The sequence below is a fragment of the Polaribacter irgensii 23-P genome (genome assembly GCF_000153225.1).
GTDB classification, from domain to species: domain Bacteria; phylum Bacteroidota; class Bacteroidia; order Flavobacteriales; family Flavobacteriaceae; genus Polaribacter; species Polaribacter irgensii.
Genome location: NZ_CH724148.1, coordinates 1382842 through 1613527, shown reverse-complemented (window position 1 = coordinate 1613527; position 230686 = coordinate 1382842). Strand labels below are relative to the sequence as shown.

Below are 230686 nucleotides of genomic sequence, written 5' to 3'. Positions count from 1 at the left end.
TTGTTAAAACTTTCGTCTACTGCTAGCACTAAAAACTGGTTGTATTTAATAGTAAAGGAACCTTTTAAATCGTCTCCGTGGCGTGTCCACTGATTGATAAAATCCTCTGCTTTTCTGGTTATAAATTCAAGATCTTCAGATGTAAAAGCACGGTCTGCTTGATAAATCCAAACACGAGAATTGCTAGGTAAATTTTTATATTGGGTAAACATATTTTATTTTTTATCTAATTAATACAGTTAAAAAGAAGCATTCTTTAAATAGCCGTAATGTTTATCTCAAGTTAAACTTCTGTTGCAGTGCTTGCAACTTTTCACTGTCTGACATCGTAGCTTTTGGCGCTGTCATTCTTTCTTTTATTCCTTTTAAAACTTTTTTTGTATACAGTGGAAAATCTGCATTTTGAATCCAATTGTGATATCCTGGGTTCTCATTAAATACCTCCTCAACTGTTCTCCCTTTATGTTTTCCAAAAGAAAAAATCTCTTGTTGCGCATCATTCATTAATATGAAGCCTGCAAAATCGGCGCGAACGCCGTGTGTAGAGAATTCACTTAAAGCAGCCACTGAATTTTCAAGATCAGCATAGGTGTCAAGTTGCGCTTTTAAAATTTCATAGGTTGCATTGGTATCTGCTGCAGCCCCATGTGCTCCTTCTAATTCTTTACCACAATAAAATTTATAACCAGCACCTAGCGTTCGTTGTTCTTTTTTGTGAAAAATAACTTGTACATCAATCGCTTTTCTACCTTTCATATCAAAATCAATTCCTGCCCTCATTAATTCTTCTGCCAACAACGGAATGTCAAAACGATTTGAATTAAAGCCTGCCAAATCACACCCTGCCATCAATTTACTTACTTCTTGTGCCAACATTTTAAATGTAGGCTCTGAGGCTACTTTTTCATTCGTAATCCCGTGTACATCAATAGATGCTTGCGGGATTTCCATTTCTGGATTTACCAACCACGTTTTACTCTCTTTGTTCCCATTGGGAAATACTTTTAAAACAGCAATCTCTACAATTCTATCCGTTGCTATATTTACCCCTGTAGTCTCTAAATCAAAAAATACAATAGGCTTTGATAAATTTAAGTTCATTTTTTTATTTTATATTATGGCTGCCATTTGAAAAACAGGGTTTGTTACAGCACTAAAAATTATTTGTTTCGATATACAACAGCAGTATGCGGAAGAATACTGCACTAAAAATCAATTCTACACTCCCGGAATGTGCAACATTTCTCCGCGAAATAAAAGAACATTTAAAGGTAAAAAAAATAAACTTCGCAGGCTTATTTTTGCAAATTGATTCACGGGTTTTTTTAAATCTAAAAAGATTTTAAAAAATAACAATAGAAAATATCCTAAAGCCTTTATCTTTGAATGTATAATTTAAAAATAAAAAGTATGAAAATCTTAAGAAAATTGGGAATTTTTGCATTCTCAGCAGTGCTTTTAAGTTCGTGCGCCGTAGCAGAGAAAAAAGCCGTTGCAAATATTGAAGCTAAAAGTGGAAGTACTGTTTCTGGAACCGTAACTTTTATAGAGAAAGAAGGAATTGTAACCATGAGTGCTGTACTTTCTGGGCTTTCAAAAGGAAACCATGCGATCCACATTCATGCCATTGGTGATTGCTCTGCTCCCGACGGAAAGTCTGCTGGTGGGCATTGGAATCCTACAGGTGAAAATCATGGAAAATGGATGGAAGCACCATTCCACATTGGTGACATTGGAAATTTAGTTGTTGCCGAAGATGGAACTGGAACCATAGAAAGAGAGACAACACTATGGTCTATTGGTGGAAAAGACATCAATAAAAACATAGTAGGACACGCCATCATAATTCATGAAGGCCCCGATGATTTTAGTTCCCAACCTTCAGGTGCTGCGGGACCGCGTATTGGATGTGGTGAGATTGTCCGAAAATAAGAAACTAACGGTCAATTTTTTAACATTACAATAGCACTTAATTCAATAAAAAATCTCAAATGATTATTTGGGGTTTTTTATTTTTTAAAAGACGTATTACCCTACTTTAATCGCATAGCAACTTGCTGTTTTTTACTTCCTCTGCTGCTAGATTGGAATCCACCTTCCAATCCATATCCGCAAAATCACAGTGCAGAAACCTCTCTAATTACAATTATAAATTATGTATTTAAAAACGTTTTTACTGTCGCTTCTAACGTTTCAAAATCAAAAGATTGCGCATAAATAGCCTGTTTCTCTTTATTGTTGATAAGAGTCGCAGGGGTTGCTGCAAACTAACTGCTGTCTATTGCCTAAATCCAAATATCTTGATGTATATCATCTAATAAAACTACGTTGGCCTGAATGCCCTTTTTACAAAAAAAGGAATTAACTTTTTCTGTTTTTGCTTTAGAAATCTAAACGCACCAAAAAAAACAGCCCCATTTTTTGACGCACACTTCCTATTTATTATCTCAAAGTAAAACCGTTATTTTACAAGCATGTATAGACTTTCTTTGGCTCTAAAAACAAAAAAATCTCAAAAAAAAAGTCTCATCAGTAAAAACTAATGAGACTTTTAAAACGAAACAGATATCCTTTAAGAAAAAATATCATTCAATATTTTAGCCAAACGAATTCCTCCTATTTGTAATTGATCTCTCACGATGTCAAAGTGATCATATGAATATCGATAACTGATACCTTTATTCGCATCCACAGAATTATATACCTTTTTAGTCACTTCATGAATTTCAGCTACCCAATCTAATAAAGTTCCTGCTTCAATTGCAGCAATTTGTTCTTTAGAAACCTTCTTCGCACTCTCTGCCAATTCTAAATAACTCATATTCCAACCTTCAATCATTTTTGTATCCCAAACCGCATGCAAATTACTCCTTTTTCCAAACCATTCGACTTTCACCGAATTACCGCCTTTGTCTTCTTTTCGACCGATATGCATCGGTTGGTGCAAATCTCCTACCAAATGAATGAGCATTTTTAAATGAAAAGACTTGTCTTCACTCGAACTACTTTTATCTTTTAAAACAGCAATGCACGTATTAATTCCTGTAATTAAATCGCCTTTTGTATTTTTAGCTGCCGTTGCATATGTTTCGTCTAAATTCATATTTACATAATGCCAAGAAGCATACTCGCTATACGCTTTATCCGATTTTATTTCATCTGCATACGTAGAAACAAAGGCTAGACTTTGACCGTTTAACAACTTATCGATTTTTCTTTTAGCCCTTTTGTTTAAGTGACTTTCAGCAATCTCTCCTGTTGCTCTATGCCCATTTTGTCCCCAAAAAAAAGCGTCCTCTGTTGCCGATTTTGTAAAGAAAAAAGTAGCAATTAATAAAAATAATTTAAGTTTCATCTCTAATTTTTTAAATATTTCACGCGAAGTTATAAAAAATAAGTATAGAAATATTTTCAAATCGATAAAATAAACCCGTGTTTGTGATATCAATTTAATATCAATATAAATTACAGCGATGTAATCAGAACAAATAATCAAACCGGCGAACGGTTACTAATGCTCGTAATTGTTTTACTACTGTTTTTTTAAAGCATCGCTTTTTCATTGCGCAAGAAAATGGCGCCTACCTTATAGCCACTGCACTTAGTTTTATAATTTTTTTTTTTTGGGTTTATATTGGTAAATCCCAATACTCCTAAAGTATTATTGCTGTTTTATAAATATGCAGGGCCCATTAAAGAGAATGGATTGTATTGCGCAAATCCTTTCTTTAGAAAAAAACAATCCCTTTAAGAGCGAGTAATTTTGATAGTGAGCGCTTAAAGGTAAATGACAAGCTTGGAAACCCAATTATGATTTCAACCATATTAGTCTGGAGAATGACAGATACCTACAAAGCTGCCTTTGATGTAGACAATTACGAAAATTTCGTGCGCGTTCAAACCGATGCTGCCGTAAGAAAGTTAGCAAGCATGTATTCGTATGATAATTTTGCCGACGAAGGACATGATGAAAATATTACTTTGCGCTCAAGTGTAAATGAAGTTTCCGAAGCACGGATTGGATATTTAGCCTATGCACAAGAAATTGCTTCTGCCATGTTAAAAAGACAGCAGGCAACCGCAATTGTGGCTGCCCGACATAAAATTGTACAAGTTGCTGTTGAAATGGTAGAAATGGCGCTGTCGGAATTAAGTAAAAGAAAAATTGTTGCATTAGATGACGAACGAAAAGCGGCTATGGTTAGCAATCTTCTTATTATTTTATGTGGTGACAAAGAAGCATCTCCCATTGTAAATACTGGAACACTAAGCCACTAAAAAGAGCACAGCTTTGATATATTAAAAATGAAAGAATATAAAATCGTACAATTAAAATTAGGCTTTAGAAATCGGGTTCAAAATTTTGAGGATTTATTAAATCAATATGCAAGAGAAGGCTGGGTTTACATAGAAGTACCTCCAGGCTGGAATTCTATGATTTTAGAAAGAGACAAAAACAGATAACAATGAAAGTTTTTAAAGAAGAACAGCGTTTTACGCAAACCTGGTTATTCGCTAATTTGAGTATTGGTATTGCAGTTTCGATAATTGTAATTGCAAGGAATACGCAAACACAACCAGGTCTGCTCAAGAACTAGCATTAACGGTTGCAGGTATTGCAATTTCTGCTGTCTTTGCTTTTTTCTTTCAATTAAAGACTTGCATTGATGAAAACGGCATTTACTATCAATTTCTACCTTTTGATTTAAAGATGAAACACATTCAATGGCAAGAAATTGAAACAGCGCATGTTAGAAACTATAACCCCATTGGAGAATATAGCGGATGGGGTATAAAAGGAGGACTACTTTGGAATAAAGAAAAAGGGAAATATGTAAATATTTCTGGAGCTATCGGTATTCAACTTGTATTAAAGAATGGAAAAAAATTATTAATTGGCACCCAAAAAAAAGAAGAGGTAAACAATGTTTTAAAAAATTATCAAAAAAAGATCTATGGCAGCTATTAAAAGCAACTACTTCTTGCATTTAGACCACACCTTAGTAACAGCAACTGAAACCCTATTAATTGTATCGTGGACGTATTTAATGCTATCGTCTAAAGCATTAACCACTAAAATTGCTGTTCATTTTGATTTGTTTGGAAAACCAAACGGCTACCGCTCAGAAAAAAATACCTGGCTTGTTTCAGCATTATGTACGTCAAATTCTGTTCGTTTTATTTTTGATAGCAAATATCGGGAAGTGAATTCGTTTCCAAAAAGAGATCAAAGTGCTAAAGAAAAAAAAACTGATTTAAAGGTGATGCTTATCTCGGCACCTTTACTTGCTTTGCTTTGCTTTGCTTTGCCAGATACTGCACACCTCAGACTCTTTTTGATTATAAATATAAATAATTGAAACTGTAATTTTGTGATTACCGTTTTCCGGTATTCCATGTTTTAAAGATTTAAAATAAATAATAACAACACAAAAAATAAACTTAACCTCTGCTTAATTGATAAGATAAAATATGTCGAAAAAGAAAGCTTTCGCCTTGCGAGTTAACGAAGATGCACTGAAATCCATCGAAAAATGGGCTGCCGACGAGTTTCGTTCTACCAATGGACAAATAGAATGGATCTTGATGCAAGCTTTAAAAGAAGCAAAACGCAGTCCTAAAGAAAAGGAACTATAAAATACGTAGCCTATGAAATGTCCAATAATAAAACATTGAATTCAAGTACTTAATATTGAAAAAAAAAATTTCACAAAAAACGCCCTCCTCCAAAAAAATGCCCAACCCACGTTTTTTAATCCTTCTTAACATCGTTCCTGAAATTTAAAAAATGCATTTTTTAACAAAAAATAATTCAATACTCCTCGCACAATCATTTTTAGCTCTTGTTAAAAAGCAGCAATAAATCAGATTATAATTGAAGTCCCAAAGAAATAAATTTTGAATACGAATAATAATTACATCTCAATTTACTGAATTCAATCACAAAATTTTTACAAACAAAACACAAGTGTTAAAAAAGGAATCAATTTAAATAGCCCGTTTTCTATTTTGTACCTTGTTCGCCATTATAAAAATTAAAAAAAGCTATTCAAATGAAAAAACTATTCACATTACTTTTATTAGGTACCACTTCCCTCTTTTTTTCTCAAGAGTTTTCCATGGATCTTTTAAAAAACATGACCCCCAGGAATATTGGCCCTGGAGGCATGTCTGGACGTATAACTTCGATTGACGTGGTGACCTCAGATCCAAAAATAATGTATGTAGGTACTGCTTCCGGTGGCATTTGGAAATCTAACTCTGGCGGAATAAAATGGGAACCAATTTTCGAAAAAGAACTTACGGCCTCTATTGGAGCAGTTGCCATTCAGCAATCCAACCCCAGTATAATTTGGGCGGGAACTGGAGAAGGAAATCCGAGAAATAGTTTGAATGGTGGTTTCGGAATCTACAAATCTTTAGATGCTGGAAAAACTTGGAAAGCAATGGGTTTAGAAAAAACCCGTCATATACATAGAGTTCTCATCGACCCTACAAACCCTGATATCGTATACGCTGGTGCCATTGGTTCTCCTTGGGGAGAGCACCAAGAGCGCGGTGTTTACAAAACAATTGACGGTGGAAAAAACTGGAAACAAATGCTGTTTACGAATAGTAGATCTGGCACAGCAGACTTGATCATGGATCCTAAAAATCCCAATAAAATAATTGCTTCTATGTGGGAGCACAAACGCGATCCTTGGTTTTTTAAATCTGGTGGAACAGGAAGTGGCCTATATATCACGCATGATGGTGGAGATAATTGGAAACAAGTTACAGAAAAAGAGGGTTTCCCTAAGGGTGAATTGGGTAGAATTGGTGTTGCAATAGCACCCAGCAATCCTGATATTATATATGCTTTGGTAGAAGCAAAGAAAAATGCGCTGTATAAAAGTGAAGATGGTGGATTTAAATGGAAGAAAATAAATGACAAACCAAGTATTGGAACACGTCCTTTTTATTATTCAGAAATTTATGTAGCTCCTCAGAATGAAAATAGATTGTATACTGTGTTTACGTATATAAATGTTTCGCAAGACGGAGGAAAGAGCTTTACAGAATTAATGCCTGCTTATGGAGTAGACAATGGAGTGCATCCAGATCATCACGCTTGGTGGATGCATCCAAACAATGGTGAATTCATGATTGATGGGAATGATGGTGGTCTAAACATTACAAAAGACGGTGGTAAATCTTGGCGTTTTATTGGAAATATTCCAGTAGCACAGTTTTATCATATCAATGTAGACAATGAATTTCCTTACAATGTATATGGCGGAATGCAAGACAATGGTTCTTGGAGAGGCCCTGCATATGTTTGGAAGTCTCAAGGAATCAGAAATTCATATTGGCAAGAACTTAGTTTTGGTGACGGTTTTGATGTTGTTCCAGACAAAGACGATTCGCGCTATGGTTTTTCGATGAGCCAGCAAGGATCTGTGGTAAGATATGATCATATTACAGGAAATAATTATTCTGTAAAGCCAACACACAAAGACGCAAATGTAAAATTGCGTTTCAATTGGAATGCTGCTATTAACATGGATCCTTTTGACAATAGTACACTGTACTTCGGAAGTCAGTTTGTACATAAATCTATCGATAAAGGGTTGACTTGGGAAGTTATTTCTCCTGATTTGTCTACCAATAATCCAGAAAAATTAAAACAAGCAGAAAGTGGTGGATTGACCATGGATGCCACGGGCGCAGAGAATCATTGTACAATTTTAGTAATAGAACCCACTCCGCTAGAAAAAGATGTTTTATGGGCCGCAACAGATGACGGTCAAGTACACATCACAAAAAATGGAGGTACCACTTGGTTAAATGTTGCTAAAAACTTAAAAGGGTTGCCAGAAAACAGCTGGATTACTCAGATAAAAGCATCCAACAAAAACAAAGGAGAAGCACTTTTAGTTGCAAATGATTACAGACGTTTTAATTACACTCCCTATGCATATCGCACAAAAAATTATGGGGATTCTTGGGAACGCATCGTCGATAAAAATGACGTACAAAGTTATGCCTTGTGTATTATTGAAGATCCAGAAAATGAAAACTTACTGTTTCTAGGCACTGATGACGGATTGTATGTTTCTGTAAATGCAGGAGATAAATGGATAAAATGGACCACAGGTTTTCCTACAGTTCCAGTAAAAGATTTGGTCATTCACCCAAGAGAACAAGATTTAATTATCGGAACTTTTGGACGTGCAGCTTGGGTTTTAGATGACATTAGACCATTAAGAGCTATTGCAAATAATAACAAGATCATTTCGAAAAAATTAGCGCTATTTACTCCACCAACTGCATACCAAGCAAAAAACCAGCAGCCTACCGGAAGTCGCTTTGGAGCAGATGCACTTTACCAAGGAGAAAATAGAAAATCTGGCGCACGTATTTCTTATTATATTCGGAAACCTGAAGAAGTTAAAAAAGAGACAACAGAGAAAAAAGAGGACGATATTGATATTAAAAAGGATACAAATAAGGTAAAATACGACTCTATTAAGTTAGAAATCTTTGATGGAACAAGACGCATTCGAACTTTAAAATTCAAAACTCCTAAAGAAAATGGTATTCATAAAACTACCTGGTATTTGAGAGAAAAAGGAGTTGCAAGAGCTTCTAGAAGTTTAAAGAAGTCAAAAAGAGAACCCAGTGGTGTTTCTGTAAAACCCGGGAACTATCAATTAAAAATGACTTTTGGAAAAGAGGTGGCTGAGCAAACAATTAACGTTGCATATGATCCAAGATTAGAAATGTCTGAACTGGCTATCAATCAGAAGTATGATGCAGGTAAAGTACTTGAATCCTATCAAGATAAAATTACAAACATAGTAAGACAATTGGTAACGAGTAAAAACACCGCAACCACCATCAAAGCGCAATTAACTAAAGAAGATGCTTCTGCCAGTGATACTTTAAAAAAATACAAAGCTGAAATTAAAGCGTCCACAACAATTATTAAGAAAATTGATACTTTAATCTCCAAATATTTAGGTACTATAGACAAAAGACAAGGAATCACTAGAAATCCTGAAATCACCGTTACACAGCGCTTTGGTGTCGCAAGTTCTTATATTCGTTCTCGTTTTGGTGAACAAACTACAACAGAAAAAGTGTTGATGAATCAATTTAAAGCAGAATTTAAAAAAGTAGTTTCTGAAACCAATGCGTTCTTTGCGAAAGATTGGACTGCGTACAAAGCAGCTACAGAAAATATTATAATTTCGCCCTTTAGAGAAACCAAAATTTACATTACGGACTAACGCTATTATATGAAGAAAGCCTTTTTAATTTTGTTCTTGAGTTTTATATGTGTTAAAACTCAAGGACAAAAAAATCCTGAAAATCAATTGGGAACTTGGTATATGTACAACGGATCTCATAAACTATCCGAAAAGTATGCACTTAAAACAATGGCTCATTTTCGCTATTTTGAGTTCGCTAGTGCATTTCAACAAGAGATTTACCGACTGGGCATTAATTATGCGTTTACACCGAAGACTAATATTACTTTAGGCGTTAGTTACGCGAGTGCAGACACCGCATACGACACTTCTTCTGCAAACTTATACGAATCTCGTTTTTATGAAGATCTAAATCTAAAATCAAATTGGAAAAAATTTACTGTAAAGCATCGTTTTAGATTTGAGCAACGTTTTATCTACAAGAATTTAACCAAAAACCAATTTCAAAATTGGTTGCGCTACAGCTTGAACATACGCTATCCAATTTCTAAACTTTGGAGCGCCTACCTTTTTAATGAAATTTTCCTAAACCTAAACAGTACGAAAAGATTTGATCAAAATTGGGCAGGTGCTGGATTCTTATATACATGGAATCAAAATATCCAATTAAAAATGGGCTATTTTCAAATAAAAAGTCCGACGCTTCTTCTAAATAGAATGCAATTGGGTATTATTATACATACAGACTTCACCAAAAAAAAGTAAAAGATGGGACCAATATTTACAAATGATGCAATTGTCTTTGGCCTTTTAATGGGCGCTTTAGGATTTGTTTTTTACACAGAGCAGCTCACTACAGGCTTCTGGCCTAAATTCTATAAAATTGTTCCTGGCCTATTTATGGCCTATTTTATTCCTGCACTTTTCACAACCTTTGGCGTGATCTCACCAGAATGGACAACGACAAGTGCGGCAGGAGAAATTGTTGCTAAATCTTCTGAACTATACTATGTTGCTAGTAGATTCTTATTGCCAGCAGCGCTGGTTTTGATGACCTTGAGTATTGACTTAAAAGCTATTTTCAATTTAGGATCGAAAGCTTTAATCATGTTTTTTACAGGAACAGTAGGCGTCGTAATTGGAGGACCCTTAGCTATTTTATTAATTTCTATCTTTTCTCCAGAAACGGTTGGCGGAGGAGATTTTGACGCTGTTTGGAGAGGGCTTTCTACACTTGCAGGTAGTTGGATTGGTGGTGGTGCAAATCAAACTGCGATGTTAGAAATCTATCAATACAATCCTGCTAAATATGGTGGAATGGTGATTGTAGATATCGTTGTAGCCAATGTTTGGATGGCGATATTACTGATCGGAATCGGAAAAAAAGATAAAATAAATAAATGGCTAAAAGCAGATACCACTGCCATTGAAAAGCTACAAGAGAAAGTCATTCATTTTACGCAAAAAATAAAGAAAAATCCAACCTTACCTGATTATATGGTAATGCTTGCAATTGCATTTTGCACTGTCGGTTTTGGTCACTTCTCAGCAAAATATTTGGGTGAATTCTTCACTGGTTTTGTCGCTAATATTACCTCACAAACTTGGAGGAATGTATTCTCTTTTTTAGGCTCTAGCTTTTTCTGGTTGATCAGCATATCTACGATTGTAGCCATTTTACTTTCTTACACAAAAGCAAAAAACTACGAAGGTGCCGGTGCAAGTAAATTAGGGAGTATTTTTATCTATATTTTAGTGGCTACTATTGGAATGAAAATGGATTTAAATCAAGCGCTAGACAATCCTGGCCTCATGGCAATAGGATTTGTTTGGATGGGCATCCATGCCACACTCTTAATTATTGTTGCAAAGATAATAAGAGCGCCCTACTTTTTCTTAGCTGTTGGCAGTCAAGCAAACGTTGGTGGTGCTGCTTCTGCACCAATTGTAGCGCAAGCTTTTCATCCCTCACTTGCCACTGTAGGTGTTTTATTAGCTGTTTTTGGATATGCAATTGGCACTGTTGGCGCAATTTTATGTACAGTTTTAATGGAATTAGCCTCAAAAATTTAAAAATTTAAAGCATATTTGTAATCCAAACTTTTAACAAATGAAGAAAATTATAGTTGTTTTTGCAGCATCCCTTTTAATACTTGCCTGTTCCTCTAAAAAGGAAGGAAATATGATTGTAGAGGGAACCATAAAGGGATTAAAAAAAGGAACTTTATATCTTCAAAAGATGAATGACACTGCAATGATTTCTGTAGACTCTATGCAAGTCTATGGTGATGGGAATTTTACGTTAACAGACAATGTAGACTCTCCTGTCATGTACTACCTTACCTTCAACGGAAACGCAATGGATAAAAGAATCCTGTTCTTTGGAAATAAAGGTACGATTACCATTAATGACGACATCGACACTTTTGGATTTAGTCCTGAAATTACTGGATCTAGCAATCAATTGGTTTTGAATGACTACATGAATATTAACAATCAATTTAGAAACCAACGCTTAGAATTTATCAAAAAGCAATTTGAAGCAGTGCAAGCGAAGGATACGGATCTAATCGAAAAAGTAAAAAAGGATTTCAATCGCATGGTGCGAAGAAAATATTTATACACTGCTAATTTTGCATTGAATAACGGTACTTCTGAAGCGGCTGCCTACATTGCCTTAACAGAACTCTTTGATGCCAACATTAAGCTGTTAGATACTGTAAACAAATCGCTGTCATCCGAAGTTAAAAAATCTATTTATGGCAAGCGTTTAGACGATTACATCAATGAAATTAAAGCACAAGAAAACAAATAGTTTACATATTTTTAGGCTCGGCTATTAAAAAGGTCTACTGGAAGCAGTGGATCTTTTTATTTTACCTTTAGACTCCACTCAAAACTAAAAGAAGAGACCAGAACACCTTCTTCATTTTTTCCTTCTGAAGTAAGCACCATTATCTGTCCTTCTTTTGTTTCTTTAGAAATCCGAATTGCTTCCTGAATTTCTTTTCCACCAGTGCACGTAAACACTATTTTTCCAGTACCCTTTTTAAAAAAGTTGGCTTCTTGATGTGTTACTAGCATCGACACTTTTTCTTTGGATTTTTCGATTGCTTTCAGCACTAAAACGCCACTGCTCATTTCTGCAGCCATCCCTTGAGCTGCCCAAAACATACTTTTAAAGGGATTTTGATTGATCCACCTGTGCCTAATTGCAACCACTACCTCTTCTTTTGACAACTGCTGAATGCGCACACCTGCGAGATAAGCCAATGGCAATTTAAAAAACATAAACACATTAATTCGCCGTGGGGTTATCTTCATAATACTATATATATACCGCAATTTAAAACATTTTTAAGCAATAGCAAAAAAGTACCAAATGTTAATAAAATGTTAATTATAGTACTATGCATTACATAATACCTTTTTATATATATATTTACCACATCAAACATTTTATAAGCTCTATCATGCAACAGAACAATCAAAATACCAATGCCTTTTTAATACACATCTCTGCTTTTTTGGGTTTTATATTTCCTTTTGGCCATATCATTGCTCCACTAATTGCTTGGCAAACTTTAAAAGATAAAAATCCTTTTTTAAACGAACAGGGAAAAGAGGCCGTAAACTTCAACTTAAGCTACACCTTATATTCTTTTGTTTTAACAGCTGCTTTTATTCCTTTGGCATTCAGTACCTTTTTTAAAAGTTTTATAAACTTTGAAAATGCCGAAAACTTTCATTTTAACTTCGACTTCAACCCTGCGATACTTTTTGGATTTATTGGAGTTGGTTTGCTTATTTGCTTTTTACATTTAGTAGGAATTGCTTTGGTAATTATAGCGTCCATAAAGGCAAAAAATAAAGAACATTACAAATACCCTTTTACGATAAAATTTATAAAATAACAGTAATTAAATGAAGATAGAAAACACAAAAGCACAAATGCGAAAAGGTGTTTTAGAATATTGCATATTATCCATTTTAAAAAATGGAGATGCGTATACTTCTGAAATTCTTTCCACTTTAAAAAGTGCTGAAATGATTGTGGTAGAAGGCACGATATACCCTTTGTTAACAAGACTGAAAAATGCAGGATTGCTGACATATCGCTGGGAAGAATCTACCAGTGGACCACCAAGAAAATACTATGTATTGACAGAAAATGGTGCCTTATTTATCAAAGAATTAGACAGAACCTGGAGCAATTTAATAAACGCAGTTCAACAAATAACAAGCACAAAAACAACAACAACAAATGAATAAAACAATCAATATTAACTTGGGGGGATTCTTCTTCCATATCGACGAAATTGCGTACGAAAAACTAAGACGCTACCTAAACTCAATTTCCTCTTCTTTAAGTGACGATTCACAGGGAAGAAATGAAATTATTTCAGATATCGAGGCACGAATTAGCGAACTGTTGTCTGAAAAAATTAAAGATTCGCGTCAAGTAGTAAGCGAAAGTGATATCGAAGACATCATTGTAATCATGGGACAACCCGAAGATTATTCTGAACCCGAAGCGTCCTATTCGGAGCCTAATTTTTCCCAATCTAAAAACAATGCTACTGGAAAAAAATTATTTAGAGATGGTGAAGACAAATTTTTAGGAGGGGTTGCTTCCGGAATTGCACATTATTTTAATATGGATACTATCTGGATTCGTTTAGGCCTGCTCGCATTGTTCTTTGGTGCGGGATTTGGAATACTGATTTATAGTATTCTTTGGATCTTGTTACCAGAGGCTAGAACGACTGCCGAAAAACTGCAGATGCATGGCGAAGCTGTAAACATTGACAATATTGAGAAAAAGATTCGAGAGGAATTTACCAACGTTTCAGATAGTGTAAGGAGCGCTGCACATCATGCCTCTGACAAAATAAAAGATGGCGCACACGAATTTTCGGAAAAAATAGGACAAACTTTTTCAGGAAAGAAAAAAAAAAATAATGGATTGCAAGACTTCATAAATACAATTGAAAAAATAATCCGAATTTTCTTTAAAATATTCGGAAAATTTATTGGCTTTCTTTTAGTATTTACAGCGGCTACTGTTATTTTATGTCTAATTATTGGAGGATTTTCTATTGGTAGTTTTGAGTTTTTAAATATCGAAAGCAATTTTATCAGCTATCCAGATTTTTTCTACGCTGCCACACTCCCGCGATGGATGTTAACAATATCGCTTCTTACTTTAATTGGAATTCCCTTTTTAATACTATTAGTACTGGGACTTCGAATCTTGTCTAGCAATCTAAAAAGGTTTAGTAAAACGGCTTCTTTAACACTCTTAGGAATCTGGTTTATTGCTTTACTAATTGTCATTTTTACTGCGGTAGAATTTGGAACGAACCATTCAAATTTCGGAAAATATGTTCAAAAATATCCATTAAAAATCGCCTCAAAGGATACCCTAGTTTTGAAAATTCGCAATGACGATGCAATCCATTATCAACACAATTTAAAAAGAAATTCTAAAAAACATGAAGTGGAGGTAAACGGAAACTTGTTAATTTATACAAATGACATCCACCTAAACATCAAAAGAAGCACCTCAAATGCGGCTTATCTCATTATTCAAAAGACCTCCTACGCTGCAAGTAGCGCAAAAGCACGAAAAAGTGCCGAAGAAATAAAATATGAATATACTATTGAGAAAAATAATTTAATTTTAAATGCCTTTTTCTTAACCGACTTAAAAAATGTTTTTAAAGATGAAGAAGTAGAGATCACGGTATATGTGCCTGAAAAAACAATTATTTATTTAGATAACTCGGTTAAAAAATTTCTAAGCGATGTGAAAAACAAAACAAATATGTACGATGGTGATATGGCAAACCATCACTTTAAAATGACGAATACCGTTTTAACATGCACAGATTGCAATTCAACAATCTTAGAAGAAGCAAGCTTGTAAATAAAAAAAACAACTACGATCTCTTAATTATATACCCATGCTCAAAAGAATGCGCTCTTAAAAAATAACATTATGAAAAAGAAAAACATCCAACTACTCGCTCTCATTTTTATTACTACGCTTTGCACATCTTGCAATATAGACCTTTTTAATAAAGTCATTGGCAACAGGAACATCGTAGTAAAAGAACGCAAACCACAAGCAAAATTTTCAGAAATAGAAGTAAGCAACGGTATTGACCTTTATATCCGCCAAGGAAATGCAAACGCAATTAGGGTTGAAGCAGACGAGAACTTGCATGCGCTTATTTATACCGAAGTATATGAAGGAGTCTTAAAAATCTATACCGAAAACAATATATGGAAGGCAAAATCAAAAAAAGTATATGTAACCATAAAAAACTTAACACTTTTAAAAGCAACAAGTGGAAGTGATGTCTACGGCGAAACCCTTATCAACGCAAAGGAAGCTATCATCACAAGCACCAGTGGTGCAAATATACGTCTTGAAATAAAAGCACAAAATTTAACAACAAAAACTTCAAGCGGCGCAGATCTCAAAATTTATGGTCGCAGCACATACCACGCTTCCAGTGCCACAAGTGGAAGTTCTATTGATGCTTCTAATTTAAAAAGCGAGCACGTAACTGCAAAAGCAACCAGTGGCGCGGACATACATATTTACGCGGAGTTAGAAATTGAAGCAAAAGCAACAAGCGGTGGATCCATTCAATTCAAAGGAAGTCCAACGATCATTAAAAAAACAACCACTTCTGGTGGAAATATTTCTAAAAAATAACAATCTCCGTATTGCTATTAACCAAGATAAGTTGCACAACAAAATAAATGTACGGGATTCAAAAACCTGTTGAACGCAATAAAACTTTTACAACGCTACCTATGCTCACTTTCTTAAAAATAATATTGACCACTACAATGCTCTTATTTGGATGTATTACTCACGAGACTGCCAGTGAAAACCAAAAGAACAGCAAGGCTTGTAAAGCGCATAAAAGCCATGAGACCGCGTCTTCTTTTCATTCTAAGATCACAAAGAAAATAGAATTGAAATGTTCGGAAAAACTAAAAGCAAAGGCTCCTATAGCAGGTATAAATTGATGGCAACTATTTTTCTTATGTTGGAAGCTTTTTACGTAAAGCACTTTCGCATTGAGAATACACGCTAAATTCTTTTGTAATCAATTAAGAGTTTTTGTATTTTTTCGTTTTCGTACACTGTAGGGTATAACTCACTTAGAATCATATGATATTCATAATCAATTCTCATTCCGTTGATCAAATGAGTGAAAGCGTATTCTTCTTTGTCTAACAAAAAAAACAGCCCAACAAATCTGTATTCCAATTCAGCAAAATGTTGATATGTTTTTTGCGCCTTCAACATTACTTTTAGTGCCTCGTTAAATTCTCCTAAAAAAGACAAAACGTCTGTCAAGCCCATGTAAATTTCTGGAGAAGTATCTCCCAGTTCCAAACAACTATTAAAGCCAATAACTGCCTTTTTAAAAAAACTAAGACGCAGGTTTATTTCCGCGTAACGTCTCCAATATAAGGCATTATCTTCGTCAATTTTTAGGGCTTTTGAAAGATAATAAGCCGCTTTTTGATAATTTTCTTGATCAAAATAAACGTTGGATAGCAAAATCCATGCTTTGTCTAATAAAGGATCTTCGTGCACCGCTTTTTTATAATACGAAACAGCAGCATCCAACTTCTCTAACTTCTCATAACACTCTCCAATTCTAAGATATGCAAAAGCGGTAGGATCGTCTAACTCCAGCGTAATTAAATAATTATCAATTGCCTCTTGATAGTTGTTTAATTGTTCTAAAGTTTTCGCTTTTTCTAAATATCCTCCCAAAAAAGACTCATCAATTAAAACAGCGTAATCAAAAGCTTTTAAAGCTTCCTTATAATTTTCTAATACAAATTGTTGACGACCTAACTGGTGCCAAGCGACTTCGCAATACGGGTTTATATCGATGTAAGAATTTAAATATTTTAGCGCCTCTTCGTGTTGCTTTTGCATATCAAAACAATAGACAATATTATACAACGCAGAGTAATCTTCATAATCCGCTTCAATACAATTGGTAAAATTTATTCGGGCATTTTTAAAATCTTCTAAATATAAATATTCCATCCCCATTAAAGACCAAATATCAATCTTGTCATCCGAATAAGAAAGTGCTTTTTGTAAATTTACAATGGCTTCTTCGTGCAATCCTTTTTTAGAATTAATAGTGGCCTTTTGAATGAAAACCTCTTCATTTTGAGGAGCTATTACCTCAATTTTTTTTAATAATTTAGATGCTTTTTCAATCTCATTTTCTACCAAATAGGTCTCTACCATTAGCAACTTCAAGTCAATAGATTGTGGATGTTGTTCCAACCCTAACTTTATTGCCTTTTTTGCCAAGGCTATTTTACCAGTATCTAAGTAGTGCACTATAATGTCTTCAAACTCCGACAAATCAAAAAAATAGATGTTGTTGGTTTTGAGCATGGATTCAAATTTTAATAGGGACATGACTAAGGGATTTGAATTATTTTACAAAGGTATTGCAACTGCTGAAATGCATTTAGATGCACTCTTATTTTTTTCAACAATTTAATTAACAAATGTACGTTTTACAAAACGACAAGTCTCAAAAACAATAAATAATTCATCAATAAAATCCCTTACAAAATTGTGCAATACACTTCGATTGTTCTCCTATACAATTGAAGTCTATCACACAATTCACGTCTTATTTCATAAAGAATAATTTTGTGTCTCCAAAAATTTAAGTTAATTTTGATTTTCAATAACCATTAAGCTAAATTGATGGCCTTCTAATGAGCAGAAAAACCTTATTGAACTCAAAAGATATTGAAATTATCCTACATCGATTGGCTTGCGAGTTAATTGAAAACCACAACGATTTTTCTAACACGGTATTGATCGGATTGCAACCTAGAGGTTCCTATCTCGCACAAAGATTAACGACGCTATTAAAAACAGATTACCATATTGAAAACTTAGAATTGGGACTGTTAGACATCACCTTTTATAGGGATGACTTTAGACGAAAAGAAACCACACTCGCCGCAGAAACCTCAAAAATGAATTTTCTTATTGAGGATAAAAAAGTAGTTATTATTGATGATGTTCTTTTCTCTGGAAGAAGCATTAGAGCAGCGTTGACAGCAATTCAATCGTATGGGCGACCAGAAAATATTGAATTACTAGTTTTAATAGACAGGAGATTTAGCCGACATCTGCCAATACAGCCAAATTATAAAGGCAGACAGGTAGATGCAATTAATGAAGAAAGGGTTTTAGTTACCTGGAAAGAAACGCATAAAAAAGACGCCGTTTTTATAGAACTCAAATAGCTGCCAAAAGGAATTTAAAAAGTGAGAATGAAGAAAAATAAAAAAATAGCGAACTTAAAACTTTTGATGTGTCAGAATTAAGCGTGGAGCATTTATTAGGTATTAAATACTTAAAACAAAATGATATTGATGTTATTTTTAAAACAGCCGATCATTTTAAAGAGGTAATTAACAGACCCATTAAAAAAGTACCTTCCTTAAGAGACATCACCATTGCCAATTTATTTTTTGAAAATAGCACCCGAACAAAACTAAGCTTTGAACTGGCCGAAAAAAGACTTTCCGCCGATGTCATTAACTTTTCCGCAAGTCAATCATCCGTAAAAAAAGGAGAGACATTAATAGATACCGTCAATAATATTTTAGCCATGAAAGTAGACATTGTGGTCATGCGGCATGGAAATGTAGGTGCTGGTGTTTTTCTTTCCAAGCATGTAAATGCAAAAATCATAAATGCTGGTGATGGCACTCACGAGCATCCTACTCAAGCTTTGTTAGACTCCTATTCTATAAGAGAAAAGCTCGGCAGTGTAAAGGGAAAAAAAATAGTAATTGTAGGAGATGTGTTGCACTCTAGGGTCGCACTTTCTAATATTTTCGCACTACAACTCCAAGGTGCAGAAGTAAAGGTTTGTGGCCCAACAACCTTAATACCCAAATATATAACAAGCTTAGGCGTACAGGTAGAAACGAACTTAAAAAAAGCTTTAGAATGGTGTGATGTTGCCAATGTTTTGCGCGTGCAACATGAAAGAATGGATATTAAGTACTTTCCTTCAACACGAGAATACACCCAGCTTTTCGGAATAAACCAAGATATTTTAGACAATCTCGGCAAAAAAATTGTGATCATGCACCCCGGGCCTATTAATCGTGGTGTAGAAATTACGAGTGCTGTTGCGGATTCTAATAATTCCATTATTTTAAATCAAGTAGAAAACGGTGTGGCAATTCGAATGGCGGTGATCTATTTATTAGCACAGCAAATAAAACGATAAGATGATAGTTGATAAAAAAGAAAAGTATTGCTTAATTTCTTCAGATGAACATTCCTTAAAAGCATTTCAAGATGCGTTTTTTGGAAAAGTAGCTGACTTTAAAACAGTACATGTCGTTCTTCAAATTTCTGAAGAAATTAACATTAAAAACGAAGAATTTTCATTATTTTTGAGTGTAGCCGTGCAAAAAAAGCAAGAAGGTACATCCTTTGTTATTGTAAACACAATTGTAAATATTGATATGTTTCCAGAGACAATAAATATTGTTCCCACTTTACAAGAAGCAGAAGATATTTTAGAAATGGAAGCTATTGAAAGATCTTTAGGATTTTAAATCGTAAAAAATGATTAAAAAAGTACTTTTTATTTTACTTTTAACGCTTTGTTTTAAAGGGTTTTCGCAAGAAAAACCAATAACAAATCTATCTACAGCTCCAAACCCATTTGCAAATGAAACTACCATTACTTTCAACACGTCATCCAATGCCACTGTAATTTTAACCGTGCGAAATATATTGGGAAAAACAGTCTTTGAAAAAGCATATGTTGCCAAAACTGGCATCAACACTATCCCTTTTTATAAAAATAATTTAATAGCAGGAATGTATCTCTACAGTATTCAAAACGAAAAAATATTAATTTCTAAACGGTTTGTTATTCAATGATCAACCTTACCATTTTGGGCTGTCATTCTGCAACTCCACGTGTAAATGCATTTCCAACTTCACAATATTTAGAAATAAACAACCATCACTTTTTAATTGATTGCGGTGAAGGCACACAGCGTCAAATGCGAAAATACAAAGTAGGGTTTTCTAAAATAAACCATATTTTCATTTCGCATCTCCATGGAGACCATTTTTATGGTCTGGTTGGCTTATTGTCTACCTACGGTATTCTGAGTAGAGAAAAAGAAATGCATATTTTTGGACCTAAAGGAATTAAAGCAGCCACTTTACAAATGCTCAAAATTTCTGAATCTCATGCCAAATTCGATATGATTTTCCATGAGCTGTCCTCTAAAGAAAGTGTGCTCATTTACGAAGATGACAAGGTTTGCGTGCATACCATACCTTTAACGCACCGCGTATATACCAACGGGTATTTATTTACAGAAAAAGAAAAACCTAGAAAACTGAACATGCTCAATATCAGCGGATATCCAGAAATTGACAAAGCAAATTATCTAAATATCAAAGCGGGAAGAAATGTTGAACTAGCTTCGGGAGAAATCATTCTAAATTCTGAGCTCACAGAAATGCCATCCAAAGCGCTAAGTTTTGCTTTTTGCAGTGATACAAGTTATAAGCCAGATATTGTTCCCATTATAAAAAATGTAGATCTGCTTTACCACGAGGCTACTTTTTTAGCCGATCGACAAGATTTAGCAAAAAAAACGAAGCACTCTACATCTCTTGAAGCGGCACAAATTGCAAAAGACGCAAATGTTGGACAATTGGTCATTGGACATTATTCTGGCAGGTATCCAGACACTTCTCTGTTTCAAAAAGAAGCCGAAACCGTTTTTAAAAATGTGGCTTTGGCAAAACCAGGAGCTATTTTTACGATCAACTAACAGATGCCGATGCCAGCATTAATATTGCCCTGTTGCTAAAAGAACCAAAGTACAAGCAACCTCACGGTCAATGTTATTTTCTTTTAATAATGCCACCAATGCTTCATTTTCAGTTCCTGGGTTGAACAGTACGCGCTTTGGATGCAAACTTAGAATATACGAATAATAGGTCTGTTGGTGCTGAGGACCAATATATAAAGTAATGGTGTGAATGTCTGGATAGGATAACTTTTCAGTTTCAATGAACACATCACCAATGTTCCCTTTTTTTAAACCGATGGCAACAACTGCTATATGATTGGCTCTTAATTTTTTAACCGCTTTATTAGCATAGCGGTCTTCTTTCACAGAAGCACCGAGCACTAGTGTCTTTTTTTGCATATTTGTATTTTTTTAAGAGGCAAGAAAACTTGATAAAACACATTTTTCATTAGATGCAATTAATTGTCCTTGGTCCCTTTTATTGCTGATGTTACGGCGATCGCACTATTAAATAGACAACAAATAAAGATAACAATGCCATTTGTTTTTTCATATTCAAAAATGATCATTCCTGAAAATATATTTAAAATAAAAAAAAACAGTCCAAGATTTGACAGCAGTAAAAGAAACTTGTATTTTTTTTTCATACTTCGATTTTTTAATTAAAAAAATTAACCTCTTCTTCCCATTCTGTTGCTTCTCATTTCTATCATTTTATTTCTAACTGTCTCGGCGTAGTTCTTTTTTGTAATATCTGTACCCCTCTCTGGTGCTTCAATAAGTACTTTATTTTCTTTATTAATTACAATTTCAGTGCATAACAAAGTGGTATTATCTACACTAACCTCAAGAATTAGTCCAGGCAAACCCCAAAACTCACCCGGTCCTTGAGCAAACGGAATTTGCGGTGCATACCAAGCTTCTACAACCACCATTTTTTCAGAGACTACTGCACTCTGATCTGCTTTCTTTTCACTTGTTCTTAAATCGCTCCAAGAAAAATCATACCAATTTAGTTCTATGTCAGGCACAAAAGCTTTGGCCTTATAACAGGTGTATTGTCCTATTTTTTTTGATTCCGTTCCCATCGTCCATTCTAGTTTATAAAGCGTGTCTTTTACTAAAAATCGTTTTCCGTAAAACTCTTGACTCTGCACCAATGTGCTCTCTTTTATATTTTTGTACTGATCTCCTCTTGAAAAATACCCTCCCCAAGAGTCAGTAGCTCCCGAAATAGCATCAATTTTTTCTTCTTCTAAAAAAGTAGATTCCTTACTATTAAAACGCAACACATACGTCTTTTCAAGTCGATTTTTAAGGCGGGCCGCAATTTGTTTTTTTCTAGCTTCACTCATTGTTGCTCCGTAACTGCCTAAATCCATTTTTGATTTAGAAACATAGGTAGCTTTCCCGTGAAAATTTTGAGCATTTGTGGTAAAAAAAAGACCAATACTACAGATATATAAGGGAAAATTTAAAATAATGAGCTTCATAATTGGCTTATTTTTTAAAGGTTAATTGTAAAAATAACCAATTAATTAACAAAGCCATTTTTTAGGTCAAAATTTAACAATACTTTAAAATTAACACAAACCTTTTGCAATGAACGCGTTTTTGCTTGATATTAAAATATGAAGAACCTAACAGTACCTGTAGAAAATTAATAATTGTCAATTGTACTTCAAAAAATGCTGTTCGACTTCCTCCCGTTTGATTGAACGATCATTTCTCTTTCCTACAATTTTGATACAAAAAGGTGCTCTTAAAATGAGCACCTTTTTGTATCCTTTTAGAACCATAAGAAACACCTGTCTTCTACCAGCGGATAATCACAGATCCCCAAGTAAATCCACTACCAAAAGCAGCGAGAACAACCAAATCGTTGTCTTTGATCTTTCCTTGCTCCCAGGCTTCTGTTAAAGCAATAATTATGGAGGCCGCTGTTGTATTGCCGTAGTTCATAATATTATTGAAAACCTGATCATCCGACAGTCTAAACTTTTTTTGTATGAACTGCGCAATGCGCAAGTTTGCCTGATGTGGAATTAGCATATCAATATCTTCTTTCGCTAGTTTGTTGGCTTGTAACCCTTCTTCAATCGCTTCAGAAAAACGAGTAATGGCGTGTTTAAAAACAAATTGGCCATTCATATGTGGGTAATAAGAAACATCATCTGGATCATTATTTTCAAGAATTTCTGGCACCCAACGCTGTGTTGAAGGTCCTTCTAAAACCAGCTCTTTTGCATGCTTTCCTTCCGAGTGTAAATGGGAAGAAAGAATTCCTTTCCCTGCTTCCTCACATCGCGATAAAACGGCAGCTCCTGCGCCGTCACCAAAAATGACAGTTACATTTCTACCTCTGGTCGAACGTTCTAAACCACCCGAATGATTTTCTGCACCAATCACCAAAATGTTTTTATACATTCCAGTCTTTATAAATTGATCCGCCACAGACATTGCATAGATGAAACCAGAACACTGGTTTCGAATATCCAAAGCCCCAATTGTAGGCATCTCTAAAAGATCCTGAACCAATACCCCACTTCCTGGAAAATACAAGTCTGGACTTAGAGTGGCAAACACAATAAAATCGATATCATCTTTTGTGAGCCCTGCTCGCTCCATGGCTATTTTAGATGCTTTTGCACCCATCACAGCTGTAGTATCTCCCGACCCTGGATCTATCCAACGTCTTTCTTTAATTCCAGTTCTCTCTTGGATCCATTCGTCTGAAGTTTCCATAAATTCCTTTAAATCGTCATTGGTAACAACATTCTCTGGAACATAAGATCCAAGTCCAGTAATTTTAGAATTGTACATATTTTAGTAGTTATTTATTTATTTGCTTGTAATGCTTTAAGAAGGGGATAGACCGATATACTTTGAAGAGATAGACTTATCTCACAAGCTAAAATCGTAAAATATAAAAAAGCAAAGTTACGAGATATTTAGTTCTTAGATATTTTATCTAAAGTATATTCTGAAATAAGAATACCGCTACAAATCATTTGGCTTTGATACTCAAATCCCGAATTGCCCTTGTCAACAAAACGAAAAAAAAACCTAAAACATAAACCAAACAATGAAAATCTATTATAGGACAACAATAAACTGCGTGCACGAAATGCCCGTAGCTTGTTTACAACTATTTTGAAGAAAACTTGCAGCAAAGCAAAAAGCGTCTGTAAAAAAGGCTGACTTTGCCATTTATTTTATTCGAATCAAATACCCAGTATTTTCATAAAAAAATTAATTATAGCGGGAAAGCACTGTAAAGCGTCCTTTTCTCTGTATTTTTTTTGCTTAAAATATTAAACCGATCACAGGGTTTAACAATTGGAATCTCCGCCAATCCACCAATTCTAGAAACAACACAGTACCAAATGCCCATTGCAATACTCTTTCTTTTAATTAGACAAGATCCTTTTTAGCAACTACCACCTTAGCTCCTTTTACAGACAGTCAAAAATCAAAATTTCGGGAGCGCACTGCGAATCGTTACCACTTCATATCTCTAACATGAATTTTTTAAAAAAAATTACTACAAAAAACAAAAATCAAACATGAAAAATATTTCTGTCATCTTGTCATAAAACACTCTTTGGTATTTTATTTGACTATAGCTATTCCTAATTAATAAAACAAAATAAAATGGCAAAAGGAAACATTAATGTATCGGTAGAAAATATTTTTCCTCTGATAAAAAAATTCTTGTATTCTGATCACGAAATATTTTTAAGAGAACTTATTTCTAACGGAACAGACGCAACTTCTAAACTAAAACATCTCATCGCAATTGGAGAGGCTGACACAGAGTTAGGAGACGCTAAAATTGAAGTAAGCATAGACAAAGAAGCCAAAACAATTACGATCAAAGATCAAGGTTTAGGAATGACTTCTGATGAGGTTGAAAAATACATTAATCAAATTGCATTTTCTGGTGCAGAAGAATTTTTAGACAAATACAAAGACAACGAGGCGGGAATTATTGGACATTTTGGCCTTGGTTTCTATTCTGCGTTTATGGTAGCTTCAAAAGTAGAATTGATTACAAAATCTTTTAAAGATGCACCTGCAGCTCATTGGACTTGTGATGGCTCTCCTGAATTTACACTGGTGGAAAGCGATAAGGCAGACAGAGGAACAGAAATCATCTTGCATATAGCGGAAGATTCTTTAGACTTTTTAGAAGAAAATAAAATCGGAGGCTTATTAGACAAATACAATCGTTTTAACCAAGTGCCCATAAAATTTGGAACGAAAGAAATTAACGATCCTGAATTTACACCTGCAACGACAAAAGATGCAGAAGGAAAAGAAACTACAGAAGCACACAAACAAATTACGGTTGATAACATCATCAACAATACTGCGCCCGCTTGGACAAAAATGCCTGCAGACTTAAAAGAGGAGGATTATGATAATTTCTACAGAGAATTGTATCCGATGCAATTTGAAGAGTCTTTATTTCACATTCACTTAAATGTTGATTATCCTTTTAACTTGACAGGAATTTTATTCTTTCCTAAGTTAAGTCCATCAATGGACATGCAAAAGGACAAAATCCAATTGTACCAAAATCAAGTTTTTGTAACGGACAACGTAGAGGGCATCGTTCCTGACTTTTTACAGATGTTAAAAGGTGTAATTGATTCTCCAGACATTCCTTTAAATGTCTCTCGTTCTGGACTACAAGCGGACGGTGCTGTCAAGAAAATTTCGGGATACATCACTAAAAAAGTAGGTGATAAATTAGTCTCTTTATTTAAGAAAGACAGAGCTGATTTCGAAAAGAAATGGAATGACATCAAAGTGATTATTGAATACGGAATGTTATCTGAAGACAAGTTCTTTGACAAAGCGAAAAAGTTTGCTTTGTATCCAACCGTAGCAAATTCTTATTTTACGTTTGACGAGTTACTCGAAAAAACAAAAGATTCTCAGACAGATAAAGACGGAAACCATGTTGTTCTATATGCTGCAAATAAAGATGCACAACACAGTTTTATCCAAGCTGCAACCGAAAAAGGGTATGAAGTACTAATTTTAGACTCTCCTATTATCTCGCACCTGATGCAGAAATTAGAGGGTTCTGCTGAAAAAGTGAAGTTTACGCGAGTGGACGCAGATCACATTGATAATTTAATAAAAAAAGAAGATAATGTAATTTCTAAATTGTCTGATGAAGAAACAACCACTTTAAAACCAATTATTGAGGCTGCAGTAAACTCAAAAACGTATACGGTTCAATTAGAAGCAATGGATTCTGCTGCTTCTCCTTTTATCATTACAGTTCCTGAGTTTATGCGCAGAATGAAAGAAATGCAAGCATCTGGAGGTGGCGGTGGCATGATGGGAATGGGTAATTTCCCTGACATGTACAATTTAGTGGTAAACACAAACAGTCCATTGGTCTCTGACATTTTAAATAATAAAGATGGCGAAGCACAAAAACATTTAATTTCTCAAGCTTTTGATTTGGCAAAATTATCTCAGAACCTTTTACATGGTGAAGAGTTGACAAACTTTATCAAACGTTCATATGCATTGATTAAATAAAAACGAGCCATTCATCAAAAAAACAATGAAGTAACCCATTGACTTGACTTTAAATTCAATGAATTCCTTGCTGTACTTTGACTGAAAGCGCAAACAATACGAAAGCCTCTTTGTGAAAATAAAGAGGCTTTTTAAATTGAAAAAAATAAAGATCAAACTTTAAAAAATGAAAAATAATCAGTAAATTTAAGGAAAGGTTCAAACTCTATTTTACAAGGTAATAGCACGCTAAGAATTGTAAACTACCGAAAACAAAAAAGTGTTGTTGAACCCTTCTTTTTAGTATGTAAATTTTAGATTTATCTTTAGTATATGTTATCCTTACTCAAAACCACGATTACCAAAGCGACCCAAGAAGACGCTGCTATGCTTTCTAAATTAAGCACTGCCGCTTTTTTACCAGCACATGGACACTCAGCTCCTAAAGAAATTATAGATGCCTATATTGCGGCTAATTTCAGTGAGGAAAATTTTAAAGCTGAACTTTCAAATCCAAAATTTCAGTACCATCTGTTGTATTATGAAGGTACAATCGCCGGATTTTCTAAAATTATCTTCAATACTGAGCATGCGCACATTAAAGCAAAAAACAGTACCAAAATGGAGCGCTTATACCTTTTGGAAGCCTTTTATAATTTAGGTCTTGGAAAAGAACTGATGGACTTTAATATTGCTTTGGCAAAACAACACCAACAAACAGGTATTTGGTTATTTGTATGGGTAGAAAACACAAAAGCAATTGCCTTTTATAAAAAAACAGGATTTAAAAATGTAGGTACACATGACTTTATATTGTCACCAACAAAAACAAATCCAAACCATGTCTTATCTTTGGAGTTTTAAAACCAACTAAAAACACGAATCTCTTTTAGTATCAAAAAAAAGTAATGATGAAATTATCAGAAATCAAAAAGCATTTAAAAAATTTAAAAGAAATCGGATTTCAACTACCAAATGGAAATCTTGTACAAGCTCACTTCCACGTTACTGAAGTTGGTAAAACAACCAAAAACTATATTGATTGTGGTGGTAAGATTAGGAATGAAGAAAAAATAAATTTCCAACTTTGGGAAGAAAAAGATTACGATCACAGATTGCATCCAGACCGCTTACTTCAAATCATAACCTTGTCTGAAAAAACGTTTCAGTTGGAAGATTTAGAAATTGAAGTAGAATACCAAGGAAAAGAAACAATTGGCACCTATCACTTAGACTTTGATGGCACCAACTTCCTATTACAATCAAAATTAACGGCCTGTTTGGCAGAAGACGCGTGTGGCATAACAACAGAAAAACCAAGAATTAAAATTTCTGACGCAGGTGCTTCGAATGCTTGTGATCCAAATTCTGGCTGCTGTTAAAAAAAGGTGTTTTTTAATAGACCGTGCGAACTATAAAGGGTAGGCTCAGAACGTGTAAAATTCGCTTTAAATTAACGCCTATTTTATTCCAAATCAATGTCCTTAGAGTTTTCTGAATACGTTCTCCACTTCTCTAAACAATTTGTAATATCCTGGGGAATCTCAGAATTAAACTGCATAAAAACACCCGTTTTTGGATGCGTGAACCCTAGTGTTTTTGCATGCAAAGCCTGCCTTGGCAATACTTTAAAGCAATTGTGTACAAATTGCTTGTATTTGGTAAACGTAGTTCCTTTTAAAACCCCATCTCCACCATAACGCTCGTCATTAAAAAGAGTGTGTCCAATGTGCTTAAAGTGCGCTCTAATTTGATGCGTTCTTCCCGTCTCCAACTTGCACTCTACTAAAGTAACATAGGTCAATCTTTCTAACACTTTATAATGGCTAACCGCATGCTTTCCAAAATCACCATCTGGAAAAACAGCCATTTGAAGACGGTTCTTCAAACTCCTACCGATATTTCCTTCAATACGACCTTCATCCTCAGCAACATTTCCCCAAACCAAGGCATAATACAGACGCTCAGTTGTTCTTTCAAAAAACTGGCGTGATAAATTTGCCATTGCAAATTCAGTCTTTGCCACCACTAACAAACCGCTGGTATCTTTATCAATTCGATGCACCAAACCAGGTCTTTCATTTGAATTTGTAGGCAAGTTCTCTATGTGATGAATTAATCCATTGACCAAAGTCCCCGAGTAATTTCCGTGTCCTGGATGCACCACCATTCCTGCGGGCTTATTCACCACAATTACAGTATCATCCTCATAAATAATGTCCAAAGGAATGTCCTCTGCAACCAATAAACTTTCTGCTGGTGGATATGCTAAAACAATCCGCACAACATCATTTGGCTTTACTTTATGATTCGATTTCACTGATATTTCATTCACCAATACGTTGCCTGCTTTTGCCGCTTGCTGCAACTTACTTCTGGTGGCATTCTCAATAAAGTTCATTAAAAACTTATCTACTCTTAAGGGCTCTTGCCCAGCACTTGCTACAAACTTATAATGCTCGTATAATTCTTCGTTTTCTAGATCTTGACTCTGATTTTCCTGCAAAATGATTCTTTTATTTTTTATAATTTAATTTAAAAACGCCTACCAAAACTAGGGTATTCAAAACGAAGCTAGTTTCCTTCACCATCCCCTAAAACTAAATTCAAAATAGAATTTAGCGGTACTTTATCTCCTTTATTAATACCTTTTCCTTTAAAACGGATTCCTCTTACAACATCCTTTCCGATATCATTTACAAAAGTAAATTTGGTCCCAACACGCAAACCCATTGCACGCAATTGCGAAGAGGCCTGTCTTTTTGTACGACCGTCTAAATTTGGAACGGTTACATCTCTGTATTTTGAGGGATTTAAAGTCAAATATATTTTACGTTTTTCCTTTACAAAATCTCCTACCTCTGGTGTTTGTTCAATGACAGATTTCGCGGGATAGGCAGGATTAAAGCTGGCACTATCTATAATTACAGCTGCCAAATCTAATGCGTCTAATTTCATAGAAACCTCCACTAAAGACAGTTTCTGTAAGTCTGGCACTTCTATCTTTTGATGGTGATTTGTAGTGACTTCGAGCCACGATTTTAAACCAAAAACAAATAACAATAAAGCCGCAATAGCAATTGCTATTTGAACAAAAAAAGTTTTACTTTTTAAAAAATGAAATACAGACATACCCTTTTTTTTAGTCCCACAAATATATAAAAACTAAACGTTGCTGATTCTATTTATATTTTGATAAATTTGTGTTACTATATTTCATATAATGAAGAAGAATATTGCCATTATAATGGGGGGTTACTCCTCTGAAGCAGACATTTCTATAAAGAGCGGAAATGTAGTCTATGACAACTTAGACAAAGAAAAATACACTGCTTATCGGGTACTAATTTCAACAGAAAAATGGGTCGCCCTAGATGCCGATGGCACTGCATATCCCATTGATAAAAACAACTTTTCATTTTTGTTGCAGGATGCTTCTATTCTCTTTGACTGCGTTTTTAACGCAATTCACGGTGCTCCTGGAGAAAACGGAGAACTGCTGGCTTATTTTAATCTTATCAACTTAAAACACACCTCCGCTTCCTTTTATCAAATGGCATTGACTTATAATAAAAGAGATACACTGTGCGTTGTAAAAGCCTATGGCATTCAAACAGCAACAGCAGTATACCTAAATAAAGGTGCTGCAATTGATCTTGATACTATTATTGCGAAAGTTGGACTGCCGTGTTTTATAAAGCCAAACAAAGCTGGATCCAGTTTCGGAATTTCAAAAGTATATAGCAGAGAAGCCATTTTACCCGCCATTGCACTTGCATATAAAGAAGATTCTGAAATTTTAATTGAATCTTTTTTAAAGGGTATTGAAGTATCTGTGGGTGTTATTTCTTATCAAGGAGTTACAACAGTATTGCCCATTACGGAAATTGTTTCCGAAAATGATTTCTTTGACTATGACGCCAAATACAACGGAAAATCAAAGGAAATTACGCCTGCAAGAATCACAAAAGAACAGCGAAAGAAAGTAGAAGAGGCCGCTAAAAATGTATATGAAATTTTAAATTTAACTGGCTTTTCAAGATCAGAATTTATTTTTGTCAACGAAGAACCGTATTTCTTAGAAATAAACATGGTCCCTGGATTGACAACTCAAAGTATTTTACCACAACAAGCACTGGCAGCAGGCATCTCTTTAGCAGATTTGTTTGACAATGCGATTGTCTCTGCTTTGCAATAAAAACTTTAGAAATGCCGCTATCAACAGTATATTTAAATACAATATAGATCTTAATATATAACAATGAAAAAAGCAATTTTCCCAGGATCTTTTGATCCCATCACTCTTGGTCATTATGACATCATTGAAAGAGGAGTAACCCTTTTCGACGAACTGATTATTGCGATTGGTATCAATGCCGATAAAAAAAACATGTTTTCTTTAGAAGAGCGCAAAAAGTTTATCGAAGGATGCTTTGGCAATCATCCCAAAATAAAAGTAGTCGCCTATGAAGGATTAACCGTTCATTTCTGTGAAGAAAATAAAGTCGATTTTATTCTACGGGGACTTCGAAATCCTGCAGATTTTGAATTTGAAAAAGCCATTGCACATACCAATAGAGATTTATCAAAAATAGAGACCGTGTTTTTATTAACAGCAGCAAGCACCTCTTATATTTCTTCCTCTATTGTAAGAGATGTAATTCGAAATCACGGCGATTACACGAAACTAGTTCCAAAATCTGTGCGTATTAAAGCATAAATACTATGAAAAACTGCATACTACTTGGCCTTCTTTTTTTTGCTTTTTCTTGTGGCAATCCCTCCAATAATAGCGCTGATTTTACAACGCAATTTGAAAAATCAGCCGGAACAGAAACACCCACATATCCCGAAATTATTGCCTACTACGAGCAACTCGCGGAAGCTTACACCCAAATATCTTTATTTTCATTCGGTCAAACAGATTCAGGAGCACCGCTACACCTTGTAGTTTATGCCGCTGAAGGAATTACGAATGTAGAAGAAATTACCAGCTCTAAGAAAAACAAAATTTTAATCAACAATGGAATCCATCCAGGAGAATCTGACGGAATTGATGCTGCGATGCTTTTACTAAGAGACATTGTTCAAAGTGATCGTCTTCAGCAGCGATACAAAAATTCTATAATTGCCGTTATTCCTGTCTATAATGTGGGAGGTGCTTTAGATAGAAATTCGCATTCCAGAACAAATCAAAATGGACCTGTATCCTATGGATTTAGAGGAAATGCGCGGAATTTTGATTTAAACAGAGATTTCATCAAACAAGACACGAAGAATACAGCAGCATTTTCTGAAATTTTCCACACTGTTAATCCCGCAGTGTTTATTGACAATCATGTGAGTAACGGAGCCAATTACCAATACGCATTGACACATTTATTTACACAACACAATAAATTAGGAGGTGCTTTAGGGACTTTTTTAGAAACTGAAATGCGGCCTCAAATTGAGGCATCCTTGAAAGCAAAAGAAATCATAATTACACCTTACGTCAATGTTTGGGGCACAACTCCAGAAGCTGGCTTCTCTCAGTTTTTTGATTCGCCAAGATATTCTACAGGATATACCTCTTTATTTCATACGTTGGGATTAATGGTAGAAACACACATGTTAAAACCCTACAAAACAAGAGTGACACAAACCTATGAATTACTACTTTCTGCACTTGATTTTACTGAAAAAAATTCAGAAAAAATAAAATTTTTACGCGCAAATGCCGCAGCAGCTATTTTAAAAAATAAAACATATACTATTGCCTACACTGTTGACAAAGAAAGTCCAACACATTTAAACTTCAAAGGATACGAAGCTAAAACAATCGCTAGCAAGGTAACCAATGGAGAACGCTTATTTTATGACAGTAGCATGCCTTTTACGAGGGAAGTAGACTACTATAACACTTTTCTACCTTCAAGAGAAGTGCACATACCAAAAGCATATATTTTAAAACAAGGATGGCATAAAATTGTGGACAGACTCACCTTGAATAATATTGCATTTACACGCTTTCAAAAGGACACCATCTTAAAAGTCGATGTACAGCAGATTGTCAATTACGACACAAGTGCAACTGCCTATGAAGGGCATTATTTGCACTCCAACACCACCGTATCTTCAACCCCACAAAAAATAGCATTTAGAGCAGGAGATCTTTATATTCCTACCCAACAAAATGGTGTTCGTTATGTGTTAGAAACTTTAGAAGCAGCAGCTACAGACTCTTTTTTTAACTGGAATTTTTTTGATACGATCTTGCAGCAGAAAGAAGGATATTCTTCGTACGTATTCGAAGATCTTGCGGAAGACTTTTTACTACAAAATCTAGATTTTAAACAACTGTTTGATACAAAAATGAAAAAGGACGCTTCTTTTGCTGAAAACTCGAAGGCGCAATTAGATTTTATCTATAATAACTCACCTCATTATGAAAAAGCACATTTACGATTGCCTATTTTTAAAGTTTTTTAAGACTGACCAATACATGAAATGGGTTCTTTTTTCATGTTTATTCTTTAATTTTATGAGTTGTATGAATACACCAGACATTCCCAAAAAAGGATTGAAAGAAATTGCAAAAGAGGTCATGACACAGGCCGAAAACGCAGCATTAATTACGGTAGACAGTGCAGGAATTGCACATGTACGCGCAATGGATCCTTTTGCACCAGAGGTAGACCTTACTGTTTGGATGGGCACCAATCCAAAAAGCTTGAAAGTTTCCCAAATACAAAAGAACAGCGCTGTATCACTCTACTATTTTAATAAAGAGAGTGCAAGCTATGTTACATTGCAAGGTGTTGCCAGTATTATAAATGCTAAAGATAAAAAAGAGCGCTATTGGAAAAAAGAGTGGAAAGGCTTCTATAAAAACAAAACTACCGACTACATACTGATCAAGTTTGTGCCCTATAAAGCAGTCATTATAAGTGAGAAGTACAAAATCCTAGGAGATTCAGTTACCTGGGAAGCACCGAAGTTAAAATTGTAGCAGAAACTTTTAATTTGGCTTTCTATTTATTCGTAACTTATCAAACTAAAAGAAGTACAAGTGATTATAAACTTATTAATTAACGGGAAATTGCATGCAATTGAAGCACCAGAAGAAATGCCTTTACTCTGGGCAATTAGAGATATCATAGGACTCACAGGTACAAAATTTGGTTGCGGTGTTAGTCAATGCGGCGCCTGCTCTGTCCTTTTAGACGGACAACTTATAAAGTCCTGTAGCCTTCCAGTTTCAGGCGCCGATGGAAAAGAAATTTTAACCATTGAAGGTAGTTCAGAAAATTTAGAGTTTTTAAGACAGGCCTGGTCTGATGGTAATGTACCTCAATGTGGATATTGTCAATCTGGACAATTAATTGCAGCCACCTCCTTGCTAGATACAACAGAAAATCCTACAGATAATGAAATTGATGCCGTTATGAGTGCGAATATCTGTAGATGTGGCACCTACACTCGCATTAAAAAAGCAATTCACAAAGCCGTTACTCTTAAAAACGAAGTGATATGAGTAAAATTCATAGAATAGACAGAAGAGATTTTGTGAAACTCTTGGGTTTGGCTACTGGCGGTATTGTTCTGGGATGTTCCATTGGCAGTGACAAAAAAGACTTTATTCCCACAATAGATGCAGAGGGGTTTCATCCGAACTTATTTATACACTTAGAAAAAAACGGAAATATTACAATCATCGCTTCCCGTTCCGAAATGGGACAGGGAATTAGAACCTCACTAGCTTCTGCCATTGCTGATGAATTAGAAGCAGACTGGAAATACATCACTGTCGAACAAGCAATAGGACATGAAAAATATGGCAACCAAAATACAGACGGCTCTAGAAGTGTAAGAACACAACTAACACCGATGCGTAAAATGGGCGCTAGTGCAAAAATGATGTTGCTTGCTGCAGCTGCAAAAAAATGGAATATTGCACCAAAAGATTGCAGCGCTAAAAATCATTTTGTGATTAATAAAATCACCAAAGAAACCCTGTTCTTTGGTGATTTGGTCGCCGAAGCTTCCCTGATATCTCTTCCCGAAGAAGACAGCATTCAACTAAAAAAAGTTGAAGATTTTAAGTTTATTGGAAAAACCTTAAAAAGTGTCGATTTAAAAGATTTTACACACGGAACCGCAGCTTATGGAATGGACATTCGCCTTCCAAATATGAAGTTTGCAGCCATTGCGCGATGCCCTGTTGCGTTTGGTACTGTAAAAAAGTTTAATAAGAAATATGCCGAAGAAGTGCAGGGTGTAGAAAGCGTTTTTGAACTCCCAAGATTGATTCCACCAACAGGTAAATTCTTTGGAATGTTCGGAGGAATGACCGTAATTGCAAATAATACGTGGGCTGCTTTTCAAGGAAAAGCGAATTTAAAGATTGAATGGGATGGCGGAGCAAACGCATCCTTTGATTCCGAAACCTTTAAAAAAACACTTACTTCAAGAGTGCACAAAACAGGAAAGTTGGTTCCTGGAGGAAAAGGCAACGTAAGGTCTGCTTTTAAAGCAGCAGTAAAAATAGTTGAAGCGACATATCACGTTCCCTTTTTAGCGCACACTCCGATGGAGGTCCCCAATGCCACTGCATGGTTTCAGGGAAATAACATAGAAGTTTGGGCACCAGTTCAAGACCCACAAACTGCCCGCAGCGAACTGTCACATTTCTTTGAGATTCCCGAAGAAAACATTACCGTGAACGTTACCTTTTTAGGAGGTGGATTTGGCCGCAAATCAAAATCAGACTTTGTGGTAGAGGCAGTTGCTATTTCTAAACAAATAAATGCGCCTGTACAAGTTGTATGGACCCGCGAAGATGATGTACAACACGATTTTTACCACGCTACCAGTGCACAATACCTAAAAGGTTCTCTGGATAGAAACGGAAATGTTTCCGGTTGGTTACAGCGCGTAGGCTTCCCCTCTATTGTGTCTTCTTTTACACCTTTTTCTGAATATGCCTCTGGATTTGAACTAAACCAAGGGTTTACCAACAACCCTTATATTTTAAAAAATTTTAGACTCGAGAATGTGCAAGCAGAAGCCAATATAAGAATTGGCTGGATGCGTTCAGTGGTGCATATTCACAGCGGTTTTGGCATCAATTCTTTTATAGACGAATTGGCCTTTGCTGCAAAAAAAGATCCGATACAGTTTCATTTAAACCTGCTTGGACCAGATCGAACTATTGCAGGGAGCGCTGGTTTTCCTTTTCACTCTAAACGTTTCAAAAATGTGCTCAACAAAACAGCTTCCATGGCAAATTGGGGAAAAAAATTACCAAAAAACCACGGTTTGGGAGTGGCCATTCATTACAGCTTTTACAGTTATGTTGCCACCATCGTAGAAGTTTCTGTAATTGACAAAAAAGTGAAAGTAGAAAATATTTGGACTAGCATTGATTGTGGATTGGCGTTGAATAAAGACAATGTTAAAAATCAGTTAGAGGGTGCTGCCATTTTCGGAATGTCTATTGCTTTATACGGTAAGATTTCTATTGAAGAGGGCGCTGTAGCTCAAAACAACTTTTATGACTACCAAATGACCCGAATGAAAGATGCACCAAACATTCACATAAATATCGTCGATGCCATGAATGAACCCCCAACAGGTGTTGGCGAGCCTGGAGTTCCCGTAATTGCCCCTGCCATTTGCAATGCTATTTTCAATGCCACCGGAGAACGTGTTCGCAGTCTGCCGCTAAGTGATTTGGGCATGGTCTAAAATCAAAAAATACAGGTGTACTTAAAGATGTTGTTTGCTCTAATTAAATGACCTATGAACGAAACGAAAAAACACAATTAGTACTAATTGTGCTTTACCGTTTCGTTCCTTTTTATCTTCTCTAAAACTTATACTCTCCTAAAGGTTTTGGAAATTTCTCTGGGTTCGCGGCCAAATGATATCTCGGATCATCAATACCCTCTTCAATAACGCCTTTAAAAATAGGAGACGCTTTATATAGTAAGACTTTACAATCTTCACTTAAGTGTTTTAATTTCACCTTTTTACCAACTGCTTGGTACTTCTCTACTAGTAGCGAAATTGCTTCTATCGCCGAATGATCTGATATCCGTGCTTCTACAAAATCAATTTCAACATTTTCAGGATCTGTTTTTACATCAAACTTTTCGTTAAATGCAGAAATACTTCCAAAAAATAAGGGGCCCCAAATTTCATAAATTTTAGTACCATCTTCTCTAAAACGTTTTCTCGCTCTAATTTTCTTTGCATTCTCCCAAGCAAAAGATAATGCAGAAATGATAACCCCTACAAAAACCGCAATTGCCAGGTCAAAAATTACAGTTACTGCAGAAACAACAATAAGCACAAAAGCATCTGATTTAGGTATTTTCTTTAATATTCTAAAGCTAGACCAAGCAAAGGTTTCGATAACCATCATAAACATTACCCCTATTAAAGCGGCAATAGGCACTTGCTCAATCAGTTTGTCTGTAAACAAGATAAAGGTCAATAGCGTCAAAGCCATCATGATCCCTGATAACCGTCCACGTCCTCCTGCATTGATATTGATAACTGTTTGACCAATCATTCCACAACCACCGGTTCCTCCAAAAAGCCCACTTAAAATATTTCCTGCGCCCTGTGCTACGCATTCCCGATTTCCATTTCCTCTGGTTTCTGTGAGTTCGTCTACCAAATTCATCGTCATTAAAGATTCGATCAACCCAACAGAGGCCGCTAAAAACGCAAATGGTAAGATAAATAACAACGTGTCTAAATTGAAAGGCAGGTTTTGCCAAAGGGCTGCGTTGGGTGTTGGAAATTCTCCTTTTAACCCAGTTCCACCGCCCTCTATAATATACGAGCCAACAGTAGAAACATCCAATCCCGAAAAAATAACAATAAAAGTGGTTATTAAGATGGCTGTCAAAGCTGCTGGTATTTTTTTTGTGACTTTAGGCAACAACCATATAATTGCCATGGTTAAAGCTACCAAACCTAACATTATATACAACTCTGTTCCTTGCATATACGTGCTTGCATAGGACTTTACGCCAGCTACAGAAACTTCTGGAGACTTGTGTGTAAACATTTTTACCTGTGCCCAAAAAATAACAATTGCCAATCCATTTACAAACCCCATCATTACCGAGTGCGGAATTAAACGTACAAACTTTCCTATTTTCAAAACACCTGCAAATACCTGAATTGTGCCCATCAAAATTACACAAGCTAGTAGATAAAAGTACCCCATATTGTCTATTGGAGTGTCAAATAACATTCCTTTCGTATGTCCTTCTGAAATCATCGAAACAAAAATAACTGCTACGGCACCCGCAGCACCAGAAATCAGCCCTGGTCTCCCTCCAAAAATAGCTGTAATCAAACCAATAATAAAAGCTCCAGAAAGTGCTACTAAAGGATCTATTTGTGCCACAAAAGCAAATGCCACAACTTCTGGAATCATTGCCAATGAAACCGTAATTCCTGCCAAAACATCATCTTTTGCGTTTGGAGTTATTTTTTTTATAAATTCAGTCATGTTATTTGCATCTTTTTAGAAGCTGGCAAAGATAGCAGGTTTTTCGAGAATATCACATTTTCAGGTAAGTATCATACACCCACTCAATATTTTTGTATGAGTTTTGAAGGGCTTCTGTGATCGCTTTTGGATTTTTAAAAATGGCTAGCGTTATGCCTTCTTCCAACTGTGGCGTTAATTCGCCTTGGTATTCTGAAGTCATTAAAAACCAAAACGTTTCCTTTAATTTTAACCCATCTTGGTAGTAGGTATGGTAGGTAGTAATCAGCGGCTTTACCAATTTTAAATTAGAAATACCACATTCTTCTTCTACTTCTCTAATGGCAGTTTCTTCTACGGATTCTCCAATTTCAATCCTACCTTTTGGCAAATCCCATTTTTCAGATCTGTAAATGAATAATACCTCTTTTTTTGCATTTAGCACCAAACCTCCTGCAGCAGAAACAGTATTAAAAGACTTTATAAAATTATTCCAACCGCTCTCTATATCAGGTGTGTATAGGTTTACGCCTCTAATATTTTTATTCTTCAGTTTATGAATAATTTCTTCTACAACACAATTCGCAAGAATATAAACAGGAAAGTTATTCTCTTTTTTTTGTGAAGATGTCACAATAATTGGTTTATCATTTACAAAAACTACATACATTTGCATTATGATTTTAAACAAAGATACAGCAAAAAAAACAGCTGAACTTTTACTAAAGGTAAAGGCAATAAAGTTAAATCCAAGCGCTCCCTTTCAATGGGCTTCCGGTTGGAAATCTCCGATTTATTGTGATAATAGAGTAACACTTTCATACCCACCAGTTCGTCTTTACTTAAAAGAAGAAATTGCAAAAATTGTAGAAAGAGAATATGGCAAACCCGATGTAATTGCAGGAGTTGCAACCGGTGCAATTGCAATTGGTATTTTAGTAGCACAAGAATTGGGTGTCCCTTTTGTATATGTGAGACCTGAACCAAAACAACACGGTAGAAAAAACCAAATTGAAGGCTATTTAGAAAGCGGTCAAAATGTAGTGGTTATAGAAGATTTAATTAGCACAGGCAGTAGCAGTCTGAATGCTGTCCATGCCCTTAAAGAAGCAGGCGCAGTAGTCAAAGGTATGGTGGCTATCTTTTCTTATGGATTTAATGTTGCTACCCAGAATTTTAAAGACAAAAATATTAATTTAATTACGCTTAGCAATTATGAGAATTTAATTGAGCAAGCTTTAGAAAGCAATTATATTACAGAAAAAGAACTCATTACCTTGCACGAATGGAGACGCGATCCGAGTACTTGGAAACAATAAAACAGGAACAAAAATGAATATTGAAGGAAATAAAATCCACTTAGAAAAGTCTCAAGAAGCACTGTTTAACTTTTTTAGTGACATCCAAAACTTTGAGAAAATTATGCCCGACAACATAAATAAGTTTGAAGTTGACGGAGATTCTTTTTTGTTCGGTTTGCCCGGAATGCCAGAAATAAGATTGGTTTTAAAAGAGAAAACACCCTTTTCAAATGTTACGCTTGGTGCTGCGAGTAGCAAATTTCCTTTTACTTTGAGCGCTAATATTGTAAAGAAAACAGCTGACGAAAGTGAAGTATCCCTGAACTTTGAGGGAGACTTTAATCCTATGATGGCAATGATGATTTCGAAACCATTAACGAAGTTTGTAACCACCTTGTCTGAAAATATTGCAAAACTCTAAAGAAAAGAAATTTCTTTAATCCCAAACTCCAGCACACGCTCATCTTCGAGCGCTACTTGCAGTTTGCCTTCTTTGGAGATGCCAACAACCATACCCATAAACAATGTATTCTTATGATCTTTAAACATTGTAGGAATGTTCTTCTTATATAACACATCTAGATAAGCAGCCTCTAAATTGTAAAATTCCTTTGCTTTTAAAAGTGCGATATTTCGTTTTAAATTGAACACTATCTTTTCTAGCAAAATATCGCGATCAAAGTTTTTACCACACAATAACTGTAAAGAACTTACTTTCGATATTGTCGCGGGGAAATCTATTTGATTTACGTTCAAACCAATTCCAATTACAGCGGAAGTAATTTCAGTTCCTTTTAAATTGTTTTCAATTAAAATACCACATATTTTTTTATTTCCTGACAAAATGTCGTTTGGCCATTTGATCGCAATGTTCGGTATTTTCTCTGCTAATAAAGTTTCATAAACCGCCAAAGAAACAGCAAAATTTAAATAGCTTTTTTCAGCGATCTCAAATGACTGAAATCTCAAAAACACACTAAACATTAAGTTCTTATTGGGCTCAGACTCCCAACTACTGCCCTGTTGTCCTCTGCCATTCAACTGACAATCTGTGGCAACAGTTGTGAAATTTTCAAGGGTGGAAGTTAGCGCCAAATCTTTTAAAAAAGAATTGGTGGAATCAATGGCACTAAGTTTGATTATTTTCAAGTGTTAAATAAACTGTAAAGTAGTTCAATAATACACAAAATACTCGCAAAAATAGAATAACTTTGCAATTAAATTAGAAAAGAATTAATGACTAAAAAGCAAGTAAGTGCAGACGATTTAATCGCTGTTATATTTCAAGGAATTGAAGAGGTTAAAGGAGAAAATATTCAGTTACTAGACTTACGAGATATCGAAAATACCGTTTGTGATTATTTTATAATCTGTTCTGGTAATTCAAATACACAGGTAAAAGCGATTTCGGGTTCTATTCAAAAAACAGTAAGTAAACAGATTAAAGACAAGCCTTGGCATATTGAAGGTGAAAATAATGCCGAATGGGTTTTAATGGACTACGTGCACGTTGTTGTGCATGTTTTTCAAAAACAGATAAGAGACTTTTATGATTTAGAAAGTCTATGGGGAGATGCAAAAATCACAGAAATAAAACCAGCTTAAATTTTTAGACACTACAAAAATGGACGATAACAAAAAAGAAAATAATAAAAATACACCCAAGTTTAAATTCAATACATATTGGATTTATGGTGCAGTAATCTTGCTGCTAATTAGCTTTCAAATTTTTAGTGGAGGCGACCTAGCGACACAAAGTATATCAAAAAATGAATTTAATGAAGTTTTAAAGCAAGATGATATTTCTAAAATCATTGTTGTAAATAACAATGTTGCACAAATATTTATTAAAGAAGAAGCACTTAGCAAAAGCAAGTATCAAAAGCTTACCAATTCCGCTTTTTATAGAAAAGGAGAGTCCTTATACGAGTATAACTTTGGAGACTTGCAAAATTTTGAAAATGATTTAGAAGAAGCGCGTACTGAAAGTCAATTAACTTTTGACTTAAAAAACGAAGGAAGAACAAGTATGGTAGATACTTTTCTTGGCTTTTTACCTTTCATTATATTAATTGGTGTTTGGTTATTTTTCATGAAAAGAATGTCTGGTGGCGGAGCAGGTTCTGGCGGTGGAGGACAAATTTTTAGCATCGGAAAATCCAAAGCGAAGTTGTTTGATAAAGATACGAAAGTAAAAACAACATTTGCCAATGTAGCAGGTTTGGAAGGAGCGAAAGAAGAAGTTCAGGAAATTGTAGACTTTTTAAAAAACCCGGAGAAATATACCTCTTTAGGAGGGAAAATACCAAAAGGAGCGCTTTTAGTAGGGCCTCCTGGAACTGGAAAAACATTATTAGCGAAAGCAGTAGCAGGAGAAGCAGAGGTTCCTTTTTTCTCACTTTCTGGTTCTGATTTTGTGGAAATGTTTGTAGGTGTTGGCGCGTCAAGAGTGCGAGATTTATTTAAACAAGCTGCACAAAAATCACCTTCAATTATTTTTATCGATGAGATTGATGCGGTGGGAAGAGCACGTGGAAAAAATAGTATGACTGGTGGAAATGACGAACGTGAAAACACCCTAAACCAGCTGTTAACAGAAATGGATGGTTTTGGAACAGATACGAACGTGATTGTAATTGCTGCCACCAACAGAGCAGATGTCTTAGATAGCGCACTATTGCGTGCAGGACGTTTTGATCGACAAATTTACGTAGACCTCCCAAACATTAACGAACGAAAAGAAATTTTTGAAGTACACATCAAACCTTTAAAACTGGGCAACGATGTAAAAATTGACTTTTTAGCACAGCAAACTCCAGGATTTTCTGGAGCAGACATTGCCAACATGTGTAATGAGTCCGCTTTAATTGCAGCAAGACATGGTAAAAAAGCTATTGAACATCAGGATTTTTTAGATGCCGTGGATCGAATAGTAGGAGGTTTAGAGAAAAAAAACAAAGTAATTACTCCAAAAGAAAAAGAAGTGATCGCTTTTCACGAAGCAGGACACGCTACTGTAAGTTGGATGCTAGAACATGCTGCACCTTTAGTAAAAGTAACCATTGTACCGAGAGGACAGTCACTAGGAGCAGCGTGGTACTTACCCGCTGAACGATTGATTGTACAGACCGAGCAAATGCTGGATGAAATGTGTGCTACATTAGGAGGTAGAGCAGCCGAAAAAATAATTTTCAACAAAATCTCCACAGGTGCATTAAGCGACTTAGAGAAGGTGACCAAACAAGCGAGAGCAATGGTAACTGTTTACGGATTGAATGAAGAAGTTGGTAATATTACTTACTACGATTCTTCAGGAAACGATTCTTTTGTAAAACCTTATAGTGAAGACACTGCAAGAACTATTGATAAAGAAATTTCTAAGATGATTGAGGCGCAATATCAACGCGCTATAGATCTTTTGAGTAACAATAAAGAAAAGCTTACAGTGCTCGCACAACTCTTATTAGAAAAAGAGGTTATTTTCAAAAATGACTTGCAAAAGATATTTGGAAAAAGACCTTTTGACGAATTAGAAGAAAAAGTTGAAGATGTAATTGAAGAAAAGATTGAAGAAAAAGAAAAGATTTCTCCTGTAGATACAACTACAGAGGAGTAATTTAAAATTCTACAGTTACATTTATGAATTTTTTTAAGAAAGTATTTAACAAAACATTCAAAGAGAATCTAGAGATAAAAGCACAAGAAGTTAATTTATCTCTAGACGATCTATTTGTTCATAATTTTATTAAAAAGGGAGGGAAATTTTTATATTGCTTAGAAAAAGAAGAAAGTATCTTGCACCTGAAGAGTATTTTATCTGAAAATAATTGGAAAAACATACTGGTAACCAACCCAGATTTACTCTCTTTTTTAGACCAAAAAGAAATTGCTGTAGACTTTGATTTTAAAAAGTCCACTCCTTTTTTTACCACCTGTGAGCATTTAATTGCTGACAAAGGCGATGTTCTCTTTTCTTCCAATCAATTGCGAAGCAAAAAGCTGTCTGAATTCTCCGAAAACTTTATTGTTTTTGCTACCACAAGTCAACTGGTAAAAAACACGGGACAAGGACTAACAGGCATCAAAACAAACGCTAAGCATGCAATACCCACAAATATTTCAGCTGTTAAAAATTACACGCTTAATAAAACTGAGGAAAATCTTCTAAACCACGGTATCAGTAACTCAAAAAACTTATATTTGCTCCTTTTAGAAGATTTATAATATGCGCAACCTTTTAAGAAGGAGTCTTTCCGGGATCATTTATGTATCAATTTTTGTGTCAGCTATTCTTTTTTCTAAAGAATCTTATATCTTATTAGTTGCCTTTTTTGCTATTATTGCCATTTATGAACTCTCTAAAATAACAAAATTTAAAAGTGTAATTGCTTATTTATTATTTGGGCTGACTCTCTTCTTAATGCATAAACGACCAGAAAGTTATGCTATAAAAATGATATTAGCAATCAACATCGCATCCTCTGTCTATTTGATATACCAGTTATTCGCAAAAAAAGAAATCACTTTTTCAACCGAGAGAGAAAAATTAGGACTCTCCATTCGTTATTTAATTTTCTCCTTTTGCTTTCTTACATTATTACCATTTTACAATCAAAACTATACTCCTTTCCTAATGATCTCTGTTTTGATTCTTATATGGGTAAATGATAGCTTTGCTTTTTTGGTGGGAAAAAACTTTGGAAAAACAAAATTATTTGTTTCTGTATCTCCTAAAAAAACCGTCGAAGGATTTATTGGGGGATTTTTTTTCACACTTATTGCAGCTTATCTTATTAGTATTAGTCTCTTCAGCTCAGATTTTTCTGTGCTGCATTGGTTCGCTGTTGCCTCCATCATCTCTGTCATAGGAACCATTGGTGATTTAATAGAGTCTAAATTAAAAAGACAAGCTAAAATAAAAGATAGTGGCACTATTATGCCAGGACATGGCGGAATTTTAGATCGCTTAGATAGCTTGTTATTTGCCGCTCCATTCGTATATTTGTATATTAATTTTATTATTTAAAAATGATTCGTTTTCATAAAGAAGGGTACAAGATTATTGTCATTGCATTTGTTTTATCTATTGCCGCTATTTTACTGGCAGAAAAACTTATTGAAACTACCTGGCTGGTAAAATCAATTCAAATTGTAGTCTTAGGCTTATTATTTACTGTATTGCAGTTTTTTAGAGATCCAAAAAGGGTAACTATTTTAGACGACAATGTAATCATCGCACCAGTGGACGGAAAAGTAGTGGTTATTGAAGAAGTAGAAGAACCAGAATACTTCAAAGACAAAAGGCTGCAAGTTTCCATTTTTATGTCACCAATCAATGTACATGTTACAAGGTCTGCAATGAGCGGCGCCATAAAATATAGCAAATACCATCCAGGAAAATACTTAGTTGCTTGGCATCCGAAAGCATCTACAGAAAACGAAAGAACCTCAGTAGTTATAGACAATACAAGTTTTGGAGAAGTATTATACCGTCAAATTGCAGGTGCACTGGCAAAAAGAATCGTGAACTATGCAAAAGAAGGAGATCTTGTAATTCAAGGCGCTGATGCCGGTTTTATTAAGTTCGGATCGCGAGTAGATTTATATCTTCCTATTGGTACTGAATTAACTGTAAAATTAGGAGACACTGTTAAAGGAGGAACTCAAGTGATTGCAAAAAAATAGATATGACTTCTGATTTAGACCTTGCGTTTAAAGAGGCTTTTAGTTCAATTTCAGAATTAAATGAGGCCGTAGCCCCAGATATTATGCTTAAGTTTTATGCATACTACAAACAAGCTACCTTTGGCAGCACCTTTCCATTTGACGTAAAGTTAGATGTTCGAAATGCCTTCAAAATTAATGCTTGGATGCAGTTGAAAAACATGTCTGCGAAGCAGGCTAAAAAAGAATATATAAAATTGGCAATGATTGTTTTAAAAGCAAAAATTAAATAAAGACAATTACAAATCACAACCTTATTGATATCAAAGCCATTCAGCACCTAATCGAACTCCTCTTTTCAGAATTCTAACCTCCAGATAAAAATAGCTATCATTCAAAGGCTGTTTACTTTTTAAAACGAAGAGTAAAATGGTGCATCATAAAGAAAATTACAAAAGACTTTTTAAAGCCAACTTCAAAGTACCGTATTTAAAAACAAACCCTTTCTTCCCAATTTTTTCAGAGGACAACCTACTTCCCTCCAATAGGATAATCGCCAACTCTCCAAAGACTAATTTTAATAAAAATCCAGGCACTGCTATCGGTACATATACCCTTTTCAAAACATTTGCCAATGTTTTTGAAAATGCTGTACTATTCGCATGCTCCGGAGCTACCGCATTGTAAATACCTACAATATTTTCTTCTACAGTCTTAATATAAAGGGCACACAAGTCGTCTATATGAATCCATGGCATAAACTGCTTTCCAGAACCTAATGGAGAAATTACAGGCGTCTTCATTTTCTCTAAAGCGCCACCTTTCTTAGAGAGCACAACCCCCGTTCTTAAGATTGTTACCGGAATGTCTAATTTTAGAAATTGATTTGCTGCTGCTTCCCATTGCTGACAAACAACACCTAGAAAATCGGTTCCCACAGGCGATGCTTCTTGGTGAATCCTGTCCGTAGTAGTCGCGCCATAATAATTACTTCCAGAAGAAGAAATAAATCCTTTCAAAACAATGTTTCTTTCTTTAATTTTTTGAAATAATAAATTTGCAGTCTTCACCCTACTGTCAATAAGTATTTTTTTTCTATCTTTTGTCCAACGCTTATCTGCGATTCCAGCACCTGCTAAATGAATAATATAATCCACATTTTCTAATGCTTCTTCAGCGATAAAGCCCTTTGAAACGTCCCACTTGAACTCATTTTCTAACGCAGGACTCCTACTTAAAACTCTTACTTTATGCTTTCGTTCTAGTAAGAGTCGAGTGAGTCTCGTTCCCACTAAACCCGTACCGCCAGTAATTAATATATTTGCCATGTTGTAAAGATAAAAACCCAAATCGAGAAGACTGCGTTTTGTTTAAAAAATATTTTATTTAAAAAAAGAACTGTTTTGTCATTCCACCGATCTCTATTTAAAGGCACGCGTTAAATTTTGTAATAAACTCAAATATAGCACCGAAAAAAGACGAACTAAAATTGTAAAAACAAATGGAAACACTTCGTTTAAATAGTTGTTTTACAACTTCTTTCACACCAATTATCGGTACTATTTATAATTTAGGACTTCTAAAAAAATGAGATTATCCTTTTTATTAATAAAAATTTGCGAATTATTCAAGTATCACATTTAACGATTGATGCATATACTAAAGCTATGTTAAAATATTTTTAGACACTCAAGAAAGGCGTATTTTTATAGTGATGAAAAATAACAAAAAAAGAAAAGGTTTTGTGTTCAAAACCTATGAAGCAGAAAATCAATCTCCCTTTGATAAATTATTCGAAATTTTCAAAGAATTGATAACTCATACTTCTGGTGATTTTGACGAAGCCATCGACTGGTTGCGTTCTTTAGATGTTGAATATAAATTAACCGATGCCGAATATACCATCGACGATTTTATTGAAGACTTAAAAAAGAAAGGCTACATTAAGGAAGAAGTTAAAGGAGAGGGTACTGGAGGAACAAAAATCACTCCAAAAACAGAACGCGCTATCCGACAACAGGCACTAAACCACATTTTTGGAAAAATCAAAAAAAGTGGTGCAGGAAACCATAAAAGTAAATCCCCCGGAATTGGAGATGAACATACCGGTGACGTGCGTGCATATCAATTTGGAGACGCTCTAGATAAAGTTTCCATTACCGAGAGTATTAAAAATGCTCAAATTAATAACGGAATCGATGATTTTAATTTAACCGAAAATGATTTGGTCGTCGAAGAGACGCTTCACAAAAGCCAAATGAGTACCGTTTTAATGATCGACATTAGCCATTCTATGATCTTGTATGGAGAAGACAGAATTACACCTGCAAAAAAGGTAGCAATGGCCTTGGCCGAATTGATTACCACACGCTATCCGAAAGACACCTTGGATATTATAGTTTTTGGAAATGATGCCTGGTCCATAAAAATTAAAGATTTGCCCTATTTACAAGTGGGACCGTATCACACCAACACTGTTGCTGGTTTAAATCTAGCAATGGACCTGTTGCGAAGAAAAAGAAACACCAACAAGCAAATTTTTATGATTACCGATGGAAAACCAAGCTGCTTGCGTTTGCCTGATGGCCAATATTACAAAAACAGTAATGGCTTAGACGAACACATTGTAAACAAATGTTACGCGATGGCGCAACAGGCGAGAAAATTACGCATTCCCATCACTACATTTATGATTGCCCAAGATCCCTACTTAATGCAATTTGTGAGGGCTTTTACAAAAGCAAATCAGGGCAAAGCGTTTTATACCGGTTTGAAAGGTTTGGGCGAAATGATTTTTGAAGATTACGAAACAAATAGGAAAAAAAATATCAAGGGATAACTGCATCCCCCTTAGCAGCAGACAAACAGAAAACTGAAAGACAAAGGAATAAAACAAACTAAATGAATATAAGTAAGATAAAAACATTAGGACAATTAGTAAAATCTGGATACACATCAAGAACCATAAAAGACGAATTACGTGAGAACCTCATCAGTAGAATAATGAGTAAAGAGACGGTGTTTAAAGGCGTTCATGGATATGAAAATACGGTAATACCAGAACTGGAAAGAGCCATCTTAAGCAAACACAATATCAACTTACTCGGTTTACGTGGACAAGCAAAAACACGTCTTGCTAGACTAATGGTCAACCTATTAGACGAATATATTCCGGTTGTTGAAGGCTCTGAAATAAACGATGATCCCTTAAACCCAATCTCAAGATTTGCCCAAGAAATAATTAAAGAAAAAGGAGACAAAACACCTATTTTCTGGATGCACAGAGAAGAGCGCTATGCAGAAAAATTAGCAACACCAGATGTTACTGTTGCCGATATTATTGGAGATGTAGATCCTATAAAAGCAGCGAACCTTAAATTAAGTTATGCCGATGACCGCGTAATTCATTACGGAATGATTCCAAGAGCGAATCGCTGTATTTTTGTGATCAACGAATTGCCTGATTTACAAGCTAGAATACAAGTAGCTTTATTCAACATATTACAGGAAGGCGACATTCAAATTAGAGGTTTTAAATTAAGACTTCCTTTAGACATGCAGTTTGTATTTACAGCAAACCCAGAAGATTATACAAGTAGAGGAAGTATTGTAACTCCTTTAAAAGACAGAATTGGATCACAAATCTTAACGCATTATCCTGCAGATATTGAAACTGCAAAAACAATTACGCAACAAGAAACTAGCAAAGCAAGCGCCCAAAAAGAATTTATTGCGGTGCCTGAGCTTGCAAAGGATCTTTTAGAACAAATTGTATTTGAAGCTAGAGAGAGTGAATATATAGACGCTAAAAGTGGTGTAAGTGCCCGTTTAAGTATTTCTGCTTTTGAAAATTTATTAAGTACTGCAGAGCGAAGAGCCTTGCTATCTGGTGATGCCGAGACGATGGTTCGTTTGAGTGATTTTGATGGAATCATACCTGCAATTACTGGTAAAGTAGAATTAGTATACGAAGGAGAGCAGGAAGGCGCTCATGTGGTGGCGGACCGTTTGATTAAAAAAGCGGTAACGACACTGTTTCCAAGCTATTTTCCTGAAATTAAAAAGTTAGAAAAACAAGAGGAAGAAACACCTTACGACGCGATAATTTCTTGGTTCTTTAACACAGAGGAAGATTTTGAATTGTTAGATGAACATTCTGAGGCACAATACAAAGCTGAGCTGGACAAAGTACAACCTTTGAGTGATTTTGTAACGAAATACCAGCCAAACATGAATGAAGCAGATACCTATTTTATGAAAGAGTTTGTGCTGTGGGCCTTGGTTGAGTTTAAAAAATTAAGCAAATATCGTTTTGCAGAAGGAACGCAATTTAAAGATCCTTATGGAAATTTTATAAGTGGATTGTAGTATTTACGGATATCCAATGCACTAAATTATGATGCTAAAAAACCGAATTATATATTTATAATTCGGTTTTTTTATACTTTTTTATTTTTCATTATTTTAAGTTTGGGAAAAACTCCTCAACGCAACACATTACAATCAATGTACTGTGTTTTATACGGGCTCTAAGTAAATAAAATGATTTCTAAACTAGTACATTCCATCCCTTTTGGCATTTATACTTCAAGACCTTAGAAATTCATCACAAATAAATTCAAACTATTTAAAAGTGTTTTGTCCAGTTCAGATTTATAAATTTTACTTAAATATGCATAGAGGTCTTTACCTATTTTAAATTCTACCTCATTTTTAAATTGATATGTAAATGTTAATTTATTGACATCTAACGTATAATTTTCGGAAAAATGGCTCGTTCTCCCCCTCTGAAAATCAACCCTACTTATATATTCTGCACACTCGATATTGTTGTCTTTTAAAATTTTCAAAACCACTTTGTCTACAAAAATGGTCTTCTTTTTAATTTGTTCTCCAACCATCATTTCTTCAGCTGCGATTTCCTTGTTCACGGCAAGCTCTAAATCCAGTAACTGCTTGTTGTTATTATAAAAAGGAAATTTACCCTCTGAATTATTTGTTGGCTTTATCGATTTTAAAAGCTTTAATTTTTCTAATCCTTGCAATCCAAAGAAATTAAAGGCATTCGTTTGCTGCTGCTTTTCTTCAACATGATTGTAGAATACTTTTTTTACAAAGGGTTTTGAATCTTTCTGTGAAAACGATAGGTTCACAATTAATAAACAGATAATTAAAATTATATTTTTCATAATCAGTAGTGTTATACTCAAATATAAGAGTAATACTTTTAATTACGAAATAATAACTATTGATTTATATTATAAATAAATAAGCAGCCCCTATTACAGGCTAAAAATAGAAAATAATCTAACTTTTATCTTAAAAGAAATTTTCCACACGGAGCACGGACGCATCTATTTTCTTTTAGAAGTTTAAAATAGGATGCAAAAAAAAAGAGTTTCTTATGCTGTTTGCACAAGAAACTCTCTTAAAAAAATTTAAAATCTTATCTTAAAATTCTATTTGGAAAAACCACAACACTTTCATGACCGTTTTCACCAATGGCAGCTACTCCAAAAAAGAAATTATCAATTACAATTCCTTCCAAGGTAAAAGCTGTAGTTTCTACATATCTCTCATGATCCCAAGTTGGAGATGTTGTATCCCTCCAATAGATCTTATATCCTTTTGCTCCTTCGACTTTACTCCAGCTCAACCTAGCATTTGCCTCTACAATACCACCAATAGCAACCTCTTCTGGAGCTGCTGGTGCCCATGCTAAATTGGCGAGACTAATAGCATTCACCGCAGTTAATTTTTTAGCGTATCCAAAATTCACATGCTCAAAGGTATCCCCATATTTTATTCCATCCTCAATTCTAATATCCTGATGCTGCTGTGTGTAATTTTCGTGTGCCTCCATAATTCGAATCCCCGCAAAGCCTGCATCATTAAATGGTCTGTGATGCCCCCCTCTTCCAAAGCGATCTAACCTGTAAATCATCATCGGATTCATTTCGGGCATATATATCCTTACACTTTTATGAATATACCGCGCCAATTGTCGCGAAATCCCATCGACTTCACCCCCATAAAAGCGTCTCATTTTTCGCTGGCGCTCAGTTTCATTTGCAGGCACTGGTTCACTAAATATTCTGAATGACCTGTTGTCAATAACGCCGTCTACTCCGGTAATATTTCCAATCATATCATTGTTTAAAATTCCAATAATATCCCAACCTTTTTCTTTGACATACTGCACCAATCCAGCACCACCAAAAAGTCCTTGCTCTTCTCCTGAGAGCCCGACATAAATAATACTACTTTCAAATTTGTAAGCACTCAAAACTCTTGCGGCTTCCAAAGTACCAGCCATTCCTGAAGCATTGTCATTGGCCCCCGGAGCATCTGTAGTGAAATCCATCGTATCACTAGCGCGTGAATCAATATCGCCACTCATAATTATGTATTTATTTGGATATTTTGTTCCTTTCTGAACGGCCACTACATTTACAACCCATGCGTCGTGTGGCACCCTGTTATTCCCTTTTTTGGTTACAAAATCCTTTTGATAAAACACCTCCATACACGAGTCGCATTCTGAAGAAATAACCTCAAATTGAGACTTTATCCAACGTCTTGCTGCTCCGATCCCCTGAGTATTAGAAATGGTATCTGAAAATGTGTTTCTAGTACCAAACTCTGTTAAAGTTTTTACATCTGCTTTAATTCGATCCGCAGAAACGTCTTTTATTATATCATATATTTTTGGATCTGTTTGACCCGATACTGCAACTGAAATTAATAAAAATAAAATGGAAATATTTTTCATGAAAATAAATTTTAATTCCAAAAATACAAAAGAAAAAAGAAAGCTGATTATCTACTTATGTTAAATAAGTATCCAATTGATAAACTAAAGAAACTTGTTGTTTTTAAATTTGCTTCTTGTAAAACTGCCTTGGGTAGATTTAAAATATAACCAACTTCAAAGTCCGTGGAGTACTTGCGAACCGATAGCGGAAGCCTTATTTGAGTATTTAATAAGTCGAAAATATCAAAAGAAAAACTTTTCAAAACTTTTTGATCGTCTAAAAAAACGTTTTTATCTACTGTTAACACTTGTTTTGAAATTATAAAATTAAACGCCAGTCGGAAGCGGACTGCAAAATTTCGAGTGCTCCTTAAAGTGAGATTTACATAGTTATTTGAAATTAATTTGTAAGACTTGTCTCTATAAAATAAGTAAGAAGCAGAAATTGTCGTACCAAAAGTTCGTTTTATGTTTTTAATACCTAAACTAACATCCAATGAATTTGTAAATCCCCCATACCCATCTATAAAAAAATATTTTGTTTATCCTCAAATAGATAAGACCTCATTACTGCGTCCGAATGTGTTGAAATATCCTAGAGAAAGAATACTCTTAGAATAGCTTTAACTTCATAATAGATGCTTATTATAATTCTTTCACGCTAATTCTTTATACGTCTTCTCTTCCAACTCTCTTTTGTGTTGTCCTTATTCCTCGCAACCCCTTTTAGCGCTCCTCTATCGAAAGTTTACAATGCTTTTATGAATCCTAATGAACGTATTTTGCAAAACATCTTTCGCATTTTCATGCGCAATCACCATTTTTTTTTGAATTTGCCGGTACAAATATTCCTGATCGCTGTCGAGCAACTGACTAAAAGCGCAATTCTTTAGCTTTGCATCCTTCAATCTTTTACTAAGTTCAATCCCTATACCCAAATAATAGTATTTCTTTATAATTTCTTAGCCCTTCAAAAAAATAAATAGTTTGCTAAATTCATAAAAAAAATAAAAATAATAGACAACACACATAGTTTTATCAATTATTTAGCAACCATTTACGGTCAGGATAGAAGAATCATTTGTATTTTTATAATCTTCAATACAAAATTTTATTTTTGAAACACAGCAAATGAAAATTATAATATCACCAGCAAAATCCTTAGATTTTGAGAGAAAAGCTCCCATTAATCTCCATACACAACCAGATTTTTTGAAACAATCTGAAAAATTAAACGAAAAATTAAAGACCTTTTCTGCGGGAGAACTTGGCACGCTAATGCACATTTCTGAAAGCCTATCTCAATTGAGCTACGAACGCAATCAGACTTGGCAAACACCATTTACTACTACAAATGCAAAACAGGCAATTTACTCCTTTACAGGAGAAGTATTTAGGGGCATTGATGTGCATTCTTTAGAAGAAGAACAAATACCTATATTGCAAAACCGTTTAAGAATTTTATCCGGTCTTTATGGTTTGTTAAAACCGTTGGATTTAATACAACCGTATCGCTTAGAAATGGGAACGAAATTACATGTTGGAACGACTGAAAATCTGTATAAATTTTGGGGAGAATCCGTGGCAAATTCATTAAATAGCGAATTAAAAGACGGAGAACTCTTGGTAAACTTAGCAAGTGCAGAATACTTTAAAGTACTTCCAAAAAACGTTTTAAAAGTTCCCATGATTACTCCAGTCTTTAAAGAGTTTAAAAACGGAGAATACAAAACAATCATGACCTTCGCTAAAAAGGCGCGTGGTTTGATGGTGCGCTATCTCCTAGATAACGATATTCAAACAGTAGCGGGTTTGAAAGGTTTTAATATCGACCGGTATCGTTTTTCTGAAGAAATGTCCTCGGGAAACGATTTGTTTTTTACACGTTAATTTTTCATTCTAAACATTACCCAAGCATGTGGTGCAGTGACCGCAAATAGAATGGCAAAAATGACCGTTGAAAATAATTCGATGTCCGAAACTATTTGGTATAAAATGAATAAACTTACAATACTTATACCCCAATAAAGAAGGGCTTTTTTAAAATAATATAGAACGTTTGCTTTGTTTAAATCCCCAGAAATGAATTCAATTTGATGCATTATAGAAGGAATGGAGTGCCACAAAATGAAATAAATAGCAAACCCTAAAATTAAAGAGGATGTTTTAAAGACAAGAAAAAGTAGCAACAAGTAAAAAGACTCCTTCACAAATACCCCCAAAGCAACTCTTTTGGACAAGAACAAATACACACTTCCCAAAAACAAAACACTCGCACTCGTTATTAATACAATCTCTATTTGTTTGACCGTAATAATAGTACCTGTTAGTTCTCTCATTACTTTATCTACATCTGGGATCGATTGATGCAGAAGTAAAGAGAATATAAACAAACCATAGGCTAGGAAATACGTAAAATCAAATGTCGCATTTACAGAAATTCTAACACCTAAGTGTTCCTCTCCGAAATGATACGCACTCAAGAAAACAAAAAGCAAAATAGCAACAAACGGATTAAAAATATAAATGATCAAACAAAAGCCTATAATTCCAATGTAAATAATTAGGTTTTTTATAAACGTACGCTTTCCTTTATCCTTTTTAGATAAAATAAGTAAGTCGTTTGCCCCGTGCAAAATACCTATAGATACGACCATAACATAGGCTATAAAATCCTCCACTACTTCTCCAAATTGGATGCTCACCCAAAGCAAGAAAAATGTAAAATAAAGCATGAAGCTTTCGTAATTCTTGTTATTTAATGTCTCCATTCTACAAATTTAATATTTTTTTATCTATCTTTGAGTAAGTGTTTAAGTTAAAACCTTAAACAATAAACAATTTTACTAACTTAATTTTTTTTAACATTATGAATTTATCTATGAATTTTCTTTCTGTGACCAAAATGGCGACAGATGATTACGTTGGATTTACATTTTTTGTGGGCTGTATGGCTATGTTGGCAGCATCAGTATTTTTCTTTTTATCAATGAGTAGTTTTGATAAGAAGTGGAGAACTTCTTTATTAGTATCTGGTTTAATTACCTTTATTGCAGCAGTACACTACTTCTACATGAGAGATTATTGGGCAGCTTTCGAAGAGTCTCCAACTTTCTTTAGATATATTGACTGGGTCTTAACAGTTCCATTAATGTGTGTTGAGTTTTATTTAATTCTAAAAGTTGCAGGAGCAAAGAAATCGCTAATGTGGCGTTTAATTTTCTTATCTGTAGTAATGTTAGTAACAGGTTATATTGGAGAAGCAATTGATCCAGCTAACGCTCAAATTTGGGGACTTGCTTCAGGTATCGCATACTTTGTAATTGTTTATGACATCTGGCTAGGAACTGCTAAGAAATTAGCTGTAGCAGCTGGTGGAGAAGTATTGAAAGCTCACAAAGCATTATGTTGGTTCGTATTAGTAGGTTGGGCAATTTACCCAATTGGATACATGGCTGGAACACCAGGATGGTACGATGGTATTTTTGGAGGATGGGATCTAAATATTATTTATAATATCGGAGATGCTATCAACAAAATTGGATTTGGACTAGTGGTATACAACCTTGCTGTTCAGAGCACTACTTCAGCTGCAAAAACAGCTTAATACAAGTAATCAAATTAGTTTTTTTTTAAGAAAGCTCAAAAGCATGAAAATGTTTTTGAGCTTTTTTTTTAACAATCGGCGAAACCAACATGCATCGCTAATCCACCCTCTGAAGTCTCTTTATAATTTTTATGCATGTCTTTTGCTGTCTCCCACATCGTGTCTATCACTTTGTCCAAAGGAACTTTCACTTCCTTTGGATCCGTTTCTAAAGCCATTTCTGCTGCATGAATGGCCTTTATTGCACCCATTGCATTTCTTTCTATACACGGTATTTGTACCAAACCTCCAATAGGATCGCAAGTTAAACCTAAATGATGTTCCATGGCAATTTCAGCAGCAACCAAGCATTGTGCGGCTGTGCCTCCTAATAATTCTGCTAAAGCAGCTGCCGCCATCGCTGAAGAAACACCAATTTCGGCCTGACAACCTCCCATAGCCGCAGATATAGTAGCATTCTTTTTGAAAAGACTGCCAATTTCGCCAGCTGTTAATAAAAATTTCTTAATGTCATCAAAATCAGCGTCGTGATTCTCTATAACTAAATAATACATTAAAACTGAAGGAATTACACCAGCACTGCCGTTCGTTGGTGCGGTTACTACTCTCCCTAAAGCAGCATTTACCTCATTTACTGACAATGCAAAACAACTTACCCATTTTAAAATTTCTCTAAATTTCACCTCCGTGCTTCGTATCGCCGTAACCCACTCATTTTTATCTGTATAGCTCGTATCTTTTATTAATTTCTGATGTGATGAAAAAGCCCTCCTTTTTACATTTAAGCCTCCAGGAAGTTTCCCTTCTGTATGACATCCGATGTACATACATTCAAGCATCGTATCCCAAATTCTGTTTAACTCTTGATCAATTTCGTCAGCAGTTCGCAATTCTAATTCGTTCTTTAAAACAATATCTGAAATCAATACACCCTCCTTTTCGCAAAACGCCTCCAATTGAAAAGCTCTGTTAATCGGAAAAGGAAAGTTCTTTTTTGTGATTTCTATTTCTTCTTCCAAATGATCATCCTCTTGGACAATAAAACCACCACCTATCGAATAATAAGTTTGTGTTGCAACTTCTTTGCCTTTGCAAAAGCCTCTGAAAATAATTCCATTGGCATGAAAAGGGAGAAACGATTTATTAAAAACAACATTCTCTATTGAAAAATTAATTTCTCTTTCCTTATTCAATTGTAATTTCTTTAGGATTTTAATATCGTTGATAATCGCATCCATATCGGAGATCGGAATGTACTCAGGGTCTGCACCACTTAAGCCTAACAATACGGCATAATCAGTGGCGTGTCCTTTTCCTGTAAGTGCTAAAGAACCAAATAAATCAATTCTAATTCCTTCAATATCATTAAAAATAGCGGCTGTCTTTAAAAACTGTATCCACTGCTCAGCAGCCCTCCAAGGACCTAATGTGTGTGAACTTGAGGGCCCAACCCCAATTTTAAGCATATCGAAAACACTAATAAATTGCGACATTCGTAAAAATAATTAAATTAAGTACTGTAAATGTAAAAAATATAGCGCAATACGCTGGTTTTTTTTATTTAATTTAACCATCCTTTCACACTTCGTAAGAGAATATCCCTTTAAAATATTTAGCATGTAGGAAAAGACCCCTTTAAATTAAGTATGGATACAGTCACTAAGCGGATTCATCGCATCTTGTAGAAAAGGACAGCTGCATTGCAACATCTGCAAACCTAGTGTCAAAATGGCACATAATTATTTCAAGTAGCAACCCAGAACTGACATTTATCATTAAAAAAGCAGTTGGCACACAGTTTGCCTATTGGTAATTGTAAAATTGAATTTATAACAATATCAAATAAGTATTATGGGTAAAATAATTGGAATAGATTTAGGAACAACAAACTCGTGTGTATCTGTAATGGAAGGAAATGAGCCTGTTGTAATTCCTAATTCAGAAGGAAAAAGAACAACACCATCGATCGTTGCGTTCATAGAAGGAGGAGAGCGTAAAGTTGGAGACCCTGCGAAGAGACAAGCGGTAACGAACCCAACAAAAACAGTGTATTCTATCAAACGTTTTATGGGTAACAAGTTTTCTGATTCTTCGAAAGAAGCAGGGAGAGTTCCTTACAAGGTGTTAAAAGGAGATAATGACACACCAAGAGTAGACATTGACGGACGTTTGTACACGCCACAAGAGATCTCTGCAATGGTATTGCAAAAGATGAAAAAAACAGCTGAAGATTACTTAGGAACAGAAGTAACTGAAGCAGTAATTACAGTGCCTGCGTATTTTAACGATGCACAGCGTCAAGCAACCAAAGAAGCTGGTGAAATTGCAGGACTACAAGTAAAAAGAATCATAAATGAACCAACTGCAGCGGCATTAGCTTATGGATTAGACAAATCTCATGACGACAAGAAAATTGTTGTTTTTGATTTTGGTGGAGGAACACATGATGTTTCTATCTTAGAATTAGGAGATGGAGTTTTTGAAGTATTGGCTACAGATGGAGATACGCATTTAGGTGGTGATGATGTTGATGAGAAAATCATTAATTGGTTGGCAGAAGAGTTTAATGCTGAAGAAGGAATGGATTTACGTAAAGATCCAATGTCTTTACAGCGTTTAAAAGAAGCTGCTGAAAAAGCAAAAATTGAATTATCAAGCACGACATCAACAGAAATTAACTTACCATATATAACGGCTACCGCAAGCGGACCAAAGCACTTGGTAAGAACCATGACTCGTTCTAAATTTGAGACTTTAATTGACGATTTAGTAAAAAGAACAATTGCTCCTTGTAAAAAAGCGTTAAAAAATGCTGATTTATCAATTAGTGACATTGATGAAATTGTACTGGTTGGTGGTTCTACAAGAATACCTGCTGTACAAGAAGCAGTAGAAAAGTTCTTTGGTAAGACGCCAAGTAAAGGAGTAAACCCTGATGAAGTTGTTGCTTTAGGAGCTGCCATTCAAGGTGGAGTTTTATCTGGAGATGTTAAAGATGTTTTGTTATTAGACGTAACGCCTTTATCATTAGGAATTGAAACAATGGGAAATGTTTTCACAAAATTAATTGATGCAAACACAACCATTCCAACAAAAAAATCACAAGTATTTTCTACGGCTGTAGACAACCAACCTTCTGTTGAAATTCACGTTTTACAGGGTGAAAGAGCAATGGCTGCAGATAATAATACAATCGGACGCTTTCATTTAGATGGTTTACCTCCAGCACAAAGAGGAGTTCCTCAGGTTGAAGTAACTTTTGATATTGATGCCAACGGTATTATCAAAGTTTCTGCTTTAGACAAAGGAACCAATAAATCTCATGAAATTAGAATTGAGGCTTCCTCAGGATTATCTGAAGAAGACATCGCTAAGATGAGACAAGAGGCTGAAGAAAATGCGGATGCCGATAAAGCTGCCAAAGAAACTGCAGAGAAGATTAACGAAGCAGATTCTATGATTTTTCAAACAGGAAAGCAATTAGCAGAATTTGGTGACAAGTTATCTGATGATAAAAAAGCACCCATTGAAGCTGCATTAGTAGAATTAACAGCTGCCCACGAATCTAAAGAAGGCGAATTAATCGATACCGCTATGGCAAAGATTAATGAAGCTTGGAAAGCTGCATCTGAAGAGATGTATGCTGCGGAGCAAGGTGCTGCAAGTGGAGACGCTGCTGCAGAACCAGAAGCTGCAGATGCTCAAGGTGACAATGTTGAAGATGTAGATTTCGAAGAAGTAAAGTAAGCCTTGAATTAATTGTACTTTTCAGTACGCTTTTGAAAAATGCTTATTCCTTTATTTCATAGGAGTTTTTACAAAGAAGTATAAATAAATTAAAACGCATCCATTCACTTGGGTGCGTTTTTTGTATTCTAGGAAACTGTATATTTACAAAAGGTACCTAAAAACACAAATGAAAAGAAGCACACTCCTTTTAACTTTTATGGTCTGTTTACTTTCATGTCAAAAGAATGTGGATACGTCTTTTAAAATCGGCATTATTGCGGATTGCCAGTACTGTGATTGTGCTGTCAAGTGGGATCGATATTACCGCGCAGCTCCCAAAAGATTGAAAGAAGCCATTGCTGTTTTAAATAAAGACTCTTTAAGTTATAGCATCCATTTAGGTGATTTTATTGACAAAGACTTTAAAAGTCTCGAACGTGTTCTACCGATGTGGAAAACGCTAAAATCTACTTCCTACCACGTACTGGGAAACCATGATTTTGAAGTGGAAGCTTCTTTAAAATCGAGTGTAATTCAGCGTTTAGGTCTTACCAATCGCTATTATAGTTTTATTGAAAAAGAGTGGCGTTTTATTGTTTTAGACGGAAATGACCTCAGTTTTCACGGTGCTTTGACCCCAAATAAAAAAAAACAGACAGATTCTATTTTTAATTTATTGGGCAACAAAGAATTGCCATATCTAAAAAAATGGAATGGCGGATTGAGCACAGTCCAATTAAATTGGATAAAAACAGAATTAGACCTTGCTATAAAAAACAATCAAAAAGTTGGCTTTTATTGTCATTTTCCCATTTTTCCAATTGACGAACATAACATCTGGAACAGAGATCAGTTTCTATCACTTATTAAGCCCTACGAAAATGTTAAACTATTTTTTAATGGTCATAATCATGCAGGTGCCTATCAAATGGAAAACAATGTGCATTATGTAACTTTCAAAGGAATGGTCGACACCGAGAACAGCTCTGCCTTCGCAAAAGTTAAATTTGACAGTGATACCATTTATATTGAGGGATTCGATCGGGAACTCTCAAGAAAATTAGTACTTAAATAATCACCTTTGAAAACCTACAACCAAACAAACTTTTTTAAACATACGTTTTGCGAATTTAAACAAGTTAACCACTTTGAGTTTACCCCAGACACCAATTATCAAAGCAAATCTGAAAGCCTTTATTTCTACACGAATGTTGGAGTTTACCGAAAATCAAATCATTGGGGAAGAGTTGCCAATTGTAGGTGGAAACTAGACTCTAATGAAAATTATAGAAACCAACAGATTGCAACGGGTTTTGCAAAATGGACAGATTTTCACCCAATACATGCCACAGAAAAACTCTTTTCTATACACGTAAACTTTGATACAAAAAAAGTAAAGCTACAATCCATAAAAACAGGTGCCGTCAATTACTTATTTACATTTTCTGAAGCACAAAAAAGAATAAAACAAATACATCACTTATTTGCAGATGACAAATGGACAAAACATTTTAATTTAGAAATTGAAGAATTATATTTCCAAGTTATTTCTCAATTTACAACTTCTAATTTAAGTTTGCGAGAAATCAAAAGCAACTATAAATAAGTACAGCACTGCAAAGACTGCAGATTGTCTCGTTGTTTTGCAATAGAACTCAAAAAATCATTTATATTTAAGCCTAAAGAAATAAAAATGTTTTTTACAAAAGAAGCACTACATAATATAAACACTATTGGTAGCATACAACCCGGCTCTAAATACTTAATAGAAAAATGCTTGAAAGATGTAGAGTTTAAAAGAGATCAAATCATTTTAGAATTTGGATCGGGGAACGGAAACTTTACAGCAGAGATTTTAAAAAGAATACCAAAAAGTACACAGCTTATTTCTTTTGAGACAAATAAAAAGTTTTTCGAACATTGCCTAGAAAAATTCAAAAGCCATGACAATTTTAAAATTCACAATTGCTCCGCAGAGAAATTCAACCAGCTGTCAGAAATCAAAGAAAAAAAGGTCGACTACGTGATCTCTAGCTTACCCCTAAGTCTTCTTAAAAAGGAACTTATCACTTCTATCGTCCAGAAAGTCAAATACCACCTAAAACCCAATGGTTGCTTTATTCAATACCAATATAGCTTTGGTAAATACCTTTTTTTAAGAAACAACTTTAACGATGTTAAATTAAACTTTGTCGTTAGAAACCTACCTCCTAGTTTTATTTATAAATGCTATAAATAAGTGCCACAAAACTTTAATTCAATTCAGCATCTTCACAGAAATTCAATTTACTTCTCATGATGTATTATATTTGTTTCATAACAAAAGTGAATCAAAGAAAACCATTTTACAATACGGAAAAAGAAAAATACTATGAAAAAAATAATTTTTACCCTATTCTTTAGCTGCGGTATGCTCTTTTCAACCAAAGCACAGCAAAATAAAGAGTGTACCCTAACGATAGCAATCTCTGGATTAAAATCCAACCGCGGCGTCTTGCTATTGGGTCTTTATAATCAAAAGGACACCTTCCTTAAAATACAGTTCAAAAGTGCGCTTGTAAAGATTAACAATCAGAAGGCAGTCCATACTTTTGAAAATTTACCCAAAGGCACCTACGCTGTCTCCTTTGTTCATGACGAAAACGAAAATAAAAAGATGGATACCAATTTATTTGGAATTCCGAAAGAAAGCTATGGGTGTTCTAACAATGCGAGAGGGCTGATGGGACCGCCCGCATATGATGATGCTAAATTTTCATTAACTGAAGATCAAAAAATTCAAATCACTCTTTAAAATAATAGATGCTTTCCACAAAGATCTTTTTCTAAAGTGATGCCATCATTAGAATACAACAAGCTGTTTTTTATCCTATAATTTTGGAAATCAAATCTTGTTTGGCATTTTCATCATCCCCAAATAACCAACGCAGTGTATTGTCTTCCCAAATTTGATCATACTGTTTTTGGTTAATAATGTCTCGATCTTTCGCTAAATCTAAAATTTTACCAGGATAAGAAGATTGCTTATCACTTTCCATTTCTCCTAATGGATACGGATCATCTAATCCCATTAAAACTTGATTAGAACCCTGTCTATCAATCATTAGCTTTAAAGAATCTGTATCGTGCACTAAGGTGTCAAAAAAGATGTTGGGATGTCCCACTGCCTTTCTAGGGTGTGTCTTCCCTTCAAATAAATCAGGTCTACCGTCAAAACCTTGTATTCTTCTTCCTAAATTCATTTGTGCCAATTGACCTCCATGTGCAAAACAAGTTCTAATATTTTTAAAACGCTCCTGCATCCCGTTTAATGTATAAAAATGATATGCATCTCCACATTGAGCTAGCATCCAAATTAAATGGAAACGCCAATTGGTATTTTCTAATTTTATCATTTTATCCCCGTCATAAGGATGTATTTCTATTGCAAGTTTGTATTTATTTGCCAACTCAAAAATTGCATCATTTTCTTCGTCAAAGACACAGCGCCATTGTCCAATAGAATCCATAAAATGTGTGGGCAAACACAATACTTTCAATCCCAACTCTTCTACGCAGCGCTTTATTTCATCCAATGCACCGTATATAAATCCGGGATGCACTACAAAACCACAGGTAAATTTATCTGGATGATTGCGTTGCACCTTGGCATTAAAGTCATTCTGAAAACGCAATGCTTTTTTCATCTCTTCTAAACGCAAACCGTTCCCATATAACTGAGAAAGATTTAAAACCACTGCGTGGTCTATTTTATTTTTCTCCATCCAAATGAGTTTTTCGTTTAAGAAAAAACTTGAATCTGTTACAGGTCTTTTCCATCCTTTCTGTAACATATGCTTCCGCTCGTCATCTACCCAAAAAATTTCTTTATCCTTCATAAATTGAGGAATTTCTTCTGGGTAAGGAAGTAAATGTGAATGTCCGTTGATGCGTAGTTTTTTGTTTGTCATGGCTACTGTAGTTGCTATAAATACTGCATTTAAATTTATACTTTCGTGAGATGCTTATAAACTCCTAAAAAAGGAATCAACAACTACCCAATTTTATTTGGTTTCTCCATCACCACCCCACAATTCCCACAAGTACATTTCATTGCATCTGAATAGTAGTTGTCAAAAATAATAGGCATGTCTGTTTCTATGTTTTCTAGCGTAAATTCCTCTCTGTATAATTGAGTTCCACAGCCTTCACAATACCATTCTAGCGCATCTGTCATTCCCTTAGAACGAGGGTATTCTATGACCAAACCAACCGTATTTTCTTTTCTTTGTGGAGAGTGCGGTACTTTTGACGGCAATAAATAAATATCGCCCTCATTGATGGCAACATCGATCATTTCTCCAGTGGCATCTATTATTTTCAAAATCATATCCCCTTCCAACTGATAAAAAAACTCAGGAGTCTCGTTGTAATGATAATCTTTTCTATTATTAGGTCCGCCGACAACCATTACAATATACTCCCCGTTGTCCCAAACTTGCTTGTTACCAACTGGTGGTTTCAATAGATGACGGTGTTCTTCAATCCATTTTTTAAAATTTAAAGGCTGTACTAGATTGCTCATATTTATTTGATATTTTAAACTCTAAATTTATATTCCTACTATTTTAAAGGTACTTAAAATAGTTTTGTCTCTAAAAACCCAACACAAATTACTTTTTACAGCGATTTTGTTCTTCCTCCGTCCACCGGAATATTTATTCCATTAATATAACCTGCTTTTTCACTCGCTAAAAACACAATTGCCGCAGCAACCTCTTCGGGCGCAGCAAAACGCTTTGCAGGAGACGCATTTTTCATCGCTTCTGAAACGGCATCAAATGATTTTCCTGTCTTTTTAGCTTTGTTCTTTATAATTTCTTCTAAACGTCCTGTACCTGTGGCTCCCGGCAATACATTGTTTACTGTAATTCCGAATGCTCCCAGCTCATTTGCTAACGTTTTAGACCAGCTTGCAACGGCTCCACGAATCGTGTTCGAAACACCCAAACCATCTAAAGGCTGTTTTACAGAAGTTGAAATGACATTTATAATTCTTCCATAACATTCCAATTTCATAAATGGAACTAGTGCTTGCACTAAAACATGATTGCATTTTAAGTGCTGGGTGAACGCAGTCTCAAACTCCTCGATCTTCGCATTAAATATGGGCCCTCCTGCAGGCCCTCCTGTATTATTTATCAACACATGAAACTGTAAAGCAGAAGCCTCTAAAACTGACTTTAATTCATTTGGTTTCGAAAAATCTGCAATTAAATACGCATGTTTTTGATCGTTATTTGGAAGTTCAGCAAGCACTTCTTTCAATTTCTCTTGATTTCGAGCTATTAAAGTAACATTTGCGCCTTCTTCCGCGAACAAAATAGCAGTTGCCTTTCCAATCCCTTGCGTACTTCCACAAACCAAAACATTTTTATTTTTTAAATTTAATTCCATATTTCTATCATTCCTGCGAAAACAGAAATCTATTTTTATTTTGTTGCCTATTTCATGAATTCCTGCCTGCGCAAAAGTGGCAACTCATTATTTGTTCTCTAAAATTATTCCTTTAATCTGCACTACTTTTTAAAAATGTTCCAATTGATTTTTTCCACCTGTCCTTTTGTCTCCTCCATTAACGAAAGTAAAAGATCCTTTTTATTCTTAAAAACACCTAAAAAGAAAATCAAAAATTTTTACCTAAATAAAAATTATATCATTGTGAGCTGGAACGATTTTTCATTGCCTCTTATCAATCATACTGAATGCATATGTTTTTTGATTCTGTAAAAAACCGCAGTGCTTCAATACCACCTTCTCTGCCAATACCAGAATCTTTTTGCCCTCCAAAAGGCGTCCTTAGATCTCTTAACATCCATGTATTTACCCAAACAATTCCTGTTTGTAATTGTTGAGAAAACTGCATTGTTCGCCTTAAATTGTTAGTCCATACGGTTGCTGACAATCCATATTTCACATCGTTAGCTAACTGTAAAACTTCTTTGTCTGTTTTAAAAGACATAATTGCAACCACAGGGCCAAAAACTTCTTCCTGATTTAACTTGCATTTATTGTCAGCAACTTCAATAATTGTTGGTTGTAAATAATATCCGTTCTCACTGCCCATTACTGCCACCTTATTTCCACCAAAAAGAAGCTTACCTCCTTCCGTAACAGCAACGTCAATATGACCTTTTACTTTTTCTAAATGCTCTTTAGAAACCAAAGCTCCAATTTTCGTAGTCTCTTCAGATGGATTCCCCACCTTTAGCTGCGCTACTTTTTTAATAAAATCACGCTTAAATTTCTCATAGATTTTTTCTTCTACAAAAATTCGACTTCCACAAAGACAGATTTGTCCCTGGTTCGCGAAAGAGGAGCGCACGGTAGTTGTTAGCATTTTATCATAATCACAATCGGCAAAAATAATATTCGGGTTTTTACCTCCCAACTCTAAAGAAAGTTTTTTAAACATAGGTGCGGCAATACTTGCGATGTGCGCGCCTGTTTTAGTACCTCCTGTAAACGAAATTGCTTTGATTTTTGGATGTGCGACAATTGCATTTCCAGCCTTTGCCCCAAGACCATGTACAATATTTAAAACGCCTTTTGGCAAACCTGCCGCTGTGCAAATTTCACCTAACAAAAATGCAGTCATAGGCGTTATTTCACTTGGTTTTGCAACCACGCAATTTCCTGCGGCGATTGCCGGTGCAATTTTCCAAGTAAATAAATACAAAGGCAAATTCCACGGAGAAATGCACCCCACAACCCCGATGGACTGGCGCAGTGTAAAATTCACAGCATTAAAACCAACACTTTCATGTGCTTCTGAAGAAAACTGTGTAATGGCGTTTGCAAAAAACTGAAAATTACTCGCGGCCCTTGGAATGTCAACTTCCTTTGCCAAACTAATGGGCTTTCCATTGTCTTTTGACTCTGCCGAGGCTAAACTGTCTAACCGCTCTATAATTAAGGCTGCTATTTTAGCCAAAACGGTACTTCTCTCCTCTAATGTAGTACTAGACCATTCCGGAAAGGCATTTGCTGCAGCTTCGTATGCTTTTTCTACATCTTTCTTTGTTGAGTCTGGAATTTGCCCACAGACTTCTCCATTCGATGGATTGTAATTAGGCATCCAATTGTCTTCTATTGGATTGACAAATTCTCCGTTGATGTAGTTTTTTATCTTCATATCCCGTTGCGAGCAACCCCTACTTATTTTAAAACAAGTAACAATTTAATAATTACCTTTTCTTAAATGCAGTTACCTTAATTTCTACCACCAAATCGGGATGTGGCAGCTGATGCACCGCTACCGTTGTTCTCGTAGGACCCGTTTCTTTGTCAAAAAATGCAGCATATGCTTTGTTATATCCTGCAAAATCATTCATATTTACTAAAAATGTAGAAACGTCTACAACATCCTTTAGACTTGACCCAACCGTTTGCAAATTCGCATCTATGTTTTTTAAAACTTCGCTTGTCTGTGTTTCAATATTGAGGAATTTCGTTCCCATATCGTCCATAAGATCGACTCCTGCAATGGTATTGTCTGCTCTCCTAGAACTTGTTCCTGACACAAATATAAAATCTCCAACTACTTTTACGTGGGGGTATACGCCTCTTGGTGTTACTTTTTTTTCTGACATATTACGTTTTTACAATACTCCTGTAAGAGCCTCTTTTAAAATCTCTTCCGTTTTTTGCTGCACTTTCTTTAACACTACTTTTAATTCTTCTTTCTCCATATCAGGCGCAGTAGAAATTGCGTTGGATGTAATTAAATTTAACAGCGCCTTGTCTTGCGCTCTTCCTCTAACCATGGCCTCATTGTACCCAATGTGCTCTTTAAAAGTCACCATTGAATACTTCGAAAAATACTCTGTTGGAAATGTTTTTTCTAAATTCATTTCTACAATTCTTTTTTCTTTAAAAATAGGATTGGCAACATGATTTCTCATTTCATGAAAGTTATCAATTGCCAAATCTGCAATTGCATCCGTATCTTTTTTTCTTGTATTTTGATAGGCTTTAAAAACAGCTTCCCAAGACCCTAAATTCTGATCTAAAATTTCATCTAAAACATAAACATCCTCAAATGAAGCATTCATTCCTTGACCGTAAAAAGGCACAATTGCATGGGAAGAATCTCCAATTAACAAAGTTTTATTTTGATAACTCCATGGAGCGCACTTAATGGTACCTAAAGGTCCCGTTGGATTGTTTATGAATTCTTCTTTTATATTAGGAATTAAAGCCAATGCGTCTGGAAATTCTTTCTCAAAAAATTCTGTAATTTTTTCTTCAGTTGTTAAATTTTCGAAATTAAACTCGCCTTCATTGTAGCTTAAAAATAAGGTAACTGTAAAACTACCATCCATATTTGGCAACGCAATTAACATAAAATCACCCCGTGGCCAAATGTGCAAGTGTGCGTTACTTATTTGATGCTTTCCTGAAACATCTGCTGGAATTTCAAGCTCTTTATAACCATGGTTTAGGTACGCCTGAGAATAACTAAATAAAAATGCGCGTTCTGCAACATAGCTTTTTCTTAACGAAGAACCTGCGCCATCACCACCAAAAATCACATCTGCATGAACCGAAAATTTTTCTTTGGTTTTATAATCAACAAAATGTGCAATATTGTTCTCAATATCTACCTTTTCACATTGCTTATTAAAATACAATGCTACGTTTTCGTGCGCTTCTGCAGCGTCTAACAAAATAGCGTTCAGCTCTCCTCTTGAAATTGAATTGATACACTCATTATCTCTACCTGAGTAATCTGAAGAAAATGTATTTCCCTCGGTATCGTGCATCAATCTGCCAAACATCGGAATACAAATCTCTTTTGCCTTCGCTTCCATTCCGCAAAGTCGCAGTGCTTTTAACCCCCTACCAGAAAGTGATAAATTAATAGATCTTCCAGCAGATATATCTGTAGTTCTCAAATCTGGCCTGCTTTCATATACGGTAACCATGAAGCCTCTTTGTGCTAGTCTTAATGCTAATAAACTCCCACACAATCCTGCACCAATAATTAATATTTTATCGTCTTTATTCATTTATAATAGATTTTTTAAAACTGATACCAATCGAAATACATCTTCAAAAGAAGTATAAAGTGGCACAGGCGCACATCTAATTACGCCTGGCTCTCGCCAGTCTGTAATGATGTGATGTGCTGTTAATTTTTCATGAAAACTCTTGTCTGCGTTCTTTACTTGAATCGACAACTGACATCCTCTTTCCTTCGGATTTTTAGGGGTTATAATATGAATATCATCAGAAGAAATCTGCTGAATTAAAAACTCGAAATACCCCGTTAATTTTTCTGACTTTTCAATTAAAGCATCCATCCCAACCGTATCAAACAAGTCTAAAGAGGCCTTAATAGCCGCCATTGATAAGATTGGTGGATTTGACAATTGCCACCCCTCGGCACCTTCCATTACATCGAAAGGCTGTCGCATGTTAAACCGAGTTTCCTTGTTGTGATTCCACCAGCCTGCAAAGCGAGGCAAATCTTTATCTTTTGAATGTTTTTCATGGACAAAAACTCCCCCCAAACTCCCTGGACCAGAATTTAAATATTTATAGGTACACCAAGCAGCAAAATCTACTCCAGAAGCATGCAAATGTGGCTGTATGTTTCCTGCACCGTGGGCCAAATCAATACCTACAATACAGTTCTTTGAATGTCCTATTTCTGCAATTCTTTTCAAGTCTAAAAACTGTCCTGTATAATAATTAACACCTCCAATTAACAAAAGCGTTATTGCATCACCCTGCTCCCTGACAATCGTTTCTAAATCTTCCGTCCTCAACAAATGCTCGCCCTTTCTTGGTCTCCATTCAATAACGTCTGTTTCAGAAAAACCGTGGAATTTTAATTGAGACTGCACCGCATATCGATCCGAGGGAAAGGCATCACTTTCAATGACAATCTTAAACTTCGTCTTTGTTGGCCTATAAAAAGAAACCATTAACAAATGCAAATTGGTTGTCAGCGTATTCATCACCACCACCTCAATCGGTTTTGCCCCTACAATCTTAGCCATCTTGTCGGTCAGCAACTCATGGTAATTTAACCAAGGATTTTTTGCCTCGAAATGCCCTTCTACTCCTAAATTTGCCCAATCCTCTAACTCTTGATTGATGTATGCCTTCGTCTCTTTCGGCTGCAAACCCAAAGAGTTCCCTGTAAAATAAAGCCAATCATTTCCTTCCGCATCTTTGGGAATATGAAACTGACTTTTATACGAAGCCAGAGGATCTAATTTGTCTTGTTCTTTTGCAAATGCTAAATTGTCTTGATACATCCTTTGTATTTATCTTTAAAAATTTGCTACTCTATTGGTTCCAAAAAGAAGAAGCCAAAAGATTAATCGTTTCACTATATGAAACGGTGTTTTATAAATATACAAAATTTTCTTATCTTAGCAAAATATTTAGATACAAAGATGACCAATGAAACATTTATTCTCAATCAATCTATTGTAAAAGCTTTTAACCTGTTAGAAGCCTTTACAAATGATAAAAAAGAGTGGGGAGTTCGAGAATTAGCAAATAAAACTGGCTATAATAAAAGCACTACATATCGCATTTTAAACACGCTTGTTGCTTTAAATGCACTGCAACAAAATGAAAATGAAAAATATATTTTAGGAAGTAAATTATTCGAATTGGGCAATCGCGTTTCACTGTACGAGTCTCTAATTAATACTGCCCGCGATTCTTTAAAAAAGATCGCAACTGACATAGAAGAAACTATCCTTTTTGCCGTTTTAAAAAAAAATAAAGTCTTTTACATCGATAAAATAGAGAGTCCACAGGGACTAAAAATTAGCACATCCGTAGGGTCCTTTCAACCTTTACATTCAACCGCTATAGGAAAAATATTACTCGCCTTTTCAACAGAAGAAAAACAAATAAATCTATTTCAAAGCATTGACTACAAAGCATATACCCAACACACCATCACCAACCAAACACAATTGAAAAGCCAATTAAAAATGGTCCATCGAGACCAATATGCCCTAGACTTAGAGGAGTTTGAACTCGGATTAATCTGTATTGCGCTTCCTGTTTTTAACAAAAATAATGAATTTATTGGAGCAATTAGCGCCTCTGGACCCTCTAGCAGATTTGAGCTAAAAAAAGTAAACCACTATGTTTCAATTATATCTAAAGGAATCAAGGAAATCATTTTTTAAAACAACAATAATCAGACATTTTTGTAATTTAGCCAAAAGCAATTGATATGAAATTTTCACAAATTATACCTCTTATTTTATTCTTGTTACTGCAATCTTGTAACAAAAACTCAAAATTCTTAATTGCCATAGAGACAAAAAGCAAAAGCATTCAAATGACCTATGCTCCCGACAAAAGGGTTGCGGTCTATGATGTTCGTTTTGCTTTGATTGATGACCAAATTATTGCCAAAGGAGCTACAGACTCAAAAAAGGCGTACAATGAATTGCTAGAATACATACATTCTTCAAATGTGATTTTTAAAAATGAGCTTCGCTTTTTACCAGATACTACTGTTGGGAACCAAAAATTTGCAGTGGCTAAAAACTCTGTAATCAACATCCGTTCACTCCCAAAACATTCCGCCGAACTTGGCACCCAAGCGCTGCTTGGAATGTCTTTGAAAATATTGGATAAAAAAGGTGACTTTTATAGGGTTCAAACTCCAGACAGCTACATTTCTTGGGTTGACAAAGGCGGAATTGAGAAAATGGATACAAAAAAATTTGATCTTTGGAACACTTCTGAAAAAATAATTTTTACTGAAATTACAGGATTTATATACACGACAGCCTCTGCGGAATCTGAAATTGTATCTGACATTACATTAGGTGGGTTGCTCCAGTATGTCAATGAAAACGAAGCCTTCTACGAAGTAAAATATCCAGATAATAGAACGGGCTTCGTGAAAAAAGAGGAAAGTGTACGGTACAACGCTTGGCTTCAAAACAAAACATATTCAGGAGAAAATATTGAAAAAACAGCAAAGAAAATGAACGGTTTTCCATACCTCTGGGGAGGCACTTCTACCAAAGGAATGGACTGCAGTGGATTTGTAAAAATGGCCTACTTAATGAATGGTTTTATAATTCCAAGAGATGCCTCTCAACAAATAAATGCTGGCAGAAAAGTAAATGTTGCTTTAGATTTTAAAGATTTAGAAAAGGGAGATTTATTATTTTTCGGAACAAAAGCCACAACTGAAAAAAGCCAACGCGTTGTGCATGTCGGTATTTGGTTGGGAAATGAAAAAATGGAGTTTATTCATGCCTCAGGAAATGTTCACATCAGTTCTATGGACGATTCCCAAATGAATTTCGACGACTTTAATAAAAATAGATACCTTGGCAGTAGACGTTATCTTGGCACTCCCGACAAGAAAATTGTTGCCTTAGGCCAAGCACTGCAGCTATAAAAATCGACGACTATCAACACCCAAATAGACAAAATATAAAAAAAGCCTTTCAATTACTTGAAAGGCTTTTTCTTGTCTCTTTTAGAAATATGGATCTAATACAATACTCGAAATTTGATGGTTCCTTCTATATTTCTTAACTTTTCAATTACCTCTTTATTGTATTCCTTGTCTAAATCAGTAATTACATATCCCACAGAAGAATCTGTAGATAAATATTGACCAATAATATTTAAATCGTACTTAGCCAAAATTTTGTTGATTTTAGCCATTACTCCTGGAACATTTTTATGAATGTGTAAAAATCGATGTGCTTTTGTCTGTCTCGGCAAACGAATGTTTGGAAAGTTTACAGCATCTACGGTATTTCCTGAGTTCATATATGCCATAATTTTGCTGGGAACGAAATCTGCAATATCTCTTTGCGCCTCTTCTGTGCTCCCACCAACATGAGGTGTTAAAATCACATTTGGCAATCCTTTTAAATCTGTGTAAAATTCGCCATTTTTACTTGGCTCCTCAGGATATACATCCACGGCTGCACCTGCTAATTTTCCGCTTTTTAAAGCTACGACTAATGCTGCAATATCCACAACAAACCCTCGCGCTAAATTTACCAAATAGGCACCCTCTTTCATTTCAGAGATTTGTTTTTCTCCAAATAAATTTTTATTCGCTGGATTGTCATCCACATGTAAAGTCACCACATCAGCAATTGCTAATAACTCGGACAACTCATTCATCTTTGTCGCATTTCCTATCGCCAATGTATCCTCGATGTCGTAATAATAAACATCCATTCCCAAAGCCTCTGCTAACACAGACAACTGCTTTCCAATATTGCCGTACCCTACAATTCCCAATTTTTTCCCACGAACTTCTCGCGACCCTGCAGCCGTTTTATTCCACTGACCGCTATGAAGCTCTGTACTTCTCTGAAAAACACTACGCATTAACATAATAATTTCTCCAATTGCCAATTCTACAACAGACCGTGTATTGCTATAAGGTGCATTAAAAACAACGATTCCTTTTTCTTTACAAGCCTCTAAATCAATTTGTGTCGTACCGATACAAAAGGCACTCACCACCATTAATTTTTCAGCAGCAGCAACCACCTTTTTAGTTACGTTTGTTTTGGAGCGAATTCCAAGCACGTGTACATCTTTTATTTTTTCAATTAATTCTGCTTCAGACAAACTTTTTGAAACCGTTTCTACAGTGAACCCATCTTTAGACAACTTGTTAAAAGCGTCTTGATGCACATTTTCTAGTAGTAATATTTTAATTCTATTCTTTGGATATGAAATGTTTCCTGGCAAACCGTTTATGTATAAAAATTCATCTAAATTCGGAGCAATGTGATCAGCATTCTCTGTTGTTTTTATTCTTGAAATATTTTCTGTGTATGCAAAAAATTTGTCTGCAACACCCGCTTCTCGGGTCACATAATCACTGTAACCATCTCCAATAACTTGTATTTCTCCTTCTAAATTCATGTTTTTTAAACACTGAATTTTACCATTGTGTTTCGACAATACATTGTCAACATCAAAACCAATAATTTTCCCATCGCCTGCAAATTCAAAAGTATTTGCAAACACTCGGTCAGCAGGTATCTTATATTCCGCTACAATGGGATCAATAAACTCTTTAAATCCGCAGGAAATTACGTAAATATCTTCTGCAAATTCTTCGAAAAAAGCCTTATTACTCTCAATAGATTTAGAAACCTGCTTTTTTAAAGCGCTCACTAAGCTACTTAAATCTGCCTTGTTAGCGTTTAATAACTGAATTCTTTTTTCTAAAGACTCTGTAAAAGAGATTTCGCCATCAATTCCCAAGTTGGTAATGTCTATAATTTCCTGAATTATAGCCTTCTTATTTGGGTTTTTTGCCAAAGTTATCTCTGCCAAGACATCCAGTGCTTCTACTCTCGTTAATGTGCTGTCAAAATCGAAAATATAATTTCTTTTATTAGGACTCATCTTAAAATCTCGGTTACTTAATAACTGGTAAAACTACAATTATAGCGGACTAATGGAAAGCAAAATTAAAGTTTTGTCATATTTATTATAATCCCTTAAATTATCCTTCAAGTTGATAAAAATAATCTTCAAAACTAATATAAATTACGAAATCCTAAAATAAGCAACCACCAGATTAAAGGCAACGATTCAATCCAAAAGGAACTGTAGTATTTTGACTGCTTTATTTTGGATCGCATTAAGAAAACTAAAACCATAAAAAAGAAAATCATAAATGTATTTTTAAGAGCGGCCTCTGCATTAATTGCATATTCAATTAACAAAGCAAAAACCATCAAACCCAAACCGACTCTTTTTGTTTTTTCAACTCCAATTTTTGTGGGGATTGTTTGCAGTGAAATAGCATCGTACTTCACGTCTCTTATATCGAAAGGAAAAATTAAAACAACCACAATTATAAAACGCTGCACGGATAAAAGTATCACGGAGAGAAGCATCTCTTTACCTGCTGCAATACAAGGTATTAAAACTGTAAATCCAGCCCAAACAAAAGCGACCACGATTCCTTTTAAATAACTTACCTGACGTAAATTTTTCTGGAATCCACTTAAAAAAGGAACTGCGTATAACAACGTTAATCCCGCGAAAGGAGTTGCAATAATTAAAATTTGCAAGGGCAATTGAACAGCAAAATAACACATGGCTACAAAACAAAAAAAAGAAAATATTTGAATTGCTTTTAAATTGCTCGTAAGACTTCGGTGATGCAGCCTTGCCACTCCCGCATATTTTACAAAATTATAACCGGTAATCGTACCAAAAAAAATGGTCCAACTTAAAGATACATTAAAAGGTGTCCCAAAATATTGCTCCGTAATTTTCACAAAAGCATAAACAGAAACCCCTACATGAATACTTGCATTGATATAAAAACTAAATAATAACTTGAAAAACTTCATGCCGCAAAAATAACGCTTCTGTTCATAACATTCCTTTTTAGTTAATAATTATCGCTATTTATTTCCAATTCGAAGCGCAAACAAATGATTAAATTCATATTTTTGTTATTCAAGAAATTTTACTTTTTTTGAGAGTCAAAAATCAATACTAAATCGATTGAGATCAATCGTTCATAAAATTTAATAAATGAATACAAATTCGTTTCAAAGAAGACATATTGGTCCAAGTACCACAGAACAAGAAAAAATGTTGACAACCATCAAAGCAGCGAGTCTCGCGCAGCTAATTGATGAAACTGTACCCGATAATATCCGCCTAAAAAGCCCTTTAGACTTGGCACCAGCAATGAGTGAATATCAGTATTTAGCTCATGTAAAAACACTTTCTGAAAAAAATAAGGTATTCAAAAGTTACATCGGTCTTGGGTACCATGAAGCAATTGTACCAAGTGTCATACAACGTAATATACTAGAAAATCCAGGCTGGTATACCGCATACACGCCCTATCAAGCAGAAATTGCGCAAGGAAGACTTGAAGCGTTGTTAAACTACCAAACCATGATTTGCGATTTAACGGGAATGGAGCTGGCAAATGCCTCTTTATTAGACGAAGCAACTGCCGCTGCAGAAGCAATGGCTTTGTTGTTTGACGTTAGAGAGCGCGCAAAGAAAAAAGCAAAAGCAAATAAGTTTTTTGTATCCCATGAGGTATTGCCGCAAACTGTCGCTCTTTTAGAAACCCGTGCTACTCCTATAGGAATTGAATTGGTTTTTGGAAATCATGAAGATTTTGATTTTGAAGCGGATTATTTTGGTGCCATTTTACAATATCCTGGAAAATTTGGGCAAATTTTTGACTACGAAAATTTTGTTAAAAAAGCGAATGAGAAAGATATCAAAGTGGCCCTCGCTGCTGACATCTTATCCTTAGTAAAGTTAAAAGCGCCAGGTACTTTTGGGGCTTCTGTTGTTGTAGGAACTACCCAGCGTTTTGGAATCCCATTGGGTTATGGTGGGCCACATGCGGCCTATTTTGCCACAAAAGAGGCATACAAAAGAAGTATTCCTGGGAGAATCATTGGCGTGACAAAAGACCTCAACGGCAAGCACGCGTTGCGAATGGCTTTGCAGACAAGAGAGCAACATATTAAACGCGAAAAAGCGACTTCTAATATTTGTACTGCACAAGTTTTATTAGCGGTAATGGCAGGAATGTACGCTGTTTATCACGGTAAAGAAGGTTTGCAATTTATAGCAGATGGCGTGCACCAGAAAACTATTACTCTGGCCAATACACTTACTGGACTGGGAATTGAACAAATTAATACTTCTTATTTTGATACAATTACCGTCAAGGTGGATGCTAAAAAAATAAAAATTCTTGCAGAAAAAAATGAAATCAACTTCAACTATATAGACAACGAAACCTTGTCTATCTCCATAAATGAAACTGTAGAATTAAGTGAATTAAATGCAATTGTAGCTATTTTCACTGAAACTTTGGGGCTCAGCCCCGTGGTCATTTCTTCCCTTTCTGAAGGCAACAAGATCCTAGAAAATGTAAAAAGAAACACTTCTTTTTTAAATCATAGCGTTTTTAATACGTATCATTCAGAGACAGATATGATGCGGTATATCAAAAAATTAGAACGCAAAGATTTGGCATTAAATCATTCCATGATTTCTTTAGGTTCATGCACGATGAAATTGAATGCAGCTTCTGAAATGTTGCCATTGAGTAACCCACAGTGGGGAAATATTCATCCATTTGTACCTTTGAATCAAGCTGAGGGGTACCATGAAGTTTTACGGAAATTAGAACATCAATTAAATATTGTTACTGGTTTTGCCGGTACTTCTTTGCAACCAAATTCTGGAGCTCAAGGAGAATTTGCTGGATTAATGACCATCAGAGCCTATCACCTTGCCAACAAGAATGTGCACCGAAATATCTGCATCATTCCAGCTTCTGCACACGGGACGAACCCCGCTTCAGCAGTCATGGCAGGAATGAAAGTTATTGTTACCAAAACTGCCGAAAACGGAAATATTGACATTGATGATTTACGTGAAAAAGTAGCTTTGCACTCAGAAAATCTTGCTGCTTTAATGGTTACCTACCCTTCTACACACGGCGTTTTTGAAAGTGAAATTCAAGATATTACCAAAATTATTCACGACAATGGCGGACAAGTTTATATGGATGGTGCAAATATGAACGCACAAGTTGGATTGACAAATCCTGCAACTATTGGTGCTGACGTTTGTCACTTAAATCTCCACAAGACCTTTGCCATACCGCATGGAGGTGGTGGTCCTGGAGTAGGCCCCATTTGTGTTGCACCTCAGTTGGTCCCTTTCTTGCCGTCAAACCCAATTATAGAAACAGGTGGTGAACACGCAATTTCTGCAATTTCTGCAGCTCCTTGGGGATCTGCTCTGGCTTGCTTAATCTCTTATGGATACATCACGATGTTGGGCTCAAAAGGATTGACAGACGCAACAAAAATGGCAATTTTAAATGCCAATTACATTAAAGAGCGCCTCAATGGCCATTATCCAACTTTGTATACCGGAGAAAAAGGACGAGCAGCCCATGAAATGATCATTGACTGTCGTGATTTTAAACAAAACGGAATCGAAGTTGTTGACATTGCAAAACGATTGATAGATTACGGTTTTCATGCACCTACCGTTTCTTTCCCCGTGGGTGGAACAATGATGATTGAACCAACAGAATCTGAAAGTATCGCAGAATTAGATCGTTTTTGTGACGCAATGATCTCAATACGTGAAGAAATCAGAAACACGTCTCTAGCGGACGATAATAATCCACTTAAGAATGCTCCACATACACAAGAAATGGTAACTGCAGACGATTGGCCGTTTCCATACACTAGAAAACAGGCAGCATTTCCACTGACATACATCGCAGAGAATAAATTTTGGCCAACCGTTAGAAGAGTAGACGATGCCTATGGTGATCGAAATTTAAATTGTTCTTGTAATCCTATTGAAGATTATATGTAAAAATAAATTTTAAATAGACAAAAAAACCGCCTCTTAAATAGGCGGTTTTTTTGTCTATTTAAAATCCTATTTCTGTTTTAAATACTTCTCAATATCTGCAATGTGGTATTGCAATGCTTGTGCGGAAATTTGTATTTCTTTAATTAGTAAAGCCAAAGAAATTATTAATAAAATCAATGCCAAACCAAAAATATAAACAGCAACCATCTGTTGACCTACATAAATTAAAAACATCGTTAACACGCAAAACAGTAAACTTGAAATTCCGAAAATCTGCATCCATCTTGTCAAATTTAATCGCAATTTTAAGTTTTTAATTTGCCTTAAGAGAGAGGTTTGCTTTTTTTCTAAATAAATATCATGCAAATTTCTAATCACGGCTGCATATGCCAAAAATCGATTTGTATACGCGAGCATTATTAATGAAATGGCTGAAAATAAAAGTGCTGGTGTCGTTAAGGTAAGTTGTTCCATAATTGCGCCAAAAATAAATAATTATTTTTGTTTTGAACTCATAAATTATATTTTCTGTATTTTTGATTTGATGAAAAGTTTTATTCAAAGCCTATTCCTTGTTTGTGCTTGCAGCCTTATGAGCCAAAAACTGCCTGACGGTTTTGTATACTTGCACGAGGTCGCACCTTCTATACAAAAAGAGTTGCGCTACTTCTCTAAAAATAATTTTATTGGAAAACCCATAGACGGATATCAGAGAAATTACATCATTATTAGTTCCAAAGCTGCAAAAGCGTTAAAAAAAATACAGCAGTTATTTTTGAACGAAGGATACAGTCTTAAAATATTTGATGCCTATCGCCCTCAGCGAGCTGTAGCTCATTTTGTGCGCTGGGCGTATGTGCTAGAAGACACTTTAATGAAAAAACAGTATTACCCGGATATCTCTAAATCTGAGCTTTTTAAGCAAGGTTATATAGCTACAAAATCTGGACATTCAAGAGGAAGTACTGTGGACCTCACACTTATAAATACGATTACAAAAGCGGAATTAGATATGGGCAGTTGTTATGACTTCTTTGGAATTCAATCACACCCATTCCATAAAAATATTTCAGAAAAACAAATAGAAAATAGGATGTTTTTAAGAAAGATAATGACCTCCAACGGATTTACTCCGTTTGAAAATGAATGGTGGCATTTTACACTTCAAAAAGAACCTTTTGCACGCACCTATTTTAATTTCCCTATTTATTAAAAAGTTTTAACAAATTCTAAACAACAAAATTTCAAATCCTAGCTATCTTTGTAGTGTAAACTTGGAAAATTCTTCTAAATGACTCAAAAAAATAAAACTTTTATTTTCTTAATTTTTATTTTATCTACAACTAATTTTATCGCACAATTAGATAAAAATAAGGGTGCTGCAGATACCGGTGCAATCAAATCGATTGTTTTAAAAAACGCCAAAGTCACAGAAAAACCAACATCAATACTACTAAACGGAAATAACGGTTTTAAGGATGCTTATAACCAAGAACAGGAAACCTTAAAGAAACAACAAGATGAAGATGCCCTTAACAACAAAGGTATTATCTCACAAAAACAGGTGAGTGAAGCACGCTTTCTAAAAGCTTTTAAAAAAATAAATGGGCAATATATATATCCAGTTATAGATCAAGATTTAGGAAGTTTTAGAACAAATTCTGGTAGTGTAAATATTATTTGTCGCGACTTTCAATATCCCGATGGAGATCGAGTTACCATCTTGTTGAACAATATACCCGTTATTGTAAATATTGTTTTAGAAGAGCGGTATCAGAGTTTTACAATTCCTTTAGAAATTGGCATCAATAAAATAGCCTTTGTTGCGTTAAATCAAGGGACTTCAGGCCCAAACACTGCTGCCTTCAAAGTATATAATGATGCCGGCGCATTATTGTCGGCAAATGAATGGAATTTAGCGACGGACGCAAAAGCGACTATTATCATCGCTAAAGACAAGTAAATAGGCTACGAAAACGTTGGCGTTAAATACCTAAAATCATTTTTTGATATTCTATTTAAAACAGTTATTTTTGTACCTGTATTAGAGAGATATAGAATATAGCAAACACGAAGATAGAGAATGAAAAAAATTACTAAACAGACGTATTTAGATTGGTACAAAGACATGCTTTTTTGGCGTAAATTCGAAGATAAGCTAGCTGCCGTCTACATTCAACAAAAAGTAAGAGGTTTCTTGCACTTATACAACGGTCAAGAAGCTATTTTAGCAGGGGCTTTACATGCGATGGACTTGTCTAAGGACAGAATGATCACTGCATATAGAAATCACGTACAGCCTATCGGTATGGGTGAAGATCCTAAAAAAGTAATGGCAGAGTTATTTGGAAAAGTTACTGGAACTTCGAAAGGAATGGGAGGTTCTATGCATATCTTTTCTAAGGAATTTAGATTTTATGGAGGACACGGAATTGTAGGTGGACAAATACCATTAGGAGCAGGACTTGCATTTGCTGACAAATATAAAGGAAGCGATGCAGTTACCTTAACTTGTTTTGGTGATGGAGCTGCAAGACAAGGTTCATTACACGAAGCCTTTAACATGGCAATGCTCTGGAAGTTACCAGTGGTATTTATTGTTGAAAATAATGGATATGCGATGGGAACTTCAGTAGAAAGAACCGCAAATCACACCGATATTTGGAAGCTTGGTTTGGGCTATGAAATGCCTTGTGGTCCTGTGGACGCCATGAACCCAATTAAGGTAGCGGAAGCTGTTGATGAAGCTATACAGCGCGCAAGACGCGGAGATGGACCTACGTTTTTAGAAATGAAAACATATCGTTACAGAGGTCACTCAATGTCGGATGCCCAAAAATATAGAACAAAAGACGAAGTAGAAGAGTATAAGAAAATTGATCCTATAACACAAATATTAAATGTGATCAAAGAGAAAGAATATGCAACTGCAGAGGAAATCGCAATCATCGACAAAGATGTAAAAGCACGGGTAAAAGAATGTGAGAAGTTCGCAGAAGATTCTCCCTATCCAGAACCTCAGCAGATGTATGATATGGTATATGAACAAAAAGATTATCCTTTTATAAGTTAAAATATGGCTACAGTTATAAATATGCCGAGACTAAGCGACACCATGGAAGAAGGTGTTGTGGCAAAATGGTTGAAAAATGTTGGAGATAAAATTGAAGAAGGTGATATTTTAGCCGAAATTGAAACGGATAAAGCAACTATGGAATTTGAATCCTTCTACGAAGGAACCTTATTGCATATTGGCATACCCGAAGGTGGAAGTTCTCCTGTAGACGTTTTATTAGCAGTGATTGGTGAGGAAGGTGAAGACATTTCTGCCATTATTAATAGAACCGAAACCGATGCTCAAACAGAGGTGCCAGCAGAAACAGAGAAAGAAGACGCTAAAGAAGTGACAAGCTCTCCTGAAAGTGCAGGTACAATTCCAGAAGGAGTTGAAATAATTACAATGCCACGTTTAAGCGATACCATGACAGATGGTACAGTGGCAGCTTGGTTAAAAAAGGTTGGAGATGTTGTTGCAGAAGGTGATATACTTGCTGAAATTGAGACAGACAAAGCTACCATGGAATTTGAATGTTTTTATGAAGGTACCATCTTGTATATTGGTGTACAAGAAGGAGAGACGGCACCTGTAGACAGTTTATTAACGATCATAGGACCTGCTGGAACCGATGTAACTGCGATTGTTGCTAATGGTGGTGCAAGTACTAGTGCAGAAAAGACAACTGAGAAACCAACAGATACTGTTGATACAGTTAAAGAAGAGGAAGAAGTACCTGTTATCCATAATAACAATACACGTATTTTCGCATCGCCTTTAGCAAAGAAAATTGCTGCGGATAAAGGTATCAATTTAGCTGTAGTTAAAGGTTCAGGTGAAAACGGTAGGATTATTAAAAAAGACATTGAAAATTACACTCCTGCTGCTGCACCAATTGCAACTCCAGTAAAAGTACAGGCTCCAGTTGTTCCTGTGGAAGAAATTTCACAACCCGAACCAACAGAAGCTCCTGTGATGCGTTTTGTTGCTGCCGGTGAAGAAAAATCTGAAGAAATTAAAAATTCTCAAATGCGTAAAGCAATTGCAAAATCTTTAGGCGCTTCTAAATTTTCTGCTCCCGATTTCAGTTTAAATATTGAAGTTCACATGGACAGTGCCATGGAATCAAGAAAAACAATAAATTCAATACCAAATACCAAAGTATCTTTTAATGATATGGTTGTGAAAGCATGTGCAATGGCGCTGCAGAAACACCCACAAGTTAATACTTCTTGGACAGACAATAATACCATTTACCACAGCCATATTCACGTAGGTGTCGCAGTTGCTGTAGCAGATGGATTGCTTGTGCCCGTTGTGAAACACACCAACGAAATGAGTTTAACTCAAATTGGTGCTTCTGTTAGAGATTTAGCTGGAAAAGCAAGAAATAAGAAAATTAGTCCGGCAGAAATGCAAGGCAGTACTTTTACAGTTTCTAACCTAGGAATGTTTGGTATCGAAAACTTTACTTCGATCATTAATCAACCGAATTCAGCGATCTTATCCGTAGGTGCAATTGTTGAGAAACCAGTGGTTAAAAACGGACAAATTGTTGTTGGAAATACAATGAAATTAACCCTAACCTGTGACCACAGAACTGTTGATGGTGCTGTTGGAGCGCAATTTTTACAAACTTTAAAAACGTTTATAGAAAACCCAGTTACCATGCTCGCGTAGGTTTTTAAAAACAATACTTTACAAAAAGCTCGCAATTAGCGGGCTTTTTTTTATCTCTTTATTTCGTATGATCACAATAGCAGAAAAACTAAAAAATCCAGTTTGGCATTCCTTAAACGAAACGCATAATAAGTTTCTAGTACCCTTTGAAGGCGTGCAATTTTATGATCCCAAAATTTCTAATTTTGGTGCTTTTTTTGACACTACAAAAACGGCGGAAGCCTTAACAGCGTATGCTGAACTGACAGAAGACTTCTTTTTAATTTCGGAAAATTCTGTCCCGTTGATAGACGATAAGACCATACTTCTCGAAAAGAAAATTGAGGGATGTCAAATGGTCTTAGAAAATTTAACGGATATTAAAATAACAGAGAATATTGTTTTATTAACAGCACAATCTATTGACGAAATTTATGATTTAATTTGGTTAGTTATGCCTGGTTTTTATAGAAAACAGGGATTTAAAATGGGACATTATTTTGGAATCTATAAAGATGACAAGTTAGTAGCAATTACTGGACAGCGCATGCAAACTGACGACTTTATAGAAATAAGCGGTGTTGTTACCCATCCAAGTTATACAAGAAGGGGATTTGCCCAACAATTAATTGCCCATACTACTAAAGAAATTTTAAAAAAGAATAAACTTCCTATTTTGCATACAAATAAAGGAAACACTGCAATTCCACTTTATGAAAAACTTGGATATAAAATAACAAGAGATATGAATTGGTGGCATTATCGTAAAAAATAAACGCTCACTGTTTCTTTCCTTGTGTTCTTTTATAAATAAAAATGCCTTGAGAAAATCTCAAGGCATTTTTTTACATCATACAAACACAATTGCGCTTACATTTCTGTAGTCTTACTCTTCGTGTTTATAGTCATTTCTACACCATTTGCATTTAAAGACATTTCTATATTTGTAGTGTCTTGAATTCCCTTTTCAACATCAACAATTAAATCTCCTTTTAAAGCACCTTCTCCGATACCAGAAACAGTTCCTGTGATATCTATGTATACTTTTCCACTCTCAATTTTAGACACCGTATACGTCGTCTTAACCGCCATACCTTGCTGACTGGTCGAATCACTCCAAACAGAACCCACAGAAACTTTTTCTTTGGGAAATTTGATTCCTTTCGCTTGTGTTGTAAATTGATCCATTGCTGGGGTCGGTGGAGTAACAATCGTTTCCAATGTTTCTCCTTCAGCAGAAATTTTAGAAGAAATGGTCGCCAACATCATTGGGTCAAACTGTTGTTTCATCATTTTACCCATTTCATCCAAATCCGCAGCATCTTTTGAGGAATCGAAACTCATTACCATGCCTCCCTGCAACATATTCATATTTACAGATTTTATTTTAGAAGCTGTACTGAATACTGCTCCCTCTTTAGCTGTAATTGTCATGTCCATTTCAATCTTCATGTCCATGCCTCCTTGTGCACCCATATTTTGAGAAACGTTTTGTTCTACTAATAAAACATCTCCTACTTCATAATTAAGTCTCAATAAAACACTTTCTTGCGCAACAGCCATAAAGGTTGATACAAACATGCATACAAATAACAATTTTTTCATTTTTTAAATTTTTTAAATTTTTATTAATATTAATTCTTAAGCACTAAATTAGTTTTAAAAATCTATTACAGAAAATTCTGAAATGCTTTTTTTTGACGAAATAAAGGGAAATTTGACCATAAGATCAAATAGAAACAAAAATAACAAAAAAAACACCCAAAGAAATTGGGTGTTTTTTTTTATGTACTAATTTTATGAACTTAAAAATCCTGATTTAGGTCCCAAGCTTCTAAAATCTCCTTTAAAGTTTTAATAAACATTCCTCCTAAAGCACCGTTTACAACCCTGTGGTCGTATGAATGCGATACAAACATTTTTTGACGAATTCCAATAAAATCCCCTTCGACTGTTTCAATAACTGCGGGTACTTTTCGAATTGCACCTAAAGCTAAAATAGCAACTTGCGGTTGATTTATAATTGGCGTGCCCATTAAAGATCCAAAACTACCCACATTTGTAACGGTATAGGTTCCTCCTTGGATATCATCTGGTTTAAGTGCATTGTTTCTTGCTCTATTTGCCAAATCATTTACTGCCCTTGTCATCCCTACCAAGTTTAGCTGATCTGCATTTTTAATTACTGGAACAATCAAATTTCCATCAGGCAAAGAAGCGGCCATCCCTAAATTAATATTTTTCTTTTTAATAATATGAGTGCCGTCCATGGCAATATTAATCATCGGATATTTTCTTATTGTAGCAGCTACGGCATGCATTAATATAGGTGTAAAGGTCAACTTTTCCCCCTCCCTTGCATGAAAAGCGTCCTTAACTCGCGTTCTCCATTTTACAATATTAGTAACATCAATCTCTATAAAAGACTGCACATGTGCTGCTGTCTGAATCGAACTCACCATGTGTTTAGACACTAACTTACCCATCCGAGACATCTCAATTATTTCGTCTTCTCCGTTAATGGATACTGGTACTACTTTTTGCACTTCTTTTTGCACTTCTTTTTGTACTACTTTCTGAATGGGTGCAGCACTCTTCTCAACAGTATTAGACGCTTCTATATTTTTGGGAACTGGTCTTCCTTCCTTAATGTATTTTAAAATATCCTCCTTGGTTACCCTTCCCTCTTTGCCTGAGCCTACAATCGTTTCTAATTCTTCGAAAGCGATGCCCTCTGTTTGTGCAATGCTCCTTACCAAAGGTGAATAAAATTTACCTGCATCTGAAGTTTTAGAAACGGGTATCGCAGTCACTTCTAACCCCTTTTCAATTGTTTTTTCTATTTCCGCTACCTCTACACTTTCTTCAATACTTTCAGTTGCAACTGTTTCCTTTTCCGAGTCTTCTCCTTCCACCTCTATAATTGCAATGGTTTCTCCAACAGCGACGATGTCATCCTGTTGGTATAAAATTTCAAGCAGCGTTCCCGCGACTTCAGATGGCACCTCAGAGTCTACTTTATCTGTAGCAATTTCAACAACAGCCTCATCTAATTCAATGGTGTCGCCAACTTCTTTTAACCAAGAAGTTATGGTCGCCTCCGCCACACTTTCTCCCATCTTCGGTAACTTTAATTCAAATCTTGCCATTTTCTCTATTTTTACTGGGTGCAAAAGTACTAAAAATCGATGACTGCAAACTACTTTTTAATATTAAAAATAAAATTACAGGCTTTTATTATTTGTGTTATTCATAATAATACACATTAAATACCTTAATATTTACGTATAAGTATTCAATTCTAACTAAAATATAACAATACCATAATTTTTTAACTATATCCATTCTCTTGGATTTAGCAAAACATCTAAAAGTTTTGCTTCTTCAGAATTATTTTCTGGATGGTGATTGTATTTCCACTGCACAATTGGCGGCAAGCTCATTAAAATACTTTCTATTCTGCCATTTGTTTTTAAACCGAAAAGCGTTCCTCTATCATGCACTAGATTAAACTCGACATACCTTCCTCTCCTTACTTCCTGCCAATCCTTATGCATTTTCTTAAACTCTTTTCCCTTTCTTTTCTCTACAATTGGCACATAACTTTCAAGAAAACTATTCCCTATTTCTGTGACAAAATTAAAGCGATCTAAAATTGAGATATCATCCGTTTCTTTTAAGTAATCAAAAAACAAACCTCCAATACCCCTTGCTTCATTTCTATGAGCATTCCAAAAATATGCATCGCATGTTTTTTTAAACTTTGAATAAAATTCTGTGTTGTGGAGATCACAAGCTGATTTACAAACCGTATGAAAATGTACAGCATCTTCTTCAAATAGATAATACGGGGTTAAATCTTGACCACCTCCAAACCATTGTGTTACAATATTTCCTGCCCCGTCATACATTTCAAAATAACGCCAATTAGCATGCACAGTAGGTACAAATGGATTTATTGGATGCATCACCAAACTCAGTCCACAAGCAAAAAAATTTCCTTCCGCTACTTTAAACTGGTTTCTTAGAGCTTCTGGTAATTCCCCGTGAACAGCAGAAATATTCACACCACCTTTTTCAAAAACACCTCCATTTTCGATTACACGTGTTCTTCCACCTCCACCCTCTTCTCTTTCCCAGATGTCTTCCTCAAATTTTGCAAGCCCATCGACAGCTTCTAATTTGGATGTTATTTGATCTTGTAAGTTTTCTATGTACGCGTAAAATTTATTTTTCATACTTTTTGTTGGAAATGAAGTGCGTGAGCGATTGCAATAATCTCCTGTTATAAGAATCCAAATAAAAGAGACAAAGGGCAGCGCAACCTTTTGATAACGCCTAAGTTTTAAACTTTGTATTCCTTTACTGCATCTACAAATGCTTTTGCGTTTTCTACAGGAATGTTTGGTAAAATTCCATGACCAAGGTTTACAATATACCTGTCTTTCCCAAATTCATTAATCATCTGGTGTACCATTTTCTTAATTTCTGCTGGTGGAGATAACAATCTAGAAGGATCAAAATTACCTTGTAAAGTGATTTTACCTCCTGACAAATACCGTGCATTCCTAGCAGAACAAGTCCAATCTACACCCAAAGCAGCAGCACCTGATTTTGACATGTCGCCTAAGGCAAACCAACAGCCTTTTCCAAAGGCAATCACTTGCGTTTCATCTTTTAAAGCATCAATAATTTGCTGAATATACTGCCAAGAAAATTCTTTATAGTCTACTGGAGATAACATGCCTCCCCAAGAATCGAAAATTTGAACCGCATTTACGCCCGCTGCAACTTTTGCCTTTAAATATGCAATTGTGGTATCTGTTATTTTTTGCAATAAAGAATGTGCCATCACAGGATTTGTAAAACACAACTCTTTGGCTTTATCAAAATTCTTAGAACCTTGACCTTGAACACAATAACACATAATAGTCCAGGGTGAACCTGCAAAACCAATTAACGGAATATCATCATTTAGCTTCTCTTTGGTTGCCTTTATCGCTTCCATTACATACCCTAAAGAATGGTGCACATCAGGAACAATTACACGATCTAAATCTTTCTGCGTGCGAATTGGATTTGGCAGATAAGGCCCAAAATCTGGTTTCATTTGCACTTCAATATTCATTGCTTGCGGAATTACCAAAATATCTGAAAATAAGATAGCGGCATCCATTCCATATCTTCGTATCGGTTGTACGGTAATTTCTGAGGCTAATTCTGGAGTCTGACAGCGTGTAAAAAAATCGTATTTCTTTTTGATTACCTGAAACTCTGGCAAATATCTTCCTGCTTGACGCATCATCCAAACGGGCGGTCTGTCTACAGTTTCTCCTTTTAATGCTCTTAAAAATAAATCGTTCTTTATCATTTTGTCTGTTTAAACGTTGAATTTGCAAAGATTTTTTTATGCAAAGTGGCAAAGGTTCTTTAGACCCCACAGAGGTTCAAAATCTATGCAACCTGCTACTTTACATTTACATTTTTGAAACCGCCAACATTGCTTTGTCAACCGCTACTGCTATTTTTTTAATATCTCTTTTTGAGATTGCCGATGACAAAAACCAAGCTTCAAACTGACTTGGTGGTAAAAACACTCCATTTTTTATCATCGCCCAAAAGAAAATTGCGAACTTTTTTATGTCTGAAGTTTGGGCTTCCTCAAAATTAGTAACTTTTCCTTTTGTAAAAAAAGGATTCATCATAGAACCGAACCGGTTTACCACTAAATCTACATTGTATTTTTTTGCAGTTTCTAATAAAATAGTTTCTATGGTAGCCGCAGTGTCATTAAACTGATCATATGGATTCTGTCTCTTTAATTCTGTTAATGTAGAGATTCCTCCCGCCATTGCTATTGGATTTCCACTTAATGTACCAGCTTGGTACATGCCCCCTAAGGGTGCAACTTCTTCCATTATTTCATTTCTTGCTCCATAAGCTCCTACAGGAAAACCACCTCCAATTACTTTCCCCAAACAGGTAATATCCGCCTCCACTCCCAATAACTCCTGAGCTCCACCAAACTTAGAACGGAAACCTGTCATTACCTCATCGGCAATTAATAAGGCTCCTTTACTTTTTAAATATTCTTTTAATTCTACTAAAAACTTGTTCTGCGGAATTACAACACCCATATTACCACAAATCGGCTCAATAATTACACCGGCAATATCATCGTGTTCTTCAAAGTGTACTTTCACACTTTCCAAATCATTGTATGTAGCAATTAACGTATTTTTTACTGCGCCTTCCGGAACTCCTTTAGATCCTGGTAAACTTAATGTTGCCAAACCAGAACCTGCCGCGACTAATAAAGAGTCTTGATGCCCGTGGTAACAACCTGCAAATTTTATAATTTTATCTTTTCCTGTAAATGATCTGGCCAAACGAACTCCGCTTATAACAGCTTCTGTTCCTGAGTTTACAAAACGAACTTTATCCATTCCTGGAAAAGCATCGCAGACTATTTTCGCTAGTATAATTTCATTTTCTGTAGAAGCCCCAAAAGAATAACCACTTCGGAGTGCTTTTGCAACGCCTCTCCGCACTTTTCTATGGCGATGCCCTAGAATCATGGGTCCATAAGAAAGTACTAAATCAATGTACTCATTGCCGTCGACATCCGTGATTTTACTACCGTGTCCTTTTTTAATAAATAAAGGATTTCCGCCAACAGATGTAAAGGCTCGTACAGGTGAATTGACAGCTCCTACAAGATGTACCAATCCTTCTTTATATAGTTCTTCTGATCTCTTGAATTTCATAATTGTATTTTTTACCCTTTCAGTTCTAACACGCTTGTGTGGCTTTCACCAAATAAAAAGCATCTAGAACGTTTTATTATATCCTCTCAGCACATTTGATCCGTTCGTAAAAATTCTGTCGATATGACAGCAAACGCACCTATTTCTTCAACAATACCTTTGCCGCTTCCTTAGCAAAATAAGTTATAATAATATCTGCTCCTGCTCTTTTCATAGACAGTAAACTTTCCATCATTACTTTTTCACCGTTAATCCAGCCTTTCTCTGCAGCGGCTTTCACCATTGCGTATTCCCCACTTACATTATAACATGCGATGGGTCTGTCAAAATTATTTTTCAAATCTCTAATAATGTCTAAATAAGACAATGCTGGTTTTACCATTAAAATATCAGCTCCTTCTTGGTCATCAAAAGTTGCTTCTCGCAATGCTTCATCTCTATTAGAAGAATCCATTTGATAGGTTTTTCTATCTCCAAAACTTGGAGTCGAACCTGCAGCTTCTCTAAAAGGACCGTAAAAAGCAGATGCATATTTTACAGCGTACGCCATTATTGGCAAGTTCGCAAATCCTGTATTGTCTAAAGACTGCCTCACCATAGCAATCGTTCCATCCATCATGCCAGAAGGTGCAACCATGTCTGCCCCTGCTTTCGCGTGTGAAATTACTTGTTTTGCTATATTTACTAAAGTGGCGTCGTTGTCCACATCATTATCGTGTATAATTCCGCAATGTCCATGAGAAGTATACTCACAAAAGCAAACATCTGTAATTACATACAGGGAGGGATAATTTTTCTTGATAAAACGAATTGCTTGTTGCATAATTCCAAACTCATTCCAAGTTTCTGTTCCTTCGTCATCTTTGTTGGATGGAATTCCAAACAACAAAACAGCTGGAATATTTAAAGAAACAACCTCGTCTAATTCTTTCGAAATGCGATCTAATGAAAAACGCTTAATTCCTGGCATCGAAACAATTTCTGTTTCTATATTTTCTCCTTCCTCAATAAAAAGTGGATACACGAAATCGTCTACAGAAAGTCTCGTTTCTTTCACTAATCTTCTAATTCCCTCTGATTTCCTTAATCTTCTTGTTCTAAACATATACGTTCTTGTTTTCTCGGGGTTGAGTACTGTGAAAATAGTAGGAAATTGATATTCCTTTTTAAAATGAAATCCCTATTTCTTATAGCATATCGAGTACGCTATTCTTTGCGCTATTGTTCTCTACAGAAAGGATAAATAAGAACATTCCCTATTTTGAGTAATACGTATTTACCAATTCTAAGACACATTCCACATCTGGCATGTTTGCTACCTCTACTTTATCAAAATATTTTCTAGCCACCACAGCCGTAGTTTCTCCTATACAGAAGGCAACTTTATCTGTTGCATTTTCCTCGAGGTAACTTTCGATGCCTGAGGGGCTGAAGAATAAAACTCCAGAGACTGCTGCTTTTATTTTAATTGGATTTAACATTGTTTTATAAGCCTCAACTTCATGCACTGTCACTTCGTGTGCTTGCAAATAAGTTGGTAAAACATCCAATCTCACATCGCTACAAAAATAAGATACTTGTTTGATCGCTGTTTGTTTTGAAATGTACTCTGCCAATGCCAATGCACTCTTTGCTGCATGTGTCACCTTGCCGATTCTATTTTCAATTAATTTTTTCGTTCTTCTGCCAACACAGAAAATATTCTTGAACGTAATTTCCTCTTTTGCAAAAGAGTTTAAGATTGCTTCAACGCCATTCTGACTCGTAATGATTACGTTTTCGTGAACCTGCTTCATTACTTTTGCAGGAATTCTATTGAATCGCATTTTTATGAAATCACTATCTTCAATTCCGATTGCAGAAGATAAGGTTTCTTTTTGAAGCTCTGATAATTTTTTTGTTGAATACACAGCGGCTATTCTTGGATCCTTTGCGGAAACTTCGTCCGCTGCCATCATTTCTTTTCCTCCTCTATTAATTACATAATCTGCACAATCTTTTGCCAAGAACTTGTGACTTCCAAACTTCGCAGTTTTTGCAACTCTTATTTTCTTAGAACCGTCTTTTTTTAACAAAACGGCTTTAAAATTCACCTCATCTGTTCTCGCATCAACATACGCTAACGCTCCAATAGGTGCGGTACAACCGCCTTCTAACAAACGTAAAAACTCACGCTCTACCCCTACACAAACACTTGTTTCGTGGTGGTTTATTTGTTCACAAGCATCCAAAGTAAAGTCGTCCTTTTCTAAAGCGGCAATCATGATTGCTCCTTGCGCTGGTGCAGGCAACATCCATGGAAGATCTACAGTATCCTCAGGAGTAATTCCAAGTCTTTCCAAACCTGCTGCTGCAAAAACGGCACCGTTCCAAGTTTTACTCGTCTCTAATTTCTCTAAACGCGTTTGAACATTCCCTCTCAATGGAGCTACTTTGTGTGTTGGATATCTATCCAACCACATCGCTTTTCTTCGCAAACTACCCGTAGCAATCAATCCCTGCTCTTCACCGAAAAATTCCTCGGTCCCGTTTAACACCAGAACATCATTATAATTCCCACGCTTTAAAACAGCAGCCTGCACGATTCCTTTCGGCAATGCTGTTGGCACGTCTTTTAAAGAATGTACAGCAATGTCAATTTTTCCTTCTAGCAATGCAATGTCTAAGCTCTTCGTAAAAATCCCTGTAATCCCCATTTCATACAATGGAGTATCCAAATTTATATCTCCTGAAGATTTTATTGGAACCAGTACCGATTCATAACCTAATCCTGCTAATTCTTTGCGTACTTTGTTCGCTTGCCAAAGCGCTAATTGGCTGTCGCGAGTACCTATTCTTATTATTTTTTGCATGGAATTTTAATTATGATTGAAACACTTTCTGCATAACTTCTATGCTTTCTGAAACGGAGGTTTGTTCGTTTTTTAAATGTTTTACAAATTGTGTGGTAATTTTTTGAATGAATCTTGCGGTTAGTATTTCTGCCTGACTTTCGTCAAAATTTCTAATTTTCTTTTTTTGAAAATTAATTTCATCCTTTTTAATGATCTCTAAAGACTCCTTTAAAGCAGCGATCGCTGGTGTAAATCTTCGATGATTTAACCATTCGTTGAACTCTGCTCTGTGTATATCTATAATAGCTTCTGCAAAGGGTATTTCTTGTTCCCGTACCGCTAAAGTTTCATCTGTAATTTTAGACAACTCGTCTACATTCACGAGTGAAACACCGCGATAATCAGTTACTTCTTTTGCTACATTTGCCGGCATCGAAAGGTCTAATATTAAAATCTCTTTCGAGTCTGAAAGATGTTCTTTGGTAATTGTTGGGGTTTCTGAACCTGTAGAAACAATTAACACATCGGCATTTGCAACCTCTTCCTTCAAATTTTCTATCACAGACTTTCTTATAGAGGCGTGGTCTTTAATAAAATCAATCGCTTTTTCCTCAGTTCTATTAACCAAACACACTTGTTTATTTCCAGTGTATTCAGCTAAATTCTTACAGGTATGTTTTCCCATTTTACCCAAGCCAAAAACTAAAATATTTTTAGAATTGTAATCTGGTAAATTTTTAATTATATATTGAACTGCAGCATAAGAAACCGAAGTGGTTCCTGAGCTTAATTTCGTGTCGTTTTTCACACGCTTACTCGCTTGTAAAACACTGTTCACCAAGCGCTCGATATATGCATCCGTCGTTTTTAGCTTTTTCGCTAATTTAAAAGAATGTCTCAGCTGACCTACGATTTCATAGTCTCCTAAAATCTGGCTCTCTAATCCTGTACCGATTCGGAACAAGTGACTTATTGCATCGTGGTCTTTATGAATGTTACAAATTGTATTAAATTCATTTGCAGTACCCTCAGAAAACTCACACAACAACTCTATTAACAAACAAGGTCTGGGTGCAAAACCAAAAATTTCAGTTCGATTACAGGTCGAAATTATAAAAATAGAAGTAATTCCTTTCTCTATAGCTGCATTGAGAAGCGCCGTTTGGTTTTTCTTGGATACAGAAAATTTTCCACGCATCTCTGCATCTGCTTTTTTGTAACTTACACCAATATTGTAAAAATGTTCTTGTCCTATTTGTTTCATAAATCTCTGTAAGAAGCTACAAAAGTAAAACCTTCAAGAAGATAAAAATGTCGCTTAAAGAACTTTTAATAACGTTCTGTGTTTTTTCCTTATTTTTTTTTGATAAAAGCCTTGAAAACCCTTATTTTTGTATTGTAGTTCAGGTTTTCATTCCGTTTAATGTAGAATGATTCTAAATAGAAACAAGTTCGAAAATTAAGAGAGTTATGTTTAAAAATGTCGGTGGAAGTTCTTTAGATGAAATCACTTTAGAAAAAGGTTTTTATGTACTTCATTTTCAGAATGAAAGCGATCAGGTGCAAAGTTTTGAAAGGGCCATTGACAGTACCTTCATACAAATGCACTTTTGTATGCGTGGAAGTTCTAAGTTTCTGTTTAACACGGGTGATTATTCTTTCGACGTTTTAGACAACAGATCTATCCTATTATACAACCCTCAGAGAACCTTGCCAATTAATTTAGAAATTCAACCCAAAACAACGCTGGTTTCTTTATTGATTTCCATTGAAAAATTTCATTCTTTATTTTCTAAAGAATCGGGTTACATCCCATTCTTAAGCAATGAAAACAGCAATCGTAAATTTTATGACGATACAGAAATAAAACCGACCGTTTCCATTGTTTTACACCAAATAATGAACTCGAATACCAATAGCTCTATCCGAGAATTGTATGTAAAAGGAAAAATATACGAACTTTTGAGCCTTCACTTTCAGAAAGAAGAAAACACTGATAGTGAATACTGTCCTTTTTTGGTAGATGAGCAGAATGTTTTAAAAATCAGAAAAGCCAAAGACATTATTATCTCTAGGATGGCAGAGCCCCCAGGACTGCAAGAACTGGCGACAGAGATCGGTTTGAGTTTAAAGAAACTCAAAGAAGGTTTTAAACAAATATATGGTGATACCGTTTACAGCTTCCTATTCGATTACAAGATGGAACAGGCACGTAAACTTTTAGAAAGTAACCAATACAATGTCAATGAAGTAGGATTGCAAGTTGGATATAGCACTGCCAGCCATTTTATTGCTGCTTTTAGAAAGAGGTTTGGAACCACTCCAAAAAAATACGTAATGAGTTTAAACCAGTAGCACTCTAATTATAAGAAATAAGACTTTGAAACAACTAACCCATTCAGATATCAAGAACGAACAAACACAATTTCCAATAACGATTGTTTGCGATGCGATTAGAACGCCAGAAAATATTGGCATGTGTTTCCGGATTTCCGAAAGTTTTGGTGTGTCAAAAATATATTTTCACGAAGCCTCCCCTTCCACAGAAAATAAAATCGTAAAAAAAACAGCTAGAAATACAATCCATCAGACTGAACATGAAACCTACTCAAATTTTAAAGAGCTCATAACAACCCTGAGAGCGCAAGGAAATAAAATAATAGGTATAGAAATTACTGATAAAAGTATAAATATTCAAGATTTTGATTTTCAAAAAAATGAAAAAATCGTTTTACTTTTGGGCAGTGAAAGAAACGGAGTTGAGAACATAAACAGCGCAGACGAAACCATTGCGATTCCTATGTATGGGAAAAATTCATCGATGAATGTAATACACAGTTTGGCCATTACGCTCTACGAGGCAACAAGCCAGCTACTGAAAAAATAAAAATTAATTCTGAAAAGAGCTCAGAAAAACAAGCATATAAATAAATACTGAAATAATTCAGCAAAAAATGAAAGGAGTTTTACTAGTTAATTTAGGGTCACCAGCGAGCACATCCACAAAGGATGTTAGAAAATACTTAGACCAATTTTTAATGGATGAGCGTGTTATTGACGCACCATATTGGCTTCGAGCATTATTAGTTCGAGGAATCATTTTAAATACAAGACCAAAAAAATCTGCAAAAGCGTACAAAAAAATCTGGTGGGATGAAGGTTCCCCGTTAATTGTATTGTCAGAAAGATTGCATAAAAAAGTGCAAGAAAAAACAGAAATACCGGTTGCTTTGTCCATGCGTTATGGCGATCCATCGATGAAAACGGGTCTTCAAGAATTGCATGACCAAGGGGTTACAGAGGTGCTAATTGTTCCGCTATATCCACAACATGCGATGGCAACTACCGATACGATTTTAGTGTTAGCAGAACAATTGAGAAAAGAGTTTTTTCCTCAAATGACATTCACAGATATCCCTGCTTTTTATCACAAAAAAGAGTATATCAAAGTGTTAGCAGAAAGCATTAAGTCTTCTTTAGAAGGTAAAGAATGGGATAAAATTTTATTCTCTTATCACGGAATACCAGAAAGGCATGTTAGAAAATCTGATATCACAAAAAGCCATTGTAAACCGAACGATAGTGTCAATTTTGAATGCTGTAAAACAGCTTCTCCTGCACATGAATTTTGTTACAAGCATCAATGTTATGAAACGACCAGGCAAGTTGTAGCGTATTTAGGTATAGAACCGCATCAACACTTTGTTTCTTTTCAATCTAGATTAGCTGGTGACCCATGGTTACAGCCTTATACAGACAAAATGCTCGAAAAATACCCGAATGAAGGTGTGAAAAAATTAGCAGTTGTGACGCCTGCATTTGTGTCTGATTGTCTTGAGACTTTAGAAGAAATTGCGATGGAAGGTAAAGAAGAGTTTTTGAAGGCTGGTGGTGAAGAATTTCATGCAATTCCGTGTATTAATGACAATAATGAATGGGTAGATGTTTTAGTAAATTGGATTGAAGCTTAATTTTTTTGTTCACTACTGAAACTGCTGTTAATTAAAATACAGCAGTTTCAGTAGTTCAACACCAAAGTCATTAAAATTTATTACTTTGAAACCAAATTATAAATAAATGGATTACCTATACATTAAAGCATTACATATCATTTTTGTAGTTACTTGGTTTGCAGGTTTGTTTTATATTCCCAGGCTGTTTATTTATCAAACAGAAGCTGAAGATAAAGTGGAACCTGCAAAATCCATTTTACAGACACAGTTTAAATTAATGACCAAACGCTTGTGGTATATCATTACGTGGCCGTCTGCCATCCTAGCCAGTATTTTTGGGATTTGGTTGATCTATCTGAATCCGTTTTGGTTAGAGCAAACTTGGATGTTGGTAAAATTGGCCTTTGTTTTTGCCTTGTATTTTTACCATGGCTTTTGCCAGCATATTTACAACAAACTACAGAAAGATATTATAAAATATTCCACTTTTAAACTTCGAATTTTTAACGAAATATCTACGATCATTCTCTTTGCTGTTGTATTTTTAGTATCCGTAAAGAGCGCTATTAGCTGGGTTTGGGGAGTTGTTGGTATTTTACTTTTTGGAGTATTGATCATGTTAGGAGTCAAACTTTACAAAAGTATTAGAGAGAAAAAATCTTGGGATAAAGCAGAAAAAGAGATTGTAAACGAAGATTAAAAAAAGCTTTTCAGAAAGGACACAGAAAATCTTGCTAAATCTTCGAAAATACCAGTTGCCTTTCTAAAAAGTGCAACACAAAACAAAAAGACAGGCCGTAATTTTAGCTTCTTATACTTTGCTCAAAAGGAATTCTATTTACAATAGATCTACCCAAGGTAACCTCATCTGCATATTCTAATTCGTCTCCAACAGAAATTCCACGTGCAATCGTAGAAGTAATTATATTGAATTTCTCTATTTGCTTAAAAATATAGAAGTTCGTGGTGTCCCCCTCCATTGTTGAACTTAAAGCGAAGATAAGTTCTTTGATTTCTCCCTCTCCAATTTTATGCACTAAAGAATCTATTTTTAAATTCTGAGGGCCAATGCCTTCAATAGGAGATATTTTACCCCCCAAAACGTGATACAAGCCTTTAAACTGGGAAGTACTCTCTATCGCCATAACATCTCTAATATCTTCTACAACGCATACAAGCGCTGGATTTCTTCTAGGATTTTGACAAATATCACACAAAACAGTATCCGAAATATTATGGCACTTTTCACACGTTTTCACATCATTTCTCAAATGCAACAAAGCTTCTGACAAATACTTTGTATGTTCTACAGGTTGTTTTAACAAGTGCAACACCAAACGCAAAGCTGTTCGTTTTCCGATTCCTGGCAAACGAGAAACTTCATTTACCGCATTTTCTAAAAGTTTTGACGAAAAATCCATAGTTGGCGAATTTACAAATTTGTAATCAACTACAGATTAAAAAACACAGAATACAAGGCATAAAATGAAACTTAATTTCAGTATCTAAACATTTGGTATTTGAACACTTCCCTGCGGACTCTATTTGTAATATTACTTCTTTTTATGTTTCCCATTTCCTGTGCTCTAAAAAAATTATATATTCGTATTTGTAATATAACATGCATCCTTGCCCATGAAACCAGAATATATCATCCTTTTAATTGTTGCTTATTTTTCTGTTTTACTAGGCATCTCTTATCTTACGGGGAAGTCTGCAGATAATAAAACATTTTTTAAAGCCAACAATACATCTCCCTGGTATTTGGTTGCTTTTGGAATGATTGGTGCTTCGCTCTCTGGGGTTACCTTTATTTCCGTTCCAGGTTGGGTAGAAGGTCAAAACATGAGTTACTTTCAAATGGTCTTAGGCTATGTTGTTGGGTACGCAGTAATTGGTCTTGTGCTGCTCCCGCTGTATTACAAATTAAATTTAACTTCAATTTATACCTACTTAGAAGATCGATTTGGAACCAAAGCCTACAAGACAGGTGCCAGCTTCTTTTTATTATCTCGCACAATTGGTGCTGCCTTCCGGTTATTTTTGGTGGCTAATGTGTTACAAATTATAGTGTTTAATAGCTATGGAATCCCTTTTTGGGTAACCGTAACCATCACCATTTTATTGATATGGCTGTACACATTTAAAGGAGGTATCAAAACAATCGTGTGGACAGATACGTTGCAAACCTTGTTTATGCTAGTGGCCGTTGGTGTTTGCATATACGCCATTTCTGATGAAATGGAAATCTCTAATATTTTTACCTATGTTGCCGAGAATGAACTTTCTAAAACTTTCTTTTTTGAAGACGCAAATGCTGGAAATTATTTTTGGAAACGCTTTCTTGCAGGTGCTTTTGTTGCGATTGTAATGACGGGTTTAGATCAAGATATGATGCAGAAAAATCTTACCTGTAGAAATCTAAAAGATGCCCAAAAAAATATGTTTTGGTTTACGATCGTCTTAGTGATCGTTAATTTTTTCTTTCTTGCCTTAGGAGTATTGCTTACAGATTATGCTCAAAAAAATGGGATTGACGCACACAAAGATCAATTGTTCCCAATAATAGCGACAAAAGGAAATCTGGGCTTAGCAACCGCCATCTTCTTCCTATTGGGCTTGATTGCTGCTGCCTATTCGAGTGCAGACTCAGCATTGACCTCCTTAACAACAAGTTTTAGTATCGATATTTTAGAAATTGATAAAAAGAAAGATTTAAAAACTCAAGAAAATATTCGAAAGAGAGTACACATTTTATTCTCTTGCATCTTAATAGCAACTATTCTTATTTTTAAATACTTTATTAGCGACGAAAGTGTCATTGCCAAAATATTTACCTTTGCCAATTATACGTATGGGCCCTTATTAGGCCTCTATGCTTTTGGCTTGTTTACCAAGCTAAAAGTAAAAGACCCATTGGTTCCTTTTATTTGTTTGGCTTCTCCAATCTTAAGTTATGGTACAAATCTATTCGCTTTAGCAGCCTTTGGTTTTGATTTTGGATTTTCGCTCTTAATCTTAAACGGAGTCATTACATTTTTGGGCTTGTACCTGATTAAAAAACAAGACTGTTCTAAAATCAAATAAGCGCACACATAAAAAAAGGATATACTACAGGTAGTGCAGTATATCCTTTTAAGCTATAAACCATTAAAAATAAAGCTAGTATGCTACCGCTTATTTTGGTTTCATGTCTGTACTTTCGAAAATCTTATCCGCAGAACCCGTTACAAAACCAGAAAAGAGTGCTCCATTCGGCATTGGGTGACGAAAAGCAAACTCGTAATAACAAGAAGTTATTTCTTTTGTAAGCTCTTTAAAATCTACTGGAATTCTGTCTGCTAAAACACTAGATTGCTCTAAAAACTCTTCAGGAGAACCTTTAATTTCTCCTCCAGAAGTATTCATTTTGAAACCGTTGTCTTTCAAAAAATGGTTTACTTCTTGCAGAGATTTAAAGGTCTCTAATTTGTTTATATCTACCGTAAAGTGGTTTGAGCAAAAACCGTTGACATATAGCCAAGCAGCATATTCTGTCTCCGCTTGTAGTTTTTCATACACCTCAAAACTTGGCTGCTCCCAGAGTCTTCCTTTAAACACTAAATCATCAGAAGTCAATGCCTCTAGTGGTATTCCTGAAATCATCTTTTCTACTTCCTCTTGCAATTCCACAGAAAACTCAGCTATTTTTAACTGACTGATGAATACCCTTGGCAAGTTTTTATCAGTGGCATGCTCGTAGTGTTTTGCATATAATTTTTTTGCTTCAAAAGTATAATCTCCGTTTTCTACATACCCGGCTGCAAGAAAAGGTTTTGCCAACACCTCAATGTCTACTCGAGGATCGTCGAAAGTCCTAAAAGCTACATGATCGTTAAATATCTGATTTCCTTTCCCTATGAACAATTCGTTTATTTTCTGAGCTGACGGCGTTCTCTCCGAATATTCAGCCCATAATGTGTCAAAAATTTTAGTTGTCGTCATTTTTATATTTTATTAGTCTGGTAAAGCTAATTAATTTAATTCATAAGCAGCCAATAACTGAGTAAATTTACGATCTTGCTACTGTTTTCGAAAACGCCAAAGAAATGCTTTTATTTTTATGATATTTAAAAAAAACAAGGCTCCTTTTATTTGGCAAAACACAGATAGCAAAACCTGTGGCAGACAAAATTAAATTCATAATAAAACTAAAAAAATTCTTTTTTTAAAACCTTAAAAATTAGCGTGCAATAAAATGAAAAAAATAGTTTCTATTGTTGGAGGTGGAACGTCCTCTTTGTTATTGGCTGCATTTTTAAATACTGAAAAATATGAAGTTACTATTTATGAAAAAAATAAAACATGCGGTAGAAAGTTTTTAGTTGCTGGAAAGGGTGGTTTTAACCTTACACATTCAGAAGTTATTTCTGAATTAACCGCGCGGTATACGCCAAACGACTTTTTAAAAGAGGCCTTGTTACATTTTACAAATGATGCTTTTAGAAATTGGCTTCACACACTGCAAATCCCAACATATATCGGAACTAGTAAGAGAGTATATCCAAAAGAAGGCATCAAACCCATCAGTGTTTTAAAAACAATTTTAAGTCATTTAAAAGAAAAAGGAGTCCATTTCAAATACGAGCACAGCTTTTCAGGTTGGGATGATCAAAATGGTCTAATTATTAATTCAAAAAGCACGCACTCAGATTATACCATATTCGCTTTAGGAGGTGCCAGTTGGAAAATCACAGGTTCTGATGGTTCTTGGATAGAAAGATTTCAAGAAAAAGGAATCGCAACACTTCCTTTCGAAGCCTCCAACTGTGCCTTTAAAATTAGCTGGGGAAGTACTTTTCTTGCAAAGCACGGAGGAAGTCCTTTAAAAAACATTCGCATTTCGTGTTTGGACAAAAGTCAAAAAGGAGAAGCAGTAATCACCAATACGGGATTAGAGGGCAATGCAATTTACGGGTTGAGCCCACAAATTAGAAAGCAGCTAAAAAGCCACAAAAAAGCGGCTATTTTTATCGACTTTAAACCCACTTTAACTTTAAAAAATATTACCTCTAAAATAAGGGAATCAAACTTTAAAAACACAACACAGATCTTAAAAAAAGAACTCAAATTAACAAGTGCTCAAATCGACCTGCTAAAAGAAAAGCTTTCCAAAGAAAGTTATTTAAATGCGGAAATATTATCAGAAAATATTAAAAAATTTCCATTAGAAATTGCTGGATTGGGCCTCTTGGATGCAGCGATTTCCACTGCGGGAGGCGTCTCTTTGAAAGCGATAGATCGCAACTTTCAACTACATAAAATACCAAATCAGTTTTGCATTGGAGAGATGTTAAATTGGGATGCACCCACGGGCGGTTACTTAATACAGGCCTGTGCAAGTACTGGTGTTTATCTTTCAAAGTATCTGAATGAAATTCACTAAATACTCGGTTTATCTGTGTATGTACTCCTAAAATATTCTGTATTTTTACTGTTATAAAATCACTAAAATGTCAAAAGACTTATCCAATTATCGCAAATCTTACGAAAAGCAAGAACTCTTAGAGCAGCACTGTCCAAAAAACCCAATGGAACTATTTCAAACATGGTTTACTAGCGCAGATGAATCCGGCACTATAGAAGAAACAAATGCCATGAATATTTCTACAATCGGTGCAGATGGCTTTCCGAAAAATAGAATCGTTTTATTGAAGAAGTTTACCTCAGAAGGATTTATCTTCTACAGCAACTACGACTCAGAAAAAGGAAAAGCACTCGAAGAAAATAATCATATTTGTCTGTCTTTCTTTTGGCCCGCTTTAGAACAGCAAATCATTATCAAAGGAAAAGCCATAAAAGAAGCAACAGCAGCGTCAGATGCTTATTTTGAATCCAGACCCGACGGAAGTAAGCTAGGGGCTTGGGCTTCAAACCAGAGCACTGTAGTCAGTTCTAGAGAAGAATTAGAAGAAAGCTTGGCCTCTTTTGAGACAAAATTCAAAGAGAAAAAAATACAGCGACCACAGCATTGGGGAGGGTATTTAGTACATCCTGTTTCCATTGAATTTTGGCAAGGGAGACCAAACAGACTGCATGACAGAATTCGATATTCTCTACAAGAAGATTTTTCTTGGAAAATTGAAAGATTAGCACCTTAAATTTTTATATTTACCTCTCAGAACGAAAGATTAAATGAAAACACTTTATATTGTTAGACACGCAAAATCCTCATGGGAATACAGTGGTGTTGAAGATATTGACAGACCTTTAAAAAAGCGTGGAATTAAAGATGCCCATTTAATGTCTAAATTTCTATCTAAAAAGATCGGCAAACCAGACGTATTTGTCACCAGCAGTGCAAACAGAGCTTTACACACTGCCGTTATTTTTTGTGGCAACTTTAACGCCCCACATGCAAACTTGCAAATAAAGAGACAGCTGTACAGTTTTAGCGATGGATACCTTGTAAAAACGGTACATGCCTTAGATGACGGCTTTAATTCTGCCATTATTTTTAGTCACGATCATGGTATTAATTCGTTTGTAAATCAATTTGGAAACAAACCACTGGCACACGTGCCTACTTGTGGCATCGTTGCCATAGAATTTGAAGAAAAACACTGGAAAAATATAAAAAAAGGGAAAACTATTTTAGTAGAATTTCCTAAAAATCATACCTAAAAGATTTTGTTAGAAATAAAAAAATTTGCAGCAATTGATATCGGATCTAACGCCATTAGATTACTAATTTCGAACGTTATTATTTCACAAGACAGAGATCCACAGTTTAAGAAATCTTCACTTGTGCGCGTTCCCATAAGGCTGGGTGCTGACGTCTTTGTAAATGACGGTATGATTAGTGAGGCAAACATTGAACGAATGATTCATGCAATGGAGGCATTTAAGCTGTTAATGAACGTCCATAATATTGAAAAATACAAAGCATGTGCTACCTCTGCAATGCGAGAAGCCTCTAACGGAATTGAAGTTACTGAAAAAATATTATCTAAAACAGGTATAAAAATCGATATTATCGGCGGTAAAGAAGAAGCTCAAATTATCTCCTCTACAAATTTAAACGAGTTAATTGAAGGAGACAACACGTATCTATATGTAGATGTAGGAGGTGGTAGTACTGAATTTACGCTTTTTTCTAAAGGAAAAACAATCAGTTCTAAATCATTTGAAATGGGTACAGTGCGCCTTTTAAACAATAAAAAATCTGTAAATAAAGAAATCTTTTACAATGTAGAAAAATGGGTTAAAAAACATACCAAAGACTTGAAAAATATTTCTCTCATCGGTTCTGGTGGAAATATCAACAAGCTTTTTAAGATGTCGGGAAGAACAGAAGGAAAACCGATCTCATTTATTTATTTAAATGCGCAATATCAGTTTTTAAAGAACATGAGCTATGAGGACCGAATTTCTGAATTAAGTTTAAATCCCGACAGAGCAGATGTTATTATCCCAGCGACAAAAATTTACCTTTCTGCGATGAAATGGAGTGGCGCAAGAAAAATATATGTTCCTAAAATTGGACTTTCAGACGGAATTATAAAAACACTATTCTACAACAAATAATACATTCACAAACAAAAAAGTAACAGAATAAACAATCAAATCTTTACTCAAAATGGGATTGAAAGCAATTCTTTAGAATTTTGGAAAATAATTTATTCTAAAAGGAATGCCATTATTTTAAATAAGGTGTTATGTATTCCTCAAACGCTTGCCCCTCCTTATTTAAAAAAGAAGTTTCAATTGGCAAATAGGAAATTTCCGCTAAAACATCCACAAGTCGTACATAATCTTTTTCCGTAGTTAAAATCATTTTCGGTGCCTCCATTGCATTAAATTTTGTTTGAATAGACCGGATGTCTTTTTCGGAAAAATGATGATGATCCCCGTATTTCAAATGATCGAATTTCACTGCTAAACTCTCCAAGTACGCAGATAAGGGTATGGGATTTGCAATTCCGGTAATGAGTAGCACGTTAAAATCTTTTAGTGCTGATGTTGACATTGCTTTTGAGCCTAAAATTGCACTCGCATACGAAATACTAGTGAAAAATATCCTCTTTTGAAAACTACTTAATTTGAGACGAATCACCTCTTGCTGGCGGAGAGACAAGTCTTTTGGACATTTAGTGACTACGATGATATCTGCTCTGTTGGCGCCATATTGACTTTCTCTTAAGTTCCCGGAAGGCACCAAGTAATCATCAACAAATAAAGCATCCCATTTGGTCAATAAAATGACACAACTCCCCTGTACTTTTCGGTGCTGAAATGCGTCATCTAAGAGCAGCACTTCTGGCTTTACAGAATGCATCAATTTTGTAATGCCCGCTACCCGGTTTGCATCAACGGCAACGTGAATCTTTTTAAATTTCTTGTAATACTGTAAAGGTTCGTCCCCAACGTCTTGAGCAGAATGTCCTTCGTTTACTAAGATAAAGCCCTTGGTATTTCTTTTATAACCTCTACTAAGAATAGAGACTGCATATTTTTCTTGCAACATTCGCACTAAATACTCTATCTGTGGTGTTTTTCCCGTACCACCTAAACTCAAATTTCCAACAATCAATATTGGAATATCAAATGCCGTTCTTTTAAAAACCCCGGTGTCAAAAAAAAGATTCCTGACTCTCGTTACAAAGTCATACAAAATTGCAAGTGGAAAGAGTAAAAATCTAAATACTTTCATTGCGGTAAAAATACATTAAAATTGTTAACTTTGAATTCAAAAATAACCAAATGAATATAAGAGCGGTTGCCAACTACCTAGAAGAATTAGCTCCTTTGCACTATGCGGAAGATTTTGACAATGTTGGTTTGTTGGTAGGAAATCCCGACACGCTGGTTACCGGTATTTTAGTGACCCTGGATACTTTAGAGCAAACAGTGGAGGAAGCGATTGCAAAAAAATGCAATTTAATCATCAGCTTCCACCCTATTATTTTCGCTGGATTGAAGAAAATCAATGGAACTTCTTATGTCGAGAGAGTTGTTTTAAAAGCAATTCAAAATGACATCGCAATTTATGCGACGCATACCGCTTTAGACAATTCAAAAAATGGAGTATCTGCAAAAATATGTGAAGTCTTAGGGTTGGGTAATACACAAATTCTAATCCCCAAAAAAGGGATTATAAGAAAACTCACTACGTTTGTTCCGATTCAAAATGCAGCAGCACTCAGAACTGCCTTGTTTCGTTCTGGTGCAGGAAGCATTGGTAATTATGACCAATGTTCCTTCAATGTAGATGGCCAAGGCACCTTTCGAGGAAATGAAAATTCACAGCCAGTAATTGGTGAAAAAGGTAAAATTCATACGGAAAAAGAAACACAGATCAGTGTGATTTTAGAAAGTAAAAATGAAAAGGCCGTTATAAAAGCGTTGCAAAAGCACCACCCTTACGAAGAGGTGGCATATGACATCATCGCTACAGAAAACATTCATCAAAATATTGGAATGGGCATGATTGGAGAACTTCCCAAAGCAATGAATGAAAAAGAATTCTTACTGTTCTTAAAAGACACCATGCAAACAGAATGCATTCGCCATTCTGAGCTTCTCCACAAAGAAATAAAAAAAGTAGCAGTTCTAGGTGGTTCAGGAAGCTACGCGATTGAGAACGCAAAAAGAGCTGGAGCAGATGCCTATGTAAGTGCTGATTTTAAGTATCATGAGTTTTTTAAAGCTGAAAAAAACATTTTATTAGCAGATATCGGTCATTATGAGAGCGAACAGTTTACAAAAACTCTTTTGGTTGAGTATCTTAAGAAAAAAATCAGTAATTTCGCAGTCGTTTTATCAGAAAAAAGTACGAATCCAATTTATTACATATAAACATGGCAAAGAAGAAAGAAATTTCAGTAGAGCAAAAATTAAGAGCGTTGTATGACCTACAATTAATAGACTCTAGAATTGATGAAATTAGAAACGTTAGGGGTGAATTGCCTTTAGAAGTTGAAGATTTAGAAGATGAAGTTGCCGGATTAAATACCCGTATTTCTAATTTAGTAGAAGATGCCTCAAACTTAGAGACAGAAATCAACAATAAAAAACAAGCGATAGAAGATTCAAATGTTTTGATGAAAAAATACGACGAACAGCAAAAGAATGTTAGAAATAACAGAGAATTTGATTCGTTATCAAAAGAAGTTGAATTCCAAGATTTAGAAATTCAATTAGCAGAGAAAAGAATTAATGAATACAAAGCTAAAATTGCTCAAAAAAACGAGGTAATTGAAAACACCAAGGAAAAGCTAGCAAAACAAGATCTGCATTTAAGTCACAAAAAAGCTGAATTGGACGCGATCTTAAAAGAAACTGAAAAAGAGGAGAAACTTCTAGGAGAAAAGTCTGAAGAATTTGCAAAATCTCTAGACGATCATTTATACGCTGCTTATACAAGAATTAGAACCAAAGTCAAAAATGGTTTGGCTGTGGTTGCTATCGAGAGAGGTGCTTCTGGAGGGTCTTATTTTACAATTCCACCGCAGGTGCAGTTAGAAATAGCCAACAGAAAAAAAATAATTATCGATGAGCACAGTGGCCGTATTTTAGTAGATGCAACACTAGCCGAAGAAGAGAAATTAAAAATGGATAAATTATTTTCTTAAACTCCTTTTAAATATCAAAAAAAATCGAAGCAAATGCTTCGATTTTTTTTTGCTCACTATTAATTTCTTACTTAATAGTCTAATTTTCTTAAGTAACGCAACTTCTCTTTCCAAATTTCTAAGTCTTCTTTGAACTCCTGAACCCGGTTTTTCACATTCAACACCAAAGGGTTGTCGTCTTTTGCATTGGAGAAGAACCCTAAGTTATTTTCTAGCTGTTGCACTTCTTTGACCACTTCATCCATTTTCTTTCTAACCAATAGCTGCTCTGAATCTAACTTTCTAAAATCTTCCGTTGCAAATAAACCATCTACAACATTTACAAATTTCAACATTGACACCTCTTTTTTACCTAAAGATAAACCTTCTAACAACCGATCAATTTGCTTGTTGAATTTACCCTCTAAGTGTCTCACATCTCTTGGCAGTGGCCCCAATTCTTTCCAAGCGTCAATGGCCTCTAAAACAGTTTCCTTTGTATGTGTCTTCTCTTCTTTAATTGCTTCTAAGAAGACTTTTTTTGCGTCAACCACAGCTTGTTGTTCATTACTAATTGCATTTTTTTGTTCGTGATACCGATCAAAATAAGCATTACATGCCGCTTTGAATTTTGTCCAAATGTCATCCGAAAATTTTCTTGGTACATGTCCAATGTGCTTCCAATCAGACTGCACTTTCTTCATGGCTTCTGTTGCCGTATTCCAATCTTCACTTTCCTTTAAAGATTCTGCAATTTCGATTAATGACAACTTCTTTTTTAAATTATCTTGTTGCTCACTTTTCTCCTCTTTGTAAAAATTATTTTTAGCGCTGTTAAATTTCTTTGTAGCTGCTTTGAATTTTAACCAAACTTCTTCACTTTTTGCATAGGGAAGTTTGCCCACGTTAAAATACTCTTGCCTTAACTTTTCTACATCATCAATACTATTTCTCCACGCTTTATGGCTATTGTTTTTAGATGTATCATAACCATCTAAGTGCGCAACTATCGCCAATTTGTCATTTATAATCTCTTGATACTTCGACTTCATCTCCCGAAAGTGTTCGTGTCGTCTGTCGTGTATTTTTTTTGTTGCTGCACTAAATTTCTGCCAAACATCTTCTCTAACCTCTTTTGCAACGGGTCCAATATCCTCTTTCCATATTTTATGTAAATCCTGCAATTGCTTGAAAGCTTCATTGACATCTACCACCTCAACTAAAGCTTCTGCTGTTAGAATAATTTTTAATTTCTCTTCTAAATTATTTTTAAAATCTAAATCTCTAAAGTCATTGCTTAGGTGCAATAAATCATAAAAACGCTCTACATGGTGATGGTATGTTTTCCAGGTGTCATTGTACCGTGTTTTCGAGACTGCACCGATAGAACGCCATGTATCCTGCAAAACTTTAAAATCTTTATACATGGTATTTGCATCCCCGTTGTCAATTAGATCTTTCAACCCTTCAATAACCTGCATTCGCGTATCAAGGTTGTCATCCATCTGCTTTTCTATGGAATTGTAATGTGCATCTCTTTTCTTCTTATACTCCGAAAGTAAAGCATTGTACGCTCCCTTTACTGGAGTGGAATATTGAAAGTCAATGGCATTTCCACCCGCTTCTAGAAAAGCAGCTTTATTTTCTGCAAGTAGTACTCCAAACTTTTTGTTAAAAGCATTTTTAATAAGGTCTACGCGCTCTTTTATTTTATTTACTGGATTGTTAGACAATGTGTTTTGAAGCGCTTCAACCAACTCCTCTAGGGATAAAACAGCAAGTGCAACCTCAGGATCTGCTTCTTTTTCTATCTCCTTCTTAGTCACAGGAACATCTGCCACTGCTTCTACCACTTCCAAAGTTACTTCCTCGGATACTAAAACAACTCCTTCCTCCTTTTCTTTTACAATTTCCTTAGTTTCCTCCACAACAAGATCAGCAACAACGGCTACCTTGTCTTCAACAACCGCCACAGTTTCTTCCACAATTTCAATTACCCCATCGGCAACAACATCCCCCGCTTCAATAGTTTCGGGCTTTTCTTCTTTCTCTTTAGAAGTTTCTTTAGCAGTTGTCTCATTCTTGTTTACCGTTTTTTCAACGTTCTCTTCATTAGTATCTAACATATCTATAATGTTTAAGTTCAATTTGTAATTCTATTGTAATATTGTCTAAATATACTTACAACTTATAAGGTATACAAAATGTGAAGCTAATATCTATAATTTGGATTCATTCCAAATGCTCCAAGATTCTTCTGCTTGTAGCGCTAACATTTCATGTCCATTTTTAATAACCGCTCCGTTCTCTCTTCCCTTTGTTAAAAAATTGGTCACCTCAGGATTGTATATTAAATCAAATAACAAGTGACGTTCTGACAGAAAATGATACGGAATATCTGGGTATAAGTGCACATTTGGAGACGTCCCCAAAGGGGTGCAATTTACGATAACATGTGCTTTATTCATAATTTCTTCCGACAACTCTTGGTATGAAATTTCACCACTGCCTTTGGGAGTCCTAGAAACAAATTGGTACGCAATTTTATTCTTTTTGAGCGCGTAAGCTACTGCTTTAGACGCACCGCCAGTTCCTAATATCAAGGCATGCCTGTGGTGCTTTTTAAAATATGGAGCAATGGATTTCTCAAAACCCACCACATCGGTATTGTATCCCTTTAACCTCCCTTGCTTTGTAAATTTAATCGTATTGACTGCTCCAATTTCTTTAGCTGTTTGATCTAACTCATCTAAATAGGGCAGCACCTCTTCTTTATAAGGTATGGTCACGTTCATCCCTTTTAAAAATAACTCCTGCTCAATTAATTTTGGAAAGTCGGTAATCTTTTGCAAATCAAAATTTGTATACAAATGTTCTTGCAAGCCTAATTTTTCAAACTTTTTTGAAAAATACCCCCTTGAGAATGAATAGGAAATGTTTCTTCCTAAAAGACCAAAAACCTTATTTTTTTTTTCTTCCATAGAAATCAATTATTAAAATTAAAGAAAGTCCTAAAATAATATATAAAATAGCAATCCAGGTTTCTGAGTGTGAAAAATTCGGTATAAAACGTTGGTAATTCTCAATAATTTTGTGCCCGCTGTTGTCTAAAAGAAACACGCCCTTTTCAGTGGTAAAAAGAGCCTCTTTCCAGGGCCAAACTATTCCTAAAGACCCTGTAATAAAACCAATAATTACTGCAGTTACAATAGCGTTAAATCTTTTTAATACATATCCTAAAAGATGACTAATTGCTACCAAACCAAAAATAGAACCCGCAGTAAACACCAGTATTATTTTAAGATATCGAATCTCCTCAGGAACTGCTAAAACGTCAAAATTACCAACAAGTAATTCTGTAGCCACAAAAAATAAAGCATTGACTGAATCTACTAAAAGCAGCACATAATTGCCCATTAAAATTAGGATAAAAGAACCAGAAAGACCTGGAAGTGTCATTCCCGAAACCCCGATAATCCCACAAATAAAAACAAACCATAAATTATCATTTTCTCCTGCGGGAGTTAAAAAACTCACTCCTAACCCCACGGCAACCCCCAGCATTAGTGAAAAGATATTGCTGCGATTCCATTCTCCAAAACCCCTACCAATATAATAAATAGAGCCAATAATCATTCCAAAGAACCAACTCCAAACGTAGAGTTCATAATGTTCTAAAAAATAATCTAAAACGAGTGAAATGCTGAAATAACTAAAAATACTCCCTCCCATCACCAAGAGCAAAAACTGGCCATTTATGTAGGTATAAAAACTTTTAAATCGACCACTAATAATCAACTTAAAAGCGTTAATGTTTACTTTTTTAAAAGAATAGATCAGCTCTTCATAAAAGCCTAAAACAAAAGAAACCGTTCCTCCAGAAACGCCGGGAACTTTGTTTGCAGCACCCATTGCCAATCCTTTTAAAAAAAGATATAATTTCTGTGAAAAGAGTCTTTCTTTTTGCATTATTTTTTTTCTGCTAATTTTTCCATCAATAAGATTAATCCAAAACCAACAATTGCGAAAAACACCGCAAACATTAATTTAGAGTCACCATCAAAAGAGAAAGGCGAAACACTTTGCTCTACTAAAGCCTTTGTAGCACCGTGCCTGTCTACATAAGTCGAAATGGCTTCTTTCCATGGCCAAACTTTATTTAAAGAACCTAGCATGAGGCCAGTTAAAACGATTAACATTTGATTTTTAAAATTTAAAAAAAGCCATTTTAGCAACCTCGCAAAAGAAAGTAGTCCAATAACGACACCCAAAGCGATTGCTCCAATAATTTTATAATCCCTGATTGTAATCGCAGTCATTACCATAGCATATGCCCCTAATAACAATAAAATATAAGAGCCAGAAATGCCCGGTAAGATCATGGCACAAGAAGCGATAGCACCCGCAAAAACTAAAAATAAATAATTAATTTCGCCAACATTTGTTGGTGGAAGTATCGTAACTACATATCCAAATAAACTGCCTAAAATAAGTAGTATTATCATTTTAAAATTCCAAGTTTTCACCTGTTTTCCAATATAGATAATACTGGCTAACACCAATCCAAAGAAAAAAGACCACAATAAAACAGGTTCATTTTCTAACAACCACTTAATTGTTTTTGCCAAAGATAAAATACTGATAAAGATTCCACTAAAAAGAGACAGCAAAAAAGAACCATTTACTTGATGCCAAGCCGCTTTTATACCCTCTGATTTCAGTGTTTTTAAAAGCTTGAGATTCACATTGCTTATCGCTACCAACAGCTCTTCATAAATTCCAGAAATAAATGCAATGGTTCCGCCAGAAACTCCTGGAACAACATCTGCAGCTCCCATTGCCATTCCTTTTAGCCCAATCACTAAATATTCTTTAAAACTTCTTCCCATTATATTTTTCTTATTTTTGTAAAAAACGAAGATAATAGATTTTAAAGAAAAAATAGATCCGTTTATTCTATTTGTAATTTTTATTAATTGATACTAGATGCCAAAAAGAGGAAAAGCCAAAAACACGCTAAACAAGGCGAAACACACGAAGTTGATGCAGCGAAAAATCAACAAAGTAAAACTAGAAAAGCTGTTACACAAAGCGCGTCTAAAAAATATTATTAAAAAAGTAAATGAAGAAAAAAAACACGATCAATAAGCTAAAATACCTTGTAGGACTTATTCTTTCTTTACCACTGTTCCCCTTTTTATACTTTCAAGGAAAGGAAATTCGAAAAAAAGTACCGAAACTTCCCGAAGCCTTAAAACCAAAAGGAATTGCAAACGGACCCTCTGAGTCTCCACTGCAGTTACTCGTTCTTGGTGAAAGTACGATTGCTGGTGTGGGGGTAAAAGAACACAAGGACGGATTTACTGGAGCGCTAGCCAACACCCTCTCAAAGACTTTACGCTGTGCTATAAATTGGCGTGTCTATGCAAGAAGTGGCTATACCGCAAAACAACTTTGTACTAAAATAATTCCTAAAATAGAAGAAACTACTGCAGATCTAATCGTTATTGGAATTGGTGGGAATGACGCTTTTACACTAAATACTCCAAAAAAATGGAGCATTGATATTGAAAACCTGATCAATTTACTGCAAGACAAATTTCCAGAAACCCCCATTTTCTTCACAAACATGCCTCCAATAAAAGAATTCCCAGCATTTACAAAAGCTATCCAATTTGTCATCGGAAATTTGGTTGAAATTTTAGGGAAGCAGCTGCAAATAATAGCAGAAGAAAAAGCCAATGTTTATTACAATGCTGAAGTCATTACGCTGCAAGCATGGAGCAAAAGAAATAAAATATCCGAAAACAACTCTAAGATTTACTTCAGTGATGGCGTGCATCCGTCGAAATTAACCTATCAAGTTTGGGGAAAAGAGATGGGTACTTTTATTTTACTGCAAAATACTGCGACAACTAAATTTTCTATTCCAGTTTTATGAAAAAAAAAGTACTAATACTTGGTGCTGGACTTTCTGGCGTTTATTTGGGTTACAAACTAAAACAAGCCGGTTTTGAAGTCCAAATTTTAGAAGCAAGAAACCGCGTGGGTGGAAGAATATTAACCAATCATAAGAGCCATACAAAAGTGGAACTAGGTGCTGCTTGGCTTTGGAAATACAATGAAGAATTATTAAAGTTGTGTCGCGCACTCGAAATTTCTTTGTTTCCTCAAAACATGGAAGGAGATGCTTTATTCGAGGCATCACACAACAGTCGCATAGAGCGATTTCGCGTCCCTAAAAATCAAGAAATAAGTTATAGAATTTCGGGAGGCACTGCCCACCTTTTAAAGAAACTAACAATGAGTTTCTCGCCTGAAGAACTCCTATTAAGTCAAAAAGTAGCTCAAATCGCAACATGTGGAGCCTTTGTAAAAGTATTTACTGAAAAATTGACTTTTGTTGGTGATTTTGTTATCTCCACAATCCCTCCACAACTTTTAGTAAACACAGTTGCATTGCCAAGTGAAATTAGCCAAAAGCTACTTAAAATTGCAAATAATACGCATACATGGATGCAAGACTCTATTAAATTTGGAGTGGTCTATAAAACTCCTTTTTGGGAGGAGAAAAATCTATCTGGTGCTGGTTTTAGCAGTGAAGGAGCCTTCACAGAAATCTACGATCATACGGATGCCCAAAAGAAGCGTTTTGCGCTTATGGGTTTTGTAAACCAAACACTTGTAAATGCCACAAGTACTCATCGAGAGAAAGAAGTTCGCAAACAATTATTTCGGTTTTTTGGCAAAGACGGCGAAGACTATATTGCTTACCAAGAAAAAGCCTGGCCAGAAGATGCACTCGTGCATTTTAAAAATACTATTACTTTAAAACCACATGCAAACAACGGTCATCCTATATACCAAGAAGAATTTTTAGAAGGGAAATTATTTTTTGGAGGCTCGGAAACGTCTAAAAAATACGGTGGATATATGGAAGGAGCTATTTGTCGTGGAAATGAAATTGTGGACCACTTAAAAAATACCAGTAAATAAAAAAATCTCAAGGTTTCCCCTGAGATTTTATATTTCCAATACTGTTCTTTTTATTGATCGATAGATCCCAAAACGCGTTTCATAAACAAATTTAACGCCTCTTTCTTAGGAGTTCCTTCTTTGACCATTTTATGAACCTCTAACGCACCATACATATTAGAGATCAACTCTCCAATAACATCTAATTCCTCGTCTTTTAAAGACGGAACCTCTGTTAGCCCTTCAAGTGTTTCAATAGTCTCCAAAAGATAATCTTGATCGTTCTCTTCTATGAAACTCGTCAGGTGTTTAATTACTGGTAGCTTCATATTAAGACACTTCGTTTACAAGTTCCTTCAATACCTCAAACTTATTTGTTTGTGCTTGTCCTTTAAAACTCCCACCCTCAAAAGTTGCGAAGGTTGGCAAATTACTTACGTCCGCTAATTTTCTGCTCTCGGGAAATTTTTCAGCATCCACAATTACAAAAGTTATCGCTTCATTCTCTGAAGCTAACTTTTTAAATTTAGGTTTCATAATCCTACAATTTCCACACCATGTAGCCGTGTACTGCACAACAACTGTTTTGTTGCCGGCAATAATTTCTGATAAATTATCTTGATCTAACTCTTGAACCATATCTAATAATTAGTTTAAGTTGCTTGCTAAGTATGCAGCAGTTCCCTTCGCATTTGCTGACATCGCTGTTTTTCCTTCTTCCCAGTTTGCTGGACAAACTTCTCCATTTTTCTGTACGTGCGTATATGCATCAATTAAACGTAAAAATTCATTTACATTTCTTCCAACAGGCATGTGATTAACGCCCTCGTGAAAAACGATCCCTTCTTCATCAATTAAATATGTTGCTCTGTAAGTTACGTTATCTCCCTCTACTTGCACTGTTTGTGAAGCTTCATCGAAAGTTTCATTTGTAATGTCTAAAATACCTAATATTGATGATAAGTTTCTATTGCTATCTGCTAATATTGGGTATGTTATCCCTTCAATTCCTCCATTTTCTTTCGCAGTACTCAACCATGCGAAATGCACCTCAGGTGTATCGCAAGACGCTCCGATTACAATAGTATCTCTTTTCTCAAAATCTGCGATTGCTGCTTGAAAAGCGTGTAATTCTGTAGGGCAAACAAATGTAAAATCTTTTGGATACCAAAATAATAACACCTTCTTTTTATTTTTTACTGCTTCTTCTAATACATTCAATTTGAATGTATCTCCCATTTCATTCATTGCATCTACATTTAAATCTGGGAATTTTTTTCCAACTATTGTTGCCATATCTCTTTATTTTTTTTTGGTAAGGTTTTAAGTTGCAAATATACTGCCCACAAGGGCATTTATTACAAAAAAACTTATGGTAACTTTTTATGTGACCATCAACTTTACTTATAGGCCTAACATTTAAAATAAGCTCCCATTAAACTCATTTGATCGTTAAAAAAACGATACATTTAAGAACCGTCATTTAATAAGTTTTAACTATGATAAAATAAAAACTATAGATAATAATTATCCAACTAAATGCTGTACGTTTGTACCTCAGAAGTAAATACTATCAATCATGGAAAAAAATAGCGATATTAGTAAATGCCCTTTTATGGGAGGAACTCAAAAACAAACTGCGGGCAATGGCACTTCAGTGAGAGATTTTTGGCCAAATGAACTCAAATTAAATATTCTGCGTCAAAACGGACAAGCATCTAGCCCAATGGCTGAAAACTTTGACTACGCAGCAGCTTTTAACAGCATAGATTACGCAGCTTTGAAAGCCGATGTAATGCACTTCATGACCGATTCTCAAGATTGGTGGCCAGCAGATTACGGGAACTATGGTCCTTTTATGGTTCGTATGGCATGGCACAGTGCTGGTACTTACAGAGTGGGTGATGGACGTGGTGGAGCACGTTCAGGATCACAACGTTTTGCACCTATCAACAGTTGGCCAGACAATGGTAACTTAGATAAAGCGCGTTTATTGCTGTGGCCAATTAAAAAGAAATATGGAAATAAATTATCTTGGGCAGATTTAATGATCCTAGCAGGAACGTGTGCTATGGATTCAATGGGATTTAAAACCTTTGGTTTTGCTGGTGGACGTGAAGATGTTTGGGAACCAGAACAAGACATATACTGGGGTTCTGAAACGGTCTTTGGAGAAAATAAGGAACGGTATGCTGAAGGAGAGTTAGAAGATCCGCTAGGTGCCGTAATGATGGGTTGGATTTATGTAAATCCTGAGGGTCCTAATGGAGTTCCAGACCCAATGGGTTCTGCTAAAGATGTAAGAGAGACTTTTGGAAGAATGGCGATGAACGATGAAGAAACCGTTGCTCTTACCGCTGGAGGACACACATTTGGTAAATCACATGGCGCAGCAGACCCAGACAAATACGTTGGACCGTCGCCACATGGAGCTCCAATAGAAGAAATGAGCACGGGATGGAAAAACTCTTACAAATCTGGTGTTTTAGACGATACGATTACCAGTGGAATAGAAGGTGCTTGGACTCCAAACCCTACTACCTGGGATCATGACTATTTTGATGTCTTATTAAACTACGATTGGGAATTAACCAAAAGCCCCGCAGGTGCACATCAATGGAAACCCACAGCAGCGTCAAAAGCAAAAAGAGCACCCAAAGCTGGTGATGCTAGTAACACGCAAGATTTAATGATGACTACTGCAGACATCGCTTTAAAGGTAGATCCTGAGTACTTGAAGATTTCTAAACGTTTCCACAAAGACCACAAAGCTTTTGAAGACGCGTTTGCAAGAGCATGGTACAAATTAACACACAGAGACATGGGGCCAATTTCTAGATATTTAGGACCAGATACTCCTAAAGAAGAACTGCTTTGGCAAGATCCAATTCCACAAGGAACAGTGCTCTCTGAAACAGAAATTGCAACCTTAAAAGAAGCAATTTCAAATACTGATTTATCCGTTTCACAATTGGCAACTACTGCTTGGGCAGCGGCTTCAACGTTTAGAGGCTCAGACATGCGCGGTGGTGCAAATGGTGGAAGAATTCGTCTTGAACCACAAAAAAGTTGGGCCGTAAACAATCCTTATGAGTTGAATAAAGTGCTGATTGTTATAGAGGGCATTCAAAAAGATTTCAAAGGAGTTGTTTCTATCGCAGATTTAATTGTGCTCGGTGGTACTGTAGCGATTGAAAAAGGAGTAAAAAATGCAGGATACGACATTGTTGTTCCCTTTACTTCTGGAAGAGGAGATGCTTCTCAAGAACAAACGGATCTTGTTTCTTTTGGCTATTTAGAACCAAAAGCAGACGGTTTTAGAAATTTTATTAAAAAAGATTTAAAACTAGCAGCAGAAGAATTGTTGATTGACAAAGCACAATTGTTGACACTTAGTATTCCGGAAATGACAGTTTTAGTTGCGGGTATGCGCGCTTTAGGAACCAATTATGATGCTTCTAAGTATGGGCTATTTACAGATACAGTAGGTACACTTACAAATGATTTTTTAGTGAATATCTTAGATTTTAGTACCACTTGGAAGGCAACCTCTGAAGATGATACATTATTCGAAGGAAGCGATAGAAAATCAGGAGAAATTAAATATAGAGGCACAAGAGCTGATTTAATTTTTGGATCAAACACAGAACTAAGAGCGATTGCGGAAGTATATGCAGCTGATGATGCAAAAGAGCGTTTTGTGTGCGATTTTGTAGCCGCTTGGACCAAGGTAATGGAGCTTGATTTATTTGATATCAAAAAATAACCTGCACTGTATTTTATAAAAAAAAGGGAATCAAATTATTTTGATTCCCTTTTTTTTATATTTCTTTTGCTATTTCAAAAAATTATATTCACTAGCCAAAGCAGCTTTATCTCTTTCTTTTTAGATTCTTTCCTTTATTTCTTTGCTTCTTTCGTTGCCCATATCAATCTGAGCTCGTTTATTTACTAGCAAATAATTTTATATCGTTTACTGAGACTTCTTTTTCTCCAAGAATTATCAAACGCTCCACTACATTTCGTAACTCACGTATGTTTCCTGTCCAGTCATACTCCTGGAGCAAAGCGATCGCCTTTGGGGAAAATATTTTTTCTGGAGTCCCCTGCTCTTTAGAGATTTTACCTGCAAAAAAACGAATTAGCAAAGGAATATCTTCTCTTCTGTCATTCAATCCGGGGACTTTGATTAAAATAACTGCGAGTCTGTGGTATAAATCCTCTCGAAACCTACCTGCCGCAATTTCTTCTTGCAAGTTTTTATTGGTTGCTGCAATTACCCGAACATTTACCTTGATATCAGAGTCAGACCCTACCCTTGAAATGCTACTTTCTTGCAGTGCACGCAAAACTTTTGCTTGCGCAGACAAACTCATATCTCCAATCTCATCTAAGAAAATTGTCCCACCATTTGCAGCTTCAAACTTACCTGCTCTGTCTTTATTAGCTCCTGTAAAGGATCCTTTTACATGTCCAAATAATTCGCTTTCTATTAATTCTGATGGAATTGCAGCGCAGTTGACTTCAACCATGGGTGCTTTTACACGATCTGATTTTTCATGCAGCCAATGTGCTACTAATTCTTTACCCGTTCCATTCGGCCCTGTAATTAAGACTCTAGCATCGGTATTCGCTACCTTTTCTATCATCTCTTTAATCAGAGAAATAGCAGGACTTTCGCCCACCATTTGGTAACTTTTACTTATTTTTTTCTTCAACCTTTTATTTTCGACAACCAACACCTTGTTGTCCAATGCGTTTCTTACCGTGTTTAAGAGTCGGTTTAAATCTGGTGGTTTAGAGATATAATCAAAAGCACCTAAACGCATTGTATTTACGGCGGTATCTAAATCTCCGTGCCCCGAAATCATCACAATTGGTATTTCTGGCTTTATTTTTTTTGTCTTCTCTAATACCTCAACTCCATCCATTTTTGGCATCTTGATATCACATAAAATCAAATCGTAATCGTGGTCTTTTATCATTTCAATGCCCTGAAGTCCGTCTGCAGCCTCTTCTACGATATAAGCATCATTTTCTTCTGAAATTATTTTTTTCAAAACTCTTCTAATGGCTCCTTCGTCTTCAATAATTAAGATTCTACTCATTTGTTTTTTTGATTCAAAAATTAAACATCTAGAAGCGCAGTTCAAAAACTACTGTCCTGTATTCGTCTGCTTTATGATTTAGAGTGGTTGCTGAAAGACGTGCACATCTCTTTGAGGGAACGGAATGGTAATTCCATTTTCTCTAAATTTTTTATCGATCTCAAAACGCAAATCACTTTGCACAAAACGAGTTTCAAAACTATCATTTAAGGTAAAAATAATTTTAAAGTTTAAAGAACTATCAGCAAAATCTGTAAAAAGTACTTTCGGTATGGGTTTTTTTAAAATCTTATTGTGTTTGGCTGCAGCTACTAACAAAATAGACCTTACCAACTCCACATCACTTCCATAAGAGACCCCAACATTTACTGATTCCCTGGTTTGTGTTCCATTTTCTGTCCAATTAAAAAGAATATTCGTAAGGTATAAGTGATTCGGAATTACTAAAACTTTGTTATCAATGGTCACTGCTCTTGTTGTTCGCAGTCTGATGTCTAATACTCTGCCAACTTTCCCTTCTAATTCAATAATATCTCCAACATGCACTGACTGATCTACCAAAATAAAGATGCCCGAAATAATGTCTTGGAATAAAGTTTGAAGTGCCAAACCTACACCAATTAATAAGACTGCAGATGCCGCAAATATTGCAGTTACATTTACGCCAGAAGCATCCATGGCTACTAAAAAAATAGCAATAAAAACCACCCACCGAATGTAGCTGAAAACGCTGACAAACTTTACTTTATCATTTGGAGGAATTTTTCTAGTAATAAATTTCCGTAATAATTTTAGTACAAAAGCAGTTACAATTAAGGCAACCACAACAAATAGCAGTCCCCGGAAGGAAATACTTATGTCTTTGGTAAATGTGAAGGTATACTCTAAAATAGAATTTGCCTCTTCCAAAATGGTCTCCGCAACCTGTTCTAATTTATCTTGCATTCTTTTTTATAATTTATCTTTCAGCAGCTCGGTAACATCTATTTTGACCATTTTTAAAAACAGCAATACTACTTTTAAAATATTGATTCCTATTATTGAGACAAATATAACCAATAATAACTTTAATGAATCATATTCGGAACATGAGGTAGGCTACTTTACATTTATAAAAGCAAGCGCTACTAACTATTCTAAAATACTACAATAAATAATTTCCGTGAACTTTTTAAGATCGATTTGGTCATAATTAAATATTGACCCCCAAAAAACGGCTTCCTTGCGTCTAAAAGAAAGTATGCTGGGCATCTTTTACGCTAATTCCACAACCACTGCTACCCATGCCCTTCCAATTGTGTTAAAATATACTATGCACGCATAACTTTTTTGCGATTTACTATGCATGCATAATAAATTTGTATATATTTGACATAATGGAGAAGTATAAATCGATAGATCATCAACTAAGAGCAACCTGGCAGACGGTAGCAAAGATGTACAATGAACAGGCAGTGAAACACGACAGCACCATGGCAACCGCCTTTGTACTCTTAAATATTGACAAAGTAAAAGGAACACCGTCTACGGCGCTAGGTCCTCTAATGGGCATGGAACCTACAAGTCTTTCTAGAATACTAAAAAACATGGAAGACAAAGGTGCTATTTCTAGAGAAAAAAATCCTGAAGATGGCAGAAGTGTAATTATCAAATTAACAGCGTACGGAAAAGAAATGCGCGCCATTTCAAAAGGCCACGTAATCCAATTTAATGATACTGTAATGCACCATGTTACAGAAAAAGATTTAGAGGGATTTTTTAAAGTTACCTCTGCAATTAACAAATTAATTGCAACGAAAGAGATCTATAAAGAAATTAGTAAAAAAGCAGTTTAAATATCAAACGGATGACAAGAAGAATTAAAAAAGTAGCCATCGTTGGCTCTGGAATTATGGGAAGCGGAATCGCTTGTCATTTTGCAAACATTGGTGTTGAAGTACTATTGTTAGACATTGTGCCAAGAGAACTGAGCGAAATAGAAAAATCAAAGGGATTGACACTCGAAGACAAAGTAGTGCGCAATCGTTTGGTAAATGAAGCACTTACCTCTTCTTTAAAATCAAAACCCTCCCCTATTTACCATCAAAAATTTGCAAATAGAATTACTACAGGTAATTTAGAAGACGATATTTCCAAGATTGCTGATGCAGATTGGATTATGGAAGTCGTGGTTGAAAGACTTGATATTAAGAAAATAGTTTTTGAAAAAATTGAAAAATTCAGAACACCGGGAACGCTAATCACATCAAATACTTCGGGCATTCCTATTCAATTTATGAATGAAGGAAGAAGCGAAGATTTTCAAAAACATTTTGCAGTCACTCACTTTTTTAATCCCCCGAGATATTTAAAACTATTTGAGGTCGTTCCTGGACCCCGCTGTTCTCAACAGGTTACCGATTTCTTAATGATGTATGGAGATAAATTTTTAGGTAAAACTTCGGTACTAGCAAAGGATACTCCCGCATTTATTGGAAACAGAATTGGAATCTTCGGAATTATGAGTTTGTTTCATATCGTCCAAGAAATGGGATTGACAGTTGAAGAGGTTGATAAATTAACGGGACCTGTAATCGGTCGTCCAAAATCAGCTACCTTTAGAACTATTGATGTCGTTGGATTGGATACACTAGTCCACACTGCAAACGGAGTAAAAGACAATTGTCCAAATGATGAAATGAGCGATCAATTTGTTATTCCAGACTTTGTAAATAGCATGATGGAAAAGAAGTGGTTGGGCAGTAAAACCAAACAAGGTTTTTACAAAATGACGAAAGATGCTAAGGGTCAAAAGGAGATCCTGTCTTTAGATCTAAATACCCTAGAATACAGAGCTAAAAAATCTGCAAAATTTGCCACCTTAGAATTGACAAAAGGCATCGACAATGTTGCAGATAGGTTCAAAGTTTTAGTTTCAGGAAAAGACAAAGCCGGTGAATTCTACCGAAAAAGTTTTGCCGCAATGTTCGCGTATGTACAAAATAGAATCCCTGAAATTTCTGACGAGTTGTATCGCATTGATGACGGTTTAAGAGCTGGCTTTGGATGGGAACACGGTCCTTTTCAAATTTGGGATGCCATCGGTGTCGCTGCGGGAGTTGAAATCATGAAAGCGGAAGGAAAAGATCCTGCTGCATGGATCACTGAAATGCTAGCAAACGGTCAATCCTCCTTTTATTCAGTAAAAGAGGGTGCTTCTTATTACTATGACATTCCTTCAAAAACCCAGGTCAAAAAACCAGGCCAAGAATCATTTATCATACTCGATAACATTAGAAAATCAAATGAAGTTTGGAAGAACTCTGGTGTGGTGATCGAAGATATTGGCGATGGAATTTTAAACTTGGAATTCCAATCCAAAATGAATACCATTGGTGCGGATGTGCTCACAGGTATCAACAAAGCTATTGATCTCGCTGAAAAAGATTTTCAGGGACTTGTAGTTGGAAATCAAGCAGCAAACTTTTCTGTTGGTGCGAACATTGGAATGATTTTCATGATGGCTGTAGAACAAGAATATGACGAACTAAATTATGCTATTAAATATTTCCAAGACACCATGATGCGCATGCGATATTCTGCAATACCTACTATTTCTGCTCCCCATGGAATGGCTTTAGGCGGTGGATGTGAAATCTCTTTGCATGCAGATAAAGTTGTGGCAGCAGCAGAAACCTATATGGGATTAGTTGAATTTGGAGTGGGTGTAATTCCTGGAGGTGGTGGCTCTAAGGAGATGGCCATCAGAGCGTCCGATTCCTTTCAAAAAGGTGATGTTGAATTGAATATTCTACAAGAAAACTTTTTAACCATTGGAATGGCCAAGGTCTCTACTTCTGCATATGAAGCCTTTGACCTCGGATTACTTCAAAAAGGAAAAGATATTGTAGTTGTAAATAAAGAACGACAAATTGCAACGGCCAAAGCGCATGCAAAATTAATGGCGGAAAGTGGATACACACAACCCGTATTGAGAAAAGATATAAAGGTTTTGGGAAAACAAGCTTTGGGAATGTTCTTAGTAGGAACCGACGCTATGAAGGATTCTAAATATATTAGCGGACACGACATGAAAATTGCAAATAAACTCGCGCACGTAATGGCGGGAGGAGATTTATCTGAACCTACATTAGTGACGGAACAATACTTGTTAGATCTTGAAAGAGAAGCTTTCTTATCTCTTTGCTCAGAAAGAAAGACCTTAGAAAGAATTCAACACATGTTAAAAACAGGAAAACCTTTAAGAAATTAAAATTATGAAAACAGCATATATAGTAAAAGCGTATCGAACCGCAGTTGCAAAAGCTCCAAAAGGTGTTTTTCGTTTTAAACGTGCAGATGAATTGGGTGCAGAAACCATCCAATACATGATGAAGGAATTACCGAATTTAGACGTCAAACGCATCGATGATGTGATTGTTGGAAACGCAATGCCAGAAGGATCTCAAGGTCTAAATATGGCACGTTTTATTTCTTTAATCGGATTGAACTCTGTGGATGTTCCTGGAGTTACCGTAAATCGATTTTGTTCTTCAGGACTAGAAACGATTGCCATGGCTGCCGCAAAAATTCAAGCAGGAATGGCCAGTTGTATTATTGCGGGTGGAGCCGAAAGCATGAGCTCTGTCCCCATGACAGGATACAAACCCGAATTAAATTACAATACGATTAAAGACGGGCATGCAGACTACTATTGGGGAATGGGAAATACCGCAGAGGCAGTGGCGAATCAATTCAAAATTTCTAGGGAGGACCAGGACGAATTTGCCTATAATTCCCATATGAAAGCACTCAAAGCACAGGCAGAAAATCGCTTTCAAGATCAAATTGTTCCCATTGAAGTGGAAGAAACCTATTTAGATGAAAACAGCAAAAAAGCAGTGCGAAACTATACCGTTAATAAAGACGAAGGTCCGAGAAAAGGAACCTCAACTGAAATATTAAACAAACTACGTCCCGTTTTTGCAGCCAACGGAAGCGTTACGGCAGGAAATTCGTCGCAAATGAGTGATGGTGCTGCCTTTGTCATGGTTATGAGTGAAGAGATGGTAAAAGAATTGAACCTTGAACCGATTGCAAGAGTTGTAAATTACGCAGCGGCAGGAGTAGAACCAAGAATTATGGGCATTGGCCCGGTTGCTGCCATTCCAAAAGTTTTAAAGCAAGCAGGTTTAACGCAAAACGATATCGAATTGATTGAATTGAATGAGGCTTTTGCTTCTCAATCTTTAGCTGTAATGCGCGAGCTCAATTTAAACCAAGAAATCGTAAATGTAAATGGCGGTGCGATTGCTTTAGGACATCCATTAGGCTGTACCGGCGCAAAATTATCGGTACAATTGTTTGATGAAATGCGAAAGCGTGACATGAAAAATAAGTACGGATTGGTAACTATGTGCGTTGGAACCGGGCAGGGAGCTGCCGGTGTATTTGAGTTTTTATCCTAATTAAAAAGAATCTCGAATTTTAAGAAATTCAGATTCAATACTCGCATCATAAAAAAATTAAAAATCGGGAGCACCATTGACATTCAAAGTTAAAAGTCTTCCCCTCATAAGTCAATAGAAATATGGAAACAATAAAAAAAGAACTGTTAAGAGGTGGTCAATTTCTTGTAAAAGAAACAAATTGTGAAGATGTATTTACTCCAGAAGATTTTTCTGAGGAGCAAATCATGATGAAGGAGGCCGTTAAAGAATTTAATGAACGTGAAATTATCGCACACAGAGAGCGTTTTGAATCAAAAGATTACAAGCTCACTGAAGAAGTAATGAAAAAAGCTGGAGAACTCGGTTTTCTTGGAGTTGCCGTGCCTGAAGAATATGGCGGAATGGGAATGGGTTTCGTTTCTACCATGCTTACCTGTGAATATATTTCTAGTGGAAACGGTTCTTTAAGCACTGCTTTTGGAGCGCATACAGGCATTGGTACCATGCCAATCACGCTGTATGGAACCGTGGAACAAAAACAAAAATATGTTTCTAAATTAGCCACAGGAGAATGGATGGGTGCTTATTGTTTAACAGAGCCAGGTGCAGGATCTGACGCCAATTCAGGAAAAACTGCTGCAGTACTTTCTGCAGATGAAAAAACATATACGATTAACGGACAAAAAATGTGGATCTCGAACGCGGGCTTCTGTGATCTGATGATTGTTTTTGCAAGAATAGAAGACGATAAAAATATTACGGGTTTTATTGTTGAATATGATAGAGAAAAACCCAATGGAATTGTTCTAGGCGAAGAAGAGCACAAATTGGGAATACGTGCAAGCTCTACGCGCCAAGTATTTTTTAATGACACGGTGATACCAGCAGAAAACATGCTATCTGTTAGAGGAGGTGGATTTAAAATTGCTGTGAACGCGTTAAATGTCGGTCGTATTAAATTGGCTGCAGCTTGTATTGATTCTCAAAGAAGAATTACAGAAACGGCTTTGAAATATGCCACAGAACGAAAACAGTTTAAAACTTCCATTGCAGATTTTGGAGCGATCAAAGGAAAGCTTGCCGAAATGGCGACCAACGTCTATGCGGGCGAGTCTGCAAGTTATCGGGCTGCAAAGGATATTGAAGACCGCATTGCGTTGCGGTTGGAAGAAGGGAATTCACATTCAGAAGCAGAATTAAAAGGAGTTGAAGAATATGCAATTGAGTGCTCTATCTTAAAAGTAACTGTTTCAGAAGATGTGCAAGCTTGTGCAGACGAGGGAATTCAAATTTTTGGAGGGATGGGATTCTCTGAGGAAACTCCAATGGAGGCGGCTTGGAGAGATGCAAGAATTTCTAGAATATATGAGGGAACCAATGAAATTAACAGAATGCTTTCTGTTGGTATGTTAGTAAAAAAAGCAATGAAAGGACATGTTGATCTATTAGGACCTGCGACAGCTGTTGCTGAAGAGTTGATGGGAATACCTTCTTTTGACACCCCTGACTATTCCGAGCTTTTCGCTGAAGAAAAAGAAATGATTGCGAAACTAAAAAAAGTATTTTTAATGGTCGCAGGATCGGCAATTCAAAAGTTTGGACCCGAATTAGACAAACACCAACAATTGTTAATGGCTGCTGCCAATATTTTGAACGAAGTGTACATGGCTGAATCAACCTTATTAAGAGTCGAAAAAAATACCAATCGCTATGGTAAAGATGCTCAAGAAGGCCAAATAGCAATGGCACAATTATACCTTTACAATGCGGTAGAAATTATTAATAAAAATGGTAAAGAAGGAATTATTTCTTTTGCTGAAGGTGATGAGCAACGCATGTTGCTAATGGGCCTCAAAAGATTTACCAAATATGTTAAGTATCCAAATGTTATTGGGCTGCGAAATTTAATTGCAGAAAAATTAAAAGCAGAAAACAAATACTGCTTCTAAAATTATTTAAAATTTTCTTGAATCATTATGTGTTTAAGAATTTAGTTAGTTGTTGGAAAGACCCGCTTCACCGCGGGTCTTTTTCAATAAATAAATGTTAATTCCACGTCTAATTTTTTCGCGTTTTTATTTTATTGTAGCTTCGTGATATATAAAATTAATAAAGTATGAAAACCTATAGTTTTATCATTGCCAGCTTTTTATTTCTTTTTTGTACGATCAGCACCTCTAAAAAAGAAAGTATCACAAAAGAAAAAAACGAAAACACACCTGTAAAACATCCAAAATTTAATGACTATTGGTATACTGGAAAAGCAGAAATAACCGCTTACAAGTTAACACAGGCTAGGTACGGGGAAATTTATGAGGGCACTGCGGTGCATATTTTCGTAACTGAAGATTTTTTGCCAACAAAACAGGTAAAAGCAGACAATCGGAATGCACAAAATATTCCGATATTAAAACTGAACAGTACTAAAAAATTTGTTACGGGAATTTACCCATATGCTATAATGACAAGTACCTTCTCCCCTATTGCAAGGGACAAACAGGCCTTAAAAATTTCTTTCTCTGCCCAGGAATGGTGTGGCAACACATTTATACAATTAAATAACCGCAAAAAATTTGAAATCGATTTTCACTCTTATTTTCAAAGTGATGCTGACCGAAAACAGTCCCTTGAAAAAAAAATACTAGAAAACGAACTTTGGAATCAATTGCGGATATCTCCAGAAACCATGCCCACTGGTAACCTCAAAATAATTCCTTCTTTTGAGTTTTTAGCATTGCAGCACAAAGAAATAAAAAGCTATGCCGCAGTAGCTAGTTTTAAAGATGCTGGCAACTTTAAAATATACAGTCTAAACTATCCTGAATTAAACCGAATACTCGCAATCAAAATCAGCAAAGAGTTCCCTTATTATATCCAATCCTGGACAGAAACACTTACAAAAAGAGGGAAGACCACCACAACCCAAGGAGAAAAAATAAACACGATCCGCTCTGCATATTGGACTAAAAATGGGCTTAAAAACACTGCTGAAAGAAAAGAATTGGGCTTGTAACTCAACCGTTCTACCGGTGGAATATTGAAAAATAGGAGAAAGCCCTTTTAATATCGAGGCATCTTATTTTAGTTTTTTATAAAAAAATCAACATTAAAAGAGCTAATCTCTTTTTTATCAGTACTTTTGCACGCAATTTGAAAACACAAGGATGAAACGTATTAAAGAATATAAAAAACTGTTTAAGATAGAAGGACCTATCGTTTTAAAAGAATTAAAGACTGCTTACAGAGGATTGGTAAAGGAGTGGCATCCTGATAAATTTCAAGAGCAAGAAAAAAAGGATGAAGCAGATGTAATGAGTACTCAGATTATCGACGGATACCATTTTCTAGTAAGCATTGCTCCAGAAACAAAAGAAGCTAATTTAGAAGCTTACAAAAAAACAATAACAGAATTTCAGGTTTCAGATTGGCACCACAAAAGCATGCTTTTAGAAGTTACTTTTACCGATGGTAATAAATATGAATATTTTGGTGTTAGCAAAATTCTTTTTGGAAAATTTGTGAACGCAAAATCTATGAATAACTTTGGAAAAAGAAATATTTTCAACTCTTTTATTTATAGAAAATCAATGAAAGCTTCTGTAGAAGTTTAAAGAAAATTTTGATTCCTATTTACATAAAATTAGCCAAATAAAAAAAGAGATTACCTTGCGGTAATCTCTTTTTTTATTCAAGGACCATAAACTGCTTTATTTTAAAGCTCCTAAATAGCGCTCTGCATCTAAGGCTGCCATACAGCCAGTTCCTGCCGCCGTTACCGCTTGTCTATATTCTTTATCCTGAATGTCACCCGAAGCGAAAACTCCTGGAACATTTGTCTTGGTACTTTTCCCTTTTGTTACTAAATACCCAGTTTCGTCCATTTCTAAAACACCTTTAAACAAATCTGAGTTTGGCGTGTGTCCAATTGCAATGAAAACACCTGTAACATCGATGCGATGCGTTTCTTTTGTTTTGTTGTTAATGGCTCTTACCCCCTCAACGACCTTAGCGCCTAAAATCTCATCAATTTCTGTATTGTATAAAACTTCAATATTTTCGGTTTTATTTACCCTATGCTGCATCGCTTTTGAAGCTCTCATAAAGTCTTTTCGCACAAGCACTGTAACTTTTCGACAAATATTGGAGAGGTATGTTGCTTCTTCTGCTGCGGTATCTCCAGCTCCCACCACTACTACATCTTGTCCTTTATAGAAAAAGCCGTCACAAGTTGCACATGCAGAAACGCCTCCACCCATCAAACGTTGCTCACTTTCAATTCCTAAATATTTGGCACTTGCACCGGTAGAAATAATAATGGTCTCTGCTTCTATGTGATGGGTCTCATCTATAATCACTTTGTGAATTCCTCCAACCTGATCACTCATTTCAACTTTTGTGACCATTCCAAAACGCACATCCGTACCAAAACGCTCTGCTTGCTTCTTCATATCCTCCATCATCGCAGGTCCATCTGTACCGTCTGCATAGCCTGGGAAATTATCTACCTCTGTTGTTGTTGTTAACTGACCACCCATTTGCATTCCTGTATACATAATTGGCTTCATGTCTGCTCTGGCCGCATAAATTGCTGCCGTATAACCTGCTGGTCCTGAACCGATAATTAAACATTTAATTTTTTCTGTTGTATCTGACATAATTTGAAGTGTTCTTTTTAAGAATGGTAAAAATATAGCTTTTTGATCCTTGTAGCAGCGAATGTTTATAAGTTTTAATAATGCCGATATAATAAGATATAATGGCCCTTTTGTATGAAATATTAATTATTCATTTAATTGTTTAATTCCAAAAAGAGTGTATCTTTGCACTCCTTAAATGAGCAATCATTTTCGGGGTGTAGCGTAGCCCGGTCATCGCGCCTCGTTTGGGACGAGGAGGTCGCAGGTTCGAATCCTGCCACCCCGACTTAAACCATCCAATCAGCAATATGATTGGATGGTTTTTTTTTCACTTTTTTGTCGCGCGCATTTTCAAAAAATATTGGAATAACTACAAGAAATAAAAAAACTGTGCCCGAAAGCAAACGCAATCAAAATTTTTAGCGCTTTCAAAAGGGAATGCAAATTTTCTAATTAGCATCTATGGGCGGAAAGATGCAGAAACGAATCGCTATTACAAAATTTACAAAACAAAGAAACACCAATTTTATACCCAAGATAAATCTAAAAAAAAACAACGTTTACATTTAGGTCATGGTAATATCAATTGCAGCATTCGTATCTTCACGCTTGCGGCCTGAGACCGCTTGTAATTAACAAAAAATTATTGTTTAACCAAAGTGTAATTTTATTAAACATTCGTATCTTTACCTAAAATTTATCAATTATGGCACGCAAGAAAAACATTAGCAAAGAACACTTAATTTCTTGGTACATGGAGTTTGTACTAGAGCACAATCACCATCCTAAATCTGTTTTTAGCTTCGCAAAAGAAAATAATTTTGAAGAAGCAGAATTCTATAAATTCTTTGGTTCTTTTGAAGCACTTGAGCAGTCCATTTTTGGAGAATTTTTTAACAATACGTTAAAGTTATTGGCGAAAAGTGAAGAGTACCCAAATTATGACGCACGGAACAAGTTATTAAGTTTCTATTTTACATTTTTTGAATTGCTAACCGCAAATAGAAGTTATGTGGTGTATGCATTGCATGGAAATGAAAACGTACTAAAATTAACGTCTTTAAATCTTTTAAAGGATTTAAAGAAAGATTTCAAAACTTTTGCAAACAACATTGGTATTGAAAAAATAGACCTACAGCAGGAGCAACTTGTAAAAATTCAAGAGAGAACAACCCAAGAATCGTCATGGATTCAAATGGTGCTTACCTTAAAGTTTTGGTTAGATGATACCTCAGCATCTTTTGAAAAAACAGATATTTTTATCGAAAAATCGGTTAATTCACGTTTTGATTTACTAGATATCAAACCACTCAAGAGCCTTCTTGATTTTGGAAAATTCATTTTAAAAGAAAAAGTAAATTTCAATTAAAGAAATATATGAAAACAATCGATTCCATCCCCACCTCTAAAATACAACGGGCTTCAAAATTAGTAACCACTGGAGCGAAAATTGGTGTGAATTATTTAAAATATTACGGTAGTAAGCTTACCAAATCAGAAATTGAAGCGAAAGAAAAGCTGAACCAAAATAATGCAGAAGACATCTACAATGGATTGCAGCAACTAAAAGGGAGTGCTCTTAAAGTAGCGCAAATGTTGAGCATGGAAAAAAGTGTTTTGCCGAGAGCCTATGTTGAAAAGTTTTCACTTTCTCAGTTTTCTGTTCCTCCATTATCTCCTGCTTTAGTAGTAAAAACATTTAAAAATTACTTTGGAAAAGATCCAAGTGAAATTTATGATAAATTCAATACCGTTTCTGTAAATGCTGCAAGTATTGGACAGGTCCACAGAGCTGAAAAAGATGGAAAAAAATTAGCTGTAAAAATTCAATATCCTGGAATTGCAGCGAGTATTACTTCAGATTTATCGATGGTAAAGCCCATTGCTGTAAAAATGTTTAACATTAGGGGAAAGGATTCTGATCGCTATTTTAAAGAGGTAGAAGGTAAATTAGTAGAAGAGACAGATTACATTTTAGAAGTAGCGCAAAGTATCGCAATTGTTGAAGCTTGTAAGCACATTCCAAACCTAAATTTTCCAAACTACTATGCCGATTTGTCCTCTGACAGAATTATTACAATGGACTGGATGGAAGGTGTGCACTTGTCCGAATTTTCAACGGACGACCAAGAAATTTCAAACAAATTAGCGCAAGCCCTTTGGGACTTTTATATGTTTCAAATTCACACCCTAAAAAAGGTGCATGCAGATCCGCATCCTGGAAACTTCTTAGTTTCTCCTGATAATGAGTTAATTGCAATTGATTTTGGCTGTATGAAAACAATTCCATTAGAATTTTACACCCCTTACTTTGAATTGGCAAAACCTGCATGTATAAATGATCCAGTGCTTTTTGAAGAAAAGTTATTTGAATTAGAGATTTTAAGGGAAGATGATACGGAAAGTGAACTGGTATTTTTTAGAGCATTGTTCTACGAAATGCTAAGTTTGTTTACACAGCCCTTTCATCAAGAAGAATTTGATTTTTCTGATGATGGCTTTTTTGATAAAATCTCAGAGTTGGGCAGTAAGTATATGAAGAGTTCAGAGCTAAAGAGCATGAATGGAAACAGAGGATCGAAGCACTTTATTTACATCAATAGAACTTTCTTTGGTCTGTATAATTTAATGCACGACTTGCAAGGAAAAGACATCAAAATAAATAATTACAAAAATCTATAATGGCCTTTTTCAATTTTAATGACATTCAGAATTTAGAAAAAATTTACAAAATTAATTTAATCAATAGTTGTTCGGGATTTAAGTCTGCAAACTTATTGGGTTCTCTTTCAGAAGAAGGAATTGCCAATGTTGGTATTTTTAGTTCGGTTACACATTTAGGCTCTAAACCACCAACCTTGGGTTTTATTTTAAGACCCACAACTGTGCCTAGAGATACGTACAAAAACATAAAAGATTTAGGCTTTTTTACAATCAACCACATTCACGAGGGTATTATAGAGGATGCGCACCACACCTCCGCTAAATACCCAAAAGAAGTGTCGGAATTTGACATGACAAATCTAGAGGCAGAATATAAAGGCGCTTACAAAGCCCCTTTCGTAAAAGGTGCGCCTGTACAGATGAGTATGAAATTTATAGAAGAAGTGTATGTTCCTTCTAATGATGTAGTGCTGATTGTCTCTCAAATTCAAGAGTTGTATATTGATGACGAATTGTTACAGGAAGACGGATTGATTAATCTTTCTAAAGGAAACATTGCTACGATCAATGGTTTGGACACCTATGCGATTCCAAAATTTAAAACACAGCTGTCCTATCAGCGACCAAAAAAAAATAATTAAGCGTGTATGAAAATTCTTGTAACAGGAGCAACAGGGTATATCGGCAAAAGGTTAATACCTCTATTGCTAAACGATGGCCACACTGTTGTTTGCGCTGTTAGAGACAAGAAAAGAGCACAAAATTACTTCAGAGATCGAGAAAATGTGCTCTTGGTAGCTGCAGACTTTTTAGATGCAGAAAGCTTAGAAAATATTCCAAAAGACATTGATTTTGCGTATTACTTGATACACTCCATGTCTAATTCGGCCAAAGAGTTTCATATTTTAGAAGAGAAGTGTGCCTTTAACTTTAAGCGTTTTGCTGAAAAAACCAGCCTGAAACAAGTTATTTATTTAAGTGGAATTACCAATGACACCAAACTTTCAAAACATTTATTATCTCGCAAAAATGTTGAGAAAGCGTTGGCTTCTGACGTCTATGCACTCACTACTTTTAAAGCAGGTATCATCGTTGGTTCTGGCAGTTCTTCTTTTGAAATCATTAGAGATATCGTAGAAAAGCTACCTGCCATGATCGCTCCCAAATGGTTGAACACAAAAACCCAACCCTTGGGCATTAGAGATGTTCTGTCTTTTTTACACCGTGCATTGAATAAAAAGGAATTATTCAATACCTCCTATGATGTCTTTGGACCAGAAATATTAACATACAAAGAAATGCTACTAGAGTTCGCGGCAGTTAGAAAACTTAAAAGATGGATTTTAATTGTTCCCGTGATGACTCCAAAGCTCTCTTCTTATTGGTTGTATTTTGTCACCTCTACCTCGTACAAGCTGGCTACCTCTCTCGTAAATTCTATGGGCGTGGAAGTCATTGGAAATAAGAGTAATATCAATAAAATTTTAGATGTAAATCCGATGACCTATCGCGAGGCTGTTGAATTTGCTTTTGTTAAAATAAAGCAAAACAGTATTATCTCTAGTTGGAAAGATTCATACATCAGTAGTGGAAAGTTAAAAAGTTTTGTACACGAATTTATCAATGTTCCAAAACACGGTTGTTTTAAGGATTTTAAAAAAAGAAAAATAAACAATACTGAAAAACTGCTCAATAACATTTGGGCAATTGGCGGTGAGACCGGATGGTATTACGCGACCTTTCTATGGAAAATTCGCGGTATTGTAGATCAATTTTTTGGCGGCGCAGGCTTGCGAAGAGGAAGAAGACATCCCACAGAATTATTTGCTGGTGATGCTTTAGATTTTTGGCGTGTAATCTATGCAGATAAAGAAAATGGAAAGCTCCTGCTCTATGCCGAAATGATATTGCCCGGGGAGGCTTGGCTAGAATTTAAAATAGAAAAAGGAACGGTTTATCAGACAGCCACTTTTAGACCCCACGGTCTTGGGGGACGATTGTATTGGTATGCTGTCATGCCGTTTCACTGGTTTGTTTTTAATGGAATGATCAATAACTTAAATAAATAATTTTGAAGAAACAACATTTACCACAAAAGACCTGTTTGGTCTGCAACCTTCCTTTTACATGGAGAAAAAAATGGGAAAAAAACTGGGAAGATGTAAAATATTGTAGCGAAAAATGCAGAAGAAACAAGAAAACACAGGCGTAATTTGGTTCCGTAATAACTTACGGGTACAAGACAATCAATCTCTAACAAAAGCGATAGAAAATCATTCTAAGGTGATTGCTGTTTACTTTTTTGATCCAAAACTATTTAAAATAGACTCCTTTGGATTTCAAAAGACAGCATCATTTAGAACAAAATTTCTTATTGAAACGATTACAGATTTAAAAAAGAACTTAGCGGCACTAAACATCACTTTGCTTACCTACATGGAGAGTCCTGAAAACAAAATGCATACCTTATGTGATGAATTTTCAGTTGGTACCATTTACACGCAAAAAGAATGGACTCGTGAAGAGATTGCGACAGATAATTTCATCAAGAGCACGCTTCCAGAGACCGTGCGTTTTGTTGCAGATTATGACCAATTTCTGTACCATCCTGACGCGGTTTCCAGAGATTTTTCTAAGATCCCGGACGTATTCACTATTTTTAGAAAAAAAGTAGAAAAAACAGTAGCCGTTGAAAAAGAGTGTACGGTTACTAAACTTTCTGAACGAAACCTAATTGAGACAGAAACAGCAATCCCTTCAATGGAAAGTCTTGGTTTTTCTGACACAAAAACGCATGCAAAAACAGCTTTCCCTTTTAAAGGTGGAGAGACTGCCGCCTTGGAAAGGTTGCAATACTATTTTTTTGAATCCAAAAAGGTTTCCTTTTATAAAAATACGAGAAATGGTCTTGTTGGAACTGACTATAGCACAAAATTTTCCCCTTGGTTAGCCAACGGCAGCCTGTCTGCTAAAACAATTTATTGGAAGATTAAAGAATATGAAGCTGAATTTGGTTCCAACCAATCCACCTACTGGGTTATTTTTGAATTGATTTGGAGAGATTATTTTAAATACATTTCTTTAAAATACAATGCTAAAGTTTTCAGAATAGGTGGTATCTTAGAAAAAACATATGAATGGAACACGGATCAAAAAACGGTACAACAGTGGATTAATGGAGAGACCAAAGATGCTTTTGTAAATGCAAATATGATTGAACTCAAAGAAACGGGATTCATGAGCAATCGCGGGCGTCAAAATGTAGCTTCTTATTTTGCAAAAGATCTTTTGTTAGACTGGCGCATTGGCGCAGCGTATTTCGAATCCGTTTTATTAGATTACGACGTACACAGTAATTATGGAAATTGGATGTATGTAGCCGGCGTAGGAAATGACCCAAGAGATCGAAAGTTCAATACGAAAATGCAAGCTGATCGCTACGACCAAAATCACAAATACAGGAAACTTTGGTTAGAAAAAACACTGTTTTAAAATGAAAACACTACGCTTAATTTTAGGAGATCAACTCAATAGCCAACATTCTTGGTTTTCAGAAATACACGAAGAAGTTACCTATTGCCTATTTGAAATGCGACAAGAAACCGACTATGTAACACACCATATACAAAAAGTAGTAGGTTATTTTGCAGCCATGAGAAACTTCTCACAAGCATTGCAAGACGCGGGACATACTGTTGTTTATTTCAAAATAAATGACGCAAAAAACACCCAAAGTTTAACTGAAAATTTAGACCTTTTAATTGCAGAAAATACCATTGAAAAGTTTGAATATTTAGCCCCTGATGAGTACCGCTTGGATGCACAACTAGGCTCTTTTTGCGCTGCTCTAAAAATTGACGCTTCGGTCTATTCCACAGAACATTTTTACACAGAACGAGAAGATTTAACTGCTTTTTTCAAAGGTAAAAAGCAATTTTTGATGGAGCACTTTTATCGCAACATGCGCAAAAAGCATCAAATTTTAATGATAGACAAACAACCCGAAGGAGGAAAGTGGAATTACGATGCAAGCAATCGAAAAAAATGGAAAGGCGAAGCATTAATTCCGCCAGAAATTACTTTTGACACAGATGTAACAGCACTGTTCTCTGAGATTGAAAAAGCGGGCATTAAAACAATTGGAAAAATCAACCCTTCCTTCTTTGAATATCCCATTTCCAGGCTACAAGCAATGGAGCAGCTCGCTTATTTTTGTGACCATTTATTAGTGCACTTTGGAGATTACCAGGACGCAATGCACACGGACAAAATCTACTTATTTCACAGTAGAATCTCCTTTGCTATGAATTCTAAAATAATCGCTCCCAAAGAAGTAGTAGATGCGGTTCTAGAAACGTATAGAGAACAAGAAGATGCGATAGACATTTCTCAAGTAGAAGGTTTTATCCGACAAATTTTAGGATGGAGAGAATACATGAGAGGCATGTATTGGATGCTGATGCCGAACTATAAAAAAGAAAACTTTTTAGAAAATAAAAACAAATTACCAGCCTTCTTTTGGACGGGAGCAACCAAAATGAATTGTCTAAAAAATGCGATTCATAATTCTTTAGACAACGGGTATGCACACCATATTCAGCGCCTCATGATTACAGGTAATTTTGCACTCCTCACACAGATCCATCCCGATGCGATTGATGCCTGGTATTTGGGCATTTATGTAGACGCGATTGAATGGGTACAATTGCCAAATACACGTGGCATGAGCCAGTTTGCAGATGGAGGAAAAATAGCGACAAAACCCTATGTGTCTTCGGGAAGTTACATTGGAAAAATGAGCAATTATTGTGATGCCTGTGTGTATAACAAAGCAAAGAAATTTGAGGACGATGCCTGCCCTTTTAACACCCTTTACTGGAATTTTTTAGACGAAAAACAAGAAAAACTAAAAGGGAATTTTAGAATGAAAATGATGTACAGTGTTCTGAATAAAATGTCTAATGAAGACCGCATAAAAATCACAGAAAAAGCAACTCATATTATAGAAAATCTAGATGCATACTAACAAAGAGGAAATACATGTTGTGTGGTTTAAACGCGATTTGCGTTTGCAAGATAATGAAGCAATTCAAAATGCACTGGCATCAAACAAACGTGTGCTTTTTCTCTATGTCTTTGAAAACTCATTAATTGAGGATCCCCATTATGATACGCGACATTGGGATTTTATAAAACAATCTGTTGTTGCTTTAAATGCCGAACTAAAAAAATACGACACCAAAGTGCTTTGTGTGCAAACAGAAGTTGTAAATGCTTTCAATCAAATTTTTGATTCTTTTAAAGTGGACACCGTATTTTCGCATCAAGAAACAGGCTTATTAATTACCTACAACCGAGACAAAGAATTTACAAGATATTGTAGAAATAACTCTGTGACATGGAAAGAAAACAATAATAATGGCGTTTTAAGAGGCTTATTAAATAGGGCAGATTGGTTTGACAAGTGGGATGATTATATGTATGATACCCAAATCAAAAACACATTGAATGCTGAGAAATTTATTTCTATCGAAGAAATAGAGCAAATAGAGGCCTATTTCAACACCGTTGCTTTAGAAACACCTAAACATTCCTACTTTCAGCAGGGGGGCACAAAAATGGCTTGGAAATATGCCGATACTTTTTTTCAAACACGACATGAAAAATACATGTCTAATATCTCTAAACCAGCATTGGCTAGACAAAGCTGCAGCAGATTGTCTCCTTATCTTGCCTGGGGAAATGTATCGATACGTCAAATATTCCAAGAGGCGACAAAACGCAAAACAGATGCAAATAAGCGACATTTAGGTGCTTTTATATCTAGGTTGCGCTGGCAAGCACATTTCATTCAGAAATTTGAAATGGAACATACCATGGAAAATGCGAGTATTAATAAAGGCTATCAAAAATTAAAAAAAAGCATTTCTTTAGAATATCAAAAAGCTTGGGAAACTGGCACCACTGGTTTTCCATTAATTGACGCCTCGATGCGCTGTTTAAAAGAAACCGGCTATCTAAACTTTAGAATGCGTGCTATGGTAGTTTCTTTCTTTACACATATTCTATGGCAACCTTGGCAATCCTCTTCTCAGCACCTGTCGAAATTATTTTTAGACTTTGAACCTGGAATTCATTTTTCACAATTACAAATGAATGCCGGCGAAACAGGTATTAATACGTTAAGGATCTACAATCCAATAAAAAATAGTATTGAACACGATGAAGACGGTACCTTCATAAAAAAATGGGTACCTGAGTTGGCCAATTTATCTATTGCCTTCATACACGAACCCTACCTAATGACTCCTTTAGACCAGCAATTTAATAATTTTGAGCTTGGTATCAACTATCCCCATCCAATTGTGGATATTAAAATTGCTCGGAAAAAGGCAAGTGACACCCTTTGGGAGATGAAAAAAAATTCAGACGTCCAAAAAGAAAGCGAACGTATTTTGAAAAAACACATGCTATCTGATAGAAGTCGGATGCTGAAAACCGAGTAAATATTAGGTCTATCTAAACGATAATGTTCTGTTAATTTTTGTTTAAGCTATTTAATAAATGGTTAAACATTAATTATTTATTGTACATTTGAATCATGATATTCAATACAACTCTTAACAACAAAGATGCGGCGGCCAGCATTAACGAGATGTTAGGTACTTCCTATAGTTTTATCCAAGCCATCAAATTAGGTGGAGTCGGTTCTAAGCGCATGGTCATTGATGCCGTAAGCCCAGGGTTTGCAGATCTTATAAATGCAGTATCCGATATCAATTATGGTAATATTGAACTGCGAGAAAAAGGGATCCTAGTACACATCAATAAAGGACTCAAAAATTTTAGCTGGGCTATCCCCTATTATCAATTACACACTTACAAAACAGAAGGATTTAGTATTCATGCACAAGGAAACTTTGTGCGTTTTAAAAACAATAAGTTTTTGAAAGAAAACAAAAGCTTTATCCAAAAAATAGTCAATTTCAAGATAGAAAATGACAAAAAATACCAATACTACTAGATGGAAGAATTAGATAGTATCGCAATTGATCGTATTATAGAAATGGCCTGGGAAGACAGAACAACTTTCGAATCTATCGAGTTTCAGTTTGGATTAAAAGAGCAAGAGGTAATTGACCTAATGCGAAAAGAAATGAAGCTGAAAAGTTTTAAAAATTGGAGAAAAAGAGTGCAAGGAAGGAAAACAAAGCATGAAAAATTAAGAACTTTTGCCCAAGGTAGATTCAAATGTACACGACAACGGTCTATCTCAAACAACACTATATCAAAAAGATAAAAACCGTGCTTTGCTTTTAAGACAAGCGTACTTAGAGACAGCACATTAAAAAGATACTATGAGCAAAGAAAGAGATTTAAAAGAAAATAGAGAAATAGCAAAAGGTTTTATTCACGAAGACCGTGGAGATAAACATCTAAATACGAGTTTAAAAACACGAATGTAGGCAATAGCCTTTTTAACTCCGGACACGGGATAAGAGAAAAAATTACACATTTTTTTGAATAAATAAAAGATGTGATGGGACTTAGTTTAACTGATGATGCATTAAGAGAATTCCTAAAAGAATTGCAAATACATATCGACGAAATTTTTCAGTAAAAGTAATTAGTCTATCAAAGTTAAATAGGATTATACAATATTATGCAAAGAGACCGCAAAGTTCAAGAGCGGCTAACGAACCAAATTGCGGAAGAACTTAAAGCAATTTAAAACACCGAAGATGTTGCAGTGGTTATTGATGCAAAACATTTGGGCGTGTTCTCAAGGGGAATTAAAGATGATACCTCTACAACCGTCACCTCTTATTTTGGTGGAAAGTTTGATAGTCAAGAGAAAATAGCCGAATTACAAAACACCCTAAATTATTAATTATGGAGTTAATTGAAAAAGCACTAGAGTTTGAAACCAGAAAAAAAAGATTCCCTACCACCAGCGATAGAATTATGGCGGCAAGAGAAGCGAAGGATCTCATTTTAAGCATAAATGAAGTTTACAAGAAAAGCAAAGACGTAAAGCTCATGGATCTTATGAAAAGATTGACATTGATTAAACAAAGAATCGAAAGACGTCTTAAAGGAAAACCTTTAACTTCCTAATAAATTAATACACATTCATGTTGCTTTTCTAAGATTTATAATTATATTGACCCGATTATAAAAAATGAAAAGGCATCATGAATTTATTAGAAAGAGCTGAAGAATTTGAACACCGTAAGTTCTCATTTAAAACAACCAGCGATCGAATTGTAGCATCTAGAGAGGTAAAAGCACTGGTACTAGAGCTAAACGAAGTGTACAAAGCAGAACAAAGTCCTGAAATAATGGATCAAATGAAGCGCTTAACAGCTGTGAAACAGAAAATTGAAAAGCGTTTGAAAGGTAGACCTTAAAACATATGAAAAAAATAGTAATAGTAGGCGGAAGCAAAGGGATAGGACAAGCAATTGTAAATTCTTTGCAAAATGAAAATTTGGTTGTAAATATTAGTCGCTCAGCTCCTTTGCTACCACATGCGAATGTAACCCATTATAATTGCGACATTCTCACAGACGAATTACCAGACATTGATGCTGTAGACACACTTATATATTGTCCAGGAAGCATCAATTTAAAACCAATTTCAAGGTTAAAATTAGATGATTTTAGAGAGGATTTTGAAATCAATGTTATTGGAGCCGTCAAAGCGGTGCAAAAGTACCTTCCCAAATTAAAAAACGGGAATAATCCATCTATATTACTCTTTAGTACGGTTGCTGTAAAACTAGGAATGCCATATCACGCAAGTATTGCAGCGTCAAAAGCTGCAATTGAAGGTTTGGGGAAATCATTAGGTGCAGAATTGGCACCATCAATTCGTGTAAATGTAATCGCACCTACAGTCACTGAGACCGACCTCGCTGCAAAGCTTTTGAGAAACGAAAAAATGATAGAAAATATCACGGATCGTCACCCCTTAAAGAAATTCTTAAAACCTCAAGAGGTGGCAGACATGGCAACTTATCTAATCTCAGACAAAGCAACAGCTATTTCAGGTCAAGTATTCCAACTTGATTGTGGAATTGTGAGTTTCAAAATTTAAAAAATATGACAGACATTTATAAAATAGAAATCAATAGTTTACAAAATAAAGCTATTGACTTATCGGAATACAAAAATAAGTACCTGCTTTTTGTCAACGTAGCTTCAAAATGCGGATTCACTTCGCAGTACAAAGAGCTAGAGGAGTTGTACACGATGCACAAAGAAAATTTAATGATTATTGGTTCTCCTTGCAATCAGTTTGGAAGCCAAGAACCCGGATCTGCAGAAGACATTGAGGCATTTTGTAAAGTGAATTTTGGAGTTTCTTTTCTGATGACAGAAAAGTTAGACGTAAAAGGAAGCAAGCAACATCCACTGTACACATGGTTGACAGAAAAAAGTCTAAACGATGCGAAAAGTTCGTCAGTAAAATGGAATTTTCAAAAATATTTAGTTTCTCCTGAAGGCGGTCTGGTTGATTATTACTTTTCAATTACAAAGCCATCGAGTTCTAAAATTACTAAACATTTAATATAAAATATATGTTCGGAATATTTAAAAAAAAATCAGCAGCAGACAAACTTCAAGAAAAATATAAGAAAACAATGGAGGAAGCTTATAAACTGCAATCTATTAATAGAACAGATAGCGATTCAAAATACAAAGAGGCCGACGATATTTTAAAAGAAATTGAAGCTTTACCAGAAAACTCTTAGAGAATGAAACAACTGCGAACCACCCTACTTTTTTTAGTGGTCAACTTTGGTGGTTTGGCAGTTGGGAGTTGGCTTATGAATGGTGGTCCCAAATCTCTTTGGTATACTGCCCTCAACCAAGCCCCTTGGACTCCCCCAGGCTATGTTTTTGGCATCGCTTGGACGCTCATCATGGTGTTTTTCTCAATCTACTTGGGAAAATTATTTACTATTGCGAACACTACAAAAAATAGAAGACTCTTTTTTATTCAATTACTACTGAATGTAAGTTGGAACTATGTCTTTTTTAATCAACACCAAGTATTTTTCGCATTTATTCTTCTCCTTTTATTGACCACACTCCTTTTTATTTATTATTTTAGAGGGCAGAAAAATACGAAAAATTATAGATTACTGCTCATCCCCTACATCCTATGGCTTTGCATTGCAAGCTCTTTAAACCTTTATATTTTAGTCCAAAATTAAAAATGAAAATTTACACACTGCATAAAAAGCAACAACTGCCAATTTCTCTAGAAACTGCTTGGGAATTTCTATCAAATCCGAAAAACTTAAAGGTCATTACCCCCGACTATATGAGTTTTAATATTGTATCTACTATAGACCGACCATTGTACACTGGTCAAATTATACAGTACATTGTAACTCCATTATTGGGAATTAAAACAAAGTGGGTTTCTGAAATTACCCATATTGAAGAAAAGAAATACTTTGTAGATGAGCAAATGTATGGCCCCTATGCATTGTGGCACCACAAACACTTTGTCAAAGAAATCGAGGGTGGTGTAGAAATGGAAGATATTATTGATTATAAAGTTCCCTTGGGTATTTTAGGTCAAATCGTTCATCCCTTTATAGTAAAACCGAAATTGGAAGAAATTTTCAATTACAGACAACAAAAATTAGAAGAACTCTTTGGAAGCTATAAAAAATGAAAGACGCAGTAAATATTTTTTGGTTTCGAAGAGATTTAAGATTAGATGATAATGTTGGATTCTACAATGCACTAAAAAGTGAGCATCCCGTGCTTCCTATTTTTATTTTTGATGAAGATATTTTAGATAAACTTCAAAAAGAAGATGCGCGTCTTAATTTTATCTACGATACACTTCAGGACATGCGTGCTATTTTAGAAAAAAAACACGGCAGTAGTATTGCCATGCTTCATGGCAACCCGAGTGCTATCTTTGAAAAATTAATCTCCGAATACAGTATCCATACTGTATTTACAAACAGAGATTACGAACCGTATGCTACGGAGAGAGATAACAAAATACAAGCACTTTTATCCTCTAATGGCATCCATTTTGATACCTTTAAAGACCAAGTAATCTTTGAAAAAAATGAGGTTGTGAAAAAAGATGGATTGCCGTATAAAGTGTATACACCTTTCATGAAGGTATGGAAAGAGCAGTTTAAAACCTATAATTTAGATTTTTACTACACCAGCTCTTTCTTAGAAAACTTGATACAAAATACAGAACTACCAAACCTACATCTTTCAGATATTGGTTTTGAGGTCGCAAAACAAAAGATTAAAAAACATACGGTAACCCCCAAATTAATTCAAACGTATGAAGAAACCAGAAATTTTCCAGCTTTAGACTCCACCTCTAGATTGGGCCCTCATTTGCGTTTTGGTACTGTAAGCGTGCGTAAAATGATGGAAAAGGCGATTTCAGAAAAAAATGAAATTTTCTGGCAGGAACTAATCTGGCGTGAATTCTTCATGCAAATTCTTTGGCATTTCCCATACACTTCAAAAAATTCTTTTAAACCAAAATATGACCGCATTGAATGGCGCAACAATGAAGCTGAATTTAACAAGTGGTGTCAGGGAGAAACCGGATACCCTTTAGTAGATGCTGGCATGCGTCAACTTAATGAAACTGGCTTTATGCACAATAGAATCCGAATGCTAGTTGGCAGTTTCCTCTGCAAGCATCTGCTGATCGATTGGAGATGGGGAGAAGCTTATTTTGCTAAAAAACTACATGATTATGAAATGGCTAGTAACGTCGGTAATTGGCAATGGGTTGCAGGATCTGGAGTAGACGCCGCTCCTTATTTTAGAATTTTTAACCCCACAACTCAGATTAAAAAGTTCGACAAAGACTTGGCATATATAAAAAAATGGGTACCGAATTTTCAAGAGCTAACTTATGCGAAAGAAATGGTCGATCACAAAGAAGCACGAGAAAGATGCCTGTCTACGTATAAGGAAGCCTTACAATAAAAGTTTTCGTTCACCCCTTGCATACTCAAAACAAATATTAAAAATAAAATTGCAATAAAAAAAAACCTTCACAACAAGCTTCTATAATCCTTGCAACGAATGTAAAAAGTATCCGTTTTATCCTCACGATAGGCTACAGTACTTTTTATCATTTTTGAATGATACCAAATATTGTAAAAGTGACTGCTAATAGCTGGACCCTAACAAACTTCAGTCTCAATAATTTGTAAAAAGATATTTTCTTTTAAAACGAAAATAGGCACAGCTTTTATTCGTAGACAAATACGATTCTTTTCAGCGGCATTATATAAACAAAAAAAAGCATTTTTAGTTAGGCTATCTTCTAATTTTAGATTTAATTTGCCCACTGAAAAACAAAAGCCGATGTAGCTCAGCTGGCTAGAGCAGCTGATTTGTAATCAGCAGGTCGTGGGTTCGAGTCCCTCCATCGGCTCTATTTTATCTTCGCTTTGTTAAGACCAAAGTGTACTTAAAGCACATTCGATGAAATTCTATTTATCGGATCCAATTATTAAAAAGTTTCAAATTTATTTTGAAGCTTTTTAATTTTGCAAGCAATCTAAAAGAACCGCCGCATTCCTTTTTCCCAGCACCTAAAATGCTATAAAATAACACATTATGTTCACCTGCTTTGTAACATACCATAGCAGCGACCTCGGAATTTTAAAAAAAAGGCAGATAGTCTCTAAATTTACTTTTTTATAATATCTTTACTCGATTAAGTAATCTAGGTATTAAAATTATAATTTTCTATGCTCATTATTGGAATTGCAGGTGGAACAGGGAGTGGTAAAACCACCGTTGTAAATCAAATTATCAAACAATTACCAACAGATGAAGTCTGTGTAATTTCTCAGGATTCATACTATAATGAAACAGACAACCTACCTTATGAAGAGCGCGCTAAAATTAATTTTGACCATCCAAGAGCCATCGATTTTGATTTAATTATCAGACATCTAAAAGCACTAAGGGCAGGCAACAACATCAACCAGCCGGTATATTCTTTTGTAACTCACAACAGAACAAAAGACACGATAAAAACACATCCAAGAAAGGTGATTATTGTCGAGGGTATTTTGATTTTTAACAACAAAGAGTTACGGGATTTATTTGACATTAAGATCTTCGTACACGCAGAGACAGACGAGCGTTTGATCCGGAGATTAAAAAGAGATATTACCGAAAGAGGGCGAGATATTGACGAAGTATTGAGCCGATATCAAACCACATTAAAACCAATGCACCAACAATTTATCGAGCCCACTAAAAATTTTGCGGATTTAATTATTCCGAATGACCGCTTCAATACAGTCGCTATTGATATTGTAAGGACTGTTATAAATGAACGGCTCTAAATATGTCTTTTAAAAACATCAAAAATAAAAAGGCATTTAAAATTCTGACAAACACCTTTGTACTAATATTTATTCCGTTCTTCGTATGGATGTTGTTCTTTGACGAAAACTCGTATCTTACACACCGAAAATTCAATCTAGAAATTGAAGATTTAGAGCGTACGATCTCTTTCTACCAATCAAAGATAGCCTCCGACAAAGCAACCATTAAGAAATTAGGGGATTCCTTGCAACTAGAACGTTTTGCCAGAGAAACCTACTTAATGAAGAGAGCAAACGAAGACATTTATTTGATCGAATTTGACACCCTAAAAAAATAATGAGTGATTTCCTTTTTAGTGAATTTGAAGCTATCTCACCCGCTGCTTGGAAACAAAAAATTCAAGTAGACTTAAAAGGTGAAGATTACAATGAGACCTTACTTTGGAAAACAAATGAAGGCATTACTATAAAACCTTTTTACACGCAAGAAGATGCGAGCTACCAAAAAGAAATGGGGTCTAAAGAAGGTTTTAGAATTTGTCAGACAATTATTATTTCGAACGAGCAAGAACAGAACCTCTTACTTATAGATGCCATCAAAAGAGGCGCAACTGCCGTTCAGTTTATTGCAAAAAGAAAATTTAACCTCGCTGTATTATTGCAAGGAATTGATCTTACAGTGCTAAAAATATACATTAAACTTAACTTTTTAGATGCCACCTTTACTGCTGAAATCGCAAAATTCATTCCTAACAAATACTGCTATTTTCAAATAGATATTTTAGGAAGTCTTGCAGAAGACGGCAATTGGTTTGTAAATCTAAAAGAAGATTATCGTCAATTAGAACACATTGTTTCCACAGTAGACAACGCTCTTGTTGTTTCTGGAGATCTCTATCAAAATGCAGGTGCAAACATGGTGCAACAGCTTGCGTATTCCTTAGCGCACGCCAATGAATATTTAAATCATTTTGGCGCAGAAAACGCCCATAAAATCCATTTTCAATTTTCTGTTGCCGGTCATTATTTTCACGAAATTGCAAAACTCAGAGCCTTTCGCCTTTTGTGGGAAGCCCTCTTAAAAGAATATGGAGTTGACAATGCAACCGCACATATTTTTGTGCAACCAGCTACTAGAAATAAAACCTTGTATGATTACAATGTAAATATGTTGCGCACAACCTCAGAGTGTATGAGCGCTATTTTAGGAGGCGCAGATACCATTTCAAACCTTCCTTATGATCATATCTATGCAGAAAAAAACGACTTTGGGGAGCGTATTGCTAGAAATCAATTATTAATACTTCAGCAGGAAAGCGGCTTCCAAAAGTCACAAAATTTTGCTGAAGGCAGTTATTACATCACCTCACTAAGCACACAAATGGCAGAGAAAGCACTTACCATCTTTAAGCAAATAGAACAGGGTGGCGGTTTTCTAAAACAGCTTAAAGAAGGCAATATTCAACGAAAAATCAAAGAAAATGCCAGCAAAGAAGACACGCAGTTTCGGCAGAAAGAATTGGTTTTACTCGGTGCCAACCTCTACCCTAACAAAGAAAATTTGATGCATGGAAATCTCGCAGTAGCGCCCTTTGCAAAACAAAGAAATATCAAAACCTTATTCCCACCAATCACAAGAAAAAGGATTTCTGAAAATCTTGAAAAGCAAAGATTGCAACAAGAAATAGACAGTTTATAAAGGCGTATTCATTCCAAAAAACGCTTTTTAAATCAACTAAAAAAGAATCCCAACGGTCCCATAACGCCGTATAATACCCTTAGAAAATGAGCAGAACACCGATCGAAAACATATCGCTTTCTAACAAAAGTATCCCTAAAAAAGAAGCTTTTCAGCATGAGGGTTTTGTTGCGGGAATCGCCCCAAATTTAAGAGGTCCCTATTCCACCATGTTTGTGAGAAGACCGTGGACTATCAGACAGTATGCTGGATTCTCTACAGCGGAGGAAAGCAATGCCTTTTACAAAAGAAATTTGGAAGCGGGCCAGAAAGGGCTTTCTGTTGCTTTCGATTTGGCTACGCACAGAGGCTATGACTCCGACCACGAGAGGGTGCAAGGAGATGTGGGAAAAGCAGGAGTTGCCATTGATTCTGTAGAAGACATGAAAGTGTTGTTTGATCAAATTCCATTGGATAAAATGTCGGTATCTATGACTATGAATGGTGCGGTACTTCCCATTCTAGCCTTTTATATTGTGGCGGCCGAAGAACAAGGCGTTTCTTTAGAAGCACTCACAGGAACCATACAAAATGATATTTTAAAGGAATTCATGGTCCGCAATACCTATATCTATCCACCTGCACCTTCCATGAAAATTATTGCGGATATCTTTCAATATACCAGTCTTAAAATGCCGAAATTCAATTCAATTTCTATTTCAGGCTACCACATGCAAGAGGCAGGTGCTACTGCAGAAATTGAATTGGCATACACACTTGCTGATGGACTAGAATACATAAAAAAAGGAATTGCAGCGGGAATGGACATTGATTCTTTCGCGCCTAGATTGTCCTTTTTCTGGGCAATTGGCATGGATCATTTTACAGAAATTGCCAAATTAAGAGCCGCAAGAATGCTGTGGGCAAAAATAGTAAAGCAATTCAATCCTAAAAACCCCAAGTCGCTTGCACTGAGAACACATTGCCAAACCAGCGGTTGGAGTTTAACCCAACAAGACCCTTTTAATAATGTAGCTAGAACAACCATAGAAGCCATGGCTGCGGCTTTTGGTGGCACTCAAAGTTTGCACACAAATGCCTTGGACGAGGCCATTGCATTGCCTACAGATTTTTCTGCAAGAATTGCTAGAAATACCCAAATTTATTTGCAAGAGGAAACACACATAACAAAAACAGTAGATCCTTGGGCAGGGAGTCACGAGGTTGAAAAACGAACCGAACGCATAGCACAAAAAGCTTGGAAGTTAATGCAAGAGGTAGCTGCCTTAGGAGGCATGACAGCAGCCATTGAAAAGGGCATTCCAAAAATGAGAATTGAAGAAGCTGCTGCTAAAAAGCAAGCCAAAATTGATAGCGGACAAGATGTAATTGTCGGTGTTAATAAATATGAACTAGAACAAGAAGATCCTTTGCACATTTTAGAAGTTGACAATGAAGCGGTGCGAACTTCTCAAATTGAAAGACTCACGATCTTAAAAGCAGCCCGCAACAGTACCGCTGTTAAAAGTGCACTGGCTGCACTCACAGCCGCTGCAAGCTCAGAAAAAGAGAACTTACTAGAACTTGCCATCACAGCGGCAAGAAATAGAGCTACCTTAGGGGAAATTTCGGATGCTTTGGAACTTATTTTTGGAAGACACAAGGCAGTTCACCAAACCATATCAGGAGTGTATAGCAAAGAAATAAAAGAAGATCCTTTATTTAAAAAAGCCAAAGAAATGGCAAATACCTTTGCGGAATTAGAAGGCAGACGCCCTAGAATTATGATTGCGAAATTAGGACAAGATGGCCACGACAGGGGCGCAAAAGTAGTGGCCACCGGCTATGCTGATTTGGGTTTTGATGTAGACATAGGACCCCTTTTCCAAACCCCAAAAGAAGCCACCAAACAAGCGGTAGAAAACGATGCCCATATTTTAGGAATTTCCTCTTTAGCTGCAGGACACAAAACGCTGGTACCACAAGTAATCTCAGAATTGAAAGCCCACGGCAGAGAAGATATTATGGTGATTGTAGGCGGCGTCATTCCCGCGCAAGACTATCAATTTTTATTTGATGCAGGTGCCGTCGGAATTTTCGGCCCAGGCACAAAAATTGCGCAGGCAGCCATCGATATGCTTCGCATCTTAATTGATAGTGTCCCTGAATAAGCAGCCTATAATTACAAAATAAAGCAGGCCTTTTTATGAAAACTTTAATACATAAAAACAGCGGTATCTAGAAGAGAATTTGTGGTTTTATGCTTAAATTTGCAACTCTTATAAACCGCAATTCAAAAGGATGAAAAAATTTTTTAATTTTCTATATTCTACCCGACTAACAGCCTTTCTATTCATCTCATATGCAGCGGCCATGGCAGTTGCTACTTTTATAGAAAATGACTTTGGTACACAAACTTCAAAAGCACTCGTTTACAACTCTTGGTGGTTTGAAGCAATTATGGGTTTCTTTATTATTAATTTCTTCGGAAACATCTTTAGATATCGCTTATTAAGAAAAGAAAAATGGCCTGTTTTAATGTTCCATACTTCCTTCTTACTGATATTAATAGGCGCCGGGGTTACGCGTTATGTTGGTTATGAAGGTATCATGATTATTGAAGAGGGCGAAACAACCAGCGAGTTTTTAACGGAAACCACCTATTTAAATGCCGTGGTAGATAATGGGAACTCACAGAAACCAGAAATCAACACTCCCATCATGCTATCTGCTTGGGGAAGCAATTCTTGGTCCCATGCAGACACCTTTAAGTCCGCAGAAAAAAATACTCCCTTTACCTTTGAGTTGGTTTCCTATGTGCCCTGGGCGGAGAAAAAATTAATTGAAGACGAGCGCGGTATCGACCATTTATTTTTTGTGGAATCCTCAGACGGAACGCGACACGAGCATTGGATAGAAAAAGGAACGATACAAAACATCCATGGAATTTTAGTGGGTTTCGATGCGAAAGAAGACAATGCTTCCATCAACTTCACAGAAACGAACGGTGTTTTGCAAATGATTTCTAAAGACACCGGAGATTGGTTTCGAATGGCAGATCAAGAAAAAGGAAAGATTGTAAAAGACTCTTTACAAGACTTTCAATACTTGACACTTCACAATATTGGAGAGATGCAATTTGTAATTCCAAAACCTGCAGAAAAGGGGATTATGACCACAGTTAGTGGCCCTAAAAATGATAAAGTACTGGATGTTATTATTTTAGATATCATTACAGACACCGAGAAAAAGCGGGTAGAATTAACAGGAGGAAAATATAATACTGACGGTTCAAAAGAAGTAAAAGTCGGCGATCTAAACTTTCGACTGTTGTACGGAGCTAAAGTTTTAGAAACTCCATTTAGCATTAAACTAAACGATTTCCAATTAGACAAATACCCTGGATCTGAAAGTGCCGCTGCCTACGCAAGTGAGGTAACCGTTATAGACCCCAAAGAAACCTTTGATTATAAAATCTATATGAACCATATTTTAGACCATAAAGGCTACAAATTTTTTCAAGCAAGTTACGACCTATCAGATGGAAAGGAAGAAACACACCTTTCTGTAAACCATGACTTCCTTGGAACCTTTCTAACCTATGCAGGTTATTCTTTGCTGTATATCGGGATGATTACCATCCTATTTGCAAAACACACCCGTTTTGACGTATTAAAGAAAAGCCTACAGAAAATAAAGAAAAAGAAACTTACACTATCTGTTGTGTTTATGTTACTTCTATCTTCCTTTGCGTTTGCGCAAGAAGATGGCAATCATCAAAGTAAGAAAATCACCAATTATCAGATAGATTCGATTTTACAGGCCAATATGGTGGATGTAAAACACGCAGAAAACTTTAATACATTGGTCATTCAAGATGCAGGTGGCCGTATGAAACCGGCACACACATTTGCCTCTGAATTGGTTCGAAAAGTAAGTAAAACCGAAGAATTCAAGAATATGGAACCCAGTCAGGTTTTATTGTCTATCATCGAAAATCCGAGACTTTGGTTTGAAGTACCGATCATTTATTTAGAAGCAAAGAATACCGAGATCCGAGCCCTTATTGGCGTTTCAGACACTGCTAAGTACGCAGCATTATCCAATTTTATAACCCCTAGAGGTACTTATAAAATTAAGGACAACGTTGCGGAAGCACAGAAGAAAAAGGTGCAAAATAAGTTTGAAAAAGACCTTATTAAAATTGACAAGAGAGTTGGACTGTTGTACAGCGCCATCGGAGGAGGAATTTTAAAAATATATCCCGTTCCAGGTGATGAGAATAATACATGGGTATCACAGCCAGAAACCTCTACAGCTAATTTCAAAGGAACAGATTCCGTTTTTGTACGACAATCATTACCCGTTTATATCAATTTTCTTCAAAAGGCAAAAAAAACCAATGATTATACTGAGGCGAATAAAATCCTAGAGGGCATTAAAACCTTTCAACGAAAATTTGGATCCGAGGTGATTCCTACAGAAAAAGGAATTGCATTAGAAATTTCATATAATAAAATCCAACCTTTTCAGCGCCTCGCGAAATATTACGGATTTGCAAGTTTGTTTCTCATCATTTTTGTGATCTGGCAGATTTTTAATTCTAAAAAATGGATTAATAACACGGTAAAAGTACTGACTTTGATTGTACTTGGCCTTTTCGTGTTCCATACACTGGGCTTAATTTCTAGATGGTATATCAGTGGTAATGCGCCGTGGAGTAATGCTTATGAGTCCATTATTTATGTTGCATGGGCAACCATGCTATTCGGAATTTTCTTCGGAAGAAAATCAGCATTAACATTAACTGCGACCACGTTTTTGACTGCGATTATTTTAGCATTTGCGCATCAAAACTGGTTAGATCCTGCGATTGCAAACCTCCAACCTGTTTTAAACTCTTGGTGGCTTTTAGTCCATGTTTCTATTATTGTTGCCAGTTACGGTCCTTTCTCTTTGGGCATGATTCTCGGTATTTTCGCCCTCTTCTTAATGGCCTTTACCAATAAAAAGAATAAGGAAAAAATGGATTTGAATATCAAAGAAATTACCGTGATTAACGAAATGGCAATCACCATTGGATTGATTATGCTGACCATCGGAAACTTTCTAGGAGGCATGTGGGCTAATGAAAGTTGGGGCCGATATTGGGGCTGGGATCCCAAAGAAACCTGGGCACTTGTTTCTATTATGGTGTATGCTTTTGTATTGCACATGCGTTTGATTCCAGGATTGCGAGGACGGTACACCTTTAACCTGTGGTCTGTCCTTGCCTACGCTTCTATTATGATGACCTATTTTGGTGTGAACTTTTACCTATCTGGACTGCACTCCTATGCGAGTGGAGACCGCGTTATTACGCCTACCTCTATTTATTATTCCATAGGTTTTATCACCATTCTTGGAACCGTAGCCTTTTTTAAATATAAGAAATATTATAAAAATTAATTTTAAAGAGAAGTACAGTCATATTTTCAGAAGAAAATGTATTTTTGCCCGAGTAAATAAACAAATCTTGCTTGCGTAAAAGTCGGCATACAAAAGAAAAGAAGCTATGTTTCACAAAAATATAAAATTAATTTTAGCAGGTTTCATTGCTGTTTGGGCAGTCTATGAATTTAGTAAAGTACATATTATGAATGGAATTTCCATTCTGCTATTGGCAGGGCTATTTGTGTTGTTCTACTTTAAAAATGAATTCATTCTTTTGTCTTTTTTACAATTGCGAAAACAAAACTTCGCAGGAACTAAAAAATGGCTGGACTACATCAAAAATCCTGAAGCTGCACTTACGGTGAAACAACAAGGGTATTACAACTATTTACACGGAATTATGTTGAGCCAAACAAACATTACCCAAGCGGAGAAATACCTGCGTAAAGCAGTAAAACTCGGGTTGTCTATGGACCATGATATGGCCATGGTAAAGTTACAACTGGCGGGGATTTCCATGACCAAAAGACGAAAACGAGAAGCGACTAACTTAATGGCAGAAGCTAAAAAATTAGATAAAAACGGTATGCTGAAAGAACAAATACAGATGATGAAGCAGCAAATGAAAAAAATTTAATACCTCTATTCAATCAAAAAAAAAACCGATGCAACGAAGTGCATCGGTTTTTTTATGCTTAAAATTTCTGGTTATTTTATTCTTGTCAACGTCAGGTCTGGATTGTATTTTACGATAAACAAGCCCTTATTCTGTTTGTAATCAGCAGCCTTATCTGTGTAATCAAATTTGCTCTCTACGCGATACGAAGCGCCTTCTTTAAATGTTTTTTTTAGACTTTCTCCAGAAGCCAAACGCATTAAAACATCATAGGTAATATCAAAACCCCTTGTTGCATATGAAGAAGGCAATGCCCCATTCTTAGCTGCATACTTTTTATCAAAAGCAGTTGTTTTTAACGCTTCTAGGGTACCGTATTCTTCCGTCACAAAAGTAAAGCCTACTTGTGCAAGCCTCGTGTTGTCTATCTTGTTAATAGCACTGGCTTTATCAAAAGTAAAAACGGTTGCTGCCGTGTCTTTAGGCAAACTAATCAAACTATTGAAAGTACTCGCTACGATAACATCGTCATCTGTGGTTAGCACCACAACATTTTTAGCATTGGGCAGTGCAACTTCCATAAATTTTTCTTTTTTTATGTAACCTGCTTCGGGTGTAATCAGATGTACTCCAACAATGGAATCTTGCAAGGCCAGAACTTGTCTAATTTTCAATGAATTCTCCCGCGATGCCAATGAATTATCACCGACAATAATAATGTTGCCAGCAACAAAATTACCCTCGATATACCTGAGTAACTCCGCACGAAACAATGCTTTACTAGGTGTTGTTTTGATTACAATTCCAGCATTAAATGCTGCTTGTTTCTTAGAATATACGGGAAGAATAATAGGGGTATCTACCGCATCGGAAACTATTTGCACCTCCTCTGAATACAAGGGACCAATAATTATGTCCTGCGCATTTAAATCGTTCTTCGCAAGAATCTCCTGAATCTTAGTGCCATTTCTCTCGGTGTCAAATACAGTAAGTGCGATTGCAACACCCTGCTTTCTCAAAGAATCTATCGCAAACTCTGCTCCAAGATAAAGATCTGTCACAATATTTGCCAACTTACTATTACCAAAAATAGCATTGCTAGAAAGCGTGTCCAATTCTTGCGCTCTAAAAGGAAGCATAATTGCCACTTTCAGAAAAACATCCGCATCAATCACGTCTTTGTATAGCTTCTCATCTTTATCTAACTTAATAGCTACTCGCTTTATCTTTAACAGTTGTCCAAGCTTTAAGCCTGCTGCTACTGATGGATTTAAAGCGCGCAAAGCTGCTTCGGTAATTTTGTAATATCGAGACAAACTATAAATAGTTTCTCCTTTTAACACTTCGTGTATCTGAAATTCTTTCTCTAAAGTTTCAATTGTAGCAGCCCTGTTCTTTTCACTTTCAGATACTAAAAGCGTTTCGGCAGCATCCGCTTCAATAAATTCCTCTTTTGATTTTGACGCATCCCCTCTCGATGTAGCCCTATTGTTTTGTTTTTTGTTGGGAATTACGATGCGCGTGTCTGCTCCAGGATTACTGCCAACATCTGGATTTAGACGCAATAAATCTGCTGTTTTCATCGCTAATCTCTGGGCAATCAAACCCATAGTCTCTCCTTCTTTTAGCTGATACTGAACGTATTTTTTTTGTTGACCACAAGAAACTGTAAACGTTAGGATACAGAGAAAAACAATAGTTTTTAGGTACTTCATATCTTTTATTCCCATTCTATAGTTGCCGGTGGTTTTGAACTAATGTCATAGACAACTCTGTTCACACCTTTTACCTGATTAATTATTTTATTCGATACTTTTTGTAAAAATTCATAGGGCAAGTTTACCCAATCTGCTGTCATTCCATCTGTGCTTTCCACAGCTCTTAAGGCAACCACTTTTTCGTAAGTTCTTTCATCCCCCATTACTCCAACAGAATTTACAGGAAGTAACATCGCACCCGCCTGCCATACTTTGTCATACAAGCCATCTTCTTTCAATCCATTGATAAAAACCGCGTCTACTTCTTGCAAAATACGGACTTTTTCAGCTGTAATGTCTCCTAAAATGCGAATGCCTAAACCAGGCCCTGGAAAAGGATGACGTCCTAGCAACTCTGCATCAATGCCAAGAGAAGCACCTACCCTGCGCACTTCATCTTTAAAAATCATTCGCAAAGGCTCTACAATCTTTAATTTCATATAGTCTGGCAAGCCCCCTACGTTGTGGTGACTTTTTATGGTTGCTGATGGACCTCCGTTTACAGAAACCGATTCAATTACATCGGGATAAATAGTTCCTTGTGCCAACCAGCTTACACCTGTAATTTGAGTTGCCTCGGCATCAAAAACTTCGATAAACGAATTTCCTATTGCCTTTCTTTTCTTTTCAGGATCTGTCAACCCTACCAAGGCTGTTAAAAAACGTTCCGAAGCATCTACTCCTTTTACGTTCAAACCCATTCCTTCGTACTGTGCAAGGACACTTTCAAACTCGTTCTTTCGCAACAAACCGTTGTTTACAAAAATACAATACAGATTTTTCCCAATAGCTTTGTGCAACAGCACTGCAGCTACCGTAGAATCTACACCTCCAGAAAGGCCTAAAACAACCTTGTCACTCCCTACTTGTTTTTGAATTGCTGCCACGGTGCTCTCTACAAAAGAATCTGGTGTCCACGTCTGTGCGACTCCAGCAATTTTTACTAAAAAATTTTCTAAAAGCTGCTTTCCGTCTTTGGAATGATATACTTCTGGATGAAATTGAATTGCATACGTATCTTCCCCTTCAATTTTATAAGCTGCATTTTCTACATCTTTTGTGCTTGCCAATAACAGACCGTGAGTTGGTAATTCTTTTATGGTATCAGAGTGGCTCATCCACACTTGACTTCCCGCAGCGATATTTTCAAAGAACGGTTCCTTGTTTAGAACGAAAGATAAATTGGCGCGACCATACTCTCTGGTATTTGAAGCAGCCACCTCACCTCCTGCAAAATGCGCTAAGTATTGTGCACCATAACAAACGGCTAACATTGGCTTTTTACCCCGAATCTCTAACAAATCTGGATGCAATACATTTTCTCCTCTAACAGAGTTTGGGCTCCCCGATAAGATGACCGCTTTGAATTCCCCTAAATTTTTTGGTGGATGATTGTACGGATGAATTTCGCAATAAATATTTAATTCTCTAACCCTTCTCGCGATCAACTGTGTGTATTGAGACCCGAAATCTAATATAAGTACCTGGTGTTGTTCCATGCGCTAAAATAATATTTTGATTTTTAAAATAAGGATTCGCCCGAAGATTTTTTTTATTAAAAAAAGACCTGTTTTCGTTAAAAACAGCGGCTACTTTCACTGGCTTTCTTCTTAAAATCGATATACAATGGCATTGATATTCATTCCAGCACCTACAGAGGCAAAGAGCACTACCTCTCCTTCTTTTACGTCGTGATTTTCGATTTCTCCCTTTCGTACTAAATCTAATAAAGTAGGCACTGTTGCAACTGAACTATTCCCTAGCTTGTGAATACTCATGGGCATTACTTCTTTAGGAACGGGTGTATTAAACAGTCGATAGAAGCGCTTTATAATGGCTTCATCCATTTTTTCATTTGCCTGATGAATAAATATTTTTTTCACCTCTTCAATTGCAATTCCGCTTTTATCCAACGCTATTTTCATCGCTGTTGGCACATTGGTAATTGCAAATTCATATATTTTACGACCGTACATTTTTATGTACCGTACCTTTTCTTCTTCATTTTTATTATAGGACTTTCCAAAATGCAAAAAATAAGCCTCTTCTTTTGCAAACGTTTGTGAGGCGTGGCTGATAATTCCCACATTTTGATGTAAGGTCTCGGCAACAATACATGCCCCCGCACCATCACTATAAATCATAGAGTCTCTGTCATGCTTGTCCACAACACGCGACAAGGTTTCTGCACCAATGACCAAACATTTCTTCGCAATCCCTGCCTTGATAAAAGCGTGTGCTTGAATCACGCCCTCAATCCAACCTGGGCAACCAAAAAGAAGGTCGTAAGCAACACAGTTTGGATTTGAAATCCCCAAGCGATACTTTACTCGGGTTGCTAGGCTTGGCAGCATATCCCCTTGAACAGCACTATGGTGTATATCTCCAAAATTATGTGCAAAAATGATGTAGTCTAAAGTTTCTGGATCTATCTGAGCATCTTCGATTGCTTTTTGTGCCGCAAAAAAAGCAATGTCAGAGGTATTATGCGCTGCTTTGACGTAGCGGCGTTCTGAAATCCCAGTAATTTTTTGAAACTTATCAATGATTACCTCATTTGCTGCAGCCAATTCGCTCCCGTCATCATTTAAAAAATGAGATTGTAAAAAAGCGGAATTTTCTATTTTTATCCCCGGGATAAAACTCCCTGTTCCTATAATTTTTGATGAAATCATGCCGATATCGTGTTTTTGCAGTCTTAAGTTTTGTCTAATCTACAAAAATGCAAACTATAATCAAACCCGACGCGCTCTCAAGCAATGATATTCAAAAGGGCTCCAATCTAAAATTTCCATTGATTTCGATTGATTTCCATACAAAAACTCTTTTAAAAACAAATACAAAGGGGCACGTAGACCACAATCTCTTTTGTTTTCTGGAGAAAATGACCTTTTTAGCAAACAAAAAGAATGCGGCATAATTACGATGTTCAAACCCCAAAAGAACCTCTTAAGAAGTTACTCACTGCGCACCGCAGCTTTTTCAAAAACTTAAAAAAGCAGATTCAAAAAAATTACAAATACGAACTATCAAAAGAAAAAGGCAGCAACGACCCTAAAGAAGGTGTTTTTATCACCTCCCCAACTGCTCCCATAAAAAGAACAGGAAACGCCTTCTTTTGATTGACCTCAAATTCTGACAATGTCTGTCTGCATGCGCCACAAGGACCCACAGCTCTGTTGACTACTGTTTTTGTTGAGCTTGCTGAGATAGCCAATGCATCGATGTGCACGCCAGGAAACGTAGCACCTGCATTCCAAATAGCAACGCGCTCTGCACACATACCAGAAGGATATGCGGCACTCTCTTGATTGTTCCCAAGGACGATCTCTCCATTTGCTAGCAATAAAGCCGCACCAACGTGAAAATTCGAGTACGGTGCATAGGCATTTCCCCGCGCTATAATCGCCTTGTCCATCAGCATACGGTCGACTTCAGAGAGTTCACTAATATCCGTATACCGTATTGCGGAAGTCGCTATTTTAATTTCTTTCATCTGTATCTTTTTTTTTGAAACCTGTTATGCCCATTTATTATTTCTCACTATTGCGTCTCTGTTCTATGGATTGCACCTTGTGTACGCCGCCAAAAAAAGCAGCCGATACCGACTGCTTTCTGCAGATATAAAATTACTAAAAAAAAATGATTTTTTAATAATATTCAAAAATTTCACCTAAATCAAAAGACAGTGAAAACCGCAACGAATTTTCTAAAGGATTGTTGACATCCGATGCATTCACTAAATACGACAAGTCGATGTTCAATGCGTTGGTTTTAAAACCGCCACCCAATGTAAAATATTGACGGTTTCCTTTGTCTTCATGCTCGTGAAAATATCCTCCTCTCAATGCAAAGGCGTTGTTGTATAGATATTCTGCACCCAATGCATACGTGGTCTCTCTGAGTTCTTCGCTAAAACCTCCTGGGGCATCTCCAAAAGAACTGAACATGCCTTCAATAAAATTTTTATCAGAACGGTTTTCTGAGGGTACCAAAAGTTTTGTAAACTCTACGGTTGTAGTAATCGTATTGTAATCGTCGAGTATAAAATCAAATCCCCCTCCCAAATTTAAATTCGTCGGTATAAAATCATCTTGCTCTGGTGTATACGACACTTTAGGACCAATATTGGCAATATTAAATCCAATTCTGTAGCGACCGTCAAAATCGCCATAATTTTCTTCTAATGACTGGTAGTACCCAGAAACATCCACGGCAAAAGAATTGATGGACTGTATTGAACTACCTGGCACACCATTAAATGCCAAGTTCGAACGCAGGTATTTTAGGGAAACCCCCATCGCAAATGTTTCACTTAATCTCAAAGAATAAGATCCTGAAGCCACAAATTCATTGGGATTTATAGAACCGTTTCCATTCCCGCTGCGATCTGTTAAATCTATGGTCCCCAGAGAAAAATACCGAAATTCTGCACCCCAAGCAGCATTTTCACTGTACTTATTAATATAAGAACCACTTCCTACAAAAATATCATCTGTAAGATTCCGCAACCATGGAGAATAGGTGATTCCCGCATAAATTTGCCGCGCACCGAATGCTGTTTTTGCAGGGTTGTGAAATAGCGAAAAAGCATCTGCGCTGGTAGCAACACCCATGTCTCCCATTGCTCCTGCTCTTGCATCTGGTACGATTATTAAAAAAGGAGTTGCGGTGGTAATTCCGCCTGTTTGTGCTGAAAAATTCGCTGTAACCAAAACACTCACTGCTAAATAGATTCCTAATTTTCTCATTTCGTTATTTTGTTGTAGTCACAAATTACTTCCCACAGAATGTAAAAACTTTTTTTTATTGAAATATTACTAATTTTTCATATTTCTATGAAAACAAATTACTAACCCGTGAAAGTACGCGCATCTTGTATACATATGCGCCTTTTCCTCTTTTATTTCCAAAGTCATCCAAACCATTCCATGAAATACTCTGTGACAAACTTCCAGCCGTTTGCTACTCCTCATGAATGGTTTTTACCAATTTACCCGCAACTGTAAATATTTGCACCTGCACTTCCTGTTCGTTTGGCTTGTTGTGATGAAACCAAAACTAGGTATAATGTACAAAAGGATTGGGATAATTTAGTACATTTTATAAATTAAAAACACCGTCACTTACAACCATAAAACTTAACGTGGTAGTCGCAGAGTTATTGTAAGTATCCCATACTTTTGTTTCTAAGGTGTGGTCCCACTTCCAAGTTCTTTAATCTATAGGTCACCTTCCCGCTTGTAAAATCATTTTCGCCGTCTGATAAAAATCGTTTAGCAAAATTGGGTTTGAGATATCCGCATCTCAGAGGCCAATAATATCATGGTCTACGGAAGTGATAGAGGTGTTTATTCCAATCACATCTGAAAGCGCCACAATTAAATTTGGAGAGCCATTGGTATGGCGCCTTCTATAAAAGATTCATCATTCAAAAAGGCCTGTATTTCGGGTCCTACAGTGTCTTCATGTCGATATGCTATAATTCCTCCCACAACAACATCATTGGTATAGCCTGCTTTTCCAATGACCTCATTTTCTGCATAAAAACTTAATTTCCTTGGACCAAGTACGATTTTTACATCTTTTGGAACGATAAAATCAAATGCAAAAACCCCTTTGACCACGGCTGCTTTTCCTCGAAATAGTTTACTGTCTTCGGTATCAAAAGTCCTTCTATCTCCATTCCCATCATTTGCCAGGATTGTTTTATCCAGGTACTTGTCAAAAATAGTAGTGAACACCCTACCTGTGAAATCACTTAAAAAACCGTTGCTGCTGTCGTTATCACTATCGACAACCCCTTTAACAGTCACTTTGGAAAGCGCTTTTAGGACATTTGTGGGTGCATTGTCATTGTACACATCCAGTATTTCGGTTACCCGAATATTGGGCGCGGCAACTGCCAATTTCATTGCGGGGTCTGCGAAAGAATAAATAAAAAACTTTTGAAAGCTATAAAATTTATTTTAACCTCCATTAAAGTAGCTGCAATTGACAAATCTCTAGAAGTATCGTCAAAGTGTCATAGCATCGAGATAAATTCTTTATTAAAGCGCTGCCCTGTAGATATATAAATTTCTCGCGTTGTGGTGATCATGTATGCCGCACCGCCATTTTCATTCCATAGCGTGCATTCACCTGCCGTTATTCTACTTGGATTGTTAAAACGAGAAAAATCGCAGTTACTCGTAATGAGCAATGGCAATGTATTTGGGTTGTTAAAACTTTGAATTTGAGTTTTATCTAAAATGCGTTCTGCTGTAAAACCATCTTCTCCACCATGCCCAAAATAATCAAAAACCAAGGTTCCTTTTTCAATGGCATTTGTAATGGCGGTATTCACAGATGGATAGCGTTCACCAACTGCAGAGTTTTCTTGCACATAGGCGTCCATATAAATTTTATTGACATTGAACACAGGCTTCTTCTCTTTTATCGCATCTGCAATCACCTCCACACCGAGCCGAATAGATGCATCTATACCTGCATCGTCGATGTCATCTGCCACCAAGGTAATGGTGTTGCGCCAATCCCCTTTTGCACTGTTTTCATAATACCTTAGAAATTTAGCAACCACTGCTGCTGCTTGCCCACTTCTATTTACTGGAATTATACTAAAAACCAAATCGATCGTGTGCTTTGGCGACATGGTTCCCTCCATTAGCGCTAACATCACAGAAATCATCGCAAACCCAAGAAGTCGCTAGATTAGAACTGTCTTCCGATAACTTTATAGAAACCCTATTGTTATTACCTGGCAACCGGTCTTTATGAGCAAAGGAAGCATCTCCAAAAAAACACACATATCACAGTTTCTCTGCTTCGACGGCATCGGCTACACAAAGGTGCCTTATAAAATCTCGAGTTCTTATAATATCTTTAGAACCCCAAAAGAATTCATTGTAAATTAATTTTAAAAGCAACACTTTTGAACGCAGACCTGAATTATTTTGACGGTAATCGGCCAACTTCTGTGCCTGTGCAAAAAGTTCTGCCGTAGTGACTACTAAATAATTAATCGCTTTTAAGGTCCGTAAATTCTGATGCATAAATTTTGCATTTTCCACAATTTTTAGATTGTAAAAATCGCGCATGTTTAAAAGTACATATTCGCACAGCGTGCCTCCCTTTACTGTAAATACAAAATTTCCATCCGTTGCTTCATTGGAAATCAATTTGGGTGTTAAAAATTCTGAGACCTCCCAGATTTGAAAAATGTTTGTCGCATTTTGAATTTTATAGGTTACTGCCGTGGTAGCTTCTGACTGCAGAAAACTTCTAAAATAAAATTGATTGTTTTTACATACTAATAAATTTTTACCGATAATTTTTATAAAATCTAAATATGCATTGGCCGCGGGATTGCCACCGTTGTCAACCGCAATTTCAACAGTAATTGCCCCCGCACTATTGGAAATGAACGCACTCTTTACGGCAGTGCGTGCTTTTGTTTTATTATCTGTCACCCCTCCGAAAGGAATTACATACAGCGGACTCCCATTTACGTTTACAGCCATTGAAGAAGAAGATACGCCGTCACTGACCCCTCTTATTCTGACAAAATATCAGAATTCACCACTGCGGTTGAAAAAGGAATCTTAAAACGTTGTGTGTTTTCGATGTTAAAATTATCATTGAAGAACCACTGTGTTCCTACTACTAATAAATTTATTTCTTCTTTTTCCTAAAAAGTAAAATCGTCAAAAGATGAAATTTGTATGGATGCAGTATTGGTATTTGTTTCTTGCTGCGTGATTCTTTTTCCAGCAGTAGCGCCCACAGCTATAAAATAATACGCCTTGTCTGTATAAATATTCTAACGATGTTCTGGTGTTTTATCCCCTTCTTAAGATCCCAAGAATTTGGTCCTCTTGCACAAAAAAGAATGAAATCATTCGCATCGAAGTTCGCATCCGCTTCGCCAGAAATATAAATGGAATTTTCCTGCAGATCTTCATATCTAAAGGCTTCGTTTAACACTGATAAAAGATGCCCACCATTGCCAAAAATTTAAATATTTCTAGGATCTATACCCGACGTGTTGATCCCAATTTTCTGCAAAAGATTGCGATCAATTTTAAAGACACCCGTGGTATCGGCCGAAAACTTATACCAGTCTTGTGGCCAAAACCGGAGTATTTGTCTGAGAAACGACAACGTTTGCAAATACAATTAAAAAGAGTAGAAAAGAAAAATTTTTCATATCGGGAACTGAAATAATGTTGAATTATATAAAATATTTTTGATAAAGCGAATATGAGTTATACTAAATACAAAAAGCCTGCGTTCCTAAGAAAGTGTGCGTAAAGAGCCCCATTAAATTGAATGTTTTTCTTGCACTAAATTATATTTATTGTAAATTGCCTTTCTATTAAATTGCATAAAATTCTTTCATTGAAAAATAAAAATATCTTTAAAATCTGCCTTGTACTCGTATTATCTTTAGTACTATCGAGCTGCAACAGATCAATTTCAGGAAAATCTCGCTTGACCGGCTTGACTTTTAACGAACCCAACAGTGGAGGATATATTAGAAGCAACTCTTTTGTGAAGCATGAAGTACCCCTTGGAATGGTCACTATCGAAGGAGGCTCTTTTACAATGGGACAGGTGCAAGATGATGTGATGTTCGACTGGAATACCACACCAAATCAATTGCATGTACGTTCTTTTTTTATGGATGAAGCAGAAGTAACCAATTCTGAATACAATCTATATTTACAATATACGAAAGATGTTTTTCCACCTTCAGAAGAAAAATACAAGCATGTATATGCTGCTGCGCTGCCAGATACTTTGGTCTGGAGAAAAAGCTTAGGGAATAATGCCGTGTTGACAGAGAACTATTTCCTACATCCTGCCTTTGCAGACTACCCCGTGGTAGGTATTAGCTGGTTGCAAGCAAATGAATATTGTAAATGGAGAACAAACATTGTAAACCTCAAAAAATTAATTGACAAAGGTTATATTAAAAATATTTTTGCATCTGATTCCACCAGGAACTTTTTTGATTCTGAGCGTTTCTTATACGATTCTGACCGCCTTTTCGCAGAAGATTCTACCATTTACAAAAAAGGTGTGAATCAAAAAGTGGCACGAAAGCAAGGAGCTGAAAGACCGAGTAAAGATGCCTTCCGAGGAAGAAAAATTTCGAAAGCAGACGGTATTTTACAGACAAAATTCAGACTACCCACAGAAGCAGAGTGGGAATTTGCCGCAAAAGCAACTGCGGGGAATCGAGATTATAACATGATCAAAGGTAGAAAAAAATATCCTTGGGATGAAAAATATACACGTGCAAGCGACCGTAAAAATCGTGGAAACCAACTGGCAAACTTCAAGCAAGGAAAAGGAAATTATAGTGGCATATCAGGATGGACTTCTGATGGATCTGCCATTACGATAGAAATAAAATCCTATCCACCCAATGCTTACGGATTGTACGACATGGCAGGAAATGTTGCCGAATGGGTTGCAGATGTATACCGACCAATGATCGACAGTGAAGCCAACGATTTCAATTATTACCGAGGAAATATATTTACTAAAAAAATGATTGACGAAAATGGGAAAGTAGTCATTGCAGGAGAAGACATACCTACCGTTTACAAAACACTTCCCAATGGAAAAATAGTTCCTGAAGAAACACCGGGCACCATAAAATATATCCCCATTACAAAAACGGATGCTGTGTACAGAAGAAATTTCTCTGAGGCTAACAATGCCAATACCGGAGATGGCGATTTGAGTTCTTCCCGATTGTATGAAAGCAGTCCAGAAGCATTTGCAAACAATACAAACATGTACAATTCACCAAAAGAACCAGAAATCGTTCGCAATGACGCAGGGGAAGAAGTAAGTAAATTGGACACGAAAAAACGGACTACTTTAATTAGCAACGAGACGCGTGTTTATAAGGGAGGCTCTTGGGCTGACAGAGAATTCTGGTTAGATCCCGCACAGCGTAGGTATCTTCCAGAATACATGGCCACCAACTACATCGGTTTTCGATGTGTAGCCGATAAGCTAGGTCCAATGAGCAATAACAATTCAAGAACAACGAGAAACAGATAAATGCGTCATTGCAATAAATAAAAGCCTCTTTGTATTTTAACATAGAGGCTTTTTTTAGCTTTAAAATATGGAAATTGAAAAAATTTATACGCTGTATTCCAACTACTATCTCGCAGATACAGATACGAGAAGCATCCGAAAAAACACCGTATTTTTTGCTCTGAAAGGTGCTAATTTTAACGGAAATGCTTTCGCTGCAGAAGCCTTAGCACAGGGAGCAAGCCTCTCAATTATCGACGATGCCGCCTATTTCACAGGACCGAAAACCATACTCGTTGACAATGTTTTAGAAACCCTGCAAGCTTTGGCTCGCTACCACAGAAAACAACTAAAAATCCCCGTGCTTGCCTTAACGGGAAGCAATGGAAAAACCACAACCAAAGAGCTTATCAGTGCGGTGCTGTCAAAGAAATACCGCACCACAGCAACTCATGGAAACCTCAACAACCATATTGGCGTTCCCCTTACCCTGCTCTCTATGACGCCTAAAACCGAAATTGGCATTGTGGAAATGGGTGCGAACCATCAAAAAGAAATTGCATTTTTATGCAGTCTTGCAGCACCAGATTATGGGTATATTACCAATTTCGGAAAAGCACACCTCGAAGGATTTGGCGGCATGGAAGGCGTTGTAATGGGAAAAAGCGAACTCTACACTTTTTTACATACACATCAAAAAACGGCTTTTATAAATCCGAAAGATGCCTTACAAAAGGAAAAAACTACGGACATTGCGCATGTCTATTTCCCCGAAAGTATCACATTTAAAAGTGCAGCACCCTTTGTAAAAGTTGCTTTTGAAGATTTAGAAATCCAAAGTAATCTAGTAGGAGACTACAACTATGCAAACATTGCGGCAGCCATTGCCATTGGACTTTATTTTAAGATACCCAAGCAAGAGATAAAGACAGCAATTTCAGAATATGTTCCCAGCAACAACCGCTCCCAAATAATACACACTGCCAACAACCAACTTCTTCTAGATGCTTACAATGCCAACCCGTCGAGTATGAAAGCTGCCGTGTCTAATTTTGCAAACCTGAAAGCAGCATTTAAAACTGTTATTTTAGGAGACATGTTTGAATTGGGCACCACAGCTGCTGAGGAACACCAAGAAATGGTGGATTTTACAGATGCCTGCTGCTTTGAGAATACCTATTATGTAGGCGCACTCTTCTCTGGGACCACCACTAAAAACCCACAATTTAAAACCTTTGAGGCCTTGGAAAAGCATTTGCATGCACAACCACTGCGCAAAAATTCTATCCTTATCAAAGGTTCGAGAGGAATGCGGTTGGAACGACTACTAAATGTTTTGGGATAATTTGCAAGCTCTAAATGCTGCTCCATTTTCGATCTTCGCCTTTGAACTTAACTAAAAAACGTGTGGTTAAGAAAATTTGCTGTCCACTAAGTACGAGTCGCAATTCGATGGATAGGCAAATGTTTTTATACCTTAGTACTTATAAAACCCTTTTTATTCGATGTTATTTTTGTGGTAGGCCACCAAATTATCAATAGGACGCTGAATCACACCTGTAATTTTTAGGTTGTTTTTAGCCGCTACTTTCTCTAAAACATCTCTGAAATAATAAGCAATTGAGCCAATAAAATAGATCGGAGTCTCTTGGTTTTTCTCATATGGCAGCACACGAAATTTAAAAAATTCTTGAAATCCTTTTTTTATCAAGCGCTTTATGTATTTTTCTTCTTTAAAATCGAACATGAACTTAGCAAACGTGGCTAAAAACATGTTGGGATTTGCTTCTCGATAAATATTTTTCTTCAGATGATCGGCATCTATATTGAACTCTTTTTCAAACTTCAGTCGAATATCAACGGGCATTTTTTTATAAAAATAATCCACAATTAATTTTTTTCCAAAATAATTACCACTGGCTTCATCCATTAGAATATAACCCAAAGAGGGTGCGACCATTTGCAAGTCTTTCCCGTCAAAATAACAGCTATTAGAACCCGTTCCTAAAATGCAAACAATGGCAGGATCTTTTCCAGTAGCCGCATATACAGCAGCCAACATATCTTCTGCAACCAGCACTGTGGCGTTGACGAAAATAGTTTCTAAGATCTCTTTTAAAATTGCGGAAGGAATTGGGGTACCACAACCTGCACCGTAAAAAAATATTTTGGTCACCTCTGTTTTTATATGCATCAGTTGAAACATATTTACAATCCGATTCTCTAGTTCTTTTTTGGGAACCACCGCAGGATTCAGACCCAATGTACGCACTCTAAACGCTTCTTCTTTGTCCATATTGATCGCAATCCAATCTGCTTTTGTAGAACCTCCGTCTGCAATTAAAATCATAAAATTATATTTATATCAAATGTAATCTAACTAAAAACAATGAGCAACAGCCAATACAACTTCAATCGTTTTCGTAAAAAATTAGCGCACCTAATGCAAGTATTTTATAGACCTCCTAGAAGAAACAAATGCTTCCGCACTCTTTTTAACATTCCGAAAAGCCTTCTAAAAACTGCTTAAAAAAAGAAAAATAGCGCAGGATTTTCTCGATACTACCTCGATAGAAAATTGTATTTTTAAACAAAATTATCTCATGCGTTTCTTTAGGGTTTTAGATCATTTAGACTATTCAAAAAAGTATGTGCACAATTGCAGGAAGCCATAAAGAAGTTCGATATTCATAAAACGGACAAACGAATTTTAATAGTAAGTTGTGTGGTGTCCTAAAATGAGCTTTCTTTTGGCAATTACCGAACCGCCTTCATAAAGCCTCTGTATTATAAGATTTCTAATCGCATCTTATGCGTACTGTTGCATTGTAATTAATATTCACAGTGACTCCAAGACTCTGTCATCGGTATTCAATATTCGAAAAACGGGAAACTTTTGACGGTCCAGAAAGTGAGCATCTAAAACCGAACTATTTTATTTTTTGTTAGAATTCAATTTCTAAGAAACGGCAAGAATCCAAAGAGCTTGCGGTCTGGATTCGATCGTGAAATAGAACGTAGAAGTAGAAGAAAATAAAAGTATGTCTTGATTTTTTGAAAGCATCCTGAGCAGAGTCGAAGGGTTGATCAAGCAAAAAAGTATTAAAATTAAATAAAAGCAAGTACCTACTTGAATGAAAATACTAAAAATGATTTCTCATCTTTTATCTTGATATCAAAGAAGCAAAAGATCAAGATAATCCCTATGAAATTGCTTCGCAGCATTCTCTTTTGATATTTCATGCTTAGTGCTGCGCACCGCACTTCCATATCATCGTTCATTATTTCTTGGGATCACAAAAACTAATTTTAAAAGCACTTTTTTATTGAGAATTCTGTGCGGTATGATATATCCGATATGCAAAAAACGAGAAACGACTGAATAGTTATAAAATCAACATCTAAAACCGACATAAGATTTGCAAGCGAGTGTCAATAGTTTGAAGATGCCTTAAGAAGAAAAGCTGTTTGAACGCAATAAAATCGGAGATTCGTGAGTTCCTTTAAAAAGAAATAAGAACAATTCTTTTCTTTTAGGTATTAAAAACGCAATTAATCGCTGAAAATCTAAGTCTTGATTTTTTGAAAGCATCCTGAGCGGAGTCGAAGGGTTAATCAAGCAAAAAAGTATTGGAATTAAATAAAAGTGCCTCTTGATTTGTTAAAAGCATCCTGAGCAAAATGCCGAATAGCTGATCACACAAAAAGCACTGAAAGTAAATACAAATCCGAAAGCAGGTACCCACTTTAATCAAAACAGAAAAACAGATTGCCCCCTTTTGTCTTGGTGCATTCTAAATGCAAGCTCAGAACAAAAAAGATCGGGAGAATCCATCTTAAATTATTTCACTCGCAAAATATTTTTTCGTTTCGTCCTCGAGGTAACCCAGTACTGCAATCAAACACGCCTCAAGGCGAATACGATAAGAAGTTTAAACGTTTAAAATTACAATAAAGCGCTGGAAACACGTCATTAGCAGTACTTACTTTTACAACTGCATACGCGTCTGTCCCATAAAATTGTACCTTTTTATCTATTTGTAGCAAGTTTTTGTCTTCAAAAGAGACTGTCCAGCAAACTGTAGCAAAATTCAGTGTTTCTTTAGAATTAAATAAAATTTTGAATGCCTAGAGCACCTTATTTAGAAAGAGCTTATCTCAAGATGATTTTGTTCTGGCAACTACCAAATTGAATTTGTTAAACCTAAATACTCAAAATTTAGACAGTATGGAAATTCGCTTGTTTTGTGCCGCTTTATTGAAGGCAAAAACCGCAAGTATGTGTTTCATTCCCTATTTTTACAAGACTGATCGTTTTACCGGAGCCACACATCCAAATTGTTTTTGAATTCAAAAACATTTTATTTCGCATACATCTCTTTATAATAATTCTGATAGCTCCCGGATGTAACCCCTTCTAGCCAAGACTTATTATCAAGATACCATTGCACTGTTTTTTCGATTCCTTCTTCAAATTGTAGTGAGGGTTCCCAACCCAATTCCTCTTTTAATTTTGTAGAATCTATTGCGTATCTTAAGTCATGTCCTGCTCTATCTGTAACGTATGTAATTAGTTTTTCTGAACTGCCCTCTTCTCGCGCTAATAGCCGGTCCACTGTTTTAATCATAATTTTTATCAAGTCAATATTTTTCCATTCATTAAAACCACCAATATTATAAGTTTCTCCTATTTTTCCATTATGAAAAATAACATCTATCGCTCTTGCATGATCATCTACAAACAGCCAATCTCTCACATTCTCTCCTTTTCCATATACTGGTAGCGGTTTATTATTAACGATGTTATTTATGAATAGTGGAATCAGTTTTTCTGGAAATTGATACGACCCGTAGTTATTAGAACAATTGGAAATGACAATTGGCAAACTGTAGGTGTCTGCAAAAGCTCTTACAAAATGATCTGAGGATGCTTTTGATGCCGAATAGGGCGAATGTGGATCGTAATTTGTTTGCTCTGTAAAGTATCCTTCAGCACCTAAGGAACCGTATACCTCATCTGTAGACACATGATAAAATAGCTTCTCTTTAAAATCTTCGTTCCAATAGTCTTTTGCAGCCTGCAATAAACTTAGGGTACCCATCACATTTGTTTGCGCAAAAGAAAAAGGATCTTTAATAGATCTGTCTACATGCGTTTCTGCTGCTAAGTGAATCACACTGTAAATTTGATACTCCTCAAAAACGTTCTTCACTTTTTCTGAATCACAAATATCACATTTCACAAAAGTGTAATTGACTTTATCTTGAATGTCTTTTAAATTTTCAAGATTACCAGCATAGGTCAACACATCCATATTCACAATACGATACTCTGGATATTTGTTTACTAATAAGCGTACTACATGAGATCCTATAAAACCCGCACCTCCTGTAACTAGAATGTTTTTTTTCATATTTTTTTATGTAATTTTGAAATACAAGTAGCTAAAGAATCCCTCCAATATGGAATCTCAATTTCAAAATCTGTTTTAATTTTAGATTTATTCAAAACCGAAAAATGAGGTCTTTTTGCTGGAGTAGGATAGTCTTTTGTTTCAATTGGTTTTACTTTACAGTCTACATTACCCAATTTCATAATTGCAACTGCAAAATCATACCAAGAAGCTACTCCTTCATTTGAGAAATGATACATATTGCCTTTTGAATTGATGTTAGTTTCTTTATCATAAGAAAGAATATCAAGACATGTTTTTGCCAAATCACTTGCATTTGTCGGTGTTCCTACTTGATCAAAAATAACTCCTAATTCGTCTCTTTCATTTCCTAGTCTTAACATGGTTTTTACAAAATTGTTCCCGTATGCTGAGTACAACCAAGAAGTACGAATCACAATCCCATCAATATCAGAATTAAATACTGCCAATTCTCCGCTCCGTTTCGTATTGCCATAAACACCAATAGGATTTACTTTGTCTGATTCTTGATAGGGTAAAAAACCATTGCCATCAAAAACATAATCTGTAGAAATATGAATAAGTTTCCCACCTACTTTTGCTATTGCATTCACAAGGTTTTGCACCCCTTCTGAGTTCACTTTCTCAGCAACCTCAGCATCCTGCTCTGCCTTATCTACGGCTGTATATGCAGCACAGTTGATAACTGTATGTATATTATTTTCATTTATAAAAATATTTACTTGACTGCTATTGCAAATATCTAACTCCAGTGAACTTGTAAAAAAGAAATTAAAGTTTTTATAGTCTGCTGCGATGTCCTTTATTTCAGAACTCAACTGACCATTAGAACCTGTAACTAATATGTTCATGTATTTAAAAATTAAAAGGAGAATCTAAATTCTTAAAAAAGGGTAAATCTTTATCTTTTTCTGACAATTGAACTTCATTCTCGGCTAAACCCCAATCAATATTCAGGTCTTCATCATTATATCTAATTCCAAAATCATACTCTGGCGCATAGGTATTGTCTACTTTATACGCAAAAACAGCGGTTTCACTTAATACAGAAAATCCGTGTGCAAAACCTCTAGGCACAAATAATTGTTTTTTATTTTCTCCTGACAATTCTATAGCTACATGTTTTCCATAGGTAGGAGAACCTTTTCTAAGATCCACGGCAACATCCATTACCCTACCTACAATGCACCTTACCAACTTCGCTTGATCGAATGGGGTTTTTTGAAAGTGCAGCCCTCTTAAAACCCCTTTAGAGGACTTCGATTCGTTGTCTTGTAAAAATTTTATAGGATATATGTTTTCTTCAAACTTTTCTAAATTAAAAGACTCTAAAAAATACCCTCGTTCATCTCCAAAAATAGAGGGCTCGATAATATAAACATCTTGTATTTCGGTTTTGATAAATTTCATTTTATTCTTTTACTAATTTTAATAAATATTGACCATAACCGCTCTTCTTCAGCGGTTCTGCTAATTTATGCAACTGTTCTTTGTCTATGTATTTCATTCTGTAGGCAATTTCCTCTAAACAAGCTACTTTTAAACCCTGTCTCTTTTCAATCGTTTCTATAAACTGCCCTGCTTCCATTAAGGAGTCGTGTGTTCCTGTATCTAACCAAGCAAAGCCTCTGCCTAGGATTTGTACCTTTAAACTATCTCTTTTTAAATAGGTTTGATTTATAGCTGTAATCTCTAACTCCCCTCTATGTGAGGGCTTCAGAGTTTTGGCTATCTGTACCACATCATTGGTATAAAAATACAAACCAACTACTGCATAATTAGATTTTGGGTTTTCAGGTTTTTCTTCTATGGAGGTTACTGCTCCATTCTTGTCAAACGCAGCAACGCCGTATCTTTCTGGGTCATTCACATAATACCCAAAAACGGTAGATTTTCCATTTGCTACATTTTTTTTGGCATTACGTAGGGTTTCCGAAAAACCGTAGCCATAAAAAATATTATCTCCTAATACTAAACAAACATCATCTCCAGCAATAAAATATTCTCCAAGAATAAAGGCTTGGGCTAAACCATCTGGACTGGGTTGCACTTTATAAGAAAGCTTGATACCTAAATCTTCTCCTGTACCCAAGAGCTTTTCGAAATTAGGCAAATCTTCTAGAGTAGAAATAATTAAGACTTCTTTAATCCCTGCCAACATCAATACCGATAAAGGGTAATAAATCATTGGCTTGTCATACACTGGCAACAATTGTTTTGAAATACCTTTTGTAATGGGGTACAGTCTTGTTCCTGCGCCTCCTGCTAATATAATTCCTTTCATTTCTTTATACTAAAACAGATAAATGATTCAAAAAAAAGCCATTATCTAATTACTTCAAATGTAAATGAACTCAGAACAAAAAACAAACCCAATAAAACTAAAACCAAATGCATTAGTTTACTCTAAAGTATACGATTAAGGGTGCTCAAAAAAGTAGAAACAATTTATTGGATATAGAGTTTATAAAAAGAATGATTAATTTGAATAGAATAATCTAGGCAGAACGCTAAAGTTTAAATCAGACAAAACAAAAAAGAAGAAAAGTTGCCGATTGGTTAGAGCAAAACCTTAAAGTTTAAAACATTCAAAGCTTAAAGTCACTTTTTCAAATAACTTTTGGCAAGCATATTGAAATAAATCATACAGTTTGGTAAGTTCTTGATGTTGTTCATCGTCTTAACGATTACCCTAAACGAGAAAAAGACCTAAAGAAAGCTAAACCAAAGTATAAGCTTACGCCGCGCATATTATGAAAATTTATTTTGCTTTTGCGCATTCTGAGCGCACTAGTGCACTTTATTGTTTCATAATATTACCTCAAAAAAATGCGCTTTATACGAGCATTAACAAGAATCAGAAAAAAGAGTATTGGCCCATTTGTATAGTCAGGGTGAAAGGGTTGTGTGTTAATTTTACTATTTATACCAAACTGAATACCTTATTATTTATTCTAGTTTTTATCCGTCAATCTATTACCAACTTAACCCGATACTCTTTGTAAAGCATCGCTTAATAGAAAAAATTAAACTGTCTCTCATAAATAAATAGGTCTTAATTATTTTATAGTCTGGCTTGACTTTTCGACTATTGTAACTAACTTTTGAAAGCATCATAATAAGAGACTACATTTAGTGTTTTATTTTATTATTTACTATCTGCGATATTAGAACCTTTATAGCAGGAACCTAAATCTTGAGTCAAATACTGCAAGAAAGCTACTCGGTTTGAATTAGAATAAAATAAAGGAAATACAACAGCGCGTGCATACGTTTACCATAGCATGCTAATTGACTGTATCTGAACGTAGATACTATGAATTGCCTTTATGTTCTTAGCTTCTAAATAATACGTCAAACAGTTAACAATGAAAGATAGTGTTTTTATGTAAGTCAAAATTTAGTACAAGCTAACAGGTATTTTATCTAATTTTTCATATTCGGAATTATTAGAAATATACTCGGGTACAATTTCTTTAATAGAGGCTACGATAGTGTGATTTGTGAAATTTATATTTTCTTCTGTTAATTTTATAATCTCATTTTTCACTTTAAAACAATCTATCACGAGGGACTTCGCTATCATAATTTTTTCATGATAGGTTTTTATCGTATTCTCATCATTGGCTAGTAATTCTTCATATAACTTTTCACCAGGCCTTAAACCTGTTATTTTAATATCTATGTCGTCAGGATACACAAATCCTGAAAGAGAAATCATTCTTTTTGCCAAATCAAAAATCTTTATAGATTTCCCCATGTCAAAGATATAAATCTCACCTCCATCACCCATAGCACCAGCCTCTAAAACCAAACTACACGCTTCTGGTATGGTCATAAAATACCGAGTAATCTCTCTGTGTGTAAGCGTTAAAGGCCCTCCTTTTTCAATTTGTTTTTTAAATAGAGGTATTACAGAGCCATTGGAACCTAAAACATTGCCAAAACGCGTAATTGTAAACTTCGTGTTACTTTTTTCATTACTTAAGCAACTAACATACAATTCTGCCACTCTTTTGGTAGCGCCCATTACATTTGTTGGATTTACCGCCTTGTCTGAAGAAACCATTACAAAGCGTTTTACTTTGTATTTTAATGACAAATCTGCTATGACTTTGGTTCCAAAAACGTTAATTTTAATCGCTTCATACGGACTCTCTTCCATTAACGGAACATGCTTGTACGCAGCCGCGTGAAATACTTTTTGAGGTTTGTATTTGGCAAAAATAGCTTCCATACGTTTAAAGTCTCTAACGTCCGCAACGATTGCTTTAAAATTGCTTTCACCATTTTGAATAAGCTCTTGTTGTAGGTCATATAGCGGCGATTCTGCCTGATCTATTAAAATTAATAACTCTAAATTATAACTTGATAATTGTCTAGAAATTTCACTTCCTATGGAGCCAGCTGCACCTGTAACCAATACTACTTTATTAGCAACTTCTCTTTTTACAATCGGATTTTCAATAGAGATCTTATCGCGCCCTAACAAATCATCAATATTTATTTGTTTGATTTGATTTACCTGCAAATGGCCACCAATCCATTTAGATAGGGGTGGCACTATTTTTACTTGAACGCCTAAAGCTATAAATTCATCTGTAATTTCTAGCAACCGCGTTGGTTTAATATTTTGAACCGATATTATTATTTCATGAATATCATTCTTTTCTATAAACTCTTTATGTATTTTAGATGGATTGTGAATTTTAATTCTATCTATTTTTTTATTTATTTTGTTCCTATCGTCATCAATAAAACCTTGTATATCGTAATTAATGCCTCTTTCTCTGTTTAAAGCGCCGTAAGTAATAATGCCAGAATTCCCTGCACCATAAATTAGAACATTTTTAATTGTTTTTAACTCTGTTGAGATTATTTCATAAAATGCTTTAAAAGCATATCTACTTACAGTCAATACGAAAATAGCAACTAAATAGTGAATTAAAATAATTGATTTTGGAATGGTAAAACCTTTGTAAATTTCTAAAAATTGATTCACCAAAACAATAAAACCCATACATAAGGTACATAAACTTGCCCCGATAAAAACATTAAATATATCTTTAGTTCCTGTATGCCTAATAATACCCTTGTAAGAACCTACCAAAAGAAAACTAATTAAGGATGCACCTATAACAAGGAGCAGTTGTTCTTTGATACTTGTTGCATCGAAATTGAAACTAAGATTAAAGCGGATGGCATATGCAGTAATAAATGCGAAACAAACAAGAAGTATATCAAAACCTAAAACCACCCATTTGGAGGCATATTTATTAAGTGTTTTTAAAACTAATTTTCTTAGCATTATAATTTTTTGGTTAAGTTACAATAATTTCTGAATTCGTTATTCATTTTTTTTAATCGTGCATCCTAATTAAATTCTCTTTGCACCTTCATTTGTAACAGAACTACAAACGTAAAATGAACTAGCATTTCTTCTTTTTAATTAATGTTCAACAATTTCTATATCAAATTTCCAGTTCGCATCCAATTTTATTTCATTAAATTGAGTACAAATAGCAAAATCTGTTTTCGAACAAGATTCCCACTACATTTTTCGCTAACATAGTCACGATTATAAAAGCTAGTTTTAGGTATATAAATTTTCATAATGATTATCGAACTATACTATCTACCTATAAACTGACACGTAAGGCTCCTCTTGAAAACCTACTTTCATCTCATTTCTAATGTTTGTGATCAACTAATGATTTAAATAATGTTATTTTAAAGAATTCTTTAATCAGTAGAATCATTTGAGATACCAAATGATTTTTTCATAAAATTGAAATCTCTTTATGATAAAAATTAGATTTAACGTTAAGACATAATATATCAAGCCACAAAACTTATTTCCCGCGACGCTAACCAAAATATATCAAAGTTCATTGCAGGTGTCTCAGAGTCTAGGGCATCTGCATGCTTACGGTTGCCAAAATAGTTTTCTAATCATTCTTTAAGTACTGAAATATTACTTTTATCAGTATTTATAAGTGTTTCAAGGAATTCTGAAGTACATTTTTTTTTAAAAAAAATATTCAACCTAATTCTTTAGATCAATTTTTCACAATAACTTGAAACGTTTTTAAAACTACTACAAAATCTTTTAATAAATTTCTTTTTTTAAGGTATTTTAAATTAATGCTAAGTTTTTTCTGCATAATAACCTCAATGTAAAATTTATTAGGATCATCTTGTTCTCGTAATAAATCACTCTCATTTCTAAACTCTATAGATGCTAAATCTGTTATTCCAGGTCGAACATTTAAAACCTCCATTTGTTCTTCTGTATATAGGCTAACATAAGATCTAACTTCTGGTCTTGGCCCAACGAAGCTCATATCCCCTAAAACGACGTTTATAAGTTGAGATAATTCGTCTAATTTACTTTTTCTAAGGTAGTATCCAATTTTAGTAACTCTAGAATCTCTTCCTCCAATTGTTAGTAGACCTTTTTTGTCAGCATCAATAAACATTGTTCTAAACTTAAAAATTTTAAAATCATTATTATATCTAGCAACTCTTACTTGTCTGTAAAAAACGGGCCCTCTAGAATCCATTTTTATTAAAATAGCTACTATAATTAACATAGGAGAAAACACAATTAAACCAATTAACGCTATTGTACAATCTGCAAATCTTTTCATTTTTTAACTTTTTCAACTGCTTTAACTACTGCACTAACCACTTCTTTTACTTGATTCAATGTTAGAGAGAAATAAACTGGTAATGAAATTTCACACTCCCATAAAGAATTTGCAATCGGAAAATCTTTCATATTATATCCAAGACCTTTATAATAAGATAGCAGAGGTAAAGGTTTATAATGAACATTTACCGAAACATCCTGATTAAATATTTTTTGAATAATCAAATTTCTCTCTTCTAATGTTATGTCTTTAATACGTAACAAATACAAATGATATGAAGACTCTCTATTTTCATCTATAAAATGAGGTATAGTAGCCCAATCATATTTTTGTAATAAATCTGAATATTCTTTGAAAATACGTTTTCTAACTGGAAGTGTTTCAGTTTCGTATCTATTAAACTCAACCAAACCTATAGAAGCTAATATATCCGTCATATTGCATTTAAAACCTGCATCTATAACATCATATTCCCAACTTCCCTTTTGCGTTTTAGCTAAGGCATCTTTATTTTGACCGTGAAGTGACAATGTATTTAATTGTTTGTAAACTTCGGCATTATCAAAAGGTTTTGGTAAATTAATGCATATTGCGCCACCTTCAGCCGTCGTTAAGTTTTTTACTGCATGAAAAGAAAACACCGTAAAATCTACTTCCGAACCAACCTTCAAGCCTTTATACTTTGCCCCAAAAGAATGCGCCGCATCAGAAAGAATCATTATTCTTCCCAATTTTTGTTGATTTTCTGATTGTGAGTTAAACTTTTCTTTTATTGCTTTTTTATTAACAATTTCTTTTAATTCATCATAACAGATAGGCAGACCACCAACATCCACTGGAATAATTGCTTTTGTTTTTGAAGTAATGTGCTTTTCTACTTTAGAAATATCTATTCCAAAATCCGAAGTAACATCTACCATAATTACTTTCGCGCCCCTGTGAACAACAATATTAGCTGTTGCACAATAGGTGTAAACCGGAACTATTACCTCATCTCCTTCTTTTACTCCGAACCAATAAAGCAACAATTCAGCACCAGTTGTCCATGAATTAACAGCTAGTACATAAGAAACATTGCAGTAACTTGCAATTTTTTTTTCAAATAATTTTGTTTTTGGACCAGTTGTAATCCAACCAGATTTTAATGCATCAGTAACCTCGTTTATAATTTTATCATCTATTCTAGGTGGTGAAAATGGAATCATATATTTTTTATTAGTTTAAACATTTTTCTGTTTGGATATGTAGTAAATTGGCCATAGACTATATATCCCATCGATTTATAAAAACTTAAGACAGCATCATTACTATTGAAATCTGTTGTTAAGGATATTTTTTTCACACTTTCTTTACCACATTCTTTTTCAAATGCGATTATAAGTCCTTTGCCAATACCTTGGCCTTTTTTTTCTACTAAGACACCTATAGAAAGTAATTCTGAATAATCGCCGTCGTCTTCTAAGTTAGCATCTTTTTTTAAATTTGTTATAAGCCGTATTATTGCTTTTGGTTTAGAAAACAGAATACTTATAGCTTGAAAAGTAAATGGAAGAAGATTGCTCCAAATTAATTTTTTATGAAAACCTTTTGACAATAAAGATCCAAAACAAAAACCTATAATCCTATTATTTCCGTCTACCGCACATATAGATATTGCTTCTTTAGACTTTATACAAGAAGTATAATATGTTATTAAAAAAGATTTACCTAAAGAACTTAAGAAGAAATTTTTAAATGTTTTTAAATGAATCACTGCAATCTCTTCAGATTCAGTAATTGTTGGTGCTCGATATCTTATCATTTATAAAAGTGCATTTTTTATTATGTTTGTAACTTGCGATAAGTTATTTTTCTTCGAAAGGTTTTTCATTGCATACTCAAAGCCGTTTTCTCCTTTTTCTAATAGAGAACCTTTTGTGCTTTTAAAACTGAGTTTCATTTTATTAGCTAATTCTGCTACATTCTCTGCTTCAACCACCCAGCCACAATTAGATTCTACGATTACTTTTGCAGTAGCACTATCAATGTCTAAAGAACCTATTATAGGCTTTTTAGAAAACATATATGCAGGCAATTTAGACGGGATTGAGCTAGAAGCTGCCCCTTTTTTAATAGGCAATAACATTACATCAGCCGAACCTTGTATTTCAGGAACTTTACCATCTGGTACTTCTAAAAATTCAACGTTTACAATTTTTGATTTTACAACAAACGTTTTTAATTCTTCTTTTTTTGATCCAGAACCTGCTATAATTAATTTACTTTTTGGAATGCTTGCTTGCGCAAATGCTTCTATAATCAAATCGACTCCTGCAACTGGGCCAATATTACCTAAATACATATAAGTAAATATTCTTCTATCTTGATTTTCTTTTTGCTTGTATGATGTAAAAGACGCTTCGTTTTGCCAATTCTGAACAACTTCTATTTTACTTTCCGAAAGCGTTCTAGTTTTGGCTAGGTATGTTTTCATTTTATTAGAAATTGCAATTATCTTAAATGAGTTTTTTAACACAAATTTATCGATAGGCAAAAATACAAACCTTAAAATAAAACTAAGCCTTGGAATTTTATTAGATAAGGATTCTGGGTATACATCTTGAACATGTGTGACAACCTTTATTTTATACTTTTGAGCCGTTTTAACAATTAAATATTGAGAAAATATTGGCCACGAATTCATATAAATTAAATCTATATTTTTACGATTTTGGGAAATATACTTTTTACAAGCTAGACCAAAACTATAACTTTCCTTTAATCTACCTAATAATTTAGATTCAGGAAACACATACGAATCTAAATTTTGTAACCTATATATAGTTTGATTATTTTCATCTTTTTGTAAATCAAATCCAAAAGGTCTTGTTGGCTTTGGTGCAATAACTACAACTTGGTAATCTAAAGCTAATTCATTCGCGATGTCTTCTGACAATTTTGCTGACACCACTGGTTCCGGAGCAAAGACAGCAGAAATAATTAAAATTTTGGACATTTAATTTTTATTTTTCAGTAAATACACTCATCATTTCCTCACTAAATTCGTTATTTTCAAATAAGTGAATTTTATTTTTAATAATACTTTCAGACCAATTCCACCATTCACTATCAACTAAGTGTTTTACTTCTTTTTCATTAAATCTGTACCTAATAATCTTAGCAGGCACGCCTGCAGAAATAGCATAATTCGGAACATCCTTTGTGACAATCGCACCAGCTCCAATAATAGCACCGTGACCAACAGTAACGCCACTCATGATCATTGCTCCAGCTCCAACCCACACATCACTTCCGATGTACACTCTTTGATACTCATTAAATTGATTTTTATCGGAAAAAGTGGCACCCAAAGCATTATTCTTTGAATAAAACAAGGGAGAGGTAGATATTGATTTAATTTTATGCTGTCCCATTCCTATCTTCACATTATTTGCAATTGAACAGTAAGATCCAATATCGGCATGAACTATCGCACATTTTCGAGAAATGTAAGTGAAAGACCCTATTTTAGAATTAAATATTTGGCAGTATGAATAAATTTTAGAGTGACTCTTTATAATCGATATATTATCAATTAATATCATCTTTGATATTTTAAAATTAAAGAAATTAATTATAAAACCGTAAATATATTTTATCATAAAGGGATATCTAAAAATTTAGATTATTATTACTAGAATAATATTAATAAGCAAATATATAAATTATCAAAGTTATAAAATGTTTAACCTAAAAAAAAACCTGTATTTATTTAGAAACAAATTTTATTGCACTATACAGACCGTTTGCCATATCTTGCGGTTTATGACTATTATTATAATATTCTAATCCGTTTTTACCCATTTTTGCATATTTTTCTGAATTTTTAGTTATATCCAAAATAACCGATTTCAACTGATCTGTATTTTCTAAAAGAACACCGTTAAATCCATTTTTAATATTTAAACGTTCGCCGCCTGTTATTGAATTATTCATTGTAACAAACGCAACACCACAACCCATGCTTTCAAGAACAGATAACCCAGCTTGAACAGGTGATATACATGCAAAGGCTTTTTCAAAATAAAAATATTTTTCAACTATATTGAAAATTGAACCTCTAAGAAGAATTTTTTTATCCAAGTTATTCTCAACTATCCAATTATTAACTTTTTCAAATTCAATACCACCCCCAATTATGTTTAAAGGTAATATGTTCGGATTAACTTCGAATGCTGCTTTGTAATTCTCTAATAAAGTTAAAATACCTTTTTGCATATATAAGGTGCCGATAAATAAAATACTATCTTTAGTTTTTCCTTTTACCTCTAAACTTTTACAAACCTCTACGGTGTTTGGCGCTACAAATAGTTTTTCTTCAAGAAAACCACGGTTCAAATATTTTCTTATCGGATAATCTGTATAAAAAATAAGTGCATCTGCTTTTTTATAGAAAAAGTCCCTGATACGATCCCACCTTTTAACGGTATCAAATTTCTTATCATATGAAGCTGAAACACCTGGAGACCAATAGATAATTTTAAAACTCTTATTCTTATAAAGTGTTAATGTACTGAAACTTAACCAAGCAATGTCACCATAAGCTATGACTACATCAAAATTCTCACATAATTTATAAATATTATCTTTATGCAAAACAAATCTATTAATTTTAATGATAGGTAACTGTATAATCTTAAATTTACAATCTTCATTCGTATTAGAACCAAGGGAAAATCCAACCGTTAAATCACATTTTTCTGCTAATAAATTAAAAATAGGAATTCTATAATGAAATAGATTATTATATAGAATAAGCACTTTTTTATTTTCAATCATATATAATAAACTTTGAATTATTATTGTTTAAACTGCTTTGCATTTAAAGTTCTATTTGATATTAATTATTTAATTCAGTTTCTTTGGAAGAAGCAAGACCAATATAATTGTACAATTAAGAATTGGATTGGAATAATAAGCTCCGGAACTGAGGGCAAGTAAAAAATACTGCATAAAAATTAACCCAACCCAATAATTCTCTCTAATATTTATATTGTTTATTAAACTTTTAAATGCCTTTATAACAACATAAGCAAAAACAATTAAACCGATTATTCCAAAACCTAATAATATATCTAATATAATACTATGCGAGTACCCTGGGTAATGACCATTACCCAGACGAGCAAACTTCGAACCTATTATCGGACTTTCAAAAATACGTTCTAAAAACCAAGCATATGATTCTTGTCTGTTTGCCATAGACAAATCTTCACCTGAAAGTGCCTGATTTATTCTTGTTGCTGTTAAGGGTGATAAAAAACCTAAAATTTCAATAATTAAAAACCTAAAAATAAATGTTATGAAAATAAAGAAAGAAAAAAACAAAGTACCCCTTCTCTTCGAATAAGCAAACCAGAAAAGTAAAATCAAGCAAAAACCAAGTATAGGTCCTCTACTCCCTGTTCTTAGAGCTAAGTAAAAACCTAAAACTGCTAAAGCTAAATTTAATCCAAATTTAAAAAAATTTGAAAACTTATAATTAACTGCCTTATAGATGCTTAACAAAGACATTGTTATGCCAATGGCTCCAAAACTAATAGTATCTAAAGCTTCGTTACCTTGTGCTCTTTGAGCTTCAGAAGCATTTGCTAGAGAATATAAAAAAGAAGGTATTAAAATAATAATACAAGCTATATATAATAATTTAAAACAATAATTAAAATCTATAATTTTTATACTTTTATACAATGAAATCATCGGTATAAAACAACCAGCTATAGCTATTAACCATACCTTTTGTTTATAAATACCTAAAACAAAATAGTCTGTTCTTACCTCTAAATCATAAAACATTCTTAGCAAAACAGCCACCCAAAATAAAAAAAACAGTTTTATAGGAGTAGATAATTTTACATTTGATTTTAAATTCAAAAAAAATACTGATAAAGATAAGATTAGTGATAAACCTCTATATGGCACCGTTACAATTCTAGAAGCTCCTTCTGCATCCCCTATCAATGGCATTATTAAAGAAACTGTAAATGTGTAACCTATAATAATATTTGCCACATTAAGGTTAGAAAGATAATAATTTATTTTAGAGCTAGATCTCATTAAGTTATTTTGCATTCATTAATTCACTAAATAAATTCAACCAGATTTTACCTATTTTCTCTAAAGAAAACTTAGTGGCACTTACCTGACATTCTTTTTACAACGAAGTACTTAATTTATTGTAATTAAAAATTAATTCTGATAGTTTAGTTATATAAGCATCTACATCAAAAGGTTTTGTTAGAAAACCGTTTTCACGATCACTAATTATATCCACTGCCGACAGAAAGCTATTGAATAAAACTGGTAACCTATATTCTAAAAAACAATTTGTTAAACTTATTACTTTTAATTTCGCCATAATGCATCCAATCTATTTTAAACGTTTAATAATTCTACCACAAGCCTTTCCATCGCCATAAGGATTTTGAGCTTTACTCATTTTATTATAATATGCTTTATTTTCTATAAGTTTTGAAACTTGAAATACGATCTTTTCAGTACTTGTTCCAACTAATTTTACCGTTCCTGCTTCTAAAGCTTCTGGTCTTTCTGTAGTATTACGCATTACTAATACTGGCTTACCTAAACCAGGTGCTTCTTCCTGTATACCTCCGCTATCTGTTAATACGATATCCGACTTAGTTAATAAATATACAAAAGGTAAATAGTCTAAAGGCTCTATAAAATAAACATTGTTTGGTGTTTCATCATTAAAGACTTCGTTAATAGGTTTACGTACATTTGGGTTTAAATGCATTGGGTATATAAAATCTACCTCTGGGTATTTTATAGATAATTCTTTAATAGCTTTGCAGATATTTAAAAAACCATCTCCAAAATTTTCACGTCTATGACCCGTAATTAGTACTTTTTTATTTTTCCCTGCTTCTAAGTTTGTGTACCCTGCACTTTCAATTAAATCTCCAACCTTCGTAGCTGTTTCCTTATCCTTATTCATTATATCGATTACATAATACAACGAATCTATAACCGTATTTCCAGTTACTAAAATGTTAGATTCTGAAACCCCTTCTTTTAGTAAATTAGCTTTACTTAGTTCTGTAGGAGCAAAATGAAAATTAGCAATTCTACCTGTTATCTGTCTGTTCATTTCTTCTGGCCAAGGACTATAAATATCATTAGTTCTTAAACCTGCTTCTATATGACCAACTTCTATTCTTTGGTAAAAAGCAGCCAAAGAAGTAGCTGTAGAAGTAGTTGTATCTCCATGTACTAAAACCAAATCTGGTACAGTTTTAGTAAGTATTTCTTTCATTCCTAACAGCACACGCGAAGTAATCTCATATAAATCTTGACCATGTTTCATTATATTTAAATCATAATCAGGTACAATTTTAAACAAACTTAATACTTGATCCAACATTTCTCTATGTTGCCCAGTGACACAAACAATTGTTTCAAATTGATTAGGATATTTTTGAAATTCTTTTACCAATGGAGCCATTTTTATTGCTTCCGGTCTGGTTCCGAATACTAACATTATTTTTTTCATATCTTTATTTTCTAACTCCGCAAAAATCTAACTCTATTTTGTTTTCTGTAATTGGCATCTCTAAAAACTCATTATGACTTACCAACCAAACTACAATATCAGCCTTATAATACGCTTTTTTGTAGGGTATTAAGTTAAAACTGCTATGACTTTCTATATTAGGCTCTACCACTAACACTTGAGCTCTTGCTTCTGAAATAATTCTTGCAGCAATGTATTTTGCCGGAGACTCTCTTAAATCATCTATGTTTGGTTTAAAAGCTAACCCCATACAAGCTACTACCGGATCTTTACCTTCTTTATTAGCAAAATATTGACAAGCTTCTATAACTTTATTAGCACACCAATCTGCTTTATAATCATTTGTTTCTCTAACTCTTTTAATAATCTGGGCCTGTTCTGGAAACTCAGAAACAATAAACCAAGGATCAACAGCAATACAATGTCCTCCAACACCACAACCTGGTTGTAATATATTTACCCTAGGGTGTTTATTAGCTAAAGAAATCAATTCCCAAACGTTAATCCCCGCAGTATCACAAATCATTGATAATTCGTTCGCAAACGCAATTTGTGCATCTCTAGAAGAATTTTCTGTTAATTTACACATCTCTGCTGTACGAGCATTGGTTTTGTGTAAGTCTCCATTTACAAATTGTTTATAAAATAGTATTGCTTTTTCTGAAGAAGCATCATTAATACCACCAATTACTCTGTCATTATTTTCTAATTCAAATAACACATTTCCTGGAAGTACTCTTTCCGGACAATAAGCGATGTATATTTTATCTTTTAACTCAGGTCGCTCTGTAAAAATTAATTCTGCCATTTTTTCAGTTGTCATAACCGGTGACGTTGATTCTATAACGTATAAATCACCTTCTTTTAAAAAAGGAATTACCATACGAGTTGCAGATTCTACATAGGAGATATCTGCTCTTTTATTTTGTTTAAAAGGAGTTGGTACCACAATAAAAAAAGCATCAGCTTCTTCTGGCATTAGAGATGCTTTTAACAAACCTTTTTCCACAACCTCTTTTACAACTTTGTCTAAATCAGGTTCTACAATATGAATTTTCCCTTTATTTATTGTGTCAACAACTTCGAGATTTACATCTACACCTATTACTTCTATTCCTTTACTTGCAGCAACTGCTGCTGTTGGTAAGCCTATATAGCCTAACCCCATAAAAACTGCTTTCATATTATTTTTTTTACTACCATCGTTGAATATACAATAGCTCTAATTAGTTTAATTATAATCTCTCTATTTTGATTTTAAATAAATTGTTTTTTATTCAACATTCATACAGAACAACATAGTTGTATATAAAACACAAACTGTTTCATGATCTATTACCTTTTAAGTCTTCAAATAAATTTAACCATTTATTGCCTATCCTATCAAGTGAAAACTTTTTGGCACTAATAGCACATTGTTCATTTAAAGAAGGACTTAAGTTATTGTAATCAGTCATCAATTTCCCAAGTTGAACTGCATAAGCATCTAAATCAAAAGGTTTTATCAAAAACCCATTTTTACCTTCTTTGATTATATCTGTTGCTGATGGAAAACTATCAAATAGAATTGGAATTACATTAAAGTTATGAGCTTCTGCTAATACTAAAGGTAAACCTTCAAAAGATGAAGTCATACATAGTATTTTTGCAGTCGTATAATATGGTGTTGGATCTTTATGGCCTAAAAAATGAATCCTTTCTAAATTCATTTTCTTAGACAAATGTTTAAGCGAAATTAACTCCTCTCCATCACCAACAATAGTTAATCTCCAATTAGGAAAAGACTTATGTGTTTTGTCCCAGATATCGAGTAATAAATCCACTCTTTTTTGACTCGTATTAATTCGTCCAACATACAGTAATTCATTTTCTTTATAAGCTAATTCAGTATCTAGAGGACTCTGAATAGTACAAGGATTAGCGATACTTATTACTTTATTTTTATCTGCCTTCTTTACAAAAAATTTTAATTCTTTAAAATAATTATCAGATAGCAACACCACTTTATCACTTAAATTATATAAATTAAGGTATTTCAATTTATATTTTAGTTTGTAAACACCTAGTAAAAATATCTTAAAAAAAACTGTGTCTAAAAGAAACGAAAATGCAGATAAGGGTACCTTATTAAAGATTTTTTTATTGGAAGTTGATAAATTCTCTACATTTCCTAATAAGGAATTATGTATTACAGAAATTATTTTTACGTTTCTAACCAGTTTTGCCTTATCGCAGAAAGAAGCCATATAACCACCTAAAGCAGCTTGATTGATAATAACATCTATCTCCTTATTTGATACTATGTTTTTTAAAAAATTAATATTTTCAATAGTACTTAAATTAGAGTCTGGCAAAAAATAATGGCTGCTTAATTCTTTTGAAGGTTTAGATTTTTTATGCTGTGATATATAAAAAACATTAATGCTTTGGGATTTAAAATAATCAGACAATACTTTAGTAACTCTCTGTACACCTCCCTCTTGAGGAATAATTTCCGATGTATATATAAATAATAAATTCATCTTATAGCTCATTTAACTCTGATTTTATCTGTTTATAAAAAAAAGAATTAGAGAATTTTTGTGCATTTAACAAAGCCTTCTTAGACATTTCTTTTCTTAGTGTTTCGTCTTCTATTAGCTTATCCATAAAATGGACAAGTTGAGACTTTAAATCCCCAGTAACATTTACTATAAAACCGCAGTCTTTATTGATCGTTTCTGACATTCCACCTACATCAGATACTATAACAGGTAAACCTGCAGCCTGCGATTCAATAGAAGTTAACCCAAACGCTTCTGTTTCAATAGATGGTAAAACTGCTACATTGGAAATTTTATAATAATGGTGCATATATTTATAATCTACAAAACCAGTAAAAAAAACATGTTCGGAAGCTAAAGATGATTCAACACGTCTTATAAGATTCTTAGTAACTTCATTTATTTTACTGTTATAATATACTGTACCTCCAACAAATAATAATTTTATGTTTTTGTGTTTTTTTAATAATGTTAAAAAAGACTCTAGTAAAAAAACAATTCCTTTGGACTCTTGCATTCTTCCTGAATAAATAAAAACAGTATCCTCTTTATTTAAATTGTATTTCTTTTTTAAATAACTTTCTAAAACTTCATTAAACAAAGTAAACCTATTTAAATCTATTCCATTATAAACATAACTTACTTTACAACTTTTAGGTGTTACTTTTAAAACGCTCTTTTTTATAAAATTACTAACTCCAATTACTTTATCAAAATAATTTAAAAGTCTAATTTTATCATCACCCTGATTTGCATTAATGTAATCATTGTGGAGGTGTAAATAAATAGGGCAACTAACAATTTCTTTTAAATGCTTCCCATAATATGGATTATTAGATATTAAAATTAAATCTGCATTTTTCAATTCCTTCTTATATTTAAGAACAGTGCTTAAAAACTGATTAGGGAAACGATTATTGAATTTTTTATTAAGTAAATATTTTACAATTTTATTTAACTTAAAAAAAAAAGAGTCTTCGTTAATAAAAACAAAATTAGTGTTCTTGAAAGCTAAAAATTCTTTAGATTTTATTTTATTTTTACCAATGCTGAAAACAGTAAAATCAAAATCATTAAAGTCTTCATTGATCTCTAATAAAACTTGAGTTAAGTTCTCTGCGGCTCCTCCAAAAATGGCAGGAACTGGCAAAGTACCGTTTGTGATTATAATAACTTTTTTTCTCATTTAAAAAAAATTATAATTCTAAAAGAATATCGTCCAAATTATGTCTTGTAGATACAGCAATATCCGTTTTATCATTCAAATTCCCTACCCCTATAAAAAACACAATATTATGAGACTCTTTAATGTTTATTACCTTTCTTAAATTAATATCTTTCTCCTTAGACTTACTCCAATTGAGTGACACAGAACCTAGCCCTTTGTATGTTAATGCATACAACAAACTCATAGCAAACAAACTAGCATCAATATAACCACTATATCTATCTCCAGAACCTTGGTATGCTTCAATATCGTATCCGATCATTAAAAGTTTATCAATTTTATGATCAAACCCTCTAGATCCTTCTTGTAATTTTAAGACCTGCATTATTTTAACTTTCTCACTAAAGAGGTACACTCTTGATGACTGCCTATTGCAAGTAGATGGTGAGTTTTGAGCTATCTTTATCGCATCATAAATAGTATCTAGAGATACTGATTCTTTACTGAAGTTTCTGATACTTTTTCTAATTGATACTAAATCCTCAAAATCACCTTTTGATTTTTCTTTAAATACCTCTTTTTTTAACTCAAAAGAACCTCCGCTAGCTTTCTCAAGCCGTGATTCGTTTTTCAAAAAAATTACAATATAATCTACATTAATCGTTGAATCCTTATGAATGTCGATATATGTTTGTAAAACTTTTAACGCAGAGTTATAATGCACACTTAGCCCACAACTGTATGATTCCTTATACTGTTTTAAAAGCGTAATCAAAAGTTCGATTCTATCTTTACCATACCCTAATCTTCTATCAGGCATAATTAAACCTTTTTCAATTACATGATATAAAGAGATTATTTTTGCAGTAAGCTGTGTATGCTTACTTGGATATGTATTCTTTATACTATACTTTGAAAACCGATGTAGGTCATAGTAAAAGCTAGGATAAAACGCTTTAAAAGCTCTAGAATATCTCAGAAATTTATCAAATACTGACGGAATGATTTTTTTAATCAAAATTATACTATTTTTAAAGATCTCTCTAAAAATGATTTAGAGTCACTAATTTTTTTATTCATTATTTTATTGGCAAAAGAATAATCAATCTCATTGTTCCAACAGTCAATTAAACTAGCGTTTATTACTTGGCCTTCTAATTTCAATTCTTTTAGAATCGTATTTACTTTTCTTTCGATCGTAAAATTCATTCTTACGGCAAACTTTTTGTTATACTTTATAGCAAATAAAGTTCCATGAAAAGTACTTGTAAAAACATAAGAAGCATTGCTGTAATATCCTAAAAACTCTAAAGGATCAAGTACCATTATGTTCTCGTCACTCCAGCTATATTTTTTATTAAAACCGATTGAAATAATTTTCAAAGAATTAGCCTTTGAAAATTTCACAATTTCTGATATGTCTTTTTCTGTATGCTCAAATGCATAAACAAGTATGTATTTATCTTCGATTTTAGGTATTATTTCAAACGCAGTATAGTCAAATATCAAACATGGGTCTAAAACTATTTCACTCTCAAATTTTACTTTTTTTAAAATCGTTGAAGAATTTTGATCTCTAACTGAAATACAAGAAAAAGTTTCTAATCCTTCCATAACGTATATAGGGATCTGTTTATTCACATCTGAATTCCCCATACTAGCAGCATAAGAAATTAAGTTTTTATCTTCTAAACCTTTACCAAAATAGATGGGATCGTGCCCTACAAAAGGTGTTGAGTAATTCCAAACGATATCTGCACCAACAATCACAATATCAAAATCAGATTTATCAAGGTTTCCAACTTTCGTTGTAAGCTTCTTCATCCCAAATCTTTTTTGAGCTTTTTTGAACTTAAAAAATCTTCTTATATTTATCGGAATATTACTCACATTTTTTTTGACAAAGAGAGCTTTATATTCATTCTTTAAATGAATTTCGTTTCTGTAATTAATAACCTCTACAGAATGCCCTTCATTTTGGAGATGTTTCCAAAGTGCAAAAACCTGTAAATATGCACCATGATTAACTACTGTTGGAAAGGTTAAAATCCCTATTTTTTTACACATATTAAGATGTTTTTTATTTTAAAAATCTAATTATAGTTTTTATTGATGAATAGCTATTTAAGTACTCAAAAATTATAAATACAAAAAACAGATTAACTACAAAAACAACTATACTATATCCTATGAAATCTAGATAATTTGAAAATTGTGCAGGTAAATAAAAAGTTAAAATGTAAGACGTGAATACTATTATAGCAAGTATTATAATATATATAAAAGTGTTTTTTTTGTTGATAAATTTGTATTTTTTACTAGTATATGTAAATATTAGAAAAATTCTTATTACTTGAGATATAATTAACCCTGATAACAACCCAAATAAACCATATATTTCAGTTAGAATTAGACAAAGAGCAATAGCGCTTATTATTTGTATAATCAAATGGTTTTTTGTTTTTTTAAACTGACCATCTGCTTGCATAATTGCACTTCGGGTTGATTTAATTAGATTTAAAATTCCTAATAATAAACATAATAAAATAATATCTGTCTTTATATAATTAGTATCTTCCATTGAGTTTGTGTACAACTTAAGAAATGGTTGAATTAATAAAGCTGTGCAGCTAAACGAAAATGTCAGTATCATAAAATAATAATATTCATACTTCTCGAACATTTTTTTTACTAATTTATTTTTATTTGCAGCTATGGTTTCTCCTAAATGAGGTACAATGTTATTTGATAAAACACTTATAAATGAAGATACTGCATTAATTAACAGTAAGTAAATAGACAGTACACTTACGGTTTTAAAATCTAAAAAAATTGAAGCAATAAAAATTGGTAAACCGAATATTAAACCTGTAATTATTTGATTCCACATTACATCATTTCTATTTCTAATGGAATCTAAAATCTCAGTCGACTTAAAATTATAGTCTGGGTAGATACTGTTAAATAAAATATACAGAATTATTAATTGAATAATTGTGGCCATAATTGCAAATAACTTAACTACAATTAGATCATATCCAACATTTGTCGATATTAAAATTATTAAAAAATTACAAATAACAAATATTATAGAAGTTAGCGATAGTATATATTCTTTTTTATCTGCTATCAATATTGTTCTATATTTAGATATATAAAACATTCTAATAAACATTGGAATCGATAATATTGTTATAAAAAATAATAAATCAATATTATTTAAACTAGATTTGTTTACCAGGTATGCGCTTAATAATATATATATTATTGTAAAAAAAAGGAATGTAAAACCTGCTTTGGTTAAATATGATTTTGATGTACCTAATAGTTTGTTAATACTAATTTTATCGTTGTCATAAAGTGGTTTGTATAATGCGTAGACGATACTTCCGCTAATCCCTCCTTCTACTAAAGCAAAATAATTAAGAATTTGGTTTATTGATAACATAAGGCCATTTAGTTCTGAACCAAAATTCAGTATAATAAATCTTGTCAAATAAAAACCTACTAATATTGTTATTAATTGAAAAATGCCCTGAGCACTATTATTATAAATAAGATTTTTAATTCTACTATTCATCGTGATACTATTAATGACTACTATAATTTTTGCTTAGATAACAAATTAGTTTATATTTTTTCATCAATGACCCATATAATTTAATAGCAAATATTTTTGTAACATTCTGTTTTTTTTCTTTTTTTATTGATAAATGTCCACCGTTAAAATGACTTAAACCTAGAAACCAATTACTCTTTATAATATTAAAATAAGTTGGATTTCTTCTATAAGAAAATAACATAATTAATTGATCATCGTCCATTAGACCAATACTATTTAGTATTTGCATAGATTCAAGATTCATATTATAAAATCTTTCAGTCATTTCGCTTGGCATTAATATTAGTGGTCCCATAATACAGTCTTCTAATCTTTTCACAATTTCAAAAATAGGTCTTTGATCAATCTTATCAAGATAATACATATTTATTTTCTTTACATTTGTTGGAGACCATTCAAAATCAAAATCATTTGGATTATTAAATACTTTACCTCCATGATTAAACCCATAGTCTATCCATGCCGTATTAGTTTCAGTCAAATTTCTAGAAACAGCATCTTGAATAAACCACGATTTCAATAACATTAAATAATTATACCTTCCTGAATTTGAAGTTGCATTGTCCTTTTCTCTAAAATTTTTAAAGTATTTATCATTCTCTATTTCGATTAATCTTTTATAGATATTAGGTTTAATATCAAAAATATTATCAATAATTATAATAGTTGTTTTTTCTTCTAAACCAAATTCAGATCTTATACTTTTAATTAGTTTATAATTAGTTTCATCGGTATAAATTATTAGGTTGTTTTTTAATCTCGCCCAAAATTTAAAATAATCATGGTATTTATCATTTGACCGAGGGATTTCTTTAAAATCTCTCCTACCAATATCAAAAAATGCTGTGATTAAAGTTGTTTTTTCCATGTAGTTTATTTTATTAAAGTTCTCAGACCAGTCTTTTTTTTCTTAAGGCCCCTCTTATTGTCATACTTTTATGTTTGTTTCCTAAACTACTTCATAATATATTTTATCGACTAGCTCGGGTATCTTTTTTCGCTAATACTAGTTTTTCTTTTATTCTATTAATTAAACTGCAAAAACATCGTTTTTTGCTTAACACCGCTAACACGACTCACAGTGATGATTTTAAAAATAATTACTCCGCCTGCCTCAATATTTCGTGACCCGCTTTTAACAAAATCACATCTTTTTTCGCGGTATCAACATCACCCCGCATCATGTCTTTGACCAAAGAGGCTAAATCATATTCGGGCACCCAGCCTAATTTGTTCTTTGCCTTTGAAGGATCCCCAATTAACAAATCAACCTCTGTTGGTCGAAAATAAGATGGATCCACAGACAATACTTCTTTCCCAATTTCTAATTGAAAATTTTTATGATTACACAATAAAACATATGCTTTCTCATCTACTCCTTCCCCTCTAAATTCTACCTCGATCCCTACTTCGATAAAAGCCAAACGCACAAAGTCACGAACTGTAGTTGTTACTCCTGTTGCAATTACCCAGTCTTCCGGTTCATCCGCTTGCAAGATCATCCACATCATTCGAACATAATCTTTCGCGTGACCCCAATCACGTTTCGCTTCTAAATTTCCTAAATAGAATTTATCTTGTAGTCCTAAAGATATCTTTGATACCGCACGAGTAATTTTCCGGGTTACAAAAGTCTCTCCTCTCCTTGGTGATTCGTGATTGAATAAAATACCATTACAAGCGAACATATTGTATGCTTCACGATAGTTTTTGGTAATCCAAAACCCGTATATTTTCGCAACTCCATAAGGAGAGCGTGGATAAAAAGGAGAAGATTCATCATAAAAACCACGCTCATTTTTATTTTCTGGCATCCCTCCATACAATTCTGAAGTGGAGGCTTGGTAAATTCTTGTTTTCTTTTCCAATCCCAAAATTCGCACTGCCTCTAATATTCGTAAAGTTCCTAATCCGTCAATATTACCTACATACTCAGGTGTATCAAAGGAAACCGCAACATGTGACATCGCTCCTAAGTTATAAATCTCATCGGGTTGAGTTTCTTGAATGATACGTGTTAGATTCATTGCATCGGATAAATCTCCATAATGCAGTTTTAACCGTTGATTTGGATCATGGGGGTCTTGATACAAATGATCAATTCTATTAGTGTTAAAAAGCGATGCTCTTCTTTTAATACCGTGCACCATATATCCTTTACCTAACAACAACTCTGCTAAATAAGAACCATCTTGTCCCGTAATCCCCGTGATTAAAGCTACTTTCATATTATTTTATTTCAGTTAAACTGTCTACAATAGACGAAATCACAATCTCACTTCCTTAATATCCTCTATATTCTCTAAAAACCATGCATAGGTTTTTTCAATTCCTTCTTTAAACGCTGTGCTATATTCCCAGCCAACATTTTTCATTTTAGAAACATCCATCAATTTTCTTGGTGTTCCGTCTGGTTTTGAGGAGTCCCATATAATTTCTCCTTGATGCCCTGTTACCTTTTGAATGGTTTTTGCCAATTCCTTAATGGTAATATCTTTACCTGAACCCACATTGTATAAATATTCTGGCAATTCATTTTCTAAAGCATATACAACTGCTTCTGCCATATCATCTACAAATAGAAACTCTCGCATGGGTTTTCCACTTCCCCATAAAACAACATCAGCATTATCATTTTGTTTTGCTTCATGAAATTTACGCAGCATCGCTGGCAATACATGTGATGTTTCTAAATCGAAATTATCAAAATAGCCAAACAAATTTGTCGGCATTAAGCTTACATAGTCTTTATTAAATTGTTTTCGAATCGCTTGACATGCTTTTACTCCAGTAATTTTTGCAATGGAATACCACTCATTAGTAGGTTCTAATGAATCTGTCAATAAATATTCTTCTTTTAGCGGCTGTTGAGCAAACTTCGGGTAGATACATGAACTTCCTAAAAAAATAAATTTATCAATACCTGCCGTATGAGCACCATCTATTAAATTATTTTGAATTTGCAGATTTTCCATTAAAAATTGATACGGAAAATTATTATTGGCAAGTATGCCCCCAACTTTTGCTGCCGCATCAATCACTACTTCTGGCTGTTCATGATTGTAAAAATCATTAACAGCCTGCTGATTTCTTAAATCTAATTGCTCACTTGTTTTACCTAACAAATTGGAGTACCCCTTCTGTTCTAAAGCTCTCCAAACAGCAGAGCCTACCATGCCTCTGTGTCCAGCTATATATATTTTAGTATATTTTGTAATCAATTTATTTTTTTTTCTAAGCTACTGACGGTAGTCTATTTTCTATTGTAAAAATATTCGTTTTTTTAATGAATTCGATATCACTGAACGCAGCAAAACTTTTTGCTGTTTATAAAAAACCCAGTCTCACCTTTTAATCTTTAAAGACAAATTATTTTGATTTTTGAATAACATAATACAACATTGCTTATTTCAAAGCCCACTCTGCTTTTAAACTCTTTAAATATTTCTTTCCTAAAATAGCACCTAAACTAATGACAAAACCTAAAAATAAATACACGATTAGAATTATCGCTCTTTTAGGCCCTGACTTTTCTGATGGAATGCTTACCGGTTTTAAGACTGTAAATAAAGGGGTGTCTTTTTTTACCTGCAATTGTTGCGTTTCTAATTTTTTCGCCAATTCAGAAAACACAGAGAAAGCAAGATCATAATCAGATTGTAATTGCAATAATTTTGTTCTACCCAGTGAAGTATTAATCCCGTTATTCTGGTCTTGAAAACGCGCGAGTGTAAATTTAACTGAATTGAACTCATCTTTTTTTTCTGCATAACGCTCCTTAATATAATTTAATTGAGCAATCGACTTCTGCGTCTTGAAATTTAAAGCATAGTCCTGCAAAGTAATTTGAGCTTTTAGTGCTAATTCTGCACTTGCTTTGGCTTCTGGTAAAGTTACTGAAATAGAGATATAACCCTCCTTCGCATTTACACTTAAACCTAGCTGTGCTTTTAAACTCTTAATTAAAACACTTTCTGTTTGACTAATAGAAATAATTTCATTTTCCTTATCAAGTGTATTTTTCTCAATGATTTCTGCATCAGATTTCAAAAATGAAATTAATAGACTTGGCAAGCCCAATGTATATTTTTTAATAATATGCAATACTCCTGGACTATATATGTTTTCGTAATAATATTGGTAAGATACAAGCTGCTCTTGCCCTTCAATAGTTAACTGCGTATTTAAAAGTTCTAACTGAAAAGGAATGCTGTTTACTATTAGTGGATACAATTCTGGTGAAATTTCGTCACTACTCCCACCTCCGCCTAGATTGATTCCTGCCAAAGATGCTAAACTCCCCAAACTTCCTCCAGAAGACTTTCCCTGTACCAAAGGCACAAAGGTAGTAGAAGCTGTGTACTCATTCTTTGAAAAAATTGCTACAAACAATCCCAAAAAAGCAAATACCAACGTTATTTTTAAAATTGATCTACGTGCATTCCAAAATTCTTTTAATAAAGCGATGATATCGATGCTGTCATCTCCAGTTAGTGGTATATTTTTATTTTCTTGTATCATCTGCTTTTAATTCTATTGGTATTCTAGTTGAACTGTCAAAAAACTATCTTAGCATGGTTTGAATTAGAATTCCTAAGGTCGCAATTGAACTTGTAATCCCCAAGATTTCCGCTGTAGACATCTTTGCTTTTTCTGGTTTGGCTGGCACAAAAATAGTTGCCCCTGGCGCCAATTTAGGGTACCGTTTGTAAAAAAAGAAATTGCGTACTGTTTTGATATCCCCATTTGCATAAGACACATAAATTTTTGATTTTTTTGCCGTTTCTCCAAAGCCCCCTGATTTTTCAATATAAGTTCTCAAAGACTGGCCTTCCTTAAACAAAACCAAAGAGGGTCTTAAAACAATTCCTAAAACCTCTACCGTTTGACTTTTGGCAGGAATCATCAAGACATCCCCTTCTCTTAAGAACATGTCAATTTCAGACCCTTTGTTGCTTAAAATGCTTACCAAATCAATTCCAATTTTAAATTCTGTAGCCGTCTCCTCCATTTCCTGCAAAGCCTCCACATCCAAATTATCTCCTTCGCTATTCGCAATATTCTTTAAAATCTCCTTGGTTTTTTTTTCCTTTATTTTACGGATTAGTGCAGCTCCTTTGATGTCTGCAAAATCGGTTAGACCTCCAGCCCTTTTTATTAGATCTGAAATGCGCTCGTTTTTACTCTCTAAAATATAATCTCCTTCATATTTAACCTCACCCTTTACAACAACACTTTCCTGTGCACGATATCCTTTTTCGTATCGAACATTTACAATGTCAAAGGGGGCTAAATAAAACGGATTTCCATTATTGAGCGACAAGTTTCTCTCTGAGGACACTGCAAATATTTGGCTTAAGGATGCAAAACTCCCGTCTTTAAGTCTTCTTGAAACACTGATCACTTCAGGATCTGCACCTTCTTGTAGACCTCCAGACATTGCAATCACATCTTCTATTTGTAATTTTTCAATAAAATCGATGGTTTGCGGGGTATTCACAGCGCCCGAAATTGAAATGGTTCTTTCTTCTCTTAGTTCCTTTTTATTGAAAATTCGAACCTGGTCTCGCGCGTTCAAAAGAATCTTGACTTCTCCTTTTAAAACCGCTTCAACGGAAAAGGCAATGTTCTCTTTATTCGCCCCCTTCTCTGTTCTTACCAACAGTCCTCTTGGTAAAAAAGCATCTGGTGTCACACCTTCAGCCTTCGTTAAAAGCATTTTTAAATCCATGTTGTTCGTCAATTCGTAATCACCCGCCCGAAAGACTTCACCTTCTAAAACAACTTTATTCTCAAAGGTGTCTAATATTTCTTGCACCACTAACTTATCTCCAGCCTGCATTTGAAAACTAGAAGCCTCTTTTAACACCACCTCTTTCACTTCTTTTCGAGTCCCATTTAAACGTTCTATAACCAATAAACTCGTGTATGCTTTTGGTGTAAAACCTCCAAAATACTTCACTAAATCAAAAAGTGTCTGCCCCTCCTTTAACTCGTACAAACCGGGTCTTTTAACAGCACCTTCCACAGAAACTAAATTTAGATAAGGCCCTACTAATAGTACATCCTGGTCTTGTAGTTTCAAGTTCCCCTCTTGCGTTCCAAACAACAAATAGCTATAGATGTCTAAAACCGCAACCACCTTGTTTGCACGCACCAATTTAACCGCTCTAAAAGTTCCCATTTTGGTAGGACCGCCAGCCACATACAAGGCATTTAGTACTGTAGACAAAGAATTTAACGCATAAGTTCCTGGCACTTTTACTTCCCCAATAATATTTACCTGCACGGTTCTAATTTTAGAAACGGTGATGTTGGTATTTATTTTATTATAACTGTTGCTGGGGGCTGCAATCCCTGCGTGTTTGCTCTTTAATTTCGATCTTATTTTTTTGCTTGCGTTTTCTAAGGTAAAGCCATTAATAAAGATAAAGCCAATGCCCTTAATTTGAATGCTACCCGCGTTATTTACCGTTGCATTATAGGTTATTTCTGAGGCTCCCCATAAATCAATCATAATTTCGTCTCCTGGACCTATTTGGTAATTTTCAGGAACTGCAATGTTGACGGCGGGTGCAAAGGAAATTTTAGCGTTGTTAAAGAAATCATAGCCAAAAAGCAATGGCTCAGGAGAATTTTCTTCAAAAAGCTCCCCTTCTTTCAAACCATAAGGTTCGTTTCCAAGTAACTCCTTTTCTCCCTCTTCTATAACTGCTGCCGCTATTGGTTTGTTAGACACCAAAGCATTTACTCTTCTTTTAAAATCTGCTAATTTTGATGCGGATACCCCTTGTGCTTTCCCCAAGACCTCTACCTGCTCCATGGTATAGCCTTTTTTCTGCACCCTTGACCAATAAGAGGCTATTTCTTCATCTGACAAAGCATTCACATCGATGTCTTTAATACTACTAATATCCTGTGAAAATACGATACTCGTAAAAAACACTAAAAGCACTAAAAGGTATGTTTGTCTGTTCTTTTTCATTTTTCTTTGTGATAAAAATTATTTTTCCTGATCGCTGCAAATATACTAATTTATGAAGCACAGTAAAATAAAATAGTTGAAATAACCGTAGCTGTAAATAAAAATATAAACTATTGATTTATAACGAAATGTATCTATACATCGCAAAAAAAACCTGTTTTCATTTGTAATTTTTCTACCAAAAAACAAAAAATTCTTCTTTAAAAAAAAGTTCTTTTAAGCAGCAATTCTGTTTAAAGACAGCTTACCATAATATTGCACTTTTACCTCTGTAAGACATTTGTATGCTTTGCCACTTTTTACCGCTGGTTGTTGTGCACAAACTACTCAAACACCGATGCTGCTATCGTACTTCTCACAAATTCAAGCTCCTTTCTTATAAAATTCCTAAAATACCTTTATTAGAGAAAGTTCTTTCCTAGGCAGTCGAAAAATACACAAACCACGCTAGGCACTAGAGTGTTATGTTGTCCCACTGCAAATGTGATGTATCATCTCCCTGTCTGGCAGTGCTCAAATACTTTGCTCTAAATGAGCCAGATTGTACTAGTTTCTAACACCTGTTTCCCCCAGTTAATACGCATTCTTTTTCTCCAAAACCCACCAGTCTTCGGACGCGAACATTTCACGCTGTCCTGCACGAGGTATCCTCGCATCTTTAAAGTTCCTTTTATTTTCCTATTTGATAATATTCAATTCCCTTTTTTTCTAACTGAAAAGCATTGTACTGATTCCTGCCATCAAAAATAATTGGTAATTTTAAGTGCATCTTAATTTCTTCAAAATCTGGAGAGCGGAACTCTTTCCATTCTGTTAAGAGAATAAGTGCCGTTGCCTCTTTTAACACATCGTATTTTACATCACAGTAGACCACTTCTGCAATGTCTTTTAAATAGTATTCTTTTGCTTCTCGCATGGCCTTAGGATCGTATGCTTTTATTGTCGCTCCCCGAGCAACCAGCGCTTTGATCGTATAAATTGCCGCAGCTTCCCGCATGTCGTCCGTTCCTGGCTTGAATGCCAATCCCCACACCCCAAAAGTAAGTCCTGTTAAATCTTCTCCAAATCTTTGAATAACTTTATTAGAAATTACGAATTTCTGGGCATCATTCACCGAAGCTACAGCTGCGATTAGATGCGCATTGTACCCCTGTTCTTGCGCCATCTGTTGCAGTGCTTGCACATCTTTTGGAAAGCAGGCACCTCCATATCCCGCACCTGGATAAATAAAACTGTACCCAATTCTGTTGTCAGAACCAATCCCAATGCGCACTTGATTGACATCTGCACCCACACGTTCACAAATATTCGCAATTTCATTCATAAACGAAATTTTAGTGGCCAACATGGCATTTGCTGCATATTTTGTCATTTCTGCGGATCGAATGTCCATGGTAATAAAACGATCATGCGTTCTAAAAAACGGCGAATACAATTGCTTCATCGCAGCAAAGGCCGCTTCTGATGCCGCACCAATCACTACCCGATCGGGCTTCATAAAATCTGCAATCGCATCTCCTTCTTTTAAAAACTCAGGATTTGAAACCACATCAAAGTCAATGGAAAGACCTCTTAGAGCAAGCGCTTGCTGAATGGTAGCTTTCACTTTGTCTGCGGTCCCCACAGGCACTGTAGACTTGTTTACCACCACCACTTTTTTTTCTAAGTTTTGACCAATGGCCTTGGCCACCGCCAAAACAAATTGTAAATCGGCAGCACCATCCGCATCCATCGGTGTACCCACAGCAATAAAAATAATGGATGCCAATTGCATCCCTACCGCTAAGTCTGTTGTAAAAAAAAGGGTTTTATTTTTGGTATTCTTCAAAACCATGGCTTCCAGACCTGGCTCAAAAATAGGCAAAATGCCCGCTTTTAAATTTTGAATTCTCTCGCTATCAATGTCTACACAGGTCACTGTATTTCCCATTTCTGAAAAACAAGCACCAGAGACCAGTCCTACATACCCAGAACCTACCACTGTAATATTCATTTATTTCTTTTTTAAACAGCCACTTGCCTTTCAAATGCAGTACTGACTCTATTCAAGATTTCTAGACTTTCTAGCGCAATTCAAATTACTTTTATCTGTTTAAATTTTCTTTCTCCTGCACTTCTTTTCGCAAACCACTGCTAGAAAATCGGTGCTCTCTCTTGTTAAAATACAAGTCGATTCCTTTTTCTTCACAATAAGCTCTTCCTGTAAAATTTTTAGTAGCGTACTCATCTCCTAAAATGCGCACGTCAATTCTAAAAGAGCGCAGCACGTCTTCTAAGTCCTGCTCTGTAGCATAAGGAACAATCTCATCTACATATTTACATCCTTTCAGCTGAATGTAGCGTTCTACAACAGACTGAACAGGGTTGTTTTTTTCTGGACGGTCTATAGTAGGATCTGTTTGTAAGGCACAAATCAAATAATCGCATTGCCTCTTTGCATCCTCTAGCATTTTTATATGTCCCGCATGCAAAAGATCAAAAGCACTAAAAGTAATTCCAATTTTCATATTTTTTTATTTTTTATCAAGCAACCAAGAGGAAGATTGTATTTTTCCTCCCAAACCATCAATGAGTTCAATTTTTAATTCGGAGCAAATAGGCGCTTCGGGTATCGAACTGTTATTTTGGTCACCTCCATTGGCAAAACCCAGCTGGTATTCTTCACCATAAGCGTCAAAAATAGCGCGAATAGAGGCACAAACTGTACGGTCTTGGTCAATAGAAATAATAGCCTCGTCTACTGCTTTTATATTTTGAACGATAAACAAGCGCTCTGCTTCTTTTTGAAACTCTTTGGATCCTTTTAAGACTCTTTGTGCGTCGTTATTCACGATTACAAAAAGTGCATCTGCCAGCGCTTTCGCGTGGTTAAAATACTCCAGATGCCCTTTATGTATTGGATTAAAATATCCCGAAACAATAATTGCCTTTTTCTTCATTTTTTCACACTTGATTGAAAGCAAATATAGACTATTTTTTTAGTTCAAAAATGGGTGTTTATACCCTTCGTTGCTTATCTCAGCATTCCGAATGTCGTGCACAATCTCAATAGAGGGACGCACCACTTCCAATCCAAAACCTTGGTGTTGTAATATTTTTTGATAACTAAGGGTGTGTAATTCGGTAAAGCCATCGCTAAATTCCAATTCCTGGCTGTCGATGGTAATGGCTCTGAAAGTTCTTTGTTGCTTTTCTTGCACTTCCTGCGGAAGATCTGCTGCGTCAATGGACAAAAACCAACGCACGCGCGCATTTTCAAACTCTAAATAACCTGCTGCTTTGTGTGGAGTTCTCAAATGCACTGCATTCTCTTGTACCCTTCCAAAAACCCAAGAAAGCATGTCGTAAAAATGCACTCCAATATTGGTGGCGATGCCTCCAGATTTTGATTCCTCTCCTTTCCAAGAAGCGTCATACCACTTCCCTCTGGGAGTAATGTACGTCAAATCAATCTCATATTTCCCCTTTTTCTCGGTGGCGTCTACCTTTTTTTTCAAATCGATAATTGCAGCGTGCAAACGCAATTGAAGAATGGTATTGATATTGCCCTGAGATTCCTTTTCGATCGCTGCCAAAGCATCAATATTCCAAGGATTTAATACAATTGGTTTTTCACAAATGGCATGTGCACCACTGCGTAAGGCCATTCTAATATGCGAATCGTGCAGGTAATTTGGAGTACAAATACTTACATAATCGAGGGGGACTCCTTCATTTCTCTTCAACTTTTCGATGTGACGGTCAAAACGCTCAAATTCCGTAAAAAAATTGGCGTTTGGAAAATAGCGGTCCATAATTCCCACAGAGTCGAACTTATCTAAGGCCGCAATTAGATGATTGTTGGTCTCTTTAATCGCTTTTAGGTGTTTGGGAGCAATATACCCTGCGGCGCCCATCAATGCAAAGTTCTTCATCTTTATAAGGTTTTGTGTACTTCTTTGGGATTGAAAAAGTTTTTTACATCATACACAACAGTATGCTCTTTTTTCAAGGCCTTTAAATCTATCTTTTCAAATTCTTTATGGGAAACGGTGAGCACAATGGCATCAAACTTCTTCTTTGGCACCGTTTTCTGAGAAACTAAATTGTATTCTTTTTTAAGTTCTTTGGGGTTTGCACAAGGGTCATAGATGGTTACTTTTGTCCCAAAGTCTGCCAGTTCATTTACCACATCTACGGCTTTGGTATTCCGCACATCCGAACAATTTTCTTTAAAAGTAATTCCCAAGACCAATACCTCCGCATCTCTAACTTCAATCGCATTCTTAATCATTAATTTTGCAACTTCAGCAGCAACAAAAGGCCCCATGCTGTCATTGACTCTTCTCCCCGCTAAAATAATTTCGGGGTGATAGCCATACTCCTTTGCTTTGTGTGCCAAATAATAGGGATCTACACCAATACAATGCCCTCCAACCAAACCCGGTTTAAAAGGCAAAAAATTCCATTTTGTCCCTGCCGCCGCTAGTACCTCATGGATGTTGATGTCCATTAAATTAAATATTTTTGCCAGCTCGTTTACAAACGCAATATTTATGTCGCGCTGGGAATTCTCAATCACCTTTGCGGCCTCTGCGACTTTAATGGAAGGCGCCAAATGTGTACCTGCTGTAATTACTGAGGCATAGAGGGCATCTACTTTTTTACCGATAGCAGGAGTTGATCCTGAGGTAATTTTTAAAATTTTATCGATGGTATTTATCTTGTCTCCGGGATTGATGCGTTCTGGCGAATAGCCTGCAAAAAAATCTGTATTGAAAACCAAACCAGAAACTGCTTCCAAAACAGGAATGCAGTCTTCCTCAGTGGCTCCGGGATATACCGTGGATTCGTAAATAACGATGTCTCCTTTTTGAAGCACTGCTCCCACCGTTTTACTCGCTTCTAGCAAATGCGTGAGCACAGGAATGTTGTTTTTGTCTACCGGGGTAGGCATGGTAATAATGTAATAATTACAATCTTTTATCGCTGCAATTTGTGCAGTACAAAACAATCCTTTGTCGGCATTAGGTTCTGCAACCAACACTGCTTTTAAAACCTCCGACGCTACTTCTAAAGTACTATCTGTGCCTGCCATCAACGCTGCGACTCTTTGTGTATTGATATCAAAACCAATAACGGCATATTTTGTTGCAAACAATCTTGCCAATGGCAAACCAACATATCCCAAACCGATAACGGCAATTTTTATCTCTTTCATTTCTTTATTTCTAGCAGCGAATACGTGCTGACTTTGGTAATTTTTGACGCTGCAAAAAGGAAAATCTCCACAGAGAACCCCTTTGCTATAAAGGCTGCACCTGCGCAAACAACACAGGTCTTAAAAATCATGTCAAAGCAAAGTTAATGGTTTCTTGCGTATTTGCAAGAACTTTTGCAGGAGATCCCCCGCTTTGCTATTTTGGGAATTTTAAAAGTGGATTGTAGCCTTTGCTTGCAGCCCATTTGTGTGCGCTGTGGTTTTGATGACATCCCTTTCCCGAGTACCGTATCTTGTGTATCGCTCTACAAAAAGGATAGAAAACGATAGGATACACTTCCTGCCTAAAAAGGCAGTCGTGCAGCCCTGAAAGACCGCTATTGCAACTGCAATTTTTACTTCTCCAACTGGAATTCTCTTTTTTTAGGATTTCTTTGATAAAGGAGGAAAAGTCTCAAAAATTTAGTCATTTAATATACAACATAAACTCATGGTTGATCAACTATAATATCGAAGTGTAAAAAATAGTAGGCCTTCCCTTTAATAATGTACACTGTTTTTAATTGTGGAATAACTTTCTCTTGAGAAACCCAAACTATTTGACCTATCTCTAATGCACTTACCGAACGTATAACTTCTACCTCAAAAGGAGTAAACAACTGCTTTAACAAATTGTTACAAGGAACTATATAAATCCATTCTGAATTGCTGTGTTCAAGAGGCTCTGCTCAGTCTTTATCCATCATATATTATCGTATACCGTTGGGTCTAGAAACCAATTCTGCTCTTGGTTTTGCATCGCATTCGCTATTCCAAAAATGAATTCAAAAGCATTGACATTACACTCTAAGTTTGAGTCTATATAACTCGGCTTGTTGGCATCCGTCATTAGGTTGTAAAAACTCCAAAGATTAATCTCTCGTTCATTACTTCTAGAGAAATTTTCATCCCATAATAGTTCTTTACTACCGTGCTAATTGGGTTATCCTTCATTAACAGTGCCAACTTGCCAACTTTTTCTGTCTTATTTAGGTATTAGGATAACTTCATTTTTCCTATTGTGTGCGCAAACTGCAACTCATTCAAATGAAACCTGTTCATACGCTCCATATTCCCTAAAAACCGATCTTTATCGAATGAAGATATTAGTTTGTGAATCTTCTGGTTTTAGTTCAGCAACACTAATTCCCTAATCTCTGCAATTAAACCATCAGTGCTGATACATAAATTGGTACACACAATATTCTTAAAACCGATAAAAACTTGGAATCGTTCTAAACCTCTGTTGCTAAATAAATTTTCTTTGTTTAATGCGCGAACTCCACCTACAACTTGGGATAGACTATTATTGTTCATCTTTTCTGTCAAAGTTGGCAATTCAATCATAAATGCAAGTCTTTGATAATATATTGACTTTTCCTCAGGGGTAAACTCTGTTATAGACTTTCCTATAGCAGCAGCCACCCTAACTTGCATCGTGTGAGAAATCTTAATATTTAGCTGAAAAACCTCTGTATTGGGAAATTTAGTATGGACTAATTCAGATGTAGCATTTATAAACTCAGCATGAGAAATGGATGGCATGTTGTCCGAATAAAAAGGGGTTAAGCATTCTGTTTTTAAATAATGTAAGTACACTTTTTGTGTATTAACTTCTATAAAGTTTCCACTTGACACCAAAACCGCTTCTTTTGAAATCAACTGATTTTCTATATGATTAACTGTTACTAATTCCATTATGGTTTATTTTAGATTGTTGAATGATTTGATTCTTTGGCAATACTTGGGAAGAAACTGTCTCCAACGTCTTCTTTCTTTCCGTTATTAATGGTTTTAACGCTTCCTGTCTATCGGGGTACTTCGCGTACACATGCCTTAACCCTTCTATACCAATACATTGTCCTATCTCCCTCTGAGTTTCTTCTCTATTCCTCCAATGAATTTCACCGCACCATGCTTTTATCTTTTTCCCTGTATTAGAACTAATTTTAAATTCTGGTGCGTTTACAAATACCCCAGTTCTATACTTGGTGACCTTAGCACTATCTGCTGTATCGATGTCAAATACAATCGTAAACTCGTAATCAAGGTCATTTCTTTGAATAGCTTTCAACCCCACCTTCTCAGGCACCATCTTGCCATTTTTTTGATTAAGTACGGAATCTTGTTTTACCCTCGTCGTTGCGATAATATGAGCATCTGAGCTTAGGGCTTTATTAATAAATGTATTTTGCATCGAAGTTATCTTTGCCCAATTAGCAAACGAATTCCCTGGCATATTAATACGAGTTTCTAACAAATAGTTCCAGATTTTCGAAATTCCATCCAGAATAATCACCTCCATTCCTGCGTTCTCTCGCAATCCAATAGCTTCTATACACCTTTCTAGTGAATATGGTTATTCCATTGAGACCACATTATAATCTCCCAGATGTGCGTATAAATCTGCTGACTTATTCTCAGTGTCTATTATAGCTATTTTAGTGTAGTCTCCTCCTGTTAATCCTTTTGCTGATAGAAGTGCAAAGTACGTCTTACCGCTTCCAGCACTAACTTAATTTTAGCTTGTTTCCTTTCAGATTTACGTATTTCCATAGGTATGTTTTAAATTGTTATTAAATAAGAAAAGGGCTTACACATCCATTGCATAAGCCCTTTATTCGAGACGACATCATGGTTAAAGTACTACCTCGCAATCAATTACTTGTTGTGTTACTTGAAATAAGCCAAAGTAGTCCTCAGCACTTGACCTATCTGCATTCATGAGATGAGACATGCTTAATTGTGATTCTCCGTCTTCAGTAAAACTCAGATTACATAGATAGTTTTTACCTACTTCAACACCATAACCATAATTTGAAGCATAACAGATTGCTGTTCGCTGAACATCTTCTCCATTTGGTAATTGAAACCCTTGCGTTACAATTTTGTAGTTTTGCCATTACTATTTTAAATTACATTCTTCTCTACCTCAAGCAAGGTTGCATTAAAAGAAAATTCACTTTCTCCAGTCTTTAAATTCTTAAATTTCTTGTACTTTGTCATACTTTTAAATTTTAAGTTATGAGATAAGTTCATCCTATCTCTCAAAATTTAAAAAGTGTACTAAAGTTAGATTCCTGAGCGGAGCGAAGTCAAAACCCCCGTAGACCCAATTTTAAAATTACGGGGGGTATAAAGTTGTATTTACCTCTCACTCAACACTGTTTTTTAAAAAAAATAAAAAAAATATTAATTTTATTTCAAATACTTGAATACCTGACTCTAAATATCCAGAAATTTGTAGTAAAAAACATCTCCATGAAGCACCTTCATGAAGTACCTCTCTTACACTTGATCTTTAACAAAACCTAAACCTCTTTTTAGGGTACAAGATTCTTAATTAGCGTTTTATAAATATTTTAAAGAAATAGGTAAGTAAATACATGTGAAAATATTCAAAATAAAAAAAGAAAAAAACATACTGACAAACAGCACATTAAAGGATTCACTATCCCTGAATTCAGAGGTAGAAGACCCTAAATTCAGGGATAGTAAATTTATACCATTTTCAGGGATTGACACGCACCCATTTATCTTTTAAATTTAATTGACAAACAGGTGCTAAAAATGATACGGTAAAAAGACTACCACTATAATCGAGATTTAGAAAAAATAGTTAAGTGAATTTAAATTTTAAAGATTAAAAGTTATTCTGATGCTATTTTATTTATTTAAAGGAAAACACTAATCGGGAACAAAAATTCCTCTTGTCCGGAGAAAATAGCCTGTAAACAGGAACTCTGTTCTCCATATAACACCTAATGAATAATTAGACCGAAGTTTAACCATATCCGAGAAAGTTCCCTACTTGGAAGAAAAAATAGAAAGAGGAAGATACGAGAATTTTACACAAAATACGTTTCTTAAAAAAGAAGGTAAAATTGCAAGTATTCAATACTCATAAAAAAAATGAATGCGTAAAATAGTAACACAAATTAAAATGAAAAATTTAAAAAAAATTTCTGCTTTTATAATTACATTAATTAGTTTAACATTATTTACAAACTGTGAAACTGAAAATTCTGAAATGACAGATAATAAGTTGGCTATGATAGACAACATCGGTTTAGAACATAATAAAGCTATGGATAAGATTCTATTAACAATAAAAAAAACAAAGCGTAGTTAGAAAAGTTTAAAACTAAAGGAAATAAATTCTTTGATAGAAAAAGGAATTAATAACTTTTACGAAGAAAGTTCTTTTCTAAATAAAGCTCCAATGTCTAAAATAGCTGTAACCTACTTTAATAATAATAAGCATGTAAACTATAAATATTTAAAATCTTCAAATGGACCTAATATATTTTCAGATGAGTTAAGTTTAGAACTAAATAAACTCGACGAACTATCTAACGAATATTTAAATGAAGAAAATAACAGAGGAATTGAACTTTATAGCTTAACTCAAGAATTAAAGAATAATATACCCGAAAGTCTAAAGGACGAAAAAAATAAAATCGCTTGGTTGGGTGCAGTTGACGTTATGGGACATTCTGCAAAATATTGGAGTACAAGCTACATAGACTGGTATGAAGCTGTAAACGAACAATATACAGGTAATAAGTCAAACGCATTATCAAGAAAAGGATGGTGCGGTAGATTTTGGAAATCAGTCAAAAAAGTAGTTATAGCTGATGCTAAAGGCGCGGCATCTGGTATTGTGTTGCACGCAATAACTGGAGGAGGTAGTGCTTTAGCGGGAGGATTAGGTGCATCTGCTGGTGCAGCTGTTGGAGAAATCTTAAAATAAAAATATTATGAAATGTATAAAAATTTTATTATTGTTAGTTATATGTTCTCCTGTTTTTGGGCAAAATAATACTTCGTTAAAAAATTCCACTTATATTTTAGATGATAAACAAGCTAAATTTATTGTTTTTGATAGCAATAATGACTCCGTTTTAAAAGGAGACTTTAAAAATGATAATTTCAAATCAAAAAAATATTTATTTGAGAGTGGAGTTATTTATTATAATAAAGATTCCATAGGTTATTATTCTGATAAAAAAATATATTTTGAAAACATGAAATTTAAGTTCAGAACTCCGTTATTTAAAAATAACCTAATTGAAAATATAGTGTCAAAAGAGAAAATATGCGAAGTAGAGGAAAATGATAATTTTGGAGTTGAAGTTTCTTATAAAATAAGTATCGAAAAAAATTCAACGTTAGTGGTTTTAACTTACTGGTCTAATATTATGAAAATAAATAAAATATTAAACAAAAGAAATAGTGATAATGACTTTATTTTAGGATTTGTTACTGGAGCTATTACTAATAATTAACTGCACACAACTACGTTTAAAAAAAATAGCAGTTGAGCGTAAACTAAAAGGTTTGTTCTTATCTGCTATTTTTCTTTTAAACCAAAAGTAATGGCATTTCAAACTGCTACCTTCCGTTTACACATAGGTTGTGTGTAATCACGAAAAAACATGAAAAAGAGAATCCTTCTAACTTTTCTACTAATTCCACATCTATCTAATAGGCAAAACTTCAAACAGATATTAAACAAATTAAATCAAGAAAATCAAAGATGTTTGGATAGAGACCATAATATGTATAATTGTTCTAAAAAATATTTAATCCAATCTGATAGTATTTTAAATATCGTTTTACACTTTGTTAGAAAAGAACTTTCTGAAAGCAAAAAAAATCGTTGAGAAAAGAGCAATTTATTTAGATTGAGAAAAAAGAAAAAAATTTTAAAGATATTGACAAACTAAATACTGATTTTGGAAGTGGTTTAGATGATTTAATGGTCAGAAATCAAAAAAAGTCAGATTTCATAAATAAAAGCTCAAAATATTTAATCGATTATTCACCAAATAAAGTCTCTAGTTCAGTTCATAAAAATATTACTGACTTAATACCTTTAAAGTTTAAACTATTTGAGAAAAAATATGATGATTTAAATAAAGATGGACTGCAGGATTGTGTGTTAATAGTAGAAGGTACAGATAAGAACAAAGTAGTTGATGTTGAATTTAGAAGAATTCTTGACAGAAATAGAAGAGGAATTATTGTTTAATAAATCAAGTTAAAGGAATTTACAAACCTTTTCTAAAAAATCATGAATGTTTCTCTTCTGAAAATGATCAAATAGGAGTGCACTTCCTGCCTGAAAAAAGCAGTCGTGCAGCCATCGAAGACCGCTACTGCAAATACAATCGGTATACGCGTTGCGCTTGGATTTTTATTCAGCACTAAAAATTATCGAATAGGGATGCACTTCCTGCTTAAAAATGTCGTTGTACAGCCCTCGAAGACCACTACTGCGACTACAATCCATATGCGTGTTGCACTTGAATTTTTGTTCAGTACTGAAAAGGATCAAACAGGGATGCACTTCCTGCCTGAAAAAAGCAGTCGTGCAGCCCTCGGAGACCGCTACTGCAAATACAATCTTTATACGCGTTGCGCTTGGATTTTTATTCAGTACTAAAAAGGATCAAACAGAAATGCATTTCCTACCTAAAAAGGCCCTTGTGCAGCCCTGAAAGACCGCTACTGAAACTGCAATCCTTCTGCACGTTGCGCTTGGATTTTTATTCAGCACTAAAAATGATCAAACAGAAATGCACTTCCTGCCTGAAAAGGCCCTTGTGCAGCCCTCGAAGACCGCTACTGCATCTGCAATCGGTATGCGCGTTGCGCTTGGATTTTTATTCAGCACTAAAAAGGATCAAATAGGGATGCACTTCCTGCCTGAAAAAAGCAGTCGTGCAGCCCTCGGAGACCGCTCCTGCAAATACAATCGGTATACGCGTTGCGCTTGGATTTTTATTCAGCACTAAAAATTATCGAATAGGGATGCACTTCCTGCTTAAAAATGCCGTTGTACAGCCCTCGAGGACCACTACTGCGACTACAATCCGTATGCGTGTTGCACTTGAATTTTTGTTCAGTACTGAAAAGGATCAAACAGGGATGCACTTCCTGCCTGAAAAAAGCAGTCGTGCAGCCCTCGGAGACCGCTACTGCAAATACAATCCTCATGAGCAGCGCTCATGTAGTCTTTTTTGTTTTAAAAAAAAATGACGAAGCAAGCTTCTCATCTTTTAAAACAAAAAAAATCCTGACGAAAAATCGTCAGGATTGTGATTGATGTGGGCAATGAGGGATTCGAACCCCCGACCCTCTCGGTGTAAACGAGATGCTCTGAACCAACTGAGCTAATTGCCCGTTATGTTTTAATTCCTAGCCGGAAGGAATACTTAGATCGTATTGATAGTTTCTCTAAGCGGTTGCAAATATAACACTGATTTTTAATTTACCAAACAAAAAATGAAGTTTTATTTAAATTATTTCAGCAACTACAAACGTACTTCCACCCACATAAATCATATCTTGCTGATTTGCATTTAATAAGGCCACTTCGAATGCTTTCTTAACAGAAGGATACACCGCTCCAAACAAACCAAATTCTATTGCTTTTTCTTGCAATATCGTTTCAGAAAGCCCCCTTGGAATGTCTGGCTTGCAAAAATAATACTGCGCATCGCTAGGAAAAAGTGGTAGTATGTCTTCTAACTTCTTATCTGAGACCACCCCTAATACAAAATGTAAGCGCTCATATTTTTCTTTTTGTAACTGCGCAAAAACCTCTACCAAACCTGCGGCATTGTGCGCAGTATCACAAAGTACCTTCGGTGCTTCTTGTAAAATTTGCCAGCGTCCTTTTAAATTTGTGTTTTTCACCACCCCCAACAAGCCTTTTTTTATAGCCTCCTCAGAAACCTCAAAGCCTTGCAACGCGCGAATGGCAGCAATCGCTGTTTTTACATTTTTCTTCTGATACGCTCCCAACAAATCTGTGGGATAACTTTCTTCTATATCTGACGCAAAATAAAGTGGTGCTCCCCCCGCAGACGCTTTTCCTAGAAAAACACTTTTTACCAACAACTGCTCCTCTCCAATAACAATGGGCGTGGTCTCTTTTATAACTCCTGCCTTTTCAAAGGCAATCTCTGGCATGGTTTCTCCTAAAAACTGCGTGTGATCCAATCCAATGTTGGTAATTACAGCAACTTCTGGCCGAATGATATTGGTAGAATCCAACCGTCCACCCATGCCCACTTCTACAATGGCAATATCCACTGCTTCTGCAGCGAAATAATCAAATGCAAGCCCTACAGACATCTCGAAAAAAGACAATTTTTGTGCTGTTAAAAAGTTCTTGTTCTTTTGTATGAAAACAGTCACCTTATCCTCAGAAATTTCCTGTCCATTGATACGGATTCTCTCCGTAAAATTTTTCAAGTGGGGTGAAGTATACAAACCCACCTTATACCCTGCCTCCTGTAGTATCGAAGCCAACATATGACTGGTAGATCCTTTTCCGTTCGTTCCCCCTACATGGATTGATTTGAACTTCTTTTCAGGAAAACCCAGTTCTTTAGAAAAAGCGAGAATATTTGTAAGATCCTTTTTAAAAGCAACCTTCCCTTCGCGTTGGAACATCGGCAGCTGCACGAACATCCAAGCAAGCGTTTCTTTGTACGTCATTAAAAATAAATTGATCGCTATCTTTCAAAATTGAAAGCGCATTTTAGGGCACAAAGATACGAGATTATTTAGATAAGCTAAACTTATAAATGATGGTTCCAGTTTGAATTGCAGGTGCTTCTGTATCTACATTCCAACGCGTGCTAAGTGCGGCTTCTTTTGCCGGTTTGGCCAAACAAGGCGCCGTATTTGTGGTGCCTTTGACCCCAGGAATTGCGCTGAGTACGTTTCCCTTTTTATCCACGGTAATTTGCACAACAACAATGCCTTCCTCTTGACAATTGGGCTGTTTCTTTGGAGTTTCTAAGACCTTCCTTCCCGCTAAATTGTAATTTCCGTTGGAAGCGATTCCCGTATTCCCATAGTACTTCGCAGTTTCTGCAACTCCCGTGTTCACTCCTTTTGTGCCAGCTACAGCATCTGGTCCAGCACCTTGTTCTGGCCGTTCTGCACGTGTGCCACTCAGTAATTTATCTAATGCTGCCTGATTTTCTTTGGAGGGTTTTCGTATTAGCTGCTTTTTTTCAGTGCGTACTTCTGGCACTGCTGTCTTTTTTATGGCTACTTTCTTCAAGACAGGAACCGCATCTGAAGCATCGCTAGTAAGAAGCGCCTCTGCAACCACCTCTTCTGAAACTTCCTGAATATTTTCTATTTCGGAAACACTGCTTTTTTTTTGCGAACTTTTTTTTGCTTCCACAGGAACACCGCTGCCAATCACCGCATCTCCATAGTTTATTGCCACACCATATTCTGCTGGTGGATCCAAGTAATCCAAACCAAGATTGAAAATCGCTAAAATTATAAGCAAAAGGATTCCAGCGGTAATTGCCGCTGACTGCTTTTTGTGCTTGCTATTTAATACTTTCATGCTTTTTTTTATATGCGCATTCGGTTGACTACCTTCGAAGGCGCTATTTGCCTTTCACAGCTAATATCATTTTTAACTTATTGCGATTCGCAATGTCTATAACTTGCATCACATTTTTATATGCCACTTCTTCATCTCCACGAATAATGACTGTTTTTTGCTTGTCACTTCCAACCGTGCGCACAACTACTGCTTCCAAATTGTCTGCATGTATCAATAACTTGTCAATATAAAAAAGACCCGCATTTGTAATTGTAACCGCTACAGCAGCACTATTTTCTGTTTTTCCACTTGCTTTTGGCAATAAAACATCAATTGCACTCACAGTGACTAAGGTTGACGTCAGCATAAAAAAGATGAGCAACAAAAATACAATGTCTGTCATAGACGACATGTTAAAAGTTGGATCTACCTTATTTCTTCCACGTAAGTTCATTGGTCTTAAAATATTTAAAAATTAAAAGCCGAGTGCTTAAAAGTTTGGTGCGCTGCCATTACAACACTGCTAATCATAGCAGCTGTTTATACAGGCTCGTTTAATAAATCTAAAAACTCGACAGATTTAGCCTCCATCTGGTACACCACTTTGTCTGTTTTTACCACCAAATGGTTGTAGGTCATATAGGCAATAATCCCCACAATTAAGCCCCCTACCGTGGTCGTCATCGCAGTATACAATCCATCGGAAAGCAACTTGATATCTATTTGACCCCCAGCATTTGCAATTTCGTGAATGGCAATAATCATTCCTATAACCGTTCCTAAAAAACCAATCATCGGCGCCACTCCCGAAATGGTTGCCAATACACTGACATTTTTTTCTAACTGATACACTTCGAGCTTACCAGCAGTTTCAATAGCTGTATTGATATCGTCTAAAGGTTTTCCGATCCTTGAAATTCCTTTTCCTATCAATCGCGCTGTAGGAGTATTTTTACTTTTACAAAGGGCATCTGCGGCATCCAATCTTCCGTTAGAAACATGGTCTCGAATCTGATTCATAAAATTCTCATCTATTTTGGACGCTGTTTTAATTGCAAAAAACCGTTCGAAATAAATATACAAAGCCACTGCTAACAATACAAACAAGAGAGAGAGAATCAAGCGTCCTCCAATACCTCCATCCATAATTAACTTGTAAATAGAGAGGGTTTTCTCTCCACCAGCAGCTTCTAAAAGTGCCGTATTTTCTTGAAAAAATGATATCATTTCCTTATAATTTTTATCTGTAAGCAGAACGTGCGTTCCTGTTATAAATTGTTTAAAAACAAAAAAAATGCCATTTTAAAACAAATCAAAATGACATTTTTACACTACTTTATATTCTTTAAACGAAGGATCGAATCACTACAAAAGCGACAGAACCTACTAAAAACCCGATCAATGCCAACCATGATATTTTCTTGAAATACCAAAAGAAGTCTATTTTCTCCATTCCCATTGCCACAACGCCTGCTGCCGAACCTATGATCAACATAGATCCCCCAGTACCTGCCGAAAATGCAATAAAATGCCATAGTGGATTGTCTAAAGGTTCTGAAAACATCCCTAAACTTGCAGCCACTAATGGTACATTATCGATAATTGCAGAACCAATTCCCAATAAAATAACAACAAAATCGGAAACCACCGTTCCATCCAACTCAGAACCGATTAAAGGAATGCTTTGCTTGAGACTGTCTGCAAAATTAAATAAAATCCCCAAAGACTCTAAAGCCGCAACTGCCATTAAAATTCCCAAGAAAAATAAGATACTTGGCATTTCTATTTTAGACAAAGAAGCGTGCACGGGACTGTGGTGTGCATTCTCATCTGACTCTGCACTGTCGATACTAGAAATTGAAAACTTTGAGCGACTGTATATTTCTGCAAACGTTGCAACCACTGCCAAAGACAACATCATTCCCACATACGGTGGCAAGTGTGTAATGGTTTTGAAAAAAGGCACAAATAAAATAGAACCCAATCCTAAGTACAACATGCGCGCACTGTATTTATTTTTTGGCTTTTCATCTTCCGTTTCATCCACCGCAATATCGCCTTTAAAAGCGGTTAAAAAAGTCGCAATAAAAGTAGGAACTACCATACACAATAACGATGGGATAAATAAGTAAGAAAATAATTTTCCCGTACTCACCTTGTCTCCAATCCAAAGCATCGTAGTCGTAACATCTCCAATAGGTGAAAAAGCGCCTCCTGCATTGGCAGCGATGATGATTAAACCTGCAAACCAAATTCGGTCATCTCTGTTCTTGACAATTTTCTGTAAAATTGAAATCAATACAATCGTTGCCGTTAAATTGTCTATGATCGCAGACAATATAAAAGCAAGCACGGCAAACATCCATAAAAGTTTCTTTTTACTTTTAAAATTTACATAGCTTTTAATCGTTGCGAATCCATCGAAATAGTCAATAATTTCAACAATGGTCATCGCCCCTAAAAGGAAGACTAAAATTTCTGATGTTTTGCCAAGATGGTGCAATAAGGTTTCTTCTACCAAATGCAATTTATCATCATGTGGCATCGTAGCAAAGCCTTCGACCAAGCCATGAGTGCTAGAGTCAAACCAATTAGAAAAACTATCAATCCCCAATGAAACAACCGCCCAACAGACAGCCATCATGATTAAGGCAGGAATTAACTTGTCTAATTTTATATTATGCTCTAGCGTAATGGCCAAATACCCCATTACAAATACAATGATAATGATTGCTTCCATATTTCTCTCTAATTTAAATTAACTGTTTCAATGCAATTTCAAAAGCAGTGGAACAAATTTTTGTTTTTGAAGCGCTTACAGCAAATGTTTTTTGCAACGCTTTTTTTATAATTTCTGAGGTGTCGTTAAAAATATCTTTGTCGCGCATTGGCAACGTTACCCTTGCCTCCATTAAGTACGCAAATACTCTTGCAATACCACAGTTGGAAATAAAATCTGGCAACAAGCTGACGTGGTTATCTGTATGCTCCATTATAGGACCGAAAAAAATTTCTTTGTCTGCAAAAGGAACATTTGCACCCGGAGAGATTACCTCTAACCCCGCAGTGATCATCTGCTGAACTTGTGTTCTCGAAACCAATCTAGAAGCGGCTGCAGGAACAAAAATTTCTGCTGGCAGACTCCATATCTTCTCATTGATGTCATCGAACGACAACATATTTTCGGCAACCAATTGATTTCCGTCTTTGGCTAAAAACAACTGCGTCATTTCTTCCATCGAAAATCCATCCTCTTTGAGAATCCCACCTTCTCTGTCAATAATACCGACTACTTTCGCGCCTAACTGGGTTAAATAATACGCAGCAGCTGAACCTACATTTCCAAATCCTTGAACAATGGCTCTTTTTCCCTTTATACTTCCACCATAAATATCGTAATAATGTTTCACCGCTTCAGAAACACCATACCCCGTTAACATGTCTGCAACCGTATATTTTCTTGACAAATCTGGAGAGAACTCTTTGTTCTCTAACACTTTGATAACTCCCAAACGCAGTTGCCCAATTCGATTGATTTTCTCTGCCTCTGTTGGTTTGAAGTGTCCGTTAAAAATACCTTCTTGTGGATGCCAAACACCACAATTCTCCGTAATCGGGATGACATCTTTATCGGCATCGACATTTAAATCGCCACCAGTACCGTAATAATGTTTCAACAACGGAGTGACTGCTTTATACCAGCGCTCTAAAACTTGTCTTTTTCTTGGATCGTTGGGATCAAAATTGATTCCCGATTTAGCACCTCCAATAGCAGGACCAGAAACCGTAAACTTGACTTCCATTGTCTTTGCTAATGAGAGTACCTCATTTTTATCTAAACCTTTTCGCATGCGCGTTCCCCCACCAGCAGCACCGCCTCTTAGTGAATTGATAACCGTCCAGCCTTCAGCCTCTGTTTCTGGATCTTTCCAATGAAAAACGATTTCAGGTTGTTTGTTTTCGTATATTTTTAATAATTCTTTCATCCTATATAATTCTAAAATTCTAACTTATTTTCTAATTTTTATGCGCGATGTGTACGATACATATTCGTTTAGAGAAGTTAAAGCTGTTTCATTACTTGAGGGTCTTTTTAGATTTGTAAAAATGAGTACAATAATTAACAAACTTACTGTAAAAAAAACAATTCTGTAAACTTTTTAATCCAAAAACTATGGTAAAAAAATAACTCCTGAAGAGTGGTTTTTAATAGCCCCAGTCACACTCTTTAAGCAATTGATCTGATTGTCAATGCGCAACCTCCCTAAAAAAGCAAAAATCAATGCTTCCTTATAATGAATTACGGCATCAGAGGGTTGAATTACTTTACACTGCGATCGGTATTGGATTCTTTCCATTAAAAAAGTATTAAAAAAACCACCACCAGTAACCAAAACGGAATCTGAATTTTGAACAACCTTGGCTATTTGCATTGCAATGTGCTCGACAAAAGTTCTTAAAATAGAAGGAATATCTGTTTCGTGCCTTGCGATTACCGGCAGTATTTCCTTTTGAACCCATTCTAAACCCAAAGATTTTGGTGCTGCTAGGCTGTAAAACGCCAATGCATTTAAAGATGTTAGAAGGGGGAGATTTAAGACTCCTTCAGCTGCAATGGCTCCCGATGCATCATATTCAAGTCCTATTTTATTTGAAAATAAATTCAATACAATATTTACAGGACAGATATCAAAAGCCTTTCTTTCCCCCTCTTTTTCAAAAGAGACATTGGAAAAACCACCTAAATTCAAACAAAATTCATAGCTCGGAAATAACAAAGCGTCTCCAATAGGGACTAAAGGTGCACCCTGACCACCGAGTTGCACATCTTGCGTTCTAAAGTCGCAAACTACTTTCTGTTGGGTTATTTTCGCAATTGCTGCACCTGCACCTACCTGTAGCGTGCTGCCTTTTTGAGGTTCGTGCAAAATTGTGTGGCCATGTGATGCAATAAAATCGATGTTTTTAATTTGATAGTTGCCAATAAAACTTTGGAGAACCTGCCCCAAGTGCTTGCCATACGTTTGGTCTAATACCCTTAGTTCCTCCGCAGAGAAATGAATTGCCTTTTGCAGTTCTTGCTTCCATGCTGTCGCATACGCGATCGTATCAGCATGTACAATCTCAAAAAAAGAAAGGTCATTTTCAAGAAACTTCACATACACCAGATCAATGCCATCTAAAGAAGTTCCAGACATCAACCCAATAGCAAACAGGTGCTTTTCATTCATATCTGTAAAATTAACAAATGTCTGCTAACAATACGTCACGAAATCGATATCTTTGGCACTTACTCACAAGAAAATAATAAAAATAAACCATGGACTTTAGTTTAACAGAAGAACACATTATGATTCGTGATGCCGCAAGAGATTTTGCGCAAACCGAATTATTACCAGGAGTTATCGAAAGAGACAACAAGCAGGAATTTCCCCAAGAATTAGTGCGCAAAATGGGTGCTCTCGGTTTTATGGGCATTATGGTAGCCCCAGAATACGGGGGTAGCGGAATGGACACCATCTCGTATGTTTTGGCAATGGAAGAACTTTCTAAAATAGATGCTTCTGCTTCTGTCATTGTTTCTGTAAACAACTCCTTGGTTTGCTATGGCTTGCAAAGCTATGCTTCGGAAGCTCAGAAGCAAAAATATTTAACAAAATTAGCAACAGGAGAGTACGTAGGTGCCTTCTGTTTGAGCGAGCCCGAAGCGGGTTCTGACGCAACTTCACAAGCAACAACTGCAGAAGACAAGGGAGACCATTACCTTCTAAATGGCACAAAAAACTGGATTACCAGCGGTGGTCGTGCAGATGTATATTTGGTGATGGCCCAAACAGACAGAGAAAAAGGACACAAAGGCATCAATGCTTTTATTGTGGAAAAAGGCGCAGAAGGTTTTCATGTAGGCCCCAAAGAAGATAAATTGGGAATCCGAGGGTCAGACACCCATACTTTACAATTCAACGATGTAAAAGTACCTAAAGAGAATAGAATTGGTGCAGATGGGTTTGGATTTACATTTGCCATGAAAACGCTTTCTGGTGGTAGAATTGGTATTGCTGCGCAAGCTTTAGGAATTGCTGCGGGTGGCTATGAACTGGCGTTAAAATATTCTAAAGAGCGCAAAGCGTTTGGAACCGAAATCTGCAATCACCAAGCAATCGCATTCAAACTCGCAGACATGTATACCGAAATTGAAGCGGCAAGAATGTTGGTAATGAAAGCTGCTTGGGACAAAGACAATGGTCATAATTATGACATGTCATCTGCAATGGCAAAATTGTATGCAAGTAAAGTAGCCATGGAGCAAACTATAGAAGCGGTTCAGATTCACGGAGGAAATGGCTTTGTAAAAGACTACCACGTAGAACGCTTGATGCGCGATGCAAAAATTACTCAAATCTATGAGGGGACTTCAGAAATTCAAAAAATTGTAATTTCTAGAGGACTTATCCGAGGATAAAATGCAGCCTAAAATCTTAATACATCCTACAAGGTTTTTACAACCTTGTAGGATTTTTTTCTTTTGGCCCTATTTTATAAAAACCAAAAGTCCTAAAAAAACCGTTTTTAAATTACAATTGCAACTCAATATCATACAACTGCAAACCTGAAGAAGGTGCAATATTACGCATGAACTTTCGATCATTGTCTTCTTTTAAAGAAGCAATAATAAATGTGGCATCCAACGTTCCTTTGCCCACCTCAAATAAGGTCGCCATCATCAAACGTATCTGATACCTCAAAAACCCTTTTCCTTGCACCCTTAACATATACGACTTTTCAGGAAAGAAACTGGCAGTTAAAATCGTATTCTCCACAATCTCACAAACGTCAATAACTCTTTTAAAAACAGTTTGAGCCGAAGGCTTGGTACAATACTTATGAAAATAATGCTCGCCCTCAAACAACCTAGCAGCATCCATCATCTTTTTGAGATCAAGGTCTGCGGCCACATTTACCAAAAATGGTGCTGCGAACGGATGATTTTTAGCACCAAAAGAAAAATAATAATGGTATTCTTTACGTTTAGAAGCTTGGATCACATTGTAATCAGTCCCTACTTCTTGAACGGTAATTGCTCGAAAGTCCGGAGGAAAGTTCGAATTTAAAGACGCCAAAAAAGAAACTTCTTTAATTTCAGAATCTCTAAACAACTGAAAATAGTACGCATTTGCTGAAACTTTAGCATCTGTTCTTCCTACACCAATTGTTTTATAAGCGCTGTCCTCAAAAACAAAAGACAATGATTTGTCTACAATATCATGTACTGTTTTCGCATTCAGCTGCTTTTGCCATCCAGAGAAACGAAACCCTAAGAACTCAAGACGAATTAAATAAGAAAAGGTGTATTTCATAGCTGCAAAAGTACAAAAATTACATTTTTTTTACAAAACATGCATTTTTATGGATATAATAAAATTATTGGTTACTTTTTTGCAAACCCTATATTTTTTACCATTCAAAACTATAAAAATAAACAATTATTAATTTTACCCCTATTTTTTTGAGGGTATGTGTTAAAAATATGCTAATATTTTAAATACACCCCTTTTTTAATTTAAAATAAATATATACTTTTGGCCAAGATCAATTACTACAAATTCATAACACAACAAAAACAACTATTATGAAAAAAATTATTTTTACAGCATTACTAGCCGTGAGTTTCATTGCAACAGCGCAGGAAAAAGAAGAAAAAGGAACCTTCACTTTAAGCGGAACTGTAGACGTATATGGAACTGCTAATTTTGTCGATGGAGCGGGAACTCCTGGTATTTTAATCGCAAATCCAGAAAACGCCAATGGTTTTGGTTTGGGATCTGCAAATACTGTATTTGCATATGAAAAAGGAAAAGCAGGTGTGGTTGCCGATTTAGCTTTTGGACCAAGAGCAGATGATGCTAACTTAGCAGGTGCCATCAATCAATTATATGCCTACTACAAGGTAAGTGATCAACTTACAATCACCGCAGGACAATTTAATACCTTCCTAGGATATGAAGTTATTTCTCCAGCAGTTAATTTTAACTATACCGTATCCTATTTATTTAATGCAGGTCCGTTCTCACACACAGGTATCAAACTAAACTATGAGGTTTCTGATGACTTTTCCTATATGTTAGCACTTACAAATTCGCATGCAATCTCAAGTGCTGATGGAAATGTTGGTGGTGAAATGCAGCTTGGTGCGCAATTGGGATACAAAGGGCAATTCTTAAACTTTATTTATGGAGGTGTAGACGGAAGTGGAATTACAGACAATGTCTTTTTCGACTATACAGGAGGATTTGATCTCTCTGATTCTGTATTCTTAGGAATCAATGCTGCCTATTCAAACTCTTCAGATGCAGATGCAGGCTACCAAGGAGCTGCACTGTACCTGCAAAAAACACTTTCTGATAGCTTTGCTTTGGGTTTCAGACCTGAATTTTTTCAAGCAAATGGCGCTTCAGATGCAAGTGTAACTGCCTATACTTTAACTGCAAATGTTTCTTTAACAGACAACTTAAAACTAATTACAGATCTGAGACTAGACTCTTCTGAAGATGCTGCCATTGAAGTATTTGCGGGTCAAAAAAGTGTTTCTGCATTCACAATGGCCGCAGTATACTCGTTCTAATACACGCTCTGATAAAAAAATAAAGCAACTATAAAGGTGTGGAATTTTACAGGCTCTTAAATAAAACATTAATCAAAATCAATACACATGAGTTTATTATTAATAAGTACCCAAGATGCTACTGCGGCCTCAGCTGCAGATTTAGCGAAAGAAGTAGCTCAAATTAACGGAGACATGGGAATGCTATGGATGCTAATAGCAGGTATCTTAGTTTTCTTTATGCAAGCAGGTTTTACCTTGGTAGAATCTGGAATGACCCGCTCTAAAAATGCGGTCAACATTGCAATGAAAAACATTCTAGATATTTGTGTAGGATCCCTTACCTATTGGCTGGTAGGATACTCATTAATGTATGGTGAAACTTCAAATGGTTGGTTTTTCTGGAGTGGTTTATTCCAAGGTGAGGGAGCAGATTTATTCTTCCAAACCATGTTTGCTGCCACTGCAGCAACGATTGTATCAGGAGCCATTGCAGGAAGAACAAAATACAGCACGTACATTATCTTTTCCATTATAATGACCGCAGTTATTTATCCAATTTCAGGAGGATGGCAATGGCAAGGTAGTGGTTGGTTAACAAAATTAGGATTTATAGATTTTGCAGGTTCTTCTATTGTACACTCTGTTGGTGGATGGGCTGCATTAGTTGCCGCTTTCTTAGTAGGACCTCGAATTGGAAAATATGTGGATGGTAAAGTTTTACCAATACCCGGACACAATCAAATACTTGCCACCTTAGGAGTCTTTATCCTTTGGTTGGGTTGGTTTGGTTTTAACGGTGGATCTCAATTAGCCTGGGGCGGTGCAGATGCAATTGGCGCCTCTAATGTTGTGTTAATTACAAATTTAGCAGCAGCAGCGGGTGGACTTGGAGCCTTGATTACTACTTGGATCTGGTATGGTAAACCCAACTTAGCGCAAACCTTAAACGGTACATTGGCAGGATTGGTAAGTATTACTGCAGGATGTGGAAACATGTCTGCTGAAGGTGGTGTTCTTGCCGGTTTAATCGGTGGAATACTAGTCGTGTTCTCTATTGAATTTATAGAGAAAAAATTAAAAATTGACGATGCTATTGGAGCTGCTTCCGTGCACGGGGTAGCTGGTGCTTGGGGTACTTTGGTAATTGGTCTTTGGGGCATAGATGGTGACAAAGCTATTGGATTGTTCAATGGTGGTGGCGCTGCGCAACTTGGAATTCAAGGAATTGGAATATTGGCTTACGGCGTTTGGGCGGTTGCCTTGTCTTTTATTGTTCTTGGAACTTTAAAAGCTACTATCGGCTTGCGTGTGAGTAAGGAAGTAGAAATCGAAGGTTTGGATATTTCTGAACACGGATCTATTGCATATCCAGGAAAAAGACAAAGAGATTTAAAGAACGAATAACAACATTATGTTAGTTGATTGTAAAATCACACAAACCTAAAAATTGGTTTGTGTGATTTTTTTCAAGAAATGTACTTTTAGCTATTTTAAAAAAATGAATTCGTGCATCTTATTTTAAAGAGTTAAAATAAAAGGAACTATTAGAAAATCAAAATACACTACTACGAAAAATGCATCGCATAAAGTAAGTGTTCTTTTTTTGTACTGGGTGGAACCAAGTATTGGAAATGAAAAAAAAGATACGTGTATCAAGGCATCAGCCATAGCAAAAGTGCTATTCAAAGAAGACCTTTCGCAATTATTTTAAAAGACAATTTAAAGAAATTACTAAAATAACAAGCCTAATTGAACCGCAACTACAAAAAGCTTGCAGATTTTTCTGATAATTATGATTTTCTCATTTTAAAAAGATTTAATTATTGTAATTAAATTATTTATATGTAATTTTTGATTTCATCACAAAAATTACATATAATACTAAAATATGTTGAATTTTTCGCAATAAAATATATAATTTAGCGAGTATAATTCAACAGAAAATGGAAAAACAAGGCTTATATTTACCCGAATTTGAACACGAAAATTGCGGCGCAGGATTCATTTGTAATTTAAATGGTAAAAAAACGAATCAGATTATACACGACGCGCTAGAAATTCTAGTAAAGCTAGAACATAGAGGTGGTGTTAGCTCTGACGGAAAAACTGGAGATGGTGCAGGTATTTTAATCGACATTCCCCATGCCTATTTTAAACGCGTTTGTAATTTTCAAATTCCGGAACAAAGAGAATATGCCGCTGGAATGCTGTTTCTTCCAAAAGCAACCAATCAATATAATTTTTGCAAAGCAATTTTTGAAAAAGAATTAAAAGCGCAAGGACTTTCTATTTTAGGATGGAGACAAGTTCCTGTAGACTCCTCTTATTTAGGAGAAATTGCCTTGGCATCAGAACCCAATATAGAGCAACTTTTCGTGGGTAAAACCACTGAAATGGATGAGGCTTCCTTCAAAGCAAAGCTCTATGCTGCGCGTAAAATAGCGGAACACACAATCCGCAAGTCCAAAACTTCTGAAAGTGCTTATTTTTATGTTTCAAGCCTATCAATTACCACCATTATTTACAAGGGCATTATCATGCCTGAGGATATTGGTCCCTATTATAAGGACTTACAAGAAATAGATTTAGTAACGCGTCTGGCTCTAGTGCATCAACGTTTTTCGACGAACACCATGCCTACTTGGGAGCTTGCCCAGCCTTTTAGACACATGTGTCAAAATGGAGAAATTAATACGCTGCGAGGAAATGTAAGTAGAATGCGTGTGCGCGAGGAAATCATGAAAAGTGACGTTTTTGGCCCACAAATAGAACAACTTTTCCCAATAATTTTACCGGGAAAATCAGACTCCGCTTCAATGGATATGGTGGTAGAGCTCTTAACGCATACCGGTAGATCTTTGCCAGAAATTATGATGATGATGATTCCGGAAGCGTGGGAAAAACACAATACCATGTCTGCTGAGCGCAAAGCTTTTTATGAATACAATGGGTGTATTATGGAGCCTTGGGATGGTCCTGCATCGGTGCCTTTTACAGATGGAGATTACATTGGTGCCTTGTTAGATAGAAATGGGTTAAGACCTTCTCGATATACCATCACTAAAAGTGGTAAACTTATTATGTCTTCAGAAATTGGCGTTGTAGAAATCGCTCCAGAGGATGTAAAAGAACACGGAAGACTAGAGCCTGGAAAGATGTTTTTAGTAGACATGAATGAGGGTAGAATTATTCAGGATGAAGAAATAAAAAGTAAGATTGTTTCCGAAAGACCTTACCAAGAATGGCTAGACAAAACACGTTTGCATTTAAAAGACGTTCCAGAAACTACAGAAACCTGTCCGATTGAAACCATCGATATCAAGACCCGTCAGCGTTTATTTAACTACACATTTGAAGATATTCAGGAGGTAATCTCACCGATGGCGCAAAATGGGAAAGAAGCATTGACTTCCATGGGAATTGACACCCCGCTTGCTGTACTATCCGACAGGCCACAATTGATATCAAACTACTTTAAACAACTGTTTGCACAGGTAACCAATCCACCTTTAGACGGCATTCGTGAAGAAATTGTGACAGATATCAGTTTAAATTTAGGGAAAGACAGAAATATTTTTAGTATAACCGACAGACAGTGTCGAAAATTACGCATTCAAAACCCTGTAATTTCAAATAAAGATTTAGAACGTATTCGGAATATAAATGTTGAAAGTTTCAAAGCTGAAACGGTCGAAATCCTATATAAAAAGGCAGAAGGTTTAAATGGCCTCGAAAACGCATTGGATAATATTGTCATTCAAATAGAAAAAGCAATCGCAAATAAAAACAATATCATCATCCTTTCAGACAGGGGTGTTAACCAAGAATTTGCTCCAATTCCTGTGCTACTCGCCTGTTCTTTTGTAAATCATCAACTAAACCGTCTGAGAAAACGTTCTTTCTTCGATATTGTCATTGAATCTGCAGAACCGCGCGAACCACATCATTTTGCAACACTTTTTGGTTATGGTGCAAGTGCTATCAATCCCTACATGGTGAACGAGATTATACGCACACAGGTGAAAGAAGGTTTTATTACTGGCATGGATGCGCAAAAAGCCGTTGATAATTTTAATATGGCAATTGGAAAAGGACTTTTAAAAGTAATGAACAAAATAGGGATTTCTACTTTGCATTCTTACCGAGGTTCTCAAATTTTTGAAATCGTTGGTTTCAACTCACAATTTGTAGAAAAGTATTTTCCATATACTGCTTCAAGAATAGAAGGTATTGGATTGTACGAGATTGAGAAAGAAATTGACCAACGCTACAAGCAAGCATATCCAGACAATAAAATTGATAAAAACTTAGGATTAAATGTTGGTGGAGAATATCGCTGGAGAAGAAATGGGGAGCGACATTTACTAAACCCGACAACCGTTTCTAAATTGCAGCAAGCGGTGCGTTTGAGCGATCAAGCAAGTTATGATGTGTACGCAAAAGCCATCAACGAACAAGCAGAAAACTTGATGACCATTCGCGGTTTGTTTCAATTTGACAATCTAGATCCAATTCCTTTAGAGGAAGTAGAACCATGGACAGAAATAGTAAAGCGTTTTAAAACAGGTGCCATGTCATATGGATCGATCTCCCGTGAAGCTCACGAAAATTTAGCCATTGCTATGAACAGAATTGGCGGAAAATCAAATTCTGGTGAAGGTGGGGAAGACAGAGGACGTTTTCAAAAAGATATGAATGGTGACAACAGAAATTCTGCTATCAAACAAGTAGCATCTGGAAGATTTGGAGTCACCTCTCACTACCTTACAAATGCAAAAGAAATTCAAATAAAAATGGCCCAAGGGGCAAAACCTGGTGAAGGAGGGCAACTTCCAGGCTATAAAGTACTTCCTTGGATTGCGGCAGCCAGAAACTCCACTCCTTTTGTTGGATTGATTTCGCCTCCTCCACACCACGATATTTATTCGATTGAAGATTTGGCACAGTTGATTTACGATTTAAAAAACGCCAATCGCGAAGCGAGAATTAATGTGAAATTAGTTTCTGAAGTGGGTGTTGGAACCATTGCTGCAGGTGTTGCAAAAGCAAAAGCAGATGTTGTACTAATCTCTGGTTATGATGGCGGAACAGGAGCCTCTCCGCTTACCTCGCTAAAACATGCAGGCCTTCCTTGGGAACTTGGTCTGGCAGAAGCACAGCAAACACTCGTTTTAAATAATTTAAGAAGCCGGATTGTTGTAGAATGTGATGGCCAATTAAAAACAGGAAGAGATGTTGCCATCGCTGCGTTATTAGGTGCTGAAGAATTTGGATTTGCAACAGCGCCGCTTGTAGCATCAGGATGCATTATGATGCGAAAATGTCACTTAAACACCTGCCCTGTTGGAATTGCAACCCAAGACAAAGAATTGCGCAAAAACTTTAAAGGAACACCAGAACATGTCATTAACTTCTTTTTCTACATTGCAGAGGAACTTCGACAAATCATGTCTGAACTCGGATTTAGAACCTTAGATGAAATGGTTGGACAAACCCATAAGATCAATTCCAATAAAGCGATTAAACATTACAAGGCAAAAGGTTTAGACTTATCTAGTATCTTATACAGACCTGCAGCGTACCGAGAGATGATTGTTAAAAACACAGAACAGCAAGATCACAATTTAGAGGGTGTTTTAGATTTCACCATTTTGAAAGATTCCCACAGGGCGCTGTATCGAAAAGAACAAATGATTTTAGACTATCCAATAAAAAATACCAATCGTGCTGTTGGCGCGATTGTGAGCAATGAAATATCTAAAATATATGGACATTTAGGACTGCCCGAAGATACCTTAAATATCAATTTTACAGGTTCTGCTGGTCAAAGTTTTGGTGCGTTTAGCGCCCACGGATTGACGTTTATTTTAGAGGGCAATACAAATGATTACTTAGGAAAAGGATTATCTGGAGCAAAACTAATTATCAAGAAACCATCAAAAGCCGACTTTCTTGCCGAAAATAATGTTATTGTTGGAAATGTTTGTTTGTTTGGAGCCGTATCTGGTTCTGCGTACATCAATGGAATTGCTGGAGAGCGGTTTGCGGTTCGTAATTCAGGTGCCATTGCAGTAGTAGAAGGGGTTGGGGATCATTGTTGTGAATATATGACCGGTGGAAAAGTAGTTGTTCTTGGGAAAACAGGAAGAAATTTTGCCGCAGGAATGAGTGGAGGAATCGCTTATGTTTATGATCCAGAAAACCATTTTATAAATGGCCTTTGCAATACGGAGACCATTGACTTTGAAACGGTTACTGGCGACGATGCTGCAGATCTAAAAGCAAACATAGAAAAGCATGTCCTATATACCGGAAGTAAAAGAGGTTCTGACTTAGTAGCAGATTGGGAAACGAGCTTGCTAAACTTTGTGAAAGTAATGCCTACGGAGTACAAAAGTGCGCTAAAACGTTTAGCAACAGAAGAACCAATGTTTGAAGAATTAACAACAGCATAACATTATGGGAAAAACAACAGGATTTAAAGAATTTATAAGACAAGATGAAACCTACACCTCTGTATTAGATCGTGTAAAAAACTATAAAGAATTTACCATTCCACTTTCTGAAAAAGAAGTAAAAACACAAGGTTCTCGTTGCATGGACTGTGGTATTCCGTTTTGCCATAGTGGATGCCCACTGGGAAATTTAATTCCAGATTTCAATCATATGGTGCACCAAGGCGAATGGAAAAAGGCTTCTTGGATCCTACACTCCACGAACAACTTTCCAGAATTTACGGGGCGTTTGTGCCCCGCTCCCTGCGAGCAAGCTTGTGTGTTAGGCATTATAGAAGATCCGGTATCCATAGAAAACATAGAGAAAAATATTGTCGAACGCGCTTTTAAAGAGGGCTGGATAAAACCGCAACCTCCAAAGAGCAGAACAGGAAAAACCATCGCCGTTATTGGCTCTGGCCCTGCAGGTTTAGCAGCAGCACAACAGTTGAACCGGGCAGGACATGCCGTTACCGTATTTGAAAGAGATGATGCCGTAGGTGGTTTACTGCGTTATGGAATTCCGAATTTCAAAATGGAAAAAGGAATTATCGACAGACGTATTGCTATTTTGGAAGCAGAAGGAATCCTATTTAAAACCAACGTTAATATTGGTGTGAATTACGATGTAAAAGATTTAAAAATATTTGACAGTATCGTGTTGTGCGGTGGATCTACTGAACGACGGAGTTTACCCACTCCTGGAATTGACGCGGATGGCGTTGTTCAGGCAATGGATTTCCTAACACAACAGACCAAAGTATTGTATGGAAAAGAGGTGAAAGACCAAATTATGGCAACTGACAAAGATGTGATTGTTATTGGTGGTGGAGATACTGGTTCTGATTGTATTGGGACCTCCAACAGACACAAAGCAAAATCAGTCGTTAATTTTGAGATTATGCCAAAACCTCCAGGTGATCGTTCTCCAACCACGCCTTGGCCTTTTTGGCCTCTGCAACTAAAGACATCTTCATCACATCAAGAAGGAATAGAGCGCAATTGGTTGATCAACACAAAAGAGTTTGTAAAGGATGCTGCTGGCAAACTAATTGCACTAAAAACAGTAAATGTTGCTTGGCAGACGGTACCTGGGCAACGCCCAAAATTAGTAGAAATTGAGGGTACCGAAAAAACATGGCCTTGCGACTTGGCTTTATTAGCCCTTGGATTTACAGGACCCGAAAAAACGTTAGCAGACCAATTAGGAATACACATGGACGCAAGGTCAAACTACAAAGCCGAATACGGAAAATATCAAACCAATGTGCCTACTATTTTTACTGCTGGAGATATGCGACGTGGCCAATCTTTAATTGTTTGGGCTATTTCCGAAGGAAGAGAAGCAGCAAGACAAGTAGACATTTTTTTAATGGGGAAATCTTCGTTACCTTCTAAAGATATCGCAGGTGATCTGGTGCCTATGTAAATCTTCCTATTTAGAAAATTGAAAACTCGTGAATAACTATGCACGAGTTTTTTTTGGTGTGTACTTTACAACCATATAGTGCAGAGTGCAGCTGCTCTCTTCAAACCAATATTTTGATGAGTAAAACTCAAAAGACTTTTTACTGACAATTACTTAATATTCATTTCAATCATAATAGCTCGTGTACATAGCTACTACTTAAAATATTCCATTGCACCATTATCATCCTTTGCCTTTACTTATACGCTTATTGCACTACCTGCTCAATTTTTTAAAAAGGATACCGAATTGTAATAAAGATAACTTACTAAATGAAAAATTTCTGCAAATATCTTATACCAATAAAATATACGTTCCATATTTCATATGCTGTCTTTTCCTCTATTCCGTCTAGTAGAGAACTTTAACTGCAAACAAGAATAAACAATATCAAATTTTAATAAACATGATACGTACCACAAAACTTCTTGTTTAAAAGAGCATACTACTTACAGGATAATTAGATAAAAAAGCGCAGCCCACTGCGCTTCTTTTCTGTACCTTTTCTTAATTTTCTTCCACAAAAAAACCTTATATCTTTTGGATATAAGGTTTAGAGAACTGATTTTACTCAGTTTAAAGAAAGGCGGCGACCTACTCTCCCACATAAATGCAGTACCATCGGCGCAATTGGGCTTAACTTCTCTGTTCGAGATGGGAAGAGGTGAGCCCCAATGCTATAACCACCCTAAATCTTTCAGCTGAACTAGGTTCAACCGTATAAATTAACATATGGTAAAATAATATTGTAAGTAACGAATAAAAAAAGAGTGTCTCTCCCGTCTTGCGACGGGAGAAGTGTACATAAGTCTATGGGTTATTAGTATCACTTGGCTATGACATTACTGCCTTTACACCTATGACCTATCAACGTTGTAATCTCCAACGACCCTTTAAAGAAATCTCATCTTGTGGTGGGTTTCGCGCTTATATGCTTTCAGCGCTTATCCCTTCCCGACGTGGCTACCCTGCTATGCTTCTGGCGAAACAACAGGTACACTAGAGGTCAGTCCAACTCGGTCCTCTCGTACTAGAGTCAGATCCACGCAAATTTCTAACGCCCACAGCAGATAGAGACCGAACTGTCTCACGACGTTCTGAACCCAGCTCGCGTGCCACTTTAATGGGCGAACAGCCCAACCCTTGGGACCTTCTCCAGCCCCAGGATGTGACGAGCCGACATCGAGGTGCCAAACCCCCCCGTCGATATGAGCTCTTGGGGGAGATCAGCCTGTTATCCCCGGAGTACCTTTTATCCTTTGAGCGATGGCCCTTCCATGCGGAACCACCGGATCACTATGCTCTTGTTTCCAACCTGATCGACCTGTATGTCTCTCAGTCAAGCACCCTTATGCCATTGCACTCTACGCACGGTTACCAAGCGTGCTGAGGGT

General features: G+C 35.4%; 211 protein-coding genes, 3 tRNA genes and 1 rRNA gene (1 of these 215 cut by a window edge). 113 read left to right on the top strand and 102 right to left on the bottom strand.

The annotated features are described in order from the left end of the window. Nucleotides 1–212: the start of a hypothetical protein gene (locus tag PI23P_RS07230; RefSeq protein WP_004570125.1), read on the bottom strand. The gene continues 274 nt to the left of window position 1, outside the view; the window shows 212 of its 486 coding nt (coding positions 1–212); it begins with the start codon at nt 210–212; its stop codon lies off the left edge, out of view. Between the two features lie 61 nt (nt 213–273). Then, nucleotides 274–1101: a 3'-5' exonuclease gene (locus PI23P_RS07225; RefSeq protein ID WP_004570124.1), complete on the bottom strand. Its 828-nt coding sequence runs from the start codon at nt 1099–1101 to the stop codon at nt 274–276. A gap of 309 nt (nt 1102–1410) precedes the next feature. Between PI23P_RS07225 and PI23P_RS07220 the strand changes: the two genes are divergently transcribed. Then, nucleotides 1411–1932 carry a superoxide dismutase family protein gene (locus tag PI23P_RS07220; protein WP_018941816.1) on the top strand — a complete coding sequence of 174 codons (522 nt, stop codon included), beginning with the start codon at nt 1411–1413 and terminating at the stop codon, nt 1930–1932. Nucleotides 1933–2572: 640 nt separating this feature from the next. Here PI23P_RS07220 and PI23P_RS07215 read toward each other — a convergent pair. Further along, nucleotides 2573–3355, bottom strand: coding sequence for a S1/P1 nuclease (locus tag PI23P_RS07215; protein WP_004570121.1), 783 nt, complete (start codon nt 3353–3355; stop codon nt 2573–2575). Nucleotides 3356–3741: 386 nt separating this feature from the next. Here PI23P_RS07215 and PI23P_RS12370 point away from each other — a divergent pair, with 386 nt between their 5' ends. The 10 genes from PI23P_RS12370 to PI23P_RS07180 all read left to right on the top strand — a co-directional run bounded on the left by PI23P_RS12370 (nt 3742) and on the right by PI23P_RS07180 (nt 12009). Beyond that, a complete protein-coding gene (locus PI23P_RS12370) occupies nt 3742–4278 on the top strand; it encodes an SPFH domain-containing protein (protein ID WP_437438060.1) in 537 nt (178 codons plus the stop codon). A 27-nt stretch (nt 4279–4305) separates the two neighbouring features. Beyond that, nucleotides 4306–4464, top strand: a complete 159-nt coding sequence (locus PI23P_RS12520) for a DUF4177 domain-containing protein (protein ID WP_004570119.1) — start codon at nt 4306–4308, stop codon at nt 4462–4464. Between the two features lie 2 nt (nt 4465–4466). After that, nucleotides 4467–4598 carry a hypothetical protein gene (locus tag PI23P_RS12840; protein WP_004570118.1) on the top strand — a complete coding sequence of 44 codons (132 nt, stop codon included), beginning with the start codon at nt 4467–4469 and terminating at the stop codon, nt 4596–4598. Nucleotides 4599–4711: 113 nt separating this feature from the next. Continuing rightward, nucleotides 4712–4969 carry a hypothetical protein gene (locus PI23P_RS07205; protein WP_004570117.1) on the top strand — a complete coding sequence of 86 codons (258 nt, stop codon included), beginning with the start codon at nt 4712–4714 and terminating at the stop codon, nt 4967–4969. Continuing rightward, the gene (locus tag PI23P_RS07200) at nt 4956–5360 is read left to right on the top strand and encodes a hypothetical protein (RefSeq protein WP_004570116.1); all 405 of its coding nucleotides are present in this window, start codon (nt 4956–4958) and stop codon (nt 5358–5360) included. The genes PI23P_RS07205 and PI23P_RS07200 overlap by 14 nt, the downstream gene beginning before the upstream one ends. A gap of 112 nt (nt 5361–5472) precedes the next feature. Next, a complete protein-coding gene (locus tag PI23P_RS12365) occupies nt 5473–5637 on the top strand; it encodes a type II toxin-antitoxin system antitoxin (RefSeq protein ID WP_004570115.1) in 165 nt (54 codons plus the stop codon). Between the two features lie 416 nt (nt 5638–6053). Further along, the gene (locus PI23P_RS07195) at nt 6054–9272 is read left to right on the top strand and encodes a WD40/YVTN/BNR-like repeat-containing protein (protein ID WP_004570114.1); all 3219 of its coding nucleotides are present in this window, start codon (nt 6054–6056) and stop codon (nt 9270–9272) included. A gap of 9 nt (nt 9273–9281) precedes the next feature. Further along, nucleotides 9282–9959: a DUF2490 domain-containing protein gene (locus tag PI23P_RS07190; protein WP_004570113.1), complete on the top strand. Its 678-nt coding sequence runs from the start codon at nt 9282–9284 to the stop codon at nt 9957–9959. A 3-nt stretch (nt 9960–9962) separates the two neighbouring features. After that, on the top strand, nt 9963–11267 hold the full coding sequence (locus tag PI23P_RS07185) for a DUF819 family protein (RefSeq protein WP_004570112.1): 1305 nt from the start codon (nt 9963–9965) through the stop codon (nt 11265–11267). Between the two features lie 37 nt (nt 11268–11304). Beyond that, on the top strand, nt 11305–12009 hold the full coding sequence (locus tag PI23P_RS07180; protein WP_004570111.1) for a DUF4369 domain-containing protein: 705 nt from the start codon (nt 11305–11307) through the stop codon (nt 12007–12009). 56 nt (nt 12010–12065) lie between these two features. On the opposite strand, the gene PI23P_RS07175 is transcribed toward PI23P_RS07180, so the two are convergent. After that, entirely contained in the window at nt 12066–12518 is a 453-nt protein-coding gene (locus tag PI23P_RS07175; protein ID WP_004570110.1) for a DUF4442 domain-containing protein, read from the bottom strand. A 149-nt stretch (nt 12519–12667) separates the two neighbouring features. Here PI23P_RS07175 and PI23P_RS07170 point away from each other — a divergent pair, with 149 nt between their 5' ends. From PI23P_RS07170 to PI23P_RS07155, 4 genes are all read left to right on the top strand, one after another. Next, nucleotides 12668–13108, top strand: coding sequence for a DUF4870 domain-containing protein (locus PI23P_RS07170; RefSeq protein WP_004570109.1), 441 nt, complete (start codon nt 12668–12670; stop codon nt 13106–13108). Nucleotides 13109–13118: 10 nt separating this feature from the next. Further along, nucleotides 13119–13466 (top strand): PadR family transcriptional regulator, encoded by a 348-nt coding sequence (locus PI23P_RS07165; protein WP_004570108.1) that lies wholly within the window; start codon nt 13119–13121, stop codon nt 13464–13466. Continuing rightward, nucleotides 13459–15123 carry a PspC domain-containing protein gene (locus PI23P_RS07160; RefSeq protein WP_004570107.1) on the top strand — a complete coding sequence of 555 codons (1665 nt, stop codon included), beginning with the start codon at nt 13459–13461 and terminating at the stop codon, nt 15121–15123. Before PI23P_RS07165 ends, PI23P_RS07160 begins: the two co-directional genes overlap by 8 nt. A 72-nt stretch (nt 15124–15195) precedes the next feature. After that, nucleotides 15196–15921 (top strand): head GIN domain-containing protein, encoded by a 726-nt coding sequence (locus tag PI23P_RS07155; protein ID WP_004570106.1) that lies wholly within the window; start codon nt 15196–15198, stop codon nt 15919–15921. 384 nt (nt 15922–16305) lie between these two features. Here the strand turns inward: PI23P_RS07155 and PI23P_RS07145 are convergent, their stop codons facing one another. Beyond that, on the bottom strand, nt 16306–17670 hold the full coding sequence (locus PI23P_RS07145; protein WP_004570104.1) for a tetratricopeptide repeat protein: 1365 nt from the start codon (nt 17668–17670) through the stop codon (nt 16306–16308). 308 nt (nt 17671–17978) lie between these two features. Here PI23P_RS07145 and pyrR point away from each other — a divergent pair, with 308 nt between their 5' ends. The 5 genes from pyrR (at nt 17979) to PI23P_RS07120 (ending at nt 21092) form a co-directional block, all read left to right on the top strand. Beyond that, on the top strand, nt 17979–18518 hold the full coding sequence (gene pyrR / locus PI23P_RS07140) for a bifunctional pyr operon transcriptional regulator/uracil phosphoribosyltransferase PyrR (protein ID WP_004570102.1): 540 nt from the start codon (nt 17979–17981) through the stop codon (nt 18516–18518). Between the two features lie 68 nt (nt 18519–18586). Then, the gene (locus tag PI23P_RS07135) at nt 18587–19516 is read left to right on the top strand and encodes an aspartate carbamoyltransferase catalytic subunit (RefSeq protein WP_004570101.1); all 930 of its coding nucleotides are present in this window, start codon (nt 18587–18589) and stop codon (nt 19514–19516) included. Nucleotide 19517: 1 nt separating this feature from the next. After that, nucleotides 19518–19850, top strand: coding sequence for a hypothetical protein (locus tag PI23P_RS07130; protein ID WP_004570100.1), 333 nt, complete (start codon nt 19518–19520; stop codon nt 19848–19850). Between the two features lie 10 nt (nt 19851–19860). Next, the gene (locus tag PI23P_RS07125; protein ID WP_004570099.1) at nt 19861–20181 is read left to right on the top strand and encodes a T9SS type A sorting domain-containing protein; all 321 of its coding nucleotides are present in this window, start codon (nt 19861–19863) and stop codon (nt 20179–20181) included. After that, nucleotides 20178–21092, top strand: a complete 915-nt coding sequence (locus PI23P_RS07120; protein ID WP_004570098.1) for a ribonuclease Z — start codon at nt 20178–20180, stop codon at nt 21090–21092. Before PI23P_RS07125 ends, PI23P_RS07120 begins: the two co-directional genes overlap by 4 nt. Nucleotides 21093–21110: 18 nt before the next feature. Here the strand turns inward: PI23P_RS07120 and PI23P_RS07115 are convergent, their stop codons facing one another. The 4 genes from PI23P_RS07115 to PI23P_RS07100 form a co-directional block, all read right to left on the bottom strand. Next, nucleotides 21111–21473: a CoA-binding protein gene (locus PI23P_RS07115; protein WP_004570097.1), complete on the bottom strand. Its 363-nt coding sequence runs from the start codon at nt 21471–21473 to the stop codon at nt 21111–21113. Nucleotides 21474–21532: 59 nt separating this feature from the next. Continuing rightward, nucleotides 21533–21721 (bottom strand): hypothetical protein, encoded by a 189-nt coding sequence (locus PI23P_RS07110; protein ID WP_004570096.1) that lies wholly within the window; start codon nt 21719–21721, stop codon nt 21533–21535. A 24-nt stretch (nt 21722–21745) separates the two neighbouring features. Next, a complete protein-coding gene (locus PI23P_RS07105) occupies nt 21746–22567 on the bottom strand; it encodes a GLPGLI family protein (protein ID WP_004570095.1) in 822 nt (273 codons plus the stop codon). Between the two features lie 322 nt (nt 22568–22889). Next, nucleotides 22890–23897 carry a 3-oxoacyl-ACP synthase III family protein gene (locus PI23P_RS07100; RefSeq protein WP_004570094.1) on the bottom strand — a complete coding sequence of 336 codons (1008 nt, stop codon included), beginning with the start codon at nt 23895–23897 and terminating at the stop codon, nt 22890–22892. Nucleotides 23898–24728: 831 nt separating this feature from the next. Between PI23P_RS07100 and htpG the strand changes: the two genes are divergently transcribed. From htpG to PI23P_RS07085, 3 genes are all read left to right on the top strand, one after another. Beyond that, nucleotides 24729–26636 carry a molecular chaperone HtpG gene (htpG, locus tag PI23P_RS07095; RefSeq protein ID WP_004570093.1) on the top strand — a complete coding sequence of 636 codons (1908 nt, stop codon included), beginning with the start codon at nt 24729–24731 and terminating at the stop codon, nt 26634–26636. A 312-nt stretch (nt 26637–26948) separates the two neighbouring features. Next, a complete protein-coding gene (locus PI23P_RS07090) occupies nt 26949–27479 on the top strand; it encodes a GNAT family N-acetyltransferase (RefSeq protein WP_004570092.1) in 531 nt (176 codons plus the stop codon). 47 nt (nt 27480–27526) lie between these two features. Then, complete coding sequence (locus PI23P_RS07085; protein WP_004570091.1) at nt 27527–27997, top strand: DUF6428 family protein; 471 nt, start codon at nt 27527–27529, stop codon at nt 27995–27997. A gap of 83 nt (nt 27998–28080) precedes the next feature. Here the strand turns inward: PI23P_RS07085 and PI23P_RS07080 are convergent, their stop codons facing one another. Together PI23P_RS07080 and PI23P_RS07075 are read right to left on the bottom strand one after the other, a co-directional pair. Further along, entirely contained in the window at nt 28081–29121 is a 1041-nt protein-coding gene (locus tag PI23P_RS07080) for an RluA family pseudouridine synthase (RefSeq protein WP_004570090.1), read from the bottom strand. A 68-nt stretch (nt 29122–29189) separates the two neighbouring features. Next, nucleotides 29190–29747 carry a PASTA domain-containing protein gene (locus PI23P_RS07075; protein ID WP_004570089.1) on the bottom strand — a complete coding sequence of 186 codons (558 nt, stop codon included), beginning with the start codon at nt 29745–29747 and terminating at the stop codon, nt 29190–29192. A 91-nt stretch (nt 29748–29838) separates the two neighbouring features. On the opposite strand from PI23P_RS07075, the gene PI23P_RS07070 reads away from it, so the two are divergent. From PI23P_RS07070 to PI23P_RS07045, 6 genes are all read left to right on the top strand, one after another. Then, nucleotides 29839–30813, top strand: coding sequence for a D-alanine--D-alanine ligase (locus PI23P_RS07070; protein WP_004570088.1), 975 nt, complete (start codon nt 29839–29841; stop codon nt 30811–30813). 63 nt (nt 30814–30876) lie between these two features. Further along, nucleotides 30877–31335, top strand: coding sequence for a pantetheine-phosphate adenylyltransferase (coaD, locus tag PI23P_RS07065; protein WP_004570087.1), 459 nt, complete (start codon nt 30877–30879; stop codon nt 31333–31335). 5 nt (nt 31336–31340) lie between these two features. Further along, nucleotides 31341–33086 carry a M14 family metallopeptidase gene (locus tag PI23P_RS07060; RefSeq protein ID WP_004570086.1) on the top strand — a complete coding sequence of 582 codons (1746 nt, stop codon included), beginning with the start codon at nt 31341–31343 and terminating at the stop codon, nt 33084–33086. Between the two features lie 61 nt (nt 33087–33147). Next, nucleotides 33148–33606, top strand: coding sequence for a pyridoxamine 5'-phosphate oxidase family protein (locus PI23P_RS07055; RefSeq protein ID WP_004570085.1), 459 nt, complete (start codon nt 33148–33150; stop codon nt 33604–33606). Nucleotides 33607–33666: 60 nt separating this feature from the next. Continuing rightward, the gene (locus PI23P_RS07050; RefSeq protein ID WP_004570084.1) at nt 33667–34131 is read left to right on the top strand and encodes a (2Fe-2S)-binding protein; all 465 of its coding nucleotides are present in this window, start codon (nt 33667–33669) and stop codon (nt 34129–34131) included. Continuing rightward, nucleotides 34128–36344 (top strand): xanthine dehydrogenase family protein molybdopterin-binding subunit, encoded by a 2217-nt coding sequence (locus PI23P_RS07045; protein WP_004570083.1) that lies wholly within the window; start codon nt 34128–34130, stop codon nt 36342–36344. The genes PI23P_RS07050 and PI23P_RS07045 overlap by 4 nt, the downstream gene beginning before the upstream one ends. 121 nt (nt 36345–36465) lie before the next feature. Here the strand turns inward: PI23P_RS07045 and PI23P_RS07040 are convergent, their stop codons facing one another. Both PI23P_RS07040 and PI23P_RS07035 read right to left on the bottom strand, forming a co-directional pair. Next, nucleotides 36466–38127 carry a SulP family inorganic anion transporter gene (locus tag PI23P_RS07040; RefSeq protein WP_004570082.1) on the bottom strand — a complete coding sequence of 554 codons (1662 nt, stop codon included), beginning with the start codon at nt 38125–38127 and terminating at the stop codon, nt 36466–36468. 52 nt (nt 38128–38179) lie between these two features. After that, complete coding sequence (locus PI23P_RS07035; RefSeq protein ID WP_238299991.1) at nt 38180–38776, bottom strand: NUDIX hydrolase; 597 nt, start codon at nt 38774–38776, stop codon at nt 38180–38182. 7 nt (nt 38777–38783) lie between these two features. On the opposite strand from PI23P_RS07035, the gene pyrE reads away from it, so the two are divergent. Both pyrE and PI23P_RS07025 read left to right on the top strand, forming a co-directional pair. Continuing rightward, nucleotides 38784–39425: an orotate phosphoribosyltransferase gene (gene pyrE / locus PI23P_RS07030; protein WP_004570080.1), complete on the top strand. Its 642-nt coding sequence runs from the start codon at nt 38784–38786 to the stop codon at nt 39423–39425. A gap of 13 nt (nt 39426–39438) precedes the next feature. Continuing rightward, on the top strand, nt 39439–39828 hold the full coding sequence (locus PI23P_RS07025; protein WP_004570079.1) for a hypothetical protein: 390 nt from the start codon (nt 39439–39441) through the stop codon (nt 39826–39828). Here PI23P_RS07025 and PI23P_RS07020 read toward each other — a convergent pair. Beyond that, the gene (locus tag PI23P_RS07020; protein WP_004570078.1) at nt 39825–40556 is read right to left on the bottom strand and encodes a biotin--[acetyl-CoA-carboxylase] ligase; all 732 of its coding nucleotides are present in this window, start codon (nt 40554–40556) and stop codon (nt 39825–39827) included. The genes PI23P_RS07025 and PI23P_RS07020 overlap by 4 nt on opposite strands. Before the next feature lie 87 nt (nt 40557–40643). Here PI23P_RS07020 and rsfS point away from each other — a divergent pair, with 87 nt between their 5' ends. From rsfS to PI23P_RS06990, 6 genes are read left to right on the top strand one after another with little or no spacing between them, the layout of a single operon-like run. Then, nucleotides 40644–41012, top strand: coding sequence for a ribosome silencing factor (rsfS, locus tag PI23P_RS07015; RefSeq protein ID WP_004570077.1), 369 nt, complete (start codon nt 40644–40646; stop codon nt 41010–41012). Nucleotides 41013–41031: 19 nt separating this feature from the next. After that, complete coding sequence (ftsH, locus tag PI23P_RS07010; protein ID WP_004570076.1) at nt 41032–43023, top strand: ATP-dependent zinc metalloprotease FtsH; 1992 nt, start codon at nt 41032–41034, stop codon at nt 43021–43023. A gap of 23 nt (nt 43024–43046) precedes the next feature. Next, nucleotides 43047–43631, top strand: coding sequence for a hypothetical protein (locus PI23P_RS07005; protein WP_004570075.1), 585 nt, complete (start codon nt 43047–43049; stop codon nt 43629–43631). A 1-nt stretch (nt 43632) separates the two neighbouring features. After that, complete coding sequence (locus tag PI23P_RS07000) at nt 43633–44433, top strand: phosphatidate cytidylyltransferase (RefSeq protein ID WP_004570074.1); 801 nt, start codon at nt 43633–43635, stop codon at nt 44431–44433. Between the two features lie 2 nt (nt 44434–44435). Then, nucleotides 44436–45092, top strand: coding sequence for a phosphatidylserine decarboxylase family protein (locus PI23P_RS06995; RefSeq protein WP_004570073.1), 657 nt, complete (start codon nt 44436–44438; stop codon nt 45090–45092). 2 nt (nt 45093–45094) lie between these two features. Beyond that, nucleotides 45095–45364, top strand: a complete 270-nt coding sequence (locus PI23P_RS06990) for an acyl-CoA-binding protein (protein WP_004570072.1) — start codon at nt 45095–45097, stop codon at nt 45362–45364. A 156-nt stretch (nt 45365–45520) separates the two neighbouring features. Here the strand turns inward: PI23P_RS06990 and PI23P_RS06985 are convergent, their stop codons facing one another. Then, the gene (locus PI23P_RS06985) at nt 45521–46399 is read right to left on the bottom strand and encodes a TIGR01777 family oxidoreductase (protein WP_004570071.1); all 879 of its coding nucleotides are present in this window, start codon (nt 46397–46399) and stop codon (nt 45521–45523) included. A gap of 386 nt (nt 46400–46785) precedes the next feature. Here PI23P_RS06985 and PI23P_RS06980 point away from each other — a divergent pair, with 386 nt between their 5' ends. After that, on the top strand, nt 46786–47910 hold the full coding sequence (locus tag PI23P_RS06980) for a vWA domain-containing protein (protein ID WP_004570070.1): 1125 nt from the start codon (nt 46786–46788) through the stop codon (nt 47908–47910). A gap of 62 nt (nt 47911–47972) precedes the next feature. Continuing rightward, on the top strand, nt 47973–49439 hold the full coding sequence (locus tag PI23P_RS06975; protein WP_004570069.1) for a MoxR family ATPase: 1467 nt from the start codon (nt 47973–47975) through the stop codon (nt 49437–49439). A gap of 227 nt (nt 49440–49666) precedes the next feature. Here PI23P_RS06975 and PI23P_RS06970 read toward each other — a convergent pair whose 3' ends face one another. The 3 genes from PI23P_RS06970 to PI23P_RS06960 form a co-directional block, all read right to left on the bottom strand. Next, entirely contained in the window at nt 49667–50260 is a 594-nt protein-coding gene (locus tag PI23P_RS06970) for a hypothetical protein (RefSeq protein WP_004570068.1), read from the bottom strand. A gap of 257 nt (nt 50261–50517) precedes the next feature. Continuing rightward, on the bottom strand, nt 50518–51843 hold the full coding sequence (locus PI23P_RS06965; RefSeq protein WP_004570067.1) for a M28 family peptidase: 1326 nt from the start codon (nt 51841–51843) through the stop codon (nt 50518–50520). A 47-nt stretch (nt 51844–51890) separates the two neighbouring features. Continuing rightward, nucleotides 51891–52322: a hypothetical protein gene (locus PI23P_RS06960; RefSeq protein ID WP_004570066.1), complete on the bottom strand. Its 432-nt coding sequence runs from the start codon at nt 52320–52322 to the stop codon at nt 51891–51893. A 634-nt stretch (nt 52323–52956) separates the two neighbouring features. Here PI23P_RS06960 and yaaA point away from each other — a divergent pair. Beyond that, the gene (gene yaaA, locus PI23P_RS06950) at nt 52957–53715 is read left to right on the top strand and encodes a peroxide stress protein YaaA (RefSeq protein ID WP_004570064.1); all 759 of its coding nucleotides are present in this window, start codon (nt 52957–52959) and stop codon (nt 53713–53715) included. On the opposite strand, the gene PI23P_RS06945 is transcribed toward yaaA, so the two are convergent. Beyond that, a complete protein-coding gene (locus PI23P_RS06945; protein WP_004570063.1) occupies nt 53712–54596 on the bottom strand; it encodes a Brp/Blh family beta-carotene 15,15'-dioxygenase in 885 nt (294 codons plus the stop codon). The genes yaaA and PI23P_RS06945 overlap by 4 nt on opposite strands. A gap of 98 nt (nt 54597–54694) precedes the next feature. On the opposite strand from PI23P_RS06945, the gene PI23P_RS06940 reads away from it, so the two are divergent. Continuing rightward, nucleotides 54695–55432 carry a bacteriorhodopsin-like gene (locus PI23P_RS06940; protein WP_238299990.1) on the top strand — a complete coding sequence of 246 codons (738 nt, stop codon included), beginning with the start codon at nt 54695–54697 and terminating at the stop codon, nt 55430–55432. Nucleotides 55433–55500: 68 nt separating this feature from the next. On the opposite strand, the gene PI23P_RS06935 is transcribed toward PI23P_RS06940, so the two are convergent. Further along, nucleotides 55501–56925 (bottom strand): L-serine ammonia-lyase, encoded by a 1425-nt coding sequence (locus PI23P_RS06935; RefSeq protein WP_004570061.1) that lies wholly within the window; start codon nt 56923–56925, stop codon nt 55501–55503. 358 nt (nt 56926–57283) lie between these two features. Between PI23P_RS06935 and dnaK the strand changes: the two genes are divergently transcribed. The 5 genes from dnaK to PI23P_RS06910 all read left to right on the top strand — a co-directional run bounded on the left by dnaK (nt 57284) and on the right by PI23P_RS06910 (nt 61955). Next, nucleotides 57284–59179, top strand: a complete 1896-nt coding sequence (dnaK, locus tag PI23P_RS06930; RefSeq protein WP_004570060.1) for a molecular chaperone DnaK — start codon at nt 57284–57286, stop codon at nt 59177–59179. Between the two features lie 169 nt (nt 59180–59348). Further along, nucleotides 59349–60236, top strand: a complete 888-nt coding sequence (locus tag PI23P_RS06925; RefSeq protein WP_004570059.1) for a metallophosphoesterase — start codon at nt 59349–59351, stop codon at nt 60234–60236. Nucleotides 60237–60242: 6 nt separating this feature from the next. Further along, the gene (locus tag PI23P_RS12750) at nt 60243–60767 is read left to right on the top strand and encodes a hypothetical protein (protein ID WP_018941810.1); all 525 of its coding nucleotides are present in this window, start codon (nt 60243–60245) and stop codon (nt 60765–60767) included. 87 nt (nt 60768–60854) lie between these two features. Beyond that, nucleotides 60855–61400, top strand: a complete 546-nt coding sequence (locus tag PI23P_RS06915) for a class I SAM-dependent methyltransferase (RefSeq protein ID WP_004570058.1) — start codon at nt 60855–60857, stop codon at nt 61398–61400. Between the two features lie 132 nt (nt 61401–61532). Further along, complete coding sequence (locus PI23P_RS06910; RefSeq protein ID WP_026288356.1) at nt 61533–61955, top strand: DUF2141 domain-containing protein; 423 nt, start codon at nt 61533–61535, stop codon at nt 61953–61955. Between the two features lie 70 nt (nt 61956–62025). On the opposite strand, the gene PI23P_RS06905 is transcribed toward PI23P_RS06910, so the two are convergent. The 7 genes from PI23P_RS06905 to kynU form a co-directional block, all read right to left on the bottom strand. Further along, nucleotides 62026–63111 carry an amidohydrolase family protein gene (locus tag PI23P_RS06905; protein ID WP_004570056.1) on the bottom strand — a complete coding sequence of 362 codons (1086 nt, stop codon included), beginning with the start codon at nt 63109–63111 and terminating at the stop codon, nt 62026–62028. A gap of 83 nt (nt 63112–63194) precedes the next feature. Then, nucleotides 63195–63725: a 3-hydroxyanthranilate 3,4-dioxygenase gene (locus tag PI23P_RS06900; RefSeq protein ID WP_004570055.1), complete on the bottom strand. Its 531-nt coding sequence runs from the start codon at nt 63723–63725 to the stop codon at nt 63195–63197. 95 nt (nt 63726–63820) lie between these two features. Continuing rightward, nucleotides 63821–64597 (bottom strand): SDR family oxidoreductase, encoded by a 777-nt coding sequence (locus tag PI23P_RS06895; RefSeq protein WP_004570054.1) that lies wholly within the window; start codon nt 64595–64597, stop codon nt 63821–63823. 295 nt (nt 64598–64892) lie between these two features. Beyond that, nucleotides 64893–66335: an aldehyde dehydrogenase gene (locus PI23P_RS06890; RefSeq protein WP_004570053.1), complete on the bottom strand. Its 1443-nt coding sequence runs from the start codon at nt 66333–66335 to the stop codon at nt 64893–64895. Nucleotides 66336–66387: 52 nt separating this feature from the next. After that, nucleotides 66388–66792, bottom strand: coding sequence for a RidA family protein (locus PI23P_RS06885; RefSeq protein WP_004570052.1), 405 nt, complete (start codon nt 66790–66792; stop codon nt 66388–66390). A 9-nt stretch (nt 66793–66801) separates the two neighbouring features. Next, entirely contained in the window at nt 66802–68211 is a 1410-nt protein-coding gene (locus PI23P_RS06880; RefSeq protein ID WP_004570051.1) for an FAD-dependent oxidoreductase, read from the bottom strand. Further along, entirely contained in the window at nt 68212–69468 is a 1257-nt protein-coding gene (gene kynU / locus PI23P_RS06875) for a kynureninase (protein WP_004570050.1), read from the bottom strand. It abuts the gene before it with no gap. A gap of 141 nt (nt 69469–69609) precedes the next feature. On the opposite strand from kynU, the gene PI23P_RS06870 reads away from it, so the two are divergent. Together PI23P_RS06870 and PI23P_RS06865 are read left to right on the top strand one after the other, a co-directional pair. Then, complete coding sequence (locus PI23P_RS06870) at nt 69610–70362, top strand: IclR family transcriptional regulator (RefSeq protein WP_004570049.1); 753 nt, start codon at nt 69610–69612, stop codon at nt 70360–70362. Nucleotides 70363–70409: 47 nt separating this feature from the next. Next, entirely contained in the window at nt 70410–71597 is a 1188-nt protein-coding gene (locus tag PI23P_RS06865) for a C40 family peptidase (protein ID WP_004570048.1), read from the top strand. A gap of 95 nt (nt 71598–71692) precedes the next feature. Here the strand turns inward: PI23P_RS06865 and serA are convergent, their stop codons facing one another. Together serA and PI23P_RS06855 are read right to left on the bottom strand one after the other, a co-directional pair. Beyond that, the gene (serA, locus tag PI23P_RS06860; RefSeq protein ID WP_004570047.1) at nt 71693–73585 is read right to left on the bottom strand and encodes a phosphoglycerate dehydrogenase; all 1893 of its coding nucleotides are present in this window, start codon (nt 73583–73585) and stop codon (nt 71693–71695) included. A gap of 134 nt (nt 73586–73719) precedes the next feature. Next, entirely contained in the window at nt 73720–74544 is an 825-nt protein-coding gene (locus PI23P_RS06855; protein WP_004570046.1) for a UbiA prenyltransferase family protein, read from the bottom strand. A gap of 187 nt (nt 74545–74731) precedes the next feature. Here PI23P_RS06855 and gcvP point away from each other — a divergent pair, with 187 nt between their 5' ends. Continuing rightward, nucleotides 74732–77575, top strand: a complete 2844-nt coding sequence (gene gcvP, locus PI23P_RS06850; RefSeq protein ID WP_004570045.1) for an aminomethyl-transferring glycine dehydrogenase — start codon at nt 74732–74734, stop codon at nt 77573–77575. A gap of 66 nt (nt 77576–77641) precedes the next feature. Here the strand turns inward: gcvP and PI23P_RS06845 are convergent, their stop codons facing one another. Next, entirely contained in the window at nt 77642–78049 is a 408-nt protein-coding gene (locus tag PI23P_RS06845) for a DUF2721 domain-containing protein (RefSeq protein WP_018941808.1), read from the bottom strand. Nucleotides 78050–78167: 118 nt separating this feature from the next. Between PI23P_RS06845 and PI23P_RS06840 the strand changes: the two genes are divergently transcribed. The 5 genes from PI23P_RS06840 to PI23P_RS06820 all read left to right on the top strand — a co-directional run bounded on the left by PI23P_RS06840 (nt 78168) and on the right by PI23P_RS06820 (nt 83064). Next, complete coding sequence (locus PI23P_RS06840; RefSeq protein WP_018941807.1) at nt 78168–78788, top strand: M15 family metallopeptidase; 621 nt, start codon at nt 78168–78170, stop codon at nt 78786–78788. 78 nt (nt 78789–78866) lie between these two features. After that, a complete protein-coding gene (locus PI23P_RS06835; protein WP_004570042.1) occupies nt 78867–79538 on the top strand; it encodes a hypothetical protein in 672 nt (223 codons plus the stop codon). Between the two features lie 120 nt (nt 79539–79658). Continuing rightward, on the top strand, nt 79659–80648 hold the full coding sequence (gene pdhA / locus PI23P_RS06830) for a pyruvate dehydrogenase (acetyl-transferring) E1 component subunit alpha (protein ID WP_004570041.1): 990 nt from the start codon (nt 79659–79661) through the stop codon (nt 80646–80648). Between the two features lie 3 nt (nt 80649–80651). Then, entirely contained in the window at nt 80652–82310 is a 1659-nt protein-coding gene (locus PI23P_RS06825; RefSeq protein ID WP_004570040.1) for a dihydrolipoamide acetyltransferase family protein, read from the top strand. Nucleotides 82311–82377: 67 nt separating this feature from the next. Next, a complete protein-coding gene (locus PI23P_RS06820; protein WP_004570039.1) occupies nt 82378–83064 on the top strand; it encodes a GNAT family N-acetyltransferase in 687 nt (228 codons plus the stop codon). 95 nt (nt 83065–83159) lie between these two features. On the opposite strand, the gene PI23P_RS06815 is transcribed toward PI23P_RS06820, so the two are convergent. The 8 genes from PI23P_RS06815 to hemA all read right to left on the bottom strand — a co-directional run bounded on the left by PI23P_RS06815 (nt 83160) and on the right by hemA (nt 93154). After that, entirely contained in the window at nt 83160–83894 is a 735-nt protein-coding gene (locus PI23P_RS06815) for a hypothetical protein (protein ID WP_155811763.1), read from the bottom strand. 200 nt (nt 83895–84094) lie between these two features. Continuing rightward, nucleotides 84095–85438: a dihydrolipoamide acetyltransferase family protein gene (locus PI23P_RS06810; protein WP_004570036.1), complete on the bottom strand. Its 1344-nt coding sequence runs from the start codon at nt 85436–85438 to the stop codon at nt 84095–84097. A 186-nt stretch (nt 85439–85624) separates the two neighbouring features. Next, entirely contained in the window at nt 85625–86527 is a 903-nt protein-coding gene (gene hemF / locus PI23P_RS06805) for an oxygen-dependent coproporphyrinogen oxidase (RefSeq protein ID WP_004570035.1), read from the bottom strand. Between the two features lie 107 nt (nt 86528–86634). Further along, complete coding sequence (hemE, locus tag PI23P_RS06800) at nt 86635–87660, bottom strand: uroporphyrinogen decarboxylase (RefSeq protein WP_004570034.1); 1026 nt, start codon at nt 87658–87660, stop codon at nt 86635–86637. 106 nt (nt 87661–87766) lie between these two features. Beyond that, entirely contained in the window at nt 87767–89056 is a 1290-nt protein-coding gene (gene hemL / locus PI23P_RS06795) for a glutamate-1-semialdehyde 2,1-aminomutase (RefSeq protein ID WP_004570033.1), read from the bottom strand. A gap of 139 nt (nt 89057–89195) precedes the next feature. Continuing rightward, a complete protein-coding gene (gene hemB / locus PI23P_RS06790) occupies nt 89196–90161 on the bottom strand; it encodes a porphobilinogen synthase (RefSeq protein WP_004570032.1) in 966 nt (321 codons plus the stop codon). Between the two features lie 151 nt (nt 90162–90312). Further along, nucleotides 90313–91908, bottom strand: coding sequence for a hydroxymethylbilane synthase (gene hemC / locus PI23P_RS06785; protein WP_004570031.1), 1596 nt, complete (start codon nt 91906–91908; stop codon nt 90313–90315). Nucleotides 91909–91918: 10 nt separating this feature from the next. After that, on the bottom strand, nt 91919–93154 hold the full coding sequence (hemA, locus tag PI23P_RS06780) for a glutamyl-tRNA reductase (RefSeq protein WP_004570030.1): 1236 nt from the start codon (nt 93152–93154) through the stop codon (nt 91919–91921). Between the two features lie 206 nt (nt 93155–93360). Here hemA and PI23P_RS06775 point away from each other — a divergent pair, with 206 nt between their 5' ends. From PI23P_RS06775 to PI23P_RS06760, 4 genes are all read left to right on the top strand, one after another. After that, a complete protein-coding gene (locus tag PI23P_RS06775) occupies nt 93361–94245 on the top strand; it encodes an AraC family transcriptional regulator (RefSeq protein ID WP_004570029.1) in 885 nt (294 codons plus the stop codon). A 25-nt stretch (nt 94246–94270) separates the two neighbouring features. Beyond that, nucleotides 94271–94777, top strand: a complete 507-nt coding sequence (locus PI23P_RS06770) for a TrmH family RNA methyltransferase (RefSeq protein WP_004570028.1) — start codon at nt 94271–94273, stop codon at nt 94775–94777. A 67-nt stretch (nt 94778–94844) separates the two neighbouring features. After that, on the top strand, nt 94845–95861 hold the full coding sequence (hemH, locus tag PI23P_RS06765) for a ferrochelatase (RefSeq protein ID WP_004570027.1): 1017 nt from the start codon (nt 94845–94847) through the stop codon (nt 95859–95861). Nucleotides 95862–95967: 106 nt separating this feature from the next. Further along, nucleotides 95968–96543, top strand: a complete 576-nt coding sequence (locus PI23P_RS06760) for a CopD family protein (protein ID WP_004570026.1) — start codon at nt 95968–95970, stop codon at nt 96541–96543. 103 nt (nt 96544–96646) lie between these two features. Here PI23P_RS06760 and recR read toward each other — a convergent pair whose 3' ends face one another. Next, nucleotides 96647–97264 (bottom strand): recombination mediator RecR, encoded by a 618-nt coding sequence (gene recR, locus PI23P_RS06755; protein WP_004570025.1) that lies wholly within the window; start codon nt 97262–97264, stop codon nt 96647–96649. A gap of 214 nt (nt 97265–97478) precedes the next feature. On the opposite strand from recR, the gene PI23P_RS06750 reads away from it, so the two are divergent. Continuing rightward, nucleotides 97479–98930: a sodium:solute symporter gene (locus PI23P_RS06750; protein WP_004570024.1), complete on the top strand. Its 1452-nt coding sequence runs from the start codon at nt 97479–97481 to the stop codon at nt 98928–98930. A 90-nt stretch (nt 98931–99020) separates the two neighbouring features. Here the strand turns inward: PI23P_RS06750 and PI23P_RS06745 are convergent, their stop codons facing one another. Continuing rightward, nucleotides 99021–99827 (bottom strand): DUF1338 domain-containing protein, encoded by an 807-nt coding sequence (locus PI23P_RS06745; RefSeq protein ID WP_004570023.1) that lies wholly within the window; start codon nt 99825–99827, stop codon nt 99021–99023. 253 nt (nt 99828–100080) lie between these two features. Here PI23P_RS06745 and PI23P_RS06740 point away from each other — a divergent pair, with 253 nt between their 5' ends. From PI23P_RS06740 to PI23P_RS06725, 4 genes are all read left to right on the top strand, one after another. Beyond that, nucleotides 100081–101268, top strand: a complete 1188-nt coding sequence (locus PI23P_RS06740) for a BaiN/RdsA family NAD(P)/FAD-dependent oxidoreductase (RefSeq protein WP_004570021.1) — start codon at nt 100081–100083, stop codon at nt 101266–101268. A gap of 67 nt (nt 101269–101335) precedes the next feature. After that, a complete protein-coding gene (pdxH, locus tag PI23P_RS06735; protein ID WP_004570020.1) occupies nt 101336–101983 on the top strand; it encodes a pyridoxamine 5'-phosphate oxidase in 648 nt (215 codons plus the stop codon). A gap of 34 nt (nt 101984–102017) precedes the next feature. Then, nucleotides 102018–102506: a SixA phosphatase family protein gene (locus PI23P_RS06730; protein ID WP_004570019.1), complete on the top strand. Its 489-nt coding sequence runs from the start codon at nt 102018–102020 to the stop codon at nt 102504–102506. A gap of 6 nt (nt 102507–102512) precedes the next feature. Beyond that, a complete protein-coding gene (locus tag PI23P_RS06725; protein ID WP_004570018.1) occupies nt 102513–103409 on the top strand; it encodes a Ppx/GppA phosphatase family protein in 897 nt (298 codons plus the stop codon). A 112-nt stretch (nt 103410–103521) separates the two neighbouring features. On the opposite strand, the gene lpxK is transcribed toward PI23P_RS06725, so the two are convergent. Further along, nucleotides 103522–104535, bottom strand: coding sequence for a tetraacyldisaccharide 4'-kinase (gene lpxK, locus PI23P_RS06720; protein WP_004570017.1), 1014 nt, complete (start codon nt 104533–104535; stop codon nt 103522–103524). 50 nt (nt 104536–104585) lie between these two features. On the opposite strand from lpxK, the gene PI23P_RS06715 reads away from it, so the two are divergent. Both PI23P_RS06715 and PI23P_RS06710 read left to right on the top strand, forming a co-directional pair. Continuing rightward, nucleotides 104586–105680: a Nif3-like dinuclear metal center hexameric protein gene (locus PI23P_RS06715; RefSeq protein WP_004570016.1), complete on the top strand. Its 1095-nt coding sequence runs from the start codon at nt 104586–104588 to the stop codon at nt 105678–105680. A 2-nt stretch (nt 105681–105682) separates the two neighbouring features. Next, entirely contained in the window at nt 105683–106456 is a 774-nt protein-coding gene (locus PI23P_RS06710; protein ID WP_004570015.1) for a zinc ribbon domain-containing protein, read from the top strand. Nucleotides 106457–106527: 71 nt separating this feature from the next. Here the strand turns inward: PI23P_RS06710 and PI23P_RS06705 are convergent, their stop codons facing one another. The 4 genes from PI23P_RS06705 to PI23P_RS06690 all read right to left on the bottom strand — a co-directional run bounded on the left by PI23P_RS06705 (nt 106528) and on the right by PI23P_RS06690 (nt 111324). Further along, nucleotides 106528–108561, bottom strand: coding sequence for a DUF349 domain-containing protein (locus PI23P_RS06705; RefSeq protein WP_004570014.1), 2034 nt, complete (start codon nt 108559–108561; stop codon nt 106528–106530). Nucleotides 108562–108654: 93 nt separating this feature from the next. After that, nucleotides 108655–109416, bottom strand: a complete 762-nt coding sequence (locus PI23P_RS06700; protein ID WP_004570013.1) for a shikimate dehydrogenase family protein — start codon at nt 109414–109416, stop codon at nt 108655–108657. Then, nucleotides 109397–110404, bottom strand: coding sequence for a DUF368 domain-containing protein (locus PI23P_RS06695; RefSeq protein ID WP_004570012.1), 1008 nt, complete (start codon nt 110402–110404; stop codon nt 109397–109399). Before PI23P_RS06695 ends, PI23P_RS06700 begins: the two co-directional genes overlap by 20 nt. Beyond that, entirely contained in the window at nt 110404–111324 is a 921-nt protein-coding gene (locus PI23P_RS06690) for a polyprenyl-phosphate transporter (protein WP_004570011.1), read from the bottom strand. The genes PI23P_RS06695 and PI23P_RS06690 overlap by 1 nt, the downstream gene beginning before the upstream one ends. A gap of 97 nt (nt 111325–111421) precedes the next feature. Between PI23P_RS06690 and PI23P_RS12680 the strand changes: the two genes are divergently transcribed. The 3 genes from PI23P_RS12680 to PI23P_RS06680 are packed head-to-tail and all read left to right on the top strand — an operon-like array spanning nt 111422 to nt 113431. Beyond that, nucleotides 111422–111583, top strand: a complete 162-nt coding sequence (locus PI23P_RS12680; RefSeq protein WP_004570010.1) for a hypothetical protein — start codon at nt 111422–111424, stop codon at nt 111581–111583. Further along, nucleotides 111558–112376 (top strand): SGNH/GDSL hydrolase family protein, encoded by an 819-nt coding sequence (locus tag PI23P_RS06685; RefSeq protein ID WP_004570009.1) that lies wholly within the window; start codon nt 111558–111560, stop codon nt 112374–112376. The genes PI23P_RS12680 and PI23P_RS06685 overlap by 26 nt, the downstream gene beginning before the upstream one ends. Then, nucleotides 112373–113431 carry a flavin monoamine oxidase family protein gene (locus tag PI23P_RS06680; RefSeq protein ID WP_004570008.1) on the top strand — a complete coding sequence of 353 codons (1059 nt, stop codon included), beginning with the start codon at nt 112373–112375 and terminating at the stop codon, nt 113429–113431. The genes PI23P_RS06685 and PI23P_RS06680 overlap by 4 nt, the downstream gene beginning before the upstream one ends. Nucleotides 113432–113481: 50 nt before the next feature. Here PI23P_RS06680 and PI23P_RS06675 read toward each other — a convergent pair whose 3' ends face one another. Genes PI23P_RS06675 through PI23P_RS06665 form a run of 3 tightly spaced genes read right to left on the bottom strand, consistent with a single transcriptional unit; the run spans nt 113482 to nt 114706 of the window. Beyond that, entirely contained in the window at nt 113482–113739 is a 258-nt protein-coding gene (locus PI23P_RS06675; protein WP_004570007.1) for a DUF6952 family protein, read from the bottom strand. A gap of 1 nt (nt 113740) precedes the next feature. Next, complete coding sequence (locus PI23P_RS06670) at nt 113741–114049, bottom strand: thioredoxin family protein (protein ID WP_004570006.1); 309 nt, start codon at nt 114047–114049, stop codon at nt 113741–113743. Between the two features lie 9 nt (nt 114050–114058). Continuing rightward, nucleotides 114059–114706 (bottom strand): peroxiredoxin, encoded by a 648-nt coding sequence (locus tag PI23P_RS06665; protein WP_004570005.1) that lies wholly within the window; start codon nt 114704–114706, stop codon nt 114059–114061. Between the two features lie 283 nt (nt 114707–114989). On the opposite strand from PI23P_RS06665, the gene katG reads away from it, so the two are divergent. Next, nucleotides 114990–117176 (top strand): catalase/peroxidase HPI, encoded by a 2187-nt coding sequence (gene katG, locus PI23P_RS06660; RefSeq protein ID WP_004570004.1) that lies wholly within the window; start codon nt 114990–114992, stop codon nt 117174–117176. Nucleotides 117177–117354: 178 nt separating this feature from the next. Here katG and PI23P_RS06655 read toward each other — a convergent pair whose 3' ends face one another. Continuing rightward, the gene (locus tag PI23P_RS06655) at nt 117355–118518 is read right to left on the bottom strand and encodes a sigma-54-dependent transcriptional regulator (protein ID WP_004570003.1); all 1164 of its coding nucleotides are present in this window, start codon (nt 118516–118518) and stop codon (nt 117355–117357) included. A 78-nt stretch (nt 118519–118596) separates the two neighbouring features. Continuing rightward, a complete protein-coding gene (locus tag PI23P_RS06650; protein WP_004570002.1) occupies nt 118597–119463 on the bottom strand; it encodes a mechanosensitive ion channel family protein in 867 nt (288 codons plus the stop codon). 431 nt (nt 119464–119894) lie between these two features. Between PI23P_RS06650 and PI23P_RS06645 the strand changes: the two genes are divergently transcribed. From PI23P_RS06645 to PI23P_RS06620, 6 genes are all read left to right on the top strand, one after another. After that, a complete protein-coding gene (locus PI23P_RS06645) occupies nt 119895–120353 on the top strand; it encodes a MarR family winged helix-turn-helix transcriptional regulator (RefSeq protein ID WP_004570001.1) in 459 nt (152 codons plus the stop codon). Between the two features lie 11 nt (nt 120354–120364). Continuing rightward, nucleotides 120365–122770 carry a 3-hydroxyacyl-CoA dehydrogenase/enoyl-CoA hydratase family protein gene (locus PI23P_RS06640; RefSeq protein WP_004570000.1) on the top strand — a complete coding sequence of 802 codons (2406 nt, stop codon included), beginning with the start codon at nt 120365–120367 and terminating at the stop codon, nt 122768–122770. 4 nt (nt 122771–122774) lie between these two features. Beyond that, nucleotides 122775–123965 (top strand): acetyl-CoA C-acyltransferase, encoded by a 1191-nt coding sequence (locus PI23P_RS06635; RefSeq protein ID WP_004569999.1) that lies wholly within the window; start codon nt 122775–122777, stop codon nt 123963–123965. Between the two features lie 122 nt (nt 123966–124087). Then, the gene (locus PI23P_RS06630) at nt 124088–125896 is read left to right on the top strand and encodes an acyl-CoA dehydrogenase FadE (protein ID WP_004569998.1); all 1809 of its coding nucleotides are present in this window, start codon (nt 124088–124090) and stop codon (nt 125894–125896) included. 167 nt (nt 125897–126063) lie between these two features. Next, nucleotides 126064–126960, top strand: coding sequence for a hypothetical protein (locus PI23P_RS06625; RefSeq protein WP_004569997.1), 897 nt, complete (start codon nt 126064–126066; stop codon nt 126958–126960). 151 nt (nt 126961–127111) lie between these two features. Continuing rightward, nucleotides 127112–127558, top strand: a complete 447-nt coding sequence (locus tag PI23P_RS06620; RefSeq protein WP_004569996.1) for a KTSC domain-containing protein — start codon at nt 127112–127114, stop codon at nt 127556–127558. Nucleotides 127559–127654: 96 nt separating this feature from the next. On the opposite strand, the gene trxB is transcribed toward PI23P_RS06620, so the two are convergent. Then, the gene (gene trxB / locus PI23P_RS06615) at nt 127655–128602 is read right to left on the bottom strand and encodes a thioredoxin-disulfide reductase (protein WP_004569995.1); all 948 of its coding nucleotides are present in this window, start codon (nt 128600–128602) and stop codon (nt 127655–127657) included. A gap of 193 nt (nt 128603–128795) precedes the next feature. On the opposite strand from trxB, the gene PI23P_RS06610 reads away from it, so the two are divergent. The 27 genes from PI23P_RS06610 to PI23P_RS06485 all read left to right on the top strand — a co-directional run bounded on the left by PI23P_RS06610 (nt 128796) and on the right by PI23P_RS06485 (nt 152351). After that, nucleotides 128796–128870 (top strand) — tRNA-Pro (locus PI23P_RS06610). Nucleotides 128871–129290: 420 nt separating this feature from the next. Next, nucleotides 129291–129953: a TetR family transcriptional regulator C-terminal domain-containing protein gene (locus PI23P_RS06605; protein WP_004569993.1), complete on the top strand. Its 663-nt coding sequence runs from the start codon at nt 129291–129293 to the stop codon at nt 129951–129953. Between the two features lie 8 nt (nt 129954–129961). Further along, nucleotides 129962–131266 carry an ABC1 kinase family protein gene (locus PI23P_RS06600; RefSeq protein ID WP_004569992.1) on the top strand — a complete coding sequence of 435 codons (1305 nt, stop codon included), beginning with the start codon at nt 129962–129964 and terminating at the stop codon, nt 131264–131266. Continuing rightward, nucleotides 131266–131889: a flavin reductase family protein gene (locus PI23P_RS06595; protein WP_004569991.1), complete on the top strand. Its 624-nt coding sequence runs from the start codon at nt 131266–131268 to the stop codon at nt 131887–131889. Before PI23P_RS06600 ends, PI23P_RS06595 begins: the two co-directional genes overlap by 1 nt. A 6-nt stretch (nt 131890–131895) precedes the next feature. Beyond that, the gene (locus tag PI23P_RS06590; protein WP_004569990.1) at nt 131896–133317 is read left to right on the top strand and encodes an SDR family oxidoreductase; all 1422 of its coding nucleotides are present in this window, start codon (nt 131896–131898) and stop codon (nt 133315–133317) included. Between the two features lie 2 nt (nt 133318–133319). Continuing rightward, nucleotides 133320–133460: a DUF2256 domain-containing protein gene (locus PI23P_RS12360; RefSeq protein ID WP_004569989.1), complete on the top strand. Its 141-nt coding sequence runs from the start codon at nt 133320–133322 to the stop codon at nt 133458–133460. Next, nucleotides 133430–134740 carry a DASH family cryptochrome gene (locus PI23P_RS06585; RefSeq protein WP_004569988.1) on the top strand — a complete coding sequence of 437 codons (1311 nt, stop codon included), beginning with the start codon at nt 133430–133432 and terminating at the stop codon, nt 134738–134740. The genes PI23P_RS12360 and PI23P_RS06585 overlap by 31 nt, the downstream gene beginning before the upstream one ends. A gap of 1 nt (nt 134741) precedes the next feature. Continuing rightward, a complete protein-coding gene (locus PI23P_RS06580; protein WP_004569987.1) occupies nt 134742–136274 on the top strand; it encodes a cryptochrome/photolyase family protein in 1533 nt (510 codons plus the stop codon). Continuing rightward, nucleotides 136264–137754 carry a cryptochrome/deoxyribodipyrimidine photo-lyase family protein gene (locus PI23P_RS06575; RefSeq protein ID WP_004569986.1) on the top strand — a complete coding sequence of 497 codons (1491 nt, stop codon included), beginning with the start codon at nt 136264–136266 and terminating at the stop codon, nt 137752–137754. The genes PI23P_RS06580 and PI23P_RS06575 overlap by 11 nt, the downstream gene beginning before the upstream one ends. A gap of 95 nt (nt 137755–137849) precedes the next feature. After that, on the top strand, nt 137850–138272 hold the full coding sequence (locus PI23P_RS06570) for a hypothetical protein (protein WP_004569985.1): 423 nt from the start codon (nt 137850–137852) through the stop codon (nt 138270–138272). Next, the gene (locus PI23P_RS06565; protein WP_004569984.1) at nt 138273–138548 is read left to right on the top strand and encodes a TIGR03643 family protein; all 276 of its coding nucleotides are present in this window, start codon (nt 138273–138275) and stop codon (nt 138546–138548) included. It begins immediately after the preceding gene. A 477-nt stretch (nt 138549–139025) separates the two neighbouring features. Further along, on the top strand, nt 139026–139139 hold the full coding sequence (locus PI23P_RS12895) for a hypothetical protein (RefSeq protein ID WP_367888914.1): 114 nt from the start codon (nt 139026–139028) through the stop codon (nt 139137–139139). A gap of 2 nt (nt 139140–139141) precedes the next feature. After that, on the top strand, nt 139142–139366 hold the full coding sequence (locus PI23P_RS06560) for a 6-phosphofructokinase (RefSeq protein WP_004569981.1): 225 nt from the start codon (nt 139142–139144) through the stop codon (nt 139364–139366). A gap of 77 nt (nt 139367–139443) precedes the next feature. Then, a complete protein-coding gene (locus PI23P_RS06555) occupies nt 139444–139659 on the top strand; it encodes a hypothetical protein (RefSeq protein WP_004569980.1) in 216 nt (71 codons plus the stop codon). Between the two features lie 5 nt (nt 139660–139664). After that, the gene (locus tag PI23P_RS06550) at nt 139665–140348 is read left to right on the top strand and encodes an SDR family NAD(P)-dependent oxidoreductase (RefSeq protein ID WP_004569979.1); all 684 of its coding nucleotides are present in this window, start codon (nt 139665–139667) and stop codon (nt 140346–140348) included. A gap of 5 nt (nt 140349–140353) precedes the next feature. Beyond that, nucleotides 140354–140827 carry a glutathione peroxidase gene (locus tag PI23P_RS06545; protein ID WP_202899944.1) on the top strand — a complete coding sequence of 158 codons (474 nt, stop codon included), beginning with the start codon at nt 140354–140356 and terminating at the stop codon, nt 140825–140827. 5 nt (nt 140828–140832) lie between these two features. Beyond that, complete coding sequence (locus PI23P_RS12505; RefSeq protein ID WP_004569977.1) at nt 140833–141006, top strand: Lacal_2735 family protein; 174 nt, start codon at nt 140833–140835, stop codon at nt 141004–141006. A gap of 3 nt (nt 141007–141009) precedes the next feature. Beyond that, nucleotides 141010–141471 (top strand): TspO/MBR family protein, encoded by a 462-nt coding sequence (locus PI23P_RS06535; RefSeq protein WP_004569976.1) that lies wholly within the window; start codon nt 141010–141012, stop codon nt 141469–141471. Nucleotides 141472–141473: 2 nt separating this feature from the next. Continuing rightward, entirely contained in the window at nt 141474–141941 is a 468-nt protein-coding gene (locus tag PI23P_RS06530; RefSeq protein ID WP_004569975.1) for an SRPBCC family protein, read from the top strand. Next, nucleotides 141938–143242 carry a cryptochrome/photolyase family protein gene (locus tag PI23P_RS06525; protein ID WP_004569974.1) on the top strand — a complete coding sequence of 435 codons (1305 nt, stop codon included), beginning with the start codon at nt 141938–141940 and terminating at the stop codon, nt 143240–143242. Before PI23P_RS06530 ends, PI23P_RS06525 begins: the two co-directional genes overlap by 4 nt. Before the next feature lie 380 nt (nt 143243–143622). After that, nucleotides 143623–143696, top strand: a tRNA-Thr gene (locus tag PI23P_RS06515). A gap of 319 nt (nt 143697–144015) precedes the next feature. Next, on the top strand, nt 144016–144621 hold the full coding sequence (gene udk, locus PI23P_RS06510; RefSeq protein ID WP_004569971.1) for a uridine kinase: 606 nt from the start codon (nt 144016–144018) through the stop codon (nt 144619–144621). 2 nt (nt 144622–144623) lie between these two features. Then, entirely contained in the window at nt 144624–144941 is a 318-nt protein-coding gene (locus PI23P_RS06505) for an FtsB family cell division protein (protein ID WP_004569970.1), read from the top strand. After that, nucleotides 144941–146302 (top strand): methylmalonyl-CoA mutase subunit beta, encoded by a 1362-nt coding sequence (locus PI23P_RS06500; RefSeq protein ID WP_004569969.1) that lies wholly within the window; start codon nt 144941–144943, stop codon nt 146300–146302. The genes PI23P_RS06505 and PI23P_RS06500 overlap by 1 nt, the downstream gene beginning before the upstream one ends. Before the next feature lie 86 nt (nt 146303–146388). Continuing rightward, nucleotides 146389–148452, top strand: a complete 2064-nt coding sequence (scpA, locus tag PI23P_RS06495) for a methylmalonyl-CoA mutase (RefSeq protein WP_004569968.1) — start codon at nt 146389–146391, stop codon at nt 148450–148452. Between the two features lie 130 nt (nt 148453–148582). Further along, on the top strand, nt 148583–151729 hold the full coding sequence (locus PI23P_RS06490) for a cytochrome c biogenesis protein CcsA (protein ID WP_004569967.1): 3147 nt from the start codon (nt 148583–148585) through the stop codon (nt 151727–151729). Nucleotides 151730–151835: 106 nt separating this feature from the next. Further along, nucleotides 151836–152351: a hypothetical protein gene (locus PI23P_RS06485; RefSeq protein WP_004569966.1), complete on the top strand. Its 516-nt coding sequence runs from the start codon at nt 151836–151838 to the stop codon at nt 152349–152351. A gap of 71 nt (nt 152352–152422) precedes the next feature. Here the strand turns inward: PI23P_RS06485 and PI23P_RS06480 are convergent, their stop codons facing one another. From PI23P_RS06480 to PI23P_RS06440, 8 genes are all read right to left on the bottom strand, one after another. After that, nucleotides 152423–154045, bottom strand: a complete 1623-nt coding sequence (locus PI23P_RS06480; RefSeq protein ID WP_238299989.1) for a LysM peptidoglycan-binding domain-containing protein — start codon at nt 154043–154045, stop codon at nt 152423–152425. Between the two features lie 5 nt (nt 154046–154050). Then, nucleotides 154051–155586, bottom strand: coding sequence for a glutamine-hydrolyzing GMP synthase (guaA, locus tag PI23P_RS06475; RefSeq protein ID WP_004569964.1), 1536 nt, complete (start codon nt 155584–155586; stop codon nt 154051–154053). Nucleotides 155587–155697: 111 nt separating this feature from the next. Then, the gene (locus tag PI23P_RS06470) at nt 155698–156762 is read right to left on the bottom strand and encodes a 3-oxoacyl-ACP synthase III family protein (RefSeq protein ID WP_004569963.1); all 1065 of its coding nucleotides are present in this window, start codon (nt 156760–156762) and stop codon (nt 155698–155700) included. 338 nt (nt 156763–157100) lie between these two features. Continuing rightward, nucleotides 157101–157583, bottom strand: a complete 483-nt coding sequence (locus tag PI23P_RS06460; RefSeq protein ID WP_004569961.1) for a cytidine deaminase — start codon at nt 157581–157583, stop codon at nt 157101–157103. A 154-nt stretch (nt 157584–157737) separates the two neighbouring features. After that, nucleotides 157738–158838, bottom strand: coding sequence for a type IX secretion system outer membrane channel protein PorV (porV, locus tag PI23P_RS06455; protein ID WP_004569960.1), 1101 nt, complete (start codon nt 158836–158838; stop codon nt 157738–157740). Between the two features lie 630 nt (nt 158839–159468). Beyond that, nucleotides 159469–160002 carry a hypothetical protein gene (locus PI23P_RS06450; RefSeq protein WP_004569958.1) on the bottom strand — a complete coding sequence of 178 codons (534 nt, stop codon included), beginning with the start codon at nt 160000–160002 and terminating at the stop codon, nt 159469–159471. 110 nt (nt 160003–160112) lie between these two features. After that, on the bottom strand, nt 160113–160763 hold the full coding sequence (locus tag PI23P_RS06445; RefSeq protein WP_004569957.1) for a C25 family cysteine peptidase: 651 nt from the start codon (nt 160761–160763) through the stop codon (nt 160113–160115). A 133-nt stretch (nt 160764–160896) separates the two neighbouring features. Further along, on the bottom strand, nt 160897–161607 hold the full coding sequence (locus tag PI23P_RS06440) for a C25 family cysteine peptidase (RefSeq protein ID WP_004569956.1): 711 nt from the start codon (nt 161605–161607) through the stop codon (nt 160897–160899). A gap of 877 nt (nt 161608–162484) precedes the next feature. Here PI23P_RS06440 and gldJ point away from each other — a divergent pair. Beyond that, nucleotides 162485–164164 (top strand): gliding motility lipoprotein GldJ, encoded by a 1680-nt coding sequence (gene gldJ, locus PI23P_RS06425; protein WP_040857167.1) that lies wholly within the window; start codon nt 162485–162487, stop codon nt 164162–164164. 67 nt (nt 164165–164231) lie between these two features. Beyond that, complete coding sequence (locus tag PI23P_RS06420; protein ID WP_004569952.1) at nt 164232–165488, top strand: UDP-N-acetylmuramoyl-tripeptide--D-alanyl-D-alanine ligase; 1257 nt, start codon at nt 164232–164234, stop codon at nt 165486–165488. Nucleotides 165489–165641: 153 nt separating this feature from the next. On the opposite strand, the gene PI23P_RS06415 is transcribed toward PI23P_RS06420, so the two are convergent. The 33 genes from PI23P_RS06415 to PI23P_RS06250 all read right to left on the bottom strand — a co-directional run bounded on the left by PI23P_RS06415 (nt 165642) and on the right by PI23P_RS06250 (nt 205666). After that, the gene (locus tag PI23P_RS06415) at nt 165642–166493 is read right to left on the bottom strand and encodes a hypothetical protein (RefSeq protein ID WP_004569951.1); all 852 of its coding nucleotides are present in this window, start codon (nt 166491–166493) and stop codon (nt 165642–165644) included. 2011 nt (nt 166494–168504) lie between these two features. After that, nucleotides 168505–169557, bottom strand: a complete 1053-nt coding sequence (gene rfbB / locus PI23P_RS06410) for a dTDP-glucose 4,6-dehydratase (protein ID WP_004569948.1) — start codon at nt 169555–169557, stop codon at nt 168505–168507. Continuing rightward, nucleotides 169554–170429: a dTDP-4-dehydrorhamnose reductase gene (gene rfbD / locus PI23P_RS06405; protein WP_004569947.1), complete on the bottom strand. Its 876-nt coding sequence runs from the start codon at nt 170427–170429 to the stop codon at nt 169554–169556. The genes rfbB and rfbD overlap by 4 nt, the downstream gene beginning before the upstream one ends. Before the next feature lie 4 nt (nt 170430–170433). After that, nucleotides 170434–170988, bottom strand: a complete 555-nt coding sequence (gene rfbC / locus PI23P_RS06400; RefSeq protein ID WP_004569946.1) for a dTDP-4-dehydrorhamnose 3,5-epimerase — start codon at nt 170986–170988, stop codon at nt 170434–170436. 1 nt (nt 170989) lies between these two features. Further along, nucleotides 170990–171862, bottom strand: a complete 873-nt coding sequence (gene rfbA, locus PI23P_RS06395) for a glucose-1-phosphate thymidylyltransferase RfbA (protein ID WP_004569945.1) — start codon at nt 171860–171862, stop codon at nt 170990–170992. 1116 nt (nt 171863–172978) lie between these two features. Further along, on the bottom strand, nt 172979–174886 hold the full coding sequence (locus PI23P_RS06390) for a polysaccharide biosynthesis protein (RefSeq protein ID WP_004569944.1): 1908 nt from the start codon (nt 174884–174886) through the stop codon (nt 172979–172981). A 751-nt stretch (nt 174887–175637) separates the two neighbouring features. Continuing rightward, entirely contained in the window at nt 175638–176228 is a 591-nt protein-coding gene (locus PI23P_RS06385) for a sugar transferase (RefSeq protein ID WP_004569943.1), read from the bottom strand. Then, nucleotides 176225–177436: a DegT/DnrJ/EryC1/StrS family aminotransferase gene (locus PI23P_RS06380; protein WP_004569942.1), complete on the bottom strand. Its 1212-nt coding sequence runs from the start codon at nt 177434–177436 to the stop codon at nt 176225–176227. The genes PI23P_RS06385 and PI23P_RS06380 overlap by 4 nt, the downstream gene beginning before the upstream one ends. Next, entirely contained in the window at nt 177433–178032 is a 600-nt protein-coding gene (locus PI23P_RS06375; protein WP_004569941.1) for a GNAT family N-acetyltransferase, read from the bottom strand. The genes PI23P_RS06380 and PI23P_RS06375 overlap by 4 nt, the downstream gene beginning before the upstream one ends. Next, on the bottom strand, nt 178033–179226 hold the full coding sequence (locus tag PI23P_RS06370) for a glycosyltransferase family 4 protein (RefSeq protein ID WP_004569940.1): 1194 nt from the start codon (nt 179224–179226) through the stop codon (nt 178033–178035). A 7-nt stretch (nt 179227–179233) separates the two neighbouring features. Continuing rightward, nucleotides 179234–179815, bottom strand: a complete 582-nt coding sequence (locus PI23P_RS12500; protein WP_162010146.1) for a CatB-related O-acetyltransferase — start codon at nt 179813–179815, stop codon at nt 179234–179236. A 163-nt stretch (nt 179816–179978) separates the two neighbouring features. Continuing rightward, entirely contained in the window at nt 179979–181049 is a 1071-nt protein-coding gene (locus PI23P_RS06360) for a glycosyltransferase family 4 protein (protein WP_004569938.1), read from the bottom strand. 69 nt (nt 181050–181118) lie between these two features. Further along, on the bottom strand, nt 181119–182342 hold the full coding sequence (locus PI23P_RS06355; protein WP_004569937.1) for an O-antigen ligase family protein: 1224 nt from the start codon (nt 182340–182342) through the stop codon (nt 181119–181121). Nucleotides 182343–182640: 298 nt separating this feature from the next. Then, entirely contained in the window at nt 182641–183783 is a 1143-nt protein-coding gene (gene wecB, locus PI23P_RS06345; protein ID WP_004569936.1) for a non-hydrolyzing UDP-N-acetylglucosamine 2-epimerase, read from the bottom strand. A gap of 4 nt (nt 183784–183787) precedes the next feature. Then, complete coding sequence (gene wecC, locus PI23P_RS06340; protein WP_004569935.1) at nt 183788–184987, bottom strand: UDP-N-acetyl-D-mannosamine dehydrogenase; 1200 nt, start codon at nt 184985–184987, stop codon at nt 183788–183790. Nucleotides 184988–185129: 142 nt separating this feature from the next. After that, nucleotides 185130–186326: a glycosyltransferase gene (locus tag PI23P_RS06335; protein WP_238299988.1), complete on the bottom strand. Its 1197-nt coding sequence runs from the start codon at nt 186324–186326 to the stop codon at nt 185130–185132. Nucleotide 186327: 1 nt separating this feature from the next. Continuing rightward, nucleotides 186328–187533 carry a glycosyltransferase family 4 protein gene (locus PI23P_RS06330; RefSeq protein ID WP_004569933.1) on the bottom strand — a complete coding sequence of 402 codons (1206 nt, stop codon included), beginning with the start codon at nt 187531–187533 and terminating at the stop codon, nt 186328–186330. Nucleotides 187534–187543: 10 nt separating this feature from the next. Further along, nucleotides 187544–188533 (bottom strand): nitroreductase family protein, encoded by a 990-nt coding sequence (locus PI23P_RS06325; RefSeq protein ID WP_004569932.1) that lies wholly within the window; start codon nt 188531–188533, stop codon nt 187544–187546. A gap of 2 nt (nt 188534–188535) precedes the next feature. Continuing rightward, nucleotides 188536–189582 (bottom strand): polysaccharide pyruvyl transferase family protein, encoded by a 1047-nt coding sequence (locus PI23P_RS06320; protein WP_004569931.1) that lies wholly within the window; start codon nt 189580–189582, stop codon nt 188536–188538. Nucleotides 189583–189595: 13 nt separating this feature from the next. After that, nucleotides 189596–191095, bottom strand: coding sequence for a polysaccharide biosynthesis protein (locus PI23P_RS06315; protein WP_004569930.1), 1500 nt, complete (start codon nt 191093–191095; stop codon nt 189596–189598). A 10-nt stretch (nt 191096–191105) separates the two neighbouring features. Beyond that, the gene (locus PI23P_RS06310; RefSeq protein ID WP_004569929.1) at nt 191106–192005 is read right to left on the bottom strand and encodes a WlaTC/HtrL family glycosyltransferase; all 900 of its coding nucleotides are present in this window, start codon (nt 192003–192005) and stop codon (nt 191106–191108) included. 232 nt (nt 192006–192237) lie between these two features. Beyond that, nucleotides 192238–193365: a GDP-mannose 4,6-dehydratase gene (gmd, locus tag PI23P_RS06305; RefSeq protein ID WP_004569928.1), complete on the bottom strand. Its 1128-nt coding sequence runs from the start codon at nt 193363–193365 to the stop codon at nt 192238–192240. A gap of 39 nt (nt 193366–193404) precedes the next feature. Next, complete coding sequence (locus PI23P_RS06300; RefSeq protein ID WP_026288353.1) at nt 193405–194355, bottom strand: GDP-L-fucose synthase family protein; 951 nt, start codon at nt 194353–194355, stop codon at nt 193405–193407. Nucleotides 194356–194542: 187 nt separating this feature from the next. Continuing rightward, nucleotides 194543–195658, bottom strand: a complete 1116-nt coding sequence (locus PI23P_RS06295; protein ID WP_004569926.1) for a Wzz/FepE/Etk N-terminal domain-containing protein — start codon at nt 195656–195658, stop codon at nt 194543–194545. Nucleotides 195659–195701: 43 nt separating this feature from the next. Next, nucleotides 195702–198122 (bottom strand): SLBB domain-containing protein, encoded by a 2421-nt coding sequence (locus PI23P_RS06290; RefSeq protein ID WP_004569925.1) that lies wholly within the window; start codon nt 198120–198122, stop codon nt 195702–195704. A 670-nt stretch (nt 198123–198792) separates the two neighbouring features. Then, nucleotides 198793–200115: a UDP-glucose dehydrogenase family protein gene (locus tag PI23P_RS06285; protein WP_004569924.1), complete on the bottom strand. Its 1323-nt coding sequence runs from the start codon at nt 200113–200115 to the stop codon at nt 198793–198795. Nucleotides 200116–200206: 91 nt separating this feature from the next. Further along, nucleotides 200207–200629, bottom strand: coding sequence for an adenylyltransferase/cytidyltransferase family protein (locus PI23P_RS06280; protein ID WP_004569923.1), 423 nt, complete (start codon nt 200627–200629; stop codon nt 200207–200209). A 6-nt stretch (nt 200630–200635) separates the two neighbouring features. Next, on the bottom strand, nt 200636–201061 hold the full coding sequence (locus PI23P_RS06275; RefSeq protein ID WP_004569922.1) for an adenylyltransferase/cytidyltransferase family protein: 426 nt from the start codon (nt 201059–201061) through the stop codon (nt 200636–200638). A 39-nt stretch (nt 201062–201100) separates the two neighbouring features. Further along, nucleotides 201101–202036 carry a Gfo/Idh/MocA family protein gene (locus PI23P_RS06270; protein WP_004569921.1) on the bottom strand — a complete coding sequence of 312 codons (936 nt, stop codon included), beginning with the start codon at nt 202034–202036 and terminating at the stop codon, nt 201101–201103. A gap of 2 nt (nt 202037–202038) precedes the next feature. Next, nucleotides 202039–203322, bottom strand: a complete 1284-nt coding sequence (locus PI23P_RS06265; RefSeq protein WP_004569920.1) for a nucleotide sugar dehydrogenase — start codon at nt 203320–203322, stop codon at nt 202039–202041. 742 nt (nt 203323–204064) lie between these two features. Then, the gene (locus PI23P_RS12350) at nt 204065–204238 is read right to left on the bottom strand and encodes a DUF3871 family protein (RefSeq protein ID WP_238300042.1); all 174 of its coding nucleotides are present in this window, start codon (nt 204236–204238) and stop codon (nt 204065–204067) included. 251 nt (nt 204239–204489) lie between these two features. Then, entirely contained in the window at nt 204490–205059 is a 570-nt protein-coding gene (locus tag PI23P_RS06255; RefSeq protein ID WP_004569916.1) for a DUF3871 family protein, read from the bottom strand. After that, nucleotides 205040–205666: a DEAD/DEAH box helicase family protein gene (locus PI23P_RS06250; protein ID WP_004569915.1), complete on the bottom strand. Its 627-nt coding sequence runs from the start codon at nt 205664–205666 to the stop codon at nt 205040–205042. The genes PI23P_RS06255 and PI23P_RS06250 overlap by 20 nt, the downstream gene beginning before the upstream one ends. Nucleotides 205667–207277: 1611 nt before the next feature. Between PI23P_RS06250 and PI23P_RS06245 the strand changes: the two genes are divergently transcribed. From PI23P_RS06245 to PI23P_RS06225, 4 genes are all read left to right on the top strand, one after another. Continuing rightward, on the top strand, nt 207278–207493 hold the full coding sequence (locus PI23P_RS06245) for a hypothetical protein (protein WP_004569913.1): 216 nt from the start codon (nt 207278–207280) through the stop codon (nt 207491–207493). Nucleotides 207494–207523: 30 nt separating this feature from the next. Continuing rightward, nucleotides 207524–208114: a hypothetical protein gene (locus tag PI23P_RS06240; RefSeq protein ID WP_004569912.1), complete on the top strand. Its 591-nt coding sequence runs from the start codon at nt 207524–207526 to the stop codon at nt 208112–208114. Nucleotides 208115–208121: 7 nt separating this feature from the next. Then, nucleotides 208122–208649 carry a hypothetical protein gene (locus PI23P_RS06235; RefSeq protein WP_004569911.1) on the top strand — a complete coding sequence of 176 codons (528 nt, stop codon included), beginning with the start codon at nt 208122–208124 and terminating at the stop codon, nt 208647–208649. 473 nt (nt 208650–209122) lie between these two features. Next, entirely contained in the window at nt 209123–209395 is a 273-nt protein-coding gene (locus tag PI23P_RS06225) for a hypothetical protein (protein WP_004569910.1), read from the top strand. A gap of 1079 nt (nt 209396–210474) precedes the next feature. On the opposite strand, the gene PI23P_RS06210 is transcribed toward PI23P_RS06225, so the two are convergent. The 8 genes from PI23P_RS06210 to PI23P_RS06175 form a co-directional block, all read right to left on the bottom strand. Then, nucleotides 210475–210549, bottom strand: a tRNA-Val gene (locus PI23P_RS06210). Nucleotides 210550–210663: 114 nt separating this feature from the next. Then, nucleotides 210664–211872, bottom strand: a complete 1209-nt coding sequence (locus PI23P_RS06205; protein ID WP_004569908.1) for a bifunctional folylpolyglutamate synthase/dihydrofolate synthase — start codon at nt 211870–211872, stop codon at nt 210664–210666. A gap of 64 nt (nt 211873–211936) precedes the next feature. Further along, nucleotides 211937–212743, bottom strand: a complete 807-nt coding sequence (locus PI23P_RS06200; protein ID WP_004569907.1) for a hypothetical protein — start codon at nt 212741–212743, stop codon at nt 211937–211939. A 43-nt stretch (nt 212744–212786) separates the two neighbouring features. Then, nucleotides 212787–213179 carry an ExbD/TolR family protein gene (locus PI23P_RS06195; protein WP_004569906.1) on the bottom strand — a complete coding sequence of 131 codons (393 nt, stop codon included), beginning with the start codon at nt 213177–213179 and terminating at the stop codon, nt 212787–212789. Nucleotides 213180–213265: 86 nt separating this feature from the next. Beyond that, the gene (locus PI23P_RS06190) at nt 213266–213952 is read right to left on the bottom strand and encodes a MotA/TolQ/ExbB proton channel family protein (protein ID WP_004569905.1); all 687 of its coding nucleotides are present in this window, start codon (nt 213950–213952) and stop codon (nt 213266–213268) included. Nucleotides 213953–214070: 118 nt separating this feature from the next. Then, nucleotides 214071–215465, bottom strand: a complete 1395-nt coding sequence (gene nhaD / locus PI23P_RS06185) for a sodium:proton antiporter NhaD (protein WP_004569904.1) — start codon at nt 215463–215465, stop codon at nt 214071–214073. 13 nt (nt 215466–215478) lie between these two features. Then, on the bottom strand, nt 215479–216711 hold the full coding sequence (locus PI23P_RS06180) for a Glu/Leu/Phe/Val dehydrogenase dimerization domain-containing protein (RefSeq protein ID WP_004569903.1): 1233 nt from the start codon (nt 216709–216711) through the stop codon (nt 215479–215481). A 186-nt stretch (nt 216712–216897) separates the two neighbouring features. Further along, the gene (locus PI23P_RS06175; protein WP_004569902.1) at nt 216898–217956 is read right to left on the bottom strand and encodes an anhydro-N-acetylmuramic acid kinase; all 1059 of its coding nucleotides are present in this window, start codon (nt 217954–217956) and stop codon (nt 216898–216900) included. Between the two features lie 89 nt (nt 217957–218045). Between PI23P_RS06175 and PI23P_RS06170 the strand changes: the two genes are divergently transcribed. Further along, complete coding sequence (locus tag PI23P_RS06170) at nt 218046–219188, top strand: acyl-CoA dehydrogenase (protein WP_004569901.1); 1143 nt, start codon at nt 218046–218048, stop codon at nt 219186–219188. Nucleotides 219189–219300: 112 nt separating this feature from the next. Here the strand turns inward: PI23P_RS06170 and PI23P_RS06165 are convergent, their stop codons facing one another. Next, the gene (locus PI23P_RS06165) at nt 219301–220083 is read right to left on the bottom strand and encodes a tRNA pseudouridine synthase A (protein WP_004569900.1); all 783 of its coding nucleotides are present in this window, start codon (nt 220081–220083) and stop codon (nt 219301–219303) included. Nucleotides 220084–220355: 272 nt separating this feature from the next. On the opposite strand from PI23P_RS06165, the gene PI23P_RS06160 reads away from it, so the two are divergent. The 4 genes from PI23P_RS06160 to PI23P_RS06145 all read left to right on the top strand — a co-directional run bounded on the left by PI23P_RS06160 (nt 220356) and on the right by PI23P_RS06145 (nt 229253). Next, a complete protein-coding gene (locus PI23P_RS06160; RefSeq protein ID WP_004569899.1) occupies nt 220356–221348 on the top strand; it encodes an outer membrane beta-barrel protein in 993 nt (330 codons plus the stop codon). An 87-nt stretch (nt 221349–221435) separates the two neighbouring features. Continuing rightward, the gene (locus PI23P_RS06155) at nt 221436–222734 is read left to right on the top strand and encodes an ammonium transporter (protein ID WP_004569898.1); all 1299 of its coding nucleotides are present in this window, start codon (nt 221436–221438) and stop codon (nt 222732–222734) included. Between the two features lie 539 nt (nt 222735–223273). Beyond that, nucleotides 223274–227785, top strand: coding sequence for a glutamate synthase large subunit (gene gltB, locus PI23P_RS06150; RefSeq protein WP_004569897.1), 4512 nt, complete (start codon nt 223274–223276; stop codon nt 227783–227785). Between the two features lie 4 nt (nt 227786–227789). Beyond that, on the top strand, nt 227790–229253 hold the full coding sequence (locus tag PI23P_RS06145) for a glutamate synthase subunit beta (RefSeq protein WP_004569896.1): 1464 nt from the start codon (nt 227790–227792) through the stop codon (nt 229251–229253). A gap of 620 nt (nt 229254–229873) precedes the next feature. Here PI23P_RS06145 and rrf read toward each other — a convergent pair. Further along, a 5S ribosomal RNA gene (rrf, locus tag PI23P_RS06140) occupies nt 229874–229983 on the bottom strand. Nucleotides 229984–230686: the final 703 nt, after the last annotated feature.

Excerpts from the sequence above, each read along its gene's own strand:
- PI23P_RS07225 (WP_004570124.1), bottom strand. The coding sequence starts at position 1,101 with ATGAACTTAAATTTATCAAAGCCTATTGTATTTTTTGATTTAGAGACT.
- PI23P_RS07220 (WP_018941816.1), top strand. The coding sequence starts at position 1,411 with ATGAAAATCTTAAGAAAATTGGGAATTTTTGCATTCTCAGCAGTGCTT.
- PI23P_RS07215 (WP_004570121.1), bottom strand. The coding sequence starts at position 3,355 with ATGAAACTTAAATTATTTTTATTAATTGCTACTTTTTTCTTTACAAAA.
- PI23P_RS12520 (WP_004570119.1), top strand. The coding sequence starts at position 4,306 with ATGAAAGAATATAAAATCGTACAATTAAAATTAGGCTTTAGAAATCGG.
- PI23P_RS12840 (WP_004570118.1), top strand. The coding sequence starts at position 4,467 with ATGAAAGTTTTTAAAGAAGAACAGCGTTTTACGCAAACCTGGTTATTC.
- PI23P_RS07205 (WP_004570117.1), top strand. The coding sequence starts at position 4,712 with ATGAAACACATTCAATGGCAAGAAATTGAAACAGCGCATGTTAGAAAC.
- PI23P_RS07200 (WP_004570116.1), top strand. The coding sequence starts at position 4,956 with ATGGCAGCTATTAAAAGCAACTACTTCTTGCATTTAGACCACACCTTA.
- PI23P_RS12365 (WP_004570115.1), top strand. The coding sequence starts at position 5,473 with ATGTCGAAAAAGAAAGCTTTCGCCTTGCGAGTTAACGAAGATGCACTG.
- PI23P_RS07195 (WP_004570114.1), top strand. The coding sequence starts at position 6,054 with ATGAAAAAACTATTCACATTACTTTTATTAGGTACCACTTCCCTCTTT.
- PI23P_RS07190 (WP_004570113.1), top strand. The coding sequence starts at position 9,282 with ATGAAGAAAGCCTTTTTAATTTTGTTCTTGAGTTTTATATGTGTTAAA.
- PI23P_RS07185 (WP_004570112.1), top strand. The coding sequence starts at position 9,963 with ATGGGACCAATATTTACAAATGATGCAATTGTCTTTGGCCTTTTAATG.
- PI23P_RS07180 (WP_004570111.1), top strand. The coding sequence starts at position 11,305 with ATGAAGAAAATTATAGTTGTTTTTGCAGCATCCCTTTTAATACTTGCC.
- PI23P_RS07175 (WP_004570110.1), bottom strand. The coding sequence starts at position 12,518 with ATGAAGATAACCCCACGGCGAATTAATGTGTTTATGTTTTTTAAATTG.
- PI23P_RS07170 (WP_004570109.1), top strand. The coding sequence starts at position 12,668 with ATGCAACAGAACAATCAAAATACCAATGCCTTTTTAATACACATCTCT.
- PI23P_RS07165 (WP_004570108.1), top strand. The coding sequence starts at position 13,119 with ATGAAGATAGAAAACACAAAAGCACAAATGCGAAAAGGTGTTTTAGAA.
- PI23P_RS07160 (WP_004570107.1), top strand. The coding sequence starts at position 13,459 with ATGAATAAAACAATCAATATTAACTTGGGGGGATTCTTCTTCCATATC.
- PI23P_RS07155 (WP_004570106.1), top strand. The coding sequence starts at position 15,196 with ATGAAAAAGAAAAACATCCAACTACTCGCTCTCATTTTTATTACTACG.
- PI23P_RS07145 (WP_004570104.1), bottom strand. The coding sequence starts at position 17,670 with ATGTCCCTATTAAAATTTGAATCCATGCTCAAAACCAACAACATCTAT.
- pyrR (WP_004570102.1), top strand. The coding sequence starts at position 17,979 with ATGAGCAGAAAAACCTTATTGAACTCAAAAGATATTGAAATTATCCTA.
- PI23P_RS07130 (WP_004570100.1), top strand. The coding sequence starts at position 19,518 with ATGATAGTTGATAAAAAAGAAAAGTATTGCTTAATTTCTTCAGATGAA.
- PI23P_RS07125 (WP_004570099.1), top strand. The coding sequence starts at position 19,861 with ATGATTAAAAAAGTACTTTTTATTTTACTTTTAACGCTTTGTTTTAAA.
- PI23P_RS07120 (WP_004570098.1), top strand. The coding sequence starts at position 20,178 with ATGATCAACCTTACCATTTTGGGCTGTCATTCTGCAACTCCACGTGTA.
- PI23P_RS07115 (WP_004570097.1), bottom strand. The coding sequence starts at position 21,473 with ATGCAAAAAAAGACACTAGTGCTCGGTGCTTCTGTGAAAGAAGACCGC.
- PI23P_RS07110 (WP_004570096.1), bottom strand. The coding sequence starts at position 21,721 with ATGAAAAAAAAATACAAGTTTCTTTTACTGCTGTCAAATCTTGGACTG.
- PI23P_RS07105 (WP_004570095.1), bottom strand. The coding sequence starts at position 22,567 with ATGAAGCTCATTATTTTAAATTTTCCCTTATATATCTGTAGTATTGGT.
- PI23P_RS07100 (WP_004570094.1), bottom strand. The coding sequence starts at position 23,897 with ATGTACAATTCTAAAATTACTGGACTTGGATCTTATGTTCCAGAGAAT.
- htpG (WP_004570093.1), top strand. The coding sequence starts at position 24,729 with ATGGCAAAAGGAAACATTAATGTATCGGTAGAAAATATTTTTCCTCTG.
- PI23P_RS07090 (WP_004570092.1), top strand. The coding sequence starts at position 26,949 with ATGTTATCCTTACTCAAAACCACGATTACCAAAGCGACCCAAGAAGAC.
- PI23P_RS07085 (WP_004570091.1), top strand. The coding sequence starts at position 27,527 with ATGAAATTATCAGAAATCAAAAAGCATTTAAAAAATTTAAAAGAAATC.
- PI23P_RS07075 (WP_004570089.1), bottom strand. The coding sequence starts at position 29,747 with ATGTCTGTATTTCATTTTTTAAAAAGTAAAACTTTTTTTGTTCAAATA.
- PI23P_RS07070 (WP_004570088.1), top strand. The coding sequence starts at position 29,839 with ATGAAGAAGAATATTGCCATTATAATGGGGGGTTACTCCTCTGAAGCA.
- coaD (WP_004570087.1), top strand. The coding sequence starts at position 30,877 with ATGAAAAAAGCAATTTTCCCAGGATCTTTTGATCCCATCACTCTTGGT.
- PI23P_RS07060 (WP_004570086.1), top strand. The coding sequence starts at position 31,341 with ATGAAAAACTGCATACTACTTGGCCTTCTTTTTTTTGCTTTTTCTTGT.
- PI23P_RS07055 (WP_004570085.1), top strand. The coding sequence starts at position 33,148 with ATGAATACACCAGACATTCCCAAAAAAGGATTGAAAGAAATTGCAAAA.
- PI23P_RS07045 (WP_004570083.1), top strand. The coding sequence starts at position 34,128 with ATGAGTAAAATTCATAGAATAGACAGAAGAGATTTTGTGAAACTCTTG.
- PI23P_RS07040 (WP_004570082.1), bottom strand. The coding sequence starts at position 38,127 with ATGACTGAATTTATAAAAAAAATAACTCCAAACGCAAAAGATGATGTT.
- PI23P_RS07035 (WP_238299991.1), bottom strand. The coding sequence starts at position 38,776 with ATGTATGTAGTTTTTGTAAATGATAAACCAATTATTGTGACATCTTCA.
- pyrE (WP_004570080.1), top strand. The coding sequence starts at position 38,784 with ATGATTTTAAACAAAGATACAGCAAAAAAAACAGCTGAACTTTTACTA.
- PI23P_RS07025 (WP_004570079.1), top strand. The coding sequence starts at position 39,439 with ATGAATATTGAAGGAAATAAAATCCACTTAGAAAAGTCTCAAGAAGCA.
- rsfS (WP_004570077.1), top strand. The coding sequence starts at position 40,644 with ATGACTAAAAAGCAAGTAAGTGCAGACGATTTAATCGCTGTTATATTT.
- ftsH (WP_004570076.1), top strand. The coding sequence starts at position 41,032 with ATGGACGATAACAAAAAAGAAAATAATAAAAATACACCCAAGTTTAAA.
- PI23P_RS07005 (WP_004570075.1), top strand. The coding sequence starts at position 43,047 with ATGAATTTTTTTAAGAAAGTATTTAACAAAACATTCAAAGAGAATCTA.
- PI23P_RS07000 (WP_004570074.1), top strand. The coding sequence starts at position 43,633 with ATGCGCAACCTTTTAAGAAGGAGTCTTTCCGGGATCATTTATGTATCA.
- PI23P_RS06995 (WP_004570073.1), top strand. The coding sequence starts at position 44,436 with ATGATTCGTTTTCATAAAGAAGGGTACAAGATTATTGTCATTGCATTT.
- PI23P_RS06990 (WP_004570072.1), top strand. The coding sequence starts at position 45,095 with ATGACTTCTGATTTAGACCTTGCGTTTAAAGAGGCTTTTAGTTCAATT.
- PI23P_RS06985 (WP_004570071.1), bottom strand. The coding sequence starts at position 46,399 with ATGGCAAATATATTAATTACTGGCGGTACGGGTTTAGTGGGAACGAGA.
- PI23P_RS06980 (WP_004570070.1), top strand. The coding sequence starts at position 46,786 with ATGAAAAATAACAAAAAAAGAAAAGGTTTTGTGTTCAAAACCTATGAA.
- PI23P_RS06975 (WP_004570069.1), top strand. The coding sequence starts at position 47,973 with ATGAATATAAGTAAGATAAAAACATTAGGACAATTAGTAAAATCTGGA.
- PI23P_RS06970 (WP_004570068.1), bottom strand. The coding sequence starts at position 50,260 with ATGAAAAATATAATTTTAATTATCTGTTTATTAATTGTGAACCTATCG.
- PI23P_RS06965 (WP_004570067.1), bottom strand. The coding sequence starts at position 51,843 with ATGAAAAATATTTCCATTTTATTTTTATTAATTTCAGTTGCAGTATCG.
- yaaA (WP_004570064.1), top strand. The coding sequence starts at position 52,957 with ATGAAAATTATAATATCACCAGCAAAATCCTTAGATTTTGAGAGAAAA.
- PI23P_RS06945 (WP_004570063.1), bottom strand. The coding sequence starts at position 54,596 with ATGGAGACATTAAATAACAAGAATTACGAAAGCTTCATGCTTTATTTT.
- PI23P_RS06940 (WP_238299990.1), top strand. The coding sequence starts at position 54,695 with ATGAATTTATCTATGAATTTTCTTTCTGTGACCAAAATGGCGACAGAT.
- PI23P_RS06935 (WP_004570061.1), bottom strand. The coding sequence starts at position 56,925 with ATGTCGCAATTTATTAGTGTTTTCGATATGCTTAAAATTGGGGTTGGG.
- dnaK (WP_004570060.1), top strand. The coding sequence starts at position 57,284 with ATGGGTAAAATAATTGGAATAGATTTAGGAACAACAAACTCGTGTGTA.
- PI23P_RS06925 (WP_004570059.1), top strand. The coding sequence starts at position 59,349 with ATGAAAAGAAGCACACTCCTTTTAACTTTTATGGTCTGTTTACTTTCA.
- PI23P_RS06915 (WP_004570058.1), top strand. The coding sequence starts at position 60,855 with ATGTTTTTTACAAAAGAAGCACTACATAATATAAACACTATTGGTAGC.
- PI23P_RS06910 (WP_026288356.1), top strand. The coding sequence starts at position 61,533 with ATGAAAAAAATAATTTTTACCCTATTCTTTAGCTGCGGTATGCTCTTT.
- PI23P_RS06905 (WP_004570056.1), bottom strand. The coding sequence starts at position 63,111 with ATGACAAACAAAAAACTACGCATCAACGGACATTCACATTTACTTCCT.
- PI23P_RS06900 (WP_004570055.1), bottom strand. The coding sequence starts at position 63,725 with ATGAGCAATCTAGTACAGCCTTTAAATTTTAAAAAATGGATTGAAGAA.
- PI23P_RS06895 (WP_004570054.1), bottom strand. The coding sequence starts at position 64,597 with ATGGAATTAAATTTAAAAAATAAAAATGTTTTGGTTTGTGGAAGTACG.
- PI23P_RS06890 (WP_004570053.1), bottom strand. The coding sequence starts at position 66,335 with ATGAAGATAAAAAACTACATCAACGGAGAATTTGTCAATCCAATAGAA.
- PI23P_RS06885 (WP_004570052.1), bottom strand. The coding sequence starts at position 66,792 with ATGTCAGAAAAAAAAGTAACACCAAGAGGCGTATACCCCCACGTAAAA.
- PI23P_RS06880 (WP_004570051.1), bottom strand. The coding sequence starts at position 68,211 with ATGAATAAAGACGATAAAATATTAATTATTGGTGCAGGATTGTGTGGG.
- kynU (WP_004570050.1), bottom strand. The coding sequence starts at position 69,468 with ATGTATCAAGACAATTTAGCATTTGCAAAAGAACAAGACAAATTAGAT.
- PI23P_RS06870 (WP_004570049.1), top strand. The coding sequence starts at position 69,610 with ATGACCAATGAAACATTTATTCTCAATCAATCTATTGTAAAAGCTTTT.
- PI23P_RS06865 (WP_004570048.1), top strand. The coding sequence starts at position 70,410 with ATGAAATTTTCACAAATTATACCTCTTATTTTATTCTTGTTACTGCAA.
- serA (WP_004570047.1), bottom strand. The coding sequence starts at position 73,585 with ATGAGTCCTAATAAAAGAAATTATATTTTCGATTTTGACAGCACATTA.
- PI23P_RS06855 (WP_004570046.1), bottom strand. The coding sequence starts at position 74,544 with ATGAAGTTTTTCAAGTTATTATTTAGTTTTTATATCAATGCAAGTATT.
- gcvP (WP_004570045.1), top strand. The coding sequence starts at position 74,732 with ATGAATACAAATTCGTTTCAAAGAAGACATATTGGTCCAAGTACCACA.
- PI23P_RS06845 (WP_018941808.1), bottom strand. The coding sequence starts at position 78,049 with ATGGAACAACTTACCTTAACGACACCAGCACTTTTATTTTCAGCCATT.
- PI23P_RS06840 (WP_018941807.1), top strand. The coding sequence starts at position 78,168 with ATGAGCCAAAAACTGCCTGACGGTTTTGTATACTTGCACGAGGTCGCA.
- PI23P_RS06835 (WP_004570042.1), top strand. The coding sequence starts at position 78,867 with ATGACTCAAAAAAATAAAACTTTTATTTTCTTAATTTTTATTTTATCT.
- pdhA (WP_004570041.1), top strand. The coding sequence starts at position 79,659 with ATGAAAAAAATTACTAAACAGACGTATTTAGATTGGTACAAAGACATG.
- PI23P_RS06825 (WP_004570040.1), top strand. The coding sequence starts at position 80,652 with ATGGCTACAGTTATAAATATGCCGAGACTAAGCGACACCATGGAAGAA.
- PI23P_RS06820 (WP_004570039.1), top strand. The coding sequence starts at position 82,378 with ATGATCACAATAGCAGAAAAACTAAAAAATCCAGTTTGGCATTCCTTA.
- PI23P_RS06815 (WP_155811763.1), bottom strand. The coding sequence starts at position 83,894 with ATGAAAAAATTGTTATTTGTATGCATGTTTGTATCAACCTTTATGGCT.
- PI23P_RS06810 (WP_004570036.1), bottom strand. The coding sequence starts at position 85,438 with ATGGCAAGATTTGAATTAAAGTTACCGAAGATGGGAGAAAGTGTGGCG.
- hemF (WP_004570035.1), bottom strand. The coding sequence starts at position 86,527 with ATGAAAAATAAATTTTACGCGTACATAGAAAACTTACAAGATCAAATA.
- hemE (WP_004570034.1), bottom strand. The coding sequence starts at position 87,660 with ATGATAAAGAACGATTTATTTTTAAGAGCATTAAAAGGAGAAACTGTA.
- hemL (WP_004570033.1), bottom strand. The coding sequence starts at position 89,056 with ATGAAATTCAAGAGATCAGAAGAACTATATAAAGAAGGATTGGTACAT.
- hemB (WP_004570032.1), bottom strand. The coding sequence starts at position 90,161 with ATGTTTAGAACAAGAAGATTAAGGAAATCAGAGGGAATTAGAAGATTA.
- hemC (WP_004570031.1), bottom strand. The coding sequence starts at position 91,908 with ATGCAAAAAATAATAAGAATAGGTACTCGCGACAGCCAATTAGCGCTT.
- hemA (WP_004570030.1), bottom strand. The coding sequence starts at position 93,154 with ATGAAACAAATAGGACAAGAACATTTTTACAATATTGGTGTAAGTTAC.
- PI23P_RS06775 (WP_004570029.1), top strand. The coding sequence starts at position 93,361 with ATGTTTAAAAATGTCGGTGGAAGTTCTTTAGATGAAATCACTTTAGAA.
- hemH (WP_004570027.1), top strand. The coding sequence starts at position 94,845 with ATGAAAGGAGTTTTACTAGTTAATTTAGGGTCACCAGCGAGCACATCC.
- PI23P_RS06760 (WP_004570026.1), top strand. The coding sequence starts at position 95,968 with ATGGATTACCTATACATTAAAGCATTACATATCATTTTTGTAGTTACT.
- recR (WP_004570025.1), bottom strand. The coding sequence starts at position 97,264 with ATGGATTTTTCGTCAAAACTTTTAGAAAATGCGGTAAATGAAGTTTCT.
- PI23P_RS06750 (WP_004570024.1), top strand. The coding sequence starts at position 97,479 with ATGAAACCAGAATATATCATCCTTTTAATTGTTGCTTATTTTTCTGTT.
- PI23P_RS06745 (WP_004570023.1), bottom strand. The coding sequence starts at position 99,827 with ATGACGACAACTAAAATTTTTGACACATTATGGGCTGAATATTCGGAG.
- PI23P_RS06740 (WP_004570021.1), top strand. The coding sequence starts at position 100,081 with ATGAAAAAAATAGTTTCTATTGTTGGAGGTGGAACGTCCTCTTTGTTA.
- pdxH (WP_004570020.1), top strand. The coding sequence starts at position 101,336 with ATGTCAAAAGACTTATCCAATTATCGCAAATCTTACGAAAAGCAAGAA.
- PI23P_RS06730 (WP_004570019.1), top strand. The coding sequence starts at position 102,018 with ATGAAAACACTTTATATTGTTAGACACGCAAAATCCTCATGGGAATAC.
- lpxK (WP_004570017.1), bottom strand. The coding sequence starts at position 104,535 with ATGAAAGTATTTAGATTTTTACTCTTTCCACTTGCAATTTTGTATGAC.
- PI23P_RS06715 (WP_004570016.1), top strand. The coding sequence starts at position 104,586 with ATGAATATAAGAGCGGTTGCCAACTACCTAGAAGAATTAGCTCCTTTG.
- PI23P_RS06710 (WP_004570015.1), top strand. The coding sequence starts at position 105,683 with ATGGCAAAGAAGAAAGAAATTTCAGTAGAGCAAAAATTAAGAGCGTTG.
- PI23P_RS06705 (WP_004570014.1), bottom strand. The coding sequence starts at position 108,561 with ATGTTAGATACTAATGAAGAGAACGTTGAAAAAACGGTAAACAAGAAT.
- PI23P_RS06700 (WP_004570013.1), bottom strand. The coding sequence starts at position 109,416 with ATGGAAGAAAAAAAAAATAAGGTTTTTGGTCTTTTAGGAAGAAACATT.
- PI23P_RS06695 (WP_004570012.1), bottom strand. The coding sequence starts at position 110,404 with ATGCAAAAAGAAAGACTCTTTTCACAGAAATTATATCTTTTTTTAAAA.
- PI23P_RS06690 (WP_004570011.1), bottom strand. The coding sequence starts at position 111,324 with ATGGGAAGAAGTTTTAAAGAATATTTAGTGATTGGGCTAAAAGGAATG.
- PI23P_RS12680 (WP_004570010.1), top strand. The coding sequence starts at position 111,422 with ATGCCAAAAAGAGGAAAAGCCAAAAACACGCTAAACAAGGCGAAACAC.
- PI23P_RS06685 (WP_004570009.1), top strand. The coding sequence starts at position 111,558 with ATGAAGAAAAAAAACACGATCAATAAGCTAAAATACCTTGTAGGACTT.
- PI23P_RS06680 (WP_004570008.1), top strand. The coding sequence starts at position 112,373 with ATGAAAAAAAAAGTACTAATACTTGGTGCTGGACTTTCTGGCGTTTAT.
- PI23P_RS06675 (WP_004570007.1), bottom strand. The coding sequence starts at position 113,739 with ATGAAGCTACCAGTAATTAAACACCTGACGAGTTTCATAGAAGAGAAC.
- PI23P_RS06670 (WP_004570006.1), bottom strand. The coding sequence starts at position 114,049 with ATGGTTCAAGAGTTAGATCAAGATAATTTATCAGAAATTATTGCCGGC.
- PI23P_RS06665 (WP_004570005.1), bottom strand. The coding sequence starts at position 114,706 with ATGGCAACAATAGTTGGAAAAAAATTCCCAGATTTAAATGTAGATGCA.
- katG (WP_004570004.1), top strand. The coding sequence starts at position 114,990 with ATGGAAAAAAATAGCGATATTAGTAAATGCCCTTTTATGGGAGGAACT.
- PI23P_RS06655 (WP_004570003.1), bottom strand. The coding sequence starts at position 118,518 with ATGAGTAGAATCTTAATTATTGAAGACGAAGGAGCCATTAGAAGAGTT.
- PI23P_RS06650 (WP_004570002.1), bottom strand. The coding sequence starts at position 119,463 with ATGCAAGATAAATTAGAACAGGTTGCGGAGACCATTTTGGAAGAGGCA.
- PI23P_RS06645 (WP_004570001.1), top strand. The coding sequence starts at position 119,895 with ATGGAGAAGTATAAATCGATAGATCATCAACTAAGAGCAACCTGGCAG.
- PI23P_RS06640 (WP_004570000.1), top strand. The coding sequence starts at position 120,365 with ATGACAAGAAGAATTAAAAAAGTAGCCATCGTTGGCTCTGGAATTATG.
- PI23P_RS06635 (WP_004569999.1), top strand. The coding sequence starts at position 122,775 with ATGAAAACAGCATATATAGTAAAAGCGTATCGAACCGCAGTTGCAAAA.
- PI23P_RS06630 (WP_004569998.1), top strand. The coding sequence starts at position 124,088 with ATGGAAACAATAAAAAAAGAACTGTTAAGAGGTGGTCAATTTCTTGTA.
- PI23P_RS06625 (WP_004569997.1), top strand. The coding sequence starts at position 126,064 with ATGAAAACCTATAGTTTTATCATTGCCAGCTTTTTATTTCTTTTTTGT.
- PI23P_RS06620 (WP_004569996.1), top strand. The coding sequence starts at position 127,112 with ATGAAACGTATTAAAGAATATAAAAAACTGTTTAAGATAGAAGGACCT.
- trxB (WP_004569995.1), bottom strand. The coding sequence starts at position 128,602 with ATGTCAGATACAACAGAAAAAATTAAATGTTTAATTATCGGTTCAGGA.
- PI23P_RS06605 (WP_004569993.1), top strand. The coding sequence starts at position 129,291 with ATGGCACGCAAGAAAAACATTAGCAAAGAACACTTAATTTCTTGGTAC.
- PI23P_RS06600 (WP_004569992.1), top strand. The coding sequence starts at position 129,962 with ATGAAAACAATCGATTCCATCCCCACCTCTAAAATACAACGGGCTTCA.
- PI23P_RS06595 (WP_004569991.1), top strand. The coding sequence starts at position 131,266 with ATGGCCTTTTTCAATTTTAATGACATTCAGAATTTAGAAAAAATTTAC.
- PI23P_RS06590 (WP_004569990.1), top strand. The coding sequence starts at position 131,896 with ATGAAAATTCTTGTAACAGGAGCAACAGGGTATATCGGCAAAAGGTTA.
- PI23P_RS06585 (WP_004569988.1), top strand. The coding sequence starts at position 133,430 with ATGCAGAAGAAACAAGAAAACACAGGCGTAATTTGGTTCCGTAATAAC.
- PI23P_RS06580 (WP_004569987.1), top strand. The coding sequence starts at position 134,742 with ATGAAAACACTACGCTTAATTTTAGGAGATCAACTCAATAGCCAACAT.
- PI23P_RS06575 (WP_004569986.1), top strand. The coding sequence starts at position 136,264 with ATGCATACTAACAAAGAGGAAATACATGTTGTGTGGTTTAAACGCGAT.
- PI23P_RS06570 (WP_004569985.1), top strand. The coding sequence starts at position 137,850 with ATGATATTCAATACAACTCTTAACAACAAAGATGCGGCGGCCAGCATT.
- PI23P_RS06565 (WP_004569984.1), top strand. The coding sequence starts at position 138,273 with ATGGAAGAATTAGATAGTATCGCAATTGATCGTATTATAGAAATGGCC.
- PI23P_RS06560 (WP_004569981.1), top strand. The coding sequence starts at position 139,142 with ATGGAGTTAATTGAAAAAGCACTAGAGTTTGAAACCAGAAAAAAAAGA.
- PI23P_RS06555 (WP_004569980.1), top strand. The coding sequence starts at position 139,444 with ATGAATTTATTAGAAAGAGCTGAAGAATTTGAACACCGTAAGTTCTCA.
- PI23P_RS06550 (WP_004569979.1), top strand. The coding sequence starts at position 139,665 with ATGAAAAAAATAGTAATAGTAGGCGGAAGCAAAGGGATAGGACAAGCA.
- PI23P_RS06545 (WP_202899944.1), top strand. The coding sequence starts at position 140,354 with ATGACAGACATTTATAAAATAGAAATCAATAGTTTACAAAATAAAGCT.
- PI23P_RS12505 (WP_004569977.1), top strand. The coding sequence starts at position 140,833 with ATGTTCGGAATATTTAAAAAAAAATCAGCAGCAGACAAACTTCAAGAA.
- PI23P_RS06535 (WP_004569976.1), top strand. The coding sequence starts at position 141,010 with ATGAAACAACTGCGAACCACCCTACTTTTTTTAGTGGTCAACTTTGGT.
- PI23P_RS06530 (WP_004569975.1), top strand. The coding sequence starts at position 141,474 with ATGAAAATTTACACACTGCATAAAAAGCAACAACTGCCAATTTCTCTA.
- PI23P_RS06525 (WP_004569974.1), top strand. The coding sequence starts at position 141,938 with ATGAAAGACGCAGTAAATATTTTTTGGTTTCGAAGAGATTTAAGATTA.
- udk (WP_004569971.1), top strand. The coding sequence starts at position 144,016 with ATGCTCATTATTGGAATTGCAGGTGGAACAGGGAGTGGTAAAACCACC.
- PI23P_RS06505 (WP_004569970.1), top strand. The coding sequence starts at position 144,624 with ATGTCTTTTAAAAACATCAAAAATAAAAAGGCATTTAAAATTCTGACA.
- PI23P_RS06500 (WP_004569969.1), top strand. The coding sequence starts at position 144,941 with ATGAGTGATTTCCTTTTTAGTGAATTTGAAGCTATCTCACCCGCTGCT.
- scpA (WP_004569968.1), top strand. The coding sequence starts at position 146,389 with ATGAGCAGAACACCGATCGAAAACATATCGCTTTCTAACAAAAGTATC.
- PI23P_RS06490 (WP_004569967.1), top strand. The coding sequence starts at position 148,583 with ATGAAAAAATTTTTTAATTTTCTATATTCTACCCGACTAACAGCCTTT.
- PI23P_RS06485 (WP_004569966.1), top strand. The coding sequence starts at position 151,836 with ATGTTTCACAAAAATATAAAATTAATTTTAGCAGGTTTCATTGCTGTT.
- PI23P_RS06480 (WP_238299989.1), bottom strand. The coding sequence starts at position 154,045 with ATGAAGTACCTAAAAACTATTGTTTTTCTCTGTATCCTAACGTTTACA.
- guaA (WP_004569964.1), bottom strand. The coding sequence starts at position 155,586 with ATGGAACAACACCAGGTACTTATATTAGATTTCGGGTCTCAATACACA.
- PI23P_RS06470 (WP_004569963.1), bottom strand. The coding sequence starts at position 156,762 with ATGATTTCATCAAAAATTATAGGAACAGGGAGTTTTATCCCGGGGATA.
- PI23P_RS06460 (WP_004569961.1), bottom strand. The coding sequence starts at position 157,583 with ATGAAAGAAATTAAAATAGCGACTTCCGCAATACGGTATACGGATATT.
- porV (WP_004569960.1), bottom strand. The coding sequence starts at position 158,838 with ATGAGAAAATTAGGAATCTATTTAGCAGTGAGTGTTTTGGTTACAGCG.
- PI23P_RS06450 (WP_004569958.1), bottom strand. The coding sequence starts at position 160,002 with ATGAAATTGGCAGTTGCCGCGCCCAATATTCGGGTAACCGAAATACTG.
- PI23P_RS06445 (WP_004569957.1), bottom strand. The coding sequence starts at position 160,763 with ATGTTAGCGCTAATGGAGGGAACCATGTCGCCAAAGCACACGATCGAT.
- PI23P_RS06440 (WP_004569956.1), bottom strand. The coding sequence starts at position 161,607 with ATGGCTGTAAACGTAAATGGGAGTCCGCTGTATGTAATTCCTTTCGGA.
- PI23P_RS06420 (WP_004569952.1), top strand. The coding sequence starts at position 164,232 with ATGGAAATTGAAAAAATTTATACGCTGTATTCCAACTACTATCTCGCA.
- PI23P_RS06415 (WP_004569951.1), bottom strand. The coding sequence starts at position 166,493 with ATGATTTTAATTGCAGACGGAGGTTCTACAAAAGCAGATTGGATTGCG.
- rfbB (WP_004569948.1), bottom strand. The coding sequence starts at position 169,557 with ATGAAAAAAAACATTCTAGTTACAGGAGGTGCGGGTTTTATAGGATCT.
- rfbD (WP_004569947.1), bottom strand. The coding sequence starts at position 170,429 with ATGAACATATTAGTTACAGGTTCTAATGGTCAGTTGAGTTCTGAAATA.
- rfbC (WP_004569946.1), bottom strand. The coding sequence starts at position 170,988 with ATGAAATTTATCAAAACCGAAATACAAGATGTTTATATTATCGAGCCC.
- rfbA (WP_004569945.1), bottom strand. The coding sequence starts at position 171,862 with ATGAAAGGAATTATATTAGCAGGAGGCGCAGGAACAAGACTGTACCCC.
- PI23P_RS06390 (WP_004569944.1), bottom strand. The coding sequence starts at position 174,886 with ATGCTAAGAAAATTAGTTTTAAAAACACTTAATAAATATGCCTCCAAA.
- PI23P_RS06385 (WP_004569943.1), bottom strand. The coding sequence starts at position 176,228 with ATGAAAAGATTTGCAGATTGTACAATAGCGTTAATTGGTTTAATTGTG.
- PI23P_RS06380 (WP_004569942.1), bottom strand. The coding sequence starts at position 177,436 with ATGATTCCATTTTCACCACCTAGAATAGATGATAAAATTATAAACGAG.
- PI23P_RS06375 (WP_004569941.1), bottom strand. The coding sequence starts at position 178,032 with ATGATAAGATATCGAGCACCAACAATTACTGAATCTGAAGAGATTGCA.
- PI23P_RS06370 (WP_004569940.1), bottom strand. The coding sequence starts at position 179,226 with ATGTCCAAAATTTTAATTATTTCTGCTGTCTTTGCTCCGGAACCAGTG.
- PI23P_RS12500 (WP_162010146.1), bottom strand. The coding sequence starts at position 179,815 with ATGATATTAATTGATAATATATCGATTATAAAGAGTCACTCTAAAATT.
- PI23P_RS06360 (WP_004569938.1), bottom strand. The coding sequence starts at position 181,049 with ATGATTGAAAATAAAAAAGTGCTTATTCTATATAATAATCTATTTCAT.
- PI23P_RS06355 (WP_004569937.1), bottom strand. The coding sequence starts at position 182,342 with ATGCAAAATAACTTAATGAGATCTAGCTCTAAAATAAATTATTATCTT.
- wecB (WP_004569936.1), bottom strand. The coding sequence starts at position 183,783 with ATGAAAAAAATAATGTTAGTATTCGGAACCAGACCGGAAGCAATAAAA.
- wecC (WP_004569935.1), bottom strand. The coding sequence starts at position 184,987 with ATGAAAGCAGTTTTTATGGGGTTAGGCTATATAGGCTTACCAACAGCA.
- PI23P_RS06335 (WP_238299988.1), bottom strand. The coding sequence starts at position 186,326 with ATGAATTTATTATTTATATATACATCGGAAATTATTCCTCAAGAGGGA.
- PI23P_RS06330 (WP_004569933.1), bottom strand. The coding sequence starts at position 187,533 with ATGAGAAAAAAAGTTATTATAATCACAAACGGTACTTTGCCAGTTCCT.
- PI23P_RS06320 (WP_004569931.1), bottom strand. The coding sequence starts at position 189,582 with ATGTGTAAAAAAATAGGGATTTTAACCTTTCCAACAGTAGTTAATCAT.
- PI23P_RS06315 (WP_004569930.1), bottom strand. The coding sequence starts at position 191,095 with ATGAATAGTAGAATTAAAAATCTTATTTATAATAATAGTGCTCAGGGC.
- PI23P_RS06310 (WP_004569929.1), bottom strand. The coding sequence starts at position 192,005 with ATGGAAAAAACAACTTTAATCACAGCATTTTTTGATATTGGTAGGAGA.
- gmd (WP_004569928.1), bottom strand. The coding sequence starts at position 193,365 with ATGAAAGTAGCTTTAATCACGGGGATTACGGGACAAGATGGTTCTTAT.
- PI23P_RS06295 (WP_004569926.1), bottom strand. The coding sequence starts at position 195,658 with ATGATACAAGAAAATAAAAATATACCACTAACTGGAGATGACAGCATC.
- PI23P_RS06290 (WP_004569925.1), bottom strand. The coding sequence starts at position 198,122 with ATGAAAAAGAACAGACAAACATACCTTTTAGTGCTTTTAGTGTTTTTT.
- PI23P_RS06285 (WP_004569924.1), bottom strand. The coding sequence starts at position 200,115 with ATGAATATTACAGTGGTAGGTTCTGGGTATGTAGGACTGGTCTCTGGT.
- PI23P_RS06280 (WP_004569923.1), bottom strand. The coding sequence starts at position 200,629 with ATGAAAATTGGAATTACTTTTAGTGCTTTTGATCTTTTGCATGCGGGA.
- PI23P_RS06275 (WP_004569922.1), bottom strand. The coding sequence starts at position 201,061 with ATGAAGAAAAAGGCAATTATTGTTTCGGGATATTTTAATCCAATACAT.
- PI23P_RS06270 (WP_004569921.1), bottom strand. The coding sequence starts at position 202,036 with ATGAAGAACTTTGCATTGATGGGCGCCGCAGGGTATATTGCTCCCAAA.
- PI23P_RS06265 (WP_004569920.1), bottom strand. The coding sequence starts at position 203,322 with ATGAAAGAGATAAAAATTGCCGTTATCGGTTTGGGATATGTTGGTTTG.
- PI23P_RS06255 (WP_004569916.1), bottom strand. The coding sequence starts at position 205,059 with ATGGAATTAGTAACAGTTAATCATATAGAAAATCAGTTGATTTCAAAA.
- PI23P_RS06250 (WP_004569915.1), bottom strand. The coding sequence starts at position 205,666 with ATGGAGGTGATTATTCTGGATGGAATTTCGAAAATCTGGAACTATTTG.
- PI23P_RS06245 (WP_004569913.1), top strand. The coding sequence starts at position 207,278 with ATGCGTAAAATAGTAACACAAATTAAAATGAAAAATTTAAAAAAAATT.
- PI23P_RS06235 (WP_004569911.1), top strand. The coding sequence starts at position 208,122 with ATGAAATGTATAAAAATTTTATTATTGTTAGTTATATGTTCTCCTGTT.
- PI23P_RS06225 (WP_004569910.1), top strand. The coding sequence starts at position 209,123 with ATGGTCAGAAATCAAAAAAAGTCAGATTTCATAAATAAAAGCTCAAAA.
- PI23P_RS06205 (WP_004569908.1), bottom strand. The coding sequence starts at position 211,872 with ATGACGTACAAAGAAACGCTTGCTTGGATGTTCGTGCAGCTGCCGATG.
- PI23P_RS06200 (WP_004569907.1), bottom strand. The coding sequence starts at position 212,743 with ATGAAAGTATTAAATAGCAAGCACAAAAAGCAGTCAGCGGCAATTACC.
- PI23P_RS06195 (WP_004569906.1), bottom strand. The coding sequence starts at position 213,179 with ATGAACTTACGTGGAAGAAATAAGGTAGATCCAACTTTTAACATGTCG.
- PI23P_RS06190 (WP_004569905.1), bottom strand. The coding sequence starts at position 213,952 with ATGATATCATTTTTTCAAGAAAATACGGCACTTTTAGAAGCTGCTGGT.
- nhaD (WP_004569904.1), bottom strand. The coding sequence starts at position 215,465 with ATGGAAGCAATCATTATCATTGTATTTGTAATGGGGTATTTGGCCATT.
- PI23P_RS06180 (WP_004569903.1), bottom strand. The coding sequence starts at position 216,711 with ATGAAAGAATTATTAAAAATATACGAAAACAAACAACCTGAAATCGTT.
- PI23P_RS06175 (WP_004569902.1), bottom strand. The coding sequence starts at position 217,956 with ATGAATGAAAAGCACCTGTTTGCTATTGGGTTGATGTCTGGAACTTCT.
- PI23P_RS06170 (WP_004569901.1), top strand. The coding sequence starts at position 218,046 with ATGGACTTTAGTTTAACAGAAGAACACATTATGATTCGTGATGCCGCA.
- PI23P_RS06165 (WP_004569900.1), bottom strand. The coding sequence starts at position 220,083 with ATGAAATACACCTTTTCTTATTTAATTCGTCTTGAGTTCTTAGGGTTT.
- PI23P_RS06160 (WP_004569899.1), top strand. The coding sequence starts at position 220,356 with ATGAAAAAAATTATTTTTACAGCATTACTAGCCGTGAGTTTCATTGCA.
- PI23P_RS06155 (WP_004569898.1), top strand. The coding sequence starts at position 221,436 with ATGAGTTTATTATTAATAAGTACCCAAGATGCTACTGCGGCCTCAGCT.
- gltB (WP_004569897.1), top strand. The coding sequence starts at position 223,274 with ATGGAAAAACAAGGCTTATATTTACCCGAATTTGAACACGAAAATTGC.
- PI23P_RS06145 (WP_004569896.1), top strand. The coding sequence starts at position 227,790 with ATGGGAAAAACAACAGGATTTAAAGAATTTATAAGACAAGATGAAACC.